This is a genomic window from Nonomuraea sp. NPDC049152, assembly GCF_040648355.1.
In the GTDB taxonomy this organism is placed as follows: Bacteria; Actinomycetota; Actinomycetes; order Streptosporangiales; family Streptosporangiaceae; genus Nonomuraea.
Genome location: NZ_JBEZDO010000015.1, coordinates 1 through 223,257 on the forward strand (window position 1 = coordinate 1; position 223,257 = coordinate 223,257).

Genomic DNA, 223,257 nt, shown 5'->3' on the forward strand with positions numbered 1-223,257 from the left:
TCCCAGCACACCCGGACCCGCCTATTGGCGGTAACGCTACAAATCCCCTCGATCACACTGCGGCATCACGGGCAGAGGCTCGCGTAACGCACTCTCAGATCGGCGTCCGGCACCGGGGCGGCCCCTTTGACCCGGCGGCGGGCGCGGCTCGCGAGCTGCCTGGCCGCGGTAGGGGACCGCTCGATCATCGGAGCGATCTCCTCGAACGGCACGGAGAACATGTCGTGCAGCACGAACGCGAGCCGCTCGGCCGGCGACAGCGTCTCGAGCACCACCAGCAGCGCCAAACCGACCGAGTCGGCCAGCAACGCTTCGTGCTCGGGATCGACCCCGTCCTCGAAGGTGATGATCGGGTCCGGCATATGGACGTCGAGGGGGTCCTCCCGCCGCTTCTCGCGTGAGCGCAGCATGTTCAGGCACACGCGCGCCACTACCGTGGTCAGCCACCAATCGAGGTTCTCCACGCTGCTGATGTCGGCGCGGCCCACGCGCAGCCACGCCTCCTGCACCGCGTCATCGGCCTCGTTCACCGAGCCGAGCATCCGATAGGCCACTGCCCGCAGACGTGTCCGATGCTCCTCGAAACGCACTGCCAGCCATTCGCGCTCATCCACCGTGTCACATTCCTTCCTCGCGGTGTGTCTTTTAGATAGACCCCCCAAACGCAGTCGATGTGACCGGGAGACCGACTCCTCGACCGAACTTGTCTGGAGAAACCATGACGTCATCCATCCTGCTCACCGGTGGCACGGGCACGCTCGGGCGTCTCGTCACGCCGCTCCTGCTGGATGCCGGTTGCACAGTGCGGCTGCTCAGCCGGCGCGTCCGCGAGCCCGTGGATGGCATCGAGTACGTGAGCGGTGACCTGATCAAGGGTGAGGGAATCGAGCCAGCGGTGGACGGGGCCGAGATCGTCGTGAACCTGGCGGGCGGGCCCAAGGGCGATGACGAGGCGGCCCGGAACCTGGTGCGGGCTGCGTCACGAGTCGGTGTGCGGCATCTGGTGCACATCTCCGTCATCGGGGCGGACCGGGTCCCGCTGGGCTACCTCCGGGCCCAACTGGGCGCGGAGCAGGCCGTGGCCGACTCCGGCCTGCCGTGGACGACGTTGCGTGCCGCCCAGTTCCATGACTCTGTCCTGAAGATGGTGCAGGCGATGGCGAAGCTGCCGGTGATGCCTGTCCCGGGCGGACTCCGCTTCCAGCCGGTCGACGCACGCGATGTGGCGGCCCGGATGGTGGAGCTGACCCTCGGCGAGCCGGCCGGCCTGGTGCCCGACCTGGCTGGGCCGAAGGTGTACGGGATGGAGGAGCTGGCCCGCGGATACCTGCGGGCGCTAGGCAAACGCCGGTTGATGATGACGGTACGGATGCCGGGGAAGGCCGGCCGCTCCTACCGGGCCGGCGAGAACCTCACGGTCAAGGGGGCCACGGTGGGCAAGCGGACCTGGGAGGACTTCCTGTCCGAGCGGCTGCACCAGCGCACCGATCCCGTCGCGGCCGGCGACCAGCGCCCGAACCGGTCCGCCACCAAGCGCTGATCGCCCCCCCTCACACCTCATCCACGCGCCGGGGAGGCGCCCGAATCCACGCACTGTCCGATTTGACCGAGTTTTTGGAGGACACCTCGATGAGCAAGCCTGAGTTCGTCTACACGACCTATATCCACACCACCCCGGAGCGCGTCTGGCAGGGGCTGACCGACCCGGCCTTCACCCAGCGCTGCTGGAACGGGCTGGTCTTCGAGTCGGACTGGAAGCCCGGCTCGACCGTGACCGTGCGCTACCCCGAGCACGACGTGACGATCGCCGACGCGGCCCAGGTCGTGCTCGAATCCGATCCCTGCAAGCGGCTCTCCTACACCTGGCACACCTTCACGCCGGAGTGGGCGACGGTCAGCGGGTTCAGCGACGAACTCCTGGCCAGGTTCTCCGCCGAGCGCCGCTCCAAGGTGACCTTCGACATCGAGGACCTCGGGGAGACGGTCAAGCTGACCGTGGTCCACGACGACTTCGAGCCCGGCAGCGCCGTACTGGAGGCCGTCACCAACGGCTGGCCGCGCTTCCTGGCCGAGCTCAAGACGCTCCTCGAAACGAACCTCCCCGAGTCAGACGCTCACCAGGCTGCGTGAGATCGAGCATCCCGTGATCCACACGACGTGTCCCGCTCCCCACTCCTGGACTGACACCCCATGTCGCCGCCACGTGTCCTGATCGTCGGAGCCGGCCTCGCCGGATACCGCGCCGCTTCCGCGCTGTCTCGCCGCCTGCGGGACAGGGCCGAGGTGGTGCTGGTGAACCCGACCGACTTCACGCTCCATCTGCCCCTGCTGCTCGACGTGGCCGCCGGGAACCTCGATCAGAGCCGGGTCACGGTACCGCTCACCAGCACGCTGCCTGACGTCCGAGTCGTCCTCGGCACCGTCGACCGGATCGACACCGGCTCCCGGCGCGTCCACTACATCGACGCCGACCAATCCGCGGGCCGGCTCGCCTACGACCGGCTCATCGTCACCGTCGGCAGCGTCAGCAAAGTCCGCCCGGTCTCTGGCGTCTCGCCGCACAGCTTCGGCTTCCACGACCTCGCCGAGGCCCTCCACCTGCGCGACCATATCCGGCGTCAGCTCTACCTGGCCGCCACCAGCGACAACGCCACCGAACGCGCCGCCCGCTGCACGTTCGTCGTGGCCGGCGCGGGACACACCGGCACTGAGGTGGCCGCGGCCGGGCAGCTCATCTCCACAGCGATCGCCCGCCGCTACCCCCGGCTGCGAGAACAGCCGATCCGCTGGATCCTGGCCGAGCCCGCCGAGCAGCTGCTGCCCGACATGCGGCCCCGCCTGTCCAGAACCGCGACGCGAGTGCTGCGGCGACGCGGTGTGGACGTGCGGACGCAGACCTCGGTCGGACAGGTCACCACCGGTGGGCTACGGCTGACCGACGGCGAGTTCGTCCCCACCCGGACGATCGTCTGGAGCTTCGGGGTTCGCCCCGATCCGCTGATCAACGGGCTCGGGCCGACGGTCGAGCAGGGCCGGATCAGGGTCGATGAGTACCTCGCCGTGCCCGGCCACCCCGAGATCTACGTCTGCGGGGACGCCGCAGCCGTCCCCGACCTCACCAGACCCGGCAAGATCACCCCGATGAGCGGCCGGCACGCCGTACGGCAGGGCAGGCTGGCCGCCCGCAACGTCGCCGCATCACTCGGCTACGGCAGGCGCAAGCCTTACCGGCACCACAACCGCGGCGTCACCGTGGATTTGGGCGGCTGGCAGGCGGCGGCCGACCCACTGGGTATCCCGCTTTCCGGCATCGCGGCCAAAGCGGCGACCCGCGCCTACCGCCTGTTCACCATCCCGGCCAATCGCAGGGCAATCGTCCACGACTGGCTGGTCGGCGCGCTGCTGCCGCGCCGGCGCGCCCCGCGCTACCTGGCTCCCGTGTCGATGCGGCCACTGAATCTCACCCAGGAGAAACGATGAAGGCAAGTGGGCTGGCCAGGGCGCTGGACGAGCGGGTCGGCGGCGGGGGCTGGCTGAACAAGGCGATGCGGAAGGTCTTCCCCGACCACTGGACCTTCCTGCTCGGCGAGATCGCCCTGTACGCCTTCCTCATCGTCTTGCTGACCGGCCTCTTCCTCACCTTCTTCTTCAAGCCGAGCATGACCGAGGTGATCTACGACGGCTCCTACGTGCCGCTGCGCGGGGTCGTGATGAGCGAGGCCTACGCCTCCAGCCTGGAGATCAGCTTCGACGTGCGCGCCGGGCTGCTGATGCGCCAACTGCACCACTGGTCCACGCTGGTCTTCCTGGCCGCGATCTGCATCCACATGCTGCGCAACTTCTTCACCGGCGCCTTCCGCAAACCCCGCGACCTGAACTGGCTGATCGGCGTCGTGCTGTTCACGCTGGTGCTGCTCAACGGGCTGTTCGGCTACTCGCTGCCCGACGACGCGCTGTCGGGCGCCGGACTGCGCATCCTGCACGCCGTCATCCTGTCGATCCCGCTGGTGGGCACCCACATCGCGATGTTCCTGTTCGGCGGCGAGTATCCGAGCGATGACATCATTTCGCGCCTGTTCAGCATCCACACGCTGCTGATCCCGGGCCTGCTGCTGGCGCTCATCCCGCTGCACGCGGTGGTGCTGACCTGGCGGCAGACGCACACCCAGTTCAGGGCCAAGGGCCTGTCCAACCGGGTGGTCAGGGGGGCGCCGTTCTTCCCGGCCTTCCTGGCGAAGACGACGGCGTTCTTCCTGTTCACGTTCGCGGTCGTCGCCCTGCTGGCCACGCTGTTCCAGATCAACCCGATCTGGTTGTACGGCCCCGCGCGCCCCAGCGTGGTCAGTTCAGGCTCGCAGCCCGACTGGTACATGGGCTTCCTGGAGGGCGCGCTGCGCATCATGCCCGGCTGGGAGATCACCGTCTTCGACCACACCCTGTCGCTTAGTCTGATCATCCCCGCACTGATCGCTCCCGGCCTGCTGTTCACCGGCCTGGCCGTCTACCCGATGCTGGAGCGTCGCTTCACCAGGGACAACCGCGCACACAACCTGCTCGACCGGCCACGTGACGTACCGTGGCGCACCGGACTCGGCGTCGCCGGCATCGTCTATTACGGCATCCTCTGGGCGGCCGGCGGCAACGACGTCCTGGCCTCCGCCTTCGGCGTCTCGCTGTACGCCACCACGTGGTTCTTCCGCGTCGCGATCTTCGCGGGTCCGGTGCTGGGCTACCTGATCGCCTACCGCATCTGCCTGGGCCTCCAGGAGCGCGACCGGCACGCCGTCACGCACGGGGTGGAGACCGGTGTCATCGTCCGCAGCGCGGACGGCAGCTATTCCGAGATCGAACGGCCCGTCACCGAAGAGGAAGCCGCATTACTGCTCGCCCCTGGCGCCGTGAAACGCCGTGAACCGGATGTGGACTCGCTGAACAGCGGGTGAAGCGGTGCGACGGCTCAATCGACGTTGACCAGGCAGGGGTCACGACACCTGGCCGACGCCCGAATCTCTAGGAGTGCGCACGACATGGTCCGCTTCTTCGCCCTGGTCTTCGCGCTCGCCGTGCCGTTCTGGGTGGCGGGAGCGTTCATGGGCGATCTTCCAGGGGCCCCGATGAACCTGCCGGTGGGCGCGCTGATGTTCCCGTGCCCGCTGGTCGCGGCCGCGATCCTGCTGCGGCGGCGCGAGGGGCCGGGCGCGACGCGGCGGCTGCTGAGCAGGACGTTCGCCGTCATGGGCATGCGGCGGACGCCCTGGCTGGCCGCCGCTTTCGTGCTGGTGCCCGCCGTCGACCTGTCGGCCTACGGGCTGGCCCTGCTGGGCGGCCCGCTCGAAGGCGAGCACGCGTCGCCGCTGGCCGCCCCGCTGCTGTTCGCGGTGTTCTTCCTGGCCGCTGCAAGTGAGGAGGCGGGCTGGATGGGCTACGCTGCCGACCCCCTGCGGAAACGGTGGGGCCCGCTTGGCGCGGGTCTCATCCTCGGCGTGGTGTGGGGCGCCTGGCACGTGGTGCCGCTGTTCCAGGCTGGCCGCTCCCTCGCCTGGATCGCCTGGTGGTTTCTCGGCGCGGTGGCGGCGCGGGTCATCATCGTCTGGCTCTACACCAGAACCGGCGCGAGCGTGCTGTCGGCGATCGTCTTCCACGCCATGCTGAACGTGGTGCCGTCGCTGCTTCCCGGCTACGCCGCGGGCGAGGTCCTCATCGCCTGCTCCGCGCTGGTCACCACGCTCGTCGCTGCGGCTGTGATGCTGAGCGGCGCGCTCTCGCCCGTCGGCGAGTCGCGCCGATCCACCGAAGGCGGCGAGGACACCCAGTCGGGTGGCCATAACCGGTGGCTATAGGCGGCCCTGGGAGTCCAGCCGTCCGGTGTGGCTTCAGTTCGATTTGGGCGTGCCTGCCCGCCGTCTGGCCTCGACCCCATTCCCCTTGCATACGGTCACAGGAGGCACAGTTGATCGATATTGGTGTCGACGCCCACAAGCGCGCTCACATCCTGATCGCCGTCGATGAGGTCGGCCGCAAGCCGGGCGAACGCACCGTCCGGGCGGCCGGTCAGCGCCGCGCGGGTTGCGAGCGCTTCCCGCCCGAACATCACAACCGCATCCGCCGCTCCAACTCCATCGAGCGCACCTTCGGCGAGACCCGCCGCCGCGTCAAGGTCATCGGTCGCTTTCACGGTGAGTCCTCCCGCGTCTATCTGGTCTGGGCCGTCCTGGACCGGGCCGCCCGCGGCTGGCGCGGCTTCACCATGACCAGCACGGTCCTGCGCACGCTGCAGGCCCTACGCCGCGCCCTGCTCCACCAGTCCCACGACCCGGTCCTGGCATCCACCGCCAAGGCCGCCTGAGATCAACCCGCGGCATGCCTACCTCGTTGAGCTATTACTCCGCTCCGAGGACACGACCGCGTCCGCTCGTTTGGAGGCGGCACCATCACGCGAAATCGGATCCATGGGCACTTGGGGGTACAGGTCACCAAGGACGCGGTTGTGCGGGCGAAGCGCCCAGGAAGCGAGGGTGCAGAAGGTAAAGAGCGACGTATAGGCGACGTGGTACCACTCGGAGCCGGATACCAGGTGGGAAATGACCGCGCCGGAGAAGTTGAAGAACGCGCCCGCGTAGGCCCATTCCTTGAGCCGGCCGAATCCCCGCGAGAGTATCGCTGCAGGGGACAACACCTTCCAGAAACCGATGATGAACAGGAAGTACCCGGGGTAGCCCAGGGCCACCATGCCGCCGACGGTTTCTGGACGATGAATCAAGTCGGCCACGCCACCAGCTAGCAACGCTCCCGTGAAGCTCAGCGTGGTCGCCCAGTAGGCGATCGTCGTGACCCTGTTCCTCGGCGGCGCGCCCGGCATCAAGCGGGCGAACGTCGGGGAATAGGGTGTGGGATTACGGCGGGCGGCCGGTCGCAGCGCCCAGGAGAGCATCGTGATGGCGGCGAAGCCGAGCGGCCCGATGCCCATGCCGATGTTGCCGACGAAGAAGTGGGATACGGCGGCAGTCGTGTAGACGAATATCGCGCCCGCGTAGACCCATTCCTTAAGCCGGGGAACGCGCGGGACGACCAACACCACCGCGCCCGGTATCTTCCACAGGCCCAGGACGACGGCGACATACCACGGGTAGCCCAGTTGCTGTTCCAAGACGTCGCGAACGTAGTCGATTCGCAGGACGTCCCACACGCCACCGACCGCCGACTCTACGGCGATGATCAAGGTGGTGATCCAATAGATGATGGTACGAACGCGTGGGTTGATGACGGAGCCGAAGACTTCAGTCATGGGCGGGTGTCTCCTGATCAGTCTGACTGAATGAGGCGATGAGATGAGAGCTGCTGAGCGGCCTGGTCGCTGCAGGACGGCGTGCCGGGCAGCTCACGCGCGTTGGGACCCGCACCGGGTGGCATCTGCCGCGGCCGGCTCCCGAGAGCGCAGGAGATCTCGCCAATCAGCCGGCCAGTTCAGCAGGGCGAAGATCACCATGATCACCAGGTTGATGGGGGCCGCGACGCGCTCGTACAGTTCGCTGCCGGCAATGATGTGCGTGGTGGTCGCACTGGTGAGGAGAAGTATCAGGGCGGCGGCGCCGAGGAACTTGAATCGCTTGCGGGGAAGGACCAGCAACACTGCGCAGACACCCTCAATGGCGCCGACAACGAACCGGAACCAGGACGGGTAGCCCCACTCGACGAACTTCACCGAGTACGGCGGGCCGAAGAAGGTGGGGCCGGGCCAGAACTTGGTGGCGAAGCCCACGATGAACGTGAAGGCCACGAACCAGTAGAAGGCGGTGAGCAGCCGTCGTGGCCACACACGAGTGGACATGATCGTTTTCCTCCAATGGAGTCTTCCGGGGACGGATCGGCGGGGACGCGTGCAGCGGGCGCGTCCTGCGCCGCTCGGCCCGGGCATCCGCCCGGCCAGGGGCACGGCCACGGCTGCCTCCGTCATGCCACTCGGCATGACGGAGGTGGCTCGCGTTCTTCAGGCCGGCTGGATGAGGCCGACGACGTTGCCGTCCGGATCCGTCACCGAAGCGATCAACTTGCCCTTGCCGACGTCCTTGACCTCCTGCAACGCGTGGGCACCTGCGTCGAGGAGCCCCTGCACGGCGGCCTTGATGTCATCGACGTGCCAGTAGGCGACAGGCGCGGTCATCCCCTTCTTGTGGCCCTGGGGGTCCAGGCCGAGGTCTTGGCCTTCGACGGAGAAACCGACGTAATACGGCTCGTCCATGTAGGGCTGCACGCCCAGCAGCGCGCTATATATGGCCTTGGCTTTGGCCAGGTCCTTGACCGGATAGATGATCGTTTTGACGCCGTTGGTCATGACGTACTTCTCCTGTTGCTGTCACATCAGCGCTCTTGCGTTGGTCATAGATATGACACGCGGCGATGAAGGAATGTGACCGATGACTGAGTCCGAGTTTTTGGCCGGCCGATTCGAGGAGCACCGTGGTCACCTGCAGGCGGTGGCCTACCAGTTACTCGGCTCGGTGAGTGAGGCAGACGACGCCGTCCAGGAAACCTGGCTGAGACTGAACCGCTCCTACACCAGTGAAGTGGAGAACCTGGGCGGGTGGCTGACCACTATTGTCGCCCGCGTATCGCTGAACATGCTGCGCTCACGCAACACCCTCCGCGAAGACCCACTGGAAAGGGCGGTCGCGAATCCGGCAGGCAGCGAAGAAGGAAGCGACCCCGAGCAGGAAGCGCTCCTGTCCCACTCGATCGGGCTGGCGATGCGGGTGGTGCTGGACACGCTGGCTCCCGCCGAGCGGCTGGCATTCGTGCTGCACGACGTCTTCGCCGTACCGTTCGAAGAGATTGCCCCTATCGTGGACCGCTCCCCGGCCGCGACCAGGAAGCTCTCCAGTAGAGCCCGCCGCCGGGTCCAAGGAGCGGCCCCACGGTGTGACATCGACCTGCCTCGTCAGCGGGAGATCGTGGGCGCCTTCCTCGCAGCTTCACGGGGCGGCGACTTCGACGCGTTGCTCGCGTTGCTCGACCCGGACGTCGTGCTCCGCGCCGATCGCACAGCCGTACTCGTGGGCGCATCCGGGCTGGTCCACGGCGCCTCGGCGGTAGCCGAGACTTTCTCCGGCCGCGCCCGCATCGCGCGACTTGCGCTGATCGACGGAGTTGCTGGAGCCATATGGGCAGCGGGCGGCCGGCCACGCGTGGTGTTCGGTTTTACGATCTCTGGTGGGAGGATCACGGAAATCGACCTGATTGCAGACTCTGAGCGCCTCCACGAACTCCACCTGGTGATCATTGAAGACTGACGAACAACGGTGCGGCTGCCCGACTGGCGGGCGGTGGTCGTTCGGCGCAACGCCCGGCTGGCCATCATGCGCGCTGAGCGGATCTGGGCGCGCACTGCCTTCAAGCGCAGCCGACGGCCTGGTGCCACCGGCGCCCGCGTCCACGGCCCGCAAGACACCATTCTGGGCCTCACTGCTCCGCCACGCGTACCAGGCGGCATCGTCACGGAGCCATACCAGCCGCGCGGCCTCGGCCAGCAGACTCCAGAACTCGGGCGCCTGCGGGCGAGCATCGCTGAGCTCTTCGAGAAGGATGAAGGCCGTCTCCCAGTCGTCGTCCTCCACGCACTCCATGACCTGAGCAGCGCTGACGGCGTCCTCCTCCAGTTCGGGTGCCTTCCAAATAGAGTCGGGCAGCCTTGTGAAGCGGGGAGTCCTGGGAAGCCACGGCATCAGCCTAGGAGATTGCATCGCTCGGTTCATAGATCATTCCGGATGTCGACCGCATGGTTTCGGCGTTGGAAGCTGAGGCCGCGGCGCCCCATATAGCCCGCCAAGGGTACCTTCGAACGTCTACCTAAGTGACGTGCCTAAAACCGAGAGAACTGCCAGACGTGGGGAGCCCCCTTCAGCTTTGTGCATTCCGCCAATGGGTCCACTTGATCGAAGTGGTTACATTGTGGCCCCTACAAAATTCAGCACAGCCACAGTCCTAATGCGGGATGACGTGAGGTGGTTCCGCTGCATGGAAGCTCTATGTAGAGTACGAGAAGCGGAGATCACAAACAAAGGAGGATCAGTTCGTCATGGTGGGGGAGGCCTTAGCGGCGTTAGCTGGCATGGCAGGGACTGCATTGGTGTCGGCTATGACCACCGATGCATGGGAGGAAGTCAAAGCCAAATTTGCCAAGCTTCTCGGGCGAGGAGACGTCCAGCAGGTGGAGCGTTACGAAGAGCGACTGGAGCGGAGCCGGGCAGAACTTACGGCTGCAGCCAGTGACTCAGCGCATCATATTCGGGCCCGCAACACGGCTGCGTGGCGGACGCGTCTGGTGGACCTCCTGGAGGACGATCCTCATCGGGAGGCGGAACTGCGGGAGTTGGTGATCTTTATCGACGAGCATGCTTCGGCAACAGCGCCAAGGGTGGGACAGGTTAACGCCCAAGCGTTCGACCGCGCCCAGCAGGCTAATCTTGGCCAGGGCGTGATGGATGTATCCTTTGGTCCATCAGATGAGCAGTGACTCAACTGGTGAGGTAAAGGCTCAGGCGTTCGACGAGGCCCGACAATACAACATTGGTCGCGGTGTTATGCACATCCATGAGGCGGCCCAGCGACCTAAGACCGCGCTGTTTACGTTGACTCCGCCGCTAGAGATAATCGGACGCCAGAAGGAAAGAACCGAGCTAGCCTCTGCGGTGGGAGCAGCATTCCGGCGCGGTGTTTCACTGGTGGTCTTGGCGGTGCACGGAATGGCTGGGGCTGGAAAGACGGCACTGGCGCGTGCACTGGCCATACAGTTGAGTTCACAGTTTCCCCACGCTCGGCTAGAAATCGATCTGCACGGGTTTACCCCTGGCGCCATGCCACGTGATCCAGGGGAGGTGCTAGCGACGTGGCTTGGGTTGGCCGGATTCAGAGCTTCTGATATCCCGCTGAATTTGGAGGATAAGACGCAAATATGGCGGGCGTGGCTGGCTGAGCGGCAAGTACTGCTCCTGTTGGACAACGCTCACACTGTCGAGCAGGTCCTACCTCTACTACCGGGTGAGGCGCCACGCTGTCTTACTTTGATCACCAGTCGGGATAGCTTGGACGAATTAGAGGCCGTTGTGCGATTGGAGCTCGAGCGCCTGCCGTCAGCCGATGCGGTGGCTCTGCTAGCCAGTCGCAGCGGGAGGCATTTCGCCGCAGATGATGGTCTCTTGTTTGCGCTAGCGGAACGATGTGGCTTCCTGCCGTTGGCACTACGCCCACTTGGAGCGCTCCTGGCTCGCCGGGATGCAGCTGATCTGTTGGAGGCGATGGACGCGGGACAGCACCGCTTCCAGCATCTTGTGGGTGCCGAAAATTCATCCGCGCAAGTCAGAGCGCTGGCTGATGATCACGTACCTCGAGTCTTGGGGTCGTGAGGTCTATACCGTCGCAGCATGATGATCTGTCGTGCTGCTACGTCTGGTCTACCTCACCGCGACGACCGTCTTCGCGTTCCTACGGCTGCTGTCGGGAAGCGATCGTGACAAGGAGATCGAGATCCTGGTGCTGCGGCATCAGCTGACGATCCTGCAGCGCCAGGTGGCCAAGCCCGTCTTCACTTCCGGCGACCGCTTCGTGCTCGCCGGGCTGCTTGGCCGCCTGCCGGGAGACAGGCTCCGGCACTTCGCACTGCTGGTGCGCCCGGATACGATCCTGCGCTGGCACCGCGACCTGCTGCGGCGCCGCCACGCCGCAGCCTGTATGCCCCGGCGTCGAGGGCGCCCGCGCACCATCTCCTCCGTTCGCCTGCTGGTGTTGCGCCTGGCTCGGGAGAATCCCTCCTGGGGGTACCGGCGTATCCACGGCGAGCTGGTCGCGCTCGGCGTCACGGTCGCCGCCTCCACCGTGTGGGAAATCCTCAAAGGTCACGGCATCGACCCGTCGCCCGAGCGACAGCACACCGCCTGGGCCGATTTCCTGCGCAGCCAGGCGGAGGCCCTGCTGGCGTGCGACTTCTTCGAAGTCCATACCCTGACCGGGGCACGGCTGTACGTCTTCGCCGTCATCGAGCACGCCACGCGGCGTATACGGATCCTTGGTGTCACCGCTCACCCCACGGGGCAGTGGGTTGTCCAGCTCGGCCGGAACCTCGTCATGGACCTGCAGGAAGCGGGCAGCACCGCCAGATTCCTCATCCGCGACCGCGACGCGAAGTTCACCGCGGCCTTCGATGAAGTGCTGGCCGATGCCGGGATTCGGGTCGTCACGACCGGTATCCGGATCCCGCAGATGAACGCGATCATGGAGCGGTGGATCCTGACCTGTCGGCGTGAACTGCTGGACCGCACCCTGATCTGGAACCGGCGCCACCTTCTGCATGCCCTGCGTGAGTTCGAGACGTTCTACAACGAACACCGGCCACACCGGACTCTCCGCCAGGCTGCTCCGCTCCCCGGCCCGGGCGCCGACCGAGCCCAGGTCGCTCGGCTTGATGTCCGCCGACATGATCGTCTGGGTGGTGTCCTCAGGGAGTACCGGCATGCTGCTTGACCTGGGCGGATGAATTTTCGGCACACACAGAGTTCCGCATCGAGAAGGAGTGCCGCTCCCGGTCAACCTCCGGGCCGATCTGGACACGCATAAACCCGGCCACGCTTGATGACCTGGCTGTTCGCCTCCCGGGGTCGCTCACTCCGGGAGGCGTCTGTTTTGCGGAGAACAATGCGCGTATGTCACTCTTCTCCTCCGAATGACGAGATTCGAGGGGAGGAAACGTGGAGCTGCGCGATATAGAGATCTTTTTGACGTTGGCCGGAGAGCTGCATTTCGGCCGTACCGCCGAGCGGCTCCATGTATCGGCCGCCCGTGTCAGTCAGGCGATCAAGAAACAGGAACGCCTCATCGGCGCTGAACTCTTCTACCGCGACAGCCGCAACGTCCGGCTCACGCCCGCCGGCGTACGGCTGCGCGACGACCTCGCCCCCGTCTACCGGGACCTGAAGGCCAGCATGGAGCGGGCCAGGCTGACCGTCCGCGGCAAGACCGACGTGCTGCGCATCGGCCTGCTGAGCAGCAACGCCCAGGATCTGCGCCCGATCACGGAGGCGTTCACCGCCCGCCATCCCGGCTACGAGCCCCAGTTCCGGACGATCGGCTTCGGCGACCCCTTCGGGCCCCTGCGCGACGGCAGGCTCCACGTGGCGATCCTCTGGCTCCCGGTCCTGGAGCCTGACCTCACCGTCGGCCCCCTCGTCTACACCGACTCCGCGGTGCTCGCCATGTCGGCCAATCACCGCCTGGCCGACCGCGAATCGATCTCGCTGGAAGACCTCGGCGACGAGGTCGTCATGGGCGGCGCCAAGCCCGACTACTGGCGTGAGGCGCTGGTGCCGCTGCGGACTCCCAGAGGGCGGCCGATCCCGATCGGGCCGATCGTGACCAACACCGAGGAGATGCTCCCCATCCTGTCCACCGGCGAGGCGGTCACCCCCGGACACCTGCGCGCCACCCGCTACTACACGCGGCCGGACATCGCCTACGTGCCCATCCACGACGCGCCTCCACTCCAGATGACACTCATCTGGCGCACCAGCGCCGAAAACGACGTCATCCGCGCCTTCGCCGAGGTCGTGCGCGACCTGGGCCCCCTGCCCCTGTGAACCGGTGACGTCGTGGAACTGCGCGATATCGAAATCTTCCTGACCCTGGCCGAGCTGCTGCATTTCGGCCGGACCGCTGAGCGGTTGCATGTGTCGGCGGCGCGGGTGAGTCAGGCGATCAAGAAGCAGGAGCGCGCCATCGGCGCCGAACTGTTCCACCGCGACAGCCGTAACGTCCGGCTCACGCCCGCCGGTGAACAGCTGCGGCAGGACCTGGCGCCGATCTATCAGGGACTCAAGGACAGCATGGAGCGGGCCAGGCTGGCCGCCCAGGGCAAGACCGGCGTGCTGCGCATCGGCACGATCTCCGTCAACAACTATGAACTGCGCCGCTACTGGGAGACCTTCCGTAGCCGGCATCCGCAGTGGGGCCTTCACCTGGGGATCGCCCCCTGGGTCGACCCCTTCCTCGGACTGCGCCGCGGCGAGATGGACATGTTGCTCACGTGGCTGCCCGTGCTGGAGCCCGACCTCATCATGGGGCCGAAGATGTTCACCGACCGGCGGGTGCTGACGCTTACGGTCGACCACGAGCTGGCCAGCCGTACCAGGGCCACGTTCGAGATGCTCGGCGACTTCCCGCTCCCGCTCGCCAAACCGGCCCCTGACTACTGGCTCGAGGCATACACGCCGCGGCAGACCCCCGAGGGCAACCGCATCGAGCCAGGGTCGGTGGTCACCAACAACGACGAGCTCTATTCCCTCCTCGGCATGGGTGAGATCATCAATGCGTCTCCCGCGCACGTGGCTCGGTACTTCGCCCGCCCGGACCTCGTCCACGTGCCCATGCCCGACATGCCCGCGCTGGACTACGGCCTGGTCTGGCGCGGCGAGGCGGAGAACGACATGATCCGCGCGTTCGCCCAGGTCGTACGGGACCTGGCGCCGCTGCAGTTGTGAGCCGGTGACGTCGTGGAACTGCGTGATATCGAGATCTTCTTGACCCTGGCCGACCTGCTGCACTTCGGCCGCACCGCCGAGCGCCTGTTCGTCTCGGTGGCGAGAGTGAGCCAGGCGATCAAAAGCAGGAACGCGGCATCGGCGCCGAGCTCTTCTACCGAGACAGCCGCAACGTCCGGCTGACACCCGCCGGAGAGCAGCTCCGGCGGGATCTGGCCCCGATCTACCGGGGACTGAAGGAAAGCATGGAGCGGGCCAGGCTGGCCGCCCAGGGCAAGACGGGTGAGCTGCGCATCGGCATGATCCCGGCCAACGCCCACGACCTGCGCCGCTACTGGGAGACCTTCCGCACCCGGCACCCGCAGCGGGGGCTGCGCCTGCGGCACGCCCCGTTCGTCGAACCTTTCGCCGGGCTGCGCCGCGGCGAGGTCGACATGCTGCTCACCTGGCTGCCCGCGCTGGAGCCTGACCTGATCGTGGGGCCGAAGATGTTCGCCGAGCGGCGGGTGCTGGCCGTCTCCGTCGATCATGAGCTGGCCGGCCGTTCCTCGGCCTCCGTGGAGATGCTGGGCGACTTCCAGGTGGCACGCGGCAAGCACATCCCCGATTACTGGGCCGAGAGCTACACACCGTGGCACACACCCAGGGGCAACATCATCGAGCGCAGCGCGGTGATCGAGAACGTCGACGACATCTTCACCCTGATCAGCGCCGGTGAGATCGCCAACGTCTTCCCCGTGCATGTGAGCCGCTACTGGAATCGGCCGGACATGGACTGGCGGCCCATCCCCGACATGGCCGCGCTGGACTACGGCCTGGCCTGGCGCGGTGAGGCGGAGAACGGCATGATCCGCGCGTTCGCCGAGATCGTCCGCGACCTCGGCCCCCTCTGACACACGAAAGCGGCCGGGCTCCCGTCGGAGCCCGGCCGCCGTTTTATGCGTTGACGGTGGCGCGCACTCTGGCTGACGCCACGGCCAGCCAGATGAGCCCCAGCCCCGCTCCGGCGGTGAACGCCATCACGGTGGCCGAAGACCCGGCGAACCCGGCCAGCACGCCGACCGGCACGAGTCGGGAGGCGATCACCCACCCGCGCTCACCCCGGGCGGCGAAGTGCCGGCCCATCACCACGAACGCCGCACACAGCGACAGGAAACCCACCATGGCGCCCGCCATGTGGATGGCGCCGGTGGTGCTGAGCACGGCCGCCTGATGGCCGGCGTCGGGGAACCCCGCTCCCGGATCGGCGCTGAACGCCGCGTTGGCCAGGAACGACGCCCCGAACACGGCCACCAGCCGGGGAGCCCAGGTGCCGCCGGGGCCGCCGTTCAGTGCCCGGCGCAGCCCGATGGAGGCGGCGAGGGCCAGGCAGGCGGTAATGACGAAGCTGGTCACCTGGATCCAGCCCAGGTCACCGAGGCTGAGCTGGCTGATGGCGTTGCGGGTGAAGTCGAAGGGTTCACGGGTGAGCCCCTGGACCAGCGCGACGCCCAGGAACCACGGACCCGCGACGATGCCGCAGGCCAGGAGCGTTCTCGTCATCGCCGGTCAGGCCGGCTGGTAGGTCAGGTCGAGCACGCCGGTGCCGAAGGTGACCGATCGGGTGAGCTTGAGCGGCACCTGGCCGGTGCCCTCCGGGAAGAGGCGGCGCCCGGTGCCCACGACGATCGGGTGCACCAGCAGCCGCAGCTCGTCGATGAGCCCGGCCCGCAACAGCGTGTGGGTCAGCGTGATGCTGCCGGTGACGTTGATGTTCTTACCAGGCTGCTCCTTGAGCTCCTTGAGGGCGGCGATGACGTCGCCTTCGATCACGGTCGAGTTCTGCCAGCCGGCCTCGGTGAGGGTGGTGGAGGCGACCAGCTTGCGGATGCCGTTGAGCTGGTCGGCCAGCTCACCGCTCTGGTGCGGCCAGACGGAGGCGAACTCCTCGTAGGTCGTGCGGCCCATCAGCAGGGTGTCGGCCTCGGCCGAGATCTCGCCGAGGGCGGCGCCCATCTCGTCGCTGAGGTAGGGGAAGTGCCACTCGGTGGGCGCCTCCACAACGCCGTCGAGCGAGATGTACTGCCCGGCCACAATCTTGCGGCTCATAAGTATCTCCTTGATGGATCTTCTTCTGGCGACGCCGCGCGGGCTCAGAGTCCGCGCAGCGTCCTGGTGTCCCCGAAGGCCGCCTCGCGCGCGGCGACTTCGGTGGTTGCGCCCCTGCGGCAGGAGGTGCTCGGCACGCTCCAAGCGCAGGGCGGTCTGGGTGTGCGAAGGGCCGGAGCTATCGGAGTGTGTGAGCGTCGGCCCAGGTCGCGATCGCATCGGCGATCAGTTGGGGGTGGTCTTCGGGGGTGTGGTGTCCCGCGATCAGCTCGTACTGCCGGATTTCGAGGCTCGCCATATTGGCGGCGCACCAGTCGATCATGTCCTGGTGCATCATCGTGCCCGGGCCTGGGGCGAAGGCGAGGAGCAGCTTGGGGACCTCCACACTGGTGGCCAGCCACTTGTCGTTGCTCGGGTCCATCGGCAGGTCGCGCCGGTTCCGGTGCGCAGCCCGACCGCGCTGAGGTGCGGCGGGCCGCCGACCGGCCAGCGAAGGCAGGAGCATCACGTGTGTGAAGTACGCCGCCGCCATCTGGCCGGTTTAGTGGGGCCAGACCTCGGCGCGGGACTCGTCGGTGACCCGGTCCAGCAGGAGCGCGTGCGCCTCGGCCTGGATCGCCATGACCGCTGCGCTCACCTCCTCGTTCAGGGCGGGGAAGTGCCGCGTCTCGGGCGACTCCGCGACGCCGTCCGGCGAGACGAGCGGCTCGGCAACGATCTTCCTCATGGTTTCTCCCTGGGGGTGACATGGTGTGCGGTTCAGGCGGACATGCGGAGGTGGGCGGCGACCAGGGAGATCCAGCCCATCGCGATCATGACTCCGGTGGCGAGCGTCACCGAGCCCGCGGGCCCGCCGGTGATCGCCCAGCCGTCACCCACGATCACGGCCACACCGGCCAGGCGGGAGATGACGGCCATGCCGCGGGCGCCGGTGCGGGCGAAGTAGCGGCCGAGGACGAAGCAGGCCGCGGCGAACGCGATGAATGTCACCGACCCGGCCACCATGTGCATGACGCTGTGCCAGCTCATCGCCGCCGGCGGACCGGCCGGCGTGCCCACCGGGAAGCCGTCACCGGGATCCATCACAAAGACACCCGCGCCGATCATTCCGATACCGGCGACCCGGGTCAGGCGCGGCACCCAGGTGCCGCCCGGCTTGTCGTACAAGGCCGTGCGGAAGCCGAAGGAACCGGCGATGAGCAACGAGCCGACGATCAGGAAGTTGGTGATCTGGATCCAGCCGAGCGAGCCGGTGGCGAGCTGGCTGAACGGGTGGCGGACCAGGTCGAAGCCCTCGCGGGTGAACGCCTGCGCCAGGGCGACCACGCTCCAGACGGGCATGGCGGCCGCCGCGGCGGTGAGGAGCGTGCGGGTGGAGGTGTTGCCGCGGGTGATGGTGGTGGTCACGTTTCCGGTTTCCTTTCGTGGTTTTGTCTACGCGTCGTCCACGCGATGTGACAGGGAACGCGACCCGGCAGGCGCGTGCTGCCGGTGGGACGAAGTTCGGAGGCCGCGTACGCAAGCGGGCCACGCCGAGCTCAACGAGCTCGGTGTGGCCCGGTTCGCGCCCTGCCTCATGCACGGGCCATGAGGCGACCACCCATACGGCGTACGGCTCGGCCTAGTCGGCCTGGTCGTCGCAGAACACCTGTTTGACGAGCTTGTTCAACGGCTCCGCGAACTTTCCCGACAGGGATCTTGCCGCGTCGTCGACGTAGTTCAGCGAGGCGCCGCTCGCCGCAAAACCTTGGTGTTCTTCATCGCTTCGCCTTCTTTCGTGTCGTGCTACTTGCCGCTGACCAGGGGCAGTGAGATCGAGGTGCCGGCCAGATCGACGGTGACCTTGGTCCCGGTGCCGGGTTCGGCGCTGCCGAGGTCGGCGTTGGTTCCGGTCAGCACCAGGCCCAGCCGGTGCCCGGCCTTGAACTCATAGTCCTGCGGCAGCATGTCCCAGGTGATCTGGTACGGCCTGCCCGGCCGCAGCGGCGTCTGGCGGCTCAGCGACGTGTGGTTCTGCGCGTCCATGATTCCGCGGGTGACCACGTGGAAGCCGGATGTCACGGTGTTGTCGACGGCCCTGCGGTAGCAGCCGTCGTCCTCGGCCGTTCCCTGGCCGACGCAGTCCTTGCTGTCGAGGAACTTGAAGCCGTACGCGCGATTCGGATTCTCGCCGATTTCGCTGTGGTTGATGCGGGTGTCGGTGCCGTAGTCGACGAGCATGACGCCCAGGTTGGCGGTGGGCTTGTCCAGCTTGAGGCGCAGGCTCACCGACGGTGTGCCCGACAGGCGTGTCGCGCTCTTCAGCGGCGGGGTCAGGAAGGCCAGCCGGTCGGGGTTGACGGTGGCCGGGTCGGTGGCCGTCGCGGTCTCGCTCTGGCGGGTGTCGATGTAGCCGCCGGTTCCGGTCGATGGCTTGCGGCCCAGGGAGCCGTCCTGCTGCGGCCGCAGGGTCGTCGGCCGCGCCGCGGGTGCGGGCCAGTCGGCCTGGGTGATCCACCGGTCCGGGCCGAGCTGCACGTCGGCGCGGGGCTGGCGCATAATGTCGTTGGGCACGCCCATCAGTTCGTGGTCGAACCACTGGTGCAGGGTGTTGACCCACACCTCGCGGCGGGCCCAGAACGGGTCCAGGTGCCCGTACTGGGTCACCCACGCCTTGCGCTGCACCGTGCGGGGCAGCTTGGCCCACCACTGGGAGAACTGGCTGCCCATCACGTTGGGGTCCTGCATCCCCACCACCGAGAAGACACTGGCGCGGACGTTGCGCGCCTTGGAGATCGGCCCGTTGCGGTAGTCGAGTTCGCGCCAGTAGGCGTTGTAGTTGCCGGTGGCGTCGTCTGAGCCCTCGGTCATGCGCCGGTGCGCCGCCGCGCATGTGGCGTCCGGATCCTCATCGATCCACTTGGCCATGTATTCCTGGCCGCCCTTGAAGTCAGTCAAGGTGCCGTTGGCGCGCCACATGTCATACCAGCTGCTGGGTCCCGCCAGCGGCACGATCGTCTCCAGCCCCCGCACCCCGGTACCGGCCACGCCGATGGCGAGCCCTCCCTCATACGAATGGCCGATCATCCCGGTACGGCCGGTGCTCCAGGAGGCCTTGACCGGAGCGCCGTTGTCGTCGTAGGCGTTCGCCCGGCCGTTGAGCCAGTCGATGACCGCCTTACCGCCCAGCACGTCGGAGGGGCCGCCGGTGGTCGGGCAGCCCTCCGACAGCTTGGTGCCGATCACGTCGACGGACACGAACGCATACCCACGCGGCACGAAGTAGTTGTCGTAGAACAGCGGGAACTTCGTCAGGTTCCCGTTGGCGTCGTACTTCTTGTGATCCAGCTCGAAGCCGGCGCCGGGCTGGTCGAAGTACGGGCTCTGGTGCATGATCACCGGGACCTTGAGCCCGGAATCGCTTTCTTTCGGCCGGATAATGTCCACCCGGACCAGGTCCTTCTTGCCGTCGCCGTCGCTGTCGACCGGCGACTGCACCCGGACGTGCTCGCGGATGGCGTCTTGGTAGGAGAAGACGGGCTGTGTGACCCCGCCGGAGACATCAATCTTCGGCTCCGCCGTCGCGGACACGGCGGACGCGCCGGCGAGTGTGAACGGGATCGCGACTGCGGCCGCGAGCGCGACTGCGGAGAGGAAGCCTCGCCGCTGTGAGTTAGACATGGGTATCCCTTGTAGATGGTGAAGTCATCGAGGTTGCATCCGCCCGGCACAGCGGAGCGGGTTGGGTCACAGCACAGGCCGCCGTGTCAGGAGGGTCCGGAGAGAACCTCATGACACGGCGTGGCCAGGCAGGTCAGGCGGCGTCGAGGGCTGCGGTGATCTTGCGGGCCATCGCGGCCAGGGCAGGGCTGGGCTCGCCCTTGTGGATCTGGGCGCCCGTTTCGATGGCGACGATGACAGTGGCGCGGAAGTTGTCGGCCTCGGCCGGATCCTGCTTGAGCAGGCCCACGGCCGCCGTCAGCAGCGGCAGCACGGTGTCGGCCAGATCGGCGACGGACTTACCGTCCAGGGCGATGTCCCTGCTCTTCTCCGCGAGCACACGTCCGACCAGGCCGGTGGCGGAGTTCAGCGCTATGCTGCCGTCGGTGGCGATCCGGTGGGCCCCGGGCTTGCCCACGGCGCCGGCGGCGGCCATCAGCGAGACGGCGCCGTAGGCGGCGGTGCGCAGGGTGGCCTTGTCCTGGTCGGTCAGGGAGATGGACATGATGGCTCCTTGGGGTCTGGTTCAGGAAAATGTCGAGGGAAGAGGGGCGCGGGTGTCAGTTGTCGATGGCCTGGTAGAGGGTGGTCCAGAAGTCGTGGATCAGCCGCGCCGGGGCCGGGACGGAGAGCCCGACCTGGGTGAGCAGGACGCCGGTGAGCTGGTTGGCCGGGTCGGCGTAGACGGTGGTTCCGGTTCCGCCGTCCCAGCCGAACTGGCCGAGCGGGGCGTAGTCGCCGCGGTAGGTGCGCACCGCCATCCCGAAGCCCCAGCCGCCCTGCTGGCCCTGGCCGAAGGACACCTGGACGCTGTTCCTGGCCAGGTCGTTGCGGGCGGCTGCCTGCTCGGGCGTGAGGCAGTCGGTCGTCATCAACTCCACCGCGGCCCGCGACAGGATCCGCTGGCTGCCGTGCGTCCCGCCGTTGAGCAGCATCTGGAAGTAGGCGTGGTAGTCATCGACGGTGGAGACCAGCCCACCGCCGCCGGAGGCGAAGACCTGAGGCTGGCTGACCCTTCCACCGACCGCCTCGTCCCACACTAGGAACTCGCCGCTCTGCGGGTCGGGGGCGTAGCTGGGCGGCAACCGGTCGATCTGGTCGGCCGGCACGTGGAAGGCGGTGTCCTTCATCCCCAGCGGATCCAAGACCCGCTCGCGCAGGAACGTCTCAAACGACTGACCGGCCACCCTGGCCACCAGCACACCGAGCACGTCGTGGCTGATGTGGTACTGCCACTGCGCCCCGGGCTGGTGCATCAGCGGCAGCTCACCCAGGCGGCGCATCCACTCATCCGCCTCCGGCGTCTGCCCATGACCGGTGAGCTCCCGCTCGAAAACCGCGTTCATGATCGGCGTTCCCAGCGCCGTCAGATCCATGCCGAGCCCGAAGGTGGAGGTCAGCAGGTCCCGCACAGTGATCGGCCGCCGCGCCGGCACCGTGTCCTCCAGCGGGCCGCCCACCTGCCGCAGCACCTGCCGGTCGGCAAGCTCCGGCAGCCACTCCTGGACCAGGTCATCCAGGCGTACCCGGCACTCATCCAGCAACACCATCGCCGCCGCCATCGCCACCGGCTTGGAGGTGGAGGCCATCCGGAAGAGCGTGTCGCGGCGCATCGGTGCCCCGCCCTCAGCGCGCATCGTCCCCAGCGCCTCGACGTGCGTCTGCCCGCCCCTGCTGACCAGGGCGACCAGGCCGGGAATCTTCCCCGACTCGACATACCCCGTCAGCACCCCGCGCAGCCTGCGCAGCCCCGCCTCGGACAACCCGCTGTTGTTGTTTCCCATCATGAATCTCCTTGCCTCAGTGTTCGATCTTGCGGAACCCGTCCCGGCGTGGTGCTCAGGGGTTCGGCGGGACGGGTCTGGTGGGCCGGTTGCGCTCATGCTCCGGCTCGACTTCCCGCCCTATCTCCGGCTGCCGACAGGGTCGCCGACCGACAGGGGCGGGAGTCGGTGTGGAATGCCTGGCCGGTACGGGCTCGTCAGCCCGTGGCCTGCCCGTCGCAGAACACCTGCTTGACGAGCGCGTCCGTCAGCTTCTGGAAGTCCTTCGCCGGGCCCCTGGTGACCTCGTCCACCCAGGTCACCGAGGCGGTCAGGGTCTTCTTGCCGTCCGGTGAGCTGTACATCAGCGCGCCGTAGCCGTGCGGGGGGCTGCCGTTGTGCTGGTAGACGGTGCCGCAGTTCGGCCCCAGGTCCTGCACGAACAGGCCGAAGCCGTAGTTGTACTTGCCGTACGGCTTGCGCATCTCGGCCAGCAGCTCGGCCGGCAGGAGCTTGCCGCCCATCAGCGCGGAGATGAACATCTGGAGATCCTCGGTGGTCGAGATCAGGTCACCGGCGCCGGCCAGCAGGGACAGGTTCTGGCGGGAGATGTCGACCACCTTGTCCCGGCCGTCTTCCTGGTAGCGGTAGTAGCCGTGGGCGTGCGGCCCTGGGATGGTCGTCCGGTTGCCCGGCACCAGGGTGCCCCGCAGCCCGAGCGGCCGCAGGATCCGCCGCTGCAGCTCCTGGGCGTAGGAGTGGCCGCTGACCTTCTCGATCAGTAGCAGGGCCAGCGTGTAGTTGGTGTTGGCGTACTCCTGGGCGGTTCCCGGCTCGAACTTCGCCGGCTTGGACAGCGCCAGCCGGACCAGTTCCTCCGGCTGGTAGCTCTTGAACCGGTTGGCCAGCCATGCGTCACCCTGGGAGGGGATACCCGGCACGTACTTGCCGTCGATGGTGTCGCCGGTGTAGTTGAACAACCCGCTGGTGTGCTGCAGCAACATGCGCACGGTGATCCGCTTGTCCACGCCGAGCTTGGGCAGGTAGTCGGCGACCGGGCTGTCCAGTTCGATTTTGCCCTCGGCCACCAGTTGCAGCACCAGGGTCGCGGTGACGGTCTTGATGACGCTGCCGGACGGGAACCGCCCGTTGGTCGGCGGCTTGGCGCTCTGGCCGATTTTGCGCACTCCGGCGCTGCCGACCCACTCGCCCTGCCGATCGTTGACCCGCAGCTGCATCCCGGTAAACCCGGCGTCGACGAACGCCTGCATGGCCTTCTGCAGCTCCGGGCGATCCTGCCCGGCGGCGGCCTTCGGCACGGCTCCGCTGTCCGCGCTGGCGGTCCCAGTCGTGGCCGCGCCGGCCAGCAACGCGGCGGCAAGCGCCGTGGCCGCCGCGCGCCGGAAGACCTTGGTCGCCGTGAGTGGGGGTTGGGTATTCATGGTTCCTTCTCTCTTGCGTTTCGGGGTCGATGGGGAGTCGCGGCCGGCGGGCAGCCGCGACTGTGAGAGATGCTCGGGCGAATCACCTGCCGGTGGTCACCGGTAGTGCGATCGAGGTGCCGGCCTGGTCGACGGTGGCCTTGGCTCCGGTGCCGGGTTTCTGCGCCGCTGGCTGGTCGACGTCTCGTCAGGCGGCGTCGAGGGCGGCGGTGATCTTGCGGGTCATCTCGGCCGCAGTGGGGCTGGGCTCGCCCTTGTGAGCCCGGGCTGCAGCTTCGACGGCGACCAGGACGGCGTTGCGGAAGTTGCCAGCCTCCGCCGGGTCCTGCTGCTTGAGCAGGCCCATGGAGGAAGTCAGGGTCGGCAACACGTGGTCGGCGATCCCGGCCACCGACTTGCCATCCAGGCCAACGCCCGACTTCTTCTCAGCCAGTACGTGCCCGACCGGGCCAGTCGCGGAGTACAAGGCGAGCGAGCCCGCGGTGGCGGCCTTGTGGGGCGAACCGGTGACATCAGCAGCGGCCAGCAGCGTGACGGCGCCGTAGGCGGCGGTGCGGAGGGTGGCCTTGTCCTGGTCGGTGAGGGTGAGAGACATGATGATGAGCTCCAAGGGATCAGTCACGAGGTGCGATGTGTCTACGATCGCGGGCCGTTCTGACGGGAGGCCGTCGCCATCCTGACGTGGCCGCTGACACGGTGCCCGCGTCCGTACTAGCGGGCGGCGCCCACCGGAATCGGCTGCTCAGCCGGGGATGCGGCGTGCGCCCCGGGCTTGCGTCCGCGTAGCAGGAACAGAGCCACTACGGCGGCGGCGAGTACCCCGGCGGCGGCGCCCAGGAAGGCCGATGACATGGCCGCGTCATAGGCCTGGCGGGCGACCGCGACCAGGGACGGGTCGGCCACGGCGGCGGCCACCGAGCGGCGGGCTTCCTCCGAGGCGGTGGCCGGCATGGCCGAGGCGTAACTGCTGGTGGCCAGGCTGCCCAGAATCGCCACCCCGAGCGCGGCACCGGCCTGCTGGATGGTGTCGTTCAACGCCGAACCAACACCGGCCTGCTCGGTGGGGATGGCGCTCATCAGCGCGGCGATCGCCGAGGGTCCGGCCAGGCCGCTGCCGGCGCCCAGCACGACCTGCGCGATGGCCAGCATCAGGAAGCTGTCGGAGGAGGAGAAGCTGAGCAGGGCGAAACCGGCGGCCATCACAGCCATGCCGGCGACCGCGGTGGTGCGGTTGCCGAGCTTGCCGCCCAGACCCACGCCGATGCCGTTGAAGACGATCGAGGCGATGAACATCGGGATGAAGGCCAGGCCGGCCTGGGTGGGGGTGTAGCCCAGGACGAACTGCATGTACTGAGTCAGCACCAGCAGCAGGCCGCCGTTGCCGACCTGGACCAGAGTCAGCGACAGGCTGCCGCCGGCGAAGTCGCGGTCGCGGAAGAGCTGGAGCGGCACCATCGGGTGCTCGGTGCGCAGCTCCCAGACGATGAAGGCGCCCAGGGCCAGGACGGCGACGATCAGCGGGATCCAGGCGATGCCGTGGGCGAGCTCGTTGATCGTCCACACCAGGGCGGACATGCCGACCATGGACAAAATGGCGCCCAGAGGGTCGGGCTTGGTCGCGGGACCCTTGGATTCGGGCATCAGGGTCAGGGCGGCCACGATGGCCACGGCGGCGATCGGGACGTTGATCCAGAAGACCGCTTCCCAGCCGAGGGAGGAGATCAAGGCGCCGCCGGCGACGGGTCCGCCGATCAGGCCGAGGACGGCGAAGGCGGCCCCGGCGGCCATGGCCTTGCGCCGTTCGGCCTCGTCGGGGAAGACGATCATCAGGATCGACAGGGTGTTGGGCATGATCAGCGAGCCGCCGACGCCCATCGCCACGCGGGCGGCGATCAGCTGGCCGGGGTCGGTGGCGAGGGTGGCCACCGCGGAGGCGGCGCCGAACAGCACCAGGCCGATGACCATGATCTTCCGCCTGCCGTACCGGTCGGACAGGGAGCCGGCGGTGAGCAGCAGGCCGGCGAAGACCAGCATGTAGGACTCCAGGATCCACTGGATGTCCTGGGAGGTGGCGCCCAGATCGGCGGCCAGGGCGGGCACGGCGACCGTGAGTGCCATGTTGTCGATGACCAGCACCAACGTGCTCAGGCAGAGCACGACCAGGATCAGCCAACGACGTGGATGGGGGGTCATCAAAACTCCTGCGAATAGTGTTCTCAGATGCGAACGATGTACGCACATGGGTGCGGGGTACGTGAATCTCGGCGTGATTCGCTGGTCAGTCCCTGAAGGGCGGGATCCACTCCACGAGCTGGACCACGACGCCGTTGGGGTCAGTGAGTCGCAGCACCCACTCGCCCCACGGCTCGTGGCGCAGCGGGACGGTGATGTTCGCGCCCTCCCCGCGCAGCCGCTCATGTTCGGCGGCGATGTCGGTGACCGCGAACGACACGATCACATCCGCGAACCCGACGCTGGGTGGTTCCTCGGGCGAGCGCTGCTGCAACAAGATGTCGGCTGCCCCGTCGTCGCGGCTCAGCGCCACGAACTCCTCCTGGCTGAGCACTTCGCGAAAGCCCAGGTGGGAGGTGAAGAACCGGCTGGAGGCGGCCACGTCGCCCACCCGCAGTGCCACCGTCGAGGCGACGATGTTCATAGCGTTATCCCTTCCTTCGGCGACAGGCACAAGCATTCAGCCTCACCACGGAGGGAACAACGGGAGATCACGCAACGGATCATTAACCCAGCGGTTTACGGATCTCCAGACGGAAACGCACGCTGAACCGGCGGCGCCTGACGGACTGATGGCGCATCGGAGATCGGCAGCGGTCACCCACTGCCTTCAACGGCAGCTGCCCGGCAACGGCGCCCAAAAATCTGACCTGCAGGCCGTCGGTGACCCCGCGCCCCGAGTCCGGCCTCGACGGCCCGGTGCGCCACAGCCTCCACGCCGGTGACCAGCGGGCTCCGCCGTACGCCCGAAGTGAAGCTGCTGCGCGAGCGCCAGCACACGAGACCTCATGCAGCCTCCCCTTCATTGAACGCAACTAAACGATCGTGGCGAGATCGTGCGTTGATGCATCCCGCCCCGGAGCACGATCGTAGAGACATCTCCCCGATGACCAGCCAGAACCTGGGACGGGGATCCCGATAAGGAGTGTTCGCATGACCGTTACCCGCAAGATCGTGACTGGCCTGTTCATGTCACTGGATGGGGTTGTGGAGGCGCCTGAGACATGGCACTTCCCGTACCTGAACGAGGAGCTGACCGCGGCGATCGCAGACGTCCATGCCGAGGCGGACACCCTGCTGATGGGGCGGGCGACATATGAGTCCTTCGCCGCGGTCTGGCCACACCAGAGCGGCGAACTGGCCGACCAGCTCAACAACATGAGCAAGCTGGTCGTGTCCACCACCCTGGACAAGGCCGACTGGCACAACTCAACCGTCATCGACGGTGACATCACCGCCACGCTCACGCAGCTCAAGCAGCGACCGGGCGGAAACATCGTCCTCTCCGGCAGCATCAGCCTGATGCGCGGCCTGCTGGAAGCCGGGCTCATCGACGAACTACGGCTGCTGGTGCACCCGATCGTGCTGGGCGCCGGGATGCGGCTCTTCACCGAAGACACCGGCCAGGTGCCCCTCAAACTCACCCGATCCGTCACCTTCACCACCGGCGTGCTGGACCTGACCTACCAGCCCGCCTGACCCACGAGCATCCTGACGGTTTCATGCCATGAGTAAGAAAGGTACCGCTGCATGACCCACACGATCACCAGCACTCGCCGTCCCCCACCGACGCGTCCAACCGCTCGGCTCCTGCTGGCGGGCGGTATCGCGGCAGGGCCGCTGTTTCTCGGCGCGGGACTGATCCAAGGGCTCACCCGCGACGGCTTCGACTTCACCCGCAATGCCATCAGCCAACTCAGCCTCGGCGACCTGGGCTGGATCCAGATGACCAGCTTTCTGCTCACCGGGGCGCTGGCCATCGCGGGCGCCATCGGCATCCGGCGCACCCTGTCCGGCCGGCCCGGCGGCACCTGGGCCCCGCGTCTGGTCGCCGTGTTCGGCATCGCGTTCCTGGCCAACGCGATGTTCACCGCCGACCCCGGCGCGGGATTCCCCGTCGGCGCCCCTGCGGGCCCAGCCACCGCACTCAGTACGACCGGAGCCCTCCACCTGCTCAGCGCCGCGATCGGCTTCCTGGCCCTGTGCGCCGCCTTCGTCGTCCTAGCCCGCCACTTCGCCGTCCAGGGGCAACGCGGCTGGGCCGTCCTCTCCTGCGTCGTGGCGGTAGGCGTCCTGGCCGGATTCGCCGGCTCCTCCGTCTCCGTCATGGCCTTCACCGCAGGCGCCGCCCTGGGCCTGGTGTGGCTCAGCGTGACGACCATCCAGCTGATCACTGAACCACCAGCGGGACAGTAGCTGCGACCTGGTGTTTGGCTGGCTGGTGTTGCTGGGACGTGGACAGGCGTCCAAGGACGTCGAGATCATGGTGCTCCGCCATGAGGTGGCCGTATTGAAGCGCCAGGTCGCCCGGCCGAAGCCGGACTGGGCCGATCGGGCGCTCTTGGCGGCCTTGGCCCGCTTCTTGCCGACGGTGTTGCGAGCTCATCGGCTGGTCACCTCGCGCACCTTGTTGGCCTGGCATCGTCGTTTGATCAAACGCTCATGGACCTACCCGCATCGCGCCGGCCGTCCTGCGATGAGCAAGGAGATCCAGGATCTGGTCCTCCGCCTGGCCCGCGAGAACCCCCGGTGGGGGTACCGGCGGGTACATGGCGAACTGGTTCGCCTCGGCGTGCCGGTTAGCGAAGCGACCGTGCGACGGATCCTGCGTTTGCGCGCTGGCACCGGCCGGCACCACGCAACCTCGACACCTGGGCGTTCCACCCGAGGACTGGACACCTGAGACCCTGGACCTTGCTGGTTCGGGGAGATCGGGAGAGTGTCCCGTTTGGGATGAAGAACTATCCACCGGAGTTCAAGAGGGACGCGGTGGCGTTGTACGGGTCCAGGCCGGGCGCGACGATCGCGGGGATCGCCGCTGACCTGGGGATCAGTTCCGAGACGTTGCGGAACTGGATCCGGGCGGCACGCGTCGAGCGGGGTGAGCCAGGGCGGTCGGGCCGCAGGCCGAGAGCTGGTGACAGCGGCGGCGAGGCGTCGCTGGAGACGGTGGAGGCCGAAAACGCCGCGTTGCGACGCCGGGTGCGTGAGCTGGAGGAAGAGCGGTGAGCTTCCTCCCGCACTCCGGACACTTGACCTGAGGTCATCCCCGATCGAGTGCGAGCCCTAGCTGGCGCGTCTGTCGTCGCACACCGTGAGGGGTGGAGGTGGGATCGATGACAAAGACACGTGTGCAGGTCAGCAGGAGATGCGGCTGCGTGGATGCGGCGACGGGACGTCAGCGGGGCGTGACGTGTCCGCGTCTGCCGGTGGATGACGATCACGGCAGCTGGTATTTCGCGGTGCAGGTACGCGGCCTGGACGGGCAGCGGCAGCGCGTCCGCCGGGGCGGTTACGCCGATTCCGAGGAAGCGCAAGCGGCAGGCCGCGCCCTGGCCGCTGCCGACCGCGACGGTGCGAGGGCCGGATGCACGCTCGGGCAGTGGTTGGCACGCTGGCTGGCCACCAAGGACGCCCTGCGTCCGTCGACCCGGCAGGGCTACGCCACGCACATCCGCCTCTACCTCGTTACACAGCTGGGACGGATCCTGCTCCACCAGCTCACTTCCCGGGACGTCAACGGGATGCTCGCGACGCTCGCGTCCTGTCCCTCACCGACCGGCCGCCGGCTGTCGCCCGCTACCGTGGTGCGGATCCACGCCACCTTGCGGACCGCGCTGAACGCGGCGGTCCGCGCCCGGCTGATTCCGGTCAACCCGGCCAACGGAGCCGAACTGCCTCACCCGCGGCGACCGCATCCGGTTGTCTGGACCGCCGGGCGGACGGCCCGCTGGCAGCAAACGGGAGAGCGTCCGGCAGTGGCGGTGTGGACCGAACAACAGCTCGCGGCCTTCCTGGTCGGCGTCGCGCAGGACCGCCTGTACGCCGCCTGGTGGCTGGCCGCGCTGCGCGGCCTGCGCCGCGGTGAGCTGGCCGGGCTGCGCTGGACGGACGTCGACCTGCACGCCGCGGAGCTGACGGTGACGCAGCAGCGTGTGCACGCCGATGGTCACGTCGTGGTCGGGCCGCCGAAGAGCGCCGCCAGCTGCCGGGTGGTAGCCCTGGACGCGGAGACCGTACGGGTGCTGACCCGGCACCGCGAGCGCCAAGAGAAGCTGAGCGCGACGGTGGGAACCCACTGGCAGGACTCGGGATATGTGTCACCACCGCGGACGGCGAGCCGCTACGGCCGGACTACCTCACCGGCCGGTTCCGCCGGCTGGTGGCCGCCTCCGGGCAACCGCCGATCCGGCTGCACGACCTACGACATGGCGCCGCCACGCTGGCGCTGGCCGCGCGCACCGATCTGAAGGTGGTGCAGGCGATGCTGGGGCATGCAAGCATCGTGCTGACCGCCGACACCTACGTCTCGGTGCTGCCGGAGGTGGCCCACCGAGCCGCCATGGAAACGGCCTGGCTGGTGCTGAGCGCCGCGTCCGCGCTGGGGCGGCCGCTCGGCGGCTGACTCAGCTTTGCCTCATATTTGCCCCATGCCGTCCCAGCGCCCGGGCGCGGCTGGAGTTTCCGCTGGTGGAGAAGCGCGCCCTGCAGGATTCGAACCTGCGACCGTCGGATTAGAATCTTGCTGTACCCGTCCCGTCTCCACCAGCACCGCATCCACCAGCTCGAACGGCACAACCTGGGTGAGCTCTCCCAGGTGGCCTGGTGCGCGAACACCCCTGCGGCCACACGCACCACCCGGGAAATGACAAACTGATCCCGCAACGGGACTCCACTCTTCAGATGATCTTCGCCGACATCTGATCTCCAGGAGTCCCGTTGCACGTCTCAGCCGATTGACAAGAACCGAATTCCCTTAACTGCCTGGCCTTGGGTGAACCCCCGAGTTGTTTCCCGCCTACCGCTACTACCCGATCTTCACCGACAGCCTGTGTGCCCTGCTCCAGATCGAGGAACAGCGTCACCGGCCTGCCAGTTCGCCGACCGGGCGTTAGACGTCACCGAACATTCGCTGCTTGTCGCTCTCCGGAGCATTGAGGACGCGCAGCGCACGTTTCAGCGACCCCTCCTCGAATCCGAAGTGTGCTTTCATCGCACCCTTGATCTCGCCTATTTGCCGGAAGAGCTCCTGCGGCGACGACTCGGAGGAGTCCAGGGCCCGCTGGAAATCGGCCAGGAGCTGCGAGAGGACCTCGTGCTCGCGGGTGAGCTGGGTGATGATGGGCTCCAGCTCAGGCATCTGCTCGAGCAGGACAGGGAAGAACGCGGCGTCCTCGCTGCGATGATGGCTGCCCATCGCGGAGCAGAACGTGTAGCAGAACTCACGCAGTTCAGGCTTGAGCGCGGAGGCGCGGTTACCCTCGCGGATGGCCTTCTGGGCCTCCTCCAGCGCCTTCTCCAGACGGTGGTGCACGTTCTTCAGCTCCAGATGCCAGGCGAAGATACGGTTACGCAGCATGGAGGGGGTCCTTTCCCTTGACGGAGTCCGGCGCGTCGTCGCTGTGCTTGGGCAGGGCGAAGACGAGTGCCATGGCGACGAGCGCGAATATGACACTGGCGCCCATGGCGTACGTGGCGCTCCGGGTGAAGACCACGTCGGGGGAACCGCCGGTGGTGAAGTCCAGGGTGTCGAACAGGACCCGCCCGGTCACGGCGATGCCGATGGCGCTGCCGACCCGCTGCATGGTCCCGATGACCCCGCTGGCGGCGCCGGCGTCGCGCCGTGAGACGGTCGCGACGATGAAGTCCATGTTGGGCGGGATGAACAGCCCGCTGCCGATGCCGCCGACGACCAGCGGCGCGACGAGCGTCCAGCCCCGCAGGCTGCCGGGCGAGGCCACAGCCAGGATGATTAGGATGGCGGTCATGCTCACTGTCACGAGGGCGAGGCCGATAATGAGCACGGTACGGCCGAAGCGAGCGGCGAGTTGATCACTTTGTGCGGCCCCGATGATGGTGCCGATCGCGAAGGTCATCAGCAGCAGGCCCGACTCCAGGGCGGACGCGTCCAGCCCCGCCTGCCACAGCAGCGAGATGGTGAAGAAGATGCTGGTGAACGCGGCGAAATAGACCAGGGCCAGCACGACGCCGCCGGTGAAGGCGGGGCTGGTGAATAGGTGCGGCGGGACCAGGGGGTTGCCGCCGTGCCTGGCCACCCGGCGCTCCCAGAGGGCGAACACGCCGAGCATCGGCACGCTGAGCAGCGAGACGAGGTAGGACCACAGCGGCCAGCCCTGGCTGTGGCCCTCGACGAGCGGGACGAGTAGGACGACCAGCGCGACGGTGAGGATGACGAGGCCGGCCCAGTCGGCCCGGTCGTCCTCCTCGGTCCTGCCGGTGGAGGGGAGCAGCCAGAATGCGGCGAGGACGGCGATGACGCCGATCGGGAGGTTGACGCCGAAGATGTAGCGCCAGCCGTTCTCCGCGCCGAAGGCCTCGATGATCAGGCCTCCCGCGAGCGGGCCCATGGCGCTGGAGACGCCGATGACCGCTCCCATGATCGCCAGGGCCTTGCCGCGGAGGCTGCCGGGGAACATCAGGTGGATGAAGGCGGTGATGGAGGTGTAGAACATGCCGGCCGAGAGTCCCTGGGCGGCGCGCGCGAGGTTGAGCTGCAGGTCGTTCTGGGCGAGCGCGCAGGCCACGCTGGTGAGCGTGAACAGGACCAGCCCGGCGATGAAGACCGGCTTGTGGCCGTACCGGTCGCCGAGGCGGCCCGCGGGAATCAGCGCCAGGCCGTACGCGAGCATGTAGCCGGACAGTACCCAGGACAGCGTGGCCTCCGACGCGTTGAGGCTGGTGTAGATCGTCGGAATGGCGACGTTGACGATGGTGCTGTCCAATAACGCCATGAAGGCGCCCGCCAGTAGGACGGCCAGCGCCAGCCAGGCGGAGCGGGTGGTCACCGGGGTTTCATGTTGCTGGGTCATGCGAGTTCCTCCGGGCTTTCTCGTCGAGGATCAGCTGGGGCAGCTGCGCCACGAGCTCCTGGTGCCAGGCGATCTCGGCCTGCAGCCGCACGACGTGGTGCCGCATGGCGAGGGACTCCGCCATGGACAGGTAGCGGGCGACTGTACGCATGTGCGCCTCGTAGTCGGTGAGCATCGCCTCCAGCGAGGTGAGGCGGGCCGCGATGATGGACTCCAGGTCATTGAGCCGGTCCGGGTCGAGCCGGGTGAGGGCGAGGTCGAACGGGTCGGGCCGGAGAACGATTTCACGCAGGCCGTTGATCTTGAGCGACGACAGGGCCTGGGTGCCGGCCTCAGTGATTCGCCAGACTTTGCGCGTCGGGTAGGAGCCCACTGTTTCCGTGCGCATCTCCTCGATCAGTCCTTCGGCGGCGAGGCGCTTGATCGCACCGTAGAGCCCGCCGGTGGTGATGTCGGTCCACAGGTCGAGGTGCTCCTCCTCGGACAGGAGGCGTATGTGGTGCCCGTGCATGGGGCCGCGTTCCGACAACGCGCTGAGGATGAAGATGCGTATTGACGACACGCGAGTAGTCTCGCGAGAGTAGTCGTAGGAAGCAAGAGCCTGAGGTCCACAACATCGCGCGGCCGGGAAGCCGGCGCCGGATGGAGGGAATCGGCGAGGCATGCGTATCTGGAACGCCCCGGACACGTCTGATACGTATCTCTTCGATCGCCGTCGCGATGCGATCAGCGCCGGCGGCGACTGTAGTCCCTTGGACCTGTGCGACCGAATGACCACTCCACGATCCCTCACCAGAGGAGACGGATCATGAAGACTGTCGCAGTTATCGGAGCAGGCGTGGCGGGCCCGACCGTGGCGATGGCCCTGCAGTTGGCGGGGTTCGAGCCGGTCGTCTACGAGTCGCATCCCAGCGGCTCGGAAGGGGTGGGCGCGTTTGTGATCCTGCACGTCAACGGCATTGACGCTTTACGCGCGATTGACGCGGACAAGTGCCTTGACGGGCTGGGATTCGACACCCCGCAGATGCGTTTCCGCAGCGGGACCGGGGGTTCCCTGGGCGTGGCGGGCACCGGCCTCCCGCTGGCCGACGGGACGGTCGGGCGCACGATCCGGCGAGCCGACCTGTGCGGGGCGCTGAGGGGCGAGGCGTTGCGGCGCGGGATCGGTTTTGAGTACGGCCGGCGGCTGGTCGGTATGAGTGGCGGGGACGGCGGCATCACGGCTGTCTTCGAGGACGGCGCCAGGCGTGAGGCCGATCTGCTCGTCGGAGCGGACGGCATCAAGTCCAGGGTGCGCGCGCTGATCGATCCCGCCGCGCCGCCGGCCAGGTACATCCCCAACCTCTACATCAGCGGTTATGCCAGGGCCGGGGTGGTCGACGTGCCGCCTGGGGAGTATCAGATGGTCTTCGGCCGGCGTTGTTTCTTCGGTTACACCGTAGCCCCGCGCGGTGAGGTGTGGTGGTTCGCCAACCCGCCGTACCCGAACGAGCCCAGCCAGAACGAGCTGCGGGAGCTTGGTGACGCCCATTGGCGGGCGGTGCTCGCCGACCTGCTCGGCGTGGATCCCGGACCGGCCCGGAAGATCGTCGAGGCCACCGATCACGAGCTTGTGGCGTGGCCGTTCCACGACATCCCCACGGTGTCGCGCTGGCACCGCGACCGCATGATCATCGTCGGCGACGCGGCGCACGCGACGTCGCCAGCGGCCGGTCAGGGGGCGTCGATGGCCATCGAGGACTCGGTCGAGCTCGGCCGCTGCCTGCGTGACCTGCCCGATGTCCGCCAGGCGTTCCGCGCCTACGAGGGGCTTCGCCGCGAGCGGGTGGAGCGGGTGGTCGCCACGGGCGCCAAATGGTCAACCTTCAAATCGGTGGGGCCAGTCACGCGAATGATCCGCGACATGATCATGCCGATGATGCTCAAATATTACGCCGGCGACGGCGGAGCCTCCCTTGGCTGGATGCACCATCACCACATCGAATGGAATGAACGGGTCCCGGCCTGATTTCGCAGAATTCCGCGAACACGTGTGAATTTCTATATGACCCGCCGAATCTGCTAATTCGCAGATCGGACGGGTTGTTGCGCTGCCCAGCTTTATCCTTTCATTGCAGAGTATTCACAGGTGAGAGCGTGTATCGCTGAGCGGGGCGCTCAGCTGAATTCATCCAGGCAATGATTGACATTTCGCACTTTCTCGTATGAGACTGGTAGGCGAGTGGCAGATTTCACAACAGGCGACACATGGGGACTTAGCCGATCGGTGAGGCTAGGTGTCGTCACGGGGAGACCAAGGGGTTGCTTTGAATCGCAGAAAACGGATTTCGGCGGCTGCGCCATGTTCCTTACCGGGAAAGGCGCAGTACTCCGGTGAAGGCAAGGGGGATTTCCGCAACGACCGCCGTCTGGAAGAGTTGGTCAAGCTGGCCAGGGACGGCAACCAGTGGGCGTGGAAAAGCCTTCTGTGCCGTTTCCTCCCGCTAGTCCAGCTGATATCGCGCAGACACGGGCTCCAGAGACAGGACGTCGAGGATGTGAACCAGGTCGTCTGGCTGAAGCTCGTCCAGCACATCCAGAAAATCCGCGACACTCGGTCGCTGGCCGGCTGGATCGCCACCACGTCGAGGAACGAGTGCGTGAACGTCATCCGGCGGTCGCGGCCCCTGGTGCTGTTCGACGACTGGCCCAGTTTCTTCGACGCGGCACACACGGTCAGCTACGACTGGATCGAAGAGGCCGCCGCCCACGAACGCAAGCGTGCGCTGGCCCGCGCGCTCAAGGGCCTGAGCCGCCAGCACCGCGAGTTGCTGAACCTGCTCGCTGCGGATCCGCCCCTGTCCTACGTGGAGATCGGGAAGCGGATGGGAATGCCCGTGGGCAGCATCGGCCCCACCCGGCTGCGCGTCATCGCCCGGTTGCGGGAGTCGATGGGCATGGCCGGGGATTCGCCGGAGCGGCGGAGAAAATCGGCTTGAGAGGGTGATGGGGCGGCCGCGACCGCCCCATCACCCGCTTTTGCGGGAGGACGTCACGCCAGGCCGAGCAGGAAGGCGCGGACCTCCTCCGCCACCGCCTCCGGGCGTTCCATGTACATGAAGTGCGCGGTCTCCGGGATCACGCGCAGCCGTGCGTCGCGGTGGTGCCGCTGGATCCACTGGGCCTGCTCGACGGTGGTGCATCTGTCGTGCTCGCCGGCGACGACCAGGGCCGGGACGGTGAGCCCGCGGATCGTCTCCTCCAGATCCGGATGGCGCATCCTGACCAGGTTCTGGTGCACCTCGAAGGTGATAGCGGACCAGGCGGCGCTGACCCGCCTGGCGACGTTCGGATGCTTGTCGTGGAAGAAGAAGGGAACGGCGCGGGTGTTGGCCTCGCGCACGTACTCGGCCCAGGTCTCCTTGGTCGGCAGCTGCTCCGGCCGGCGGAAGGGCAGGCTGAAGGAAGCCGCCGACCCCATGAGGACGAGCCCGCCCACCAGGTCGGGCCGCCGGCCGGCCAGGGTGATGGCCACCGCCGAGCCGAGCGAGTGCCCGGCCAGGACCACCTTCTCCCAGCCGTAGTGCAGGATCAACTGCTCGATGTCGTCGGCGAACAGCGTCGCGCTCAGCGGGACGTCCAGCGTCGAGGACAGGCCGTGGCCGCGGAAGTCCACGGCGATGGTGTGATGGTCCGGGCTGAGCAGCTCCTGCAGGCCGGCGTAGTGCGAGTGGTTGTCGCGGTTGCCGTGCAGCATGATCACGGGCGGCCGCGCCGCCGTACGCGGACCGGCATGGCGGCAGAACAGCTGCACACCGTCGCGCACGTTGACGTAGTCGGCCAGGGTGCCTTCTTGGTCGAGCATGGTGACTGACTCCTCGCGCCGGTTCACTGGTCGATCAATGCGACGGGCCGCGCCCAGCCGGCGCCGGCGCCCTGGACCCGGACCGGGGCGCAGAACACCGTGAAGCCCGTGGGCCCGGGGAGCCGGGCCAGGCCGGCCATGCGTTCGATCTGCAGATACTCGCGCTCGCGCCCGAACATGTGGCAGGGCCACAGGTGCCGGGAGTCGCCCGTCTTCACGAACTGCTCGATCATGTGAGCGGTCGGCAGGTCGAAACCGGCGGTGTCGACCCCGATCAGCTTCACGCCGTGGTCGACGATGACCTCGATCGCCTCGGGGGACATCGCCGGGTGCGCGGAGTAGTACTCGGGGTCCGGCCAGCGCTCGCTCCAGCCCGTCTCGATGAGGGCCACGTCGAGCGGCCTGAGCCGGTGGCCGATTCGGTCCAGCTCACGCCTGACGTCGTCGGCGGTGATGACCTCGAGTGCCCGCTTGTCGCGGAACGACAGCCGCACCCCAGGGCCGCAGCACCACTCGAGCGGCACCTCCTCGATCGTCTTGGCCGGCCGACCCGCCGACGACGGCCCGTAGTGATATGGAGCGTCCACGTGGGTGCCGCCGTGCACGCTGAGGGTGACGATCTCGTTGCTCATGAACACGCCGTCGGGAAAGTGCTCCCTTTTCAGCAAAGGCACGGGAAAAATTCCCTCGCGTTCGGCGATCTGCTGGATCAGCGATTTCGCGGCATTGCCCAGCCGTTCCGGCCCGCTGTCGTGAGTCCACCGGTCGATATCCCGGACACCCGGGTCGTCCGGGTGCTGGGCAATGGTCATGCTCAGGTCGATCAGGCGCATGGGATCAGCCTCGCGGGGAGGGAACTCGCAGCGAATAGAACCGCATCTCGCTGGGTCGGAGGAAGAACGGCCGCATTTCCGCCGTCATGCTGTCGTGGGCGGGCGACTCCAGCCACGCAGTGAATTGCTCGCGCTTTTCCCATTCGCTGATCAGGACATAGGATCCGGCCGTGTCTTCCAGGCGGAGGAGCTCGTCCCTGATGTGCCCCGGCATGGTGGCGACGCGTTCTCTGACTTTGCTGAACGCAGCCTCGAATTCGCGCTCCCGCTCCGCGTCCACGGTCGAGAAGAGTATCATGCGAACGGTCATCCGGCATTCCTCCTTAGACAGTGACCGAGAACAGCGCGACGCTGCCACGGGTGTGTAGCGTGACGTTGGTGAACCGCTTTGCCAGCGCGTTTTCGAGATCCTCCAGGGAGTCCTGCTCGTTGGCGAAGATGCCCATTTTGTTCATGTAGCCCAACTGCGAGCGCGACAGCCTGGTCTGGGGCACGCCGAGGCTGAGAATGGTCGAGCCGAACAGCCTGCCGCCCGGCCTGAGCAGCGGTGCGAGCTGGTCGAAGACCTGCGCCTTGTCCTGGATGTTGCCCGGCAGGCAGTGCAGGACATGGACGAGGGCGACAGAGTCGAACTGCCCTTTCCGCAGCGCGAGGGGTTTCAGCAGGTCGGCCCGGATGCATTGCGGCTGGTGCCGGGCGATTCGCTCGGCGGCGCGGCGGAGAACGTCGGAATTTACGTCCAGCAGGGCGATTCTCGGCTCCGTGGTCGGGAACCTGCATTTGTTGAGGTACCACCCCGTCCCGGGGCCGACGTCGAGATGGTCGCTCGACACGTTCCCGCGATAAAGCGCGAGCAGGGCCTTGCTGGGACAGCGCCAGGTGAACCTGTTCTGGAAACGGATGACGAGCGCGTCGTAGACGTATTTCAGAAAGAACGGAGTGTAGGCGGCCTGGCCCGCGTATGCCGGGTCGTCGGGCTCCAGGCGCCGCTCAGGCTCATAGCCGTTGTTGCTGACGCTCGGCGTGTAAGGCATGCCCTACAGACGGCGCAGCCCCGCCGTAGATACCGAATATTTTCCTGTATCAGGCGATGACCGCCCGCGTCTGAATGGCATACACGTTCTCCACCAGCCCCTCCGTCCCAGGGAGAATCATGCCTTCTGACGAGTCGACCCTCGATCATCGCATTCAGGGCAGCTTGGTCAGGCCCGGTGATCCGCACTATGACGAATACCGCAAGGTGTTCAACGGCATGATCGACAGCCGGCCCGATCTGATCATCCGCTGCGCTTCATCCGCCGACGTGGCCGAGGGAATCGCCCACGCCAGGCGGCAGGGCCTGCCGCTGTCTGTGCGGGCCGGGGGTCACGGTGTGACGGGCGACGCCGTCCTCGACGGTTCGGTCTGCCTCGACCTGCGGCCCATGAACTCCGTCACCATCGATCCCGACCATCGGCGCGCCTGGGTCGGGGGCGGCGCGAACTGGGGTGAGTTCGACGCTGCCGCGCAGAAGTACGGACTGGCCGTCACCGGCGGCCGGGTCCGCGGCACGGGAGTGGCCGGGCTGACCCTCGGCAGCGGGAGCGGCTGGCTGGAGCGCAAGCTCGGCCTCAGCTGCGACTCCCTCGCTTCCGTGGAGATCGTCACCGCCGACGGCAAGGTGCTCAGAGCCTCGGAGACGGAGAACCAGGAGCTGTTCTGGGGCGTGCGCGGCGGCGGCGGCAACTTCGGCGTGGTCACCGAGTTCGAGTTCCAGCTGCACCCGGTCGGACCGCAGGTTCTCGGCGGGCTCGTCATGTATCCGCCGTTCCAGATCGCCGAACTCATCCGGCATTTCCGCGACTTCATGGCGACGGCGCCGGACGAGGTCGGCGCGGGGCTCGCCTTCATCTGCGCGCCGGACGAGCCGTTCGTCCCCGAGTTCGCGCGCGGCAAGCCCGTCGTGGGCGCGGTCCTGTCCTACTTCGGCCCCATCGAGGAGGGCGAGGAGGTGCTCAGGCCGCTGCGCGAGTTCGGCCCGCCCGTGCGTGACATGGTTGCGCCCATCGCCTACACCGACCTGCAGGGGCTGCTGGAGCCCGGCACCCACGACGGCATGCAGAACTACTGGAAGGCCGAGTTCCTCGCCGAACTGCCCGATGAGGCGATCGACCACATCGTGCGCTTCACGCAGAGCGTGCCCTCCCGCTTCACGCAGACGATCCTCATGCCGCTGGGCGGCGCGCTGGCCCGCGTCGACAACGACGCCATGGCCTTCGGCCAGCGCAACGCGCCCTTCAACATCCACATCCTGTCCATGTGGGAGGACCCGGCCGACTCCGAGCGGCAGATCTCCTGGACCCGCGAGTTCCACCGGGCGATCCAGCCGCACAGCACCGGCGGCGCCTACCTCAACTTCATCGGCAAGGAGGGCGGGGACCGGATCAAGGCCGCTTTCGGGCTAGAGAAGTACGAGCGGCTGGTCGAGCTCAAGCGGCGCTACGACCCGGCCAACGTCTTCGCCGGAAACCAGAACATCCCACCGCGGGCTGAGACGGTCGAGGAGGAGCCCGAGGAGGCGGAGCAGCAGGGGCACTTCGCCCCGCTCGCCGTACTCGAGCTCCTGAACGGGATGTGGATCGCCCGCGCCCTGCAGGTCGCGGCACAGCTGCGGATCGCCGAGCAGCTCGGTGACGGGCCTCGCACGCTCGCTGAGCTCGCCGCCGATTGCGGCTGCGACCCCGCGGCGCTGGGCCGGCTGATCTCGGCGCTCAGCACGGTCGGCTTCTTCGCCCGCACCAGCGAGGACAAGATCCAGCAGACACCGCTGTCGGCCGTGCTGGCCGACGGCCACCCGCACTCCGTCGGAGCCGTCGCCCGCCTGTTCGGCTCGAACTGGCAGTGGCAGGCGTGGTCGCAGCTCGAATACTCGGTACGGCACGGCAAGCCGGCTCTCGACCAGGTAGTCGGCACGAGCCTGCTGGCCTTCCTCGACACCATGTCGCCCGAGGACGGAGTCCTCTTCGACCAGGCGATGACCGGTCTGTCCCGCTTCCTCAATCGGACGATCCTGAACGCGTACGACTTCTCCGACGCCGGCCGGATCGCCGACGTCAGCGGAGGCCATGGCACCCTGCTGATCGACATCCTTGCCGGCGACCCGTCGCTGACCGGGGTCCTGCTCGACCGGCCCGCAGTCACCGCCAAGGTCCGCGGGAAGGCGTGGGAGGCAGGGCTCGGCGACCGGCTGGACGTGGTGGCCTGCGACTACCTCGAGTCGCTGCCGGAGCAGGCCGACACCATCGTGCTCAACCGGGTGCTGCACGACTGGGACGACGACTCGGCCGCCAGGATCCTCCGGGCCTGCCGCGCCGCCCTGCGCCCCGGGGGCCGGATCGTCGTGGTCGAGCAGCTCATGACGGGCGACAAGCGCGCGGCCTTCCTGGACTTGCAGATGCTGGTGCTGCGCGGCGGCCGCGAACGCGCCAAAGCGGAGATGGCCGAACTGTTCGAGCGCTCCGGCCTCCGCCTGGCGGAGACGATCAACACCACCTCTCCCATGTGCCTGCTCATCGGCCACCCCCTCGATCACTGAACGGGGCCTGAGACATGACAACCACCACGAAGGTCATCAACGCCGCGGACGTCACGCCCAACCGCCACCGCGGAGGCGAGATCCGGGTGACGCTGAGCCAGAAGACCTGCGGCGCCACGTCGGGGTTCGGCGGCTCCGTGCTGCTGCAGCCCGGGGAATACGTGAGCGAGCACTATCACCCGTACTCGGAGGAGTTCATCCACGTCATCCGGGGCGAGCTCGAGCTGAAGGTGGAGGGCGAGCCGATCGCCCTCGGCCCGGACGACTCGTTCCTGGTGCCCATCGGGCAACCCCACCGCCTGGCCAACGTGGGCGACTCGACGGCGCACGTCGTGTTCCACCTCTCGCCGCTGGCGCCGCGACCCGACCTCGGCCACGTCGACACGGAACCCCTTCCGTCAGCAGGAGAGCCGTGATGAGACGTGCCGTCATCACCGGGATGGGGGTTCTCGCCCCCGGTGGCGTCGGGCGGGACGCGTTCTGGAAGCTGCTGGCCGGCGGCCAAAGCGCGACGCGGACTCTGACCATGTCCGACCCCGCTCCGTTCCGGTCGCAGCTCGCCGCCGAGGTCGACTTCGACCCGCGCGCGGCGGGCCTGACCGAGCGTGAGACGCGCCGTATGGACCGCGCCGCCCAGTTCGCCGTCGTGTGCACGCGGGAGGCGCTCACCGACAGTGGTCTGGACCTGTCCGGCGTGGACCCGGCCCGCGTCGGGGTCAGCCTTGGCAGCGCGGTCGGCTGCACGATCTCCCTGGAGGAGGAGTACAGGGTCCTGTCCGACGAGGGCCGCCAGTGGCTCGTCGACCACACCTACGGCGTCCCGCACCTGTACGGGTACATGGTCCCCAGCACGCTGGCCACCGAGGTGGCCTGGCAGGCGGGCGCCGAAGGGCCGGTCCAGCTCGTCTCCACAGGCTGCACGTCCGGCCTGGACGCCGTCGGCATGGGTGCCCGGCTGATCGAGGAGAACTCGGCCGACGTCGTCATCGCCGGCGCGACCGACGCGCCCCTGTCACCCATCACCTACGCGTGCTTCGACGCGATCAAGGCGACCTCAGCCAACAACGACGACCCCGAGCACGCCTCGCGCCCATTCGACGCCCGGCGCGACGGCATCGTCCTCGGCGAGGGCGCCGCGATCCTGGTGCTTGAGGAGGAGAGCAGGGCGCGGGCGCGCGGCGCCCGGATCCAGGCGGAGCTGGTCGGGTACGGCCAGCGCAACAACGCCTTCCACATGACCGGCCTGCGCCCAGACGGCCGGGAGATGGCCGAGGCGATCCGCGTCGCCCTGCGCGAAGCCCGGCTCGACCCAACCGCCGTGGACTACATCAACGCCCATGGGTCGGGCACCAAGCAGAACGACCGGCACGAGACCGCGGCCTTCAAGGACAGCCTCGGCGACCACGCCCGCCGAGTGCCGATCAGCTCGATCAAGTCGATGATCGGCCACTCCCTGGGGGCGATCGGCTCGATCGAGCTGGCGGCCTGCGTACTCGCCCTGGAACACCAGGTGGTGCCACCCACGGCCAATCTGCACGTGCCCGACCCGGAATGCGACCTGGACTATGTCCCGCTGGTCGCCCGCGATCACCGCATGAACGTGATCCTCAACGTGGGTAGCGGGTTCGGCGGATTCCAGACCGCCGTCCTGCTGGCCGCACCTGGAACGGCCCGCCCATGAGCACGCTCGCGATCACCGGCATGGCCGTCGTCGCGCCGACCGGCCAGAGCCTGGACCAGCACTGGTCGTCGGTCCTCACGGGCCGCAGCGGGATCCGTCCCATCAGCCGCTTCGATCCGGCCTCCTACCCCGTCCGCGTCGCCGGTCAGGTGGAGGACTACGTGGCGAGGGGCACCATGCCCTCCCGGTTCGTGAGGGAGACCGACCGCTTCACCCAGATGGGGCTGAGCGCGGCCCAGGCCGCGCTCCAGGACGCCGCGCTCGACCCGGCCGAGCTCCCCGAGTACGCGGTGGCCGTGGTCACGGCGAGCTCGTCGGGCGGCACGGAGTTCGGCCAGAAGGAGATGGAGCGGCTCTACCAGCACGGCCCCTCGTGGGTCAGCCCCTACCAGTCCATCGCCTGGTTCTACGCGGCGACCTCCGGGCAGATCTCGATCCGCCACGGCACCAAGGGGCCGGCCGGGGTGCTCTGCGCCGAGCAGGCAGGCGGCCTGGACGCCGTCGCGCTCGCGCGGCGCCTGGTCAGAGACGAGGTGAAGGCCGCCATCGTCGGCGGCACCGACGCCTCCCTGTGCCCTTACGGGCTGACGGCCCAGCTCACCTCGGGCCGCCTGTCCACTGTGAACGAACCGGAGCATGCCTACCGCCCGTTCGACGCCTCCGCGGCCGGCTACGTGCCAGGAGAGGGCGGCGCCATGCTGATCGTGGAGCCCGCTGCCGAAGCCAGGCGGCGGGGGGCGCGGATCCACGGCACCGTGCTCGGTCACGCCGCGGGCTTCGACCCGGCGCCGTGGACCGGCCGCCCGTCGGCGCTGCGGCGGACCATGGAGCGGGCGCTCGACGACGCCGGGATCGGGCCGCGAGATGTGGACGTCGTGTTCGCGGACGGGATGGCCGTCCCCGCGGACGACGCCGACGAGGCCAGGGCCATCGGCGAGGTGTTCGGCGGCGGCGGAGTCCCGGTGACCGTCCCGAAGGCGCTCACCGGACGGCTCCACGCCGGGGGCGGCGGGCTCGACCTGGTCACGGCCGTGCTCGCCATACGCCACGGCTGCGTGCCCCACACGGCGGCGACCACCACGGTTCCCGATTCCTACGATCTCGACCTCGTGCTGAACGAGCCGCGCCCGCGCGCGGTCAGGCACGCGGTGGTCCTGGCCCGCGGGCACGGCGGCTTCGTCTCGGCCGTCGTGCTCGGCGCATGACCCTTCACCGATTCGACGAGGAGAGAGCGACATCATGTCAGAGCCCGTAACCGGCGTCTTCACCCTCGAAGACCTGCGGTCGATGTTGCGCGTCGACGACGCCGACGAACTGACCGAGAGCAACGCCGATGAGGAGTTCGAGTCCCTCGGCTACGACTCGCTTGCCAAGTACGAGCTGGTCTCCCAGCTGGTGCGCCAGCACGGCATCCGGATCTCGGACAAGACGATGGAGCACCTGCGCACGCCGCGGCAGGCCGTCGACTACGTCAACGCCCTCATGGCCACCTCCCCCGACAACGCAGTGAGGTCCTGAAATGTCAGCACACACCGACAATGCCATCACGATCGCCGCCCCCATGGACCTCGTGTGGGACATGACCAACGACATCGAGTCGTGGCCGAAGCTGTTCAGCGAGTACAGCGCGGCGGAGATCCTGCACCGAACCGACACCACCGTGCGGTTCCGGCTCTCCATGCACCCCGACGAGAACGGGGTCGTGTGGAGCTGGGTGTCGGACCGGACCGCCGACCCCGAAACCAGGACCGTGCGCTCGCAGCGGGTCGAGCTCGGGCCGTTCAAGTACATGTTCCTGTTCTGGGAGTACCTGCAGACCGACGAGGGAGTCCTGCTGCGCTGGGTGCAGGACTTCGAGCTGAGGCCGGAGATGCAGGTAGACGACGCGGGCATGGCCGACCGGGTCAACGCCAACTCAGCCGTGCAGCTGAAGCTGATCAAGGAAGCCATCGAAGCGGAGGCGCGCGGCTGAGCGCGCCCCGACGCTCCTGACCGACCTCGAGGAGTCTTGCTCATGGCCATAGCGAAGGATGCCGGTGACTGGGAGCTGTGCCAGGAATGCGCCGCGCTCGTCTACCGGCCGCGGCTGCTGCGATCGCGCCGCGTCTGCCCCGAGTGCGGGCACCACCAGCGGCTCGCCGCCGGGGAACGGATCGACACCATCGCCGACCCCGGCTCCTTCACCCCCGCGCCGCAGGTCAGCGGTGGCGACCCGCTGGGCTTCGCGGACTCGCGGCCCTACCCCGAGCGGCTCGCCGAGGCGCGCAGCCGTACCGGACTGCAGGACGCCATCCTGTACGGCGGAGCCACCATCGGCGGCCGGCGGGTCGTGGTGGCGGCGATGGACTTCGCCTTCTTGGGCGGCAGCATGGGCTCGGCCATCGGCGAGACGGTCACCCGCGCCTGCGAGATGGCGCTGCGCGAGCGGGTCCCGCTGATCCTGGCCACCACCTCCGGCGGGGCCCGCATGCAGGAGGGCGCGGTCTCCCTCATGCAGATGGCCAAGACTGCCCAGGCCATGCGCGCGCTGCGTGAGGCCGGTCTGCTCAGCGTCTGCGTGCTCACCGATCCCACCTTCGGCGGGGTCACCGCCTCCTTCGCGACCCTCGGCGACGTCCTGGTGGCCGAACGCGGGGCACGCATCGGCTTCGCCGGGCCCCGCGTAATCGCCGCCGCCACTGGGGAGGAGCTGCCGCCGGGCTTCCAGACGGCCGAGTACCTCAAGAGCCGCGGCCTGCTCGACCGGGTCGAGGCGAGGGACGGCCTGCGCCCGCTGCTGGCCAGGCTGCTGGGGGTGACCTCGGCCCGGGATGCGGGCCAGGTCACCGCGTGGGAGCGGCCACTGGAAGAACTGCAGGAGGTGCCGGGGGGACCGCAGGAGGCGCCGACGCCGTACGAGACGCTGCGCCTGGTCCGCGACACCCGCCGCCCCACCGCCCTGGACTACATCTGGCAGATCTGCACGGACTTCGTCGAACTCCACGGCGACCGGCTGGAGGGCGACGACCCGGCCATCGTCGGCGGCCCAGCGCTCCTCGACGGCCGCTCCGTCATGATCATCGCGCACCAGAAAGGGCACAGCACCGACGAGCTGGTCGCCAGGAACTTCGGGCTGGCCCATCCGAAGGGCTACCGCAAGGCGCTGCGACTGATGCGGCTGGCGGGCAGGCTCGGCCTGCCGGTGGTCACGCTCGTGGACACGCAGGGCGCGGCTCCCGGGATCCGCGCCGAGGACCGCGGGCAGTCCTGGGCGATCGCGGAGTGCCTGGCCGGCATGTCGGAACTGCCGGTGCCGGTGGTCTCGGTCCTGATCAGCGAGGGTGGCAGCGGAGGAGCGCTGGCGCTGGCGGTGGCCAACCAGGTGCTCATGCTCCGGCACGCGGTCTACTCGGTGATCAGCCCGGAGAGCTGCTCCACCATCCTGTTCGGCGACCCGTCCCACGGCCCGCGTATGGCCGAGGCGCTCCGGATCACCGCACCGGACCTGCTCCGCCTAGGCATCGTCGACAGCATCGTGCCCGAGCCGCCCGGCGGTGCCCAGACCGCCCCGGCCGCCGCGGCCGAACACCTCAAGGCCGGTATACGGCGAGCCCTGCGCGAGCTCGCCGGGCTGAGCGGCGACGAGCTTCGCAAACATCGCTACGAACGCTTCCGGGTGCTGGGGATGATCGCCGATGACTGAGCATACCGACGAGCGGCACACGGTCCTCCGCCTGCTGCGCGAAGAAGCCGGCAACATCGTCAAGACCGTGCCGGGTCCGCTGGCCAGCCTCTCGCTGCGGGTGGGCGAGTGGGCGCTGGACATCTCGTGGGCGCACGGGACCGCACCCGCTGCCCCGCTGCCGCCGGTGATGGCGACGGAGGAGGAAACGGAAGCGGACGATACCGGTCTGCACGAGATCACCGCCCCGCTGGTCGGCACCTTCTACGTGGCGCCGGAGCCGGGCGCCCCGCCGTACATCCAGGTCGGGGAGCACGTGCGGGCGGGACAGACCGTCGGCATCGTCGAGGCGATGAAGCTGATGAATCCGGTCAAGAGCGACCTGGCGGGCGAGGTGGTCGAGGTCGTGACCGGCGACGCGACGCCCGTGGAGTATGGCCAGGCGCTGGTGCGGATCAGGGCGGAGGAGCCGTGAGCTTCAGCAAGATCCTCATCGCCAACCGGGGTGAGATCGCCCTCCGCATCGCACGGACCTGCCGCGAGCTGGGCATCGAGACGGTCGCCGTCTATTCGACGGCCGACCGCGACGCCCGCTTCGTGGCCTACGCCGACGAGGCGGTGCATATCGGGCCCGCCCCGGCCAAGCGCAGCTACCGCTACCCGCCCGCGATCATCGAGGCCGCCCTGCGCGCCGGCGCCGAAGCCATCCACCCGGGCTACGGGTTCCTCTCGGAGGACGCGGACTTCGCGCGGATCTGCACCGACCACGGGCTCGTCTTCATCGGGCCCAGCCCGGAGGTGATGGAGTGCGTGGGCGACAAGGCACGGGTCCGCGCCCTGCTCGCCGCGGCCGGGCTGCCGATCCTGCCGGGCAGCGACGGTCCCGTGGCGACGCCGGCCGAGGCCGAGGAGGTGGCCGAGCGGATCGGCTACCCCGTCATCGTCAAGGCCGCCGCCGGTGGTGGCGGCCGTGGCATCGAGCCCGCAGGCGATCGCGCCGAGCTGCGCGAGGTCTACCGGCGCACGACCGCCCTGGCCCGCCAGGTTTTCGGCAACGGCGAGGTCTACCTGGAACGCCTGGTCCAGGCCCCGCGCCACGTCGAGGTCCAGTTCCTGGCTGACACGCACGGCACCGTTCTGCACCTGGGCGACCGCGACTGCTCGCTGCAGCGCCGCAACCAGAAGCTGGTGGAGGAGGCGCCCTCACCACTCCTGCCGGACCGGGTTCGCGAGCGGCTCGGCGAGTACGCCGTGGTCGGGGCGCGCCGTGTCGGCTACACCGGGGCGGGGACCATGGAATTCCTGCTCGACGCCGCGGGCGAGATCACCTTCATGGAGATCAACGCGCGCATCCAGGTGGAGCACCCGGTCACCGAACTGCTGACCGGCGTCGACCTGGTGCGGGAGCAGATCCGCGTCGCGGCCGGTGAACCCCTGGGCATCACCCAGGACCAGGTCGCGCTGACCGGCACCGCCATCGAGTGCCGGGTCAACGCCGAGGACCCATCGGCGGGCTTCCGCCCCACGCCCGGCCGCCTGACCTCGTACCACCCACCGGGCGGTCCGGGGGTGCGGGTCGACTCCGGGTTCGGCCAGGGCGACGTGATCCCGCCGGACTACGACTCGCTGCTGGCCAAGGTGATCGTGTGGGCGCCGACGCGCGAGCAGGCGATCGTCCGTGCCGACCGGGCGCTGGCCGAGTTCGCCGTCGAGGGGCCCGGCGTGGCCACGACGATCCCGTTGCTGCGGCGGCTGCTGGCCCAGCCGGATTTCGTGGCGGCCAGGCACTCCACTGCCTTCGTCGACGCGTTAACAAACGAATTCAACCCTATGGAGAAAACCAGTGAACGTCCTGCAGACCATTAAGGGAATTCTCGTCTCCGAGCTTCTCGTCGACATCCCGGCGGAGCGGATGCAGCCCGATGACAGCCTGCGCGATGTCTACGGCCTCGACTCGCTCGGCTACGTCGAGCTGCGGGTCTGCATTGAGCAGACCTTCGGGATCACCATCGACGATGACGATTTCTCCCCCGAGCACTTCGCCACGCTCGGCGGGATCCAGGCGCTGGTGGAGCATCTCCAAAAAGACGAGGAAATGGTCAGCTGACCTTCCGTGGAGAAAGAAAGGATCGCCCCCATGCAACTCCAGACGGCGTCACCGCAGGCGGATCAGTCCTCGGCCGACCGTACGCTCGGCTTCACCGACATGAAGAAGTGGCTGCGCCACCGTCACCCGATGATCTACATCGACCGGGTCACCGACCATGAGCCCGGGGTGTTCCTCAGGAGCCTGCTGTCCGTCTCCGGCAACCTCGACGCGATCGCGGGACACTTCCCCGAGCGTGCGATCTACCCCGGCAGTCATCTCATGCAGGCTTTCGCCCAGTCGGGCATCATCCTCTACCTGCTGAGCACCAGGCCGCTGGCCGAGGATGAGCTTACCCTCATCGGCTCTGTCACCGCCCGCTTCACCAAGCCGGTCGTCCCCGGCGACCAGGTCGTCTTCGATGTCCGGGCTGATCGGCTGCGTGGCGACACGTTCTTCTTCTCGTGTCGCGCGTCCGTCGGCAGCGCGACGGTCGCCGCCTTCAAGGGGATGCTCACCCGGACAACGGTCGCCGCGATGGGCCGGCAGTTGTGGTGAACGCGCCCGTGGTCGTCGTCACCGGGATGGCGTGGACCACGCCGCTCGGGGACGGGCTCGACGAGGTGTGGCGCCAGCTGTGTGCGGGCGCCACCGGCGTCGTCCCGGTCAGCTCGCCGCACCGGCTCCGCACGTCGCTTGCCGGGGAGGTGCCGTTCCCGCCGTATGTGTCCTTGGCTCCGGAAGAACGGCAGATCGCCCTTGCTGTCCGCACGCTGGCCGAGGCCTTCGCTGAGGCTGGAGTCGCGGTGGACGATCCCTCGGTGACGCTTGTGCTCGGCACCAGTTTCGGAGGGCAGCTCGACGCGGAGGACGAGCCCGAACGGCACTGGACCCAGGAGGTCGCGCGCCGGCTCGGGCATCCGGGTACCCCGCTGTGTGTGACGACTGCCTGCTCTGCGGGAGCGGACAGCCTGCTCGTCTCGGAGGCGCTGCTCCGAAGTGGCCGGGCCGGGATCTGCGTGGCGGGTGGAGCCGACGTGCTGAGCGAGGTCAAGCGCCTGGGGCATTCGGCGCTCGGCACGATGAGCCGGACCGGGCTGCGTGCCTTCGACGCCGGTCATGACGGGATGGTGCTCGGTGAAGGTGCAGGGTTCCTGGTCCTGGAGCTGGAGGAGACGGCTCGAGCCCGGGGCGCTCGCATCCTCGCCCGCCTGGACGGCGTGGGCTCCGCCAACGACGCCACCGGCCTGACCGCTCCCGATCCTACCGGTGACAGCGTGGTCGCCGCGGTGCGCAGATGCCCGGGCGGCACCGGAGACGTCGCCGTGGTGTGCGCCCACGGGACGGGCACCCCTGTCAACGACGAGGTGGAGGCGACCAGCCTGCACGAGCTCTTCGCCGGATCCGAGAGCGATCCGGTCGTCTTCGGCACGAAGGGCGCCCTGGGCCACAGCCTGGGCGCCACCGGCGCGATCGAGGCGATCGCCACCATCCTGGCGCTGCGGCACCGGGCGACGCCGCCGCTCGCGGGGCTGGACTCGCCGATGCCCGGCTTCACGCTGCGGCTGGCGGACGGCACGGCGCAGGAGTTGCACGGCGGGGCGGGGCTCAGTCTGACGCTGGGGTTCGGCGGGTTCAACACCTGTGTGCGGTTCTCGCACGGGGAGGGCACGGCGGGAACGGAGAGCAGGCCCGAAGAGCGGAGGGCCGTAGAAGAGATCACCTGGCCTGGTCCTCCGGCCGTCGCCGGTCATGGTGCAGTCACAGTCGAGGATCCCACCACCCGCTCTACCAACCGCCCTTCCCTCTACGCCGACCCGGTGGCCTGGCTGGCCGCCGCAGCGGTCGATGCCGCCCTGGGCGAGAGCGGCTGCGGGGAGGACGTGCTCGCCGCCCGGAACGACGTGGCGGTGATCGTGCTCACCGGCACCCACCCCCTGCCGACCTCCAGGGCGCTCGCAGCTCAGGCGACCACCCGCGGCCAGGTCTCGCCACTGCGCTTCGCCGGCGCCAACCCGGGCATCCTGGCCGGGCTCACCTGCATCCAATGGGGGCTGCGCGGACCGTCGCTGGTCCTCGCGGCGGCCGACGACGGCACCGTCGACACAGCTCTGACGGTCGCGGAGTCGTGGCTCAGCTCCGGCCAAGCCCGCTACGTGATCGCGGTGCGACACCAGGCGCACCCTGAGGGACACACCGCCCGGTGCGCCGTGCTGCAGGCCGCCACGGAGCCGGGCACCAATCCCCGCGCCCTCCTGACCGCCCCGATCGCCTCTCTCCCCACGACGGCATGAAGGGAATGTCTCTGATGTCCACCACAGACCACGGACCGCCGCTGGGCGCGAGACCGGTCGCCGACTTCCTGGCCAGGTCGGCCGACCTGGCCGCCCGGACATCCCCGGAAGGGATCGACGGCACCCTGGACGACCTCGCGAAGCTCGGCCTCGAACCCGGTGACGCGGTCATCATCGCGCTGTCCAACTCCATGCGGACGGTGCGCACGTATCTGGCCGCCCTGCTGCTCGGCTTCGTCCCGATCGCCATCGCCCCCAGGACTCCGCCTGCCCGGACAAGACGGCTCGCGGCCACGCTGGGAGCGCGGGCCCTGCTGGCCGCCAGACCGGATCCGGAGAGGTACGGCGCAGCCGCCAGCCATGCCGTCGGCAAGGTTGAGGCGGTGCTGCTCGACGGCGACACACCGGTCGCCCAGGGCGGGCGAGCGCGACCCGAGGCCGGCACCGCCCCGCCGTACCGCGCCGGACAGGTGCTCATGTCCACCTCCGGCACCTCCGGAGCCTTCAGCGCCTGCCTGCACCGCGTCGACGCCCTGTTGCGCAACGCCCGCCGCCACGCCGCGGCGGTCGGCATGACAGCCGACGACACCGTGCTGGTCAACCTGCCGCTGTACTACTCGTACGCGATGGTCGCCCAGGTGCTGGCCGCCTATGTCACAGGCGCTCGGATCGTCGTCACCGGCCCGCCCTTCACCCCGGCCGGCTACGAATCGGCCATCGCGGCCCACGGCGTGACCCACTCCTCCATCACCCCGGAACTCGCCCGCAGACTCCTGTCCCACGGTACCCTGCCGTCACCGGGTCCCCGGGTCATGACCATCGGCGGGGACCAGATCCACCCGGCCCAGGTAGCCCGGCTGCTGGCGGCCAGGCCAGACGGCGAGCTGTACCTCACCTACGGCCTCACCGAGGCGGGCCCGCGCGTCCTGACCCTCGCCGCCCACGCCGAACCGGCCCACCGGCACGCCTCCGTCGGCCTGCCCCTGCCGGGGGTACGGACGTCCCTACGCCCGGAGACCGGCGAACTCCTGGTGGAGTCCGACACCGCGCTGGAGAGGAAGATCGGTGGCTCGGCGGCCGCGCGCACCCTGATCGCCCCCGGCCGGATCGCCACCGGCGACGTCTTCACCATCGACGAGGACGGCTACCACTACTTCTGCGGCCGGCTGTCGGACTTCGCGATCATCCGCGGTGAGAAGGTCTCGCTCAGCGGCCTGCGGCAGACGGTCAACGCCATCGCCGGAGTCGTGCGCTGCGTACCGCGGCTGGCCGAAGGCGCGGGCGGCGAGAGCGCCCTCGACCTGGAGATCACGGTCGCCGACACACGACCGGACACGGAAGCGAGGCTCCGGTCGGAACTCAACTCCCTGCTCCTGCCCGCCGAACGCCCTCGAGCCATCCAGATCGCCACCGCCAACCCTGAGGACTTCCACAAATGACACTGCTCTTCTGCGTGCCCTACGCCGGCGGCTCAGCCCGGGTCTACCGCGGCTGGCAGGAGTGGTTCGCCAACGATGCCGAGGTCGTCCCGCTGGAGCTCGCAGGCCGCGGCACCCGCTCCGCTGAGCCGGTCGCGCCTTCGGTGCGCGCGGCCGCCATGGATCTCGCTCGCCGCGTGCCGGAGAGAGCGGCGGGCCGGCCGTACATCCTGTTCGGGCACAGCATGGGCAGCCTCATCGCCTACGAAATGGCCGCGATCATTGAGGATTCGGCGAGCGACGGGCCGTGCCTGGTGGTCGTCTCCGGGCGCAACCCGCCGCAGACGAGGGCGAACTGGGGGATGACGCTTTGGAGCTGACCGACCTGGAGCTGTTCGAGGCGCTCCAGGCCGTGGGTGGCGTGCCGGCCGGGCTCAGCCCGTCGATCGCTGTCACGCTCTTCGTGCCGCTGATCCGTGCCGACCTGCGCAACACCGTCTCCTACGACTCTGGCTCACCACCGCGCCGGATCTCCGCTCCGTTGCTGGTGGCCCAGGGACGGGAGGACCCGCTCGTAGGGCCGGACGCGGGTGCGGGCTGGGCGCACTGCACGCAGCGGGAGTGCACGGTCGTCCGCCACGACGGGCATCACTTCTCGATCTTCGAACGCGTTGGGCAGCTCGCCGAAACGCTGAGGCCGTTCCTGGCGCGGGGGCGGGGGTACCCTAGCGGGTGGAGTTCACCACCAAACCGCGCCAAGTGATAGTCGGACCTGTTCCATACCGCGACCTCGCCGATCGGCCGACTCGTTCCGAGGTCGACCTGCCACCAGGGCTGGGGCTCAAGGCCGGTGTGCGTGACCGAGCCGGCGGCGAGGTCACCGCTGATGTTCCCGTCCACGGCGCGTGCGGCGATCGGGTTGATGGGGTGCGCGTAGGTGCTGGACTGGGTCGCGCTCTTCCCGACGGCCAGGTTCGCGGACACGATCCGGTAGCTCGCGCCCGCCTCGGTGAGGAACGTGACGGTACCGTCAGCCTCACGCGAGTGGTCGACCGCGTTGCCGTCGGCGCCGGTCACCCGGACATCGCCGGGGAAGCTCAGCCGTGCGGGACCGCCCCTGTCGGAGGCGAGGCGGATCTCGGTCAGGGCGCCCTGCTGCCAGGTCGCGCCGACCGTGAACGCGCCCCGGGCGCGCAGCCCGTCGAACGAGCCCTGTTCCGACCACGCGCCGGGAAGGGCGGGCAGCACGTCGATCACGCCGGTGTGGCTCTGCAGGAGCATCTCCGCGACTGCGGCCGTGGAGCCGAGGTTGGCGTCGATCTGGAACGTGCCGGAGGGGAAGACCTTGTCCCACAGGTTGGGCATGGTGTTCTGCAGCAACTGGGTGCGGTACTGGGCGAACGCCTGGTTGCCGTCGCGCAGCCGGGCCCAGAACGCCGCTTTCCAGGCGTTGGCCCAGCCCGTCGCCTCCCCATTGCCACGAGCGATCAGACTGGTCCGCGCGGCCTGGACCAGAGCCGGATCGCCGCCGATCTGCCGTCCCGGGTAGAACGCGAACAGATGTGAGACGTGCCGGTGGGTGTCCGTAGGACTGTCCAGGTCCTGCTTCCACTCCTGGAGCTGCCCGAACCGGCCGACGCGCAGCCCCGGGTCGAGTTTGGCCAGTGCCGCGGCCACCTCGGGCTCGTCGGTCCCCAGCACCTTGGCGGCCTCCAGGACATTGGTGAACAGGTCCCAGACAATCTGCTGGGACATCGCGGCGCCCGCGGTGAACGGCCCGTGCTCGGGGGAGTAGCTCGGGGAGGCGACGAGCTTGCCGTCGGCGTCCTGGACCAGGTAGTCGAGCCAGAACTGCGCGGTCTCCTTGAGTAGGGGATAGTGCGCCTGCCGACAATTGCGTCCGCCCAGCTCACGGCCATGTGCGCCCTGCTTGGCGTGCGCGAGCTCCGGCCCTCAGCAGAGGGAGACGCATGCGGAATGATGATCGACCGTGCTCCTTCGCCTGGCCTATCTCGCCGTCACGAACGCCTTTGCCGCGCTGCGGTTGCTGCCGATGGGCGATCGGGACAAGGACGTCGAGATACTTGCCCTGCGCCATCAGATCACCGTGCTTGAACGGCAACTCGGTGCTGATGCCAGGGTGAGGTTCGCGCTCGAGGATCGGGCTTTCCTGGCCGCGCTGCTGACATCGCTGCCGCGTGAGGTCCTGCGCCGGGTACGGCTGCTCGTCCGGCCGGATACCGTCTTGCGCTGGCACCGCGATCTGATGAAACGGCGTCACGCCCGTAGCTGCCGGTCGAACGGGCGAGGTCGCCCGCCCACGGTCCGTTCCATCCGCGTCCTCATCCTGCGACTGGTTCGAGAGAACCCGGCGTGGGGATATCGGCGGGTACATGGTGAGCTCACCACGCTCGGCATCAAGATCGCACCGTCCACGGTCTGGGAGATCCTCAAGCAGGAAGGGCTTGATCCGGCTCCTGCGCGGGCGTTCATCACGTGGGCCGACTTTCTGCGCTCGCAAGCCGAGGCTCTTCTGGCCTGCGACTTCATCGAGACTATTACTTTGAACGGCCAGCGTCAGTACATCCTGGCGGTCATCGAGCACACGAGCAGGCGCGTGCGCGTGCTGGGTACCACCGCGCATCCGAACGCGAGCTGGGTCATCCAGGCGGTCAAGAATCTGGTGATGGATCTGGAGGATGCGGGCTGCCGGGCGCGCTACCTGATCCGTGACCGGGATGCCAAGTTCCCGGCCCTCGTGGACGAGATCCTGTCCGAGGCCGGCGTCCAGGCCGTGCTCACTGGTATCCGGATGCCGCGCATGAACGCGGTCATGGAGCGGTGGGTGCAGTCGTGCCGCCGCGAGCTCCTGGACCGCTGCCTGATCTGGAACGAACGTCACCTGCGGCACGCCCTGTCCGAGTACGAGCGGTTCTATAACGAGCACCGAGCCCACCAGGCCCGGGCTCAAGCGGCACCACTGCGTACCGTCCCGGATCCGATCTTCGATCCGAAGCGAATCGATGACCTGAACATACATCGGCGAGATCGGCTCGGCGGGGTTCTCCACGAGTACTCACATGCCGCTTGACCTGCGTGGACGGAGTTTTCGGCAGGCGCAATGTGTCCGACCAGTTTCTGTGGCTGGCCTATCTGGCGGGGTTGCCGCCGGTCCGGCTGCATGATCTCCGGCATGGGGCGGCGTCGTTGATGCTGGCCGCGGGTGTGGAGATCAAGGTGGTGCAGGAGACGCTGGGACACACCTCGAGCGCTTTCACCGCAGACACCTACACCTCGGTCTTCCCGCAGGTGGCGATGGCGGCGGCGGAGAAGACCGCGGCGCTGTTGCTCGGTGACAACGAAGGCCAAGGCGTTCTGCGGCAGCTTCGCGTGTAATCAGAGGGAGAGGCTTGGCCGGGGAGAGGACGGCTTCGTTCCGCTGGGATCGCGGCGGAACGGAGCCGTTCGTCATGTGACGCAAGCGACGAGCGCGGCGATCGACAGCATGATGATCATGGTGTGTACAGGGTTGGTACGGGCGAGCACGGTAGGAGCACGGATGGGCCAGAACTATGTTCCGGCCAGGTGTGCAAATGCATGTTTCCGCAGGTCAGCGCCATGATCAAAGCGCGCCCTGCAGGATTCGAACCTGCGACCGTCGGATTAGAAGTCCGGTGCTCTATCCAGCTGAGCTAAGGGCGCTCCCGCATAATTGTGCATGATCCTGGGAGTGCGTACGTACTCGATTCTCGTGTCACGCACACTCTTCCCCGCGGAGCGCCCGCTACAGGCAGTTCCGGTAGTCGGTCCTGCTGTTGTTGTACGAGCAGGAGTCGATCAGCCGGCCGGTCGGGTTGCGGAGGTAGGCGATGTCCTTGTCGTTGTTCCAGACGTAGGCGCCACGCCCCCAGTGGGACGTGGACGGGTGTCGCTGCCCTGGCCGGTGCGGAGGGTGAGTTTCTTGCCCGGGCCCAGCACGGCGTCCGGCCCGAAGGTGTACGTGTAGCCGGTCTTGTCCTTGATGGTCCAGTGTTCCAGGTCGATCGGCTTGCGGGTGGTGTTGAGGATCGTGACGTACTCGCCGTTCAGGGACGCGTTGCTGCGGCGGTCGACGCCGGGGGAGTCGTAGTAGACCTTGGCGATCTGTACGGCGGGGGCGGTGGACGAGGGGGCGAACGCGGTGGCGGTTAAGGCGGCGACCAGGGCCAGGGGGATGGGCATGGGTGATTCTTCTGCGATATGGGATGGGGGCGGGATCGGTGGGATGGGCGGGGCGGCGGGTGTCTGCAGAGTGAGACGACTGGCTCCGCACGAGGGTTCACGCGGCGTGGTCGTTGACTCACGTTGTGAACATCATCTGACAGGGTGATTGTCCGAAAACCCCAGGCGAGGGGCGTGCGAATACGGCTAAGGTGTCGTGGCATGGTCGCGACGGTCCTGCACGAGATTCCGCTGCAGGGCGGGGACGTGACGGACGGGGTGGTGCGAATCGGCGACACGGTGCGCAGGCCCACCTGTCGGTCCAGCCCCGCCGTGCATGCTCTGCTCCGCCATCTGGAGGCGGTGGGGTTCGAGGGCGCACCGCGTCTGGTGGGCGTGGACGCCGCCGGTCGCGAGATCATCACCTTCGTTCCCGGTACGGCGGGACTGACCGTCGACACCGTCACCGACCAGGCGCTGGAGCGGCTGGCGCGGTTGCTGCGCGGCTTCCATGACGCGACGGTGGGGTTCCCGCTGGCCGGGCATCGCTGGGAGGGCGGGTCGAACGACGACGCGGTTCCCGAGGTGATCGGGCACTGCGATCTGACCCCGGACAACGCGATCTTCAGGGACGGCAGGCCCGTCGCGCTCATCGACTTCGATCTCGCGCGGCCGACGACGAGGCTGTTCGACGTGGTCACGACGTTGCGGCACTGGGCACCGATCGCCGACCCTGTCGACAGGCATCCGTTGCTGCGCCACGCCGATGTGGGCGCGCGGGTGCGGCTGTTCTGTGACGCGTACGGCCTGCCGTCCCGCGAACGCCGCCGCCTGATCCCGCTGGCGAGGCTGCGGTTCGGGCGGTCGTACGAGGTGATGAGGGCTCGCGCGGCCGAGGGCGGCGGCTGGGCGAGGATGTGGGCGGACGGCGCGGGCGAGCGCATCCGGCGGGCCGCGGCATGGCTCGACACCCACGAAGATGAGGTTCATGCACATCTCGTCTAGGTCCGCGGGGATCGCGCTGGGGGTTCTCGTGGACGCCGCCGTGGGGGATCCGCGGCGTGGTCATCCTGTCGCGCTGTTCGGGCGGGCCGCCGCGGCGCTGGAGAAGCGGCTGTACGGCGATGCCAGGCCCAACGGGGTGGCGCATGTCGCGATCTGCGTGGGCGCTTCGGCGGGACTCGGGCTCATCGCGCGATGGGCGGGTGTCACGGTCTCCCGAACCGCGAATGCCGGTGTGGTCCCGAGGAACGCGGTCTCTTGGAGCGAACTCGTAGTTGCCGGTGTCGTCGCGAGGAGCGTGGACGCTGGAGTCTTCCGCCGGAACGCGCAGGGCTACCGGGCGGCTCTGGGGTGGGCTCTGGAGACCGGGTTGACGGCGGCGGCGACCTGGGCCGTGCTGGGTGGCACCACGCTCGCCCGCGAAGGCGTCCACATGGCCGAGGCCCTGGAGGCCGACGACCTCGCGGCGGCCAGGGACCGCCTCCCGCACCTGTGCGGCAGGGATCCCAGCGCGCTGGAAGCCCCCGAGCTGGCCAGGGCCACGGTCGAGTCCCTGGCCGAGAACACCTCGGACGCCGTCGTCGCCCCCCTCTTCTGGGGCGCCGTCGCGGGCGTTCCCGGTCTGCTCGCCTACCGCGCCGTCAACACCCTCGACGCCATGGTCGGCCATCGCTCCCCGAGGTACGAGAACTTCGGCTGGGCCTCCGCCAGGCTCGACGACGTGGCCAACTACGTGCCCGCCAGGATCACCGGGCTGCTCGCCGTACTCGCCGCTCCTGACAGGCGGCGCGCCCTGCGGGTGCTGCGCAGGGACGGTCACCGGCATCCCAGCCCCAACGCGGGCAGGTGCGAGGCCGCGTTCGCCGGCGCGCTGGACGTGACGCTGGGCGGCACCAACGTGTACGGCTCCCGCGTCGAGCACCGCCCCGAGATGGGGGAGGGCCCCAAGCCGGAGGTTCGCGACATCCGCCGCGCGGTCAGGCTCACCAGGATCGTGAGCCTGACCGCCGCCGCTATCGCCGTGCTTGTTCCAGCACTCTGGCCGCGTCGCGCTCGAAGAAGCCACGCGCCAGGAGCGTGATCACGCCGCCGATGACCATGGGCGGGATGAGCGCGTACATGCCGGCGGTCAGCGAGCCGCTGCTGTCGGAGACGCGGCCGACGATCAGCGAGCCGAACGCGCCGCCGAACGTCGTCAGCAGCTGCAGGACGGCGAAGCCGAGCCCCCGGGCGTGGGCGCCGACGACGTCGGCCAGGGAGGCCGTCATGTTCGGGATCGCGATCGACATGAGCGTGCTGGCCAGCAGCGTCAGCACGCTCAGCCACAGCAGGGAGTCCATGGCCAGCGCGCCGGCCAGGACCACCGAGCCGGCGGTGATGCCGCCGCCACCTGCCAGCAGGCGGCCGCCCTTGATCGTGCCGTGCCACGTCGAGCCCAGCCGCGAGCCGATCAGCGTGCCGAGCACGGGTCCGGTGACCGTGATGAGGCCGCTGATCGAGCCGGCGACGCCGGTGCCCACGCCGAAGCCGCGGACCATGAGCGTCGGCATCCAGTAGAAGATGCCCGCCAGGCCGAGCGTGAGCAGCGCGAGTCCGACGCAGACGATCACCAGGGTGGGGATGCGCAGCACCTCGGCGAACCGCCCCGCCCGCCTGTCGGCGACCAGGCCTGAGCCGCCCGAGGCGACCACGTCGGGACTGCCCGCGGCGACCGTGACTGAGCTGCCCGTGACGACCGCGTCGGAGCTGTCCGCGACCGTGCCGGAGCCGCCCGCGACGACTTGGTCCAGGTGTCCGCGGGCCGGTTCGCGCAGCCGCCGGCACAGGTAGGCGGTGATCAGCCCCGGGACGACCATGACGAGGAACGCGGTCCGCCAGCCGTACGCCTGGGCGAGCACGCCGCCGATCAGCGTGCCGATGCCGCCGAGGTAGGTGGTGACCCTGGTCAGGCCGTACGCCTTGGCCCTGGTGACGGGCGGGTAGTAGTCGGCGGTCAGGGATCCGGCGGCGGGGTTGTCGATGTTCTCGGCGGCGGCGAGGAAGACGCGCATCGCGTAGAACATGGCGAAGCCCGCCGCCAGACCCGAGCCGAGCGTGGCCACCGCCCAGAGCGTCACGACGACCGCCAGGATCCTCGTCCTGTTCACGCGGTCGGCGAGGTAGCCGGCGGGGATGGCGACGATGGCGGCGGCCAGCGCCGACGCGGTCGGGATCGAGCCCGCCGCGGTGTCGCTGAAGCCCCACTCGGCCTGCACATGGGGGAGCACGCCTGACAGGAGGTTGTTCTCGACGCGGTCGACCAGGCCGACGACGAACAGGACGACCAAGGGGGTCCAGCCGTACGGCGCGCGGGTTTGCGCGGTGGTCCCTGTGGGAGGAAGCGTGCCGACCATGCTCACGCCCTTTCCAGAATTCAATTCTAGGAGTTTGTTCTAGACAGAGTGGCAGAAGTCACACCATGTGCCAAGAGCGCGGCCCGCTACGGTTGCCGGGTGAAGGGTGCGTTGCTGGTCGCGGGGACCACGTCGGATGCGGGCAAGAGCGTGGTGACGGCGGGCATCTGCCGCTGGCTGGCCAGGCAGGGGGTGCGCGTCGCGCCGTACAAGGCGCAGAACATGTCGCTCAACTCCTTCGTCACCGCCGACGGCGCGGAGATCGGCCGGGCGCAGGCCATGCAGGCGCAGGCCGCGGGCCTGGAGCCGGTCGCGGACATGAACCCGATCCTGCTCAAGCCGGGCAGCGACCGCCGCAGCCAGGTCGTGCTCATGGGCAGGCCGCTGACCGACGTCGACGCGATGGAGTACGGCGCACTCAAGGACTTCCTGAGGGAACGAGCGCTGGAGTCGTTCGAGCGACTGCGCGAGGCCTACGACGTGGTGATCTGCGAGGGCGCGGGCAGCCCCGCCGAGATCAACCTCAGGCGCGGCGACATCGCCAACATGGGCCTGGCCAGGGCGGCGAACCTGCCGGTCGTCGTGGTGGGCGACATCGACAGGGGCGGCGTGTTCGCCGCCTTCTACGGCACCGTGGCGCTGCTGTCGCCCGAGGACCAGGCCCTCATCTCGGGGTTCGTGGTCAACAAGTTCAGGGGCGCGGTCGAGCTGCTCCAGCCGGGGCTCGACACGCTGCGCGCACTCACGGGCCGCGAGGTGTACGGCGTGCTGCCGTGGCTCGACGGGCTGTGGCTCGACGTCGAGGACTCCCTCGCGCTCGACAGCCGTCCGACGGTCACCGGGCTGCCCCACGGCAGGCAGACGCTCCGCGTGGCCGTGGTGAAGCTGCCGCGGGTCTCGAACTTCACCGACCTCGACGCGCTGGCGAGCGAGCCGGGGGTGCTGGTCAGGTTCGTCACCACCCCCGCCGAGCTCGACGACGCCGACCTCGTCGTCCTGCCCGGCTCGAAGGCGACCGTCTCCGACCTGGCGTGGCTGCGCTCGACCGGGCTGGCCGACGCGCTGACGGCCAGACGGCTGCCGATCCTGGGCATCTGCGGCGGCTACCAGATGCTCGCCCGCGAGATCGTGGACGAGGTGGAGTCGAAGGCGGGGCGGGTGGAAGGGCTCGGGCTGCTGCCGGTGCGAGTGCGGTTCGCCGAGGAGAAGCGGCTGGCCAGGCCCACGGGACACGCGTACGGCCATGCGGTGTCGGCCTACGAGATCCACCACGGCGTCGCCACGGTCGAGGGCGGCGAGCGGTTCCTCGACGGCTGCACGGCGGGGGCGGTGTGGGGGACGACCTGGCACGGCGCGCTGGAGAACGACGACTTCAGGCGGGCGTTCCTGGCGGAGGTGGCGGCGCGGGCGGGCCGCGACTTCGTGCCCGCGCCAGGCGTGTCGTTCGCGCGGCTGAGGGAGGAGCGGCTCGACGCGCTGGGGGACCTGGTCGAGCGGAACCTCGACACGGACGCGCTGCTCAGGCTGATCGAGAAGGGCGCCCCCTCGGTGCCGTTCCTCCCGCCGGGCGCGTGACGCCCCGCGGGACGGGTTGACGGTCCGGGGGACGGGTTGACGGTCCGCGAGACGGGGTGCAGATCCGGGAGACGGGTGATGACCCGCGAGACGGGGTGGCGAAACCGTGGGTGGCGAGCGGCGCGGGATGCGGCGAGCCGCAGGAAGGCTCAGTGGGCGGAGATCACGGTCTTGAGCGCGACGAGGGCCAGGCCGAGGACGAGGTTGGCGATCCCGGAGACGACGACCACCCGCGTGGAGGCGTGGATCCTGACCGCTGCCGCGACGGCCCAGACGACCTGGCCGGCCACCGCCACGCACAACGCCGCCCAGGCCGCGACCGTGTTGGACAGGCCCAGCCCGGCGGCGAGGGCGGCGGCTATGGCCGGAGGGAACGACGCCTGCGCCAGCGGCCACTCGTGCCTGGCGACCCCCCGCAGGTTCGCCCAGGTCAGGGGCTTGACGGGGTATCCGCGGCTCACGATCTGGGCGTAGACGTGGGTGATCCAGAACACCACGCCCGTGCAGATCAGGAGCACCATGAGCTCTCCGGCGACGGGCGGCCCGCCCTCCGCGGTGGAGCCGACGACGACGGAGGCCGCCAGCAGCGAGCCGTACACGGCGCCCGCGAATTCCACCTGCTCAGGGGCCGCACCCGTTTCACGTGCGTTCATGACAGCAGTGTCCTTCACACCCGCCCGGTTGATCCGTCTGGCTTGCCGTCAAGGCGAGGGCTGGGCGGAAAGGCCCGCGTGGTCGGGGACGACGCGGGAGAGTCCCCGCAGCCAGGCCTCGACGTCCTGCGGCCACCACCGCCCCGCCGCCAGCCGGCCGAGCAGCTCGGCGACCGCGCCCGCGGACGGCGGCGCGGGCACCACCCGCACCGGCGCGGCGCCCGCCAGCACCCCCAGCCACCAGTGCCGGACGGTGGCGGGCAGCTCGCCGGGCTCCAGCACGACGTAGTAGTCGGGCAGCACCAGCCGCTCGGTCCGCAGCGCCGCCAGCGTCTCCTCCACCGCGACCTCGAGCCCGCCGACGGGTTCGGTGCCGTCGAAGAAGCCCGCCCACGTGCGCCCCACCTCGGCGAGCGGGTCGGCGTCGTGGACCACGTAGGTGGCCCTTGCCCTGGTCACCGCCTCGGTCACCTGTTCGGGGGTGCGGTCGCCCGCCGTGAGGGCCCGCACGTTGTGCAGGCCGTCCAGTCCCGCGACCACCTCGGCCGCGTGTTCGCCCGCCACCACGATCACCGTGCTGCTCACCCGCCGCATCCCTGGAGTCTACGGAAGCGGTGTGCTTCAATCGCGTGACGGGTACGTGGGGCGCCCCTGACCACCGTTGTCGAGGACCATGGCAGGCCTCCATGAACGACATCGACCCCATCGCCCAGCTCGCCAGGCGCGCGGCCAGGGCGAGCAAGCGCATCGAGTGGCACAACATGCTCGTCCGCGACCTGGAGCTCACCAGGCAGCGGCTGCGGCGCGCCACGCGCCTCATCGAGTACCTGTCGGAGGCGGAGCCGCCGCCTCTGGAGTACGTGACCGCCGTCCGCTCGCCGAGGCGGGGCCGGTTCCAGCAGGTGACGGTGGCGATCGACGGCTGCCGCTGCGTCATCGGGCTGCGCGGGGCGCGTTCGTGGCGGGGCCGCGAGGCCGACGACTGGCGCAGGACGGTCGACGTCGTCAGGCGCGTGCGCAAGGGCGAGCTGCAGTGATCGCCCGCACCGTCTACCAGATGCTGCCGCGCGACCAGGCCTGGTTGCTCACCTGGGTCGACGGCGAGCCCATCGTCGTGATCAACTCCACGCTCGACGAGGGCGAGCAGCGGGCCGCGCGCCTGGACGCCCAGCGCGCGGCCCGCGCCACCCGCCCGCCCGGCTGAGGTCAGGCGCCCTGCAGCTGGAGCATGCTCGGGGTGTCGGCGAAGAACCGGACGCTGGTGACCGTCTCGCGGCGGCCCAGCGGGCGCGTCACGGTGATCGGCTCGGCCAGCTCGACGACGACGTTGGTCTGGGAGCCGACGGCGACGCTGAGCCGCCCGTCGGCGACCTGGATCATGCCGGTCTCGTTGTAGTTGCGCGACACCCGCACCGAGGAGATCAGCTCGCGCGGGATGCGCAGGTCGAAGTAGGCGCCGAAGCGGACGCGCAGCTCGTCGCCTGTCACGACGTGCGGCCTGGTGACGCAGGCCGCGCCGAAGGCCAGCGCGAACACGATGCCGTAGAGGTCGAGCACCAGCACAACGACGCGCACGGGGGAGGGTACGTCCAGAGCCACCAGCAACAGATCGATGCCGACCGTCTCCACGACCATCACGAACAGCATGATCAGCAGGATCGTCGACTGCTCCTTCGAGTACGGCACGGCCGTCGCCCCCCGCGGCACGCCGTGGCGCCGCCTGGCGACCCACAGGCCCAGGCTCGCCATGCCCTTCAGCTCGAACTCCATCACCTTGCGCACGAGCACGGGCACCAGCAGGTCGACGGTCGCCAGCAGCGCCGCCCGCCGCTCCGCCCCCTCGCCGCGCGCCGTCCGGTAGAGCCGGAAGGCGGTCGCCGCCTCCAGCGTGAGCACGCCCAGCACGACCGCCTCGGCCAGGAGCAGCACCGGCGTCGGCAGCGAGACGCCGGAGACGAGCAGGACCGCGAGCAGCAGCTCGGCGGGGATGACCGTGTACAGCGCGGCGCGGGCCAGTCGGAGCATCACATCCGTCCCTTCAACGTGACCATGAGGAGCCTGAACACCTCGGCCTGCGCCGGCGTCATCTCGGCGCTCAGCGCGTCCAGCCAGTCGGCGCCCTGGGCGCCGGACTTCTCGATCATGGGCAGGACCAGCTCGTCGGGCAGGTGGGCGGCCAGGTCGCCGGCCAGCTCGGCGAGCCTCTCGTCGTCGAGGCTCGCGTCGGCCAACTCGTCCAGCCGCAGGTAGAGCTCGTGCCCTCTGGCCAGCGCGGCGGGCTTGGTGAGGGGCCGCATCAGGTCGAGGACGTGGGCCTGGTCGGCGGGGTCGGCCAGGTTGCTCATCAGCGTGAGCATCTCGCGGTCGAGCTTGGCGAACGGCGATTCCGCCGCCTTCCCCGCCGACAGGTCGCGCAGGACCGCCGCCATCTCGGGCGGCACGAGGGAGTCGGGGTGCAGATCCGCCTCGGCGAGCAGGACGGCCAGCCTGGCGCGCCTGACCGCGATCGCCTCCTGCTGCCTGGCGAGGTCGGCGTCCAGCTCCTGGAGCACCTCGCGCAGGTCCTTGCCCTGGTCCTCGGCCAGCACGTCGCGCAGTTCGTCGAGCGACATGCCGAGTCCGGCCAGCTGCCTGACGCGGGACAGCAGGACGGCGTCCCTCAGCCGGTACTCCCTGTAGCCGTTGGCGAGCCGTTCGGGCTCGGGCAGCAGCCCCAGGTGGTGGTAGTGGCGTACGGTCCTGGTCGACACTCCGACCAGGGAGGCGAGCTCTCCGATCCGCATGCGGTCATTACACACGTTGACGTTACGTGAAGGTCAAACTTGGGCCTTGCCGGTGGTCGGGAGCAGGCTTACGATCCGGCTAACTCTTAGGAAACTTTCTTAATAGAAAGATCCGTCGCATGCGCAAATCTTCTGTTGTGCTGCTCGTCGTACTCGTCGCCGTCGCCCTGAGCGCCGTTCCCGCCAGCGCCGCGGCGCGCCTGACCGCCACCTTCGGCCGGTCGGGAACCACCGGTACGTTCATCGTCGCCAACCCCGGTACCACGGCCGTCACCGGCTGGTCGATCGTCTTCGAGTTGCCGCCGGGCGTCACCGCGAGCAATCCGCGGAACGCCACGATCACCCAGAACGGCCCCAAGGTGACACTGACCCCCGCCTTCTACATCAAGACCATCCAGGCGGGCAGGAACACCGAGCCCTACAGCCCCTCCTTCACGCTGAGCTCCGCCGTACAGCCGACCTCGTGCAAGATCAACGGCGCGAACTGCGACGGCAGCGGCCCCGAGCCGCCCGCCCCTCCGCCCGTGGGGGCGACCTACACGGTGAGCGGCACCTCGGCCACGTTCGTGGTGGCCAACAACTCGACCACCGCGCTGAACGGCTGGACGATCGTGTTCGACCTGCCCTCCGGGGTGACCGCGAGCAACGCCCAGCACGCCGCGCTCGCCCAGAACGGGCGCACGGTCACGCTGACCCCCGCCCACTACAACACGACCGTGGCCCCGGGCGCGACGACCGACCCATACAGCCCGACCTTCACGGTCAGTACGGCAGGCGCCGAGCCCACCTCCTGCCGCGTCAACGACGTGAACTGCGACGGCACGCCCGACGCGCCGCCGGGAGCTCCGGGCAACCCGCGCGTGACGGTCAAGACCACCAGGACGGTCTCGCTCGCATGGGACGCCGCCCAGCAGGGCAGCCTGCCCATCGTCGGCTACGTGCTCTCCAACGGCAGCGAGGTCTCCGGCACCACGGCCACCGTGACGGGCCTGACGCCCAACACCTCCTACACCTTCACCGTGAAGGCCAAGGACCGTAAGGGCACGCTGTCGGCCGCCAGCGCTCCCGTGACGGTGACGACGAACAACCCGTCCGACGACACGCAGCCGCCGACCGCCCCCGGCGACCCGCGCAGCACCGGCAAGACCTCCTCCAGCGTCACCCTCGCCTGGACCGCGTCCACCGACAACAAGGGCGTGGCCGGCTATGAGGTCTACACCGGCGCCACTCTCGCGATGACCGTCACGGGCACGGCGGCGACCGTCGGCGGCCTGTCGCCGTCGACCGAGTACACCTTCACCGTCAAGGCCCGCGACCTGTACGACAACCTGTCGCCGGCCAGTGCCCCTGTCACCGTGACCACCTCGGACATCGTGGAGAACGGCTACGCGAGGGTCGGCTACTTCGTCCAGTGGGGCATCTACGGCAGGCAGTACTTCGTCCGCAACCTCGACACCAGCGGGGCGGCGGCGAAGCTGACCCACATCAACTACGCCTTCGGCAACATCGACCCCGTCAACCTGACCTGCCTGCAGGGGGTCACGAAGGGGACCACGCAGAACCCGCAGGACCCGAACCAGGGCGACGGAGCGGGGGACGCCGACGCCGACTACGGCAGGCCGTTCAGCGCGGCGCAGTCGGTCGACGGCGTGGCCGACACCGGGTGGGAGAAGCTGCGCGGCAACTTCAACCAGCTCAAGAAGCTCAAGGCCAGGCACCCGCACCTCAAGGTGCTGATCTCGCTCGGCGGCTGGACCTACTCCAAGTACTTCTCCGACGTCGCCGCCACCGACGCCGCGCGCAAGAAGTTCGTCGGCTCGTGCATCGACATCTATCTCAAGGGCAACCTGCCGGTCGCCGGCGGCGCGGGCGGCCCCGGGACCGCGGCGGGCGTCTTCGACGGCATCGACCTGGACTGGGAGTGGCCGGGCGCCGAGGGGCACGCGGGCAACCACGTGAGCCCGAGCGACAAGGCCAACAACACGCTGCTGATCGCCGAGTTCCGCCGCCAGCTCGACGAGCTGACGAAGCAGACGGGCCGCCGCTACCAGCTCACCGCCTTCACGCCGGCCGACCCCGCCAAGATCGCTGCGGGCTGGGACCTTCCGCAGATCGCCAAGAACCTGGACATCTTCAATGTGCAGGGCTACGACTTCCACGGCGCGGGCAGCGACAACTCGTGGGAGCCGAACCGCACGGGCCACCAGGGCAACCTCCACCTCGACACCGACAGCCCCTACAACCCCGACTTCAGCGTCGAGAAGGCGATCGACGTCTACCTCCGGGCGGGCGTGCACCCGCGCAAGCTCACCATCGGCCTGGCCTACTACGGGCGCGGCTGGCAGGGCGTCGCCGACGGCGGCAAGGCGGGCGAGTGGCAGTCGGCCACGGGCGCCGCGCCTGGACAGTTCGCCGAGGAGGCGGGCACCCGCGGTTACGGCAACCTGGTCGCGGGCGTGCCGAACTGCACGGTACGGCACGACGAGCAGGCCGTGGCCACCTCCTGCTTCACCGGCAACGGCGGCCAGTGGTGGTCCTTCGACGACACGTGGTCGATCGGCAAGAAGAGCGCGTGGCTCAGGAGCAAGAACCTGCTCGGCGCGATGATCTGGGAGATGTCGGGTGACACGGGCGTTCTCACCGACGCGCTCGACGCGGGACTGAGATAACGGCCCCGCGATACGGCTTGCGCCCAACCAGGGCGCAAGCCGTATCAGCATGCGGACATGGTTCTTACCTACAATTTCGGTAGGTTATGGTGGTTTTCACCCGAACCCCGCATTTGAAGGGCGATCTCCCCATGGCTACACGCGTCACAGCGGCAGTGCTCCTCGCCGTCACGGGACTTCTCGCAGGCTGTGGCGGAACCACCGAGCCGACCGCGAAGGTCGCCGCGGCGGGCGAGCCGGTCGTCGGCGGCACGCTGACCTACCTCGAGCACCAGCCGCCGACCTGCCTCTACCTGCCCGCGGCCGGGTTCTATCCCAACGGCGGACTGCTCAACCAGCTCACCGACAAGCTGACCTGGCAGAACCCGAAGACGCTCGAGATCGAGCCGTGGATCGCCACCAAGTGGGAGATCAACAAGGACGCGACCGAGTACACCTTCCACCTGCGCGACGGCGTGACGTTCAGCGACGGCAGCCCGCTCGACGCGAGCGCCGTCGCCGCCAACTTCGACGTGTACGGCAAGGGCAGCACCGAGCTCAAGCTGCCGCCCGCCGAGTTCGTCAACAACTACGAGAGCAGCGAGGTCGTCGATCCCAAGACGGTCACGTTCCACTTCGACAAGCCCTCGCCCGGCTTCCTGCAGGGCACCTCGGTGATCGGCGCGGGACTGGTGTCGAAGAAGACGATCGGCCTGCCGTACGAGCAGCAGTGCCAGCTGAAGAACGTCATCGGCTCGGGACCGTTCACGGTCGCCGACCAGATCGTGGACAAGGAGATCGACCTCAAGGCCCGCAAGGACTACAACTGGGCGCCCCCGTCGTCCAAGCATCAGGGCCGCGCCTACCTCGACGAGATCAAGATCATCGTCACGCCCGAGGACAACGTCCGCGTGGGCGCGCTCACCAGCGGGCAGGCCGACTTCGTCCGCTACGTGCAGGCCTATGACGAGCAGACGGTCAAGGGCGCGGGCTTCACGCTCTACGCCGAGCCGACCAGGGGCGTCAACAACGGCCTCTACCTGCGGCCCTCCAACAGCATCCTGAGCGACATCAAGGTCCGCAGGGCGCTGCAGAAGGGCACCGACGTCAAGGAGGTCGTGGACACGCTGTTCACGCCGAGCTACCCCGCGGCGACCTCGGTGCTCAGCCACCTCGCCCAGGGCTACGTGGACCTGTCGAAGGAGCTGGTCTTCGACCCCGAGGGCGCCGGCGCGCTGCTCGACGAGGCCGGATGGAAGCGCGGCGCCGACGGGATCCGCGAGAAGGACGGCGCCAAGCTCCAGCTCGGCGTCTTCGTCTCGCTGCCGCAGCCGCTGTCGAAGCAGACCCTCGAACTCGTCGCCCAGCAGTGGGCCAAGCTCGGCGTGAAGCTGGAGGTTCGCCCCGGCGACGCGGGCACGCTCGCGGTCGACATCAAGAACGCGGAGAAGACCGCCGTCAGCCACAGCATGGTCGGCCGCGCCGACCAGGACGTCATCAAGAGCCAGTTCCACAGCAAGAACCGCGACGTCATCCTCTCCAAGGACGGCAAGCTCGATCAGCTGCTGGAGGAGGAGTCCGCGCTGGCCGTTCCCGCCGAGCGCAACGCGAAGGTCGCCGAGATCCAGCGCTACCTCGTCAAGCAGGGCTACGCGATCCCGCTGTTCGAGGAGCCCCAGGTGTACGGCGGCGCGCCCAACGTCCACGGCGTCGCCTTCGAGGCGGTGGGCAGGCCGAGCTTCTACTCGGTGTGGAAGTCATGAGGAAGGCGGGGCAGTCGGCCCTCGTCCTGTGGGCCGCCTTCACGGCCGCCTACGTGCTGCTGCAGCTCCTGCCGGGCGACGCGATCCTGATCAAGTTCCAGAACCCCGAGCTGGGCCTGTCTCCCGAGCAGATCGCCCAGATCAGGGAGTACTACGGCACCGAAGGACCGGCCGCCTACCTGCACACGCTGCTCGGCTTCCTGCGCGGCGACTTCGGCTACTCGATCGACACGGGTACGCCCGTCGTCGAACGGCTGGCCGAGGCGCTGCCGGAGACCGCCAAGCTGGCCGGGCTCGGGTTCGCGCTCGCCGTCGTGCTGGCCGTGGCGATCGCGTTCGCCTCAGGCCACCGCCTGCTGGCCTGGCTCAGGGAGGTGCCCTCGCTGTTCGTCGCCGTCCCGGTGTTCTGGGTGGGCATCCTGCTGATCCAGCTGTTCTCCTTCAGGCTGAAGCTGGTGCCGGTCATCGGCGGCACCGAGGCGCAGCAGCTCATCCTTCCCGTGCTCACGCTGGCCGTACCGATCTGCGCGCCGATCGCCCAGGTGCTGGCGCGCGGCATCGACCAGGTGTCCACGCAGCCGTTCGTGCAGGTGGTGGCGGCCAAGGGCGCCTCACGCCGGTGGATCCTGTGGCGGCACGTGGCACGCAACGCGATGCTGCCGACCCTGACGATGGCGGGGCTGACGTTCGGCGAGCTGATCGCCGGCTCGGTCATCACCGAGACCGTGTTCGGCAGGAACGGCGTCGGCAGGCTCACCGAGCAGGCCGTCAGCGCGCAGGACACCCCCGTGCTGCTCGCCGTCGTGGTGCTGGCCGCGACCGTGTTCGTGCTGGTCAACCTGATCGTCGACCTGCTCTTCCCGATCCTTGATCCGAGGCTCAGATGATCAAATGGCTGGTTGTCGCCCTCGTCCTGCTCTGGGCGGTGGTGCCGGGACTGTTCACCGGCTACGACCCGATCGCAGGAGTGCCCGCGGACAAGCTCCTGGCCCCGAGCGCGGAGCACTGGTTCGGCACGGACGCCGTCGGACGGGACCTGTTCGCCCGCGTCGTCCACGGCGCGGTGCACTCGCTGTCGGGCGCGTTCGTCGCCGTCGCGGTCGGACTCGTGCTCGGCACGCTGCTCGGCCTGCTGGCCGGCTCGGTCGGCGGCTTCGCCGACACGGTCGTCATGCGCGTCGTCGACGTGCTGCTGTCGGTGCCTGGCCTGCTGCTCGCGCTGACCGTGATCATCCTGCTGGGCCCGGGCACGGTGAACGTCGCCCTCGCCGTCGGCATCGGCTCGGTCGCGACCTTCGCCCGCCTGGCCCGCTCCGAGGTCGTCAAGACCAGAAGGGCAGACTACGTGGAGGCCGCCTTCGGCAGCGGAGGACGCTTCGTGCCGGTCCTGTGGCGGCACGTGTTGCCCAACTCGCTCGGCCCCGTCATCGCGCTGGCGGCCCTGCAGTTCGGCGTGGCCATCCTGGCCATCTCCACGCTCGGCTTCCTCGGGTACGGCGCCGAGCCGCCCACGCCCGAGTGGGGCCTGCTCATCTCCGAGGGGCGCAACTACCTGGCGACTGCCTGGTGGCTGACCACGCTGCCCGGAGCCGTCGTCGTGGCCGTGGTGCTCGCCGCCGGCCGTATCAGCAGGAGGATCGATGAGCTTGCTCGACGTGCGTGACCTGGTCGTCTCCTATGGCAAGCGCCGTACGGTCCACGGCGTCTCCTTCACCGTCGAGCCCGGCGAGGTCGTCGCGGTGGTCGGCGACTCCGGCTCGGGCAAGACGACCACCGCGCACGCCATCCTCGGCCTGCACCCGGCCGACAGCGGGCAGATCCTGCTGAACGGCACCGACATCGCACCATGGTCGTCCAGGCGCATGGAGTCGGTGCGCGGCGCGCAGATCGGCCTGGTGCCGCAGGATCCCGGCAACTCGCTCAACCCGGTCAAGACCGTCGGCGCGCAGATCGGCGAGACGCTGCGCATCCACCGGCGCGGCGACCGCAGGATGATCAGGGACCGCGTCGCCGAGCTCCTGGTCAGAGTCGGCCTCACCGAGGCGCACGCCTCGCGCTACCCGCACGAGCTGTCGGGGGGCATGCGCCAGCGCGTCCTCATCGCCGCCGCGATCGCGCTGCGCCCACAGCTCGTCATCGCCGACGAGCCGACCAGCGCCCTCGACGTCACCGTGCAGCGACGCATCCTCGACCTCATCGACGACCTGCGCGCGGAGTTCGGCACGGCGGTGCTGCTCGTCACCCACGACCTCGCCGTGGCCGCCGGCCGTTCGGACAAGGTCGTGGTGCTGCGGGAGGGCCGCGTCGAGGAGCAGGGTCCCGCCTCGACGCTCGCCTACACCCAGCGAGTGCTCACGGCGGAGGAGAGGCCGTTCAAGGCGGCCGATCCGGCGGCGCCCGTGGCCGTCGAGGCCAGGGACCTGGTGAAGGAGTACGGCGGCTTCCGAGCTGTCGACGGCGTCTCCTTCGACGTACGGCGGGGCACCACCCACGCGCTGGTGGGGGAGTCGGGTTCGGGCAAGACCACCACCGCCCGCATGATCGCCAGGTTCGTCACGCCCACCTCGGGCGAAGCCACGGTCATCGGGGCGCCCCCGCAGGGCCGCGACTTCCGCAGGCACGTCCAGCTCGTCTACCAGAACCCCTACGCCTCACTCGACCCCCGCCAGACCGTCCAGCGCATCATCGAGGAGCCGCTGCGCAACTTCGCGCTCGACGGTTCGGCCGCCGACCTGCTCGACCGCGTGGGCCTGCCCGCCGACCTGCTGAACCGCAGGCCGCGCGAGCTGTCGGGCGGCCAGCGGCAGCGGGTGGCGATCGCCAGGGCGCTGGCCGTCTCACCCCGGCTGCTCGTCCTCGACGAGGCCGTCTCCGCGCTAGACGTCAGCGCGCAGGGACAGATCCTCGACCTGCTGGAGAGCCTGCAGCGCGACCTGGGCATCACCTATCTGTTCATCTCCCACGACCTGAAGGTCGTGCGGCAGATCTCGCACACCGTTTCCGTCATGAACAAGGGAAAGATCGTGGAATCCGGAACGACAGAGGAGGTCTTCACCGGACCTCTGCACGACTACACCCGCGAGTTGCTCGCGGCGATCCCGGAGCCGGTCCGATGAGCCGCAGGCGGCTGGGCTTCTTCACCCGCCTGCTCGACCAGGCCACCGCCGCCGAGAGGTACGAGCTGGCCGCCGAGCAGATCGCCCACGCGGAGGCGCACGGGTTCGACTCGGGATGGGTGGCCCAGCACCACTTCAGCGAGAGCGAGGGCGGACTGCCCGCGCCCCTGGTCTTCCTGGCCGGTGTCGCCGCCAGGACCAGCCGCATCAGGCTCGGCACCGGCATCATCACGCTGCCGCTCGAGCACCCGGTGCGGGTCGCCGAGGACACCGCCGTCCTCGACCTGCTGTCCGGCGGCCGCCTCGAGGTCGGCGTCGGCAGCGGAGGCACCGCCTCGTCCTTCGCCGCCTTCGGCCACGACAGCGCCGCCCGCTCGGCGATCTACGCCGAGCACCTCGCGGTCCTGGTGAACGCCTGGTCGGGCGGCGACCTGGGCGGCGGCAACCACCTCTACCCGGCCGCACCCCGGTTGCTCGGCGCGATCTGGGAGGCGACGTTCTCGGTCGGCGGCGGCGCGCGGGCGGGGCGCGCGGGCAACGGCCTGATGCTGTCGCGCACGCAGCCGCGCGCCGAGGGCGTCACGCTGGCCGAGGTGCAGCAGCCGATCGTGGACGCCTACTACGAGAACCTGCCCTCCGGTACGGCACCGCGCATCGCCGCCTCCCGCACCGCCTTCGTCGCCGACTCCAGGCAGGAGGCGCTGCGATACGCGCAGGAGGGGATCGCACGCGCCTCCCGCCAGTCGCCCGAGCTGGCGGCGTTCCTGTGGGCCGACACGCACGTGGGCACGCCCGACGAGGTGATCGCGAGCCTGCGGGCCGATCGGACCCTCGACAGGGTGACCGACCTGGTCTTCCAGGTGCACTCGGCGGATCCGCCGCACCCGCTCATCCTCCGCTCGATCGAGCTGCTGGCCACCAAGGTCGCGCCCGCGCTCGGCTGGACCGCTTCGGAGCAGGCATGACCGACATCATCGACCAGCTGGTGGGCATAGCTCCAGGATCGCGGCTCGACGTGCTGCGCCGCCGGCGTCCGGACGCCCGGGAGCACGCGCAGCGCACCCACGAGGCGCTGTTCGTCCCGTCCTTCGAGCTCCCCGCCGGACGGGGGGTGAGCGACATCGGGCTGGAGGAGGTGACACAGGCCGAACGGCACGCGGTCGCCGCCTTCGTCGCGGGCCTGCACCGGCAGGAGGCCGTCACCGCGCTCCACGCCGCCGCGCTCGACCCCGACCTCGCCAAGCGGATCGCCGTCCAGGCCGAGGAGGCGCGAACGACGGGCCCCTACGGGCGCTACCGCGAGCCCGAGCTGGCCGGCGAAAGCGTCGAAGGGCCCCGCTACCGGGCCGAGGGGATCGACGGGAGGCTGGCCGCCGCGCTGGAGCACGCCCACCTGCTGGTGTTCCGTCCGCGAGAGGCGAGCCCCGAGGCGCTGGCCGAGCTGCGCGAGGCGGGCTGGTCCTTCACGGGGATCGTCACGCTCTCGCAGCTGGTCGCCTTCCTCACCTTCCAGATCCGTGTCGCCACCGCGTTGGGAGCGCTCGCGTGAAGTTCACCCAGGACCAGCTCGGCTGGAAGCCGTGGATCGAGCCACTGGCCGAGGACGAGCTGACGGAGGAGCACAGGGAGGCGCTGGTCGACAGGGCGCGGGCCGCCTCGCCGTACTTCAGGCTGCTCGCCCGCGACCCGCGCGTCCTGCACGCGCGCACCAAGACCGACAACGACATCTTCCACAACGCCGACGGCGGCCTGCCCCGCGCCGAGCGGGAGCTGGCGGCCACGGCGACCTCCCGCAGCAACGGGTGCGTCTTCTGCGCCTCCGTCCACGCCCGCTTCGCCTCCCACTACTCCAAGCGCGAGCACGACGTGCGGAGGCTGCTGGACGAGGGTGTGGAGGCTGAGCAGGATGCTCGATGGCGGGCGATCGTCGACGCCTCCGTCGCGCTCACCGAAACCCCTCCGAGGGCAGACGTCGCGGCCCTGCGCGAACAGGGACTCGACGACCTGGCCATCAGCGACGCGCTGCACGCGGCCGCCTTCTTCAACTGGGCCAACCGGCTCATGCTTTCCCTGGGAGAACCCGATGAGTCTTGATCACTTGGTGTACGCCGTTCCCGACCTGCTGAAGGGGGTGGCCGACTTCGCCGAGCGGACGGGGGTCGCCCCGGTGAAGGGCGGCTCGCATCCCGGCGGCACCGCCAACTATCTGGTCGGCTTCGGCCCGACGTCCTATCTGGAGATCATCGGCCCTGATCCGGAGGTCGAGGGAGCGAGGCCGAGGGCGTTCGGGCTGGAGGAGTTGACCGAGGCGCGGCTGGCCGGGTGGGCGATCCATCCCGACGACATCGACACGACGGTGAGGCTGGCGCGCGAGCGGGGCTACGACCCCGGCGGGGTGCAGCCGCTGTCGCGCCGCAAGCCCGACGGGACGTTGCTGGAGTGGCGGCTGACCCGATTCGAGAACCCGGCGGACGTCAGGCCCGTGCCGTTCCTCATCGACTGGGGGAGCACGCAGCACCCCGCCGCCTCGGGGTTGCCGCAGGTGGCGTTGGCCTCGTTCACGGCCGTCACGCCCGACGTCGAGGGACTGCGGGCCGACCTCGACGCCGTCGGCGCCACCATCGACGTGGAGGAGGGCCCGGAGGTGGGGCTGCGGGCCGTACTGGACACCCCGAAGGGTAAGGTGACGCTGGCATGAGCGGCCTGCGCGAGTATCTTTCCCAGAAGCGGGCCGCGCTGCTGGCCAGGCGCGAGGCTCCGGCGAGCGGCCCGGTGCCGCTGCGGGCGAGCGTCACGGCCGAGGGCCGCAGCGGGGTGCGCAGGATCAGGATCAGGGACTTCCAGATCCTCAGCGACAGCGGCCCCGACTTCGCGGGCTACGACCTCGGGCCCGGCTCGCCCGAGCTGCAGGCGGGCGTGCTCGGCAGCTGCGTCACTCACATCTTCCTGATCAAGGCGGCCGAGCTGGAGGTGCCGCTCGACTCGCTGTCCGTGGACGTGGAGGCCGAGTACGACCCGCGCGCCCAGGCCCCTGGCAACACCGACGTTCCCGTCCATCCGCAGAACTTCAGGTACGAGGTGCTGATCGACTCGCCCGCCTCGGACGAGGACCTCGCGCGGCTGCACGCCGAGGTGGAGCGGGTGTGCCCCATCCTCAACCTGATCCGGCACCCGCAGGAGATCAAGGGTCAGGTGGTGCGGGCGGGCTGACCCTGCCGGAGGGACGGTTCTCGGTGATCCACTCGTCGATGGCCTCCCACTGGTCGTAGAGCCACCTGATGCGGTCCTGGCGTGAGGCGGGGATCTCGGCGGCGGGCACGCGCCACCAGTGCGCCCTGATGCGGGCGCTCACCGGCAGCCGCCGCCACACGTCGCCGATCGTGACGAGGTCGTCCAGCCCGGTGTGCGCGACGAACACCACGTCGGCCTCCGGGCACGCCTCGATCGCGGCGATCGCGCCGCCCGGCCGGGGCGGCAGCAGGTGGTCCAGGGCGCTGGCCCGTTTGGCCTCCTCCTCCAGCCCCTTCTCCTCCAGCCGCCTGATCGCCATGCGGCGGCGGCGCGGGGTGAAGTTGCCGCCCTCGGGGAAGATCACCAGGGCGTCGTCGGCGTCCATGGTGGCCGACAGGCGCCTGATCTCCTCGATGACCCCGCTCTGGGCCGCCCTGCGGGGGACGAAGGCGTTGGGCAGGCGGTTGATGACCACGTCCAGAGACGGGTCGAGCTGCAGGGCCGCCTTCATGACGATCCTGGGCTGCCGCCCGTAGAGGTGGAGCAGGTGGTGGACCAGCAGGAAGGAGTCGCCTGGGCCCGCGTGCCGCGACAGCACGATCACGGGACGGGCTCGCCGTACGTCGCCCGGCGGTTCGTCGATCTCCACGCTCAGCCGGAAGACGCGCACCGCCACGCCGTACACCTGGGAGAGGAACCAGCGGATCAGCTGGTAGTGGCGCTCCTGGTGGCGGTCACGATGCAGCCGGCCGCCGAAGCCGCTGGCCACCCACAGCCCCAGGCACGCCACCAGCACCCCGCACTCCAGCACCAGCCACGTCACGCCGAACCAGAGGAAGCGGACCCCGCGCCGCTGCGGCGGCGGCAGCCGCATCGAGGCGGCGGTGACGACGACCAGCCACACGGGCAGCGTGACGACGGCCGCCACGGCCAGCACGATCACCAAGGGGACGAGCACGAGCCTGCGGACGATGCGAGGGGGCACACCTCATCGGATCACGCCCGCGAGGTAGCGGGAAGAGGCCGCGTAGGCCCGGTCGATGGAGCCGGAGATCTGCGACAGATCGCGGTAGCGCAGCGGAGAGATGGGCGCGTCGAGCCCCGTGGGCAGGACGTGCACCTCCACCGAGCCGGGCAGCGAGGCCATCTCCTCGGCGAAGCGGTGCCTGCGCGCGATCTCGAAGGCGACCGTCCCCACTTCCCACGGCCGTCTGGGCGCCGACAGCGGCTGCTCGATCCTGCCCACCTGCAGGACGAACACTCTGCGCGCCCCCAGCTGCACGGCCCTGCCGACGGGGATGCTGTGCACGAGACCGCCGTCGAAGAAGTGCTCGTCGCCGATCCGCACCGGCGGCAGCAGCCCCGGTACGGCACAGCTGGCCAGCACAGCCTCGACCAGCGGCCCCTCGGTGAACCAGCGGGCGCTGGCCCGCTCGATCGAGGCCGCCACGCACTGGAAGCGCACCGGCAGCTCCTCGATGAGCTCCACGCCGACCAGCTCGGTCAGCAGCTGCCTGAGCGGCCCGATCGGGTGCAGATGCGTGCCGGTCCTGGCCAGCGTGGACAGCCGCTGCACCCACGACCCGGCGAACGCGGTACGCGCCACGTCCGAGCGCCACAGCGTGGTCAGCCGCTCCACCGCGCCGGACGGCGAGGCGGACAGGAGCACGCCGTTGAGCGCGCCCACCGACGTGCCGACCACCAGGTCGGGTGTGATCCCCGCCTCGTCGAGGGCTCGCAGCATGCCCACCTCATGCGCGCCGAGCACGCCTCCGCCGCCGAGCACGAACGCTGTCTCCACAACTCCGTATCATCGCCCAACGCGGTACCGTCTGGCCCCAGGTGGGCTGTTGTCCGTAGAGTTCTCGGGAGGAGGGTGGCGTCCGCGATGATAAAGCTGTTCGTCGTACTGCTGGTGATCATCCTGGTGGTGCTCGTGCTCATGATGATCAGAAGACGTCCCTCGCCTCCCGCGCAGCCGCAGCGGGAGAGCCCGCGCGAGATCCTCAAGCGCCGCTACGCGGCGGGCGAGATCGACGAGGACGAGTATCTGCGCCGCATGTCGGGCCTCAATCAGGACTGGTGAGCGCCGTCGGACGTCAGCGGTACCTGATGACCTGGAAGAGGCGGAGCCCGATGCCGACCGCGGCCCCGACGCAGCACGTCCACAGCGGGCCCGCGTAGTCGAACGCGCCCTCGGCGGGGCGGACGCCGACCCGGTGGTCCGGGTCGTAGGCCACCATGATCCGCTCGCCGACCTTGCCCGCCGCCGCGCCGGTGGTCATCGCGCCGATATCCCGCACGACGCAGTTGAGCCTGTGGTCGTAGAGGGTGCGGGTGTGCCAGGTGGTGTTGCCGTTGGCGTCCGTGGTGGTGTACTGCTCCACGCGCGAGTCGATGTCGACGATCGCGCACGGCGTCGTTCTGCCGCGCTGGTCGAGCACCCAAGCGTCGGCCACCTCGCCCGCGGCGAACAGGGCGATGCCGAGCGCGAGGAACGACCCCAGGAAGACGACGACGCCCTCGAAGTAGAGGCTGGTGAAGACGATGAGCCCCATGGCGACGAGGGTCATGGCCAGCCGCAGCAGTCCTCCCGCCCAGTTGTCGAGCCACGGCGGGCCGTAGGCGTTCAGCATGCCCGCCCCGAAGTAGAGCCCGATCGCCCCGAGGGGGGCGACCACCGCCATCAGCATCCCCCGCCCGAAGCCGAGCCGTCCCCTGGCCCACCGTCGCGGCCGCATGAAGTCTCCTTCCCGCCGTCCCCGGTCTCGACCATGATCGCCGAACCGGCCGCGCGGGACCACCCGATCGAGGAAGACGGCGGCGGGCCCGCCCCGCGAGACGGGCCCGCGCCTGCGGTCATGGGATCAGCAGCAGCTTGCCCGTCGTACGGCGGGCCTGCAGGTCCTCGTGCGCCCGAGCCGCCTCGGCCAGCGGGTAGCGCTCGGAGATGTTGATCGTCAGTTCGCCCGCCGCGAGCCAGCCGCACACGTCGGCCGCCCGCCACAGCAGCTCGTCGCGCTCGGCGATGAAGTGGACGAGAGACGGCCTGGTCAGGTAGAGCGAGCCACTCCTGTTGAGCACCTGCGGGTCCAGCGGCGGCACGGGGCCGCTGGCCGCGCCGTACAGGACCATCAGGCCGCGCTTGCGCAGCGAGGCCAGGCCGCCGTCGAAGGTGGTGGCGCCCACCCCGTCGTAGACGACGTCCACGCCCGCGGGGACGACCTGGCGGACCGCGTCGGCGAAGCCGTCGTAGCGGAACACCTCGTCCGCGCCCGCCTCGCGGGCCAGCTTCTCCTTGGCGTCGGAGGAGACGGTGGCGAGCACCGTGGCGCCCTTGAGCTTGCCGAGCTGGGTGAGCAACTGGCCCATGCCGCCGGCCGCGGCGTGCACGAGCATCACGTCGCCCTGCTTCACCTCGTACACGGAATGCGTCAGGAAGTGCGCGGTCATGCCCTGCAGCAACGAGGCGGCGGCCAACTCGGCCGACACCCCCGCGGGGACCGGCACCACCCTGGAGGCGGGCACCACGGCCTTCTCGGCGTAACTGCCGAGCACGTTCACCCACGCGACGGTGTCGCCGACCGCCAGGTCCTCCACACCCTCGCCCACGGCGGCGACCGTGCCCGCGCCCTCGGAGCCGATCGGGGACGGCAGGTCGAGGGGATAGGTGCCGGTGCGGTGGTAGACGTCGATGAAGTTGACGCCGCTCGCGGCGACGTCGATCAGCACCTCGCCAGGGCCGGGTACCGGGTCGGGGTGTTCTGCGTACTCGAGGACCTCGGGACCGCCCTGGGCATTGATCACAATGGCATGCATTTCTCCAGTCTCCACCTGGCGCCCCTGAAGCGTTCATGCAGGGTCCTGTCGTGCGAGACCACCACCAGGGCGCCCCGACAGGCGTCCAGCGCGCGCTCTAGGGCTGCTGCTTGATGCCGCGCATCTCGAAGTCGTCGTAGACCACCTTGAGCGGGTTGGGGCTGCCCTTCGGCACGCGGGCGAAGAGCCCGATGTTGCCGCTCGGCAGGCCGGTGGGGTCGTCCACCTGGTGGACCCGCTTGCCGTTGACCCACATGGACAGCCGCGTGGCGCCGTCGCCCTGCTCGCAGGAGACCTGGATGTGGTTGCTCTCCTTGGCGTTGAACCCGTCGATCTTGACGGGTGCGGCCATGTTGCCGCCCGCCTTGTTGGCGATGCGGCGGATCCGGGTGGTGCCCGAGGTGTCGAGGGTGAACTCGTAGTAGGTGCCGTCGCCGTCGCCCCTGCACCACAGGCCGAACTCGCCGCTGCCCGATTTGACCTTGGCGGCGACCCCGACGAGCAGGGACGAGGGCATCAGCGGCGTGGGCGTGGCCGAGGGCTCGGGCGTGGCGGGCTTCTCGGTGACGAACGGGACGGGCGCCGTCGCAATCCGCTCCTCGTTGTACTCGCCCGCGTCGAGGCCGTAGGTGAAGTCGGAGGTGATGTAGCCGTAGCTGTCGTCGGCCTCGGCGTCGTAGGTGCCGCCCCAGCCGCTCGAGGTCGAGGTGAAGTCGTCGGAGAAGAGCGTGGGCATGTCGGGAGGCCCGCTGGGCAGCAGCGACCAAACCCCCAGCCCGCCGGCGACCGCCAGCGCCGCCGCCACGGCGATCCCCGCGACGAGCCTGCCCCTCTTCTTCGCCTGTGGAGCGGCGTAGGGGGTCGTGCCGCCCTCCTGCCAGGCCACCTGCACCGTGTGCACGGCCTGCTCGGGGGCGGCCTGGCGGCCGATCAGGTGGTCGAGGATCTGCTGCGCCGTCGGGCGTCGCGCCGGATCCTTCGCCAGCGCGGCCACCACCAGCTCCCGCAGGCCAGGCTCGAGCCCGTCGAGCGAGGGCTCGGTGTTGAGCACCTGGTAGATGATCGCGGGCAGCGTCTCGCCGGGGAAGGGCGCCCGTCCCGAGGCCGCGAACGCCATCAGGCAGCCCCACGAGAACACGTCGCACGCCGGCGAGACGGCCTCGCCGCGCAGCACCTCCGGCGCCATGTACCGGGGCGTGCCGACCAGCTCGCCGGTGCCGGTCACGCCGCCGATCTCGTCGAGCGCCCTGGCGATGCCGAAGTCGATCACCCGAGGGCCGATGGGGGACAGCAGCACGTTGGACGGCTTGAGATCCCTGTGCACCACGCCCGCGGCGTGAATCGCGGTGAGGGCCGTCGCCACGCTCACGGCCAGCGCGTCGAGGCTCGACCCCTTCAGCGGCCCCGACTGCCCGACCGCCTCCTCCAGGTTCGGCCCCGGCACGTACTCGGTCACCACGTAGAGCTGGTCGCCGTCGAGCGCCGCCTCCAGCACCGCGGCCGTGCAGAACCTGCGCACCCTGAGCGCCGCGTCGGCCTCTCTCCTGAAGCGCATCCTGAACTGCTCGTGCTGGCTGAGCTCCGGATTGATCACCTTGATCGCGACGCGCTGACCCGTGGGGTCCTCGGCCAGATGGACCGTGCCCATGCCGCCCCTGCCGAGCATGTTCAACAGCCTGTAGCGTCCGATCTGGTTCACGACGGGTCAGCTTAGCGACATCGAGTGCAGACCGGGCAGTCCCGCTGAGGGTGAAACGACCAGCACCTTGCACCCCGCGGCGGTGGCGGCGGCGATGCCCGTGGGGCTGTCCTCGACGGCGACGCAGCGGCGCGGGTCGGCCTCCAGCAGCCGGGCCGCCTCCAGGTACGGGTCGGGGTGCGGCTTGCCGCGCGGGGTGTCCTCGGCGGCCAGGACGACGGCGAAACTGTGGTCGAGCGAGGGCAACACCAGCTCCACGATCGACCGGGGGGAGGCGCTGACCAGGGCGGTGGGGATGGCCTCCGTGGCGAGCGCCCGCAGCAGCTCCGCGGCGCCCGCGATGACGCGCACACCCTGCCTGATGCGGTCGGCGAACGACTCGGTGAGCCGCTCGGCGACCGCCTCGACCGCGTCAGGGGCAGGGGGCGAGAGCAGGTGGGCGGCCGTGTCCTCGACCGTTCTGCCGAGGACGTACGGCACGTCGTCGGGGCCGAGGGTGCGCCCGAGCGAGGCCGCCACGTCGGCCGTGGCCTCCCACCACAGGCCCTCGGTGTCCACGAGCGTGCCGTCCATGTCGAACAGCACGGCGTCGGGTACGACGGGGTCGACAGGGGCGGCGTCGGGCGGGGCGGTGTCAGGCGGCACCGGCGGCGTCCTTCGCGGAAGTGGGCGCGGGCGTGGTGGTGCTGCGCGGCGAAACGAGGACGGGCCGTTCGACCAGGCGGACGGATACGCGCGTGCCCGGCGCCAGCCGTACCGCCTCGTGTCCGGGGACGTCGGCGAGGACCTCGCCGCCTTCCATGGACAGCCGCAGCCTGACCGAGGCGCCGCGGAACGAGGCGGTGATCACCTCGGCCCGCCCCTCGCCCGAGGGGGCGACGAGCACGGCCTCAGGCCTGATGAGGACGTCGACGTCCGTGCCGTCCGCCTTGCCGTCGATCGGCAGGAGCTGGCCGAGCACCGTCACCTGGTCGCCGGAGACCCGTCCCGGCAGGTGGTTCATGGTGCCGACGAACTCGGCCACGAACGGCGTGGCGGGCCGGTCGTAGACCTCGGCCGGCGTGCCGCACTGCTCCAGGCGCCCGCTCTTCAGGACGGCGACGCGGTCGGCGACCGACAGCGCCTCCTCCTGGTCGTGCGTCACGAAGATCGTGGTGATGCCCAGGTCGAGCTGCAGGCGGCGGATCTCCTCCCGGAGGGCGACGCGGACCTTGGCGTCCAGCGCGGACAGCGGCTCGTCCAGCAGCAGCACGCGCGGCGACAGCGCCAGCGCGCGAGCCAGGGCGACACGCTGCTGCTGGCCGCCCGACAGCTGGTGCGGGTAGCGGTCGGCGTGCGAGGGCAGGCCGACCAGCTCCAGGAGCTCCAGCGCCCGCTCCCTGCGAGCGGCCAGCGGGGTCTTGCGGACCCGCAGGCCGAAGGCGACGTTCTCGGCCGCGTTGAGGTTGGGGAACAGCGAGTAGGACTGGAACACCATGCCCGCGTCACGCTTGTTGGCGGGCACGCCCGTGATGTCCTTGCCGTCCATCAGCACGGCGCCCTCGTCGGGACGCTCGAACCCCGCCACGCAGCGCAGCGCGGTCGTCTTGCCGCAGCCCGAGGGGCCGAGCAGGGCGACCAGTTCGCCCGGCTCGATCGTGAGGTCGAATCCGTCGAGCGCGACCGTCTTGCCGAACACGCGGCGCAGGCCCTTGAACTCCAACCGGGCGGTCATTGGCCCTTCTTTCGTGAAACACCGGACACGGTGAGCAGCAGCAGCCAGGTCAGCAGGAGGCTGAGCACGGAGACGGCGACGGACAGCTGTCCCTTGGACCCCGAGATCGTGACGATCCAGACGGCGAACGGCTGGTACCCGAGGATGCTGGCCACCGTGTACTCGCCCAGCACCAGGGCCAGGGTCAGGAAGGCGGCGCTGGCCAGCGCGGAGCGCAGGTTGGGGACGATCACCCCGAGCATCACGTGCGGCCACGAGGCGCCCAGGTTGCGGGCTGCCTCGACCAGCGTCCGCACGTCCATCGTGCGCAGCCCGGCGTCCAGCGAACGGTAGACGAAGGGCAGCACGAGCATGACGTAGACGAACACGAGCACGAGCGGGAAGTCCTGGTTCTGTACCGCGTTCAGCGTGGCCCAGAACGGCGTCGGCGCGAGCACCTCGCCGCCCACCTGGAGCGACCTGCTCACCCCCGCCACGAACGTGATCGGCGGCACCACCAGCGGCAGCGTGCAGATCACCTCCATGACGGGACGCAGCCGCGGTACGGCCAGCCGTACCGCGATCATGGCGGGCAGCGTGAGCAGCAGCACCAGCACGATCGTGGCCGCGGCCAGCCCGAGGGACAGCAGCAGGCTGGGCAGGAAGCCCTCGGCCGTCCACAGCTCCACGTAGGGAGCGAACGAGACGCCCGTGGTCTCGTTGTGGATCGTGAACCAGAAGGACGCGGCGAGCGGGACGAGGAAGTACAGGGCCGCCAGCGCGAAGACGAACCCGCGCCAGAGGCGGGGCCTGCCCTGGCGGGACCGCGCGGCTGGGGCGGTCTCGGGGACCGGTGCGACGGGCGCGAGCGTGGTCATGCCGTCCACCTCACTGCAGCCATCGGGTGCTCCTTCTCTGCAGCGGCAGGTAGACCGCCATGACCAGCGCGGCGACCAGGACCATGTCCAGGCTGAGCGCCAGGCCGATGTTCTCGAAGCCGGTCTGCACGTCGCCGGAGAGGGCGGCGGCGATCTTCAGGGTGACCAGCGGCAGCACGGTGCCCGCGCCCATCGCCGAGGCGGTGGCGTACGCGGCGAACGCCGAGCCGAACAGCAGCACCACGCCGCCGAGCAGCCCAGGGGTCAGCACCGGCAGGGCCACGTACCGCCAGTACTGCCAGGTCGTGGCGCCGTTGTTGGCGGCCGCCTCACGCCACTGCGGGCGCAGGCCGTCCAGAGCCGGCGCGATGACCAGCACCATGAGCGGCACGGAGAAGTACAGGTAGACCAAGGCCAGGCCCCAGAAGGTGAACAGCGAGCCCGAGGGCAGGTCCAGCAGCCCGCTTACCACGCCCGAGTTGCCGAGCGTGGCCACCCAGAAGAAGGCCAGCGGCACGCCGCCGAAGTTGGCCAGCACGCCCGAAGCGGTCAGCACGGCCTCGCGCAGCACGGTGGAGCGGGAGGTGACCACGGCCTGGGCGAGGAAGGTGCCCAGCACCGCGCCCAGCAGCGCCACCACGGCCGACAGCTTCACGCTGTTGCCGAGCGCGAGCAGGTAGCCGCCCTGCAGGGTGAGCGCCAGGTTGCCGAGCCCCGGCGAGCCCTCCACGGTGAAGGCCCCCGCCACCATGGCGATGGCGGGGATCCCGAAGGCCAGCGCGACGAAGAGGAGCAGCGGCAGCGCGCCGAGGATGCGCCTCATCAGCCCGCGACAGCCGCGTCCCAGGTCTTGGCCAGGTCTTCCTTGGCCTTGGTGACCTGCTCCTCGGTCGGGAACTTGGGCTCACCCTCGACCGGCGGCAGCTTGTCGGCCAGCGCCTTGTCGATGGTGCCGTCAGCCGTCATCGCGGGCATCAGCACCGGGCGGGCGCCGCCCTTGAGCCACAGGTTCTGACCCTCGACGCTGTAGAGGAACTCCATCCACAGCCGCGCGGCGGCAGGGTGCGGGGCGTCCTTGTTGACGGCCTGCACGTAGTACTGGGCGTAGATGCCGTCGGACGGCACCGCCACCTGGAAGTCGAGGCCCTTGGGCAGGAACTGCTCGCGGTATCCGGCGTTGAGGTAGTCCCAGTCGATGCTGATGGGCGTCTCGCCCTTCTCGACCGTGGCGGGCGTGGACTCGACCGGGTTGTAGTTGCCGACGTCCTTCAGCTTCTTGAAGAACTGCACGCCGGGGCCGATGTCGTCGAGCGAGCCGCTCTGGGACAGCGAGGCCGCCCACACGCCGGCGAAGGCCGAGCCCGACTTGTTCGGGTTGCCGTTCAACGCGACCTTGCCCTTGTACTCGGGCTTGAGCAGGTCGGCGAAGGTCTTGGGGCAGGTGCCGATCTTCTTGGCGTCGCAGCCGATGGAGACGTAGCCGCCGTAGTCGTTGACCCACAGGCCGTTCGGGTCCTTCTGGCCATCGGGGATCTTGTCCCAGCTCTGCACCTTGTAGGCCGCGTACAGGCCCTCCTTGGCGCCGCTGAAGCCGAAGGCCTGACCGACGTCCAGCACGTCGGGCGCGCGGTCCTGCCCCTTGCGGGTCTTCACCGCGTTGATCTCGTCGGCGCTGGAGGCGTCCGGGTTCTCACTCTCGACCTTGATGCCGTACTTTTCTTCGAACTTTTTGATGATCTCGCCGTAATTCGCCCAGTCGGGCGGAAGGGCGATGACATGCAGGTCGCCCTCCTTCTTGGCCGCCTCGACGAGCTTGTCGAGACCGCCGAGCTGGGCGGCGGAGGTCGCCGTCGCGGCGCTCACCCCGCCCGCCGTCGTCGGCGCCTGGGCGGTCGGTGCGGCGCCGCACGCCGCGGTCACTACCGTTAGAGCTGCGATCAAGCCTGCGATGCGAGGTGTGGACACGTCGCCTCCACTCTCTGGGGTGTGGCTAAAACTTAGGGGAACTTGTACAAACAAGGCCAGACCTAGTAAGTCGCATAAACGTTGCTTTTTCATGAACGGGAGGGGTCGTGAATGGCCGCGCGCTATGAACACATCGCCGCTGAGCTGCGTGACGAGATTCTCGCAGGTGTTCACCCTGTAGGTGCCCAGTTGCCTTCGGAGGCGGAGCTCGCTGCGCGCTATTCGGCGGCCAGGGGCACCGTACGGCAGGCCGTGGCCGTACTGGCCGCGGAGGGCCTGGTGGGCTCGCGCCAGGGCGCGCGGCGCATCGTGCTGGGCGGCGAGCGCAGCCAGAGCTTCGCCGAGCTGCACAGTTTCGCCCAGTGGGCCAAGTCCAAGGGGCACACGGTGGGCGGCGAGGTGCTCGGCCAGCGCCGCCGCAGGGCGGGTCCCGCGGAGGCGGTCAGGCTCAGCACCACCGAGGTGCTCGAGGTGCTCAGGCTGCGCACACTGGAGGGCGAGCCCGTGCTGCTGGAGCGGACCGTCTACGCCTCGTGGATCGCCCCCGCCGTCGAGGCGCTGCCCTCCGACTGCGAGTCGGTCACTCAGGCGCTCTACGACCGGGTCGGCCTGGTCTTCGCCTACGGCGAGCACCTCATCGACGCGGTCGCGGCGGGCACCGAGGACGCCCGCCTGCTCGGGGTCAGGCGCGGCAGCCCGCTCCTGCGCCAGCGCAGGATCACCACCACCCAGGAGGGCCGCCCCGTCGAGTGGTCGGACGACCGCTACAGGGCCGGCAGCGTCGCCTTCAGCATCCGCAACTCGATCGGCGCCAACCCGCTCACTCGGCTTGCGCTCCCATGACTTCGAACATATGCTCGAAGTAGCGCCCGACTTCCCCCGGGTGGCTCAGCAAGTGACCCAGAGCCACGGGGAGAAGAAGCGTCTTGAGCAGACTCTACGGCGATCCGATAGAGGTGTGGACCAGGGAGGGCCAGCCGACCCAGTTCGTCTGGCGTGATCGGCTCTACCTCGTTCGTCGCGTCCTCGACCAGTGGGTGGTGGCCCGTGAATGGTGGAAGACCAGCGAAGGCGACCCGGGCGAACGCCGGTTCTGGCGCGTCGAGGCCAGTCCGGGGCGTGAGCGCGGCTCCTACGAGCTGCGCTTCGACACCGCCGGCGGGGGCTGGCTGCTGCTGAGGGCGTGGGACTGATGCTCTCCTTCCCGCACCTGCACGTGAGCTCCGCCTACTCGATGCGGTACGGCACCGCCTTCCCCCAAGCCCTGGTACGGCGGGCGGCCGAGCACGGGATGGACATCCTCGCGCTGACCGACCGCGACGGGCTCTACGGGGCGCTCAAGCACGCCCAGGCCTGCATGGACGCGAGGATCTCGCCGGTGTTCGGCGTCGACTTCGCGCTCGACGCGGCCGCCGCCTTCGACCCCGTTCCGCCGGGCGACCCTGCCGCCTACGGGCCACTGTCCGGCTCGCACAGGTCCGCCGCTCCCGGTGGAGCCTCCGGCGGTCGCGGGCCAGGTGGCCGAGTGCCCGCTTCCGGTCCGCGGGAGGCGCGCCCGCGGACCGGGCCCGACGCCGAGGACAGGGTCACCGTGCTGGCCCGCTCCGGCGGGTGGTCCAGGCTGTGCCGCCTGGTCACCGCCGCCCACTACGCCGGCGCCCGCGGCGAGCCGCAGGTGACCCGCGACCTGGTCGCCGAATGGGCCGCGGGCTCCGGCAGCCCCGCCCAGGACCCGGCGAGGCCCCAGGGCGCCGGCCTCACCACCCCCGCCGCGAACCAGGCGAGGCCCAGGACCGCGCCGACGGGCCGTCCGGGCGGAAGGGAGAGGGGCGGGGCGTTCGGCGCGGACGACGGGCTGGTCGTGCTGCTCGGGCCGAGGTCCGACGTGGGCCGCGCGGTGGCCGCCAGGCGCGACGAGCAGGCCAGGGCGCTGCTGAACCTCTGGCGTTCCCAGGTGCGCGGCGTGGTGATCGAGCTGGTCGACCAGTACGGCTACCGCGACGCCACCACCGCCGTCCGCATGCTCTCCCTCGCCGAGGAGTTCGGCGTGCCCGCCGTACTCACGAACGCGGTCAGGTACCTCGACCCCGCCGACCACCAGGTGGGCGACGTGCTCGACGCGGCGCGCCAGCTCGTCCCCCTGCACCCCCGCCACCTGGACAGGAGCACCTCCCACGCCTACCTCAAGGGCGGCGACGAGATGCGCAGGGTCGCCCACAAGATCTGCGGCGGCGACCAGTCGCGCGCCAACAGGCTCCTGTACACCACGCGCGCCCTCGCCGAGGCGTGCGTGATCGACCCGAGGCGGCTGCTCGCCCTGAGCAGCGACCCGCCCGACCTGCACCTGCCCGAGATCGGCAGGGACCCGGTCCCGCTGCTGCGCCACCGCTGCGAGGACGGGCTCGCCGACCGGGGCCTGCGCGGGTCGGGGGAGGCCCGCGACCGCCTCGAAGCCGAGCTGGCCATCATCGAGAAGAAACGGCTGTCCGGATACTTCATGGCCGTCGTCGGCATCACCGACCAGATCCGGCACATGGGCATCCGCTGCGCCATCCGCGGCTCGGGCGCGGGCAGCCTGGTCAACTACCTCATCGGCATCGGCGAGGTGAACCCGCTCCACCACGGCCTGCTCATGGAGCGCTTCCTGTCCGAGGGTCGCATCGGCCTGCCCGACATCGACATCGACGTGGAGTCCGCGCGCCGCCTCGACTGCTACAAGGCGATCTACGACATGTACGGCGAGTCGCGCGTGGCCTGCGTGTCCATGATGGAGACCTACCGGGCCCGCAGCGCCCTGCGCGACGTGGGCGGCGCGATGGGCCTGCCGCCGCACGAGATCGACGCCATCGCCAAGGCGTTCCCGCACATCCGCGCCCGCCAGATCACCGCCTCGCTGAAGGACCTGCCCGAGCTGCGCGAGAGCAGGCTCGACGAGTCCGGGCTCGGCAGGGTGTTCGAGCTGGCGGAGAAGCTCGACGGGCTGCCCAGGCACATCGCGCTGCACCCGTGCGGGGTGCTGGTCGGCAACGCGGGCCTGCGCGACCGCACCCCCGTCGAGCGCAGCGCGCTCGACTTCCCCATGTCGCAGTTCGACAAGGACGACGTGGAGGAGGCGGGGCTGCTCAAGCTCGACGTGCTCGGCGTGCGGATGCAGTCGGCGATGGCCTACACGCTGACCGAGATCAAGCGGGTCGACGACGTGGACGTCGAGCTCGACGCCGTCCCGCAGGACGACGAGCGGACCTACGACATGATCTGCGCCAGCCGTACGCTCGGCTGCTTCCAGATCGAGTCGCCAGGGCAGCGCGAGCTGGTCGCCAAGCTGGAGCCCCGCACGATGGACGACCTGATCGTCGACATCTCGCTGTTCAGGCCGGGGCCCGTCAACTCCGACATGGTCACGCCCTATCTGGAGTCGCGGCACGGCTGGCGGGCCGCCTCCTACCCGCACCCCCGCCTGCGCGCGGCCCTCGCCGAGACCAACGGGGTCGTCGTCTTCCACGAACAGGTCCTGAAGGTCATCGACGCCATGACCGGCGCAGGGCTGTCCGAGGCGGAGAAGATACGGCGCAGCCTCGGCGACCCCGTCCGGCGCGAGGCGTCGCGGCGGTGGTTCCTCGCCAACGTGCTGCCCGAGTACGACCAGGCGACGGTGGAACGGGCATGGCAGGTGCTGGACGCCTTCGGCGCCTTCGGGTTCTGCAAGGCCCACGCGGCGGCCTTCGCACTGCCGACCTACCAGTCGGCCTGGCTCAAGCGGCACCACGCGGCCGCCTTCTTCGCCGGGGTGCTCACCCACGAGCCCGGCATGTACCCGCAGCGGGTGATCATCGACGAGGCCAGGCAGTGCGGGGTGATGATCCTTCCCCTGGACGTCAACAAGTCGGCCAAGCACTGGACCGTCGAACGCGTCGGCCCGCCGCCGCTGCGCGTCAGCGTCCAGCCCTCCTCCCTGGATGGCGCCGACTACCGGCGGCGGGTGCGCGACTTCAAGGCCGAGGAGCTCGGCCGAGGGTACGGCTTGCGCGTGCCGTTCTCCGCGGTCAAGGGAGTGAGCGAGGCGGAGGTCGACAGGATGGTGGCGGGCCGGCCCTACACCTCGCTCGCCGACTTCTGGGACAGGGCCAGGCCCTCGCGTCCGGTCATCGAACGGCTGGTCCAGGTGGGCGGGTTCGACGCGCTCCACTCGCTGCGGCCAGGCGGCCCGCGCTGGCGGCCGGGGGAGCTGACGAGGCGCGACCTGATCGCCCAGGTGGGGGTGCTGGAGCGGGCCTCCGCCTCGGGCGTCAAGACCGGTCCTCCGCCCCGCAAGGGCTACACGCCACCCGCGGGCGGCGTTTCTCCCGGGACTGCGCGCTCACGGGACGGCTTCGCCGGCTCCTCGGGCAGGACGGGATCCGGGGACTCCTCGGGCAGAGCGGGTTCCGACTTCTCGGGCAGGGCGGGGTCCGACGGGAGCCGCGCGTCGGCGGCGCGGCAGGGGAGGTCGTCGCGCCATCAGGGGAAGGCGCAGGCGAGAGGCGAAACGGCGACGACCGCCGTGGCCGAGGAGCCGCGGATGGACGAGCCGCTCGCCGTACAGCTGCCCCTGGGGTTCGCCGAGCGCATCGAGCCCGGCGAGCTCCCTGAGATGACGGAGACCGAGATGGTCGAGGCGGAGCTGGAGATCCTCGGCATCGACATCAGCCGCCACGTGATGAGCTTCCACGACGCGCTGCTCGACGCCATCGGGGTGGTGCGTTCCAAGGATCTGCTCGCCCAGCGCAACGGCGCGGAGGTCCTGGTGGCGGGGGTCAAGGTCGCCACCCAGACTCCTGCGGTGCGGTCGGGCCGGCGGGTCATCTTCACCACCCTCGACGACTCCACCGGGCCCGTCGACCTGACCTTCTTCGAGTCGGTGCAGGGCAGGTGCGCCTCGACGGTGTTCGGGTCGTGGCTGATGGTCGCCAGGGGAGTGATCCGCCGCACGGGCACCCGAGCGATCTCCATGCGGGCCGTCGACTGCTGGAACCTCGTGGACCTCGACGCCGCGTGGCGCGCGAACGGCCTGGAGGCGGTCCTCGCGCTGCTCGACAGGCGAGGGGCCCACACGGAGGGCGTCGGCGGGCGCACCATCGAGTACGCGAACGGCTACCGCATCTCGCCCTACTCCGACATCGGCCCCACGCCCGGCGTCGTCACCCCGCCCCGCCGGCTCTGGCACGCCAGCCAGGGCAGCTCCGGCCCAACCCAAGCCGCCTGACCCCGCCCGGCAGGCGCCTACTCGAAGACCTCGTCCGCCGAACTGGCCACGGCGGCGCGCCGCGTCCACACGTCGAACTGCACAGGATCGGAGCAGGAGGTGATCCGCGCGCGGATCTCGTCGGAGACGGCGATGCCGCGCGCATCGAGCAACGTCAGCAGCAACGTGGCCTCGCCCAGCCAGGCCGAGGTGGACATCAACGCCTCCAGCACACGTCGCGCCGGGGCCGAAGCCATTATCGTCATCGAGGTCGTTGAGCCCCTTCAGGCAGGTCTCGCCGACCTCTTTCCACTCGCCATGAGCCATGACGGACAGCGCCGCGAGCGCGGGATCGGCGACCACCTGATGGGGATCAGTGAGCGTTACCTTGTGGCTGCACGCGATGGCATACGGAGGCAGCGCATCCCCGCATCCGAAAGGTCAGGAGATCATCGGGGCCGGGGTGAGGTGGTGAAGGCGGGAGGGGGCGGTCTGGACGCGGGTGACCTCGCGGACCGTGCACGCGCACAGCAGCGCCGCCACCGCCGTCACGCCGAGCTCCAGCCCGCTCAGCCCGGTCAGTTCACCCGACGACCCGCGCAGCGGCAGCCGTACCATCACCAGCGCCAGCGCCGTCAGCCAGCTCGCCCACCAGGTGGCCACCAGCGCGAGCCAGCGCCCTCTCCGGTCGTACGGCGGGCGGGCGCCCTTCCACACCTGGTCGACCAGCATGACGGGCGCGATCAGGTTGACGCCGGGCAGCAGCCACGCCGCCATCACGGGCCCCGAAGGGCTGGCGCCCTTGTTGGCGCGGCGGGCCCTGACCAGCCAGGTCAGGTAGGCGGACGCCGACGCGGCCAGGGTGCCGACCGCCAGCATCATCAGCACCGCGAACAGCGTGACGGCCCCGACCACGGCCTCGGCCCCCGGCGCCCGCGCGTCACCACCGAGCGTGACGATCTCGGCGGCGAGCCGCCTGCCGCGCACCTGGTCGAAGATCACTAGAGCGGTCATGGCGGCGAGCTGGGCGGCAAGGGTCACATAGACCGCCGAAGCCGATCGCTTCGCCGCGGAAGGAGCATGGCGCACGAATCTCTCCCCCCGTGGCACACATTGAGGTTCTGATTCACATGTATCCAGCCAGACCCCTCGCTAATCAGCTGACCACGCCTGACTCCCATGCCCACGCCGCGATCTCCACCCGGTTCCTGGCCCCGAGTTTGACCTGGATGCTGCCGAGGTGGGTCTTGACCGTGGACAGCGACACGAACAGCTCCGCGGCCACCTCCTGGTTGGTCCTGCCCCTGGCGACCAGCCGTACGACATCGAGCTCACGCTCGGTCAGCGGATCGTTGAGCGACCTGACCGCGCCCACGGCCGGCTGGGCGAGGTGTTGGAGCAGCCGTACGGTCACCGACGGTGACACCAGCGCGTCGCCGGCGGCCGCGGCCCTGACGGCCTCGATGAGCAGGGTGGGGCCGCTGTCCTTGAGCAGGAAGCCGGTCGCGCCCGAGCGGAGCGCCCCGTAGACGTACTCGTCGAGGTCGAAGGTGGTGACGATGACCACCCGCATGGGGTTCTCGACGCCCGGGCCCGCCAGGATCCTGGTCACCTCGATGCCGTCGAGCTTGGGCATCCTGATGTCGAGCAGGCACACGTCGGGGCGCAGCCGCCTGGCCGCCTCGACCGCGTCGGCTCCGTTGGCCACGGTGCCGACGACGTCGATGTCCTGCTGGGCGTCGAGGATCATCTGGAAGCCGGTGCGGACAAGTTCCTGGTCGTCGGCGATGAGCACGCGAATCGTCACACGGGAAAGCCTAACTTTCCGATCATCGTGGGATGAGCCGCCCTTCGAGGGGGCGGGGTTGCGAGAGATCGGCCGATCGGCTGATGGCGATCGGACGCACGGCCGATCCGCCGGCCGGGGTCCGCGCGGCAAGGTCGTCTGCATGAACGACGTACTTGCAGGCCGCGCGCTCGCCAAGCGCTTCGGCCAGACGGTGGCGCTGAACGGCGTGGACATCACCATCCAGGCGGGCGAAGCCGTGGCGATCATGGGCCCGAGCGGTTCGGGCAAGTCCACTCTGCTCCACTGCCTGGCCGGGATCATGAAGCCGGACGCGGGTGAGGTGCACCTGCTCGGCCAGCGCATCGACACGATGAAGGAGCGCGACCGCAGCGCCCTGCGCAGGACCAGGTTCGGGTTCGTGTTCCAGTTCGGCCAGCTCCTGCCCGAGCTGCCCGCCGAGGAGAACGTGGCGCTGCCTCTCATGCTCGGCAACGTGTCGAGGTCCGACGCGGTACGGCAGGCGAGGCAGTGGTTCGGCCCGCTCGGCCTCGGCGGCATGGAGGGGCGCAGGCCGGGCGAGCTGTCCGGTGGTCAGGCGCAGCGGGTGGCGATCGCCAGGGCGCTGGTGACCAAGCCCGCCGTGGTGTTCGCCGACGAGCCCACGGGCGCGCTCGACCAGAACACCGGCCACGACACGATGCGCCTGCTGGTGGAGGCCACCAAGCACAACGGCGCCTCGCTCATCGTGGTCACCCACGACCCGGGCGTGGCCGGCTGGTGCGGCCGTACGGTCGAGGTCCGCGACGGCAACCTGCTGCACAGCGCGGTGAGCCAGTGAGCAATCTCATGAGCCTCACCTGGCGCCTGCTCAGGGGCGGAGGGCGCAGGGGCATGCTGGGCACCTGGCTGACGCTGGGCGCGGTCGTCATCTCCACGGGTCTGCTGCTGTTCGCCGTCTCGGCCAACTTCGCCTTCCAGGGACGCGCCGAAAGGGGCGCGTGGCGCAACCCGGTCCAGACGACGGGCAAGGCGACGGCTGTCGAGGCGACGAGGGACGACTACGTCCAGGACAAGAAGATCACCGTCGTGGACCTGGCCGCGCTGGACCCGAAGGCCGACGTGCCGCCTGGGCTGCCGCGTTTCCCCGCTCCCGGCGAGACATGGTTGTCGCCCGCGCTGGCGGAGCTGGCCAGGCGGCTGCCCGCCGACCAGCTTGCCGACCGCTACGAGGACGTCAAGGGCGTGCTGGGCGACTCCGCCCTCGTCCATCCGGGGGAACTGGTCGCGGTGGTCGGCCACCGGGCCGACGACCCCGCCATGACCGGCACGCGCGGCGAGCCGGGGCGGGGCGGGGTGCCGCCGACCAAGGTCGAGACGCTCGCCGGCACGCCGACGGAGGACGCGCAGGCCTACCGCGTCCTCGCGCTCATCGCCAGCGTGCTCATGGTGGTGCCGCTGCTGGTGTTCGGCGGCGCCGCGGCGCGGCTGACCGTGGCCCGCCGTGACCAGCGCCTGGCCGCGCTCAGGCTGGTGGGCGCCTCTCCTGGCCAGGTGGTCGCGATGACCGTGGCCGAGGCCGTGATCGTCGCGTTCGCGGGGGCCGTGCTCGGCACCGTCCTGTACGGCGCGGCGGTCCCGCTGCTCACCGCCATCAGGATCGGCGGGGGGCCGTGGTTCGCGGGCGACCTGCTGCCGAACCCGCTCCTGGCGGCCGGCGTGCTGCTGGCCGTACCTCTGCTGGTGGGAGTGTCGGCGATCGTCGGCCTGCGCAGGGTCGTGGTCAGCCCGCTCGGCGTGGCCAAGCGGGAGACGCCGCCTGCCATGCGGTTCGTCAGGGTGCTGGCCCTGCTCGCGGTGCTGGCCGTGGTGCCCATGCTCAGCACGAGCGCCAGCGTGGGCGTGGTCGCGGTGGTGCTCGGCCTGGCGTTCCTGTGCATCAACCTGGTCGGCCCGTGGGTCGTCGGCCTCATCGGCAGGGTCACCGCGAAGCGCGCCAGGCGGCCCGCGAAGCTGCTGGCGGGCCGCAGGCTCGTGGACGACCCTCGCTCGGCGTGGCGGACGGTCAGCGGTGTGGCGCTGACCGGCTTCGTGGCGGGCTTCCTCGGGCTGCTCAGTCCCGGAGACGCGCTCGCGGGGCACGTCGCCGACGGCCGGCTCATGCTCGCCGTGCCCCAGGCCAAGGTGGCCGTGGTCGCGGACCAGGCGCGGGAGCGGCTGGAGAAGGCGGGCGTGAAGGCCACGGTGAAGAAGGAGAAGGGGCTCGTCATCGCCTCCGTCGGCGAGGCCGACGTGGACAAGGCGCGCACGGCGCTGGACGGGGTCGTTCCGGGGCATTCGGCCACCAGCGAGGCCGACGAGCAGCGCTTCACCAGCCAGCTCCTCGACGACATCGCCACGGGCACCGTGGTCGTGCTGTCGGTGTCCTTCCTCGTCGCGATCGCCAGCTCGGGAATCACCTCCGCCTCCTCGGTGCTGGACCGCCGCCAGACGTACGCGCTGCTACGACTGGCGGGCACTCCGCTGGAGGTGCTGGACAAGGCGCGCAGGTCGGAGACGCTGATCCCGCTCACGGTGATGGGCGGCGGCGCGATCGCGGTCGGCGTCTTCTGCGCCTCGCCGTTCATGCTGGCCTCGCCGAACGTCTCGGGCGCGATCACGCTGGCGGTCTGCGTCACCGCCGGGTTCGCGGGCGTGATCGGCGCGGGCGCGCTGAGCAGGCCGCTGCTGCGCTCGGTGACCGACGACCCCGCCCCGCGTCCCGACTAGCCGAGGACCAGGTCGCGGATGATCGTCAGGGATCGTTCGTCGCGCGGGCCCATCACCAGCAGGTTCGTCACCGGTGAGGCCCGCCACAGCTCCAGCCGTTCCCTGATCCTGCCGGGCGGGCCGACGAGCGAGATGCCGTCGGCCAGCTCGTCGGGAATGGCGTCGAAGGCCTCCTGCCTGCGTCCTTCCAGGTAGAGGGCCTGGATGCGCTCGGCGGCCTCCGCGTAGCCCATCCTGCCGATGATGTCGGCGTGGAAGTTGCGGGCCTTGGCGCCCATGCCGCCGATGTAGAGGGTGAGCATCATCTTCACCCCGTCGAGCGCGGCCCTGACGTCGTCGGTGACCATGACCATGACCATCGCCGCGACCTCGAAGCCCGTGGGGAACTTCCCGTAGAGCTCGGAGATCTTCGAGGGGAAGGTGAACAGCGGCAGCCAGCCCTCGGCGATCTCGGTGGCCAGCGCGACGTTCTTGGGGCCCTCCGCGCCGATGTAGACGGGGATGTCCTGGCGCAGCGGATGCGTGATGAGCTTCAGCGGCTTGCCCAGGCCGCCTGGTAGCGGGAGCGGGTAGTGCGGGCCCTCGTTCGCGACCGGCTCCTCGCGCCGCCAGACCTTGCGCATGATCTCGACGTACTCGCGGGTCCTGGCCAGGGGGCGCGGGAACGGCTGGCCGTACCAGCCCTCCACCACCTGCGGCCCCGAAGCGCCGATGCCGAGCAGCAGCCGCCCGCCGGTGAGGTGGTCGAGCGTCATCGCGGTCATCGCGGTGGCGACGGGCGTGCGGGCCGACAGCTGTACGACCGAGGTGCCGAGCTTGATCCTTCTGGTGCGCGCGCCGTACCAGGCGAGCGGGGTGAAGGCGTCGCTGCCGTAGGCCTCCGCGGTCCACACCGAGTCGTATCCGAGGCGCTCGGCCGCCTGTACGAGCTCGGTCGCGTCGTCGGCCTGACGCTGCCAGTAGCCCAGGTTCAGGCCTAACTTCATGCGATACCTCCCTAAATGAGAACAGGTTCTAATATTGTCCCGACAGGTGTCAATGAAATGAGTTCAGGGGAAGTTCAGCCTGTGCTGATGAAGCAGTTGCGTCGTCTGGCCGTGCTCCTGCTGTTGCTCCCGCTCGTAGCGGTACCGGCGGGCGCGGCGAGCGAAGCGCGGCCCAACATCGTGCTGATCCTGGCCGACGACCTCGAGTACGGCGTGCTGGAGCACTTCCCCACCATCACCAGCCAGCTGGTACGGCAGGGCGCCTCCTTCGACCACGCCTTCGTCACCAACTCCTGGTGCTGCCCTTCGAGGGCGTCGATCCTGCGCTCGCAGTACGTGCACAGCCACACCGTCTGGACCAACACCGCGCCGGAAGGCGGATTCGACCGCTTCTATACCGCAGGTCTGGACCGTTCCACTATCGGCACCTGGCTGCGAGGGGCGGGCTACCGGACCGGGCTGATGGGCAAGTACCTCAACCACTATCCGGGAGACAGCGCGCCCGCGACGTACGTCCCCCCGGGCTGGGACCAGTGGGCCGTGCCGGTCAAGCGGCTCTACGAGGAGTACGACTACACGCTCAACGAGAACGGGGAACTCGTCGACTACGCGTGGGGCGAGGAGGACTACCTCGAGGACGTGCTCGCCCGCAAGGCGAAGGACTTCGTCAGCGCGCCGGGCCCCCAGCCGTTCTTCCTCTACCTGGCGCCCGTCGCCCCGCACAATCCGGCCAACCCCGCCCGCCGCCACGCGGACGCCTTCCCCGAAGCGAAGGCGCCGCGCCCTCCGTCCTTCGACCAGCCCGACGTCTCGAAGGAACCGATGTGGATGCGCGAGCTGCCCAGGATCGGCCCGTCAGGCGCGGAGCACATCGACGAGCGCTACAGGTCGAGGCTGAGGGCCATGCTCGGTGTCGACGACATGGTCAACACCGTCGTCGGCGCCCTCCAGGCGGCGGGCAAACTCGACAACACCTACATCTTCCTGGCCTCCGACAACGGCTTCCACCTCGGGACGCACCGCCTGCGCCAGGGCAAGACCACGCCGTTCGAGGAGGCCATCAAGGTGCCGCTGGTGGTGCGCGGTCCAGGCATCGCGCCCGGCTCCACGATCGGCGCCATGGTCCAGACCGTCGACTACGCCCCCACCTTCGCCGAACTCGCCGGAGTGGCGCCGCCGGCCTTCTGTGAAGGGCGCTCGCTCGTCCCCCTGCTGCGCGGCGCCAGCCCGCCGGAGTGGCGGCGCAACGCGCTGATCGAGTTCGCCAGGCCGACCAACGCCAGCCTGGCCGAGCAGACGCGCGTGCCCGCCTACACGGCGCTGCGCACCGCCACGCACACCTATGTGAGGTACGTGACGGGGGAGACGCAGCTCTACGACCTGACCACCGACCCCCACGAGCTGAACAACCTGGCCGCGACCGCCGATCCAGCGCTGCTGCGCGATCTCCAGGCGCGCCTGGACCTGATGCGGACGTGCTCGGGCCCGACCTGCCGTACGGCCGACGTGTGGGGAGGTTAGGCCGAGCAGGTGATGGCGGCGGGCAGCTCGCCCGCGACGAAGGCGGCGGGGGAGACGCCCATCACCGAGCGGAACTCGGCCGTCAGGTGGGACTGGTCGTAGTAGCCCGCGTCGGCGGCGAGCGCGGCCCAGCCGCCCGTCGTGGCGCGGGCCAGCACGCCGCGCACCCTGTCGAGGCGGGCGAACCGCTTGGGCGGCACCCCGACCCCGCTCGTGAACAGCGTCCGCAGGTGGCGCTCGCTGATGCCGAGGTCCCTGGCCACGTCCGGGACCCTGGAGAACGGCAGGCGGTCGGCGGCCGCGTGCAGGAGCGCGGCCTGGGAGAGGTCGGAGGGCGCGGCGGCGGCGAGCCGGTCGAGCAGGGCCGTCTCGATCAGGTCCGCCTCGCCGCCGGGAGCGGCCGCCGCTTCCTCGGCCAGCCGATCGGCCGCGGGCCCCCACAGCTCGCGCAGCGGCACGATCCTGTCCACCAGTTCGGTGACCGGCACCCCGAGCGCCGCACGCGCCCTGCCTGGACGCAGCCGCACGGTGACGCAGCGGGACAGTTCCTTCGGGGCGAGATAGGTGGCCCGGGTGCGCGGGCCGAGCACCATGAGGTCGCTGCGCCCTTCGAGGGTGGTGCGGAAGGCCAGCATGGTGGCGGGATCCGGCTCGCGCACGTGCACCCCGCCCTCGCCGTCGGCCGCCGTCTCGCTGTTCTCCTCGACCCAGACGCTCATGGCCCCAGCCTAGGTGCCGATTTTTCCTATCAGCGCGCGGCCTCCGGGCGGCAGCGTAGGGGGCATGATCCTGGTCACCGGTGCCACGGGCACCATCGGAAGTGAAGTCGTCAGACTGTTGACCGAGAGGGGCGAGCCGACGCGCGCGATGACCCGCGACCCCTCCAAACTGAGCACGTACGGCGTGGCGGGCGACTTCGCCGACCCCGCGTCGCTGGACAGGGCGCTGGACGGCGCCGACACCGTGCTGGCGCTGACGGCGTTCGGCCGGTCGCTGGCCGACCACGACCTCGCCCTGGTCGAGGCGGCCAAGCGGGCGGGCGTGAAGAAGATCGTGAAGATCTCGGCGTTCGGCACGGGCGAGACGACCGACGAGAAGGACGTGCGCTCCTGGCATCACCACGGAGAGCGGGCCATCAGGGAGAGCGGGATGGCGTGGACGATCCTGCGCCCCGCCGGGTTCGCCTCCAACGCGTTGATGTGGGCGCAGTCGGTCAGGGCGGGCGAGCCTATCCCCAACATGACGGGGCAGGGCGGGCAGGGCATCGTCGACCCGCGCGACGTGGCGCAGGTGGCGGTCGAGGCGCTGACGGGAAGCGCGCATGAAGGAAGGACCTATGAGCTCACGGGGCCCGAGGTGATCAGCGTGCCGGAGCAGGCCGACCAGATCGGGCAGGCGCTCGGCAGGCGGGTGGAGACGGTCGCGGTGCCGCTGGAGGCGGCGAAGGAGGGAATGCTGGCCTCGGGGGCCGACCCGTTCTTCGTGGAGGTCGCGATGACGGGGTTCGCTTTCCTCGCGGCGGGGAATGCCGCCCGGCTCAGCGGGGACGTGGCGGCCGTGCTCGGGCGGGCCCCGCTGAGCTTCGCCGACTGGGTCCGCGACCACCGCGCCGCCTTCGAGTGATCTCCAGGCCGCGGGTCCTGAGCGCGGCCCGCGGGCTCAAGGGGCGGGGGGAACGGAGAGGGACGGGTAGGCGTGGCCCAGGTGGTCGGCGACCGCCTGGGCGGCGCCGTGCCCGTCGCGGGCCGCGACCAGCTCGTAGATGCGCCAGTGGTCGGCCATGAGCACGTCGGTCCGCCCCGCGGCCTCCACCGCCGCGACCGAGTAGGCGTGGATGGTCTGCCGCAGCGCCCGCATGGTCGCCGACAGCAGCCTGTTGCCCGACAGCAGCGCCACGCCCAGGTGGAAGGTCACGTCGTGGTCGACGAAGGAGCGGGCGTCGCCCGCCCGCTCCATCTCCTCCAGCGCGGCCCGCATGATCTCCAGGCCCTCGGGCGCGTCGACGTGCTGCACCGCCCACTGCTCGATCATCAGACGGGTGGCGATCACCTCGCCGAGCGACAGCGAAGCCGTACCGAGGTGGAGCCGCAGCAGGTCGGCCAGCGCGCTCTCGGGCCTGGAGGTGAGCACGGCGCCCGCGTCCGGCCCCCTGCCCGCCTGCGAGGAGACCACCCCGAGCGTCTCCAGCACGCGCAGCGCCTCGCGCACCGACGAGCGGCCGACCTGGAGCTCCTCCGCCAGCTGCCGCTCGCCGGGCAGGCGGTCGCCCACGGTGAGCCCGTCGTCGGCGATACGCCGCTCGATCTTGGCGATGACGTCCTCGAAGGTCCGGGGCTTCCTCATATGGTCAGACCATACTATGGTCAGACCATACTTTGAAGGGAGTGCCGTGCGAGTCGCCCTGTTCATCACGTGTGTCAACGACACGCTCTTTCCCGGCACGGGTAAGGCGGTGGTGTCCCTGCTGCGCCGCCTCGGGTGTGACGTCGACTTCCCGCAGGCGCAGACCTGCTGCGGCCAGATGCACATCAACACCGGCTACCGGCCCGAGGGCGTACGGCTGGCCAGACACTTCGCCGAGGTGTTCGACGGCTACGACGCGGTGGTCGCGCCCTCGGGATCGTGCGCGGCGATGGTGCGCGAGCAGTATCCGAGGCTCGGCGTCGAGCCGCCGCCCGTCCACGACCTGTCGGAGTTCCTGATCGACGTGCTGGAGGTGGAGGACGTCGGTGCCGCCTTCCCGCACCGGGTCACCTACCATCCGACCTGCCACTCCCTCAGGGGGCTGCGCCTCGGGGACAAGCCGACGCGGCTGCTCCGGCGGGTGCGAGGGCTCGAACTGGTGCCCCTCCAAGGAGCCGAGGAGTGCTGCGGCTTCGGCGGCACGTTCGCGGTGAAGAACCCGGCGATCTCCGCGGCGATGTGCGCCGACAAGGTGCGCAACGTGATGGACACCGGCGCCGAGGTGCTCTGCGCGGCCGACAACTCCTGCCTCATGCACATCGGCGGCACCATGCGCCGGCAGCGGACGGGCGTGCGCATCATGCACCTGGCCGAGATCCTGGACGCCAGATGAGCGTCTTCATCGGCATGCCCGGAGACTTCCCGACGAACGCCGCGCAGGCCGTACAGAACTCGCAGCTGCGCTACAACCTCCGCAAGGCCACCCACACGATCCGCGGCAAGCGGGCAGGCGTCGTCGGCGAGCTGCCCGACTGGCACGAGCTCCGCGAGGCGGGCAAGGCGATCAAGGACCACACGCTGCGCCACCTCGACCGCTACCTCGTCCAGCTGGAGGAGGCGGTCGAGAAGGCGGGCGGGCACGTCCACTGGGCGCGCGACGCGGCCGAGGCCAACAGGATCGTCACCGAGCTGGTCAAGCGGACGGGCGAGACCGAGGTCGTCAAGGTCAAGTCGATGGTCACCCAGGAGATCGGCCTCAACGAGCACCTGGCGGGCGAAGGCATCGCCGCGTTCGAGACCGACCTGGCCGAGCTGATCGTCCAGCTCGGCGACGACTCTCCCAGCCACATCCTGGTGCCCGCCATCCACCGCAACCGTGCGGAGATCCGCGAGATCTTCCTGCGCGAGATGGGCGACGCGCCGCAGGACCTCACCGACGAGCCCGCCGCCCTGGCCGAGGCCGCCCGGCTCCACCTGCGCGAACGCTTCCTGCGCAGCAAGGTCGCCATCTCCGGCGCCAACTTCATGATCGCCGAGACCGGCACCTGCGTGATCCTGGAGTCCGAGGGCAACGGCAGGATGTGCCTGACCCTGCCCGAGACGCTGATCAGCGTGGTCGGCATCGAGAAGGTGCTGCCCACCTGGCGCGACCTGGAGGTCTTCCTCCAGCTGCTGCCGCGCAGCTCCACCGGCGAGCGCATGAACCCCTACACCTCCACGTGGACGGGTTCCACCGAGGGCCAGAGCTTCCACCTGGTGCTGCTCGACAACGGCCGGACCAACGTCCTGGCCGACGAGGTGGGCCGCCAGGCGCTGCGCTGCATCCGCTGCTCGGCCTGCCTCAACGTCTGCCCCGTCTACGAGCGCGCGGGCGGCCACGCCTACGGCTCGGTCTATCCGGGGCCGATCGGCGCGATCCTCACCCCGCAGCTGCGCGGGCTCGGCTCCGCCCTCGACGCCTCCCTGCCCTACGCCTCGTCGCTGTGCGGCGCGTGCCTGGACGTCTGCCCCGTCGCGATCGACATCCCCGAGGTGCTGGTCGACCTGCGGGCCAAGGTGGCCCACCCCCGCGCCGAGCGCATGGGCATGCGGGTCGCCGGGTGGATCCTGGCCAAGGAGGTACGGCTTGCCAGGGCGCAACGCCTGATGACACGCTTCCGCAAGCTGGCGCCCCGACGGCTGCCGGGGCCGCTGTCGGCGTGGACCGACACCAGGGACCTGCCGGAGATCCCCGAGGAGTCCTTCAGGGACTGGTGGGCGCGCACCGAGCGGCCCGGCGAAGGGAAGGCGACCTCATGAGCGCCCGCAAGGAGATCCTCGACAGGGTGCGACGAGCCGTCGAGGGAGCCCCCGAGGTGGAGATCCCCCGTGACTACCGCACCTCGATCCCCGTCGACGATCTCGTCGCCCGTTTCGCCGAACGCGTCGACGACTACCGGGCGATCGTGCACGTCGTCCCCGCCGTCGAGGTGCCCGCGCTGGTCGCCGCGCTGACGGCGGGCAAACGCATGATCGTCCCGCGGGCCGTACGAGGAGAGGGGCCGTTGACCGTCGCGACGGCCGTGGAGGAGGACGAGCTGCTGACGGCCGACGGCGTCGCCACCGGCTGCGCGGTCGCCATCGCCGAGACCGGCACCATCGTGCTCGACGCCGGGCCCGACCAGGGCCGAAGGGCGCTGACGCTGGTGCCCGACTACCACCTGTGCGTGGTCAGGGCCGACCAGATCGTCTCCGGCGTCCCCGAGGCGGTCGCCAGGCTCGACCCCGCCAGGCCGCTGACCTGGATCAGCGGGCCGTCCGCGACCAGCGACATCGAGCTCAACAGGGTGGAGGGCGTCCACGGCCCCCGTACCCTCGAGGTGATCATCAGTACCTGATCACAGCCGAGACCTGCTTCACCTCCGGCGAGAACCACAGCTCGGCGTCCGTCATCGCGGCCGCTCTCGCGATGGCCGAGTCCGCGCGCTCACGCACCGGCGACTCCACCCCCCACCGGCGCAGCTCGTCGGCGTCGGTCGACAGCTGGGTGCCGCCCGCCCCGATCCACACCAGGTCGGCCAGCTCGCCGGGGGAGAGCACGGCGAGCACCCTGCCCTCGCGCAGCAGCCGCGCCACGCGATCGAAGCCCACGGGCCCCTGGTGCTCGCGATGCCGGTCGAGCAGCTCGGACTTGCGGCGCTCCAGCCACGTGTCCAGAGCGCGTTCCACGTCGTATTCGTATTCATCGTGATCGGCGCGGCTGCCCTGCTCGGCCATCATCACCCGGTCGGCCGCCTTCGTGCCCAGGTGGTCGCACAGCAGCGAGCGCGACTTCGGCTCGCCCGCCACCACGATCAGTTCGGCGCCGATCCTGCGCACCTGCTCGTCCACCTCGTGCGCCACCGTCTCGGCGTCGTGCTCCCATGACTCGTCCGCCGCGCCTTCGTAGCTCTTGCGCGACCAGCCGCCCTGCGCCGTCTTCTGCAGCGGCCACTTCTGCGCCGTCCCGATCGCCGCCCGCGGCGAGCCGCCGCCGAACACCGTCAGCTCGGCGCCCTCGCGATCGAGCACCACCCGCAGATGCGGCACGTTCTCGCCCCGGGCCATCAGCAACGGCGTCACGTGCGGCAGCGGCGACCAGCGCGCCTGCTCCAGGCGCGGCGGGTCGGCCAGCGTCTCGGCCATCACCAGCTCGCCGCCCGCGGCGAACAGCGCCCGTCCCGGAGCGGGAACCGCCACGGCCGTCTCCAACGCGTCGAGGGTGTCCTGATCCGCCTGCTCCATACTGTCCCTGAACGCGCGCCACCGCCGCCGCTCGTCCTCGGCGCTCAACCCCGCGAGGTAGACCGAGGCGTAGGGACCGTGCCGCTCGTACAGCGGACGGATGAAGTCGAGCCTCACCTCACCACCTCTTTCGCTCGATGCCGAGCCCGAGGGCCTCGGCCACCTCCGCGATGTCGGTGAATGTGCCGCCGCGCGGGAGCCTGCTCACGGCCTCCACCACGAAGTCGTCCAGCCTCGGCCCGTGCTTGCCGCTTTCGCGTTGCATGATCTGCCTCACCCCTTTCGAACTGCCCGAATACTCGCCCTACCCGCGCGAACCTCACCAAACATCCCCCTGACTCGGCTTCCTGACAGGGGTCCTGCGGCTCTCGGGAGCGCTGGAGTCCCGGGGCTTGTAGGGTTTCGGAACCGCTTTGAGCTCTTAGGGGAACAGTGAGCGTTTTCAACCCTCAACTTCGCATCACCACCGACCGCCTGACCCTCCGCCCGTTCCAGCCGGACGACGCCGACAGGATCAGGGCCATCGTCGAAGCCGGCCACCGATTCCTCCCCCCGGGCGCCCCTGGCCACGTCGCCGCCATCGCCCACTGGCTCGCCACGGGCGTCCACGAGCTCCAGCGGTCGGGCCAGGGCGTTCACCTCGCCATGGCGGACGGCGAGGGCCGCGTCGTCGGCGCCATCAGCCTGTTCAAAACCCACTGGGGCGCCGGCATCACCGAGGTCGGCTACGGCGTGCACCCCCTCTACAGGGGAAGGGGGTTCGCCACCGAAGCCGTCCGCGGCCTGTCCGCGCGGGTGTTCGACGCGACCGACCTGCGCAGGATCGAACTGCGGGCCAACCTCGACAACACCGCCTCCCTCCGCGTCGCGGAGAAGGCCGGCTACGCCTACGAGGGCGTGCTGCGCGCCGCCGAACCGGAGGACGACGGCGCCCACGACCTGGTGGTGTTCGGGCTGCTGCGCGGCTCCACCGGCGCGCCGAACATCTTCCCCCAGGAGGAGCTGGTCACCCCGCGCCTGCTGCTGCGCAAGTTCGTCGCCGCCGACGTGCCCGACCTGACCGCCACCGCCGCCGACGAGCTCACCCAGCGCCGAACCAGCGTCCCCCGCGGCTACACCGAGGAGCACGGCAGGGTCTATGCGCTCATGATGACCGAGCAGCACCGCATCAGCGGCGGCGGGATCGCGTGGGCGGCGGTCGAGAGGGACAGCGGCAGGTTCGTGGCCAGCCTCGACCTGAAGGGCACCGAGTGGGGCCACCGTTCGACCGAGGTCGGCTACATGACGGCCCCCTGGGCCAGGGGGAACGGCTACGCGGGCGAGGCGGTGCTGGCGATCGCCAGGTGGCTGTTCGACAAGCAGGGATTCCGGCGGCTCCAGCTGCGGGCGGCCGTCTCCAATCTCGCCTCCCAGCGGGTGGCGGAGAAGGCGGGCTTCACGCGGGAGGGCGTGGCGCGCAACGGGGGAGGAGACGAGGACCTCGTAGTGTTCGGGCTGATCCCTGGGGACCTTCCGTGACCTGCCTCGGCCACGTGCGCTCGGTGAGCGTGTCCCTGGACTGACGCCCGCCCCGCGCGAAGGATGGCGCGTGACCCGGCTTGCCGTACACACTGGGTCGAGAGGACGGTGAGTCGGATGATCACGGTTATCGGCTGGGACGGATCGCCGCTGTCGGCCAGGGCGACCGACTGTCTCCAACAGGCCGCGCTGGTCACCGGTCCCGAGCGGATCCTCAGGCGGTTCCAGCTCCCCGTCACCGCCGGCGAGCTGCTGGCCACCCTCGACGAGCACCTCGAACAGGGCGAGGGGCCCGCCGTCGTCCTCGCCGAGGGCGACCCCGGCTTCTTCGGCGTCGTGCGCGCGCTGCGCGGCCACGGGCTGAAGCCCGCCGTGATCCCCGCCAGCTCGCTCGTCACCCGCGCCTTCGCCCGAGCGGGCATGAGCTGGGAGGACGCGCTGATCGTCGCCCCCGAAGGCCCGGAGCAGCTCAACAGAGTCGTCAACGCCTGCCGCGCCCACCACAAGGTCGGCGTCATCGTCACCCCCGGCGTCGGCCCCGCCGAGGTCGCCAGGGAGCTCGCCCCCACCACCCCGCGCGCACTGATCGTCTGCGAGGACCTCGGCGGGCCCGACGAGCGCGTCACTCACAGTCGCATGGGCGAGGCCACGACCAGGCCGTGGAAGGACCCCGACGTCGTCCTCGTCGTCGACCCGCTCTACCGCGCCGAGCACCGCGCGTGGGTGGCGGGAGCCAGACCCGGCCCCGACGAGTGGGCCGTCGGGGGCGACCTGCCGCCCGAGGTGAGCGCGTACGTGCTGGCCAAGCTCGGCCCACGCCTCGGCGATCTCGTCTGGGACGTCGGTGCTGGCTCGGGCGGCATCGCCGTCGAGTGCGCCAGGCTCGGCGCCGCCGTCATGGCCGTCGAACGAGACGAGCAGGCCTGCGCCAGGCTGCGCGCCAACGTCATCGGCCACGGCGTCAAGGTCGCGCTGACCCGCGGCCAGGCCCCTCCCGCGCTCGAACCCCTCCCCGACCCCGACGCGGTGTTCGTCGGCGGCGGCGGTGCCGACGTGATCGTCGCCTGCGCCGACCGTGCCCCCGCCAGGCTCGTCTGCACGCTCAAGACGGTCGAACAGGTGCCCGCCGTACTGCAAAGACTGAAAGAACACGGATACCGTGCCGAAGGCACCCAAATCCAGGCATCACGGCTGGTCATGCAGCCTGACGGCTCCCACTCGCTGACCGCCGAGGATCCCGTATTCGTCGTGCATGCACGTAGAGTGATCTGTGCATGACCTGCACGCATCGGATATCCTCGCGTGTCTTGTCTAAATACCCCCAGGTCACAGGCGTGGAGATCCCCTTCATGAAGCCGCCGCTGCTGCTCATCGGGCAGGGCTCGCACGACGACACAGGTGCCGCCGAGTTCGGAAGGTTCGTCCACAGGCTGCGTTGCCGCCTTGAGGAGAGCTCCGCCGAAGTCTCAGGGGGCTACCTCGTCAAGGCCAAACCCAGGCTGAGCGAATCCGTCGCCTCTCTCGTGTCCAGAGGTCACCATCGCCTCGTGGCGCTGCCGCTCAGTCTCAGCCGCATGGAGGAATTCCCCGCCGCCATGGCGCTGGAGCAGGAGCGCCACCCCACGCTGATGTACGACTACGGGCGCCCCCTTGGGCCCGACCCCCGCGTGCTGTCGCTGCTGGCCGAACGCCTGACCGAGGCCGCCGCCGAGATGCCCAGGCTGCGCCCCCTCGACGACGTCAAGCCGCGTCTGCGCGTGGTCCCCTCGATCCCCGTCGAGGAGCCGGGCGAGCACATCGACCCGGCCGAGACCGCCGTCGTGCTGGTCGGCGAGGGCTCGACCGACCCCGCGGCCAACGCGGAGGTCCACCGGGTGTCGCGGCTGTTCTGGGAGACCCACGCCTACGACTTCATGACGGTGGAGACCGCCTTCGTCTCGGTCACCCCGCCCGGCGTGCCCGGAGGCCTCGAACGCTGCCGCCGTCTGGGCGCGCGCCGCGTCATCGTCGTGCCGTACCTGCTGTTCGCCGGCGGCATGCTGGAGCGCGTCTGGGCGCAGGCCCTCGCCTACGGAGCAGGGCACCCCGACCTCGACATCCGCTGCGCCGAGGTGATCGGCGACTGCGAGGTGCTGGCCGACGTGGTCATCGACCGCTACGAGGAAGCGCTTCAGCTGGCCGAAGGGGTCTCCGCATGACGGTGCAGGACGTGCTCGCCCGGATCACGCCCGCTTCCGCCGCCGCGATGGCCGACGCCCGCGCCCACCAGAGCCGCCTCACCAAGCCGCCGGGCTCGCTCGGCGCCCTGGAGGAGGTGGCGGTACGGCTGGCGGGCGCGGCCTCCACCTGCCCGCCGCCCATGCCCGAGCCCGCCGCGCTGGCCATCTTCGCCGCCGACCACGGCGTCCACGCCCAAGGTGTCTCCCCGTGGCCGCAGGAGGTGACGCTCCAGATGGTCGCCAACTTCCTGGCCGGCGGCGCGGTCGCCAACGCCTTCGCCGCCCAGGTGGGCGCCTCGGTCACGGTCGTCGACGTGGGTGTCGCCGCGGACCTGCCCGCCGCCGACGGGCTGCTCTCCCGCAAGGTGGCGCACGGCACGGCGGACCTGTCCCTCGGCCCCGCCATGACCGTCTCCCAGGCCGTCGAAGCCGTCGAGGTCGGGATCTCGGTGGCCGAGTCGCTGGTGGCCGACGGCGCCCGCTGCCTGATCACCGGGGACATGGGCATCGCGAACACCACGGCTTCCGCGGCACTGATCTGCGCCTTCACCGGAAGGGACGCGGCCGAGGTCACCGGCCGCGGCACCGGCATCGACGACGCCACCCACGCCCACAAGGTGGCCGTCGTCCGCCAGGCTCTCCACGTCAACGGCATCCCCGAAAGCCCTCTCGAGGTCCTCGCGGCCCTCGGCGGCTTCGAGCACGCCGCCATCGCGGGCTTCATCCTCGGCGGCGCCGCGGCAAGGGTCCCCGTCATCCTCGACGGCGTCATCGCCGGATCCGCCGCTCTGGCCGCCGCGGCCCTGGCGCCCGCCGCCGTCGACCACTGCGTCGCAGGTCACCGCTCCGCCGAGCCCGGCCACACCGCCGCCCTCGACCATCTCGGCCTGCGCCCCCTCGTCGACCTCGAACTCAGGCTCGGCGAAGGCACCGGAGGCCTGCTCGCCCACCCCCTGGTATGCGCGGCCGTACGGGTGATGCACGAGGTGGCGACGTTCGACTCCGCAGGTGTCACGGAGAAGCAGCCCTAGTAACCAGGACCCGGTAGGTTTGCCTCCTGACACACCAATCCTCGCGAACGGGAGATCCGCCGACATGAGCCCCTACCTCCTCGGCCTGCGCCTCTCGGGCCGCCGGGTGCTCGTCGTGGGCGGCGGACGGGTCGCTCAGCGACGCGTTCCAGCCCTGCTCGAAGCCGGTGCCGAGATCACCATCGTGTCGACGAGCGTCACTCCGGCCCTCGACGACCTCATCGCCGCGGGACGCGTCACCTGGGAGGCCAGGCCGTACCAGGTGGGCGACTGCGACGGCGCCTGGCTCGTGCAGGCCTGCACCAGCGACAGGTCGGTCAACACGGCCATCGCCGCCGAAGCCGAGGCCAAACGCATCTGGTGCGTGCGCGCCGACGACAAGGACGCCTCGGCCGCGTGGACGCCCGCCAGCGGCAAGGTCGACGAGATCGGCATCGCGGTCACGGCGGGCGGCGACCCCCGAAGGGCGGCGGGCATCAGGGACGCCGTGGTCAGCGCCCTGCGCGACGGCACCGTCGACGCGCGCCGCAACCGCACCAAACCGGTCGGCGTCGCCCTGGTGGGCGGCGGCCCTGGCGACCCGGGCCTGATCACCGTTCGCGGACGGCAGCTGCTCGCCCAGGCCGACGTGGTGGTGGCCGACCGGCTCGCGCCGCGCGCCCTGCTGGACGAGCTCGCCCCCGACGTCGAGCTGGTCGACGCGGCCAAGGTGCCGTACGGCAGGTCGCTCTCCCAGGAGAAGATCAACGAGCTGCTGATCTCGCACGCGCGCGAGGGGAAGTTCGTGGTGAGGCTCAAGGGCGGCGACCCCTACGTCTTCGGCAGGGGTGGCGAGGAGATGCTCGCCTGCGCCCGCGCGGGCATCCCCGTGATCGTGGTCCCCGGCATCACCAGCGCCGTCGCGGTGCCCGCCTCGGCCGGGGTTCCCGTCACGCATCGCGGGGTGAGCCAGGAGTTCCACGTGATCTCCGTGCACGTCGCGCCGGACAACCCACAGTCCACCGTCGACTGGCCAGGATTGGCCCGGTCAAAGGGGACATTGGTGCTCATGATGGCCGTCGAACGTATCGCTTCGATTGCGGAAACACTCATCCGCGACGGACGTTCGCCGGAAACTCCCGTAATGGTGGTACAGGACGGTACTCTTCCGACCCAGCGGGCCGTCACGGCCACGCTCTCCACCGTGGCCGACCGGGTGGCAGCGGCCGGAATCCGGCCACCGGCGATCGTCATCGTGGGCGACGTCGTGCGGGTCGGCCAGGAGGTCGAGATGGTTCGAGCGGAGCGCGTGCCGTGAGATCGGCTGGTGACGCCCCCGAGTCGCTGGGGGAACAGACCCTCAGCTTCCGCGCGATCAGGGACGACGACGGTCCCGAACGCGCCGCCGAGGATCAGGAGCGGGTACGGCAGGCGAACGGCGCCGCGCCGCCGCCCCCCGACGCCCACACGGCCTCGATGGCCGACGACCAGGAGGACGGCGCGGAGGACACCTTCTTCGCCTTCGCCCGTCCCGCCGCACACGACCTGCCTCGGCCGGACGACTACTCCACCCTGGACCCCGAGCCGGCCTTCGACACGCTCACGCCCGCGTCCGACGACTTCGACGCCTTCGCTCCCGCGGCACCCACGGCACCCACGACATTCGACGCCTTCCGCGCCGCCACGCCCGCCCGCCAGACGCCTCCGGCCGCTCACCCCGACCCACTCCCCACGAACCCCCGCACCGAGCGCCACGCCGAGGCAGCCGCCTCAGCCGACGGGCCCGAGTTCACCGACGTCTCACCGGAGGAGCCCGCCCCCGCCACGGCGGAGGACTTGGCGCAGACCGGCGTACCCGACGCCGACGGTTCTGGTGGCGACGACGCGTCCTCGCCCGCGACCGAGGCGCCCGAGGACGAGCTTCCCGCCGCCCCGCAGACCGGCATCTTCGAAGGCGACGTCCCGGAAACCGGCGACGCCGAGGCCAACGAAGACCAGATCGCCGACGTCCAGACCGTTGACGACCAGCGCAGCATCGTCCGGAGCAGCGAAGTCCAGACCGGCGACGTTCAGGCCGCCGACGTCCAGACCGCTGACGTCCAGACCGGCCACGGCCAGATCGACGGCGCTGAGAACGAGGCCGCCGGCTCTGAGGCCGACGAGGACCCGGTCGCTGGTTCGGAGGTCGACGAGGCGGCCGAAGGCGGGACCACCGAACCGCACGTCGAGGCCGACTCCGCTGGAGTCATAGCTGACCGGCAGGGTGACGCCGAGGTCGCGGCGGTCGAGATCGAGGCCGCCGTAACGGAGGCTGCCGAGGCCGCCGAAGATGAGATCCGCGAACCGCGGGACGAGACCGACCCCGCTGAGATCACCGCCGACCCGCAGGACGACGCCGCGATAGAGGCCGTCTCCACCGTCGACGCCGAGCCTGACGACGAGGCCGCTCCCATCGAAGCCGCTCCTGTCGACCTCACCGGATCCGACCTCACCGGATCCGAGCGTGCCGAGTCCGATAGCACCGGGACGGGCGACACCGGGCCGGGCGACGCCGGGCCGAGCGACACCACGACGTGGGACACCGGGACCTGGGACACCGGGCCCGGCGACGACCTCGTCTCCGCCGAAGAGGCCGGGGCGGCTCACGACGACGACGCCATCGGCCCCGCCGGTTCGGGGGACGAAGCCGCCGACGCGCGCTCCGCCGTACAGGACCAAGCCGGCAGGGTCCTCGAAGAGGATCTGCCGGACGCCGCCGCGCAGGCGCTCACCGCAGCCCTGGACGCGCTCAAGGAGGCCGTCGCCGACCTGCGGTTCGGGCTCGAACTGCCCGGCGCGGAGGAGGCACGCGAGGCGCAGGCCGAGATCCTCACCCAGCTGCAGGACTACGTGCTGCCGAGGGTGCGGATGAGCGCCGCCCCCGCCCTCATCGTCGTCGCCGGCTCCACCGGCGCGGGCAAGTCCACGCTGGTCAACACCCTCGCCGAGAAGAACGTCAGCCGCACCGGCGTGCGCCGTCCCACCACGGGCATCCCTGTGCTCGCCTGCCACCCCGACGACGAGGCCTGGTTCGCCGGCGGCGAGCTGCTCGCGGGCCTGGAGCGGATCGACAGACAGAGCAGGGAGGCCGCCCCCGACAGCCTCGTGCTCGTCACCACCGAGCGCCTTCCACAGGGCGTCGCGCTGCTCGACACCCCCGACATCGACTCGGTCGTCGAGGAGCACCACGAGATCGCGCGGCGCATGCTGGACGCCGCCGACCTGTGGGTGTTCGTGACCACCGCCGCCCGCTACGCCGACGCCCCGGCATGGAACCTGCTCCGCCTGGCCAAGGAGCGTGCGGCCAGGATCGCGATCGTGCTCTCCCGCGTGCAGCCCAAGACCAAGGACGTGGTGCTCAAGCACTTCGTTCGGATGCTCACCGAGTACGGCCTGGGCGACGTCGAGCGGTTCGTCATCGACGAGTCGGCCGTCGCCGACGGCAAGCTGCCCCACGGCGACATGACCGAGCTGCGGATGTGGCTGGCCGAGCTGTCGGTGGACGAGGAACGGCGGGCGCAGGCCGTACAGGACACGCTGAACGGCGTGCTCAACAGCTTCCGCACCCGCGTTCCCGCGCTCGCCAGACACCTGGAGGGGCAGGTGGCCTTCCGCGCCGAGCTGCGCACCGACGTCGATGTGGCCTACTCGGGCGCGCTCGCGCACATCGAGACCGCCATCCGCGAGGGAAACCTGCTGCGCGGCGAGGTCCGCGCCAGGTGGCAGGACTTCGCCGGCTCCGGCGACCTGACCCGCAGCTTCCGCAAGAAGGGCAAGCCGGTGCCGCCCGAGCGGATCACCGCCTTCAGGGCGGCGCTCAGGACCGCGCTCGAATCGCTGATCACCTCCGCCGCGCACCACGCGTCCGACGAGGTGGGCGCGCGGTGGCGGCGGCGTTCGGAGCTGGGCGCCGGCCTCGATCGTCCTTCCGACGATCTGGTCCGTCGTACCGGAAGGGCGGTCGCCGCCTGGCAGGAGCACGTCACCGAACTGCTGCGCACCGACGGGGTGACCAAGCGGTCGGCCAAGGTCGTCTCGCTCGACGCCGAGTCGCTCTCGCTGATCTTCATGGTGGGGCTGTTCAGCGCCGACGCGCTGCCGCAGAAGCTGCTCAAGAGCCTGCTGGGCGCCGAGGCGCTGCGCAGCATCAGCGCGAAGGCGCTCAGCGACCTGCGCGCCAGGATCGTCATGCTGTTCGACGAGGAGGCCATGCGGTACGTGCGGGCACTCGACGCCGCCGGGATCCCGGACGAGGCCGCCGCGACCCGCCTCTACCAGGCCACGTACAACCTCGAGGTCGCACGATGAGCATCTACTCCGTCACCAAGCCCGGGCTGGGCGCGAGGCTCGCCGCGCTGTCCAAGGTCGCGGAGCTCGGCCAGGGGCGGCTGGACCCCAAGCTGCTGGCCGACGCCTCCCAGCTGCTCACCAGGGCGGGCGAACGGCTCAAGCTGTCGCCCGACCACACCGTCGTCGCGCTGGCGGGCGGCACGGGCAGCGGCAAGTCCTCGCTGTTCAACGCCATCTCGGGGCTCGAACTGTCGCCCACGGGCGTGCGCCGTCCCACCACCGCCCGCACGCACGCCTGTGTCTGGGGCATCGAAGGCGCGGCGCCGCTGCTCGACTGGCTGCAGATCCAGTGGCGCCACCGCTTCGCCAGGGCCAGCGCGCTGGACAAGGGCGAGAGCCAGCTCCACGGCCTGGTCCTGCTCGACCTGCCCGACCACGACTCCATCAGGGCGCTGACCGACCCCGAGGCCGACCGGCTCATCGGCCTGGCCGACATGGTGGTCTGGGTGCTCGACCCGCAGAAGTACGCCGACGCCTCCACACACCGCCGCTACGTCACGGAGCTGGCCGGGGACGACGCGGTCACGGTGTTCGCGCTCAACCAGTCGGACAGGCTGTCGACCGAGGAGGTCGCCGAGCTTGTCATCGACCTGAACGACCTGCTGCGCCGCGAAGGCGTCACCCAGCCGTCCGTGGTGCCCACCTCGGCCGTGACGGGGCGCGGCATCGACAGCCTCAAGGGCGTCATCGCCGACGCCGTCTCCAAGCGCAGGGCCGCCATCCAGCGCATCGACGCGGACGTCGACCGCATCGAACGCCGCCTCGTCCAGGCCATGCCGGTCGGCGCGGCACTGTCGGCCCCCTCCTCCGTGGACGCGGCCCGCAGGGTCGGGCTGACCGACGCGCTGTGCGACGCGGTCGGCGTTCCCGCGGTCGGCGAGGCCATGGAAGGCGTCTACGCCACCCGCTCGGGCTCCTGGATCTCGTGGCCGTTCGCCAGGCTCGGCTCGGTCCTGGGCGGTGACCCGCTCAAGAGCCTCAAGCTCGGCGACCTGCGCGAGGAGATCCGTTCGCTGGCCGGAGGGTCGGTCACCGCGCAGTCCTCCGAGGTCGACAACGCCGTCCAGGCGCTGAGCGACGGCCTCACGGTCGGGATGAACGAGGTGTGGCGCTCGGCCGTACACCATGCGGCGGGATCTCGGGCGGCGCAGCTGCCCGAGGCGCTGTCGGACGAGCTGTCCGAGGTGGCGCCGCAGCTGGACAAGGTGCCGGTGTGGTGGCGGCTGCTGAAGTTCTGGCAGTACCTGCTGGTTCTGGCCTTCGTCGCGGGTCTCGCGTGGGTCGGGGTGGCGCTGGCGTTCGGCGTGTTCGCCGCCGGACGGTTGCCCGAGTCGCTCGCGCTGTTCGGGGACGCGGCGACGCTGCCGTGGGTGGGGTTGATGACGGCTTCGGTGCTGGGGCTCGGGGCGCTGTCGGCGATGGCGTCCAAGAACTTCGTGGCGCTCGGGGCGGCGAACGAGAGAGACCGGCTCGAGCGCGAGATGCGCAAGCGGGTGGGCGCCATCGTGGAGAGCATGGTGGTGGAGCCGGTGGAGCGCGAGCTGACCCGCCATCACGAGTTCTACACGGCTATGAAAGCCCTGTCGGGCTGACTTTCCTCTGTACGGCGGGCATTGTCCACAACCCCGGCCCACGCTGAACTCCTCCCTCCACAGAACCACGTTCGGCCAGCCTTCCACCCACCCTTGCACGACACCGTTTCCTCATGCAGCGGGCAACCGGCCCGCCACATGGGAGGCACGATGAACGACATCTACATCACGCTCACCGGCAACGTCGCAGCCCCACCCCGCCAGCACGCCTTCGCCGACGGGTCGCGGGTGACCTCGCTCAGGGTGGCGACCAGGCATCGCTTCTTCGACAGGAAGACCCAGGAGTGGTCCGACGGCGACACCGTGTTCTTCGCGGTCCGCTGCTGGCGCACCCTCGGCGACAACGTGGCCCAGTCCTTCCAGGTCGGACATCCGGTCGTCGTGTGCGGCAAGCTGCGGATCAGGGAGTTCGGGCCCGACGGCGACCGCAGGTTCATGCCCGAGATCGAGGCCAGTTCGATCGGCCACGACCTGCGGTGGGGCGTCGGCGCCTTCTCCAAGCCCGAGCGCTCGGGCGGCATCGGCACGCTGAGCAGGGAGACCAGGGAGAGCCTCGACGAGTCCACGCAGGACTGGGCCATGTCAGGCTCGGCGAACGTCCACCCCCTCCACGGACGACCTTCATCCGCGTCGCTGCCCCTCGCCGAGGAGACGGAGACGGAGACGGCACAGGACGACACGGCAGGCTGGCCCTTCCCCCTCGCTCCTGCCGACACCCCCGCCGAGCCCGCGTCGGAAGCACCACTGGTGGCCGCACCCGAGTCCGCACCCGAGCTGGCGGCCGCTCCGGTGGCAGCTCCGGCGGCGGCTGCTTCGGCTGTTGATTCGGACAACGGCGGCACGATCACACTCGTGCCGACCGAGGGCGAGGACAACGCGCCCGCGGAGGAGCCGGACGCGGGTCCCGGCGCCGGGCATCCGGGCGGCGCGGGCAAGGTCCGCATCCTGAACACCGAGGACGCCGCCCACGCCACCACGCCCCGCTCCCGCCGAGCCAAGGCCGCCTGACCGACACCCGCACCCGCCAGACCCGCGCCACCCAGGCGCGGCGTCTGGCGGCGTCGCGCGTCGGGTCCGCGCTGCTTTGGGTGTGGTGTCTGGCCGGGTCGCGTGTCGGGCGTGCGCCGCTTGGGTGTGGTGTCTGGCCGGGTACCTGCTCCACCTGGGTGTGGTGTCTGGCCCGGTCGCGTGTCAGACCCCCGCGACCCGGGCTCGGCCACTGGCCACCTCGCGTGTAACCCTGGCGTGGGCGGGATCACGCGCCACGCCTGCGGGTCGGACAGCGCCGTTTCTGGACTGATAGGTGCAAAACCTGGGCAGCCGCATGCCAAGCCGTACGCAGGGAGGAAATGGGGGGAGGCGGAGGGGGCATCGGCCGCGCATGGTGGCGCCGCGAGTGAGAACTCGAACTTGCCGGGAGGGGTCGGCCGATGGCGTTCCGTGTCAGATGGCTAGAGCATCTGTCAGATCCAAGTGACGCCCCGCACCATGGGGTGCTCCTTTCCAGCACGGCCCGCTCGCGGAGTGAGCGGTTCCATTCGCAGGCCACCAGACGCAGATGGCCATGGAGCCCAAGGTAGCGGTTCCCGTCGCGCAAAGCACACTCCGCAACTATTGTGTTACACATCGTTAGTCAGGGAGGAGGCGAGATGGCGGCGACCAGCCATACCTCGATCAAGCCTCGTAACAGTGTGTCCACACTCGCGGGCCGGTGGCCGTTGCTGGCGCAACGTCGGTCCCTCGTCGCCTACCTCGGCGGCATCGTGACGCTGGATCTCGTGGCGATCGCGTTCTTCGCGGCATCTGGCCCCTATCGCTGGCCGGACGTCCTGATGTTCGCGGCGCTGATGGGATGCGGCGCGGTGTGCATCGAAGCGACGCGGCGGCTCGGCATGCCCGCCGGTGTTTCCCGTGACCTGCTGTCAGCGTGGTGGCTGCCCGTCGCGTTGCTGCTTCCACCGGTCTACGCGCTGCTCGCGCCGATCCTGCTGCAGATGCTGATGCAGATGCGGGTCAGGGCGACGGTGCTCTACCGGCGGGTGTTCAGCTCCGCGGCCATCGGTCTCGCCGGTGGTGCGGCTTCGGTGGTGTTCCATGCCGTGGTGCCCGACGTTTCGGCGCTGTCCAAGGGCGCGGGTGCGCCGATCATGCTGGCAGTGGGGTGCGCGGCGCTGTTCGCCGTGCTCAACACCGCGCTGATCGTGATCGCCGCCCACACCGCCGACCCCGACACCCGCTGGCGCGACGTGCTGTGGGACAAGGAGAGCGCGATCCTCGACATCGTCGAGCTGTGCCTCGGCGTGATCGTGGCGATCGCGTGCGGGCTCAACCTTGCGCTGCTGGCGCTCGCGCTCCCGCCCGTCGTGCTGCTGCAACGCAGTCTGCTGCACGCCCAGCTCCAGGCCGCGGCGCGCACCGACCCCAAGACGGGCCTGCTCAACGCCGCCGCGTGGCAGCGCGAGGCCGACACCGAGATCGTCAGGGCCCGCCGTACGGGAGAGACGCTGGCCCTGCTCATCATCGACATCGACCACTTCAAACGGGTCAACGACAAGCACGGCCACCTGGTCGGCGACCAGGTTCTGGTCGGCGTGGCGGCGACGCTGCGCAGCCAGCTGCGTGACTACGACGTAGTGGGCAGGTTCGGCGGCGAGGAGTTCGTGGTCCTGCTGCCGCGCGCCGACATCACCGAGGCCCGCAGGGTGGCCGAACGCCTGCGCAGCAGGATCGGCCGCATGGCCGTCCCCGCCGACGACACCTTGATCACGGTGACGATCTCGGCTGGCGTGGCCATCATGAGCGTCCACGGCGACGACTTGATCGAGCTGCTCGCCGCGGCCGACCTGGCGCTCTACCGGGCCAAGGAACTGGGCCGCGACCGCATCTGCATCCCCGCCGTCCAGTCCGCGCCGCCGCCGACATCGATGGACCCACCGCCCGCTGCCTAACCCGCCACCCACGCTCGGAAGCCCATCGCCCATCGTGGGGGCCGCCGTTTCGCATCCGAGCTCGTCTCCGGTCGTGGGGCTGTGCTCGGGTCCGCGTCCGGTCCCTGTGGTGGGGAGCCGCGGCGCGTGCGCGCATTCGTCTCCGGCGCGTGGCCCCACCCGGTCGTGCGTCCCGACAGATTTCGTCTGGCCAGTTCTGGTTGTGGATCCGATGTCCGGTCGGTGTCGCTCGACGGGTGTGCTTACCGCCGTCGAAACCGGGCTGCGGCGTGCCGTACCCCGTTGTCCCCTTGGTCAATGTCTGCCCCGCCGTACGCACAAAGCGGCGGGGTCCGGAGATCACCCCATCCAGTACGGCGGAAGCCGGTTCGCGCACGCCCTAAGCTAGATGGCATGCCGGAGTACATCTACACGATGCAGCGCGTGCGCAAGGCGCACGGCGACAAGGTTGTCCTCGACGACGTCACCCTGTCGTTCCTGCCCGGAGCAAAGATCGGCGTCCTGGGCCCGAACGGCACCGGTAAGTCGACGCTGCTCCGGATGATGGCCGGCCTGGAGCAGCCGTCCAACGGCGACGCGAAGCTCATGCCGGGCTTCACCGTCGGCATGCTTCAGCAGGAGCCGCCGCTCAACGAGTCCAAGACCGTTCTCGGCAACGTGCAGGAGGGTGTCGCCGAGACGATGGCGATGCTCCACCGCTACAACGAGATCGCCGAGCAGATGGCCACCGACTACAGCGACGAGCTGCTGGAGGAGATGGGCAAGCTCCAGGACCAGCTTGAGCACCGCAACGCGTGGGACCTCGACTCCCAGCTCGAGCAGGCCATGGACGCCCTGCGCTGCCCGCCGCCCGACGCCGACGTCACCATGCTGTCCGGTGGTGAGCGCCGCCGCGTCGCGCTGTGCAAGCTGCTGCTCGAAGCCCCCGACCTGCTGCTGCTCGACGAGCCCACCAACCACCTCGACGCCGAGAGCGTGCAGTGGCTGGAGCAGCACCTGGAGAAGTACGCGGGCACCGTGCTCGCCGTCACCCACGACCGCTACTTCCTCGACAACGTCGCCACCTGGATCCTCGAGCTCGACCGTGGCCGCACCTACCCCTACGAGGGCAACTACTCCACCTACCTCGAGGCCAAGGCCCAGCGCCTGAAGGTCGAGGGGCAGAAGGACGCCAAGCGCAAGAAGCGCCTGGAGGACGAGCTGGAGTGGGTCCGGTCCAACCCCAAGGCCCGCCAGACCAAGAGCAAGGCTCGTCTGCAGCGCTACGAGGAGATGGCCGCCGAGGCGGACAAGTACCGCAAGCTCGACTTCGAGGAGATCCAGATCCCGCCGGGCCCGCGCCTGGGCACCACGGTGATCAAGGCGGACGACCTCACCAAGGGCTTCGTCGACCGCCTGCTGATGGAGGACCTCACCTTCGACCTGCCGCGTAACGGCATCGTCGGCGTCATCGGCCCCAACGGCGTCGGCAAGACGACGCTGTTCCGCATGATCACGGGCAGCGAGACGCCCGACACCGGCGCGATCGTCATCGGTGACACGGTCAAGATCTCCTACGCCGACCAGAGCCGTGGCGGCATCGAGCCGAACAAGAACGTGTGGGAGGTCGTCTCCGACGGTCTCGACCACATCAAGGTCGGCAACGTCGAGATGCCGTCGCGCGCCTACATCGCCGCGTTCGGCTTCAAGGGCCCCGACCAGCAGAAGAAGGCCGGCGTCCTGTCGGGCGGCGAGCGCAACAGGCTCAACCTGGCGCTCACCCTCAAGCAGGGCGGCAATGTCCTCCTGCTCGACGAGCCGACCAACGATCTCGACACCGAGACCCTGTCCAGCCTGGAGAACGCGCTGCTCGACTTCCCGGGCTGCGCGGTGATCACCTCGCACGACCGGTGGTTCCTCGACCGCATCGCCACGCACATCCTGGCGTGGGAAGAGGGCTCGAGCTGGTTCTGGTTCGAGGGCAACTTCGCCGACTACGAGAAGAACAAGATCGAGCGACTGGGCGCCGACGCGGCCCGCCCGCACCGCGTCACCTACCGTCAGCTCCGCCGCGACTAACCCTGCGGCCAGACCTCAGCCCCCTCCAGGACACGTCTTCGTCCCGGAGGGGGCTTTGTTCTGCCTCTCACGGGTTTCCGTCTGGGACGCCCGCCCCGCCGCCGGGCGCTCGCAGGCTGGGCGCATGGCCGGCCGACCGCAGGGGGCGGTGGTGGGCGCCGTTCATCCCGTACGGCAAGCCACCCCAAGCCCACCCACCACCGCCAGCTGAGGTCTGTCCAGGGAGACGGTCATCGGGCGCGCGGGCCGGCCGCCGTTACGCGGCCACGTGAACACGCCCTTCCCACGACGGGACGGCCAGCACGAGCACGGCGGGAAGCGCCGCGATGAGCGCCATCGCGACAGCCGCCATGCCAAGCCGTCCCGAGCCCAGGAGCGGCGTCACCAGTGCGGCACCGATCGGTGGTGTGGCCTGCATGAGCGTTCGCAGGATGGAGAAGCCCCTGCCGCGTAGTGGGGCGGGGATGCGCGCCATCCGCAGGGACTGCGCCCAGACGGTCATGGGCGCGCTGAACAGGCCGATCACCAGGAAACCCGCGGCCACGCCGATCGTGTGCGGGGAGGCGAGCACGAAGAGGAAGCCCGTGGCGGCGACGAGTTGAACCATGGCGATGGCCCTGACCGGGCGGGACCTCGGGGTCCACGCTCCTGCGGCCGCGGCCCCTGCCAACTCACCCGCGGACAGGGCGGCCAGCAGGACGCCCAGGGTCTGAGCGCCGCCGGTGAGCTGGGTCTTGGCCAGCCAGGGGCCGACGACGAGCAGCATCCCGGCGGCGATGTTGAAGGCCATGAACGCCAGCGTGGTCGTGACCAGGGCGCGATCCCGCAACAGCACCGCGACCCGATGCCGAGCGTCGCGGTCCTTCGCGGATGTGGATGGGGATGGGGTTGTGGCGGCGACGGGGGTACGAGTGGCGATTCTCTTGAGTGGGCGGACTGGGGTGGGGGAGAGGGGGCGGCGGACTGCGAGGGCGGTGATGGCGAACACCGCGTAGGACAGCGCGTCGAAGGCGAGCACCGCCTCGCTGCCCAGGCCCGCGATCAGCAGGCCGCCCACCGCGGGCCCGGCCATCCCCGCCAGGCTGAACGCCAGCGACTCCATGGCGTTGGCCGCGTCCAGGTCCTCGGGCTCGACGAGGTCGGGAATCGCTGAGGGGAATCCGGCGAGCGGGACCATCTTGAACAGCCCGTAGACGCCCGCGACGACGAAGGGCAGCACGGTGGGCACCTCTCCGACGGCCGAGACGATCGGGATCGACGCCATCGCCGCACCACGCACCACGCTGTCGACCGCGAGGACATACCGCTTGTCGAACCTGTCGAGGACGGGACCGGCGATGAGGCCGCCGACGAAGACGGGCAGCGTGTAGCAGATGGCCAGTAGGCCGAGCTGTGCGGTACCGCCTGGCTTGGACAGCACCAGCCAGGTGAGGGCGACGAAGGTCATCCCGTCGCCGACCAGCGAGAGCGACGAGCCAAGCCACAGGAGGCGGAAGTCGCGGCTGGACAGGGCGCGGCGGTAGGCGCCCAGTCGGCTCTGGGCGGGGTGGTTGACAGGCATGCGGACCAGCGTGGCCGGACGAGGTCGTCGAACGCTGGCGGTCGTCGGTCGGCGTCGTTGGCTCTTCCAGCTCCACGCGATCGGGTGCTGCGTGGATGGACTGCGAGACGTGAGGCTCAGGAGGACGTCTGCCTGGCGAACCAGGCGGGCACCGTGATGGCCTGTCGTCGACGGTGCCGTTGTGGAGCCGGTGATGAAGGCCGCGTCGGGCGGCGCGCCAGGCCGGCTGAGGTCCCGGCGGCGATCAGGTCTGATGCGGTGTCGTGTCAGCGGCCGTGTCAGCACGGCGACGGTCCGGTATCAGAGCGGTCGGCGATCGTGAATGTCATGAACGGTTCAGCGATTGCGGCCTCAAGGCCGGGTGAGCTCCCCTCGGGCGACCCGGCCTGAGCAATCCAGACCCCCGAGCATCAACAGGGCCGCACTCCACCAGCCGTCCGATCACTTGACTTTCGTAACAGATCTGAAGGAGCACACCACCATGTCCATCACCCTCACCGACCAGGACAAGCTCACCCTGCGGACCGCCGCCTGGGGCGCCGTCTCACTGATGTCCGCCGCTGGTGCCGCCGGCTCGGCCCACAAGGTCGCCACCCACGGCTCCATCGCCCTGACCTCCGCGACCGGCCTGGTCGGGCACGTGCTCGCCAAGGCGCCCAAGGGCGTGAAGTACGGCAAGACCGTGGCCGAACTCGCCGACCAGGTGCTGCCGGCCCTGACGGCGGCCGTGAGCCTGCTGAAGAAGCAGGCCCCGGCAGAGGCCGACAACTTCCGCAGCACTGTCATCGTCGCCATCGAAGCAGGCGCTCGGACCCACCAGGGTGAGCCCAGCCCCACCATGGCGGAGATGGCCCGCAAGCTCACCGAGGCCCTCGACGCCGCTTGATGGATGTCGACCTGCGCAGCTACAGCTCGTCACGAGGTCCTCTCCGGGCCCCGGCTCATCACCGCTGACAAGGATGTCGAGCTGCTCATCGTGCCCGGGCCGAGCACCACTGCATCGACAGTCATTGCAACGCAACATTGCATTGGCGCGCAGCGTCATTGCCTCAATCTAGCCCAGATAATCTGCTGAATGCACTTCCTGGCGCTGACAGAGAGTCTGAATGCAACGTAGCTTTCGAACTACGAAAAACACGTACTATCGTGAGTAGAATCTAGGCCGATGAGAGGAATGACCATGGAACACATCGTCACCACGCTGCCGACCACGCGTCAGCCCGGCTGCCCCTTCGACCCGCCCAAGGAGCTGATCCAGGCGCGCGAGCACGGCCCGATCAGCCGATACCCCTTCCCCGACGGACACCAGGGCTGGCTGATCACCGGATACGACCTGGTCCGGTCGGTCCTGGCCGACTCGCGGTTCAGCTCACGCAAGGAGCTCATGCGCCACCACCCGCTGGTCGACTTCGGCGAGATCGAGGTCCCCCCGGCGCCGCCCGGTGAGTTCCTGCTGATGGACGAGCCGCAGCACAGCCGCTATCGGAAACCGCTGGTGGGCAAGTTCACCGTCCGGCGGATGCGACTGCTCACCGAGCGCGTCGAGCAGATCACCGCCGACCACCTGGACGCGATGGAGAAGGCCGGGCCGTCGGTGGACCTGGTGACCGCGTTCGCCAAGCCCATCCCCTCCATCATCATCTGTGAGCTGCTGGGAGTGCCGTACGAGGACCGGGGCTCCTTCCAGGAGCACATCGACAAGTTCCTCGGCGGGGAGGTCAGCGACGAGGAACTGATCGCGGCCTACACCGCGACTCAGCAGTACCTCGCGGAGCTGGTGGCAGCCAAGCGCGCCAACCCCACCGACGACGTGCTCAGCGACCTGCTCGACAGCGATCTGACTGATGAGGAGCTGCGGGGTGTCGCCCTGATCCTGCTGGCGGCCGGGTTCGACACCACCGCGAACATGCTGGCGCTGGGCACCTTCGCGCTGCTGCAGAACCCGGCGCAGCTGGCGGCGCTGCGCGCCGAGCCCGCGCTCACCGACGGGGCCGTGGAGGAGTTGCTGCGGTATCTGAGCGTCGCCAAGACGTTCATGCGGACGGCGCTGGAGGACGTCGAGCTGGGCGGCCAGACCATCAAGGCCGGTACGACGGTCATCCTGTCCTACAACACCGCCAACCGCGACCCCGAGCGCTTCGCCGATCCCCACGTGCTCGACCTGCGCAGACAGGAGGGTGGGCACCTGGCCTTCGGCCACGGCATCCACCAGTGCCTGGGCCAGCAGCTGGCCCGCGTCGAGATGCGCGTCGCGCTCCCCGCTCTGATCAACCGCTTCCCCACGCTACGCCTGGCCGTACCGGCAGAAGAGGTCGACCTGCGCCCGGAGACCGCGGACATCTACGGGATCAAGAGCCTCCCGGTCACCTGGGACGTGTGACCGCGAGCCAGTGACGGATGAGGTCGCGTACGGCCGCCCGCCACCGCCATGGTGTCTCCCGCCGCAGGCTCCGGCAGAGGCCGACAACTTCCGCAGCACCGTCATCGTCGCCATCGAAGCAGCCGCCCGGACCCACCAGGGCGAGCCCAGCCCCACCATGGCCGAGATGGCTCGCAAGATCACCGGGGCCCTCGACGCCGCTTGATGGGATGTCGGCCTGCGCAGCGCCGCCGTGTCACGGGGTCCTTTCCGGACCCGTGAGGCGGCGGCGTGGCTGGGGGTGTCTCAGTCGCCGGCAAACGTGGAGGGGGAGGGCCGAGTCTGTCAGGGGTGGGCGGGTGAGAGGGCCTGGCGGGTGTGGTCCATGGCGTGCGTCGCGAAGGTGGCGCGATCCACGCCCGGCACGCCGATGACGATCTGGGTGCTGAACCCGTCGAGCATCGCGCGGAGCCGTACCGAGAAGGCGTCCGCGTCGACCCTGGCGAACTCGCCGGACCGCATGCCGTCGTCCACCAGTCGTACCAAATCCTCGTGCCAGTATCCGTCCAGCTCGGCCTGCGTTTCGCGCAGCGCGGGCACGGCGAGGGTGCGGCTCCACACGTCGACCCAGAGGATCCAGCGCGGGTCGGCGGCGCCGGTCGGCAGGTAGAGATCGATGTACTCGGCCACGCGGTCGGCCGCCGGGCTGCTCCGCGTGACGAGCTCCGTCCGCCTGGGTGTCAGGCGTTCCTCGCTCCAGCGCAGCGTTTCCACGAGGACCTGATCCTTGCTGCCGAAGTAGTACAGGATGTGGCCGCCGCTGGTGCCGAGCCGCCTGGCCAGTCCGGCCATCGTGAGGTCGGCGAGTCCGTGCTCGGCGATGGCGGCCATCGCCGCCTCCAGCACCTGTTCCCGTGGACGATCCAGCCGGCGATGCTCCCGCGCCATTGCTCACCTTGCGATAACGGTCGTTGACGAGTCCTTGACGGACCACTGTACGGCAGTGCATTTTGAATGCCATTCAATCACTTTGAACGCCATTCAAAGCTCGGCTCGAGGAGCCTCCATGATCCAGCCGCACGTGGCACCCACGGCCGCTCCAGCCCCGCCTTCCCTGGCCCGGACGCTCGGCCTGTTCGGCGCCGTCCTGCTCACTCTGTCGTGCATCACGCCCGCTTCCTCGCTGTTCATCATCGTTCCCGAGGTTCTCGCGGGGCAGGGCAGCGGCGCGGTCCTCACGCTGCTCGCGGGGGTGGTCGTCTCGGTCGCCGTCGGCTGTTGCTACGCCGAGCTGGGCACGCTCAAGCCGAGCTCCGGCGGTGAGTACGCCATGGTGACGGCGATGCTCGGCCGGTTGAGCGGTTGGCTCACCTTCGGCCTGTCCATCTCCCTGCTGATCGTGATCCCGCCGATCATCGCGCTGGGCACGGCGGACTACCTGAGCGATCTGTTCCCGGTGGACCGGGCGAGCGCCGGAGCCGTCGTGATGCTCGCCGCCGCGGCCTTCGCGGTGCTCGACATCAGATCGAACGCCCTGATCACCGGCATCTTCCTGGCCATCGAGGTGGTCGCCGCCTGTGTGGTCGCCGTGCTCGGCCTCGCCCACACCAACCGCGGCGTGGACGTCCTCGTGTCGCCGGTCGTGCCCGACGGGCAGGGCGGCGCCTCGCCGTTGGGGGTGGCCGCCCTGATGGCCGGACTCACCGTGGCCATGTTCGTCGTCAACGGCTTCGGCACGGCGACCTACCTGGCCGAGGAGATCAAGGACCCGCGACGCAACATCGCCCGCACGGTGTTCTGGTCGCTCGGCCTGGCCGCCTTCGTCATCATCGTGCCGGTGACCGCCACGGTGCTGGGCGTCGGCTCCCTCGACGACCTGGTCAACGGGTCCTTCTCCGACTACGTGCGGGCCTGGGGCGGCGACGGTGTGGCCACCGCCGTCGACCTGGGCATCGCCATCGCGATCTTCAACGCCGTCCTGGTGATGGTGCTCCAGAACGGCAGGGTCGTGTTCGCGTCCGCCCGCGACCGCGCGTGGCCCACGCCGGTCGGCGCGCTGCTCACCCGCATCCACCCGCGCTGGGGTTCCCCTTACATCGCGACGCTCGTCATCGCCCTGCCCGGAGTCGTTATGGCCGCGCTGCTCGACATCGAGCAGTTGCTCGGCCTCACCTCGGTGATCGTGACGGTCGTCTCGCTGCTGCTCGCCGCGGCCGCACTGCGCGCCCGTACGGCGAGGCACCGGCTGGAGCGCGCGTGGCGGATGCCGTTGTGGCCGGTCCCGCCGCTGGTCGTGATCGGGGCCCTGGGTTACGCCCTGTTCGAGCAGAACGTGCGTGACCTGCTCGTCGCGGGCGGCATCGTCGTGCTGTTCGCCGCCTACTACGTCCTCTACCTCCGGCCACGCCGGGCGACCCACTGGCTCGTCACCGTCCCGGAGGAGTGACCGATCATGACGACCCGTCCAGGACCACTGTCCAGGAGGACTGGCCGATCACGACGACCCGTCGACGACCGCTGTTCCTGAGGACCGACCCATCATGATGACCCGTCAAGGAGGACGGATGGCGAAGATCGCCGACCTGACCGTGCGGAACGCCCGGATCCACACCGTCGACGACGCCTTTCCCGAAGCGGAGGCGCTGGCCGTACGGGATGGCAGGATCGTGTGGCTCGGCGCCGACGCCGACGCGCCCGCGGCTGCGGACACGATCGACGTGGGGGGCCGTCTCGTGCTGCCCGGCTTCGTGGACGCGCACAACCACGTCCGGCTCGGTTCCGACGCCGCCTGCGTGCAGCTCGCGGGCGCCGCCGACCTGACCGAGATCGGCCGCAGGATCAGCGCCTGGCGTGCCGCGCACCCGGAGGCGGCCTGGGTCGAGTGCGAGGGTTTCGACTACTCCGCGCTCCCCGGCATGCCCGTGGCCGCGGACCTGGACGCGCTCACCGGTGACCTTCCCGCGATCGTGTTCAGCTACGACGTGCACACGCTTTGGGCCAACACCGCGGCACTGCGCCGTCTCGGCATCGACCGCGACCACACCGAGCTGCCGTTCGGTGTGGCCCAGGTGGACGGGTCGGGGACGCCCACGGGCTTCGTCACCGAGTTCGCCGTCCGGGGGCTCTCCCGTGACGGCAACCGGGCGCTTGCCGCGCTCGGGGTGCCGTGGGCCGGCCCCGACCGGCAGTACCCCCGGCTGCTCGACAGCCTCGACATGGCCACCGGGTACGGCATCACGACGATCGTCGAGCCGCAGAACTCGCTGGACGACCTGGAGCTGTTCGAGCGGGCCCGTGCCGAGGGCCGGCTGCGTTCCCGTCTGATCGCGGCGCTGTTCCACCCGCGGGGGACGGGCGCCGCCGAGCTGGCCGCGTTCGCGCGGGCCGCCGCGCGCTACGACGACGAGTGGCTGAGGGTGGGCCCGCTCAAGCTCTACATCGACGACGTGGTGGAGCCGCGCACCGCCGCGCTGCTGGAGCCGTACTGCGGGCACGGCGACCACAGGGGCGACACCTTCTACGCTCCCGAGGAGTTCGCGGACCTGCTGGCCTCGCTGGACGCGGCCGGTTTCCAGGCCTTCGTCCACGCGACAGGGGACCGGGGCATCCGCACGGTCCTGGACGCCGTCGAGCACGCCAGGCGGGTCAACGGCCCGCGTGACGCCCGCCATCAGGTGGTTCACGTCGAATGCCTCGACCCTGCCGACGTGCCGCGCTTCGCCAGTCTCGGCGTCGTCGCCTGCATGCAGCCGCGGCACTGCTCGCCCGACATCGCGGGTCCTGGACGCGACTGGGCGGAGGCGGTGGGGCGGGCCAGGTGGCCGAAGGCCTGGCCGATGCGCTCGCTGCACGAGGCGGGGGCCGTCCTGGCCTTCTCAAGCGACTGGAACGTGGCGGAGATGGATCCCATGGTCGGCATCTACACGGCCGTCACCCGGCGGGGACTGGCAGGCGGTCCCGCGTGGATGCCGGAGGAGAGGCTGAGCCTCGCGACCGTCATTCGGGGCTACACGATGGGGTCGGCCTTTGCCAACTTCTGCGACCACGACCGCGGCTCGCTCACGCCCGGCAAGCTGGCCGACTTCACGATCCTCTCGGACGACCTGTTCACGGTCCCCGTGGAGGCCATCCCTCACGTCCGCGCCGACCTCGTCGCCGTGGGCGGGCGCATCGTCCACCAGGCGGGCTGACCATGGCCAGTCCGATTTCAGGTGCGTCCAACACGGGCGGATCGTCCGTCAGGCGGACTGACCAGGTGAGGTCCGATCCCAGGTGCCGCCCGGAGTGAGAGGTCGGCGTCCGATGGGCGCCGGTGCCGGAAGGCGGCGTGTGGCAGGCTCGGAGGCGTGATCAGCGACGAGGTCGCCTTCGCGGCCATGGAGAGCCGGGACCCGAGGTTCGACGGGTGGTTCTTCGTCGCCGTCACCACCACCGGCGTCTACTGCCGTCCGAGCTGCCCCGCCGTCATGCCGAAGCCCGAGAACGTCCGTCTCTTCCCCTCGGCCGCCGCCGCCAAGGTGAACGGCTTCCGGGCCTGCAAGAGGTGCCGTCCTGACGCCGCCCCCGGCTCGCCCGAGTGGAACGTCCGCACCGATCTGGCCGCCCGCGCCATGCGGTTGATCGCCGATGGTGTCGTCGACAGGGAGGGGGTGGCGGGGCTGGCGGTCCGGCTGGGGTACAGCGAGCGGCAGGTGCATCGCCAGCTGGTGGCGGAGGTGGGCGCTGGGCCGCAGGCGCTGGCCATGGCGCAGCGGGCGCAGACGGCCAGGATGCTGCTGGAGTCGAGCACGCTGCCGATCAGCGATGTGGCGTTCGCGGCGGGGTTCGCCAGCATCAGGCAGTTCAACGACAGCTTCAGGCAGGCCTACGCCACCACCCCGAGCAGGTTGCGGGAGAGCGCGGCGCCGATGGCGGGAGGGACGGTGCTGCGGCTCGCCTTCCGCCCGCCCATGGACGTGCCCGCGATGCTGCGCTTCCTGGGGGAGCGGGCCGTGCGGGGGATCGAGGAGTACAGGGAGGGGGCGTACAGCAGGTCACTGGCGCTGCCGCGGGGCGCGGGGGTCGTGACGGTGCGGCACGTTCCCGGCGCGGATCACGTGGTCTGCGAGCTGAGGCTGGACGACCTCCGGGATCTCGCGGCGGCCGTGCAGCGGTGCAGGCGGCTGCTGGACCTCGACGCCGACCAGCAGGCGATCGACGCCTTTCTCGGCGCCGACCCTGAGCTGGAGCCGTTGGTGGCGGCCCGCCCTGGACTGCGGGTGCCGGGGTGCGTGGACCCGGCCGAGCTGGCGGTGCGCGCAGTCGTGGGCGGCAGGGAGGCGGCACGGCTCGTCCAGCGGTACGGCAGGCCGCTGGCGACGCCGTACGGGACGATCACGCACACCTTCCCCGACATGGTGACACTGGCCGGGCGGAAAGCCGGGAGCGCTCCGGCCGAGCTGGTGCGGGCGCTCGCGGACGGGACGGTCACCATGGACGTGGGCGCCGATCCCCGGGAGGTGCGCAAGCGCCTGCTCGACCTCCCCGGCATCGGCGAGGGAACGGTCGCCTCCCTCATGATGCGTGCGCTGCGCGACCCCGACGTCCTGCTGCCACACCTGGAAGGCCGCGTGCGCGACACCTGGCGCCCCTGGCGTTCCTACGCTACCCAACACCTCTGGACCGATCCTCTCTAGCATGGTGGACATGGCACGCAAGTCCTCCAGCGCGTGGGAGTGGAGCCGCACCGCGCAGACGCGCAAGGTCATGCTGCAGGCGGCCAGAGAGGTGTTCGGCGAGCACGGTTTCGCCGAGGCGAACGTGGCCGACGTGGTCACCAGGGCGGGTTCGAGCGTGGGCAGCCTCTACCACCACTTCGGCGGGAAGGCGGAGCTGTTCATGGCGCTGTGGGAGGACCACCAGGTCACCCAGGAGCAGGCGTCGGCCTCCAGCGTCGCCAAGGCCAAGCAGGAGGGCATGAACGACCCCGTCGAGCTGCTCATCACCGGTTCGCGCGCCTATCTGGCGGGGGCGTGGGACCGGCGGGACCTGGTCAGGCTGTTCATGGACGGCGACGGGCCTCCGGGGTTCGAGCTGCTGCGCCGTACCAGAGGGAGGCAGTGGCTCCGGCAGAACGCGGTGCTGCTCGGCGCGGGCGCCGAGCCGATCGACAGGCTCACGGTCGCGGTGCTGACCTCGGTGATCGGGGAGGCGGCCAGAGAGGTGGCCACCTGCGACACCGAGGAGGAGGCGCGGCGGGTGATCGAGGCGGCGGTGGTGCTGATCAGGCGGCTCGACCCGGTCGCCGGGGTGCGGCCGCCCGATGTCGGGCCGTGAGCGGTGGCCGGATACGGTGTGGGCGTGGTTGAACGATCCCTCGCACAGGCCAGCAAGCACGTCTACCCGCGCACGGTCCGCTTCGCGGACATCGACTCGCAGGGGCACGTGAACAACGTCCGCTTCCTCGACTATCTGGAGGACGCGCGGTTCGGGATGCTGCACATCGACCTCCACAAGGAGGGCGAGGAGACGTTCAAGGGCCTGGTGGTGGCCAGGCACGAGATCGACTACCTGCGTCCGCTGTCGTTCCGCGCCGACCCGGTGCTGGTGGAGACGTGGGTGACGGAGATCAGGCCGGTACGGTTCACGCTCGACTACGAGATCCGCGACGAGGACGAGGTGTTCGTCCGGGCCCGTTCGGTGATCGTCGCCTACGACGTGGAGAAGGCGGCGCCGCGCAGGCTGCGCCAGGACGAGCTGGCCTACCTGAAGCGCTTCGCCTGAGAGCGGGGTCCGGCCAGCCCGGAAGGGCTGACCGAACGTCCTGGACTCACTCGGTGTACAGCCACGCCGCGGTGTCGGGCGGCAGGACGTCGCCGGTGAGCGCCGCGCTGGACAGCAGCACGCGACCGTGCGGCGGCAGCCGTACCGGGTCGGTTCCGTAGTTGATCACGCAGGTCAGCGGGCCGCGGGCGAAGAACAGCGCGCCCTCGGGCGACTCCAGCCACGAGAGCTCGTAGGGAACCGAGCGCACCAGGTCACGGCGGCGGGCCAGGGCCCTGCGGTAGAACTCCAGCGTCGAGTCGCTGTCACCGGCCTGCGCCGCGACGCTCAGCTCCTTGAACGCCGGCGGCTGCGGCAGCCAGGGGGCCACCCCGTCGGGCGAGAAGCCGTACGGCGCGGCGTCACCCGACCAGGGGATCGGCACGCGGCAACCGTCGCGCCCCGGAAGCTTTCCCTCCGACTGGAAGAAGATCGGATCCTGGCGCGCCTCGGGTGGAATTTCTTTCACCTCGGGGAGGCCAAGTTCCTCCCCCTGGTAGAGATATGCAGACCCGGGCAGCGCGAGCATGACGAGCAATGCGGCTTTTGCCCTGGCGAGTCCAGTTCCTGGGTCGGCGGTGTCGTAGCGGGTGCGGTGCCGTACGACATCGTGGTTGGACAGCACCCAGGTCGCGAACGGGACGGTCCCCAGCGTGTCGTCGATGACCTTCCTGAACGCCGTCGGCGACCACGGCGCCTGTAGCCACGCGAAGTTGAAGCTCTGGTGCAGTTCGTCGGGCCGGACGTAGAGGGCGAGGTCGGCGGCGCTGTCGGTCCACACCTCGCCGACGGCCATCCGCTCGCCTGGGAAGGAGTCCAGCAGCTTGCGCCACTCGCGGTAGACGTCGTGCACCTCGGGCCTGCCCCAGACGGGCGAGACCGACATGAACGACTGGTCGCCGACGTCGGGCAGGCCGTCGGCCTTGTACAGGCCCATCGCCACGTCGATGCGGAACCCGTCGACGCCCCGCTCCAGCCAGAACCGCAGCACGTCGAGGAACTCCTCGTGCACCTCGCGGTTGCGCCAGTTGAAGTCGGGCTGCTCGGGGGCGAACAGGTGCAGGTACCACTGGCCGTCCTCCACCTGCGTCCACGCGGGACCGCCGAAGGTGGACTGCCAGTTGTTGGGCCGGTCGCGGAAGACGTAGCGGTCGCGGCCCTCGCCCGCCAGCGCCGCCTGGAACCACGGGTGCAGGGAGGAGCTGTGGTTGGGGACGATGTCGACCAGGACCCTGATGCCCTGCGCGTGCGCGTCGGCCACCAGGGCCTCGAAGTCGGCCAGCGTGCCGAACAGCGGGTCGACGTCGCGATAGTCCGCCACGTCGTAGCCGCCGTCGGCCATCGGCGAGGGATAGAACGGGGTCAGCCAGATCGCGTCCACACCCAGCCGCGAGAGGTACGGCAGGCGTTCCCTGACCCCGGCCAGATCGCCGACGCCGTCTCCCGAGGCGTCGGCGAAGCTGCGTACGTAGATCTCGTAGACGACGGCGTCACGCCACCAGGGGATATCCATGTGGCGTGTATTGCCCACTTATGCGGGGGAGTTCACCAGGCTTTGGGCGGCCATCACGAGATAGTCCCAGAGCCGGTTCTCCAACTCCTCGGGCAGTGACAGGTCCTGCACGGCGTCGTGCATGTGCTTGAGCCACGCGTCGCGCTCGGCCTCGCCGATGACGAACGGCACGTGGCGCATGCGCAGCCGCGGGTGGCCGCGCTGCTCGCTGTAGGTCCTGGGCCCGCCCCAGTACTGGATGAGGAAGCCGCGCAGCCGGTCCTCGGCCGCGGCGAGGTCTTCCTCGGGATAGAGCGGGCGCAGCAGCGGGTCCTCGGCGACACCCTCGTAGAAGCGGTGGACGAGCCGGCGGAAGGTCTCCTCGCCGCCCACGGCCTCATAAAAAGAACCCTCGGTCACGATCTCAGGCTATCCATTCTTTACGGCAAGCAGGGCCACGGCCACCGCGGTCACCGCTGACCGCCTGTCCTCCCACGCCGCTCCGGCGGGACTTCGCGTCCCGCCGTCACGTCAGGGTCGTTGACCGCTCCCTCGGATAAGCGCTCAGGCGGCCAGCGCGATTCCCGCTCCGTCGAGCGCGGCCTTGACGCGCATCCTGAGCTCGCGCGCCACGTCGGCCTGCCTGGAGGGCAGCGTCTTGGCCGAGACGCGGAAGATGACCGAGGTGCCGGAGATCTGCTCGATGCCGAACACGGCCGGCTCCTCCACGATCACGCTCTCCCGGTACTCGGGGTCGTTCCACAGCTCCTCGGCCACCCGCCCGAGCAGGTCGCGGACGGCGGGGACGTCGGCGTCGTAGGCGACGGGAACGTCGATGTAGGCGCGCGACCAGCCCTGCGACTCGTTGCCGACGCGGGTGATGGTGCCGTTGCGGATGTACCAGACGCGGCCGTCGGCGTCGCGCAGCCTGGTGACGCGCAGGGTGACGGCCTCGACCGTGCCGATGGCCGAGCCCGAGTCGATGACGTCGCCGACGCCGTACTGGTCCTCCATGAGCATGAACATGCCGGCGATGAAGTCCTTGACGAGCTCCTGGGCGCCGAAGCCGATCGCGACGCCCAGGATGCCGACGCTGGTCAGCAGGGGCGCGATGGGGATCGTCAGCCGGTCGAGGACGGTCAGGACGGCGGTGCCCATGATGACGATCGAGGCGACGTGGCGCAGGACCGAGCCCATGGTCTCGGCGCGCTGCTTGCGGCGCTCGTGGAGCAGGACGTCGAGGCCGTCGGTCGCGCGGCCCTTGCGCAGCCGGCCGGTGATCGAGGAGCTGGCGGCGGCCCTGTTGACGACGCGGGTGATCAGCCGGTGCGAGAGATTCCTCACGACGACCGCGATCAGGAGGATGAGGATGATCGTGATGATGCTCGCCACGAGCGGCGCCCATGCCGCGTTCTGGAAGTACCCCGCGAGAGTAGAGCACACCGGGTCGTCGCCACATACCTCAGCCATCGCGGACGCTACATTCTCGATTTCAGTGAGGCCTGGCGACGTGGTGGACGTGGCAAGCAGGAACACGAGGTGGATCCCTCTCCGGAAGCGGCTCGATCGGCACAATCATGGGAGTGTTACGCCCCAAAAGATACTGCCGACCGAACCGGACGCCGTCACATCACGCCGGGGAAGACGGGTCCGTCAGTTCCCGGGGCCGCGGGGGGCGGGATCTGACGAACCGGTGACGGCCGACTCGGACGAGACACACACCCGGAAGCATGTCCCGACCGTTTCCGGGAGGGATCCCCCGACCGTCCTCCGGTGGACCCGGAGGACGCTTCTACGCGTACGGCGCGCGGCCGCTGGCCGGCCGTGCCGTACGAGACCGTGGTCGAACAGGCAGGCGCCTGTGCGCAGCAGGTGATGCACGGGGACCGACGGGGTGCCCAGGGACCTCCTGATCGGGAGACCCTCCGCACCGGACACCCCGCCGGCCCCGTGGGGCCGCGGTCGGGGCGGTGAGCCGCGGTGGCTGCGCTCCACCGGGGTCACCGCCATGGTCACTCCCCTACCGCGGCGAGCACGCGCGCGATTTTGGTCGCCGCGCCTGCGGGATCGTCGGCTTTGTGCATGGGCTCACCCCAGGACCAGCAGTAGTCCCAGTCGCGGACCTCCTCGGAGGGCCGGCAAGTGACGTTCTCGGCCAAGCTGGTCGCGTTGGGGTTGATCACCCTCACGAACAGGCGTCCGGAGTGTGTCCGAACCACCCTCGCGAGCATTCCGCGAGCGTCTAGCTCGGATACCAAACGCTCCAGGTGCCCGAAGTCATCGCCCACCCTCTCAGCCTCCCTCTAGCCGAATCTTTGCTGGTGAGAGAAAGATGACTCATGACCATGGCAGGGGTCAACGCACCCGAGACCCCCTCCGGGAGTGCCCCTGACCCTCGTGGGTTGTAAGAAACAGTCCTCTGGAGGACGATCCTTATCCGTAAGCTTCAAGGGACCATTTTCTTCCTGTCACTAATGGTTCATAGTTTTCTTGAGGCAGAGTGCATCCCTCCCGCTACTCTGCGTCAGTAGGTGCCTTGCGGCTCAGAGAGAGGGGCCGGGATGTCCGGCAGGCAGCACAGGGAAACGGAGATCGCCAGGCGGATCCGGGCCAAGGGTCTGGCCAGTGGCCGCTCGTGTGCTCAGATCGCCGAAGAGATCCACGAGACATGCAGCCCCCAGTTCGGCACGACGAAGATCAAGGGACACCGCCTGGCCCACGGCATCGCGCTGGCCGACGTCATCGAGCAGGTGCGGGCGCTGTTCGAGCGCGACCAGAAGCCGGCCCCCGGCATCGGTGAGACGCTGCTGTCGGCCTACGAGAGCGGCCTGAAGCGCCCGGGGCCCGAATACCTCCACTACCTGTGCACCGTCTACCGCGTCGAGCCGATCTCCCTGGGCTACGACGGCCCCTGCATCTGCGGTCACGGCCATCGAACCCCGGGCCTGCGTTCGGGCAGCGCCGACGAGGACAGGGCCGACCTGCCCTCACGGCCGCGCGACATCTGGCTCAACCCCTCCAGCATCGACCCGCCGCGGCCCGAAGGGCCCGACGAGGAAGACGAGAACGTCCTGCGCAGGACGTTGTTAAAGCTTCTGGACACGGCGAGCACCGGACCCATCGGCGAGCTGCCCCCCGAGATACTGGGCGCCGTCGAAGGCATCAGGCGGCGCATGGACGAGACGCTCGTCATGGCCACGGTCTCGCCCGCGATGCTCGACCAGTGGGAGGAGGCCACGCTCAGCTTCGGCCGCCAGTACACCAGCACGCCGCCACTGCGCCTGCTGTGCGACGTGCTGCTCGAACTGAGCGCCGTCCGCGCCGCCATGTCCCGCCGCCAGCCGACCGACCTGGCCGAACGGCTGTGCAGGATGGCCGCCCAGCTCTCGGGGCTGAGCGGCATGATCATGATCAACATAGGCGACCACAGGCTCGCCCGAGCCTTCTTCCGCACCGGGCGCACCGCCGCCGACGAGACGGGCGACCGCGCGCTGCGCGCGTGGATCACCGCCCGCGAGTCGCTCGTGCCGCTCTACTACGGCGACGCGCGCGAGGCGCTCAACCTCGCCAAGAAGAGCCGCGACCTGGCGGGGGCCACCCCCTGCGTCGCGCAGGCCATGGCTCCGGTCGTCGAGGCCCGCGCGCTCGCGCTGCTGGCCGGCAGCAGCGGCAAGAGGGAAGTGGTCGACCAGGCCAAGCGCGCCCTCGCCAAGGCCCGCTCGGCCTTCTCCCACATGAAGGCCCACGAGCAGGACGACATCGCCTTCGGCTACACCGAACGGCAGCTCTACTTCTACCAGGGGGACGTGCTCACCAAGCTGGGGGAGACGATCGAGGCCGACGTGGTGCTTGAGCAGGCGCTGGAGAAATACTCCGACCACATCTTCGACCAGACGCTGATCAGGCTCGACATGGCGCAGTGCCGGCTGATCGAGGGAGACATCGACGAGGCGCTGGAGGTCGCCATCGACGCGGCGCGCCTGCTCAAGCCCGAGTACCGCACCGACTTCATCCTCCGGCCCGCCGTCGAGTTCGGCAGGTGCGTGGAGGCGAGCGGGGGCAAGGACTACCCCGCCCTCCAGGAGTTCTACGAGCTCATGGGAATCGGGGGCACGAGGGCATGACTCTGGTCATCCGGCGATACCGCTGGTCCGACCTCGACGCGATCTACTCCCTGCACCAGGTGTGCCTTGCGCAGGTGGGCATCGTGCCGGGCGACGGGGTCTACTACGACGACGACTTCCCCCGCATCCACCAGGTCTACCTGGGGTGCGGAGGGGAGTTCCTCGTCGGGGAGGCCGACGGGCGCCTGGTCTCGATGGGCGGGTTGCGCCCGATCGGCGAGCACACCGTGGAGGTGTGCAGGCTGCGGGTGCATCCCGACTACCAGCGGCGCGGGTTCGGGGCGATGATGCTGGAGGCGCTGGAGGAGCGGGCGGTGATGCTCGGCTTCTCCAGGCTGAGGGGCGACACCACCATGAGCCAGGGCGCGGCGCTGGCCCTGTACGAACGGCAGGGCTGGACGGAGCTGTCCAGGCAGCAGGTGGGCGACCACATCGTGATCTACGGCGAGAAGAGCCTCGCGTCGGTCATGGCTCCGTGAAACCCGGTGTTCAGCCCCTCGCATAACGTCATGGGCCAGGCGCGAAGACGCCGATAGCGTCGTCGGGTGTGCTGATCCGACTGCTGAAGGCGCACCTGCTCCCGCATCGTCGCGCGCTCGCCGCCCTGGCCGTCCTCCAGACCGCCCAGACCGTCGCCCTGCTCTACCTGCCCGCGCTCAACGCGGCCCTCATCGACGACGGGGTGTTCAAGGGCGATCTCGACCGCGTCTTCCGCCTCGGCGGCGTCATGCTCGCGGTCACGCTGGCCCAGGCGGCGGGCGCCGCGGTCGCGATCCGGCTGGCCACCCGTACGGCGACGGCCGTCGGCAGGGACGTCAGGGCCGAGGTGTTCGCCAAGGTGCAGGGCCTGTCCGGCGGGCAGCTGGCCAGGTTCGGGACCGCCTCGCTGATCACCCGCACGGTCCACGACGTCCAGCAGGTGCAGCAGTTCACGCTGTCGGCCTGCGTCGTGCTGGTCCCCGTGCCGATCATGTGCGTGGGCGCGGTCGCGCTGGCGCTCGGCCATGACGCGCCGCTCTCCGCGACGCTGTTGGTCATGACGCCGCTGCTGGGCGGCGCGCTGGCACTGGTCGTGCGCGGGCTGCGGCCGCTGTCGGTGGCCACGCAGCTGCGCGTGGACCACGCGAACAGGATCCTGCGCGAGCAGATCACCGGCATCCGCGTCATCAGGGCCTTCGTCAGGGAGGAGCACGAGCGGCGGCGCTTCGAGACGGCCAACCACGGTCTGGCGGATCTCGCGGTCAGGACGGGCCGGCTGCAGACCCTGCTGCTGCCGCTGTCGACGACCGTGGTGAACGTCTTCAGCGTCGCGGTCGTCTGGTTCGGCGCGACCAGGGTCGGCGCGGGCGAGCTGATCGCCTTCCTCGCCTACCTAACCCAGATCGTCACCGCCGTCACCTCCGGCACGGTCGTCCTGATGACCATGCCGCGTGCCGAGGTGTGCGCGGGGCGGATCAGGGAGGTGCTCGACACCGAGGAGGGGTTCGCGCCGCCTGCCGTACCCGTGCGGACGATGCCCGCGAGGGGGCGCGTGGAGGTGCGCGCGGCGAGCTTCACCCACCCCGGCTCGCTGACGCCCGCGCTGCGCGGGGTGGACCTGGTGGCTCTTCCCGGTGAGACCACCGCCGTGATCGGCCCCACGGGCAGCGGCAAGTCCACGCTCCTCGCCCTGGTGCCCAGGTTGCTGGACGCCACCGGCGGCCAGGTGCTGGTGGGGGGCGTGGACGTGCGCGAGCTCGACCCGGCGCTGCTGTCGGCGACCGTGGCGCTCGTCCCGCAGCGGCCGTTCCTCTTCTCCGGCACCGTCGCCTCCACCCTCAGGTACGGCACGCCGCAGGCCGCGGATGCCGAGCTGTGGCACGCGCTGGAGGTGGCACAGGCCCGCGACTTCGTCAGGAGCCTGGACCACCCGGTCACCCAGGGCGGCGCCAACCTGTCGGGAGGGCAGCGCCAGCGGCTGACGATCGCCGGAGCGGTGCTGCGCCGTCCCGAGATCTACCTGTTCGACGACTGCTTCTCCGCGCTCGACCGCGCCACGGAGGCGGCGCTGCTCGCGGCGCTCGCCGAGGAGACGCGCGGGGCGACCGTGGTGGTCGTCGCCCAGCGGGTCAGCGCGGTCATGGCGGCCGACCACGTGGTCGTCATGGACGCGGGGCGGGTGGCGGGCGCGGGCACGCACGACGAGCTGCTGCGAGACGGCGGTGTCTACAGGGAGATCGCGCTCTCCCAGGAGCCGGCGTGACCCGGCTGGTGCTGCGGCACCGGGCGCTGCTGGCGGGCACGTCCTGCTGCGGCCTGGTGAGCGTCGTGCTGGTCGTCGCCGGCCCGCTGCTGCTCGGCAGGGCCACCGACCTGGTCGTGGCGGGCGACCTCGACGAGCTGGCCCCCGCGCTCGGCGTGACGCTGGCCGTCTACGTCGTGTCGGGGGCGTTCTGGGCGGCCCAGGGGCGGCTCACGACCAGGCTCGTGCAGCGGACGGCGTTCACGCTGCGTGCCGACGTCGAGGCCAAGCTGGCGCGGCTCCCGCTGTCGTACGTCGAGGCGCGCGGGCGCGGCGAGCTGCTCAGCAGGGCGACCGGCGACGTGGAGGCGATCACGCTGGCCCTGCAGCAATCGGTCAGCCAGGTCGTCAACTCCACGCTCATCGTGGTCGGGACGCTGGCGATGATGGTGCGGATCTCGCCGCTGCTCGCGCTCGTCGCGGTGGTCACCGTACCGGTCTCGGCGGCGATCACCACGGCGGTCGGCAGGCGCGCGCGGCCCTTCTTCGACAGGCAGGGGCAGGCGATGGGCGAGCTGACCGCCCACGTGGAGGAGGCGTACACGGGCCACGACCTCGTGCGGCAGTTCGGCCGCGGCGCCGAGTCCTCGGCGGCCTTCCGCGAGCGCAACCAGGCACTGTTCGAGGCGGGCTCGCGGGCGCAGTTCGTCAGCGGCCTGATCCAGCCGTCGCTCGCGTTCGTCGCCAACCTCGGTTACGTCGTCGTCGCGGTGTTCGGCGGGCTGCAGGTGGCCTCCGGCGCGCTGACGATCGGCGAGGTGCAGGCGTTCGTGCAGTACGCCCGCTATTTCGCGGGCCCGCTGTCCAACCTCGCGAACCTGTCGGCGCTCGTGCAGGCGGGCATCGCCTCGGCCGAGCGCGTCTCCGAGCTGCTGGCCGCCGAGGAGGAGCCGCCCGAGCCCGCGCGCGGCACCCGTGACGCGCCGCGCGGCCACGTCGCCTTCCACCGGGTCGGCTTCCGGTACGTCCACGACACGCCGCTGCTGGAGGAGGTGTCCCTGGAGGTGGCGCCGGGGCAGACGGCCGCCATCGTCGGGCCGACGGGCGCGGGCAAGACCACGCTGGTCAACCTGCTGATGCGCTTCCACGAGGTCACCGAGGGCCGCATCACCGTCGACGGCGTCGACCTCGCCGACATTCCCCGCGCCGAGCTGCGCGCGAACATCGGCATGGTGTTGCAGGACACCTGGCTGTTCGGCGGCACCGTCGAGGAGAACATCGCCTATGGCGCGCCGCACGCGGACAGGGAGCAGGTCGAGCGGGCTGCCCGTCTGGCCTGCGTGGAGCGGTCGCTCGACACCGTGATCGACGAGGAGGGCGGAGGGCTCAGCGCGGGGGAGCGGCAGCTCATCGCGATCGCCAGGGCGTTCGTCGCCGACCCCGCCATCCTCGTGCTCGACGAGGCGACCAGCTCGCTCGACACCAGGACCGAGGCGCTGGTGCTCAGGGCGATGCGGCAGCTCAGGCGAGGCCGTACCTGCTTCGTGATCGCCCATCGCCTCTCGACGATCAGGGACGCCGACCTGACCGTCGTCATGGAGGCCGGACGGATCGTGGAGCGACGCCCGCGCGGCCCCATGCCCGACGACCGCCGCCGGCCATCGAAACGAGGTGGGTGATGCGTATGGGTCTGAGGTGAATGCGAAATTTGGCGTATTCGCTCGGAGGGGTATTGCGGAGCCCGCGAGGTATGCTCTTCCGCCTGCGTGTAAGTGCAGCCCCTCCGGCTTCTCGCCGTGAGCCGGCGCACGCGAACCGTAGTGAGATGCTGCGATGCATGGCAGTGGTGCCCGCTCCCCGACCCCTCCTGGGAGCCGTGCTTCTGTTGTTCGTCAGCGCCGCTTGGGGGTCGGCCTTTCCGCTGATGAAGAGTCTCATCGACGAGCCGTTGCACATGTCGGTGACAGACCTTCTCGCCGAGCGCTACACGATCGCGGCCATCGTGCTGTTCCTCATCAGGCCCACGTGCCTGCGTGGTCTGGCGAAGGGCACCTGGTCGCGGGGCGTCGTGCTGGGGATCATGTTCGGGGTCGGCCAGACCATGCAGGCCTTCGCGCTCGGCGACCTCTCGTCGGCGGTGTCGGGGTTCGCCGTCGGCTGCAACGTCGTGATGACGCCGGTGCTGGCGCTCGTTCTCTTTCGCGTCAAGGTGCCGAGGCGCATCTGGTACGGGGTGGCGCTCGCGCTCGTCGGGGTGACGATCTTCGCGCTGATGAAGGGCGACGGGGTCAAGTTCGCCCCGGTGGCGCTCGGCCTCACGCTGTGCGCGGCGGCGCTGTACGCGTGCCACACGCTGGTGCTCGCCAACTTCTCCAGGTCCAACTACAACGCCTACGCCATCACGGTCATCCAGCTGCTCACGATCGGGTTGCTCACCGGGGTGGTGGCGGTGCCGGACGGGCTCGACGCGCCGCCGGGGCCGTACGGCTGGCTCAAGCTCGGCCACCTGGCGATCGTCTCGTGCGCGCTCGGCTTCCTGGCCCGCTCTTTCGGCCAGCGCCACCTGCACGCGGTTCCCAGCGCGGTCCTGCTGGCGTCGCAACCGCTGTGGGTGGCCGTCATCGCGATGCTGTGGAACGAGCCGGTCGGGATGAGCGTGCTGGTGGGCGGGCCCTTCATGGCGGCGGCGATGCTGCTGGCCGTACCGTCGAAGGGCGAGCCCGTCGTGGTCGGCGATCCGCCCGCGCGCGTGCGGCAGGCGCCGGAGGCGGACGCGGGGCTGCTCAGGGCGGCCAAACAGGCGGCGGCGGCGCTCGCGTCGCTGCGCGCGCCCGAAAGCGTGTCCCCGCCCCGGCCTGTCACGGTCAATCTCGAACAGGTCAGGGACTGCTGGATCAGGGCGGCGGCGCGCGATCCCGACGCCGAGCCCCTGTGCTCGCTGGCGCGTCAGGGCGGTGGCCCCGGTATCGATCGGCTGATCGAGCACGCGACGGAGATTGTCAGAGCCAGGCAGGAGATGCCCGCCCTGGAGGGGTGCCTGACCTTCCCGCTCAGCGGACGCTGTTTGTGCGCATTGCGGCCCGCCCCTGTCTTGGAAGCTGAGTCCCAGGAGGCGCCAGATATTGGTGTTGTGCGGTGATCCAGACTGCTTCCGTATAGGTATTGAAGTTTGTCGACATCTCAACTACATGTGTCTTTACCGAGCAGGGGAGGACGCATGAAGAGGATCGTCGTACGGAAGCCGGGCACCGCCCGGTTGACCGGCACCGCCTCCGTCATCCACAAGGGGTGACCTGACGCGATGCGCCTCCCGTCCGGCACGGGGTCGACGCTGCTGATGCCGCCGATCGACGCGCACCGGCGACCCCACGGCCCCTACACCGTGGCTGCGGCGTTGCTGACCCGGCTGGTGCCTGGCGCATTGGAACGTTCCCCTGATCTCGTGTCGGCGCACGACATCGAGATCAGGGCAGCGGCCCCGGCGCTGCGCCCGCTGGTGCCCGCCAGGAGGGTCACGATCGACGCGGACCTGCCCGATGAGGAGCGCATCCTCGTGCCCGCGCCACGCCGTACGTTACGGCTGGCCAACGGGCTGTCCGAATTCGTCGCAGGGGCGGTGCCGCGGGGGAGCGCGCTGGTCGTCCACAACGCGGCGCAGGCCGACCCGACCGACGTCGAGTTGCTGGCGGTGATGGCGCGCCGGATCCCCTCCGCGCACCTGCGCATCGAGGTCCATGACGAAGGTCCTACCCCCGCCGACGACCGCAGGAGCACCGCCGAGCTGTGGGAGCTGGTCGACCACTGCGTCCGCGAGGGCTTTCTGCACGCGGTGGCCGAGCTCGGACAGCGTGGGATGGCCATGACGGAGCCGGGGGGCGGGGTCTGGTGGCGCTTCGCCCAGCGCTCGGCGACCGCCCTCGGCGGCCTCGGCCGTCACGAGGAGGCCAGGGAGATCTGGGAGAGGGTGCGCAGGAGCAGCCAGGATCCCGCCATGCACGCCGCCGCCGCTTACGGCACCGCGATGCTCGACGCCCGCCACCCCGACCCCGTGCGACGCGACCTCGGCAGGGCAAGGGGCTGGATCAACCAGGCCATCGCCATCTCCACCCTGGTTCCCGACCGCGCCTTCAAACTGGGCTTCGACCGCAACGGGCTGGCCCTGATCGAGCTGCGCGAAGGGCGGCTCGAGACCGCGCTGGAGCTGGTGGAGTCCGCGATCGAGCTGGCGGCGCGCGAGCTGCGGGACCGCCACCCCGTCCACCGGATGGTGCTGCTGTCCAACAGGGCGCAGCTCATGGCCGCGCTCGGCCACGTCAAGGAGGCGCTGGAGGACTACGCGGCGGCGATCGCGATCGACCCCGCCTTCCCCGACTACTACCTCGACCGCGGCAACCTGTGGTTCTCGCTCGGCCGCCACGCGGAGGCGCTGGCCGACTACGAGAGCGCGATCGCACTGAGCCCGCCGCTGCCCGAGGCGTACTACAACAGGGCGGAGTTGCGGGTCTCGCTCGCTGAGGACGAGGCGGCGCTGGCCGATTTCGGGTACGTCATGGAGCTGGATCCCGGCTGTCTCGACGCCTACATCAATCGCGCAGGGCTGCTGGCGGGGCTGGAGAGGGACGCGGAGGCGATGGCCGACGTTCGGGCGGGGCTCGCCATCGCGCCGGGCAACCCCCACCTGCTGACCGTGCTCGGCCAGCTCGAGACGGCGGGGGGACGGTACGAGGAGGCGGCACGGGCGCTCGACGCCGCCTTGGCCGCCGCGCCGGGGCTGGCGGCGGCGTGGGCGGGCAGGGGCGCGCTGCGTTACGAGCGCGGCGATCTGGAGGGCGCGGTCACCGACCTGACCAGGGCGATCGAGCTCGAACCCCACCCCGATCTATACGCGAACAGGGCTATTGCCCTGCGCGCGATGGGTATGGAGTGATCACGCGCTTGGCGGCGCGATCGCACACAATGGGGGCATGGTGCGGCTCTTGGGGCGGGTAGCGGCGATTTACGGGAGCCTGGGCGCGTTGTGGTGGGTGGCCATGCGCGCCACCAGGAGGGCCACGCACTGCAGCGACTGGCCGTGCCTCTACCCCACACTCAGCGCCTACCTGGTGGTGACGATCGTGGTGCTGGCGGCGGCGGTGCCGCTGCTGGCCCTCGTGGCCGTGACACCGGCCCGCCGCGTGGCCGTGACGGCGGCGGCGGTGCTGCTGGCGATCAGGTGCTTCGGCGAGGCCGTGCCGTCCTCGCGGTTCCAGGTGGTGGAGGTGCTGCGCGCGGGCCTGGCCTTCACGGCCGCGGGCGCGGTGGCCGCCTTCCTGTCGACGCCGGGCCTGGCCAGGCGATGGCGGGTGCTGGGCTGGCTCGCCGTCGTGGCGCTGCCCGTCACCGCTCTCACGCTGGTGTGGACGCGTTACGGGTTCTGAGGGAAGACCTGCACGTGGTCGGGGTCGACCCGGAAGAACACCTCCGCTCCGGGCGAGATCGAGGCGGCCGCGCGCGAGGGCAGGTCGGCGAAGACCGTCACCGGCCGACCGTGGACCTCGGCCCGCAGGTAGAGCCGCGTGGTGGCGCCGAGGAAGACGCTCACGTCGACGGTCGCCCTCGTGCCCTCGGCCGACAGCGACACGTCCTCGGGACGGAACATGCACAGCACCCGCGACGAAGGCGCGGGGACGTCGAACACCTTGCCGTTGACCGCGTCCAGCTCCAGCGCGTTCCTGTTGCCGACGAAGCCCGCGGCGAACCTGGTGGACGGGGCGCTGTAGATCTCGGCGGGCGGCGCGCACTGCTCGATCTCGCCGCGGTTCATCACCGCCACCCTGTCGGAGATGGCCAGCGCCTCGGCCTGGTCGTGGGTGACGAAGATCGTGGTGATCCCCACCTGGTGCTGGATGCGCCGCACCTCGTCGCGCAGCCGGTGCCGCACCTGCGCGTCCAGCGCCGAGAGCGGCTCGTCGAGCAGCAGCACCTCGGGGCGCGGCGAGAGCGCGCGGGCCAGCGCGACGCGCTGCTGCTGCCCTCCCGACAACTGGTTCGGCAGCCGTTCGTCCTGCTCGGTGAGACCGACCAGCTCCAGCATCTCCTCCACCCGCTCCTGGACGTGCTTCTCCTTCCGCACGGTCAGCGGGAAGGCGATGTTGCCGCGCACGGTGAGGTTGGGAAACAGGGCGTAGGACTGGAAGACCATGCCGATGGGGCGCTTGCGGGCGGGCACGCCCGTCATGTCCGTGCCGCCGATGCGCAACCGGCCGCCGTCGAACGTCGTCAGCCCCGCCACGCACCGCAGCAGCGTCGTCTTGCCACAGCCGGAGGGGCCGAGCAGGGCGAGCAACTCGCCCTGCTCGACGCTGACGTTCACCCCGTTCAGCGCGTTGTGTCCCGCATAGCGCTTGGTGATGCCTTCGAGGACGACGTGACTCAACGAAGGGTCCTTCCGATGGTGGTGACGCGGCCCCTGCCCAGCCGTACGACCAGGGCCGACAGGGCGAACAGGAAGCCGAAGGTGAAGACGGTGACGACCGCGAGGGCGTTGGGGTCGCTGAGCGTGCGCGAGACGAACTGGCGTGCCGACCACAGCGGCAGCGTCTCGAAGCTCACCCCGACCAGGATCTTGGCCAGCGCGAACTCGTTCATCGCGGTGGCCACGACCAGCAGCGAACCCGAGACCACCCCGCCCCTGATGGCGGGCATGATGACTCTGGCGAGCGTCTGCGCGGGGCTCGCGCCGCAGGTGGCCGCGGCCTCGCTCAGCCGTACGGCGCCGGCCGCCAGCAGCGCGCTCTCCACCGCCCAGTACATGAACGGGAAGGAGATCGCCGCCGTCGCGGCCGCCAGCAGCCAGAAGGTGTGGAACAGCTGCGGCGCGACGGATGCGGTGACGAGCTGGATGCCCGCGCCGAGCACCACCCACGGGATCGCGAACGGGATCACCGCGATCGTCTGGATGAGCGAGCCGATGCGCGGGTTGTGCACCACCGACCAGTACGCCGCGGGCACCACCAGCAGGATGTCGATGGCCACGACGACCGCCGCCAGCAGCAACGACCTGCCGAGCGCCCCCGCCACCTCAGGCTTGGTGAAGAGCTTGGCCCAGTGGCCGAGCGTGTAGCCGTCGGGCAGCGGGGTGTCGGTCCACCTGGTGGCCAGCGAGTAGAGCAGCGCGGCCAGCAGCGGGAGCGCGAAATAGGCGCCGAGCAGCGTCAGGAAGATCCTGCGGTTCACAGCCACCTCGCAGCGCGTCGCAGCGACAGCCGGTACAGGGCGGTGGCGCCGATGGCCAGCAGCATGAGCAGCACCGACAGCACGGCGGCCCGCTCGAAACCGAACACCGACGACTCCAGCGTGGTGCCGATCTGCAGCGTGATCAGCTTCTGCGAGCCAGGGGAGGAGGCCAGCGCGTAGGCGACGGCGTAGACGCCGATCGTCCACGTGAAGATCAGCAGCCAGCCCGCGATGACGAACGGCGCGAGCACGGGGATGCCGACGTAGCGCCAGAACTGCCACCTGGTGGCGCGGCAGACCTCGGCCGCCTCCTGCCAGTCGTCCTTGAGCACGCTCAGCGCGGGCAGGGTGAGCAGCACGAACATCGGGATGTTGAAGTACAGGTAGACCACGTTCATCCCGCTGAAGGAGCCCACGGAGGGGAAGGAGATCCCCAGGAGCAGCGTGAGCATCCCGGTCGCGCCGATCAGCGCCACGAAGCCGAACGCCAGCCCGATCCCGGCGAAGTTCGAGGCCACGTTCATGAGCGAGAGCCAGAACGCCCTGCCGCCCAGCCGCATCCTGGTGATCAGCCACGCGGCCGGCGCGCCGAGCGCGGTGGCCAGCGTCGCCTGGACCAGGCCGAGTGCCAGCGAGCCGCCGATGGCCTGAAGGTCCAGCGGGCTCTCGATGACCTTGACGATGTTGTCGAGGCCGTAGCCGCCACCGCGCAGCGCGAAGGTGTCGTGCACCAGGCGCAGCGCGGGCAGGACCAGCATCGCGAACGTGAACACCAGCAGCGGCAGCGCGGGGGCCCATCGCGGGAGAAAACTTCGGGTGGAGAACCTTCCCCCGACCCGAGCGGGGGAGGATTCCTCACCCGAGGGGGGCAAAGTTGCGACGGGGGCGGACGTTTCTTCTCCCACGATCACGCGAGAACCTTCGACTCCCAGTCGGCGACGATGCTTTCGGGATTCACCTTGGTGATCTCGATCTCCTTGACGGACGCGTAGGCGGACTCGGGCAGCCAGTTGGCCTTGGCGTCGGAGGGCAGTCGCAGGTCGCCGTTGAGCGCGCGGATCGGCCTCGCGCCGAACCTGGCGAACAGGGTCTGCGCCTCGTCGGAGAGCACGTAGTCGAGGAAGGCCTTGAGGAAGTCGCCCTTGCCGGCGTTGTACTTGTTGATCATGAGCCCGGAGGGCGACCAGACCGAGCCGTCGCTGGGGATGATGACCTCGACGTCGACGTTCTTCTCCTTCAGTGCCGCCTTCTGGGCCAGGCCGTTGAAGTCGTAGTTGATCTGGATCGGGGCCTCGCCCTTCTCCAGCGTCTCCTCGCTCATCTTGACCGCGCTGATGTTGCCGGCGTCGGTGAGCTTCTTGAAGTAGTCGTAGGCGGGGGCCAGGTCGTCCACCGAGCCACCGTTGGCGACGGCGGCGGCCACGACCATCGCCTGTCCTGTGCCCGACGAGGTCGGGTTCTTGATGGCGATCTGGCCCTTGTACTCGGGCTTGAGCAGGTCGGCCCAGCTCTTGGGCGGGTTGATCACCTTGTCGGTGTTGACGACGAAGGCGGGCGCGCCGACGAACGTCGCCACCCAGCCGCCCTTGCCCTTCTGCCAGTCCTTGAGCTTGCTCGCCGAGGGCGGCAGGTACGCGGGCACGACGCCCTTGGCCTCGGCGATCGGGCCCCACATCAGGCCGATGTCGCTGGCCGTGCCGACCGGGTTGTCCTTCTCCGCGTCGAACTTGACGATCTCCTCGGAGGAGGACATGTCGGTGTCCTTGTGCGCGCAGGTGCCGTTGTGCTTGGCGCAGAAGGACTTGACCACCTCGCCGTAGTTGGCCCAGTCGGGGGCCAGGCCGTAGGTGGGCAACTCCTTGCCCTGCTCGGCGATCTTGCCGGTGTCCGGTGCGGACTTCCAGTCGTAGTCGCCCGAGCCGGACCCGCACGCGGTCAGCGCCAGCACGGACGCCACCGCCACCACTCCTGGACGGAGATTAGTCATAGTTTTACCCTTCTCAGCCGTTTTCGCACCGAATGATGGCCTTTGTCGGGTATCTCGGCGACGGCCCCCGGGTGAATTCGGGGTGAACTCCTACAAGGCCGGGCTTTTCTCGAATGTCTAGTGCAGTGGTTCGGGAAGGCCAATGCGCATTTGTCTATCGGCGCTATAGGGGGAGTCGTATAACGCCAGCCTATGAGGAGCATCGGTCTTATCCCACTTGTCCGAATCGTGGTGGGACGTGAGGCTTTGCCGTACGAGAAGCAGACTGGAAAGGAACCCGATGGGGAGTCGATACCTGCTCAACCACATCGGAGGCGAATGGCGTGCCCCCGAGAGCGGGCAGACCCGGCCGAACCTCAACCCCGGCGACCTCTCCGACCACCTCGGGGACTTCGCCGAGTCAGGCGGGGCGGACGTCGAGCTGGCGGTCGAGGCCGCCACCGCGGCGATGCCCGCGTGGAAGGCGCTCGGCCCGATCAAGCGCGCCGAGTACCTGCGCGCCACCGAACGCCTCCTGGAGGACAGGGCAGAGGACTTCGCCCAGGCGATCACCCGCGAGCAGGGCAAGCTGCTGAAGGAGGCGCGCGGCGAGGTCAGGCGCGCCCTGGCCATCCTCGACTTCACCGCGGGGGAGGGCCGCAGGCTCAAGGGCGAGACGCTGCCCGCGGAGGAGCCGCGCACGTTCTCCTACACCTTCCGCGCTCCGATCGGCGTGGTCGGGCTGATCACGCCGTGGAACTTCCCGCTGGCCATCCCGATGTGGAAGGTCGCGCCCGCGCTGCTCGCGGGGTGCGCGGCGGTTTTCAAACCGTCGCCGCTCACGCCGCTGACGGCCGCCCTGCTCACCGAGGTCTTCGCCGACGCGGGCGTGCCGGCGGGCGTGCTGAACCTCGTCCAGGGCGACATCGCGGCCGGCGAGGCGCTCGTCGCGCACGAGGGCGTGGCCGGCATCAGCTTCACCGGCTCGCTGCCCGTGGGCCTGGCCATCCACCAGGCAGGCGCGCCACGCCTGCTGCGCACCCAGCTGGAGCTCGGCGGCAAGAACGCGGTGCTCGTGCTGAAGGACGCCGACCTGGACAAGGCGGTCAAGGCCACGGTCTTCGGCGCGTTCGGCCAGTCGGGGCAGCGCTGCAGCGCCACCTCCAGGGTCGTCGTGGACGTCGCGGTGAAGGAGGAGTTCCTCGAGCGGCTCGTCGAGCAGGTCGGCGCGCTGCGCGTCGGCTCCGGCGCCGACGATGAGGCCTCCATCGGCCCCGTCGTCAACGAGGCCCGTATGCGGGCCTGCCTGGAGGCGATCAAGACCGCCCAGGAGTCGGGCGCCAAGGTGGCCATCGGCGGCGGACACGCTCCGGGCAACGGCTGGTTCGTCCAGCCGACCGTGCTGCGCGACGTGCCGTGGAACAGCGAGATCGCCCAGGAGGAGATCTTCGGCCCGGTGCTCTCGGTGATCGACTGCGACGGCTTCGACGACGCGATGCGCATCTCCAACTCGGTCAGGTACGGCATGAGCGGCACGATCTTCACCCAGGATCCCGCCACCATCTTCGAGGCGCTCGAGCGCTTCGAGGCGGGCATGCTGCACGTGAACAGGCCTGGCGTGGGCGCCTACGCGCACCTGCCGCACATGGGCGCCAAACTGTCGCAGTTCGGGCCGCCCGAGTGCTCGCCGCAGGTCTGGGACTTCTACACCGAGTGGCGGTCGGCGTGCATAAGCTACTGACCGCCTCCGAGGCGGTCGGGCGGCTCGTCGCCCACGGCTCCGTCGTCGGCATGGGCGGGCAGAACATCAACCGCTGCCCGATGGCCCTGGTCCACGAGGTCATCAGGCAGGGCGTCGGCGGCCTGACCGTCGTCGGCTGCAACCTGTCGCTCCCGCTGGACATGCTGGTCGCCGCGGGGCTCGTGGTGCGGACCGAGCAGGGCACCGGCAACCTGGAGCGGTACGGCACGCTGTTCGCCTGGCGGCGGGCGGTCGAACGCGGCCAGGTGACGGTGGGCGACCACTCGCACCTGGCCATGGCCAGCAGGTTCGCCGCGGCGGCGCTCGGCCTGCCGTACCTGCCGACCAGGAGCCTGCTCGGCACCGACCTGCTGGCCGACATGGTCGCCTCGGGGGTCGCCGTCGAGTCGGTGGACCCGTTCGGCGGCCGGCCACTGGTGCTGGTCAGGGCGATGGCGCCGGATGTGGCGCTCATCCACGCCAACAGGGCCGACACCCTGGGAAACACCGTGATCGAGGGCGTGACCTCGCACGAGGTGGACATGGTGCGCGCCGCCAAGGTGACGATCGTCTCCGCCGAGGAGGTGCTGCCCGCCGGAGCCTTCGCCGACCGCCCCGAGCAGGTGACGATCCCCGAGGCGTACGTCACCGCGGTCGTCGAGCAGCCCTTCGGGGCCTTCCCCACCTCGGTCTACCGCGCCTACGACTTCGCCGAGTCGGAGATCAAGGAGTACCAGGCGGTCGGCCGCACGGGCGACGAGGAACTGCGCGCGTGGATCTCGGACAACCTCGGCGCGTCCTTCGAGGACTACCTCGCCACCAGAGACGCAGGCGGAACCCTCCGCGGGGCGCTCTCCGACCGGATGAGGAGCCTCGTGTGACCGCGCTGCCCAGAGAACTGCTCGTCGTCGAGGGCGCGCGGCAGATCCGCGACGGCGACCTCGTGATCGTCGGCACGGGACTGCCGCTGCTGGCCGCCACGCTCGCGCAGAAGACCCACGCCCCCGGAGCCAAGCTGGTGATCGAGTCGGGCGTGATGTTCCCCAAGGTCGTGCCCACCCCCGTCTCGGTCGTCGACCCCAGGCTCATGCACGGGGCCTCACGCCACGGCTCGCTGTTCGAGGCGCTCGGCGGGCTCGTGCAGCGGGGGCTCGTGCGCACCGGCTTCCTCGGCGGCGCCGAGGTCGACCAGTACGCCAACATCAACTCCACCACCGTCGCCGGCAAGCGCCTGCCGGGCAGCGGCGGCGCGAACGACATCGCCAGCCACTGCTCGCAGGTCGTCATCCTCACCGACCACGAGCGGCGGCGCTTTCCCGCCCGCTGCGGCTACGTCACCAGTCCCGGCTTCCTCGGCGGGCCCGGCGAGCGGGCCAAGGCCGGGCTCGGGCCGCTGCGCGTGAAGGTCGTCACCGACCTGTGCGTCATGGAGGCCGAGGACTCCGCTCTCACCGTCACCGCGCTCATGCCGGGCGCCACGGCGGGAGCCGTACTGGAGAACACGGGTTTCACGCCCGCGTTCGCCGACTCGCTGGACACCGTCCTGCCGCCGGACCCCGAGGAGCTTCGCCTGCTGCGCGAGGAGATCGACCCGGCGTGCGTGTACTTTCCCGAAAGGATCGCCCGATGAAGCAGCCGTTCGCATGGGAGACGGCCATTGCGTGGAAGAACAAGGACCGCATCGTCATCCGCGGCTACGACGTCAACGAGCTGACGGGGAACATCTCCTTCGGCGAGCACTTCCACCTGGTGCTCAGGGGCGAGCTGCCCACGCCAGAGGTGGGCAGGATGACCGAGGCGATCATGGTGAACATGGCCGAGCACGCCATGTCGCCCTCCTCCGCCACGGTCAGGTTCGCGACGTCGGGCGGCGCCGAGCTCAACGCGGCCGTCGCCGCGGGTGTCGCCGGCATCGGCCGCCTGCACGGCACCGCCGACCGTCCGGCCGAGATGTTCCTCGGCGTGGCGGCGAGGGCGGAGCAGGACGGGCTGAGCGACCAGGAGGCCGCCGCCAAGATCGTGGCCGAGATGCGCGAGCGGCGCGAGCGGATGCCCGGCTTCCACCACGCCCAGCACATCCGCGACCCGCGCACCGTGAGGCTCATGGAGCTGTCGGACTCCCTGGGCGTCACCGGCAGGTACGTCGGGATCGCCCGCGCGATGGAGGACGCCACCGAGGACGTCTTCGGCCGGCGCGTCTGGATCAACGGCCCTGGCGCGATGGGGTGCATCGGCCTCGACATGGGCTACGAGCCGCTCCAGCTCAAGGCGCTGTTCATCGTGTGCAGGTCGCTGTCGCTCTGCGCGCACTCCATCGAGGAGGTGACCCGCGAGAAGGGCTGGCGCGCCTCGTCCAACTCGCCGATGGTCCAGCCGCTCGACCTGTCGATGCAGGGCCCCGACCACTACGACGGGCCCGCGGACCGGACCCTCTCCCGCTGACGTGTGGCGCCCGCGACGAGCGGGCGCCGCCCACGCGTCACCGGCCGTTGTAGCATCGGCCGATGAGCACGAGCTTCGCCGCGGCCCTCCGCGACCTGCGCCCAGGCGCCAGCGCACAGGCCGCCGCGATCACCAGGGGAGTGAGCGGGCCCGCCGCGACAGTGCCGTCGCGCACCATCACGCTCACCCACGGTCTCGAAAGGCTCCGCTGCGCCTCACTGCTCAAGCCCCTGTACTGCTGGGCCGCCGCCGCGCACGTCACCGACCAGGGCTTCTGGCGCGACCACGCCGAGCCCGCCGTCGTCACCTCCTCCAACAGCGACACGAGGGCGCTGTGGCTGGCCGTCGGCCCCGCGGTGATCCTCGCGGAGATCCAGCGGCGCACGGGCGCGGCCTGGAGCCAGGGCAACGGCGACCCTTCCCGCTTCGGCTCGGTCGAGGTCGCCGCGGTCGAGGTCGCCACCGCCTACACCGCCCTCGCGCAGGCCGCCCTCGCCGGCGACCCCGTGGCCTCCGACGTGCTGTCCTGGATGCGCGAGGTGCCGGAGGAGCAGGCGTTCGGCGTGCGCGAGGCGCTGGCCGTACCCGACGCCGCCGTCAAGTGCGGCTGGTACGGCGGAGCCGACGAGAGCTGGCTGCGCACCCACGCCGTCGCCGTCATCCCGCGCGGCGGCACCGGCGTGACGGTGGTCGTCGGGCTGACCGCGCAGCTCTACACCCACGAGCTCGAACGCGAGATCTACCACGCCCGGGTGGCCGAAGGGCTGCCGGTGGAGGCGGAGCACGAGCGCGCCTGCGGGCCGCTGCTCCGCGGCCTGATGTCAACCGCACACAACGAGGTGATCGCTTGACTTCCACACACGGCTCCGAGCGGCGCGACCTGCCGCTGCGACCGCTTCCCGCCCGATCCCTGCCCGCTCGTACCCTGCCCGCCCGCGCCCTGCCGCCCCGCGACAGCCCGCTGCCCGTCACGGCTGCCCGTGCGCTGCCCGTGCGCTCCCTGCCGCTGAGGGACCTCACGCGATGAGGCTGACCGTGCTCGGCGGGTGCGGCGCGTGGCCCGCCGCGGGCGCGGCGTGCAGCGGCTACCTCGTCGAGCACGACGGTTTCAGGGTGCTCATCGACCCCGGCTACGCCACGCTGCCCCTGCTGCTCGCGACGGCCAGGGCCGAGGAGATCGACGCGGTGCTCGTCAGCCACGGGCATCCCGACCACTGCGCCGACCTGAACCCGCTGCTGCGGGCGCGCTCGCTCGGCGGCCATTCACCACCGCCGCTGCCCGTGCACGCGCCGCCCGGGGCGCTCGACGCCGTCCTGGCCCTCGACCGGCGGGGCATGCTGGAGTACGTCACGCACGAGCTGACGCCGCGCGTGCCGTACGAGCTGGGGCCGTTCACCGTCGAGGCCTGGTCGCTGCCGCACCACGTGCCGAACGCGGGGCTGCGACTCGAAGCGGGAGACAAGGTGCTCGCCTACACAGGCGACACCGGACCCACCCCCGACCTGGTCGAGCTGGCCAGGGACGCCGACATCCTCCTCGCCGAGGCCACCTATCCCGAGGTGGTGCCCGAGGAGGACGCGCCCTACCTGTCGACGGCCGAGCAGGCGGGGGCGAACGCCGCCAAGGCGGGCGTCGGCCACCTGGTACTCACGCACCTGTGGCCCGGCACGCCCGCCGAGCCCGCGCTCGAGGCGGCGAGCAGGGGGTTCACGGGGCAGATCACCGTGGCGGTGCCAGGAGTGATCTGAGCCGGGCGCGCGGCACGCCTCCACGGGCCCGGCTGTGCGGTTTGCGGTTCTCGTGCGGTTGCGACCTGGCGCTGGATCAGGCCAGATCGTCGAATTCGCCGTCCTTCATGCCGAGTCTGAATGCTTCCCACTCAGTCTCGGTGAAGAACAGCCGGGGTCCATCGGGGTCCTTGGAGTCGCGCAGGACGAAGAGCCTGTCCTGCTCCGGCTTGTGCGCGACGGCGTCCCCGGGCGTGTCGAGGACGGCTACTTCGACGCAATCCCCGCCATTGCCACCGCTACGACGGGCCTTGCGCCATGTGAGGTCGTTCATATGCTCTCCTCCACTTTCGACAGCAAATTTAGACTTGCGTGAACCGGTAAGGCGAGTGACCTGATCACGTCATATCTGCGGGCGATGGACTCGACATCGGCAGGACGATCCGTGACGTACCCCTCTCCCGCGGATTCGAGGTAGACCAGATCGGGCTCTCCGGAAACCTTCGCGATGACGAAAGCGCCGGTCAGCCCCGGCACCGCCTGGGCGTCCACCGGGACGACCTGCACGGTGACGTTCGGCAGCTCGGCGGACTCCAGCAGCGCGCGCACCTGCCCGCGCATCGTCGCCGCCGAACCGACGGTCCTGCGGACCACCCACTCGTCCAGCACCACCCAGTACATCGGCGGATCGCGCCGGCGCAGGACGGCCTGCCTGGTCATGCGCGCCGACACCGCCTCCTCCGCCTGCTCCGCCGTCGCGGCGGGCTCCCTGCGGAAGACCTCCCGCGCGTAGTCCTCGGTCTGCAGCAGCCCGGGGATCAGCAGCGGCTGCCACGTCTGCAGCGTGCGCGCCGTCTGCTCGATCTCCAGCCACGGGCGGAACCAGGCGGGGTAGGCCGCCTGCCGTACCAGGGGCCACAGCCTCAGCAGCGACCCGCCGGTGTCGAGCACCAGGTCGGCCCGCTCGGCGAAGTCACGGGACGGCGTTCGCCTGGCCAGCTCGATCGCGCAGACCAGGGACAGCGAATAGCTCAACCGCTCGGCCAGCTGCTCCTGAGAAAGGCCCGCGCGGGTGCGGAACTCCCTCAGCTCCGAGCCGAAGAACGCCAGCGGGCTGGAGCTCGGGTCGAGCTCGCGTGCAGCAGGCATCGGGGGCTCCGGTTCTACAGAGGTTCTACAAAAGCGGTCGGGGTTCGCACACTCCAGGTGTGCGACCCGAATCCATACCTAGAGTAGTCACTTGAATGCACGCTGGGGTCACGACAGGGGAATCTCACCGATCTAGGGACGTGTGGTACTTATGGGTGCCGTTTACACCCAACGGGTGGAAGAAGAACAGATCCAGCAGCTGGGATGGGTACAGGACCGGCTCGCCGAGTCGGGCAGACGCGCCCTCCTGGTCAGACATCTGAGACTGACGCTACTCCAGAACCGGTACGACCCGCCCGAACACGGCGGCCCCATCCTCATCGCAGGATCGATGAAGATCAGCGTGGACGGCGGCTTCCACGTCGAACACGACGACGGGCGCACGGCGGACTTCCTCGGCGCCGACGAGGTGGCCGCGTACGTCGCTAGCTCAGTCTCCTGATCACCTCGGGCAACTCCGGCGGGTCGAGACGGCCCGGCAGCGAGCCCAGCTCCTCGGCGCCGAACCAGCCATAGCCGAGAAGCGCCTCGCTCTCCTCCTCCGTGAGCTCGCCCGGCTTCACCCCGGGGCACGCCTCGTCGAAGCGGGCAACGAAGAACGGCTCGACCTTCACATAGCGAACACCCAGCCACGTGAAGTCGCGATCCACCGCGACCCACCTGTCCTGAACGGCCTCACCCGGCAGGCCCGTCTCCTCGGTCAGCTCACGCCTGGCCGCTTCGAGCGGCCTCTCGCCAGGATCGAGCCCGCCTCCAGGAGGCTCCCAGATGGCCTCGTCGCTGACCTTGTCGAACCAGTTCATCAGCAGGACCCTGCCGTCGCGATCGAGGCACACCACTCTCGCCGCCGGCCGATCACTGCTCACAGCATTCCCTCCCTGTCCACACCCATGCGGTAGGCGCCCATCGGCTTCTCCTGTGGTGAGCTGGCTTCTCGTTACGGCAGGCACCCGATAGGCCACCGCGGTCACCGGTGACCACCCGTCGATCACGCTACTCCAGCAGGACTTCGCACCCCTCCCCGACGTGCTCCCTGCTCCAGGGCCAAGCTCGCGGGTCGTCGTCTGTCGTGCCGGTCGTCCGCATGCCGGACCCGATCAGGCTCGGTCGCGGATCGTCGCCTGTCGAGCGGTTCGCCTGCGTGCCGTACCCGATCAAGGGGTCAGGGCTCCGACAGCACCAGGGCGAGCAGGCCGGGAAAGCGGGCGTCGAATTCCTCGCGCCGCAGCCTGTTGAACCGCCTGGCGCCCTCGTCGCGCTGCTCCAGCAGGCCGACGTTGCGCAGCACCGTGAAGTGGTGGCTCAGCGTCGACTTGGCGACCGGCAGCTCCTTGAACGTGCCGCACGGCAGCGCCCAGTCGGGCGCCCCAGCCAACTCGCGCACGATGCACCGCCTGATCGGGTCGGACAGCGCGTCGAGCGCCGCCTGAAGGGACGCTTCCATGGGGGAGCCGTGGGTCAACCCGCGCGCCCTGTTCGACGTCTGTCGAACACTCGTGTAATGTTCCATCTCGATCGAACAGCCTACCCGAGAGGCCACGACAGTGATGGACAACGGTCGGATCGGCGTGTGGTATCCCCTGTTCGGCAGGGCTCCGGCAGGCGTCGTTCGCCAGGCGGCCGCCGAGCTCGAGGAGCTCGGCTACTCCACGCTCTGGATCAATGAGGGCTCCAACAGCAGAGAGCCGTTCGCGGGTGCCGCCCTCTTGCTCGCCGCCACCAGACAGATCGCGGTCGGCACCGGCGTCGCCAACATCTGGGCCCGTGACGCCACCGCGATGGCAGCGGGGCGGGCGACGCTCGGCGAGGCCTACCCAGGCAGGTTCCTGCTGGGCATCGGCGTCAGCCACGGCGGTCTGGTCACGGGACGAGGTCATGACTACGGCAAGCCGCTCACGGCGATGCGCGCCTACCTCGACGGCATGGACGAGGCGGCCACGGCCATGGTCGAAGGCGGCGACGCCCCCAGGCTGCTGGCGGCGCTCCGGCCCAGGATGCTCGAGCTGGCACGCGACAGGGCCGAAGGCGCGCACACCTACTTCGTCCCTCCCGAGCACACCGCGCGCGCCCGCGAGATCCTCGGCAGGGACCGACTGCTGGTGCCTGAGCTCGCCGTCGTTCTGCAACCAGACCCAGCGAAGGCTCGCCAGGTGGCACGCGAGCACATGGCGTACTACCTGACCCTGCCCAACTACGTGAACAACCTGCGCGACCTCGGCTACACCGACTCCGACTTCGCCGACGGCGGCAGCGACCGGCTGGCGGACGCGATCGTGGCATGGGGCGACGAGCAGGCCGTTGCCAAACGCGTCCGAGCCCACCTCGACGCCGGGGCGGACCATGTCGCCCTGCAACCTCTGACGGCGGGCGGCTACGACATGGCGGACGGGATGACGCAGCTCGCCCGCCTCTCGGACACTTTGGACCTCTGACCCGCCTCCCCGCCCGCCCTCCCCCATGCCCATCGGGCTCTTGCCGGATGAGATGGCGACCACCGACCATGGCGTCGCGGGTGTCGCGGGTGTCGGGCAGGGGCTTCAGCGTTTCATGGCGCCGTCGGCTATGGTGTCGGCCGCGTGGCCGATGGCCATGCCGACGATCTCCAGCCGCCGGACCAGTTCGCGCTCTTTCATCGCCTCAGCCGTCAACTCACCCGAGAAGATCCGGGCGATCTCATACTGGTACATACGCCGGATGGCTCCCCCCGCCTTCTTCGCCTCCAGCGCGTCCTGGACCACCGCCGAGGGCCGGGACGCGAGGTCGCACACCGCGCGCTCCAACGCCTCGATACCGACGATCACCTGGTCCAGCAGTGGAGCGAACCTGATCTGATCCGGCACCCTGTACAGATGCGACTCCCGCACGAAGTCGCGCAACGAGTCGAGCACGTCGTCGATCGAGCGGGACAGGCGGAACAGGTCCTCCCTGTCGATGGGAGTGACCAGCGCGTTCCTCAGCTCCTCGACGAGGCGGGCGCGTTCGGTGTCGCCGAGGTGCTCGATGGAGCGCATCTGCTCGTGCGCGCCGGTTCTGCCCACCTCGCCGCCGATCATCGCCATGGCCAGCCAGGCGCCTTGCTTGGTCGCCTCCAGCTGTCCGACGAGCGCCTCGGTCAGCGCGCCGTCCATCCTGCCCGCCAGCAGGTCGCGAATCCGACTCAACCGCTTCATGCCACCTCCGCCCCCTTCCACCACATTCTCACCAGCGCTTCCCGGCCCCTGGGCCTGCTGCGCTCGCACCGGCGCTTCAGGACCACGTCCGTGCTGCGAACCTTCCGAGTCGCGCGCCTTCCGAGTCGCGAACCTTCTGTGCTCGCCAACGTGGTGCCCGGCTGCTCCTGCGCTCGTGTGTCGGGCGTCTTGGTCATGGGTCTGCTTCTCGCCGCTGCGTGCTTCAGCGTCGCACTCTGCCTTCGGCGGGCTTCTGATCTCTCGTACGCTCCATCTAGTGCTTCGGCGCATTGGGTGCTCAGGCGGCGGGAATCGCCTCCTCCTCATCCGATCGCCCGTACGGCGAAGGCGGTAAATCCGGCCAGGAGTCCGGCGACCGGCAGGGTGAGGACCCAGGCCAAGACGATCTTGACGGCCGCGTACCACCGCACTCTGCCGCTGCCCTGTGCGACTCCGGCTCCGATGAGTCCTCCGGCGATCGACTGGGTCATGCTCACCGGCATCCCCGCCGCCGCGCACGCGATCACCGTGACCCCTGATCCGAGCTCCGCAGCCACCCCGTGCAGGGGGCGGGAGACGATGATCTCGCGGCTGAGGGTACGGCCCGCCCTGGGCATGCCGTACACGGTGCCGAGGCCGAACAGCAGTGCGGCCCCGAACGTGACGGACGGCCCCGACGTGCCCAAGGCGATCAGGAAAACGCCCAGCATCTTCTGCCCGTCGTTGGCCGCATAGGCGATGCACTGGAGGAGGAAGCCTACCCAGTGCCAGGTCCGTAGCCCCTTGCTGGTGGTCACGGCGACGAGCAGGCGGATGGCGGCCCAGGCGGCGAGCGCTCCGGCGAACGGGGCGATCAGCCCGACAGCGAGTACCAGCACCACCGAACTCGCCGACACGTGGAGTCCGGCGCCGAGGCCGGCGCCGGTCAGGCCGCCGACGGTGGCGAGGGTCAGGCTCGTGGGACGACCGTAGTAGCTGAGGACCATGACGATCGCGATCGCGGACAGCACGGCGATGATCATGGCGTGGGTGGCGTCCGGGCCTTGGAAGGTGGCGAGGCGGGTGACGAACGTCAGCGCGACCTGTTGCGAAACCAGTGGCACCAGGCCGGTCAGCAGGACCAGGGTGAGGACGCCGACGATGGGTCTGACTGTGGGGAGTTTGAGGCCTGTGGCCAGCAGGGCGCCGCCATCGTTCATTCCCGACACGATGGCGAACAGGCAGGCGACCAACACCTCCACAGGCATGCGCTCCACCCAATCCGACCTGCTAGGGGGGCACAAGCCTGTAATCCGTGATGCCGGATATAGCCGGGGTAATGGTCTCGGTCTCGACACCTCTTGGTTGATAGCTTCCCGTTTTCCGGCGGGCCCGTTCGGTGAAGGGGCCATGTCCGGGGTGGCGGGGCGGCGGAGGTGGACGCTGGAGTGGCGGCGGTGTCTTGCGGTTTGGGGGGCGAGACGGCGGTGAGGTCGGGCGAAGGAGATGCCGCAGTTCCTCCTGCGGTGGCGGGTGAGGTGTCGGGCGCGGGCCGGGGTGGTCGTTGGAGTGGCGCTGGGATGTTGGGCGGAGGGGTGTCCAGAATCGTCCCCCTATGGGCCCCATAGTGAAATCCGGCCTGGTCGGGCTGTGGGGGCCGCGACTAGCGTCCATAACGCCCGATATCTCCAGAAGATCGAGTGGATGATGGACGAAGAGCTCATTCTGCTGAATCCCGGACCAGCCTGTACCTCCCAGCGGGTCAAGGACGCCCTGCTGCGCGGAGACCTGTGCCACCGCGAGCCGGAGTTCACGGATCTGCTGTTCAGGATCCGCGAGGCGCTGCCCCGCTGCCTGAACCTCGGCGGCACCCACGAGGCCATCCTGGTGACGGGTTCGGGAACCGCCGCGATGGAGATGGCGGTGATCAGCTCCGTCCGCGAAGGCCGCGGCGTGCTGGTCGTGAACAACGGCGTGTACGGCGACCGCATGATCAAGATCGCTCGGGCGCACGGCATCGCCGTCCATGAGGTCAGGAGCGACTGGACCGTGCCCGCCGACCCCGAGGCGGTGCGAGACGCCCTCGCCGAGCACGACGACATCGACGCGGTCATCTGCGTTCACCACGAGACCACGACGGGCCTGATCAACCCGATCAAGGAGATCGGCGAGATCGTCGCCGGTTCCGGCGCGCTGTTCGTGATCGACGCGATCTCCGGCACCGCGATCGAGGATCAGGATCTCGCGGAGGTGCGGGTCGACGTGGTCTGCGGGACCGCGAACAAGGGTCTGCACGGCCTGCCGGGCATGGCCTTCATCCTGTGCAGCCCGGCGTCGATCGCTCGCGTCCAGGAGGTTCCCGAGCGCAGCCTCTACCTCAACGCGGCCGCCTATCTGAAGAGCGACGTGCCGTTCACGCCTGCCGTCCAGGTCTGTTACGCCCTGGACGAGGCGATCGAGGAGTACGAGGCGCAGGGCGGGTTCGCGGCGCGGACGAAGCTGTACCGGGAGCGGGCGGCGCTGGTGCGCGGGCAGTTCGAGCGGCTGGGCCTGAGGGTTCTCGTTGATGAACGTTTCAGGTCCAATACCGTGACGATGCTTCATCTGCCGGACGGCGTGACGTACCAGTCGCTTCACGATGAGCTCAAGAAGCGTGGCTACGTTATCTACGCCGGTCAGGGCCGACTGTCGAACGACTTCTTCCGTATCTGCACGATGGGGGAGATCCCCTGGGACCGGCTTGAGCAGCTCGAAGGGACGCTCGGCGCGGCGATCGAGGCAGCAAGGGGTTAACGGGCATGCAGCTCAACCTGCACCGACTGTGGATCTTCATGACGGTGGTGGAGTGCGGTGGCTTCTCGGCCGCGGCGCAGAAGCTCTACCTCAGCCAGCCGTCGGTGTCGCACCAGGTCAGGCAGCTGGAGCAGGCCTTGCGTGCCACGCTGATCGACCGCAGCGGCGCGCGGATCAGGCTCACCCCCGAGGGTGAGGTCATGCTGGAGTACGCCAAGCGCGTGTTCCTGCTGGCCGACGAGGCCGTGGCCGCCATCAGGCAGGTCTCGGGCCTGCAGACGGGCAAGCTGGTCGCGGGCGGCACCACCACGGTCGGCACCTACCTGCTGCCGCCGCTGCTGGCCGCCTTCCGCGACCGCCATCCCGGCATCGAGATCGGCATCCAGGTCGGCAACGGCCAGCAGGTCGAGCGCGGACTCGTGGACGGCGAGATAGGCGTCGCCGTACTCGCGGGGCAGCCGTCGGCCCCGCAGCTGGTCAGCGAGCCGATCCTGGAGGACAGGCTCGTCGTGATCACCGAGCCGGGCCATGTCCTGTCCCGCAGCGGTACGGCGGAGCCCGCGGCGCTGGCGGAGGAGCTCTTCCTCATCCGCGAGCCCGGCTCCTCCACCCGTGAGCTGCAGGAACAGGCGATGGAGACGTGGGGCCTCGACAAGAGGACCGAGATCTGGGGCCCCGAGACGATCAAGCAGGCGGTCGCCGCGGGGCTCGGCGTCTCGCTGGTGTCGGAACACTGCGTGGAGCAGGAGCTCGCCGACGGGCGACTGGCGGCGGTGGAGGTCACTCCCGCGCCCAGGCCCCGCCCGATCGTGCTGGCCCACCGCCGCGACCGGCTGCTGGGCCCCGCCGAACAGGCTTTCATCACCATGCTGCGCACGGTGCGCACATGGCCCAGGTTGAGGAGCGTTTCTTGAGGAGCCGGGCGCAGGTCGTCGTCATCGGCGGTGGCATCGTCGGCTGCAGCGTGGCCTACCACCTGGCCGAACTGGGCTGGAGTGACGTCGTCGTCCTGGAGCAGGGCCAGCTGTCGTGCGGTACCACCTGGCACGCGGCGGGCCTGGTCGGGCAGCTGCGCAGCACCGAGAGCATGACCAGGCTGATCCAGTACAGCACCGACCTGTACGCCCGGCTGGAGAAGGAGACGGGCTTCGGGACCGGCTGGAAGCAGTGCGGAAGCGTCAGCGTCGCCCGCACTCCCGAGCGGATGACCCAGCTCAGGAGGACGGCCGCGCAGGCCCGCGCCTACGGGATCACCGCCGAGGTCATCACCGCGGCGGAGGCGGGCGAGCTGTGGCCGGTCATGCGCACCGACGACCTGGTCGGCGGCGTGTGGCTGCCAGGGGACGGCAAGGCGAACCCCTCCGACCTCACCCAGGCCCTCGCCCGCGGCGCGCAGCGTCGCGGCGTGGAGGTCGTCGAGCGCGTCAGGGTCACCGGCACCGTCGTCAAGGACGGGCGGGTGCGCGGCGTGGAGACCTCCGAGGGCTTCATCGAGTGCGAGGTCCTGGTCAACTGCGCGGGACAGTGGGCCAAGGAACTGGGCCGTCAGGCGGGCGTGACCGTGCCGCTGCACTCGGCCGAGCACTTCTACGTGGTCACCGAGCAGATCGCGGGCGTGCGGCCGGACCTTCCCGTGATGCGGGACCCCGACGGCTACGCCTACTTCAAGGAGGAGGTGGGCGGTCTCGTCGTCGGCGGGTTCGAGCCGGACGCCAAGCCGTGGGGCATGGACGGCATCCCGCGTCCCTTCGAGTTCCAGCTCCTGGACGAGGACTGGGACCAGTTCTCGATCATCATGGAGAACGCGATCCGGCGGGTGCCCGCCCTGGAGAGCACCGGCATCCGCATGTTCTACAACGGCCCCGAGAGCTTCACCCCCGACAACATGTTCCTGCTCGGCGAGGCGCCCGAGGTGCGCGGCTACTTCGTCGCCGCCGGGTTCAACTCGGCGGGCATCGCGTCGGCGGGCGGCGCGGGACTGGCGCTGGCCGAGTGGATCGTGAACGGCCAGCCGACCGCCGACCTGTGGCCCGCCGACCTGCGCAGGTTCGCGCCTTGGGCGGGCAACGACACGTGGCTGCGCGACAGGGTCACCGAGACGCTCGGACTGCACTACGCCATGGCGTGGCCCAACCGCGAGCCGCAGACCGCCCGCCCGCTGCGCCGCTCGCCCGTCCATCACCTGCTGGCCGCGTCGGGCGCCTGCTTCGGGTCCAAGATGGGCTGGGAGCGGGTCAACTACTTCGGCCCTGCCGCGCCGTACACCTTCGAGCGGCCGGGGTGGCAGGAGACGGTCGACGCGGAGATCGACGCCTGCAGGAGCGGAGCGGCGCTGTTCGACCAGACCTCGTTCTCCAAGTTCACGCTGAAGGGGCCGGAGGCGTGCGCGGCGCTGCAGTGGCTGTGCACGGCGGACGTCGACGTGGAGGTCGGGCGGGTCGTCTACACGGGCATGCTCAACGACAGGGGCGGATACGAGAGCGACCTGACGGTGACCAGGGTGGCGCGGGACGAATACCTCATCGTCACCGGCTCGGCACAGACCACGCGCGACTTCGACCACCTCTCCAAGGGGATAGGCGAGCACAGGGCGGTCCTCGTGGACGTCACCAGCGCTTACGCCGTCTTCGGCCTCATGGGCCCCGAATCCCGAAATATCCTGCAAAAGGTGTCGAAGGCGGTGCTCGGGGAGTTCGGCACCTCGCAGCTCATCGACCTCGGCCACGCCACGGTCAGGGCCAGCCGCGTCACCTACGTCGGCGAGCTGGGCTGGGAGCTCTACGTCTCCACCGAGTTCGCGGTCACCGTCTACGAGACGCTGCTGGCCACGGGGGTCACCCAGGCCGGCTACTACGCCATCGAGGCCATGCGGCTGGAGAAGGGCTACAGGGCGTGGGGCCGCGAGCTCGGCCCCGAGATCACGCCCGCCGCGGCCGGACTGCTGTTCACCTGCAAGAAGACCGCGCCCTTCCGCGGCATGGACCGGATCCACGACTCCCGCGGGACGATCGTGTCGATCACCACCGACGCCCACCTGTGGGGAGGTGAATCCCTGCTCGCGGACGGCGAGCCCGTCGGCCACGTCACCTCCGCCGCCCACAGCCCCACGATCGGCAAGACCGTGGCGCTCGGCTTCGTGAAGGACGGCACGCTGTCGATGGCCGAGGTGGACTGCGCGGGAGAGAGGTACTCTGCCCAGATCAGCCGCAAGGCGCCCTACGATCCCACCTCCGCGAGAGTCAGAATATGAACGCCGAGTACGTCCTGACGTTGTCCTGCCCCGACCGCCCCGGCGTGGTCGCCGCCGTCTCCGGCCTGCTCGCGCGCAGCGGCTGCAACATCACCGAGAGCCAGCAGTTCGGCGACCAGAACGCCGAACGGTTCTTCATGCGGGTGCAGTTCAGGGCACCCCTGCCGCACGACGAGCTCGCCGCCGCCTTCGCCACGCTGGCCCCTGAGTTCGGCATGGAGTTCAAGCTGCGCGACCTGTCGGTCAAGCCGCGGGTGCTCATCATGGTCAGCAGGTTCGGCCACTGCCTCAACGACCTGCTCTATCGCGTCCGCTCGGGGCTGCTCGACATCGAGATCGTCGCCGTCGCCTCCAACCACCCCGACCTTCGGCCGCTCACGCAGTCGTACGGGATCGACTACCACCACCTGCCCGTCACCCCAGGCGCCAAGCCCAGGCAGGAGGCGGAGATCCTCGCGCTGATCGAGCACTACCAGGTGGAGCTGGTGGTGCTGGCCCGCTACATGCAGGTCCTGTCGAGCGAGCTGTGCGAGAAGCTGGCGGGCAGGGCGATCAACATCCACCACTCGTTCCTGCCGTCGTTCAAGGGCGCCAAGCCGTACCACCAGGCCCATGACCGCGGGGTGAAGCTGATCGGCGCGACCGCGCACTACGTCACCTCCGACCTGGACGAGGGGCCGATCATCGAGCAGGAGGTGGCGCGCGTCAACCACAGCCACTCGCCTGAGGACCTGGTGGCCATCGGCCGCGACGTGGAGTGCGTCGCGCTGGCGCGCGCCGTCAAGTGGCACGCCGAGCAGCGGGTGCTGCTCGACGGCCACAAGACCATCGTCTTCCCCCGCTGATCTCCGTTCCGTACGGCAAGGCGCCCCAAGGCCACCGTCCCTCACCGGTGGCCGCCCGTCCTCCACGCGTACTCCAGCAGGACTCCGGCCGGCCGTGCGGACGTGACAAGGATCAGGGGCGATACGTGCCGAAGAACCAGAGATTGCCCTCAGGGTCCTTGCACGCGTACTCCCTCGACCCGTAGGGCTGGTCCACCAGCTCCATGGTGACGACGGCCCCCGCGGCCACCGCCTTGTCGTGGTGCGCGTCGGGGTCGTCCACGGCGACGTAGATGCCGGGCCCGCCCGCCTTGCCTTCGCCGAGCATGATCATGTCGTCGCCCACGAGTATCTCGGCGTGGTTCTTGGCCACCTCGTGCGGGACGAACCCGAAGGCGGAGCTCAGGAACTCGGCCGCGGCGAGGACATCCTGGTAGCGGGCCAGCGCGAAAACGGTTCGTTTCATGAGTCCGAGTCTGCGCCCGCGACCGCCTGCCGTCTTGGACGAATCTGACCCGGTGTGGCGCCCGCCATCGCCCGGAACTCGCGGTTCATGTGCGGCTGGTCGTAGAAGCCGCACGCCGTCGCCACCTCCGCCAGGTCCGCGCCCGAGCGGAGCAGGCCCATCGCCCGGTCGAAGCGGAGCACCCTGGCCGACGCCTTCGGGGTCAGGCCCACGTGGTCGTGGAAGCGGGAGACGAGGTGGCGGTGGCTCCAGCCGAGCGAACCAGCCAGCCACGCCACGCTGACCGACCCCGACGACTCGACCAGCCGGTCCCAGGCCCACACCACGCGTGGGTCCGACGGGGGAGCGGGCATGATGCGGGCGGCGAGCAGCGACTCCGCGGCCGCCAGTCGGTCGTGCCACGAGGTGAGCTCGCCGAGCCTGGCGACCGTCGCGGGACCCCAGCCGGGCAGCAGGTCGTCGACAGGGACCACCAGGTTCGCCAGCTCGCTCATCGGGACGCCGAACAGGCGGCGCGCGCCGAACGGGGTGAGTATGACCTCCACGCCCTCGGTCGGCGCGGCCATCCTGGTCACCGTGTAGCGGTCGCCGAGGCCGCCGGTGAACGAGGTGAGCCGCGCGCCGCCGACCTCCATGGGCGCGCCGAACGCGAGGATGAGCACCACGCCCGGCATGGCCACCTCGGTGCGGGTCATGGGGTGGTCGTAGTGCTCCCTGTAGGCGCACAGCCTGGTCACGTAGGGGCGCAGGGCGGGGGAGGGCGTGCGCTCGGTCATGGTGAGGCCCTGCGCGTGCTGGCCGGCCGTCGTCGCGCCCATGACCTCGACGATACCGCCGCGGCTCCGGACGGCGACTCGGGAGGCGGCCCGGCGGTCGGCGGGAGGGACCGCGGCGGAGCGTGAACGGCGCTCCGCCGCGGGTCGCCCGGTCAGAGGCCGGTGTGCTTGGCCAGGAAGGTGAGCTGGTCGGCGGCCAGGTCGACCGTGCGGCTCACCGAGCGCGCCCCGTGTCCCACCTCGGTCTCGTTGCGCAGCACGATCGGCGCGTCGCCCGCCTGCGCCTGCTGCAGCGCCGCGCACATCTTCCACGCGTGCAGCGGGTGCACCCTCGTGTCGGACTGGAAGACCGTGAACAGCGTCGCCGGATACGACTCGCCCTCACGCACGTGATGGTACGGCGAGTACGCCCACAGCCAGGGGAACTGCGTGGGATCCTCCGCCGAGCCGTACTCCACGTTCCACGTCGCGCCGAGCCCGAACAGTTCGTAGCGGATCATGTCGAGCAGCGGCGCCGAGCAGGCGACGGCCGCGTAGAGGTCGGGCCGCTGGGTGAGGGCGGCGCCGACCAGCAGGCCGCCGTTGGAGCCGCCCGAGATGGCCAGCCGCGAGGAGGTGGTGACGCCGGTGTCGATCAGGTGCTCGGCGGCGGCGTGGAAGTCGTCGAAGACGTTCTGCTTGTTGGCGAGCATTCCCGCGCGGTGCCAGTCCTCGCCCTCCTCGCCGCCGCCGCGCAGGCCCGCGATCGCGTAGACGCCGCCCGCCTCGACCCAGGCCAGGACGGAGGCGGAGTAGCCGGGCGTCATGGAGATGCCGAAGCCGCCGTAGCCGTTCAGGATCGTCGGGCGCGGACCCTCGCGGTCGACGGGCTCGATCACCAGCATGTGGACGTCGGTGCCGTCCTTGGACTGGTAGACCACCTGTGAGGTCTTGACGGGAGGCACCTCGACCGCGCCGGGGGAGGCGGCCCACAGCGTGGTCTCTCCCGTGACGGCGTCGTAGCGCTGGATGGTCGGCGGCGTGGTGTTGTCGGTGTAGCCGAACCACGCCTCGTGGCCGCCCTCGGGCCGCTCGGAGATCCCGCCGATCGTGCCGAGGCCGGGCGTGGGCACCTCGCCGATCTTCTCGCCGGTCTCCAGGGAGTGGAGGCTGATCTCGCTGAGCGCGTGGCGGGTCCAGCCGACCAGCATGACCGGGCGCTCCAGGTCATCGAGGACGGCGAAGTCGGTCAGCACCGCCTCGGGGTCCTCGGGGATGAGGTCGGTCCAGACGGACGGGTCGGCGGGGTCGGCGACGCAGACCCTCGCGCGTGGCGCGTCGCGGTCGGTGTGGACGTAGACGCGCCCGTCACGCCCGAAGACCAGCCCGGTCTGCGCGTCGACGCCCTCCTGGACCACGGTCAGCTCGGGCCGCTCGGCGGGGGAGGAGGACAGGTCGGCGACCCACAGATCGTTGCGCGGCGCGGTGCCCTCGGAGGCGGAGATCTGCAGCCAGCGGCCGTCGCGGGAGACCGACACCCCGTAGTAGTTGGTCATCTTCATGCCGTCGCCGAAGATCATCACGTCGTCCTCCGTGGAGGCGCCGACGCGGTGCAGGTAGACGCGGCGGTGGAACTGCGACTCGCCCTCGGGCACCTCGGTGCTCGGCAGGCGGCGCACGTAGTAGAAGGCCTCGCCGCCCGGCAGCCACGCGATGGGCGAGTAGCGGCACCTGTCGATCGGGCCCTCGATCCTGGCCCCGGTCGTCACGTCGATGATGTAGAGCGAGGACTCCTCGTCGCCGCCGACCGAGATCTGGTACGCCAGCAGGCGCCCCTCCTTGTCGGGCTGCACGGCGTCGAGCGTGGTCAGCCCCGAGGGGTCGATGGCCATCGGGTCGATGAGCGCGCGCTCGGTGCCGTCGGCGTCCACGACGTAGTAGACGGCGTGCTCCTGGTCGGGGGTGCGGCGGGAGAAGAAATGACGCTCGCCTCGCCAGGCGGGAACACCCACCGAGCCGGACCGCAACAGCTCGGCGATCCGCTCCTTGAACCTTCGCGGCTCCACCTGGGCCCTGAAGAGCTCCTCCTGCGCCAGCAGCCAGCCCTTCACCTCCGGATCGTCCGGGTCCTCGAGCCATCGGTAGGGATCGGGCACGGGCGTGCCGTGCAGGTTCTCGACGATCTCGTCTCGGCGAGCGGCTGGGTACATGCCTGAACCCTACCGGGGACGCGTAAAGCCGAGGTCGAACGGGCATAAATGACATCGCGTGTCCCTATGGTCATCAGTAATGGGTGGCGGGGACATGCCGTAAACGCCAGACTTGGTGAAGGACGGTGCCGTGGTGACCATCCGTTGGACCGTCCGGCGGAGGTCCACGTGACGGAAGCGACCGGGTCCCAGGAGGGACCGCCAACAGGGGCCATGGCCCCTCTGATACCCGTGCGTCGGGGGGTGGCCCCCTGATGCGCCAAGTACTCCTGCTCAACGCCACCTACGAGCCACTGACCACGCTTTCACTGCACCGAGCCGTCGTGCTGGTGCTCAGGGAGAAGGCCGACGTCGTCCACCGTGACGGCAGGGGAGCGGTCCTGCGCTCCGCGACCTGCACGGTCGACGTCCCGTCGGTGATCAGGCTCCGCAGATATGTCCGCATCCCATACCGGTCCCGCATCCCCCTGACGCGTGCGGCGCTCATGCGTCGCGACGACTTCCGCTGCGCCTACTGCGGCCAGCGGGCCGAGACCATCGATCATGTCATCCCCCGCTCGCGGGGCGGCACGCACACGTGGGAGAACTGCGTCGCCTCCTGCATGCCGTGCAACCACAGGAAGGCTGACAAGTACCTGGAGGAACTGGGGTGGACCCTGCGCGTCGCCCCGGCGGTGCCACGGGGCGCCCATTGGCGGCTCATCGGCGCTCAACTCGTCGGCGACCCGCAGTGGGCGCCCTACCTGTCGGAGACGGCGGCCTAGCCCGCCGTTCTAACGTCGTGTGGCCTGCTCGGCGAGGGAGTTGATCCCGTAGAGCAGGCCACCGGCGAGGTCGCCGGCGCTGAAGGTGGTGGCCATCGACATCGCGGTCAGCCTGCATGCCCCGTCGGACAGCCGCCGCCTGGCGTTCTCGCCCGTGACGATCTCCAGCGCCCGGCCCGCCGCGTCGACGAAGATGAGCACCGCGTCGGGAGACTCCGCGCCCATGGCGGCGTGCAGCCGTTCGGCGAAGTGGCGCCTCCCGCCCACCGGAGTGCCGAGGAAGGTGCCGAAGCGCAGCCCGCTGCGCCGTTCGGCGGACTCGAGCGCCGTGCGGACGTCGTCGGCCTGGGCCGCGGTGAGAGCGCGCATGGCCTTCACCACCCCGCCGAGGCGCCGCCGAGCCGGCCGCCCGGCTCGGACTTCTCCGCCGCGCCCACCCAGTCGACCTCGGGCGCGGGCGCCCACGGCGCCCTGCGATCGGTCAGCACCAGCTCCGAGGTGCTGACCCCGTGCTCGCTGTGCTGGGGACCGCCCAGCCAGACGACGTCAGGGACGTCGTCCCTCACCGTCGCCTTGGCGGGCAGCAGGACCACCAGACTGATGAGGAGAAACAGCCCGAGCGAGGTTCCGATGAGGAAGCCGAGGATCTCCAGCGCGCCGTCCACACCATGACCGTAAACCCGCGGGGACGCCCCGGCCAGACCCCTCACCACACGGGCGGTCTCCGATCGCCCCAGAATCCGCCCCTAGCCGCCTCGACCTGCGCCGACAGCGAGATCAGCGTCCCCTCGCCGCCCACCCGCCCGGCCAGCATGACGCCGATCGGCAGGCCGTCGGCGTTCCAGTGCAGCGGAAGGTTGACGGCGGGCTGGCCGCTCACGTTGTAGATCGGCGGGAAGGGCGCGAAGCGCTTCATCCGCTCGAAGGTCTCCTCCGGGTCGCCTGCCTCCTCGAACCAGCCGACGGGGACGGGCGGCCGCGTGACCGTGGGCGTGAGCACCGCGTCGTAGGGGTCGGTCGCCATCAGCGCCATGCGCGTGGCCAACTGCAGCGACGACTGCGCCTGCAGGAACGTCGGAGCCGGTACGGCGAAGCCGCGCTCGCGCAGCCACGCCGTCAGCGGGCGCAGCAGGTCCTGCCGGTCGAGCGCGACGGGATGCATGCACGCGAAGGAGAACCACATCAGGACGAACTGCGGCACCAGGTCGGGACCGAACGGCGAGGCGATGTCGACGACCTCGTGCCCGAGCGCCTCCAGCGTCTTGCTCGCCTCCTCGTAGGCGGCGAGCACGTCGGCGTGAACCTCCGCGCCCTCCACGACGGGGGTGGCGTAGCGGGCGATCCGCAGGCGGCCCGGCTCCCGCGCCGCGCACTCGAGGAACGTCCCCTCGTGCGGAGGGGCGAGGTAGAGGTCGCCCGGGGTGTTGTGCGCCATCACGTCCAGCAGCGCCGCGGCGTCGGCGACGGTCCTGGCGATCGGCCCGTTGGTGGACAGCCCGGCCAGATCGGGGATGATCGGGGCGAAGCTGATGCGGCCCCTGGTCGGCTTGATGCCGAACAGCCCGCAGACCGAGGACGGGATCCTGATCGAGCCCGCGCCGTCGCTGCCCTGCGCCGCGGGCGCCAGCCCCGCGGCCACGGCCGCCGCCGCGCCCCCGCTCGACCCGCCCGCCGAGCGCGAGAGGTCCCACGGTGTACGGCTCGGCGGAGACACGGACGTCTCGGTGTAGCACGGCAGGCCGAACTCGGGCGTCGCGGTCTTGCCCAGCATGACGGTGCCGGCCTCACGCAGCCGCTCCACAACTGTGTCGTCGACGGGAGAGACGAAGTCGTCGTAGGTCGCCGAGCCGAACCTGATCGGCACATCCTTCACCAGGTTGAGATCCTTGATCGGGATGGGCACGCCGTACAGGGGGCCGTGGGGGTCGGTGAGTTCGCGCGCCTGCGCGAGCGCGCGTTCGCCCGTCACGGTGACGTAGGCGCCGACCTGCGGGTCGATCCGCTCGATGCGGTCGAGGTAGTGCTCGGTGATCTCAACTGGTGAGATTTCCCGGCGTCTGACGGCTTCCGCCTGCTCGAGAGCGGTGAGATCATGTATGTGCGCCACGAATCGCAGAGTAGGCAGAGTTGTCTAGAGAAGAAAAGATGTAGATACCCCGAATTGGGGCCCCAAACGCGGTGACGTGGGCCATAAAACTATGGACGCGCCAACAGTAGGCACCGGCGAGGGGCTCGGCTACCGTTTGTAGCGTGGACTCCGCTAAGCAGCGAGAAGACGGTAACACTACGTCACCGATCTGGGTGAGTGACAGGCCTGCCGAGGAAGAGGGCACCGCCGCCAAGCACTCCGCGCCCACGTCAACGTACGCGCCCGTCGAACGCGCTTCACTGCTCAGCCTGCTCCAACAGCCCAGGTACAGGCACCTGCGCACGCGCTTCCTGATCGCCGTCGCCGTCGGTGTCGTGGTGGGCTTCCTCGTCTCCGACGTGCGCGTGGGGATGAGCGCGGCCGTCCTCGCCGCGATCGCCGACACGATCTACCGCGCCAAGTCGCACTCGACGGTTCCCGCCTGGCGGCGTTCGTCGGTCGCCGAGCGGAAGACCGAGGCGCAGCTGAAGCGGTTGGAGCGCAGCGGCTACCGCACGCTCCACGCCAGGGCGATCCCGGGCAGTGAGGCGCAGATCGACCACCTGGTCATCGGCCCCACGGGCGTCTACGCGGTCGACTCCGAGAAATGGGACAAACGCCTGCCGGTGCGCGTGCAGATGGGCAAGAAGCTCTTCCACGGCCCCTTCGACATGAAACCGCGCCTCACCGAGGCCAAGTGGGAGGCGACGCAGGCCAGCGAGCTGATCAGCAAGGCCTACGGCCGCGAGGTCACCGTCGTGGCGTCGCTGGCGATCTACGGCCCGCCGGTCCCCTGGAAGATCATGACGATCCGCGACGTGGACGTCTACGAGGGCGGCAGGGCGCGCAAGTGGATCACCAAACGGGAGCGCGCGCTCACCGACGCCGAGATCGAGCGGCTGTACGAGATCGCCGCCCAGGTGCTTCCACCCCGCTACGGCGAGGCGTAACGGCACCACCGTCCCCAGTTCACTGAAGCCGCCGCACCCGGGTGCGGCGGCTTCCGCGTGCGCGGGCGCTGCCGTCCGGCTCGTGGACACGTTGTCTCAGCCACCGAGCGAGGGTCGTACCATGTGAAGACTCGCTAGTGATGGGAGATGCGCACATGCCCGCCCTCAGGTCTCGTACGGTCACGCACGGCAGGAACATGGTCGGCGCCCGGGCCCTGCTCCGGGCGACGGGCGTAGCCGGTGGCGACTTCGGCAAACCCATCATCGCGGTGGCCAACAGCTTCACCCAGTTCGTGCCGGGGCACGTGCACCTGCGCGAGGTCGGCGACCTGGTCGCCGGCGCGATCAGGGAGGCGGGGGCGATCCCGCGTGAGTTCAACACGATCGCCGTCGACGACGGCATCGCGATGGGCCACGGCGGCATGCTCTACTCCCTGCCCAGCCGCGAGCTGATCGCCGACGCGGTGGAGTACATGGTGAACGCGCACTGCGCCGACGCCCTGATCTGCATCTCCAACTGCGACAAGATCACCCCTGGCATGCTGCTGGCCGCCTTCAGGCTGAACATCCCGACGATCTTCGTCTCGGGTGGGCCGATGGAGGCGGGCAAGACGCCGGGGCGCAAACTCGACCTGGTCGACCCGATGATCGCCGCGGCCGATGACTCCGTCTCCGACGAAGAGCTCCTGGAGATGGAGGAGAACGCCTGCCCGACCTGCGGTTCGTGCTCGGGCATGTTCACCGCCAACTCCATGAACTGCCTGGCCGAGGCCATCGGGCTGGCGCTTCCCGGCAACGGCACGATCCTGGCCACGCACAAGGCGCGCAAGAAGCTGTTCGAGGACGCGGGCCGCCGCGTGGTCGACGTCACCAAGCGCTACTACGAGGACGACGACGAGTCGGTGCTGCCGCGCTCGATCGCCACCAAGGACTCCTTCGAGAACGCGATGGCGCTCGACGTGGCGATGGGCGGCTCGACCAACACGATCCTGCACATCCTGGCCGCCGCCCGGGAGGCGGAGGTCGACTTCGGGCTCAAGGAGATCAACGAGATCTCGCTGCGGGTACCGTGCCTGTGCAAGGTCGCGCCGGCCACGAACAAGTACCACATCGAGGACGTCCACCGCGCCGGCGGCATCCCCGGCATCCTGGGCCAGCTCGACAGGGCCGGCCTGCTCCACCGCGACGTGCACACCGTCAACGGCGGCACGCTCGGCGAGGTCATCGCCGCGTGGGACCCCGCCTCGGAGAGCGTGCTGCCCGAGGCCGTGGAGCTGTGGCACGCCGCGCCCGGCAACGTCCGCACGGTCAAGCCGTACTCGCAGGGCAACCGCTGGGACGACCTCGACCTCGACCGGGCCGAGGGCTGCATCCGCGACAGGGAGCACGCCTACAGCAAGGACGGCGGCCTGGCCATCCTCTACGGCAACATCTCGCGCGACGGCGCGGTGGTGAAGACCGCGGGCGTCGACGAGTCGATCTGGAAGTTCACCGGGCCCGCCGTGGTGTTCGAGTCGCAGGAGGATGCCGTCGAAGGCATCCTCGGCGGCAGGGTCAAGGAGGGCGACGTGGTCGTCATCCGCTACGAGGGCCCGAAGGGCGGCCCCGGCATGCAGGAGATGCTCTACCCGACCTCCTTCCTCAAGGGCAAGGGGCTCGGCAAGGCCTGCGCGTTGGTCACCGACGGGCGCTTCTCCGGCGGCACCTCGGGCCTGTCGATCGGCCACGCCTCGCCCGAGGCGGCCGAGGGCGGCACGATCGCGCTGGTCGAGGACGGCGACCTCATCGAGATCGACATCCCGAACCGGGTGCTGGAGCTGCGGGTGCCGGAGGCCGAGCTGGCTGAGCGGCGCGAGCGCCTCCTGGCCGACCTGGGCGGCTACCGGCCGCGCGAGCGCCAGCGGCCGGTGAGCGTGGCGCTGCAGGCCTACGCGGCGATGACGACCTCCGCCTCCACGGGCGCCTCGCGGGACCTGTCCCAGCTGTCCCGCTGATTCTGTTCCCGTACGGCCCGCGCCCCGCCGGGCGCGGGTCAGACGGTGACGAGGTCGCGGCTCGACCGCCTGGTCAGGCCGAGCGAGGCCAGCGCGAGCGCGGCCAGCGTGACCATGCCTACCGCCATCGCCACCGCGTCGCGGTCGCCGCCCAGTCCCACCAGGGGCGCCACGACGGCCGCCAGCGCGTGCTGCAGCGTGCCGAGCACGGCGGAGGCGGCGCCCGCCGCGTACGGCACGCGTCCGATGGCCAGCGCCGTCGCGTTGGCGAACACCAGCCCGAGGCTTGCCGAGAAGCCGGCGACCGTGACCAGCGCCACGGCAGGCGTCAGCCCGCCGGCGACCGTGACCACGGCCTGCGCGGCCGTCGTGACCAGCAGCCCGGCCAGGCCCGTCGCCAGCAGTTTCGCCGCGCTCACGCGGGCCGCCGGCGCGGCGTTCGCCGACGAGCCCAGGGTGACGATCACCGCGCCCCCACCGAAGACCAGCGACGCCTCGCCGACGCTCAGGCCCAGCACGTTCTGCAGCACGAACTGCGAGGCGGAGATGTAGCAGAACAGCGCGCCGAAGGCGAAGGTGAAGGTGAAGGCCAGCGTGTAGCCGAGGAAGCCCCTGTCGGCCAGCATCCGCCGCGCCGCCCGTAGCGTCCCTGCCACGCCTCCCGGCTGCCTGCGCGCCTTGGGCAGGCTCTCGGGTACGGCGAGCAGTACCCCGAGGAACGACACGGCGGTCAGGACGGTCAGCACGACGTACACGCCGCGCCAGCCGTACAGCTCGCTGATCAGGGCTCCGGCGGGGGAGCGACGATGGGGCCGATGCCGGTGAGCGCCATGAGGATGCCGAACAGCCTGGCCGCCGCCGCGCCGCTGACCAGGTCGGAGACGACGGCGCGGCTGATGACGACCCCCGCCGCGACATAGAGGAATGGCCGACGACCTCCTCGCCCAGGCGCGAACGTCAGCGCCACTGTGCGCTCGCTCGTGGGGCGCGACCTGGTCAGGCGCGAACCCGACCCCGCCGACCGCAGGTCCGTACGGCTGACGCCGACCGTCCACGCGCTGCACGGCATGGCGCTCATCGAGGAGGCGTGGGCCGAGATCTTCGCCGTCGCCCTGGCCGATCTCAGCCCCGCGCAGCGCGAGTCGTTCAGGGCGGCGATACCCGCGATGGGTGCGCTCGCCGAGGCGCTGAAATCGCGCCGATAGGCGCACACTCTTTCGAGAATTGTCGGTGCCGCGCCGTACTCTATGGGTATGACGACAGTCGTGAAGTCCCCCACGCGACCACTGACGTCCGCCGAGATCGCCGCCCTCGCCCTCTCCCTGGCGCACCTGGGAGCGGGCCCGCAGGCCGTCACCGCGCGCCGCGGCCTGCGCCACGCGTTCGAGCACCTGGAGCTCGACGACGACGTCATCGCCACCACTCTGGCGACGCTCACCGATCCGCTGCCCGTCGAGGTGGCCTCCAGGGCCAGGGTGATCGCCGAGGCGATCACCAGCAGGCTCGTGATCCGCATCCACTACCGAGACGCGGGGGGCAACGTCACGATCCGCGACGTCGACCCCGTGACCTGCCTGGTCCACCGCGAGTTCTGGTACCTGGTCGGCGTGTGCAGGATGCGCCGCGCGATCAGGGCGTTCAGGTTCGACCGCGTCATCGCGGTGGAGCCGACGCTGACTCCCGCTCGGCCCCACCTGGCCGATCGGTTCCTGCCGTTCCAGCGGAGGAAGGCCGCCTGATCCCGTAGGTGGCGTCCGTAGGATCGCCGTGATCACCGACTGCCCGATGTAGTCGGACGCGGCGATCCTGCCGGCCGGGCCGAATCGCCGCCCGCGCTCAGCACGGTCAGGATGCCGAACAGGCCGAACATGACCACGCCGACGATTGGCGCCGCACGGACGGCGCGGCGCCCGACACCTCAGGCGCAATACTGATGGATGCTTGACCTTCGATGGCCTTCATGCTTACCGGACGGCTGGCAGGCTCCGCTGCATGCGTCTTCGGGGGATCTCGCTCGTCGTGATACTGGCGATCGTCACAGGCGGCTGCGCGCACGCGGACGCCTCACTATCAGCGCCTGGACACCGGGTGGCGGCGCCTGAGCCCGTCGCCGCGGAAGGCGACCCGTCCGCGGACCTCGGCGGAGCCGCTCCCTCCACCGGCCTGCCCGCGGAGGTACGGCGGCGGCTGGACCGCGCGCTCGCCGCCTACCTCGACAGCCGTCCAGGGCGGTTCGCGGTGGCCGTCCACGACAGGACCACGAACGTCCGCTACGCCTTCCGCCAGAACGACCCGTTCATGCTGGCCAGCGTGGCGAAGGTGGACATCCTGTTCGCTCTGCTGCTGCAGGCCGAGCGCGAGGCGCGGGAGCTGACGGTGGAGGAGCGGCAGCACGCCGCCCTGATGATCAGGAACAGTGACAACACCAGCGCCCAGCACCTGTTCACCGCCATCGGCGGGCCGCAGGGGCTGAGCAAGGCCCTGCGGCGGCACGGCGTCACCCACACCGTGCCGGGCTACAGCTGGGGCGCGACCCTCAGCAGGCCGTCCGACCAGGTGGACGTGCTCGAGCGCCTGATCGACCCAGGCGGCCCGCTCACGGCCCGCCACCAGCGTTACGCGCTGGGGCTGCTGTCGTCGGTCGCCCCCGAGCAGGCGTGGGGCGTCAGCGCGGCGGCCCGTCACGGCCAGGTGGCGCTGAAGAACGGCTGGCTGCCCGTCCAGGCGCACAACGGTCTGTGGACCATCAACAGCGTCGGACGGCTCGCGCTGCCGGGCCACGAGCTCTTCCTCGCGGTGCTGTCCGAGCGCAACCCCGACATGGGGGCGGGCATCGAGACGGTCGAGCGGGTGGCCAGGCTGGCCGTCCGCGCGTTCACCGGCATCGAGCCGCCGCAGCAGGCGCGAGCCCTCTCCTCGGAACCTGCCTCCGCGGGCTAGGAGCAGCGCCCCGCAGCGGCGGTCACGAGCAGCAGCCGCCGCCGCAGCAGCCACCGCCACCGCCGCCCGAGGGCGCGGAGGCGTTGCCAGTCATGGCGACCGTGGACAGCAGCTTCACCGTGTCGGTGTGGCCCTCGGGGCAGGCCGCAGGGTCGCCGGAGGCCGACATCGGACGGGTCAGCTCGAAGGTGGAACCGCAGGCGCGGCACCGGAAGTCGTAACGCGGCATGGCACCTAGGGTACGGGTTCGAGCACGACGCGGGCATAGTCGGACACCGGCTCGTAGCCGATGCTCTGGTAGACGGCGTTGCTCGTGGGATTGTTCAGGTCGGTGAACAGCACCGCCATCGTGCAACGCTCCGTGAGCGCGACCTGGCTGGCGTAGGCGGTGACGGCAGCGCCGTACCCGCGGCGGCGGCTCGACGGCGGCGTGTACACGGGCCCGATCCTGCACATCCCCGCCGCCTCGGGTGAGATGCCCGCGAGCGAGACGGGCGCGTCCCCGTCCGCCCAGAGCATGATGTCGCCATGCGCGATGCGGCGCCGGACCACCTCGGCCAGGTCTCCGCCGGCGCTCTGGCTCACCTCGGCCGCGAAGGCGTCGAACCAGTTCATCACCAGCGGGAAGTCGCCCATGTCCGCACACCTGCCCTTGCCCGGCACGTCGGGCACGTCGAGGGCGCCGAGCCGGTAGAGGCGCTCGGGCCTGCGGCGTGCGGGGGTCGCGCCCGACGCGGCGACGAAGGCGTCGACCACGTCGACGGGCCCCGAGATCTCGGGTGTCTCGACGCCACGCACGCGCAACTCCTCGACCAGCGGCGGCACCGCGGCGAGCGGCATGCGGGCCAGGTAGAAGGGCCGGGGAGGGGTGCGGAAGACCGCGCCCTTGACCTCGCCGTCCTCGCTCCACCAGCCGAAGGAGGAGCCGTCGCCCGGCATGCCCGCGCGCAGCCCGGCCAGGACGGTGAGCGGCACGGTGTTGGCCGCTGGATCCGTTTCCAGGAAAGCCTCGGCGTGCTCGGCGAACTCCATGACATCAGGGGAGAAGGTCCACACGATCATGAATCATGCCAGATCGCCCTGCGCGACGAGCAGGTTCGCGACGTGGGCGCTGACATCACGCAGTAGCGTGGCGGGCTCCAGGTGCGTCCCCGCCACGGCGGAGACGAGCGTGGGCAGGCCGGGGATCGGGAAGCCGTCGTCGACCAGCGCCTTGGCGCCCACCTCGTTCTTGTCCAGCGCCAGCCTGCTGCGCTCCCACGCGTCGAGCACCTCTTCGGGAGAGGGAACGCCGAAGCCGTGGCCGACGGGGGCGGCGTGGCGCAGCCGTACCAGCGGGGTCTCCGCGAACGCCAGCGCGGTGCGGGCCCGCACGTGCAGGTCCTCGCGCGCCTCCGGATCGATCCAGTCCATCGCCGTGCACGGGTTGCGGCAGGTGGCCACGCACACGGCCAGCGCGCCCGCGACCTGGCTGTGCTGCCTGTCGAAGTAGGCGCGCCAGCCCTCGGGCGGCTCGCTCGCCACCCGCAGCGTGCGGTTGGTCGCCGACTGCTCCGACTTGGTGTGGTCGCACTCCCTGTCGCCGATCACGCCGAACCTGCTGCCCGGCGCGCTCAGCCCCTCCGGCCAGCGCGCGGGATCGCCCGCGTGACCCAGGTGCGGCTCGAACGCCAGCAGCGGCAGGTATTCGCTGGCGATGTGCACGGCGGCGATCATCGGGCTCAGCTCGCGCCGGAACCACCTGATCGCGATGACCTCCAGCAGCAGGCGGTAGGCGGGCCGCAGCGACTCCAGCGCGCCCCTCGGCTGCTCGCGCGGCGTCTGCGGCATGTGGCAGTCACGGGCCCTGCGCCGTAGATCGCTCGGTACGGCGGGCGCACCCACCGCGAAGTCCTCGGCGTCCAGCGAGAGCAACCGCTGGCCGAACTCGCAGACCTCGGCGATCTCCTCGGTCGGGGCCAGCGCGCCGAGATCGGCGAACGCGTATCGGTTGGCCAGCGCGACGAGCAGATCACGAGTCGTTTCCACGTGATCACTCTCTCATGTGTGTCCGATTCGTTCGTGGGAGGGCCCTGGGGCCCACGGCACCCACACAACACCAACCCCCCACCGGCCCCCACACCCACCCCCTCGAAAACCGTCAGCCTTCGGGTGCGCACCCGTGAATGGGTGGGGCCGTTCGAGATCGTGACGGCTAGGGGCAGGGGGCCTTGATGCATTGGACGTCGCCGCCAGGGCCCGTCTGCGGGTCGGGGGTGGGCGGGTCGACGGTCGGCTCGGTGGTCGGCTCCTGCTGCCCCGGCGGCGTCGTCGGCTCCTGGGAAGGCTGCGAGGTCGGCTCATGCGTCGGCTCATGGGTCGGCTCGGCAGGCGGCGTGACAGGGACGGTCGGCCTGGACGTGATCGGCGGGACGGTGGCCACCTGGTCGGGGCTGGCCATGGGCCTGGCCTTGCCGCCGACCGCAGGGGTGCGTCCCTGTTCCTGCTTGACCGGCACCCGCGCCTGGACCGTGTGTCCCCCTACCGGCAGCGGCACGGGCAGCTCCTGCTGGACGCCGCCGACCGGCGCGGGCTCCTGGAACCACGTCCAGCCGACGGCAGCGAGCGTCGCCACGAGGGCGGCCATGGTGGCGCCCGCCATCACCAGCGCCCGCCTGCGACCGCGGCGCGGCCTGTCGGCGGGCATCGTCACGGGCCCGGCGATCGGCTCCACGCCAGGCTCGCCCGCCTGCGGTCCGGCGCTGTCGGCAGAGGGGCCGAGCCGCTCGACGCCGGTCTCGCCGCCCGTCACAGGGCTGAGGTCGTCCATGGGGTGGGCGGCGGCGTGCCTGGCGGCCGCCGCCATGTCGGCCGCCGAGGCCCACCGCATGGCGGGATCCTTCTCCAGCGCCCAGGTCACCAGGGACCGCGGCCCCGCGGGAACGTCGTCGGGCAGCGGCGGCACGGCGGCCCTGAGGTGCTTGAAGATGATCTGGACGGGCGTCTCCCCGTCGAAGGGCAGCTCGCCGGTCAGGCACTGGTAGGCGACCACCCCGAGCGCGTAGACGTCGACGGCTGGCGTGATGTCGCCCCCCGAGGCCTGCTCGGGCGCGCAGTAGCCCGCCGAGCACAGGACGGTGCCCGTCACGGTCAGCTGGCCGCCCGACGCCGAGTGGGCGATGCCGAAGTCGGTGAGGGTGACGCTGCCGTCGGCCTTGATCATGAGGTTGGCCGGCTTGACGTCGCGGTGCACGATGCCGCGCTCGTGGGCGGCGGCCAGCGCGTCGGCCACCTCGGCGACCAGGCGCATCGTCTCCTCGGCCGTGAGCGCGGAACGGCGCAGCAGCCGGTCGAGCGACTCCCCGTCGACGAACTCCATCACCAGGAAGCTCACCCTGCGCCCGTCGCCGAGCTCGCAGGCGCCGCAGTCGTAGACGTCGACGATGCCGGGGTGGGTGAGCGTGGCCATCGCCCTGGCCTCGTTCTGGAAGCGCTGGGCGAAGCGCGGGTCCTCCATGAGCGCGGGGAGCAGGACCTTCACCGCGACCGTACGGCCGAGCACCGCGTCGTCGGCACGCCAGACCTCGCCCATGCCGCCACCACCCAGCCTGGAGGTGAGACGGTAGCGATCGTTGAGCGTGGTCCCCGAGTCGAGCACTCGTCGAGGCTAACACCGCAGGTCCCGCGCCATCGGGGAAACGGAAGAGGGGGCATGGGACCGGGTGGACGGTACCCGGGGAGGGTTCCCCATATACCCCACCGAACCCCCACGGAGTGGGCGGCACTCGCTCCGGTCACATGCGTGCCACCCGGCGATCGGCGTCCGACGGAGGCGCTCGAAAGGGCCAGGGCGGCGGCGGAGGAGGGGACGGGCGTCCCCCCAGGAGGGGACGCCCGTCGGGGAGAGGCGGGGGTCAGAAGGAGCCGGTGGTGGTGCCGCCGGTGCCCGACCCGGGTGTGGTGAACGTGCTGTTCGCGCCCGGTTGCCACGCGTCCGCGGTGTCGGGGAAGTCGGCCTCCTTTCGTTTGACGCACTTCCACTCGACCGCCGTGTTCGGCGGCAGCCGGCTGATCGTCCCCGTCCACGTCGGGTACGCCGTCGGCGACAGCTTCACCGCACTGGCCACCGACCAGCCGCCGAGCTGCGGCACGCTCCCCACGGCGTACACCGACTGGCCGGCGGTGGTCGTGCCGTTCGCGCACGAGAAGGTGACGGACACCGGCGCCTGCCCGAGCGTGAACGCGAACGTCTTCGCCGTGGTCACGCCCAGCGAGGCCGACTTGGCCACGATCAGGTTGCCGCCCGCGTTGTACCAGCCGCTGGCGGCGGCGTCGAAGGCCGCCTTGTCGGCGTGCTGGGTGAGCGCCGTCCCGTTGAGCGTCACCGCCGACGCCTGCGTGTCCGCGACGAGCTCCACGACGTTCGCGCGGCCGGCGGGCGCGCCGGTGTAGGTGCCGCTGGAGGCGGCGACGGTGACCGTGGCCGTCGATCCGCTGAGCTGCTGGCTGAGCAGGGTCGTCCGGACGGCCCCGCCCTGATATCCGGTGGAAGCCCCGTCGTCCTCGTAAAGGGTGAAACTGGAGGAGGCGGAGGCCGCGTACACCCGGGCGACCAGCTCGTTCCTCGTCGTGGAGTCGGTCCGCTTGCCCAGCACGTTCATGGTCTTGTCGTCCACGAACATCTTGGGAATGATCGCCCCCGCGCGGGCGAAGGCCGGCAGCCTGAACGAGCCGTTCACCCACAGCGGCCGGTCGTTGAACCACTGCCCGGTGCTCGTCAGCTTCTCGTTGGTCGCGTAGTCGTACCAGGTGCCCGAGGGCAGGTACATGTTGCGCCTGCGCTCGTTCGCCGCCGCGACCACGCCCACCAGCAGGTCCTTGCCGATGAGCTTCTCGTGTCCCATCTCGCGGACGTTCGGGTCGTTCTGGTGGTAGTAGGCCGGCGGCGGCACCACCGGCTCGCCGAACCTGTGGGCCCGGTGCGCCAGCGAGTAGTAGTACGGCGTCAGCTCGTACCGCTGCCGCAGGTTGGCCAGGTTGCTCGCGGTGTCGCCGATCTTGTCGGGGGAGGTCTGCGCGCAGTTGCACAGGTTCTCCGTGTGCGGCCTGATCGGCACCTCGAACCAGGCGCCGTTGGCGAACCACTGCGTGTAGAGCTCGTTCAGGTCGGAGTTGAGCATCTCCCTCCTGAATCCGCCGATGTCGGAGCCGAAGTAGTCGATCCCGGACATCGACATGTGCATCTGGACGTTCTGCTGCTGGGCCAGCGCCGTCAGCTTGGAGCCGATGTCGGCCGACCACATCGCCACGCCGTACCGCTGCATGCCGCCCGCACCCGAGCGGGCCAGCATGAACGGCCGCTTGGTGCCGGAGGCGTAGCCGCGGGCGATGCTCTCGGCCCATTTGAGGTTGTAGACGTTGTGGTGGTCGGCGTGGGCGTGCTTGCCCGGCAGCACGCCCGAGGTCCAGTCGGCGGCGTCGTACATCTCCGGTTCGCCCAGGTCGAGCCAGTGGCCCATGACGCCCTGGTCGGCCAGCGGCCGGCGCTTGGTGGCGTGCCAGTAGTCGCCGGCGGCGTCCTGCGTCCAGTCGATCATGCCGCCGCGGCCCCACCAGTCGTTGGTGGTCAGGTAGACGGGTGCGCACGAGGAGCATCCCGCCCTGTTGAGGTAGCCGCGGGAGGCCATGTCCGCGTGCTCCGGCCGGTTCTTGCCGATGTAGGACTCCTCGATCGTCATCAGCCCCACACCCTCGTTCGAGGCCAGGGAGGCGATGGTCGCCGAGGGGTTGGGGAAGGCCGTGGTGTCCCACGACAGCGAGCCCATCCGGGTGTTGTCCGAGCCGGCCGTCACCCCGCCGAACCACGGCAGGTCCAGCACGAACCCGTCGACGGGGAACTTGGCCGTGCGCAGGCCCGACAGCCGGTTGTCGATCTCCGCCCAGTTGTCGTAGCCGAACTCCGAGACCCACATCCCGAACGCCTTCTTCGGCGGCACGGGCGGCCTTCCGGTCAGCTCCATGTAGTCCTTACGCAGGTCGGGCAGGTCGGGCCCGGTCACCGTGTACCAGCGGACCTGGTCGCCCCACGTGTCGACGGTCCACGGGTCGCCGGTGAGGTTCCACTCCTGCTTGTAGACCTGGTCGAGGAAGAGGCCGTAGTTGAGGTTGGCCGCGCCGACCGCGAACAGCACGGGGATCTGGGCGTTGCCGACGGGCCCGTTGTCGGTGTCGTAGGCCATGGCGTTGCCGTACTGGCCGCCCGGGGTACGGCTGCGCCCCACCCAGTCGCCGTCGGCGCTGCCGCCCATGAAGAACTGCTCGCCGAGGCCGTAGGCGTTCTGGATCGAACCCTTGGTGATCGTCAGGCCCTTCCACGCCTGCGAGAGGTTGCGCGGGCACGCCTCGTACAGCAGCCGCGTGGGGTCGGACACCTTGACGCACAGCGTGCCCGCCGTCACCTCGACCTTCATCGAGGCGGTGGTCAGCGTGTTGCCCGTCTGGTTGAAGCTGGTCGGGCCCGTGTAGTCCTTCTTGGCGACCTGGGGCGTGGTGAACAGCGCCGCCCCCGTGCCCGGGGCGGTGCCGTCGGCCAGCTCGAAGTGGACCAGGTCGTCGTCGAGGAGCTCCACGACGAGGTAGGCCGACCCGCTCGTGAACTGCACCCGCTGCACGGCCGCCTGCGCGGGCAGCGCGACCAGCAGAGGGAGGAGCAGCGCGGCCAGCATCACCAGTGTCCGTCTCATGGCCGCGCCACCACCAGGTTGTCGAGGTTGACCCCGCCACCGGCGTACGAGATCTTGATGGATCGCGCGCCCGCGGCCAGTGACGCGGTGAGCGTCGCCGTTCCCCACGTGTCCCAGTTGGAGGTCGACGGGAGCGAGAGCGTGCCCGCGGAGACGCCGTCGACGGTGACCGTCACCGACGCGGCCGTGGCCGCGCCGTTGGCGTAGCGGAGCTTGAGCTGGTGGCTGCCCGCCGCGTCCGCCTTCACCTGGAAGGTGACCGCGTCGCCCGAGGCCGAGAACTGGTCGACGAACCCTGTGCCGGTGTAGCCGGGGTGGTCGGTGTTGGTGGAGGTGCCGGTGCCCGAGGCGAACTCCGCCTCGTAGCCCGCCTTGTCGACGCCGTTCAGCGTCACGGTCCTGTTGGCGGCGGCGCCGGCCAGCTTCACGTGGGTGAGCTGCTGCGCCGGGTCCCACCACCAGCCCTCGGCCGCCGACTTCAGGTCGGCGAGCGTGGCCCGCGCCGTCGCGCCGGTGACGGAGGTGGGCTTGGTGGAGGCCACCTGCAGCGTCGACGTCGTGGTCAGCGCCGGTACGGTCACCGCCACCTGGTGCGCGCCCCAGTTCTCCGCCGAGCCGACGGTACGGGTGGCGCCCGCCGAGTCCTCGAAGTAGGCGTAGGAGGTGTTGCCCGCCGGATAGATCCGGAAGACGAGGTTGGTGTAGGCGGTGACGCTGTTGCCGATCTCGCCGCCGAGCTGGTAGTCGGCGTTGAGGTTGAGCGGGATGATCGCGCCGGGCTTGGCGTAGACGGGGATCGTGTCCCATCCCGCGTTGTAGGTCTTCGTGCCAGGCCCTGTGAACCTGCCGCCGTTCCACAGGTCGTACCACTCGCCCGCGGGCAGATAGACGTTCTTGGCGGTCGCGCCCTGCGTGGTGATCGGCGCCACCAGCAGCTGCGAGCCGAACAGGTACTGCTGGTCGAGCGGCGCCGCCGTCGCGTCACCGGGGAAGGTGAAGCTCATCGACCTCATAATCGGCACGCCCGTCGACGAGCTCTCCTTCGCCTCGGTGTAGAGGTAGGGGATCAGGTTCATCCGGACGTCGGCGAACTTCCTGAACGCCGGTACCACCGAGGCGTCGCCGGTGCGCGCCTGCACGTTCCATGGCGTGCGCGCCTCGGAGGCGGACGGGTTGGACTTCTCCGAGTGGTACTGCATGATCGGCGAGAACGTGGCCTGCGCCGCCGAGCGCAGGTACAGCTCGGCGCTGGGGAAGTCACCGGTGAAGCCCGCCAGGTCCCACGCCGTGTACGGCACGCCCGACCGGCCCGCCGACAGCTGCGCCCGCACGGCCTCCTGGAAGGCGGAGAAACTGGAGTTCTGGTCGCCCGCCCAGAAGATCGAACTCGTCTGCGCGCCCGACGTCCCCGCTCTGCTGAAGATCGTGTTCTGCGCGTTCTTGCCCTTGACGTAGGTGTTGTAGGCCTTGGTGTAGCTGTTGGGGTAGGCGTTGTGCATCTCGTCGCCCTTGCGGCCGTCGGCGAACTTCACGCCCCTGCCGAAGATCGCCTCGCTGCCGTCGGTCTTGAAGCCGTCGATGCCGACCTCGTCCATGAGGTAGTCGCGCTTGCTCATCCACCAGTTCGTGGCCGCCGCGCTGGTGAAGTCGGGGACCATGCTGTCGCCGAACCACTGGCCCGTCGGGATCCGGTAGGGGCCGTTGGTGGGGTTCTTCACGACGTAGCCCTGGGCCTCGGCGTACGCCTTGTCGTTGAGGTGCTGCTGAGGGGCGCTCGGCGGATTGGAGTCGAAGTTCTCCTTCAGCACCGGGATCTGCCAGAGGATCATCTTGATCCCCTTGCTGTGCGCGTCGGTGACCATCGCCTTCGGGTTCTGCCACGCCGTGCCGGCGGGGAAGGTCAGGTTCGAGTACGCCAGCTTGCCGCTGCCGGGAGTGGGCGTATAGGTCGCGCCGTGCCAGACGTAGAAGGTCGCCTCGTCGCTCCACTGCTCCAGCACCATCGCCGTGTGCGGGATCTTGTGCGTGGTCGCGTTGGCCAGCTCGGCGGCGACCTCCGCCTGGGTGTTCCACTCGTTGGCCGACATCCACACGCCGAAGGCCCACTTCGGCGGCAGCTGGGGGCGTCCCGTGACGGCGGTGTAGTCGTCGACGATCTTCGCGGGGGTCCCGGCGAAGAAGTGGTAGTCGAGCGTGGTGTTGAGCGCGCCTCCGGTGTCCACGGCGAAGCCCGCCCTGTCGCCGGGGGTGAGGAGGGCGTAGCGGGTGCTGGGCAGGTAGATGCCGTAACCGGCCGAGTTGGTGAAGAACGGGACCGACAGGTAGGTGCGGCGCGTCGCGCCCTGGTCCCTGTACTGGTTGTAGACGTAGTTGTGCACGCTGGTGCCGCGCTGGTCGAGCCGGTCGTAGCGCTCGCCGTACCCCTCGAACCGCTCGCCCGCGGGCGACAGGTAGTTGTCCTCGATCTTGGTGACGGTGGTGGCGCCGTCGCTGGCCCAGCGGATGTTGTTCGAGCTGTCCTGCCTGGTGATCAGCGTGGTGCCATCGCCCTTGTAGATCGACAGCCGGTACGGGGACTTCTGGATCTTCAGCACGAGCGAGCTCGTGGAGATCGTCAGTGTGCTCGCCGAGTCCGACACGGTGTAGCCGGACACGCCCGAGATGGTGAGGCCCGCGCCCGTGGGGGCCACCTGGGTCCTGAAGCGGTCGAGCGCGGGGAAGGCGAAGCGGATCTTCGGCGTGAACGACCCCGCGCTGTCACCGGTCGTGACATCTACTGACGTGCCGTTGTTCGTGAAGCCCGTCACGTTCGTCACCGTGCTCCAGGAGGTGACCGTGAACGTGAACGGGCCCGTGCTCTTCTGCCCGCCCCCGTTCACGTCCGCGTTGACGGTGTAGGTGATCTGGTCGCCCCTGGCGAAGGGGCCCAGGTTGATCTTCCAGTAGCTGTTGTTGCCGTTGTTGTGGTCCCAGGCCGCGCCGACGGGCGTCTGGTTCGCCCCGTTCTTCGTCCAGGTGACCCAGACGGTCTGACCCGGCTCGATCGGCCAGGTGGTGGCGTTGATCTGGACGCTCTCCCCCGCCATGGGGTCGCGGGGGGAGCGTTCGGTCGGCTCGGCCGAATACAGGTCGTCGATGCCGGTCGGTTGGTGGTGGACGCCGTCCAGCGCGTAGGCGGGAGCGGCGACGAGGGAGGCCAGCAGGACGGTCACCACGACGATGACGCCCGATCGTAACCAGGCCATGGGAGCTCCTCTCAGGATGAGAAGACGGGAGAGAGGTCGGGCCAGCGCTCTGCCGTGCAGAGCACCGGCGGCCGGTCGAGGGGAGCGGGCAGCGTGACCGTCCGCCCGCCGTCGAGAGCCAGGCCCGTCCAGACGTCGACCCACTCGCCCGCGGGCAGGTAGGCCTCCACCTTGTCGGCGCCCGGGTCGGTGACGGGGACGACCAGCAGGGCGTCGCCGAGCTTGTACTGCAACGGGTGGCGCCAGATGTCCTGGTCGTCGGGGTGGTCGAAGAACAGGCCGCGCATCAGCGGCGCGCCGCCCGCGATGGTCTTGCGCGCCTCGTCGGCCAGGTAGCCCACCAGCCGCTCCCGCAGGTGCGCGAACCGCCTGAACACCGGCACGACCTGGGGGTCGCCCGTCTGCTCTGCGATGTTCCACGGCGTCCTGTCCCGCAGCGGCCTGCGGTGGTGGTTGAACTCCGAGTGGTACTGCATGATCGGCATGAACGCCGACGTCCCCGCGGCGCGCAGGTAGAGCTCCGCGCTCGGCAGGTCGCCAGAGAACCCGGCGAGGTCCCAGCCCCAGTAGACGATCCCGCAGGCCGAGGCGGTGATCCCGGCCCTGATCGAGGAGCGGAACGCCTCCCACGTGGAGTCCTCGTCACCCGCCCAGAACGCGCCGTGCGGCTGCGAGCCCGCGAAACCGGCCCTGCTGAACGTGACGGGCGCCTTGCCCGCCCGCGCGAGCAGGTCGCCGAAGGCGCGCGCGTAGTGCACGGGGAACAGGCCGTTGCCCTCGTCGCCCCTGCGCCCGTCGGCGTAGCGCAGGTCGTGCCCCCACGCGTGCTCGCCGCCGTCGGTCTTGAACCCGTCGATCCCGACCTCCTCGACGAGGTAGCGGCGCTTGGCCGTCCACCAGTCGCGCACCTCCTGCGAGCTCAGGTCCGGCATCAGCGCCAGCGGGAACCACCAGCCCCTGTTCCTGTACGGCCGGCCGTCGGCCTCCCTGACGCACCTGTCGAGGATCTGCCTGGCGTCCACGGCCGCCTGGTGCCTGGGATGGGGGCGCATCTTCTGCAGCGGGATCTGCCACAGCAGCACCTTGATGTCGCGCTCGTGCAGCTCGTCCACCATGCCCTTGGGGTCGGCCCAGGGACCGTCGGCGGGGAAGCGGTAGTCGGCGAGCGTGTGCGGCTCCTCCGAAGGCTCGTACTGCGCGCCCCTGAACGCGGTGAACGTCGTCTCGTCGCTCCACGCCTCGATGACCAGCGCGCCGACGGGGATGTCGCTGTCGCGGTGCCTGTCCATCTCGGCCATGACGCGGTCCTGCGTGTTCCACTCGTTGCCGCTGGCCCACAGCCTGAACACCCAGTCGGGCAGCTCGGTCGGCCTGCCCACCGTGCCGAGGAAGGCGTCGAGCACCTCGGCGGGCGAGCCCTCGTGAATCCTCAGCGTCAGGTCGTCGCCGTCGGCCTCGACGACGATGCTCTCGCCGATCTCGTACCAGGTCCTGCGGGAGGTGTCGAGGTGCAGGCCCCAGCTGCGCGAGCCGTTGACGACCAGCGCGAACGGCATCGGCAGGTAGGTGCGCCCGTGCGCGCCCTGCGACTTGTACTGCTCGAACACCACCGCGTCGAGCTTCCTGCCGCGCTGGTCGACGGCGTCGAAGCGCTCGCCGAAGCCGACGACGTGCGCGCCGGGCTCCAGGGCCAGCTCGAAGCGGCCCCGCCGTACCCCTTCGCCGTCGGCCAGCCACCGGACGCTGCCGGGCACCACCCTGTCAGCGCCCTCGACGGCGAGCCTGCCTCCGCTGTCGCCCCACTCGGCGGCCGTCACCTCGAACCACTTGGTGGTGCGGCCCGCCGCCCTGAACCGGTAGGCGTAGCGGTGCCCCGCCTGGAGCGGAGGCGTCACAGCCGACCACGAGCCCGAGGCGGCCCTGGCCGCCTTCGCCTGCGCGGCGGCCAGATGCCCGCCGTCGACCGCCGCGGACTCCTCCTCGCTCACGGGACGGCTGAGCGGCAGCTCCACCGCCGGGCCGCCGTCGACGACCCACTCGCACACCACCGACGTGACGTCGGCCGAGGCCCGCACCCGCAACTCGACGCTCTCGCCCGCCATCGGCAGGGCGGGCACCCGCTGGTCCTCGGACTCGGCGTAGGGGTGGCCCGAGCCGTACGGCCTGTGCCTGATCACGCGCCCTCCTTCGCCGGACGCGTGATCAGGCGAGCCGACGTGCCGACGGGTCGATCGCCTGCCCCGACCTCCAGCAGGTCGGCGAGCATCAGGTACATCCCGTGCGACCACAGCAGCGGGCTCGCCACCGAGCCCCACCGGGCCAGCCACTCGTCGAACCTGCCGGGCGCGAGCAGCACGTCCGACACCTGCTCGGGCAGCTCACCCGAGTCGGTGGCCTGCGCGCCCATCCAGTCGAGGTGGCGCAGCGCCTCCTCGCGCCGGCCCGCCGCCGCGTGGTTGAGCCCGAGCAGGCCCGCCAGCAGCACCCAGCGGCCGCCGCCGTAGAAGGTGTCGGCCAGGTAGCGGTACACCCCGCCCTCGTGGGCGAGCTGCCTCTCCACCTCCGCCACCGTCGCCACAGAGACGGGGTGGTCCACCGGGTAGAGCTCGAACGGGTACACGCACGCCAGCAGGCTCGCGTCCACCGCGTCGCTGCCCAGCCACTTGCGCAGGTGCCCGCCCTCCGCGATCCCCTCGGCCGCGACCAGCGCCGCGATGCCCTCGACCGCCTCGGCCGCCGCCCTCTCCTCCTGCTCGTCGAGGAACCCGGTGCCGATCGCGGCTCTCAGGCCGGCGTGGATCGCGCCCAGCGTCGATACGTGCCGCTGGTCGACGTGCTCCTCCCACCAGTCGTAGCAGGGCTGGTCCCAGAACCACGACAGGTACCTAGCCGCGACCCTGACCGCCGTGCGCGCGCCCTTCACCTCGGCGCCGTGCCGTCCGGTGTGCTCGGCCAGCGCCCACAGCCACGTGCCGTAACCGTCGAGCTGGTGGTCCCACCACTCGTCGGTCCCCTCGCCGCCCTCCAGCGTGAACCTGGTGGGCAGCATCTCGGCGGGGGAGACGCTCTCGCCGTTCGCGGCCCGCTCGACCAGCGAGTCCACCCGCGCCCGCCGGGCGCCGACGACGCCGGCGCACCACTCGTGGAAGGCGGTCACCCCTTCGACCACCCCCGAGCGGCTCATGCCCTCGGCGATGAACGCGCCGTCGCGCAGCCACGCGTAGCCGCGATAGGCGGAGAAGGTGGGACACGCGGGATAGGCCCCCGAGGGCGACTGATGCGTGCTGATCACATCGACACTGCGCGACACGAGCTGCGCCCGCGCCAGGTCGCTTCCTACGATCACTGGATCAGTTCTCCTGGTGAGTGAATGTGCAAGGGCTCTCGGACAAGGTCAGCCGAGGAGTTCGTCCACCTTGGCGGCGGCCGACTTGAGCGCCTCCTCGACGGAGACCCGGCCCGCCGCCGCGTTCGACAGCTCCTGGGTCACCGCGTCCTGCATCTCCTGCTGCCTCTTGATCACCGGCGGCAGCGCGATCGACGTCAGCGAGTCGAACACCGCCTGGCGGTTGGCGGGCTTGGGGTCCTTGAGGTAGCCGGCGAGCACCCCCTGGTCAGAGACCGGCGGCAGCTCCCACGACGACTCGATCCGCGTGGAGGCCGCCACGCCGGAGGAGCTGAGGAACCTGGCCCACGCGTAGGCCTCCTTCCCGTGCTTGGTCGTCGCGGAGGCGGCGACCGAGTTGTGGAAGACCGCGCTGGCCTTGGCCGCGTCACCGGGCTCGACGACGACGTCCCACTCGAACGGCACGTCCTTCAGCCCCGCGAACTGCCAGATGCCGTTGTGCCACATCGCGAGCTTGCCCGACTTGAAGAGGTTGGTGTCGTAGTCGGCGGTGCCGCCGATCTCCGCCTCCGTGGGCATCGTCTTGCCCACCTTGGACACCAGCCACGTGGCCGCCTTGACGCCCTGCGGGCTGTTGAAGGCCGCCTTCTTGCCGTCGGCCGACAGGAACTCGCCGCCTGCCTGCTTGAGCGTCTTGTAGAACTCGAAGAACTGCACCGGCTGGAAGTCGCCGAACACGCCCGCCTTCTTGTCGGTCAGCTTCTCGGCCGCCGCCTGCTCCTCCGCCCACGTCCACGAGGCGGTCGGCGCGTCCACGCCCGCCTTCTCGAACAGGTCCTTGTTGTAGAAGAGCACGACGGTGGAGAAGGAGGCCGGCAGCGCGAACTGCTTGCCCTCGTGTTTGAAGGCCTCCAGCGACTCCTGCGCGTACCCGGTGGGCGCGGCGTCCCCTGAGGCCGCGCCCAGGTCGAGCAGGGAGCCCGCGCCGGCGTAGGTGACGAAGTTCTCGTAGTTGAGCTCGAAGGTGTCGGGCGCGGTGCCGCCCGCGATGCTCGTCTGCAGCTTGGTGAAGTACTGGTCGTACGGCGCGGTCTCCACGACCACGTCCACCTTCGGGTTCTCCTTCTCGAAGGCGGCGACGATCTTGTCGAGGTCCTTCACATGGTCGGGCGCAGCGGAGAAGGTGAAGTACCGCACTGTCACCTTGCCGCCCTCACCGGCGGCGGAGGTATCCCTGGTGGCCGAGCCCTGCGAGCACGCGGTGGCGAGGACCGCGGTGGCCAGCGCGGCGAAGGCGAGCCTTGTCCTGGTCATAGGGGGTGATCCTTTACTTGAGCCCTGATTGGGCGACGGAGGCGATGACGTGCTTCTGGGCGAAGAGATAGAGGATGAGGATCGGCACGACGCTGACCACGGACCCGGCCATGACGACGTTCCACTCGGTGGTGAAGCGGCCGTGCAGTTCGGCCAGGCCGAGGGGGAGCGTCATGAACTCGGGCGACTTGATGATCACCAGCGGCCACAGGTAGCTGTTCCAGCTGGCCATGAATCCGAAGATGGCGAAGGTCGCCAGCGCGGGTCTGATCAGCGGCACCACAATGAGCGCAAAAATCCGGAAATGTCCGGCGCCGTCCAGCACCGCCGCCTCGTCGAACTCCTTCGGCACCTGGGCGATCGCCTGCCGCAGCAGGAACACGCCGAACGCCGAGGCGATGGTCGGGGCGAGGACCGCGAAGTAGGTGTCGATGAGGTTGAAGGTCCGCATCTCGATGAACAGCGGCACGATCAGCACCTGCAGCGGCACCATCAGCGTCGCCAGGTAGACGGCGAACAGCGCGCCCCTGCCGGGGAAGGGCAGCCGGGCGAAGGCGTAGGCGGCCATCGCGCTGGTGACCAGCTGCAGGATGGTGGAGGCCGCCCCGATCCACGCGCTGTTGAGCAGGATCCGCCAGAACGGCGTGACCTCGAGCAGCTTGCCGTACGCGCCCAGGTTGGCCCCGGCGGGGGTGAAGTCGGGTGGGGTGGCCAGCACGCTCCCGCCGGGCGTGATCGAGGTGATCACCGCCCACGCGAACGGGAACAGCATCACCAGCGCGCCCGCGACGACCAGCGCGTACTTCAGGGCCTTACCCATAGTTCACCCACCGGCGCTGCACACGGACCTGGATCAGCGTCACCAGCAGGACGACGGCGAACAGCAGCCACGACAGCGCCGAGGCCGCGCCCGCCCTGCCGTACTGGAAGGTGAGCCGGTAGACCTGCTCGACCACGACCTCGGTCGCCCCGCCGGGGCCGCCCGCCGTCATGACGTGCACCTGGTCGAAGACCTGGAAGCCGTTGATCAGCGAGATGACGACCACGAAGAACGTCGAGGGCGACAGCAGCGGCAGCGTGATGCGCCGGAAGCGCTGCCAGGCCGACGCGCCGTCGACCCGTGCCGCCTCGTGGTACTCGTTGGGGATCGCCTGCAGTCCCGCCAGCAGGATGATCATGACGAAGCCGAGGTCCTTCCACGCCGAGGCGAGGATGATCGACGGCATCGCCCAGGTCGGGTCCGTCCACCAGCCGGGCCCCTGGACGCCGAGCAGGCCGAGCGCCCAGTTCACGATGCCGCTGGCCGGGTTGAGCAGCCACTTCCACATCAGCGCGACGACGACCCAGCTGGTGATGACCGGCAGGAAGTAGATGGCGCGGAACAGGTTGCGCCCGCCCATCGCCCTGTTGAGCAGCATCGCCAGGCCCAGCCCTCCCGCGTAGACGAGCGGCAGGTATCCGGCGATGAAGTAGAGCGTGTGCAGGAAGGCGGACCGTGTCTTCGGGTCGGCGAGGACCTCGCCGTAGTTGTCGAGGCCCACCCAGCGCATCGGCTCGATCAGGTTCCACTCGTGCAGGCTCACCCACAGCGATCCGGCCATCGGGACCAGCGTGAACAGCACGAGCGGGACGAGGCTCGGCAGCAGGAAGACCGCGACGGTGCCCGCGTAGCGCAGCCTCCTGCGCGGCGGTCCCGCCCGGTGGGCCGCCGCGCGGGTCCGCGGAGGGGCGGCGGTGAGCGTCATGGGGTCGCTCCGATCAGCCTGGCGCGCACGAGCCTTCCCTGCTCACCCGCGGCGCCCGCCGCGTCGAACGGCGTGGCCAGCACCAGCGCGGCGGCGCCTTGGGCCCAGCTCGTCTCGTCCCAGCTCTCCACCTCGATCGCGATGTCGCGCCGCCCCGGCATGAGCTGGGCGCGGACCGCCCTGTCGAAGCCCACCTGCCAGTACGGCCAGTGCGCGACGCCCTCGCCGAGTATGACCACGACCTCGGGGTCGACCACGTTGATCAGCCCGGCGGTGGACCTGCCGAGGATCCTGCCCGCCTGGTCGAAGACGTCCTGGGCGGCTCTGTCGCCGGCCGCCGCGGCCCTGCCCAGCTCGTCGACCGCGTCCCGCGCGCCCGGGTCGCCCAGCGCCGCGTGGCCCTCGAGCAGGCCCTTCTCCCTCGCGGCCGTCACCAGTCCGGCCGAGCCGACGAACGCCTCCAGGCAGCCCGCCGTGCCGCAGCCGCAGACCGGGCCCGAGGGGTCGACGGGCACGTGGCCGAACTCGCCCGCGCCTCCCCTCGCGCCCCGGTAGACGCGCCCGTCCGTCACGATGGCGGCGCCGACGCCCCGCCCGATCGTCAGGACGAGGAAGTCGCGGTGCGTGCGGCCCCTGCCGTACAGGCGCTCGGCGGCGGCCAGGGCGTTGACGTCGTTCTCGACCAGTACGGGAAGGCTGAGGCGGCGGCGCAGCCGCTCGCCGACGGGCATCGCCTGCCAGCCAAGCGTCGGCGCGTTGACCGTGCCCACGGCCTGGTCGTCGACGCTGCCGGGGACGCCGACGCCGACGCCCAGCAGCGCCGGAGCCTGCTCGATCCGCGCCAGCGTGGCCTCGACGGTGCTCGCGAGGTCGTCGAGCGCGTGCGGCCCCGACGGGTCGAAGAGGTGCTCCCACGAGCCGAGCACCACGCCGTCGAGCCGGACGTCGACGATCACCAGGTGGTCTGCCGTCACCTTGACGCCGAGCGCCCGCCCCGCGGTGCCCACGAGACCGAGCCGCTGCGCGGGACGGCCGCCGCGCGATGGCTTGAGGTCGAGCTCCTCCAGCATGCCGTGACCCATGAGCTCGCGCGTGAGCTGGGTGACGGACGCGGGGCTGAGGTCGAGCTCCCGGGCGATTTCGGTACGGCTGAGCGGACCGACCGTGCCGAGGAGGGCGAGGATCGCCGTCCTCGTCAGGTCGCCGCGATCACTGCCTGCCATACAGGGACCGGACTTTCTTTGGAAATAAAGTTAGTGGTGAAAATATGAGTCCGGACGTGTCCCCCTGTCAAGAGTTCGAAACCGTGATGAAACACAACGGGCGCCCCTCGGCAGAGGGGCGCCCGTCAGATCAGCCGTGCGTCAGGAGGCGTCCTTCGCGCGGGCACGCAGCGCGCGGCTCACGCCGTCGGCGCCCTCCATGATCATCCTGCGCAGCGCCTGGGGAGCGCCGGAGGAGGCCAGGTAGTCCTGCGCCGCCTGGACCGTCTCCTCGTCGATCAGCAGTGAGGGGAAGCAGCCGACCGCGAAGCTCTGCGCCATGTCGAACGTCCACTCCTCGTAGATCCGCCCGACCTCGGAGAAGTACTTCTCCTTGTACGGCACGAGCAGGTCCACGTGGTGCGGGTCCTGGAACCCGGTGATCGTCGTCCTGAAGATCGCGTTGGCCAGCTTGCCGCCGGTGATCGCCGCCCACGCCTCGGCCTTGGCCTCGGCGGTCGGGATGGCGGCCCTGCACAGGGCGGCCGAGCGCTCGCCCGAGGCGGTGGGGTCGCGCTTCAGCTCCGCCTCGATGTCGGCCGCGCCGAGCACGCCCCCGGAGACCAGCGCGTGCGTCAGCGTCCACCGGAGGTCGGCGTCGACGGCGAGGCCCTCGGGCACCGAGGTGCCGTCGAGGATGCCCTTGACGAAGGCCAGGTCCTCGGCCGAGGTGGCCACCGCGCACAAGGCGTTGACGTAGGCGAGCTGGTGGTCGGAGCCCGCCTCTGCGGTGCCGATCCACGACTTCAGCGCGGCGGCGAGCTGGGCCAGGCCCTCGGCCTGCCAGGCCGGGTCCGCGTACTGCTGGACGGCCTGGCGGGCCTGGCGCAGCACGGTCTGCACGACAGTGATGTCCTTGACCGTCGCGATGCCGGAGATGACCAGCTTGACGTAGTCGCGGGTGGCCATCTCGGCGTCGCGGGTCATGTCCCACGCCGCCGACCAGCACAGGGCGCGCGGCAGCGACTCGGTGAACTGCGAGATGCCGCCGCCGACCAGCGTGGCCAGGGAGCGCTCGTCGAGCCGGACCTTGGCGTAGGTCAGGTCGTCGTCGTTGACCAGCACGAGGTCGGGCTGAGTCTCGCCGAGCAGCTCGGCGACGGCCGTACGCGCGCCGACCACGTCGAGCTCGACCCGCCTGGTCCTGGTCAGCGCGCCGTCGACCAGGGAGTACAGGCCGATCGCGACGCGGTGGGAGCGCAGCGTCGGGTACTCGGCCGGGGCCTCCTGCACCACCTCGAAGCGGGTGAAGCGGCCCTCGGCGTCCACGTCGAACGAAGGACGCAGCGTGTTGACCCACGAGGTCTCCAGCCACTCCTTCGACCACGACGACAGGTCACGGCCGCTGGTCCGCTCCAGAGCGCCGAGCAGGTCCTTCAGCTCGGTGTTGCCCCACGCGTGCTCGTTGAAGTAGTCGCGCACGCCGGCGAGGAAGTTGTCGAGGCCGACGTAGGCCACCAGCTGCTTGAGCACCGAGGCGCCCTTGGCGTAGGTGATGCCGTCGAAGTTGACCTCGACCGCCTGCATGTCGGGGATGTCGGCGGCGATCGGGTGGGTGGAGGGGAGCTGGTCCTGGCGGTAGGCCCACGCCTTCTCCACGTTCGCGAACGTGGTCCACGCGCCCTTGCCCCACCGGGTGGCCTCGGCCTGGCACAGCACGGAGGCGTAGGTGGCGAAGGACTCGTTCAGCCACAGGTCGTCCCACCAGCGCATGGTGACCAGGTCGCCGAACCACATGTGCGCCATCTCGTGCAGGATCGTCTCGGCGCGGCGCTCGATGACGGCGTCGGTGACGCGGGAGCGGAAGACGTAGTCCTCGAGGAAGGTGACGCAGCCCGCGTTCTCCATCGCGCCCGCGTTGAACTCGGGGACGAACAGCTGGTCGTACTTACCGAACGGGTAGCGGACGCCGAAGACCTCGTGGAAGAAGTCGAAGCCCTGGCGGGTGATCTCGAAGATGTTGTCGGCGTCGAGGTGCTCGGCCAGCGAGGCGCGGCAGTAGATGCCCAGCGGGATGCCGTCGTGCTCGGAGGTCACCTTGTGGTAGCCGCCGGCCACCAGCGCGGTGATGTACGTGGAGATGGGCGGGGTCACCGCGAAGTGGTGCCGCCTGGCCGCCTGGGTGGTGCCGTGACGGCCCGCGTGCTCCTCGAGCTCCTCGACGGAGTCGGCCGCGCCGTTGGAGACGACCTCCCAGTCGGCGGGGGCGATCGCGGTCAGCTCGAAGGTCGCCTTCAGGTCGGGCTGGTCGAAACAGGCGTACATGCGGTGCGCGTCGGCCGTCTCGAACTGCGTGTGCAGGTAGACCTTCTGGTCGACGGGGTCGACGAACCTGTGCAGGCCCTCGCCCGTGCGCATGAAGACGCAGTCGGCGTCGATGGTCAACTCGTTGTCGGCGGCCAGGCCGGGCAGCGGGAAGCGGCCCTTGTCCTCGTCGTAGCCGGCGACGTCGAGTGCGACCCCGTTGAGCTCCACCGAACGAACGTGCGCGCCGTGCAGGTCGATGAACGTCGTCGCGCCGGGTTCCGCGGCGGAGAAGCGAACGGTCGTGACGCTCTCGAACCGCTCCTCACCCTCCGTCAGGTCGAGCTTGACGTCGTACGACTCGACCTTCAACAGCCGGGCCCGCTCGCGAGCTTCGTCACGGGTCAGGTTGCCTGCCAAGATCCGCTCCTCTTCACCACATCTTTGGGGTTTTGTCTGAATCCTGCCATGCCAGGAATAGTCCTGACTCTCACTCAGGTTATGGCCGACGGCAAGGTCACCACGAATGAGGGAACCCCCAACATGTCTGAACGAACCCCCGTAGACCTCTGGTTCGACCCGTTCTGCCCCTTCGCCTGGATCACTTCCCGCTGGCTGGTGGAAGTCGAGAAGGTACGCGAGATCGAGCCCCGGTGGCACATCATGAGCCTGAACGTCCTCAACGAGGACAAGGACATCTCCGCCGAGTACCGCGAGATGATCGCCGCGGCGATCGGCCCCGTCCGCGTCGTGGCCGCCGCTGCCGAGAAGTACGGCGAGCACGTGGTCGGCCCCCTCTACACCGAGCTCGGCACGCGCTTCCACAATGAGGGCAGGCCCAAGGAGGGCCCCACGATCAGGGACACGCTCGCCGACGCCCTGGAGGCCGCGGGGCTCGACAGGGAGGTGGCCGACGCGATGGACTCCGCCGACTACGACGAGGCCATCAGGGAGTCGCATTTCCGCGGCATGGACCTCGTGGGCCAGGAGGTCGGCACCCCCGTCATCCAGGTCGAGGGCGTCGCCTTCTTCGGGCCCGTCCTGACGAGGATCCCGCGAGGCGAGGACGCGGGCAGGCTCTGGGACGGCGTGCGCACCGTCGCGAGCTTCGAGGACTTCTTCGAGCTCAAGCGGACCCGCACCCGGCGCCCCGTCTTCGACTAGGCCGAGATTTCTGACATGTCCCCCTAACGTGGGCGGCTCACCGTACCCTCTGGGAGTCAAGGTTCTCGCTTTGTGACCTTCGGCACGCGAGGATGGGGGACATGCGTCATCTCTACATCAACGGGGCCTGGACGGCCTCGGTCTCGGGAGAAGGAATCGATGTCGTCAATCCGGCCACCGAGGAGACGATCGACACCGTTCCCGCAGGCGCACCCGATGACGCTGAGGCGGCGGTCATGTTCGCCCGCGCCGCCTTCCCCGCGTGGGCGGCGACCGCGCCCGCCGAGCGGGGCAAGCTGCTGGCGGCCGCGGCCGACCTGCTGAAGGAGCGCGCGGAGAGCGTCGCAAGGACGATCTCCATCGACATGGGCGCGCCTTACGGCTTCGCGCTGAAGGTGCAGACGCTCATGCCCGCCGGCGTGCTGGCCTCCTACGCGCAACTGGCCGAGAGCCACCCGCGCGAGAGCAGGGTCGGCAACTCGCTCGTGGTGAAGGAGCCCGTGGGCGTCGTCGCCGCGATCACGCCGTGGAACTACCCGCTCCACCAGATCGTCTGCAAGGTCGCGCCGGCGCTGGCGGCGGGGTGCACGGTCGTGCTCAAGCCCAGCGAGGTGGCGCCGCTGGCCGCCTACGCGCTGGCCGAGATCTTCCACGAGGTCGGCCTGCCCCGCGGCGTGTTCAACCTGGTCAGCGGCAGGGGTCCGGTCGTCGGCGAGGCGCTGGCCGCCCACCCCGAGGTCGACATGATCTCTTTCACCGGCTCCACCGGAGCGGGCCGCCGGGTGGCCGTGCTGGCGGCCGAGGGCGTCAAGCGGGTGGCGCTGGAGCTCGGCGGCAAGTCGGCCAACCTGATCCTGCCCGACGCCGACCTGCCCGTCGCGGTCAAGGCGGGCGTCGCCAACGCCTTCGTCAACGCGGGACAGACGTGCTCGGCGTGGTCGCGCATGATCGTCCACCGCGACCAGTACGACCAGGCGGTGAGACTGGCCGTCGAGGCCGCCCGCAAGTACCTCGTCGGCGACCCCTTCGACGAGGCCACCAGGATCGGTCCGCTGGTCTCGGCCGCGCAGCGCGACCGCGTGGTCCGCTACATCAACACGGGCCAGGAGGAGGGCGCGCGGCTCATCATCGGCGGCACCGAGCGTCCCCTGGACCGCGGCTACTACGTCGAGCCGACCATCTTCGCCGGTGTGGAACCGGGGATGGCGATCGAGCAGGAGGAGATCTTCGGTCCCGTTCTGTCGATCATCCCCTACACCAGCGAGGAGCAGGCCGTGCAGATCGCCGACGGCACCCGGTACGGCCTTTCGGGCGCCGTGTGGGCGGGCACGCAGGAGCGAGCGCTCGCGGTGGCCAGGCGGCTGCGCACGGGCCAGGTCTCGGTCAACGGCGGCCAGTTCAACCCGTACGCGCCCTTCGGCGGCTACAAGCAATCGGGCATCGGCAGAGAGCTGGGCGAGCACGGCCTCGAGGAGTACTTCGAGATCAAGTCGCTCCAGCTCTGAGTCTCTCGGCGTCAGACGATCAGGTCGCCCGTCGCCCCAGCGGTCAGTGCGTGCGCTGGAGGATCTTGCGGGCCTCGCTCTTCGGCAGCCTGTCGACGTAGAGCGTGCCTTCCAGGTGGTCGTTCTCGTGCTGGAAGCAGCGCGCCAGCAGCCCGCGAGCCCTGAGCTTCACCTTCCGCCCGAGCCTGTCCAGGCCCTCGATGCTGACGCCCGCCGCCCTGGGCGTCGCCGCGTAGAGCGGCTTGCCGGTGTCGCGCCCGGGGACCGACAGGCATCCCTCCTCGTCGAGCACCTCCTCGGCGTCGTCGATCGTCAGCGTGGGATTGATCAGGTGCCCCTTGCGCCCGCTGCAGTCATAGACGAACAACCTGCGCGACACGCCGATCTGCGGCCCGGCCAGGCCCACGCCGTCGGCCGCGTACATCGCCTCGAACATCTCGTCGACGAGCTTCCTCAGCTCCTTGTCGAAGTCGACGACAGGCTCGGCCGGGGTGCGCAGGACGGGATCGCCGATGTACCGGATCTCACGCATGGGCGCTGTACTCCTGTAAGGACTGGGATAGGCAAGAGCCTCTTACTCTAGCGTGGGACCGACGTGGATCGCGCCCCGCGAACCTGCGAAACTGGTCCCGTGCGTGTCTACATCGGTGCCGACCATGCCGGCTATGAGCTGAAGAACCATCTGGTGACCTGGTTGAAGGACCAGGGGCACGAGGTGACCGACTGCGGTCCTTTCGTCTATGACGCCGAGGACGACTACCCCGCGTTCGTGCTGCGCGCGGCCGAGGGCGTCGCGGGCGACCCGGCCAGCCTCGGCATCGTGATCGGCGGCTCGGGCAACGGCGAGCAGATCGCGGCCAACAAGGTGCGCGGCATCCGCGCCGCCCTGGCGTGGAGCGAGGAGACGGCCCGGCTCGCCCGCGAGCACAACAACGCCAACGTCATCAGCCTCGGCGCGCGCATGCACTCCGAGGAGGAGGCGACCGGGTTCGTCGAGGTCTTCCTCGTCACGCCGTTCTCCGGCGGCGAGCGCCACAGCCGCCGCATCGCCCAGCTGGCCTCCTACGAGACCATCGGCCAGCTGCCGCCGCTGCCGTAGCCGCGGGACGCGAGCCCGCCGTGAGCTACGGCTTGCGGCGGGCTTCGCGCCGTGGTGCCTCGTCGCGCAACGGCCGCCGGTCGGCGGCGTCCTGCTGCTCCTGCGAGGGCCTGGAGACATCCCTCGCCCGCATCGCGGTGATCGCCGTGATCTGCAAACTCTGCAGCGCCATACCTGTGACTGTAGCCCGCCCCCGCCGTGGGCGGCGGCGCCAGGCCCCGATCAGAAGACGAATCCCGCCCACGGGGCAGGAGACCACGACATGGCCGTGGCGAGGGAACGGACCGCGCCCGCCGAGTGCTCGGTCAGCAGGCCCGCCGCCTGCTGGGCCGCGAGCGAGCCCGCCCCCAGGTAGGCCCCGCCGAGCGCGGACACCGGCAACGAGACGTCAGGGGCCTCGTCGGTGGGCTTGCAGGAGGCCGAGCCCGTGTCCGCCGTCAGCCGCCAGCGGCCCGCGTTCCACGGGCACACGTCGTCGGCCACCTCGATCACCACGTCCACGGGCGCGGAGTAGGCGCGGGAGATCAGCGCGGCGTCCACGGAGACCAGCCTGACCCACAGCTCGTCGCCCCAGCGCGAGTTCAGCTGGCGGACGTCGGCCAGCAACTGGGTGATCGGGTCGTCGACCGGGATGTCGGCCGTGACCTTGGTGACCAGGTCGCGGTCGAGCACCGCGCGCCACAGCAGCGCGTGCGCCGCGGGGTCGATGGCGTACAGCTCGCGCAGCTGGAGCTCGCCGTCGGGCCCGCCGTTCTCGCCCCACGTCGCCTTGACGCGGAACAGCGCGTAGCCGCGCGCCCCCGAGGAGTCCTCGACGAGGAAGCCGCGAAGGCTGCCCGCGCCCTGCTGGTCGAACTCCTCGTCGGCCAGGCTCATGTTCCAGAAGTGTTCGTTGCGGGTGTACCGGCCGGGACGCTCGGCCATGACCGAGGCGAACAGCTCCTCCAGGGTGGACCTGACCTCGGCGGGCTTGACGACGCGGACCCTGAGCGAGGGGTCGGAGGGAGCGGCGGCGGTGAAGGCCGAACGGTGCGTGGGGATGCGGACCGCCAGGTTGTCGGCCGCTCTGCCGTAGCCGAACCGGCCGTAGATGATCGCCTCGGAGGCGTAGAGCGCGGCCACGGCCTCGCCCCGCTCACGGATGTCGGTGAGCTGGCGGCGCATGATCTGCGAGAGGATGCCGCGGCGGCGATGAGAGGGAAGCACACTGACCGCGGTCACCCCCGCCACGGGCAGCGTGCCGCCCGGTACGGCCATCGAGAAGCTGTGGATGCCGGTGACGCCGGCGATGAGGTCGCCGTCGAAGGCGGCCAGGGTCCGGTCGAACTCGGTGTTCGCCTTCCAGCGTTCGGACTGGGTCGGATGCGGCGTCCAGTTGAATGCCTCGGCGAGCACGCCGCTGAACTGGGGCCACTCCTCATCCGAGATGGGGCGGATCGGATAGGTCATCCGTCCACGGTAGGAGCGGGCAAAGCCGGACGGCCACCCAATATCCGTGCCTAATGATCAAGGCCTTGGTCAAGTGGGCTGCCCAAACCCGGGAGAGACCGATACAGTCAGGCGCATCATGAACTCACGTCCGGTGCCGCAGATCCCGCCTCGGCTGCGTGCGGTGCTGGTCAAAGTCCCTGGTCTGGTGCCCGCGGTCAGGTTCCTCAGGAGAGGGCCGCTGGCCCGCGACCGCAATCTGCTGATCACTTTGTCGGTGCTGACCCTGGTGGTCGGCGGGCTCGCCGCCCGCGTCTCCACCGAGTGGTTCTCGCCCTCCCTGTTCATCCTCATCACCCTGGTGGGCGGGCTGCAGTTGCGGCTGCGCAGCCTGGCGGTCCTGCTGGTCTCCGTCCTGGCCTCGCTCGCCTACATTGGAGCGGTCCTGGGGGTCAACACGATCGGTCTCGGGCTCATGGTGACGATCGGCTTCACCACGGTGCTGGCCGTGCTCATGGCGCGCACCAGGGGCAAGCTGGGCGTGCAGGGGCTGCGCGGCGACGCCATGCTGCTGGAGCTGCGCGACAGGCTCAAGAGCCAGAGCGAACTGCCCTCGCTGCCCAAGGACTGGGGCGCCAAGGTGGTGCTCAAACAGGCGGGCGGCTCCTCCTTCGGCGGCGACTTCCTGGTGTCCATGCGCGACGGCGACAACGTGGAGATCGCGCTGGTCGACGTGTCGGGCAAGGGCGTCGACGCCGGCACCAGAGCGCTGCTGCTGTCGGGCACGTTCGGCGGGCTGCTCGGCTCCGTCGACGACTTCCTGCCCGCCTGCAACGGCTACCTGCACCGCCAGCGCGGCGACGAGGGCTTCGTCACCGCCGTCCACCTGCGTCTCGACCTGGCCACCGGCGAGTACACGATCACCTCGGCCGGGCATCCGCCGGTGGTCAAGCTCGACTCGGGCACGGGCAACTGGGAGATCGCCTCGGCCAAGGGCGTGGTCCTCGGCGTGGTGCCCGACCTGCACTGCGAGCCCGACAGCGGGGTGCTGCGCAAAGGCGACGCGCTCCTGCTCTACACCGATGGCCTCATCGAACAGCCGGGCCGCGACATCGACGCGGGCCTCGACAGGCTGCTGGGCGAGGCCGAGCGGCTGCTGCCCTCCGGGTTCCGCGACGGCGCGAGGGCGCTGGTCAACTCGATGGCGTCGGGACACAACGACGACTGCGCTCTCGTCCTCATCTGGCGCCCATGACGAATCACACGATCAGATCGTGAGCTGAGTCACTGTCTGCCGGTGGAGCCCGCTTGAGATTCTCAAGGCGTGGACAACCGGTATGAGCTCTACTGCCTTGTCGATCCCCTGTTCTACGACTCACCGGTGATCGACGGCGCGCCCGAGTTCGTCCATGCGATCAGGCACGCTCCCGGCGGATGGACGCGCACCGTGCAGGCCGACACGGTGGCGATGCGGCCCGTCGAGGCGGGGCTGCCCGAGCAGGGGTGGAAGGTCTGCGTCTCGGCCTGTCTCCGCGACGCGGGGGCGATCATGGACGAGGTGTGGGAGCACTGCGTCGCGCGGGGCGTCGCGTTCACGTTCCTGCGCGGCAAGCACCTGCTCCACCAGTCGGAAGGAGCGGCCGCCGGCGTCCTGGCCACGCTCTACCCGGCCGACGAGGCCCAGCTCGGGCGGGTGCTCATCGAGCTCAGCCATCCGCTGCGCGGCCGGCGCAGCCCGTCGGTCCCCGGCGCCCTGCGCGTCGGTGAGAGCCCGCTCCACGTCCGCTACGGCGCCTTCGCCGAGCGCCACAGGGTCGCCTCCGACGGCAGTCTCGAACCGGCCGTCGCCGACCCCGAGGGCAGGCTGCTGCCCGACCCGTTCGGTCCCGAGTTCACCGTTCCGACGTGGGTACGGCTGGCCGCCTTCCTGGAGCCACACCTCGCGGCCATGCGGGCGCACACCATGGACGGCCTGCCGTACGCGATCGAGGAGACCTTGCACCAGTCCGCCGGCGGCGGCGTCCACCTCGCCCGCGACAGGCGCACCGGCGCGCGGGTGGTGCTCAAGGAGGCCAGGGCGCACGTGGCGCTCGACCGCACGGGCGCCGACGCGGTGGCGCGGCTCAACAGGGAGCACGAGGCGCTGACCTGCCTGGCGGGCCTGAAGTCGGTGCCGGCGATCCTGGGCGGGTTCGGCGTGGGCGACCGCCGCTACCTGGTCATGGAGCACGTCCCCGGCACCCCGCTCGACCGGCTCACGGGTGAGAAGCGCGACGCCGCCGACCACACCGCGTGGGCCCTCGACCTGTGCGCCAAGGTCGAGGCGGCGATCACCGCCATCCACGCGCGCGACATGGTCTTCGGCGACCTGCACCCGGGCAACGTCATCGTCAGGCCCGACGGCGGCGTCACGCTCGTCGACTACGAGATGTGCGTCCCCATCGAGGAGGCAGGCCGCCGCCACGGCGGGACCGCCCCCGACGGCCTGAGGGGCGCCGACATCGACCGTCACGCGCTGGCCCGCCTGCGCCTGGCGGTGTTCCTGCCGGTGACCGAGCCGCTGCTGATCGACAGGTACAAGGCGGCCGAGCTCGCCGACGCCATCCGCGACACCTACCCCGTCCCCGACGCCTTCCTCGACGAGGCCGTGCAGACGATCACCGGGGTACGGCGGGCCAAGCGCGTCCCCGGCGCCCACATCCCCGCCTGGTACTCGGTCACCCTGCCCGACCCCGAGCGCTGGGAGCGCCTTCGCAGGTCGATGACGATGGCGATCCTCTCCTCGGCCACCCCCGAGCGCGAGGACAGGCTCTTTCCCGGCGACATCGCGCAGTTCACCACCGGAGGGCTGAACCTGGCCCACGGAGCGGCGGGCGTCCTGCTGGCCCTGCGGGCCACGGGCTCGAACTGGCTACCCGACCACGAGCGCTGGCTGGCCGAGCGGGCGCTGCGCCCGCGCGAGGGCAGCAGGCTCGGGTTCTACGACGGCCTGCACGGCATCGCCCACGCGCTGGCCCTGCTCGGCAAGCGTGAGGAGGCGCTCGAACTGGTGCGGATCGCCTCCGCGGGGCGGTGGGACTCGCTCGGTCCCGACCTCTACGGCGGGCTGTCGGGCATCGGGCTCAACCTCGCGCACCTGGCCGACGTCACCGGCGAGTCGCATCTGCTCCCGGCGGCGTTCGACGTGGCCGATCTGGTGGCCAGGCGGCTGGGCGAGGCAGGCAGCGCGCCCGCGCCCTCCGGCGGCCTGCTGCGCGGGCTCGCAGGCCCGGCCCTGCTCTTCCTCCGCCTGCACGAGCGCACCGGCGAGAGCAGGCTCCTCGACCTGGCCGAGCACGCGCTGCGCCGCGCCGCCCACGACGCCGTGCTCGCGGGCCCCGGCCTCGACAGGGGGAGCGCAGGCCTGGCGTGGGTGCTGGGGGAGTACCTGCGCCACCGCCACGACGACGACTTCCTGCTCACGTACAAGACCCTCGACGAGGCCGTGCGCGCGCCGTCCTTCCTGTATCCCGGCCTGTTCTCCGGCAGGGCGGGTGTCCTGGCCTACCTGGCCAGGCGCGGGGGCGACGACCCCGGCATCGAGGAGCAGCTGAGGGCGCTGGGCTGGCACGCCCTGCGCCACCAGGCCCACCTCGCCTTTCCCGGCGAACGGCTGCTGCGCCTGTCCATGGACCTGGCCACCGGCACCGCGGGCGTGCTCCTCGCCGTCGCCGCCGTGCTGCACGAGGAGCCGGTCTCGCTTCCCTTCCTGCACGCGCCGCGCGCGGGGAAGGACACCGGAGACGGCTGAGCGCCCCCAGAGCCCCGAGTCCCGGTAGGAGCGGCGCGGTTCCACCGGGACTCGGCCACCACCTGTGCCGGAAGCCGCTACAGCCAGCCGGAGTCGCTGGCGATGCGGACCGCGTCGAGCCTGTTGCGGGCTCCGGTCTTGCACATGATGCGCGACAGGTGATTGCGGACCGTGCCGACCGAGAGGAACAGCTCGTCGGCGATCTCCGTGGAGCGGGCTCCGCCCGCCGCCACCCTCAGCACGTCGCGCTCGCGCGGGGTCAGCGGGTTGGCGACCGACTCCAGCGCCGCGACGGCAAGCTCCGAGTCGACGGCCCTGCGCCCCTCGCTGATCGCTCGCAGGCCCTCGGCCAGCGCCTCGGGCGCCACGTCGAGGCTCATGAAGCCCAGCGCGTGGGCCTCGAAGGCCCGCCGTACCTGACCGGGGTTGGGCTGGGCGGAGAGGATCAGCACCCTGCAGCCCGGAGCGTGCTCGCGCAGCAGCGCGGCGGCGGTCAGGCCGTCGAGGTCGGGCAGGCCGAGGTCGACGACGGCGGCGTGGGGGTCGTGCTCCAGAGCCGCGGGGACGATCCCCGCGCCGCTGCCGACCTCGGCGACCACCTCGAGATCGGCCTCCGCGTCGAGCGAGGCGACCAGGCCCCTCCGCACCAGCGGGAGGTGCTCGGCTACCAGGATCCGAAGCAACACATCTCCTAGAGTGATCGGACGGATGCGCAGTGTCAACGCAGTCTCCAGATTCCGCAAAGGGCGCGCAAGCCGTTCAGCATTGGATTGTTCGACTAGTCTGGGCGTGTCGGACCTTCTCCTCAGCCATGGAGCGCGCGTAGATGATCTGGCTCTACATCGCGGGGATCGTCATCTTCGTGCTCGGGCTGATGGCCTCCATCGCCCTCCACGAGATCGGTCACCTCGTTCCCGCCAAGCTGTTCGGCGTCAAGGTGACGCAGTACATGGTGGGCTTCGGCGGCACCATGTGGTCGAGGCGGAAGGGCGAGACGGAGTACGGGATGAAGTGGATCCCGTTCGGCGGCTACATCCGGATGATCGGCATGCTGCCGCCCCGCCCCGGCGACGACCCGACCAAGCTGCGAAGGGCCTCGACCGGACCGTTTCAGGGTCTGATCGACACCGCGAGGGACGTCGCGCAGGAGGAGGTCGGCCCCGGCGACGAGGACCGCGTCTTCTACCGCAAGAAGTGGTGGCAGAAGGTCATCATCATGTTCGGCGGCCCGCTGATGAACTTCGTGCTGGCCTTCGTGCTGTTCACGATCCTGCTCGTCGGCATCGGCCTACCCGGCCTGTCGCCCGTGGTCTCGCCCGACACCAACGCCTGCGTCATCCCCCACGGCCAGACCCGCACGGTCTGCGCGGCAGGCGACCAGCCGACGCCCGCCGCCAAGGCGGGCATGAAGGCGGGCGACAGGATCGTCGCCTTCAACGGCGTCAAGGTCGCCGACTGGGAAGAGGCGACCCAGAAGATCAGGAAGAACGGCCCTGGCCCCGTCACGGTCGGCATCGTCCGCGACGGCAGGCCCATGACGCTCAACGTCACGCTCATCAGCAGGGAAGCCGTCGACGACCCCACCGCCAAGACCAAGGGCGAGGGTTTCCTCGGCGTCCAGGCCACCAGGATCTACGAGCAGCAGAGCTTCGGCACCGTGATCGGCTACATGGCCACGCTGACGGGCCACGTGGCCGAGTCGCTGGTCAACCTGCCGCAGCGGATGGTCGGCGTGTGGAACGCCGCCTTCTCCGGCGAGGAGCGCGACCCCAACGGGCCCATCGGCGTCGTCGGGGCGGGGCGCATCGGCGGCGAGATCGCCGCCTCCGGCCTGCCGGTCAAGGACAAGCTCTTCGAGCTGGTCAACCTGCTGGCCGGGTTCAACCTGGCGATCGGCATGTTCAACCTGATCCCGCTGCTGCCGCTCGACGGCGGCCACATCGCCGGCGGTCTGTGGGAGGGGCTCAAGCGCGCCTACGCCCGCGTCCTGCGGCGGCCCGAGCCCGGCTACGTCGACATCGCGAAGGTGCTACCGCTGACATACGCGCTCGCCATGGTGATGATCGTGATGGCGGGCCTGCTCGTCTATGCCGACCTGGTCAACCCGATCAAGCTGTCCGGCTGAGGTCACTCGCCCGTCACGCCGTCGATCCGCTCACGCAGCAGGTCGGCGTGGCCGTTGTGGCGGGCGTACTCCTCGATCATGTGCACCATGATCCAGCGCAGGGACACCTCGTGGCCGTGGCGCAGCGTCTTGCCGATCGTGTCGAGGGGGAGGCCGGCCGACACCTTCCTGGCGTAGGCGATCTCGCCGCGCCAGGCCGCGAACGCCTGCTCGCCCGTCATCGTGGCGATGTCGTCGAAGGCGTCGTCGGGCTGGTCGGGCGTCGAGTGGAGGCGGGGGACGTCCTCGCCCATGAGGTGCCTGCGGAACCAGCCGCGCTCCACGTCGGCCATGTGGCGTACCAGGCCGAGCAGCGACAGCGTGGACGGGGCCGCCGACCGTTCGCGCAACTGGTCGTCGGTCAGGCCCTCGCACTTGATCGCGAGCGTCTCGCGGTGCCAGTCGAGCCAGGCGTCGAGCATGTCCCGCTCGTCTGCTACGAACGGGGTATTGATGCGGGTTTCTGTCATAACGAGTGATTATGGACCCGCTGGAGGAGTGACGCCGACCGTTCCCCGCATGCCGAAGCGCGACCTGATGCCCCCTGGAGTCCACCACCGCGCCGCCTCGTGCCAGCCCGGCACGCGGTAGGTGGGATGGATGATCAGCGTCCCGTCGTCGCGGTTCTGGATCTGCGGGCCGTTGAAGCAGGGGTGCACGCCGTAGAACACCAGCGCGCCGCCGGGGCGCAGGACGCGGTCAGCCGTCCAGCAGCACGGGGAGGCCGGCCAGCCGCCACGACATGGGCAGGAGCTGCCGTTCCAGCTTCTCCGGAGCCACCGCCAGGCGCAGTCGAGGGAAGCGCGACAGCAGCCCGCTGAAGGCCACCTCGCCCTCCTGGCGGGCCAGCGCCGCCCCCAGGCAGTAGTGCAGGCCGTGTCCGAAGCCCACGTGGACCTCGCGCCTGCTGTCGGGCTCGCGGGCGATGTCGAGCCGGTCGGGGTCGCCGAACCTGCGCGGGTCGAAGTTCGCGCTCACGATCACCGCCATCACGGGCTCGCCCTGCTTGACCACCGTGCCGCCGAGCTGGACGTCCTCGGCCGCGTAGCGCAGGCGCGTGCCGTGGACGGGGCCGCACCAGCGCATGAGCTCGTGGACGGCGCGCGGCATCAGCGAGGGCTCGGCGCGGAGCCTGGCGAGCTGGTCGGGATGGGTGAGCAGGGCCGCGGTCCCGTTCCCGATCAGATGGGCGGTGGTCTCGTGGCCCGCGAGGACGAGCGTGAGCACCATGGTGACCAGTTCGGTGTCGGTGAAGCGGTCGCCGTCCTCGTCGTGGGCTCTGATCAGCCCGGTGAGCAGGTCGTCGGCGGGCTCGGCGCGGCGGCGGGGGATGAGGTCGCGGATGTGGTCGACGATGCCGATGAGCGGCTCGACCAGGGCGCCAGGCTCCATGGTGGTCATGCGGGCGCCCCACGCCCGCCACTGCGCCCGGTCGGCCTCGGGGATGCCGACGAGCTCACAGATGACGGTGATGGGGAGCGGGTAGGCGTACTCCTCGACGAGGTCGACGACGCGGTCGGTCGGCAGCGCGTCGAGGAGGGCGGCGCTGATCTCCTCCACCCGCGGCCGCAGCTCCATGACGCGCCTGGCGGTGAAGGCGCGCGAGACCAGCCTGCGCAGCCTGAGGTGGTCCTCGCCGTCGAGGTCGAGGATGCCGCGGGTGAGGTAGACGGCGTACTCGGGCGGGACGCCCCTCGCCTGGGTGAGCTTCTCCCGCAGGTTGGAGACGTCGGCGCCCGGCACGTTGCCGGGGTCGTTGACGAAGCGGTGGTCGCTCAGCACGGTCTTCACGTCGTCGTACCGGGTGACCAGCCAGATCGGGGTGTCCTGCCCGGGGAAGGAGGCGTGGAGGACGGGCGCCTCCTCCCTGAGCTCGGCGAAGCCGCTGAAGGGGTCGGTCAGCAGGCCGGGATCCATCAGGTTGACGGTCTTCATGAGCGCCTCTCGTGACCGGAAGGAGGAATCTGGTCATCGAGTCAAACGTACGCCCGCCGCCGACCCCCTGCAAGGATCAGTTCATCGAGATGTGCACGTGGTCGTAGTGGTTGGCGGTGACGCTGCCGCGGTCGGACATGGCACGCCAGCCGCTGCCACTGTTGATCCGCTGCCGCCAGATCACGTACTTGATGCCCAGGCGGCTCTGGTTCTTCAGCGCCCACGCGGCGACCTGGTCGCCGAGCGCCCTGTTGACGGCCGTCGGTGTGGCGCCGCCCGAGCTCATCATGAAGTCGCAGGCGCGACCGAGCGGATGCTCTCCGCTGCCGCCCGACCGGTAGCAGCCCACCTCGAACGGCAGCGCGAACGTCTTCTTGATCGTGTCGCGCATGAGCGTGGTCCGCGGCGTGATGTTCTCCGAGCCCGTGGGCAGCTCGGGCGCCCAGCTGCCGTCGCTCTTGCGCCCCGGACCTGTCGGCACGAGCTTCTGGAGCTTCTTCTCGATGTCCTTGATCATGCCCTCGGCCTCCTTCCGGTCGTCGGCGACCTGGTCGGTCTCCGTCTTGATCCGGTCGGCGAGCGCGAGCGCGTCGGCGGCGGCCTGCTTCTTGGTGTCGCGGGCCGCGGCGACGCTCTTGACCACGGCGTCCTGCTCGGCGCTCATCTGCTCGAGCAGTGCGGAGGTGGTGAGGTCGGGGGTGTAGAGCAGCGTCGGCAGGTCGGGGGTGCCGGCCTGGTAACGCATCTCAGTGATCTTGGAGGCTTCGGTCTCTGCCCTGGTCAGGGTCTGCTCGGCCGTCGCCAGCCGCTCCTTCGCCTTCTCGGCGGCCTTCCGCGCCTCGGCCAGCGACACGCGCTTGGCGTTGTAGCTCTCGATGAGCTTGTCGACCTTGGAGTTGAGCTGCTTCAGCTCGGCCCGCAACGCGGGTTCGGACGGCTTGGAGGCAGCCGAGGCCGCGGTCGCCGAACCGGTTACGAGGGACAACGCGGCAAGAAAGCCGCATGCGAAACGAGACGTGGGGGACGCCACGAACGATCCTCTCCGTCTGCCGACCGGGTTAGCTGACGGGTTCGGGCGGGAGATGCGGCCCTACCACTCGCGTGGATACACCCCAGGTTCTTGGTGGGTCCCCGGTTCCCGGGCAACGCGCCCGGGATTAGGCATGTAACGGCTGTGAAAGCCGGTGAAAGGGGATATTAGTAGTAAATGTCCGGTAATGCGAGTTCAAGCGGACATCAATTAGTGATCTACCTGTGATCGAAGTAGTCTCGCGGCCTCCTCGGGCAGCACGTCGTTGACGAACGCGCCCATCGCCGACTCCGAGCCCGCGAGGTACTTGAGCTTCTCCGGGGCCCGGCGGATGCTGAACAGCTCCAGGTGAAGATACGCCAGGTCACGGCCCTGCCGTACGGGAGCCTGGTGCCACGCGGCGACGTACGGCATGACCACGCCGAACAGCCCGTCGAGCGCCCGCAGCACGCGGGTGTAGACGGGGCCGAAGGCGGCGCGCTCCTCCTGGGTGAGCGCGGCCAGATCGGGCACCTGGCGGTGCGGGTAGAGGTGGACCTCGAACGGGTAGCGGGCGGCGGCGGGCACGAACGCGGTCCACAGCTCGTTGCCGGCGACCACGCGCTCGCCGGCGCGCTCCGCGGCCAGCACGTCGGCGAAGAGGTTCGGCCGACGGGCCGCGGCCGCCAGGTGCTGGCGGGTGCGCGGGGTCACGTAGGGGTAGGCGTAGATCTGGCCGTGCGGGTGGGCCAGGGTGATGCCGATCTCCGCGCCCCTGTTCTCGAAGCAGAACACCTGCTCCACGCCGGGGATGGCCGACAGCTCGGCGGTGCGGTCGGCCCAGGCCTCCATGACCAGCTCCACCTGGTCGTCAGGGAGCGCGGAGAAGGACGAGTCGTGGTCGGAGGTGAAGCAGACCACCTCGCAGCGCCCCACGCCGGGACGCACCTCGCTCAGGCCGCCGGGGTCGGTGTAGGAACCCAGATGGGTGGAGAAGCTCGGGAACCTGTTCTCGAAGACGACCACGTCGTACTCCGAAGCGGGGATCTCGGTCGGCATGCCGGGCTTCGACGGGCACAGCGGGCACTCGCTGGCCGGAGGCAGGAAGGTACGGGTCTGCCGGTGGCCCGCCATCGCCACCCACTCCTCGGTGAGCGGGTCGTAGCGCAACTCGGAGGCGACGGGCCTGGGCGGCAGTTCGCGCTCGTCGATCGCGCTCCTGTCGGCGTCGTCGCGCCGATCGAAGTAGATCAGCTCTCGGCCGTCGGCCATGTGCGCGATGGTGCGCTTCACTTCGTGTCCTCCGCGATGATCAGTTCTCCCGCCCGCTCGGCCAGCTCCGCGCGAGCCTCCTCCGGCAGGTTCGCGTCGCTGATGACGACGTCGGCCTCCGACAGCTCCGCGATCGTGCTGATGCCGACCGTGCCCCACTTGGTGTGGTCGGCGGGGACCACCAGCCGGTGCGCGGAGGCGACCAGTTCCCTGTCGGTCTCCGACTCCAGCAGGTTCGGCGTGGTGAACCCCGCTCGCGTGCTCATGCCGTGCACGCCCAGGAAGAGCGTGTCGACGTGCAGCCGTCTGATGGCCGCGACGGCGACGGGCCCGACGAGGGCGTCGGAGGGCGTGCGGACGCCGCCGGTCAGCACGACCGTGCGGTCGGCGCGCGGGCTGCGGTGGAAGACGTCGGCGACGGGGACGGAGTTGGTGATGACGGTCAGGTCCGGCACGTCGACCAGGTGGTGGGCCAGCGTCCACGTGGTCGTGCCCGCCGACAGCGCGACGGCGGTGCCGGGGTGGACAAGCGTGGCGGCCCTGCGGGCGATCGCGTCCTTCTCCGGCTGCTGACGCATCGACTTGGCGGCGAAACCCGGCTCCTCGGTCGAGCCGGGACCGTTGATGGTGGCGCCGCCATGGACCTTCTCCAGCAGGCCTCGCTCGGCGAGCGCCTCCAGGTCCCTGCGTATGGTCATGTCGGAGACGCCGAGCTCGCGCACGAGGTCGGCCACCCGGACTCCGCCGCTGCGGCGGACGCGCTCCAGGATCGCCTGTTGCCGCTGTGGTGCGAGCACGTGCCCTCCTTCCAACAGATTCCACCAAATTATGACACATCTATGTTGAAACATGGGGAGTGGAATCTGGGAAAGCCCTTGTCGCGGCAGACGCGTTCGCGAGAGGTTGGGATCATCACATGAGGAGGTAAGCCATGGCCAAGCGCGCACGTAAGACCAAGGCCCGCAAGAAGAAGGCGGCCAACCACGGCAAGCGTCCCAACGCTCGCTGAGGTAGGACATCGGGTACTGCCCGTACCCGATGTTCATCCCTCCGCCAGGCCCGCGAAAGACCCAAGACACGAAATCTCGTGACAGCGTGGCCTCATGCGCCCGCGCGCATCCCGCGCCACCTCCGCCCCCGGCGCGGTGACCTGCTTCCACCTGCGGCGGTCGCCATAGTGTGACGCATGATGTCGCGTGGACTGCGGATCCTCATCGGCCTCGCCGCCGCGGTGATCGTCCTTGCGGGGCTCAGGAGCGCCAGCGCGATCGCGGGCCCGGCATTCCTCGCCCTCACCCTGACGATCGCGGTCAGCCCGCTGCGGGCGTGGCTGAAGCGGCGCGGCGCGCCCGCGTGGGTGCTGATGACCGTGCCGCTGCTGGTCGTGCTGCTGGTGCTGCTGGCGTTCGTGGCCTCACTGGCCGTCTCGGTCGCGCAGCTGGCGAGCCTGCTGCCGACCTACACCGAGGAGTACAACGCCATGGCCTCGGGGGTCACGCGGTGGCTCGGCACCCTCGGGATCACCGCCGACCAGATGACCGCGGCGGTCAAGGCGCTGGACCCCAGCAAGCTCGTGCCGCTCGTGCAGGGCTTCCTGTCCAGCCTGCTCGGCGTCGTCTCGGCCTTCGTGCTGATCCTCCTGCTGGTGTACGGCATGAGCCTCGACGCGGGGCCGACGCAGGCGGCCATCCGCGCGCTGGAAGGCACCAGGCCCGACCTGGTGCGCGCGCTGACCCACTTCACCAGGAGCACCTGTCGCTACCTCGTGGTCTCCAGCGTCTTCGGCCTCATCGTGGCCGTGTTCGACGCCGGGGCGCTGTGGCTGCTCGGCGTGCCGTTGCCGCTGCTGTGGGGACTGCTGGCGTTCATCACCAACTACATCCCCAACATCGGCTTCATCCTCGGGCTGGTGCCGCCCGCGCTGCTGGCCCTGCTGGACTCGGGCTGGGTCACCATGGTCTGGGTGATCGTCGTCTACAGCGTGCTGAACTTCGTCATCCAGTCGGTGATCCAGCCGAAGTACGCGGGGGAGTCGGCAGGCCTGTCGACCACCATCACGATGCTGTCGCTGCTGGTGTGGTCGGTCGCGCTCGGCGCGCTCGGCGCCATCCTGGCCGTGCCGCTGTCCGCGCTGGCCAGGGCCCTGCTCGTCGACGCGGACCCTGGCACCCGATGGGCGATCCCGCTGGTCAGCGGAGCAGCCCGGGAAGAGCGGCCGACACGGCCCGGTGGAAGGTCGGGTAAGCGTAGATCATCTGGCTGAGCCGTTCGACCGGGATCCTCGCGTGGACGGCCAGCGTCAGCATGGAGAGCACCTCGCCGCCGCACGGACCCGCGCTCGTCGCGCCGACCAGGACCCCGTCGGCGGCGACCAGCTTGACGAACCCCTCCGCCCGCGCGATCCAGCCGCGCGTCGAGGCCGCCAGGTCGGTGAAGGACACCCTGACGTCGAGTCCCCGCTCCCTGGCCTGCGCCTCGGTCAGCCCGACGGCGCCCACCTCGGGATCGGTGAACGTCACCCTCGGCACCGCGTGGTGCTCCGCCTCGTGCACGGGCTCGCCGAGGATCTGCCTGACGACGATGTCGGCGTGGTAGATCGACATGTGCGTGAACGCGCCCTCGCCGACCACGTCGCCCAGCGCCCACACCCCTTCGGCGGCGCGCATCCGGTCGTCGACCGGGATCGCCCTCGCGCTCTCGTCCAGCCCTATCGCGCCGACGCCCAGCGCCGCGAGGTCGACCCTGCGGCCTGTGGACACCAGCAGCTTCTCCGCCGTGACCCCCGCCAGCGTGAAGCGACCGTCCTCGTAGGTCACCTCGTCGACCTTCACCCCCGTGCGCACCCCGATGCCCTCGTCGGTGAACACCTTCTCCACCAGCGCGCTCGCCTCGGGCTCCTCCATGAACAGCAGCCTGCCGGCCATCTCCAGCACCGTCACCTCGGCCCCGAACCGGGAGAACACCTGCGCCAGCTCGGCGCCGATGGCGCCGCCGCCGAGCACGACGAGCGAGTCAGGGACGCTCTCCGTCTCCATCGCCTCGTGATTGGTCCAGTACGGCGTGCCGTCCAGACCCTTGACCGGCGGTACGGCGGGCCGCGACCCCGTGGCGATCACGATGCCCCGTCCCGCCCTGATGACCTGCTCGCCCACGGTGACCTCGTTCGGTCCCGTGACGCGCCCGTGCCCCCTGACCAGGAGGCCGCCCTTGGCCGTGAACCGGTCGGCGGCGACCTTGTCGTTCCAGTCGTCTGTCGCCTCCTCGCGGATCCTGCGCGCCACGGGGGCCCAGTCGGGAGCCAGGCCTCCCCCCGCCACCTCGTTGGCCGCGGTGACCATCATCTTGGAGGGGATGCAGCCCCAGTAGGGGCACTCGCCACCGACCAGGTTCGCCTCGACCCCCGCGACCTTCAGCCCCGCCTCGGCCAACCGCCCCGCCGCGTCCTCGCCGCCGGGACCCATGCCCAGCACGATCACATCGACATCCATCAATCCACGCTAGCCCGTCCCCGGAACCCGCCCAAGGGCCACCACGCCCCGCGAGCCGTCCGGCTCCGGCCCCCGGAAAGAGGTCGTGGACGTCCAGAGAGAGGGAAGAACCCCGGCCCGCACTCGGGCGTCAGCCCTCCGCGGACCCGAGGGACAGCGCGTCCATCAGGCGCTCGAGCTGCCCCGCGTAGAACGACGCGAACTCGGCCGACCCCGGATCCATCCCGCACACGGCCCGCACCACCTGCGGAAACGCCACCCCCGCCGCCGCCATCGCGAACAGCGCCACCATCATCGCCGCAGGGTCCACCCCTGCGGGCGACTCCCCCCGCGCCTGCCGCTCCCGCAACGCCTCCACGTTCCTGCGCATCCCCTCGGCGAACTCGGGCGAAGGAGCCCCGTCCGCCAGCCCCTCCCACACCAGCAGCTTCCCGAACGAGCGATGCTCCGAGTTCGCCTTGACGTACCCGGCGACCAACTGCCCCAATGACGCAGACTCCTCGGCGAACCCGCCCTCCGCCTGCTCCCACTGGCTGGTCAGCTCCCTGTACAGCCCCTCCTTGCCGCCGAAGTAGTACGAGATCAGCTGCTTGTTCACCCCTGCCCGGTCCGCGATCGCGCTCACCCTGGCCCCCGCGAAGCCCTTGGCCGCGAACTCCTCCACGGCGGCTTCGACGATCCGCTGCTTGGTCCGCTCGGCGTCGCGCTGCTTCTCCTCGGGCTCTCTCCGCATGCGCCCAAACTATCATCCATCCGGATGGTTGACACAATTACCCAGTTGGTTGATAGTCGGAGGCATGACGAACATCGCGGTGATCGGCGGCGGGATCGGCGGCCTGTGCCTGGCCCAGGGGCTGCACAAGGCAGGCCACGACGTGACGGTCTACGAACGCGACCGCACCCCGACCGACCGTCTCCAGGGCTACCGCGTCCACATCGACCCCAACGGCGCGCGAGCGCTCCACGACTGCCTGCCCCCGCACCTGTGGCGCACCTTCCTCGACACCACGGGCCACGGCGGCCAGGACTTCGGCTTCCTCACCGAGCAGCTCAGGCCGCTGCTCCTGATCGAGACCCCCAAGGCGGCCGACCCAGCCGACGACCACCACTCGGTCAGCAGGATCACGCTGAGGAAGATCCTGCTGACGGGACTCGACGACGTGGTCCGCTTCGGCGCGACCTTCGAGCGCTACGAGCGCACCCCGCACGGCACCGAGCTGTTCTTCGAGGACGGCACCAGCGCCACAGCCGACCTCGTGGTCGCCGCCGACGGCGGGAACTCACGCGTCAGGCAGCAGTACCTCCCGCACGCCCGGCGCGTCGAGACCGGCATCACCACGGTCGCGGGCAAGTTCCCGCTCACCGAACGGACCAGAAGGCTCATCGACAGGAGGCTGACAGACGGTCCCAACAACGTCCTGCCCCCCAGGGGCATGGGCCTGTTCGTCGCCCCGCACGACCTCGGCGACACCGGCGAGACGACCGAGCTCATGGACGACACCAGCAGCTACATCCTGTGGGCCTTCGGCGCGAGCAGGCGGCGCTTCCCCGCCGACGTGGCCGGCCAGACGGGCGAGCAGCTCAGGCGGACCGTCGCAGGGTTGATCCACGGCTGGCACCCCGACCTCAGGAAACTGGTCGAGCTGTCCCACCCCGACACGGTGTCACTGCTGCCCATCCGCACCTCGATCCCCATCGAGCCCTGGCAGCCGACGACCATCACCCTGCTCGGCGACGCCATCCACAGCATGACGCCGATGCGCGGCATCGGCGCCAACGTCGCCCTGCGCGACGCCCGCCTCCTGTGCCGGGCGCTGACCGGCGGCAGACCGCCGGTCGAGGCCATCGCCGACTACGAGACCCGGATGCGCGAGTACGGCTTCGCCGCCGTCCGCGACTCCCTCAGGGCCGCCGAGCAGTTCGTCGGCGAGAGCGCGCCCGCCAGGCTCGGCTTCAAGGCCTTCCTCCGTACGGCCCAGCGCTTCCCCTCGCTCAAGCGGAAGGCCTTCGGATGACGTCACGACAGGCGGGCTGCCGCAGCGGCAGGTCCGTGGCCGCTCACCCCCGCCGACCTCCGGATCAGCCCTTGAGATTCCGGTCGAGGAAGTCCAGTTGGAGCAGCAGGAGGTTCTCGGCGACCGTCTCCTGCGGCGTCATGTGCGACACCCCCGACAGCGGCAGCACCGTGTGCGGGCGGCCCGCTTCCAGCAGGGCGCCGGACAGGCGGAGCGTGTGCGCGGCGAACACGTTGTCGTCTGCGAGGCCGTGGACGAGCAGCAGCGGCCTGCTCAGCTTGGGCGCGTCCGCGATGAGCGAGCTGCGGTCGTAGGCGGCGGGGTCCTGGTCGAGGTAGCGCTCCTGCCAGTGGGTGTCGTACAGGCGGGCGTCCGTGACGGGCGCGCCCGCGACCGCGGCGTGGAAGACCTCGGGGTGGCGAAGGACGGCGGCGGCCGCCAGGTAGCCACCGTAGGACCAGCCCCTGATGCCTACCCTGCCCAGGTCGAGGTCGGGGTGGGCCGCGGCGGCCGCGCGCAGCGCCTCGATCTGGTCCTCCAGCGCGTGGCTGAGCTTGTCGCCCTTGATCGTCCGCTCCCATGCGGGTCCTCTGCCGGGGGTTCCCCTTCCGTCGGTCACCAGGACGGCGTAGCCCTGGTCGGCGAACCACTGGGAGACCAGGTGGTCGTCCAGGACGGCGGTCGCGCGGCTGCCGTGCGGCCCGCCGTACGGATCGAGGAGGACGGGCAGCCGCGCGGACCCCTCGACGTGGCCCGTCGGGAACAGCAGCGCCGAACGCAGCTCGCGCTCGCCCAGGCGCAGCAGCGTGACCCGTGGGCGCAGCGCGGGGGTGGCGGCCTTGGAGGCGATCTCGTGCGCTCCGGCGCGTACGCGCACGCCGTGGCGGTCGAGCGTGCGGGAGACGACGACGGTCGTGCCGCCCGCGCGCACGCCCGTGTGGACGCCTGCCTCGGTGGTCACCCTGGTCAGGGTGCCGTCGTAGGTGTACAGGTGGCGCTCGGTCGGCTCCTCCGTCGCCTGGAAGAGCATGGTGTCGCCGTCCACGCTCAGCACCCGGACGACCTGCAGCCCCTCGGGGGTGACCGGCGCGTCGCCGACGACCAGGTGTCGCGTGTCGCCGACGTCGGCGGTGCGGACGAGCGCGCCGCTCGCCGTACGGGCGGGCACCCCGGCCACGAGCTCCACCCACGCCGCGTCGTTGTCCTCGTGCAGCGTCGTGGTCTCGCCCGTCGGGGCGACCGACAGGATCCTGGTCGTGCGCTGGTCGCGGCTCTGCACCTGCACCAGCAGGTCGTGGGCGGTCCACGCGACGCGGGCGACGTACTCGAAGGCGGCGCGGTCCCACCGCACCTCGGTCCGCTCGCCGTCCATGGTGACCAGCCAGAGCGAGACGTCCGCGTTCGGCGTGCAGGCCCTGGGATAGGCCATGACCCTCGGCGGGCTCGCCGGGTTGGCGGGGTCGGCGACGTGCCAGCGCTCGACGGGCGCGTTGTCGACCCGCGCGGCCAGCAGCACGGTGCCGTCCGGCGACCACCAGTGGCCCCGGTGGCGGTCCATCGACTCGGCGGCGACGTGCTCGGGCAGGCCCCAGGTCACCTCGGGCCCGTCGGGGTCGACGGACAGGCCGCCCACCACCCGCAGCGCGCCGTCGGCGACGTAGGCGACCCTCGCGCCCGTCGGGTCGAGCCTCGGGTCCGAGCCCTCGCACCCGAGGTCCTTCACCGCCCCGCTGTCCAGCTCCACCAGGAACAGGCGGCCGTTGAGCGCGTAGACCGCCTTGGTGACGTCGGCGTCGGTGGCGTAGCCGGTGAGGCCGTGCGAGTACTCGCGGGTGCGCTCCCTGTGGGCGCGCTCCGCCTCCGAGAGCTCGGCTTGCCGTCCGTCGCCGGGGTCGACGACCAGGCGCTCCTCGCCGGAGGCCACATCGAGTGTCCACAGGCGGTTGACCTGGTCCTCGGCCCCGAGCGAGCGCAGGAAGACGACTCGCCGCCCATCGGGGGAGACGGTGAAGTCACGGGGCGTCCCGAGGCGGAATCTGGCGGTTCTGGCGTGCTGGCGGGGAAAGGTCATGATCCTGAGTATGGCCCTACTCATGCGATCACCATGGCCCCGGAGCACCTTGGGCGCATGAACCCCATCGCGCGCATCGTGGACGACCTGGACCAACTCGCGGCCAGGGCGGAACGCCTCGTGGCCAAGGGACAGGTGCCGGTCTCGGCCATCGAGAGGCTCGTCGGGGAGGGGGTCGCCAGGGGCGCGCCGCTGTACGAGCGCATCATCGGGGCGGCGACCGGCTTCCAGCCCGCCGCTTTCCTCGCCAGGGGAGCGAGGGCCGTCACCTCCGTGGCGCGGATCTCCGTCTGCACACCCGGAAGGGAGCTGCCGCGCGGTACGGGGTTCATGGTCTCGCCCAGGCTGCTGCTCACCAACAACCACGTGCTGCCCACTCCGTCCGCGGCGCTCGGCGTGGCCGTCGAGTTCGGCGTCGAGTCAGGGATCGACGACCAGCCCCAGGCGCCGACCAGGTTCAGGCTCGACCCCGATGGCTGCTTCCTCACCGACGAGCGCCTCGACTACACGCTCGTCCTGGTGAGAGCCGCGACCGACGGCAGGGAGGCGGGCGCGCTGTTCGGCTGGAACCCCCTCATCGCCCAGCAGGGCAAGATCGTCGCAGGCGAGCCCGTGAACGTGGCCGGACATCCGCTCGGCAGGCCGAAGGAGATCTCCACCAGGCGCAACGAGCTCATGGAGCAGACCGAGCAGCACCTGCTCTACACCACCGACACCGAGCCGCCGAGCTCGGGCTCGCCGGTGTTCAACGACCAGTGGGAGCTCGTCGCGCTGCACCAGATGGCGGTCGACGGCCCGCCGGACCAGAACCGGGTGTCGAACAAGGGCGTGCGCGTCAGCGTCGTTCTGGCCCATCTGGCGGGGCGCGAGGTCGCCGCCGAGGTGCGGGCCCTGCTCGCCGAGATGGGGCCCGCGGCGGGGCTGGGGTCGCCCGCCGTACCCGCCGAGCGGCCGCCCTCCGGCCCCGCCTCCGGTCTCGCGGCGCGCCCCACCGCCTTCGGCGGCGGCAGGCACCTGCTGTTCCTGCACGGCAGGGCCCAGGAACGCCTCGACCCCACCGCGATGCGCAGGCGGTGGGCGGCAGGGCTGAACAAGGGCCTCACGCTCGCCGACCTGCCCACCATCGACCCGGGCGACGCGTGGCTGCCCTACTACGCTGACCGGCTCGCCGAGCCCGCCACCGAGGCGCCCACCTCGCCGACCGCGCGGCTGCTGTACGAGCAGCTCGTCGGCGAGGCGGCCATGATGGCGGGGATGCCGTCGGACTCGCGGCGCGAAGGCCTGCTCACCGGCCTGCACGGCGCGCTGTCCTGGCTCGCCTCCGCCACCAACCTCGACAAGCCGCTCATTTCCAGCGTCTTCCGCGACATCGCCACCTACCTCGACGATCACGCGGTACGGCGGAGCGTCCTCGACGCCGTCCTGGGCGCGGTGCCGCGCTCGGGCCCGCTGGTGATCGTGGCGCACAGCCTCGGCAGCGTCGTGGCGATGGACCTCATGGCCTCGCTGCCTCCAGGGGTGGAAGTGCCGCTGCTGGTGACCGCGGGCAGCCCGCTCGGCCTCGACTCCGTGCACCGCAACCTGCTCTCGGGCGGCCCGTCGCGGCCGCCCAGGGTCGGCGCGTGGCTCAACGTCTGGTGCCCGTCCGACCCCGTGTGCATCGGCTGCCCGCTGGACGACGACTGGAAGGGCCAGGTGGATGAGCGCGCGGTGGAGAACCCGCTGCAGCGCGCCCACGACGTGGAGGAATACCTCTCTCACCCGGCCGTCGCGCGCGCCGTCTCCGCGGCCTTGGCATGATGTTCGCCCGGAATGCCCGCACAACGGACGGACAGGGGCGCGATGCTCAAGCCAGGAGATCCGGTACGGCTCGGGCCGTACAGGCTGCTCGACCGGCTGGGCGAGGGCGGCCAGGGCGCGGTCTACCTCGCGGAGGGCGCGGACGGCGGACGCGTCGCGGTCAAGCTGCTGCACGCGCGCCACGCCGACGGCCCCGACGTGCGCGCCCGCTTCCTGCGCGAGATCGAGCTGGCCAGGCAGGTCGCGGAGTTCTGCACCGCACGGGTCCTCGACGCGGGCGAGAGCGACGGCGCGCTGTACGTGGTGAGCGAGTACATCGACGGCGTCTCCCTGCAGAAGAGCGTCGAGAGGGAGGGCCCGCGCGCGGGCGCGGCCCTGCACAGGATCGCCGTCGGCACGGCCACCGCGCTGGCCGCCATCCACCAGGCGGGCATCGTCCACCGCGACTTCAAACCGGCCAACGTGCTGCTCGGACCCGACGGGCCGAGGGTCATCGACTTCGGCATCTCGCGGGCGCTCGACACCATGGCCACCACGACCAGCGGCGTCGTCGGCACGCCCACCTACATGTCGCCCGAGCAGATCGGCGGGCAGCGGGTGGGCGCCGCCTCGGACGTCTTCAGCTGGGCGGCCACCATGGTGTTCGCCGCCACGGGACGGCCCGCCTTCGGCCACGACAGCATCCCCGCCGTGCTGCACCGCATCCTGTCGGCCGAGCCCGACCTGTCGGCCATCCCGGACGGTCTGCGCCAGCTCCTCGCCCACTGCCTGGCCAAGGAGCCCTCGGCGCGCCCCTCGGCCTCCCAGGCGATGCTCGCCCTCATCGCCCACCGCTCCGCCCCCGCCGCGCCCTCCTGGGCCGCTGCGCCCGTCGCGCCCGCGCCCGCGCCCGCGCACCCTTCGCGCCGGACCGGCCCGCCCGGCCAGGGGCTCGAAACGGTCCCGAGCAAGACCAGGAGGAAGGTCGCGTACGGCATGGCCGCCGTCGCCTGCGCGGCCGCCGTGACGGGAGCAGCGATCGCGGTGCCCTCATGGCTGAGCGCCGGCCCGCCGAGCCCCACCGTCAGCCCGGTGCCCGCGACCACCCCGGTGCCCACGACCACCCCGGTGTCCGCCACCAGCCCGGCGAACACGCCTGCACCCACCGCGACCCCCTCGCCTCCGGCGTTCTCCGGTGACGCGGTCGGCAAGGCACTCGGCACGCTGCGCGGACACACCGACGACGTCGAGACGGTCGCCACGACCTCCGTGGGCGGCAGGCGGATCGCGGTCTCCGGCTCCCGCGACCGCACGGTCCGCCTGTGGGACCTGGCCACCCGCAAACCCCTGGCCACGCTCACCGGCCACACCAACTGGGTGCGCAAGGTCGCCGTCACGGACCTGGACGGCGACAAGATCGCGGTCTCCGCCGGCGACGACGGCACCATCAGGGTCTGGGACCTGGCACGGCGCAAGCCGCTCGGCCGGCCCATCGACCAGGACGAGCCGGTGTTCTCCCTGGCCGTGGCGCAGCGCGAGGGGCGTCCCGTGGCCATCACCGGGGGACGCGCCGGCGACGTGCGCGTGTGGGACCTGACCACCCGCAAGGAGATCGGCCGGAGGAGAGAAGGCCACTCGGGCGCGGTCTTCTCCGTCGCCGCCGCCGGCGCGGAGTTCTTCACCGCGGGCGCCGACGGCGAGGTGAAGCGGTGGAGCCTCGACGGCGGCGAAGGCGAGAGCGTCACGACCCACACGGGGCAGGCCTCCGTCGTCGAGACCGCCCGCCTCGACGGCGGGAACGTCGTGCTGTCCGGCGGCGGCGACCAGGAGGTGTGGGTGGACGAGCCGACGGGCGGCGAGCGGCGCCTGCCGTACCTGGGGCACTCGGGGTGGGTCTACTCGATCGCCGTGGCCGAGGTGGCGGGCAGGACGCTGGTGGTCTCGGGCGGCAACGACGGCACCGCCAGGGTGCACGACCTGGCCACGGGCAAGGACGTGGGCAAGCCCTTCAAGGACCACGACCACAACGTGTTCGGCCTGGCGACCACCGTGCTCGGCGGCAGAACGGTCGTCGTGAGCGCGGGAGGCGACAACACGCTGCGGGTGTGGCGGCTCACGTGAGCAGCGCGGGATGGCGCGGATCGTCGGCCTTGACCACCACGTCGGCCGACCGCGCGGGCGCCACCTCGCGCTCGTAGCGCTCGTAGGCGGGCAGCCGCCAGCCGTGCGCGGGGTCGCCGCGCCGTACGAGGGCCGTCTTCGACAGCCACAGGTGGACGGTCAGCTCGGC

216 protein-coding genes, 1 tRNA gene, 1 pseudogene and 1 riboswitch (1 of these 219 only partly in view) are annotated in these 223,257 nt (G+C 70.1%); of the genes and pseudogenes, 118 read left to right on the top strand and 100 right to left on the bottom strand.

The annotated features are described in order from the left end of the window. Positions 1-104: 104 nt before the first annotated feature. A pseudogene (locus AB0B45_RS25865) lies at positions 105-614 on the bottom strand (sigma-70 family RNA polymerase sigma factor); the annotation flags it as partial. Between the two features lie 104 nt (positions 615-718). Between AB0B45_RS25865 and AB0B45_RS25870 the strand changes: the two are divergent. The 6 genes from AB0B45_RS25870 (at position 719) to AB0B45_RS25895 (ending at position 6,346) form a co-directional block, all read left to right on the top strand. Further along, positions 719-1,540, top strand: coding sequence for an NAD(P)H-binding protein (locus AB0B45_RS25870; protein ID WP_358135141.1), 822 nt, complete (start codon positions 719-721; stop codon positions 1,538-1,540). 89 nt (positions 1,541-1,629) lie between these two features. Continuing rightward, positions 1,630-2,130 (top strand): SRPBCC family protein, encoded by a 501-nt coding sequence (locus AB0B45_RS25875; protein ID WP_358135144.1) that lies wholly within the window; start codon positions 1,630-1,632, stop codon positions 2,128-2,130. Positions 2,131-2,190: 60 nt separating this feature from the next. Continuing rightward, positions 2,191-3,480: an FAD-dependent oxidoreductase gene (locus tag AB0B45_RS25880; RefSeq protein WP_358135147.1), complete on the top strand. Its 1,290-nt coding sequence runs from the start codon at positions 2,191-2,193 to the stop codon at positions 3,478-3,480. Next, positions 3,477-4,943 (top strand): cytochrome b N-terminal domain-containing protein, encoded by a 1,467-nt coding sequence (locus tag AB0B45_RS25885; RefSeq protein ID WP_358135150.1) that lies wholly within the window; start codon positions 3,477-3,479, stop codon positions 4,941-4,943. The genes AB0B45_RS25880 and AB0B45_RS25885 overlap by 4 nt, the downstream gene beginning before the upstream one ends. 84 nt (positions 4,944-5,027) lie before the next feature. After that, on the top strand, positions 5,028-5,840 hold the full coding sequence (locus tag AB0B45_RS25890) for a type II CAAX endopeptidase family protein (RefSeq protein WP_358135152.1): 813 nt from the start codon (positions 5,028-5,030) through the stop codon (positions 5,838-5,840). A 110-nt stretch (positions 5,841-5,950) separates the two neighbouring features. Next, a complete protein-coding gene (locus tag AB0B45_RS25895) occupies positions 5,951-6,346 on the top strand; it encodes a transposase (RefSeq protein ID WP_358135155.1) in 396 nt (131 codons plus the stop codon). A gap of 18 nt (positions 6,347-6,364) precedes the next feature. On the opposite strand, the gene AB0B45_RS25900 is transcribed toward AB0B45_RS25895, so the two are convergent. The 3 genes from AB0B45_RS25900 to AB0B45_RS25910 all read right to left on the bottom strand — a co-directional run bounded on the left by AB0B45_RS25900 (position 6,365) and on the right by AB0B45_RS25910 (position 8,332). Next, positions 6,365-7,285, bottom strand: coding sequence for a DoxX family protein (locus tag AB0B45_RS25900; RefSeq protein WP_358135158.1), 921 nt, complete (start codon positions 7,283-7,285; stop codon positions 6,365-6,367). Positions 7,286-7,378: 93 nt separating this feature from the next. After that, positions 7,379-7,828 (bottom strand): DoxX family protein, encoded by a 450-nt coding sequence (locus AB0B45_RS25905; RefSeq protein WP_358135161.1) that lies wholly within the window; start codon positions 7,826-7,828, stop codon positions 7,379-7,381. A 159-nt stretch (positions 7,829-7,987) separates the two neighbouring features. Then, positions 7,988-8,332 (bottom strand): VOC family protein, encoded by a 345-nt coding sequence (locus AB0B45_RS25910; RefSeq protein WP_358135163.1) that lies wholly within the window; start codon positions 8,330-8,332, stop codon positions 7,988-7,990. Positions 8,333-8,414: 82 nt separating this feature from the next. Here AB0B45_RS25910 and AB0B45_RS25915 point away from each other — a divergent pair, with 82 nt between their 5' ends. The 7 genes from AB0B45_RS25915 to AB0B45_RS25945 all read left to right on the top strand — a co-directional run bounded on the left by AB0B45_RS25915 (position 8,415) and on the right by AB0B45_RS25945 (position 15,415). Next, complete coding sequence (locus AB0B45_RS25915) at positions 8,415-9,287, top strand: sigma-70 family RNA polymerase sigma factor (protein WP_358135166.1); 873 nt, start codon at positions 8,415-8,417, stop codon at positions 9,285-9,287. An 845-nt stretch (positions 9,288-10,132) separates the two neighbouring features. Then, positions 10,133-10,510 carry a hypothetical protein gene (locus AB0B45_RS25920; RefSeq protein ID WP_358135169.1) on the top strand — a complete coding sequence of 126 codons (378 nt, stop codon included), beginning with the start codon at positions 10,133-10,135 and terminating at the stop codon, positions 10,508-10,510. A 920-nt stretch (positions 10,511-11,430) separates the two neighbouring features. Further along, entirely contained in the window at positions 11,431-12,513 is a 1,083-nt protein-coding gene (locus AB0B45_RS25925; RefSeq protein WP_358135172.1) for an integrase core domain-containing protein, read from the top strand. A 224-nt stretch (positions 12,514-12,737) separates the two neighbouring features. Further along, positions 12,738-13,622: a LysR family transcriptional regulator gene (locus tag AB0B45_RS25930; RefSeq protein WP_358135175.1), complete on the top strand. Its 885-nt coding sequence runs from the start codon at positions 12,738-12,740 to the stop codon at positions 13,620-13,622. A 12-nt stretch (positions 13,623-13,634) separates the two neighbouring features. Next, a complete protein-coding gene (locus AB0B45_RS25935) occupies positions 13,635-14,522 on the top strand; it encodes a LysR family transcriptional regulator (protein ID WP_358135178.1) in 888 nt (295 codons plus the stop codon). 12 nt (positions 14,523-14,534) lie between these two features. Beyond that, positions 14,535-14,705, top strand: a complete 171-nt coding sequence (locus tag AB0B45_RS25940) for a LysR family transcriptional regulator (RefSeq protein ID WP_358135181.1) — start codon at positions 14,535-14,537, stop codon at positions 14,703-14,705. Positions 14,706-14,767: 62 nt separating this feature from the next. Next, complete coding sequence (locus AB0B45_RS25945) at positions 14,768-15,415, top strand: substrate-binding domain-containing protein (protein WP_358135184.1); 648 nt, start codon at positions 14,768-14,770, stop codon at positions 15,413-15,415. A gap of 43 nt (positions 15,416-15,458) precedes the next feature. Here the strand turns inward: AB0B45_RS25945 and AB0B45_RS25950 are convergent, their stop codons facing one another. The 12 genes from AB0B45_RS25950 to AB0B45_RS26005 form a co-directional block, all read right to left on the bottom strand. Beyond that, positions 15,459-16,064, bottom strand: coding sequence for a DUF998 domain-containing protein (locus AB0B45_RS25950; protein WP_358135187.1), 606 nt, complete (start codon positions 16,062-16,064; stop codon positions 15,459-15,461). Between the two features lie 6 nt (positions 16,065-16,070). Next, on the bottom strand, positions 16,071-16,610 hold the full coding sequence (locus tag AB0B45_RS25955) for a dihydrofolate reductase family protein (protein WP_358135190.1): 540 nt from the start codon (positions 16,608-16,610) through the stop codon (positions 16,071-16,073). Positions 16,611-16,788: 178 nt separating this feature from the next. Beyond that, the gene (locus tag AB0B45_RS25960; RefSeq protein ID WP_358135193.1) at positions 16,789-17,142 is read right to left on the bottom strand and encodes a hypothetical protein; all 354 of its coding nucleotides are present in this window, start codon (positions 17,140-17,142) and stop codon (positions 16,789-16,791) included. A 9-nt stretch (positions 17,143-17,151) separates the two neighbouring features. Then, positions 17,152-17,337, bottom strand: a complete 186-nt coding sequence (locus AB0B45_RS25965; RefSeq protein ID WP_358135196.1) for a hypothetical protein — start codon at positions 17,335-17,337, stop codon at positions 17,152-17,154. Positions 17,338-17,369: 32 nt separating this feature from the next. Further along, the gene (locus tag AB0B45_RS25970; RefSeq protein ID WP_358135199.1) at positions 17,370-18,017 is read right to left on the bottom strand and encodes a DUF998 domain-containing protein; all 648 of its coding nucleotides are present in this window, start codon (positions 18,015-18,017) and stop codon (positions 17,370-17,372) included. A 378-nt stretch (positions 18,018-18,395) separates the two neighbouring features. Next, positions 18,396-20,270, bottom strand: coding sequence for a CocE/NonD family hydrolase (locus tag AB0B45_RS25975; RefSeq protein ID WP_358135201.1), 1,875 nt, complete (start codon positions 20,268-20,270; stop codon positions 18,396-18,398). A gap of 133 nt (positions 20,271-20,403) precedes the next feature. Beyond that, the gene (locus tag AB0B45_RS25980; protein ID WP_358135204.1) at positions 20,404-20,814 is read right to left on the bottom strand and encodes a hypothetical protein; all 411 of its coding nucleotides are present in this window, start codon (positions 20,812-20,814) and stop codon (positions 20,404-20,406) included. A gap of 55 nt (positions 20,815-20,869) precedes the next feature. Then, entirely contained in the window at positions 20,870-22,096 is a 1,227-nt protein-coding gene (locus AB0B45_RS25985) for a serine hydrolase domain-containing protein (RefSeq protein ID WP_358135206.1), read from the bottom strand. A 194-nt stretch (positions 22,097-22,290) separates the two neighbouring features. After that, on the bottom strand, positions 22,291-23,514 hold the full coding sequence (locus AB0B45_RS25990) for a serine hydrolase domain-containing protein (protein WP_358135209.1): 1,224 nt from the start codon (positions 23,512-23,514) through the stop codon (positions 22,291-22,293). 187 nt (positions 23,515-23,701) lie between these two features. Further along, positions 23,702-24,124, bottom strand: a complete 423-nt coding sequence (locus tag AB0B45_RS25995; RefSeq protein WP_358135212.1) for a hypothetical protein — start codon at positions 24,122-24,124, stop codon at positions 23,702-23,704. 101 nt (positions 24,125-24,225) lie between these two features. Next, complete coding sequence (locus tag AB0B45_RS26000) at positions 24,226-25,707, bottom strand: MFS transporter (RefSeq protein WP_358135214.1); 1,482 nt, start codon at positions 25,705-25,707, stop codon at positions 24,226-24,228. 85 nt (positions 25,708-25,792) lie between these two features. After that, positions 25,793-26,170, bottom strand: coding sequence for a VOC family protein (locus AB0B45_RS26005; protein WP_358135217.1), 378 nt, complete (start codon positions 26,168-26,170; stop codon positions 25,793-25,795). A gap of 509 nt (positions 26,171-26,679) precedes the next feature. Between AB0B45_RS26005 and AB0B45_RS26010 the strand changes: the two genes are divergently transcribed. The 6 genes from AB0B45_RS26010 to AB0B45_RS26035 all read left to right on the top strand — a co-directional run bounded on the left by AB0B45_RS26010 (position 26,680) and on the right by AB0B45_RS26035 (position 30,151). Further along, the gene (locus AB0B45_RS26010) at positions 26,680-27,225 is read left to right on the top strand and encodes a dihydrofolate reductase family protein (protein ID WP_358135219.1); all 546 of its coding nucleotides are present in this window, start codon (positions 26,680-26,682) and stop codon (positions 27,223-27,225) included. A gap of 51 nt (positions 27,226-27,276) precedes the next feature. Then, on the top strand, positions 27,277-27,942 hold the full coding sequence (locus tag AB0B45_RS26015) for a DUF998 domain-containing protein (protein ID WP_358135221.1): 666 nt from the start codon (positions 27,277-27,279) through the stop codon (positions 27,940-27,942). Between the two features lie 10 nt (positions 27,943-27,952). Next, entirely contained in the window at positions 27,953-28,429 is a 477-nt protein-coding gene (locus AB0B45_RS26020; protein WP_358135223.1) for a helix-turn-helix domain-containing protein, read from the top strand. Positions 28,430-28,479: 50 nt separating this feature from the next. After that, complete coding sequence (locus AB0B45_RS26025; protein WP_358135226.1) at positions 28,480-28,755, top strand: transposase; 276 nt, start codon at positions 28,480-28,482, stop codon at positions 28,753-28,755. A 200-nt stretch (positions 28,756-28,955) separates the two neighbouring features. Then, on the top strand, positions 28,956-29,996 hold the full coding sequence (locus AB0B45_RS26030; protein ID WP_358135228.1) for a site-specific integrase: 1,041 nt from the start codon (positions 28,956-28,958) through the stop codon (positions 29,994-29,996). After that, a complete protein-coding gene (locus tag AB0B45_RS26035) occupies positions 29,909-30,151 on the top strand; it encodes a tyrosine-type recombinase/integrase (RefSeq protein ID WP_358135231.1) in 243 nt (80 codons plus the stop codon). Before AB0B45_RS26030 ends, AB0B45_RS26035 begins: the two co-directional genes overlap by 88 nt. 486 nt (positions 30,152-30,637) lie before the next feature. Here the strand turns inward: AB0B45_RS26035 and AB0B45_RS26040 are convergent, their stop codons facing one another. From AB0B45_RS26040 to AB0B45_RS26050, 3 genes are read right to left on the bottom strand one after another with little or no spacing between them, the layout of a single operon-like run. Then, positions 30,638-31,105, bottom strand: coding sequence for a hemerythrin domain-containing protein (locus AB0B45_RS26040; protein ID WP_358135234.1), 468 nt, complete (start codon positions 31,103-31,105; stop codon positions 30,638-30,640). Beyond that, entirely contained in the window at positions 31,095-32,576 is a 1,482-nt protein-coding gene (locus AB0B45_RS26045; protein WP_358135237.1) for an MFS transporter, read from the bottom strand. The genes AB0B45_RS26040 and AB0B45_RS26045 overlap by 11 nt, the downstream gene beginning before the upstream one ends. Further along, entirely contained in the window at positions 32,560-33,138 is a 579-nt protein-coding gene (locus AB0B45_RS26050) for a PadR family transcriptional regulator (protein WP_358135240.1), read from the bottom strand. Before AB0B45_RS26050 ends, AB0B45_RS26045 begins: the two co-directional genes overlap by 17 nt. Positions 33,139-33,384: 246 nt before the next feature. Between AB0B45_RS26050 and AB0B45_RS26055 the strand changes: the two genes are divergently transcribed. Both AB0B45_RS26055 and AB0B45_RS26060 read left to right on the top strand, forming a co-directional pair. After that, complete coding sequence (locus AB0B45_RS26055; protein WP_358135243.1) at positions 33,385-34,584, top strand: NAD(P)/FAD-dependent oxidoreductase; 1,200 nt, start codon at positions 33,385-33,387, stop codon at positions 34,582-34,584. A 298-nt stretch (positions 34,585-34,882) separates the two neighbouring features. Next, a complete protein-coding gene (locus AB0B45_RS26060) occupies positions 34,883-35,554 on the top strand; it encodes a sigma-70 family RNA polymerase sigma factor (protein ID WP_358135246.1) in 672 nt (223 codons plus the stop codon). A 53-nt stretch (positions 35,555-35,607) separates the two neighbouring features. Here AB0B45_RS26060 and AB0B45_RS26065 read toward each other — a convergent pair whose 3' ends face one another. The 4 genes from AB0B45_RS26065 to AB0B45_RS26080 are packed head-to-tail and all read right to left on the bottom strand — an operon-like array spanning position 35,608 to position 38,287. Further along, positions 35,608-36,420 (bottom strand): alpha/beta hydrolase, encoded by an 813-nt coding sequence (locus AB0B45_RS26065; protein WP_358135249.1) that lies wholly within the window; start codon positions 36,418-36,420, stop codon positions 35,608-35,610. A gap of 23 nt (positions 36,421-36,443) precedes the next feature. Then, the gene (locus tag AB0B45_RS26070; protein ID WP_358135251.1) at positions 36,444-37,253 is read right to left on the bottom strand and encodes a cyclase family protein; all 810 of its coding nucleotides are present in this window, start codon (positions 37,251-37,253) and stop codon (positions 36,444-36,446) included. 4 nt (positions 37,254-37,257) lie between these two features. Then, positions 37,258-37,563, bottom strand: a complete 306-nt coding sequence (locus AB0B45_RS26075) for an antibiotic biosynthesis monooxygenase family protein (protein ID WP_358135253.1) — start codon at positions 37,561-37,563, stop codon at positions 37,258-37,260. A 13-nt stretch (positions 37,564-37,576) separates the two neighbouring features. Continuing rightward, entirely contained in the window at positions 37,577-38,287 is a 711-nt protein-coding gene (locus AB0B45_RS26080) for a class I SAM-dependent methyltransferase (RefSeq protein WP_358135255.1), read from the bottom strand. A 119-nt stretch (positions 38,288-38,406) separates the two neighbouring features. Between AB0B45_RS26080 and AB0B45_RS26085 the strand changes: the two genes are divergently transcribed. From AB0B45_RS26085 to AB0B45_RS26155, 15 genes are read left to right on the top strand one after another with little or no spacing between them, the layout of a single operon-like run. Beyond that, a complete protein-coding gene (locus AB0B45_RS26085; protein WP_358135257.1) occupies positions 38,407-40,827 on the top strand; it encodes a methyltransferase in 2,421 nt (806 codons plus the stop codon). A 14-nt stretch (positions 40,828-40,841) separates the two neighbouring features. Further along, positions 40,842-41,243 carry a cupin domain-containing protein gene (locus AB0B45_RS26090; RefSeq protein WP_358135260.1) on the top strand — a complete coding sequence of 134 codons (402 nt, stop codon included), beginning with the start codon at positions 40,842-40,844 and terminating at the stop codon, positions 41,241-41,243. Beyond that, positions 41,240-42,508 carry a beta-ketoacyl-[acyl-carrier-protein] synthase family protein gene (locus AB0B45_RS26095; RefSeq protein ID WP_358135263.1) on the top strand — a complete coding sequence of 423 codons (1,269 nt, stop codon included), beginning with the start codon at positions 41,240-41,242 and terminating at the stop codon, positions 42,506-42,508. Before AB0B45_RS26090 ends, AB0B45_RS26095 begins: the two co-directional genes overlap by 4 nt. Then, the gene (locus tag AB0B45_RS26100; RefSeq protein WP_358135265.1) at positions 42,505-43,713 is read left to right on the top strand and encodes a ketosynthase chain-length factor; all 1,209 of its coding nucleotides are present in this window, start codon (positions 42,505-42,507) and stop codon (positions 43,711-43,713) included. The genes AB0B45_RS26095 and AB0B45_RS26100 overlap by 4 nt, the downstream gene beginning before the upstream one ends. 34 nt (positions 43,714-43,747) lie before the next feature. Next, complete coding sequence (locus tag AB0B45_RS26105; protein WP_358135268.1) at positions 43,748-44,026, top strand: acyl carrier protein; 279 nt, start codon at positions 43,748-43,750, stop codon at positions 44,024-44,026. 1 nt (position 44,027) lies between these two features. Next, positions 44,028-44,480, top strand: a complete 453-nt coding sequence (locus tag AB0B45_RS26110; protein WP_358135270.1) for an SRPBCC family protein — start codon at positions 44,028-44,030, stop codon at positions 44,478-44,480. Between the two features lie 42 nt (positions 44,481-44,522). After that, positions 44,523-46,190, top strand: a complete 1,668-nt coding sequence (locus AB0B45_RS26115) for an acetyl-CoA carboxylase carboxyltransferase subunit alpha (RefSeq protein WP_358135273.1) — start codon at positions 44,523-44,525, stop codon at positions 46,188-46,190. Beyond that, the gene (locus AB0B45_RS26120) at positions 46,183-46,644 is read left to right on the top strand and encodes a biotin/lipoyl-containing protein (RefSeq protein ID WP_358135276.1); all 462 of its coding nucleotides are present in this window, start codon (positions 46,183-46,185) and stop codon (positions 46,642-46,644) included. Before AB0B45_RS26115 ends, AB0B45_RS26120 begins: the two co-directional genes overlap by 8 nt. Then, positions 46,641-48,035, top strand: coding sequence for an acetyl-CoA carboxylase biotin carboxylase subunit (locus tag AB0B45_RS26125; RefSeq protein ID WP_358135279.1), 1,395 nt, complete (start codon positions 46,641-46,643; stop codon positions 48,033-48,035). The genes AB0B45_RS26120 and AB0B45_RS26125 overlap by 4 nt, the downstream gene beginning before the upstream one ends. Continuing rightward, positions 48,013-48,276 (top strand): acyl carrier protein, encoded by a 264-nt coding sequence (locus AB0B45_RS26130; RefSeq protein WP_358135282.1) that lies wholly within the window; start codon positions 48,013-48,015, stop codon positions 48,274-48,276. The genes AB0B45_RS26125 and AB0B45_RS26130 overlap by 23 nt, the downstream gene beginning before the upstream one ends. 30 nt (positions 48,277-48,306) lie before the next feature. Next, entirely contained in the window at positions 48,307-48,813 is a 507-nt protein-coding gene (locus AB0B45_RS26135; protein WP_358135285.1) for a hypothetical protein, read from the top strand. Then, positions 48,810-50,549: a beta-ketoacyl-[acyl-carrier-protein] synthase family protein gene (locus AB0B45_RS26140; RefSeq protein ID WP_358135288.1), complete on the top strand. Its 1,740-nt coding sequence runs from the start codon at positions 48,810-48,812 to the stop codon at positions 50,547-50,549. Before AB0B45_RS26135 ends, AB0B45_RS26140 begins: the two co-directional genes overlap by 4 nt. A gap of 14 nt (positions 50,550-50,563) precedes the next feature. Continuing rightward, complete coding sequence (locus tag AB0B45_RS26145; protein ID WP_358135290.1) at positions 50,564-51,988, top strand: class I adenylate-forming enzyme family protein; 1,425 nt, start codon at positions 50,564-50,566, stop codon at positions 51,986-51,988. Beyond that, the gene (locus AB0B45_RS26150; RefSeq protein ID WP_358135293.1) at positions 51,985-52,347 is read left to right on the top strand and encodes an alpha/beta fold hydrolase; all 363 of its coding nucleotides are present in this window, start codon (positions 51,985-51,987) and stop codon (positions 52,345-52,347) included. The genes AB0B45_RS26145 and AB0B45_RS26150 overlap by 4 nt, the downstream gene beginning before the upstream one ends. A 41-nt stretch (positions 52,348-52,388) precedes the next feature. Beyond that, entirely contained in the window at positions 52,389-52,730 is a 342-nt protein-coding gene (locus AB0B45_RS26155) for a thioesterase domain-containing protein (protein WP_358135739.1), read from the top strand. Here AB0B45_RS26155 and AB0B45_RS26160 read toward each other — a convergent pair. After that, a complete protein-coding gene (locus AB0B45_RS26160) occupies positions 52,616-53,722 on the bottom strand; it encodes a glycoside hydrolase family 95-like protein (RefSeq protein ID WP_358135296.1) in 1,107 nt (368 codons plus the stop codon). The genes AB0B45_RS26155 and AB0B45_RS26160 overlap by 115 nt on opposite strands. Before the next feature lie 235 nt (positions 53,723-53,957). Here AB0B45_RS26160 and AB0B45_RS26165 point away from each other — a divergent pair, with 235 nt between their 5' ends. After that, entirely contained in the window at positions 53,958-55,058 is a 1,101-nt protein-coding gene (locus AB0B45_RS26165; protein ID WP_358135299.1) for an integrase core domain-containing protein, read from the top strand. Positions 55,059-55,090: 32 nt separating this feature from the next. Further along, entirely contained in the window at positions 55,091-55,363 is a 273-nt protein-coding gene (locus AB0B45_RS26170) for a tyrosine-type recombinase/integrase (protein WP_358135302.1), read from the top strand. A 232-nt stretch (positions 55,364-55,595) separates the two neighbouring features. Here AB0B45_RS26170 and AB0B45_RS26175 read toward each other — a convergent pair. Further along, positions 55,596-55,669: transfer RNA gene (locus AB0B45_RS26175), tRNA-Arg, on the bottom strand. A gap of 135 nt (positions 55,670-55,804) precedes the next feature. Then, positions 55,805-56,188 (bottom strand): lamin tail domain-containing protein, encoded by a 384-nt coding sequence (locus AB0B45_RS26180; RefSeq protein ID WP_358135305.1) that lies wholly within the window; start codon positions 56,186-56,188, stop codon positions 55,805-55,807. Positions 56,189-56,389: 201 nt separating this feature from the next. Between AB0B45_RS26180 and AB0B45_RS26185 the strand changes: the two genes are divergently transcribed. Both AB0B45_RS26185 and AB0B45_RS26190 read left to right on the top strand, forming a co-directional pair. Next, positions 56,390-57,172 (top strand): phosphotransferase, encoded by a 783-nt coding sequence (locus AB0B45_RS26185; protein WP_358135308.1) that lies wholly within the window; start codon positions 56,390-56,392, stop codon positions 57,170-57,172. Continuing rightward, a complete protein-coding gene (locus tag AB0B45_RS26190; protein ID WP_358135311.1) occupies positions 57,156-58,250 on the top strand; it encodes a cobalamin biosynthesis protein in 1,095 nt (364 codons plus the stop codon). Before AB0B45_RS26185 ends, AB0B45_RS26190 begins: the two co-directional genes overlap by 17 nt. Here AB0B45_RS26190 and AB0B45_RS26195 read toward each other — a convergent pair. Further along, a complete protein-coding gene (locus AB0B45_RS26195; RefSeq protein WP_358135313.1) occupies positions 58,183-59,586 on the bottom strand; it encodes an MFS transporter in 1,404 nt (467 codons plus the stop codon). The genes AB0B45_RS26190 and AB0B45_RS26195 overlap by 68 nt on opposite strands. A gap of 75 nt (positions 59,587-59,661) precedes the next feature. Between AB0B45_RS26195 and AB0B45_RS26200 the strand changes: the two genes are divergently transcribed. Continuing rightward, complete coding sequence (locus tag AB0B45_RS26200; protein ID WP_358135316.1) at positions 59,662-61,137, top strand: cobyric acid synthase; 1,476 nt, start codon at positions 59,662-59,664, stop codon at positions 61,135-61,137. A 149-nt stretch (positions 61,138-61,286) separates the two neighbouring features. Here the strand turns inward: AB0B45_RS26200 and AB0B45_RS26205 are convergent, their stop codons facing one another. Both AB0B45_RS26205 and AB0B45_RS26210 read right to left on the bottom strand, forming a co-directional pair. Beyond that, positions 61,287-61,790, bottom strand: coding sequence for a hypothetical protein (locus AB0B45_RS26205; RefSeq protein ID WP_358135318.1), 504 nt, complete (start codon positions 61,788-61,790; stop codon positions 61,287-61,289). Positions 61,791-61,838: 48 nt separating this feature from the next. Continuing rightward, positions 61,839-62,384: a hypothetical protein gene (locus AB0B45_RS26210; protein ID WP_358135320.1), complete on the bottom strand. Its 546-nt coding sequence runs from the start codon at positions 62,382-62,384 to the stop codon at positions 61,839-61,841. A 92-nt stretch (positions 62,385-62,476) separates the two neighbouring features. On the opposite strand from AB0B45_RS26210, the gene AB0B45_RS26215 reads away from it, so the two are divergent. Together AB0B45_RS26215 and AB0B45_RS26220 are read left to right on the top strand one after the other, a co-directional pair. Further along, the gene (locus tag AB0B45_RS26215) at positions 62,477-62,827 is read left to right on the top strand and encodes a hypothetical protein (RefSeq protein WP_358135322.1); all 351 of its coding nucleotides are present in this window, start codon (positions 62,477-62,479) and stop codon (positions 62,825-62,827) included. Then, positions 62,824-62,994 (top strand): hypothetical protein, encoded by a 171-nt coding sequence (locus AB0B45_RS26220; RefSeq protein ID WP_358135324.1) that lies wholly within the window; start codon positions 62,824-62,826, stop codon positions 62,992-62,994. The genes AB0B45_RS26215 and AB0B45_RS26220 overlap by 4 nt, the downstream gene beginning before the upstream one ends. Before the next feature lie 2 nt (positions 62,995-62,996). Here AB0B45_RS26220 and AB0B45_RS26225 read toward each other — a convergent pair whose 3' ends face one another. Beyond that, positions 62,997-63,815, bottom strand: a complete 819-nt coding sequence (locus tag AB0B45_RS26225) for a hypothetical protein (protein ID WP_358135326.1) — start codon at positions 63,813-63,815, stop codon at positions 62,997-62,999. Further along, the gene (locus tag AB0B45_RS26230; RefSeq protein WP_358135328.1) at positions 63,815-64,573 is read right to left on the bottom strand and encodes a MerR family transcriptional regulator; all 759 of its coding nucleotides are present in this window, start codon (positions 64,571-64,573) and stop codon (positions 63,815-63,817) included. The genes AB0B45_RS26225 and AB0B45_RS26230 overlap by 1 nt, the downstream gene beginning before the upstream one ends. A gap of 119 nt (positions 64,574-64,692) precedes the next feature. Here AB0B45_RS26230 and AB0B45_RS26235 point away from each other — a divergent pair, with 119 nt between their 5' ends. The 10 genes from AB0B45_RS26235 (at position 64,693) to AB0B45_RS26280 (ending at position 75,310) form a co-directional block, all read left to right on the top strand. Then, positions 64,693-67,242 carry a glycosyl hydrolase family 18 protein gene (locus AB0B45_RS26235; protein WP_358135330.1) on the top strand — a complete coding sequence of 850 codons (2,550 nt, stop codon included), beginning with the start codon at positions 64,693-64,695 and terminating at the stop codon, positions 67,240-67,242. A gap of 131 nt (positions 67,243-67,373) precedes the next feature. After that, complete coding sequence (locus AB0B45_RS26240) at positions 67,374-68,984, top strand: TIGR04028 family ABC transporter substrate-binding protein (RefSeq protein WP_358135332.1); 1,611 nt, start codon at positions 67,374-67,376, stop codon at positions 68,982-68,984. Continuing rightward, complete coding sequence (locus tag AB0B45_RS26245) at positions 68,981-69,871, top strand: ABC transporter permease (RefSeq protein ID WP_358135742.1); 891 nt, start codon at positions 68,981-68,983, stop codon at positions 69,869-69,871. Before AB0B45_RS26240 ends, AB0B45_RS26245 begins: the two co-directional genes overlap by 4 nt. Next, complete coding sequence (locus AB0B45_RS26250; protein WP_358135334.1) at positions 69,868-70,647, top strand: ABC transporter permease; 780 nt, start codon at positions 69,868-69,870, stop codon at positions 70,645-70,647. The genes AB0B45_RS26245 and AB0B45_RS26250 overlap by 4 nt, the downstream gene beginning before the upstream one ends. After that, on the top strand, positions 70,625-72,100 hold the full coding sequence (locus AB0B45_RS26255; RefSeq protein ID WP_358135338.1) for an ABC transporter ATP-binding protein: 1,476 nt from the start codon (positions 70,625-70,627) through the stop codon (positions 72,098-72,100). The genes AB0B45_RS26250 and AB0B45_RS26255 overlap by 23 nt, the downstream gene beginning before the upstream one ends. After that, positions 72,097-73,065 carry a putative FMN-dependent luciferase-like monooxygenase gene (locus tag AB0B45_RS26260; protein WP_358135341.1) on the top strand — a complete coding sequence of 323 codons (969 nt, stop codon included), beginning with the start codon at positions 72,097-72,099 and terminating at the stop codon, positions 73,063-73,065. Before AB0B45_RS26255 ends, AB0B45_RS26260 begins: the two co-directional genes overlap by 4 nt. Continuing rightward, positions 73,062-73,649 (top strand): CMD domain protein, encoded by a 588-nt coding sequence (locus tag AB0B45_RS26265; RefSeq protein ID WP_358135344.1) that lies wholly within the window; start codon positions 73,062-73,064, stop codon positions 73,647-73,649. Before AB0B45_RS26260 ends, AB0B45_RS26265 begins: the two co-directional genes overlap by 4 nt. Next, positions 73,646-74,194, top strand: a complete 549-nt coding sequence (locus AB0B45_RS26270; protein WP_358135347.1) for an alkylhydroperoxidase domain protein — start codon at positions 73,646-73,648, stop codon at positions 74,192-74,194. The genes AB0B45_RS26265 and AB0B45_RS26270 overlap by 4 nt, the downstream gene beginning before the upstream one ends. Beyond that, on the top strand, positions 74,184-74,798 hold the full coding sequence (locus tag AB0B45_RS26275) for a VOC family protein (protein WP_358135350.1): 615 nt from the start codon (positions 74,184-74,186) through the stop codon (positions 74,796-74,798). The genes AB0B45_RS26270 and AB0B45_RS26275 overlap by 11 nt, the downstream gene beginning before the upstream one ends. After that, entirely contained in the window at positions 74,795-75,310 is a 516-nt protein-coding gene (locus AB0B45_RS26280) for an OsmC family protein (RefSeq protein WP_358135352.1), read from the top strand. The genes AB0B45_RS26275 and AB0B45_RS26280 overlap by 4 nt, the downstream gene beginning before the upstream one ends. Here AB0B45_RS26280 and AB0B45_RS26285 read toward each other — a convergent pair. Together AB0B45_RS26285 and AB0B45_RS26290 are read right to left on the bottom strand one after the other, a co-directional pair. Continuing rightward, entirely contained in the window at positions 75,282-76,316 is a 1,035-nt protein-coding gene (locus tag AB0B45_RS26285) for a 1-acyl-sn-glycerol-3-phosphate acyltransferase (protein ID WP_358135355.1), read from the bottom strand. The two genes, AB0B45_RS26280 and AB0B45_RS26285, sit on opposite strands and share 29 nt — an antisense overlap. A gap of 3 nt (positions 76,317-76,319) precedes the next feature. Next, positions 76,320-77,132: a patatin-like phospholipase family protein gene (locus AB0B45_RS26290; RefSeq protein WP_358135358.1), complete on the bottom strand. Its 813-nt coding sequence runs from the start codon at positions 77,130-77,132 to the stop codon at positions 76,320-76,322. Between the two features lie 87 nt (positions 77,133-77,219). On the opposite strand from AB0B45_RS26290, the gene AB0B45_RS26295 reads away from it, so the two are divergent. After that, positions 77,220-77,417: an SHOCT domain-containing protein gene (locus AB0B45_RS26295; RefSeq protein ID WP_358135361.1), complete on the top strand. Its 198-nt coding sequence runs from the start codon at positions 77,220-77,222 to the stop codon at positions 77,415-77,417. A 13-nt stretch (positions 77,418-77,430) separates the two neighbouring features. Here AB0B45_RS26295 and AB0B45_RS26300 read toward each other — a convergent pair whose 3' ends face one another. From AB0B45_RS26300 to AB0B45_RS26335, 8 genes are all read right to left on the bottom strand, one after another. Then, complete coding sequence (locus AB0B45_RS26300; RefSeq protein ID WP_358135364.1) at positions 77,431-78,072, bottom strand: hypothetical protein; 642 nt, start codon at positions 78,070-78,072, stop codon at positions 77,431-77,433. Between the two features lie 118 nt (positions 78,073-78,190). Continuing rightward, on the bottom strand, positions 78,191-79,150 hold the full coding sequence (locus AB0B45_RS26305; RefSeq protein ID WP_358135367.1) for a quinone oxidoreductase: 960 nt from the start codon (positions 79,148-79,150) through the stop codon (positions 78,191-78,193). 97 nt (positions 79,151-79,247) lie between these two features. Next, positions 79,248-80,849, bottom strand: coding sequence for a serine/threonine-protein kinase (locus tag AB0B45_RS26310; RefSeq protein WP_358135370.1), 1,602 nt, complete (start codon positions 80,847-80,849; stop codon positions 79,248-79,250). A 6-nt stretch (positions 80,850-80,855) separates the two neighbouring features. Further along, positions 80,856-81,494, bottom strand: coding sequence for an HAD family phosphatase (locus tag AB0B45_RS26315; RefSeq protein ID WP_358135372.1), 639 nt, complete (start codon positions 81,492-81,494; stop codon positions 80,856-80,858). Beyond that, the gene (locus AB0B45_RS26320) at positions 81,484-82,563 is read right to left on the bottom strand and encodes an ABC transporter ATP-binding protein (RefSeq protein WP_358135375.1); all 1,080 of its coding nucleotides are present in this window, start codon (positions 82,561-82,563) and stop codon (positions 81,484-81,486) included. Before AB0B45_RS26320 ends, AB0B45_RS26315 begins: the two co-directional genes overlap by 11 nt. Further along, complete coding sequence (locus AB0B45_RS26325; protein ID WP_358135378.1) at positions 82,560-83,420, bottom strand: ABC transporter permease subunit; 861 nt, start codon at positions 83,418-83,420, stop codon at positions 82,560-82,562. The genes AB0B45_RS26320 and AB0B45_RS26325 overlap by 4 nt, the downstream gene beginning before the upstream one ends. A gap of 10 nt (positions 83,421-83,430) precedes the next feature. After that, positions 83,431-84,243, bottom strand: coding sequence for an ABC transporter permease subunit (locus AB0B45_RS26330; RefSeq protein ID WP_358135380.1), 813 nt, complete (start codon positions 84,241-84,243; stop codon positions 83,431-83,433). Beyond that, positions 84,243-85,361, bottom strand: a complete 1,119-nt coding sequence (locus AB0B45_RS26335; RefSeq protein WP_358135383.1) for an extracellular solute-binding protein — start codon at positions 85,359-85,361, stop codon at positions 84,243-84,245. The genes AB0B45_RS26330 and AB0B45_RS26335 overlap by 1 nt, the downstream gene beginning before the upstream one ends. A 135-nt stretch (positions 85,362-85,496) precedes the next feature. On the opposite strand from AB0B45_RS26335, the gene AB0B45_RS26340 reads away from it, so the two are divergent. From AB0B45_RS26340 to dnaE, 3 genes are all read left to right on the top strand, one after another. Beyond that, a complete protein-coding gene (locus tag AB0B45_RS26340) occupies positions 85,497-86,228 on the top strand; it encodes a GntR family transcriptional regulator (protein ID WP_358135386.1) in 732 nt (243 codons plus the stop codon). An 83-nt stretch (positions 86,229-86,311) separates the two neighbouring features. Then, positions 86,312-86,578: a DUF6504 family protein gene (locus AB0B45_RS26345; protein WP_358135388.1), complete on the top strand. Its 267-nt coding sequence runs from the start codon at positions 86,312-86,314 to the stop codon at positions 86,576-86,578. Further along, on the top strand, positions 86,578-90,627 hold the full coding sequence (gene dnaE, locus AB0B45_RS26350) for a DNA polymerase III subunit alpha (RefSeq protein WP_358135744.1): 4,050 nt from the start codon (positions 86,578-86,580) through the stop codon (positions 90,625-90,627). The genes AB0B45_RS26345 and dnaE overlap by 1 nt, the downstream gene beginning before the upstream one ends. A gap of 17 nt (positions 90,628-90,644) precedes the next feature. On the opposite strand, the gene AB0B45_RS26355 is transcribed toward dnaE, so the two are convergent. The 3 genes from AB0B45_RS26355 to AB0B45_RS26365 form a co-directional block, all read right to left on the bottom strand. Continuing rightward, positions 90,645-90,863 (bottom strand): hypothetical protein, encoded by a 219-nt coding sequence (locus AB0B45_RS26355; protein WP_358135391.1) that lies wholly within the window; start codon positions 90,861-90,863, stop codon positions 90,645-90,647. Positions 90,864-91,047: 184 nt separating this feature from the next. After that, positions 91,048-91,695, bottom strand: coding sequence for a DUF4328 domain-containing protein (locus AB0B45_RS26360; RefSeq protein WP_358135394.1), 648 nt, complete (start codon positions 91,693-91,695; stop codon positions 91,048-91,050). A gap of 67 nt (positions 91,696-91,762) precedes the next feature. Then, entirely contained in the window at positions 91,763-92,413 is a 651-nt protein-coding gene (locus AB0B45_RS26365; RefSeq protein WP_358135397.1) for a response regulator transcription factor, read from the bottom strand. A gap of 142 nt (positions 92,414-92,555) precedes the next feature. Between AB0B45_RS26365 and AB0B45_RS26370 the strand changes: the two genes are divergently transcribed. Next, positions 92,556-93,233, top strand: coding sequence for an ABC transporter ATP-binding protein (locus tag AB0B45_RS26370; protein WP_358135400.1), 678 nt, complete (start codon positions 92,556-92,558; stop codon positions 93,231-93,233). Positions 93,234-93,241: 8 nt separating this feature from the next. Next, a complete protein-coding gene (locus tag AB0B45_RS26375; protein WP_358135403.1) occupies positions 93,242-95,161 on the top strand; it encodes an ABC transporter permease in 1,920 nt (639 codons plus the stop codon). On the opposite strand, the gene AB0B45_RS26380 is transcribed toward AB0B45_RS26375, so the two are convergent. Further along, positions 95,158-96,147, bottom strand: coding sequence for an LLM class F420-dependent oxidoreductase (locus AB0B45_RS26380; protein WP_358135406.1), 990 nt, complete (start codon positions 96,145-96,147; stop codon positions 95,158-95,160). The two genes, AB0B45_RS26375 and AB0B45_RS26380, sit on opposite strands and share 4 nt — an antisense overlap. 87 nt (positions 96,148-96,234) lie before the next feature. Here AB0B45_RS26380 and AB0B45_RS26385 point away from each other — a divergent pair, with 87 nt between their 5' ends. After that, positions 96,235-97,668 (top strand): sulfatase, encoded by a 1,434-nt coding sequence (locus tag AB0B45_RS26385; RefSeq protein WP_358135409.1) that lies wholly within the window; start codon positions 96,235-96,237, stop codon positions 97,666-97,668. On the opposite strand, the gene AB0B45_RS26390 is transcribed toward AB0B45_RS26385, so the two are convergent. After that, entirely contained in the window at positions 97,665-98,387 is a 723-nt protein-coding gene (locus AB0B45_RS26390; RefSeq protein WP_358135412.1) for a helix-turn-helix domain-containing protein, read from the bottom strand. The genes AB0B45_RS26385 and AB0B45_RS26390 overlap by 4 nt on opposite strands. A gap of 64 nt (positions 98,388-98,451) precedes the next feature. On the opposite strand from AB0B45_RS26390, the gene AB0B45_RS26395 reads away from it, so the two are divergent. Then, positions 98,452-99,291, top strand: a complete 840-nt coding sequence (locus tag AB0B45_RS26395) for an SDR family oxidoreductase (RefSeq protein ID WP_358135415.1) — start codon at positions 98,452-98,454, stop codon at positions 99,289-99,291. A 36-nt stretch (positions 99,292-99,327) separates the two neighbouring features. Here the strand turns inward: AB0B45_RS26395 and AB0B45_RS26400 are convergent, their stop codons facing one another. Next, positions 99,328-100,011: an FCD domain-containing protein gene (locus AB0B45_RS26400; protein WP_358135418.1), complete on the bottom strand. Its 684-nt coding sequence runs from the start codon at positions 100,009-100,011 to the stop codon at positions 99,328-99,330. A gap of 46 nt (positions 100,012-100,057) precedes the next feature. Here AB0B45_RS26400 and AB0B45_RS26405 point away from each other — a divergent pair, with 46 nt between their 5' ends. The 3 genes from AB0B45_RS26405 to AB0B45_RS26415 are packed head-to-tail and all read left to right on the top strand — an operon-like array spanning position 100,058 to position 102,728. After that, positions 100,058-100,744, top strand: coding sequence for a (Fe-S)-binding protein (locus AB0B45_RS26405; RefSeq protein WP_358135420.1), 687 nt, complete (start codon positions 100,058-100,060; stop codon positions 100,742-100,744). Further along, positions 100,741-102,150, top strand: coding sequence for a lactate utilization protein B (locus tag AB0B45_RS26410; RefSeq protein WP_358135423.1), 1,410 nt, complete (start codon positions 100,741-100,743; stop codon positions 102,148-102,150). Before AB0B45_RS26405 ends, AB0B45_RS26410 begins: the two co-directional genes overlap by 4 nt. Further along, positions 102,147-102,728, top strand: a complete 582-nt coding sequence (locus AB0B45_RS26415; protein WP_358135426.1) for an LUD domain-containing protein — start codon at positions 102,147-102,149, stop codon at positions 102,726-102,728. Before AB0B45_RS26410 ends, AB0B45_RS26415 begins: the two co-directional genes overlap by 4 nt. Here AB0B45_RS26415 and AB0B45_RS26420 read toward each other — a convergent pair. Further along, positions 102,718-103,731, bottom strand: a complete 1,014-nt coding sequence (locus AB0B45_RS26420) for a Vms1/Ankzf1 family peptidyl-tRNA hydrolase (RefSeq protein WP_358135429.1) — start codon at positions 103,729-103,731, stop codon at positions 102,718-102,720. The genes AB0B45_RS26415 and AB0B45_RS26420 overlap by 11 nt on opposite strands. Position 103,732: 1 nt before the next feature. After that, positions 103,733-103,879 carry a hypothetical protein gene (locus AB0B45_RS26425; RefSeq protein WP_358135432.1) on the bottom strand — a complete coding sequence of 49 codons (147 nt, stop codon included), beginning with the start codon at positions 103,877-103,879 and terminating at the stop codon, positions 103,733-103,735. A 167-nt stretch (positions 103,880-104,046) separates the two neighbouring features. On the opposite strand from AB0B45_RS26425, the gene AB0B45_RS26430 reads away from it, so the two are divergent. From AB0B45_RS26430 to ettA, 10 genes are all read left to right on the top strand, one after another. Beyond that, a complete protein-coding gene (locus tag AB0B45_RS26430) occupies positions 104,047-105,132 on the top strand; it encodes a GNAT family N-acetyltransferase (protein ID WP_358135435.1) in 1,086 nt (361 codons plus the stop codon). 117 nt (positions 105,133-105,249) lie between these two features. Next, positions 105,250-106,410 carry a precorrin-6y C5,15-methyltransferase (decarboxylating) subunit CbiE gene (cbiE, locus tag AB0B45_RS26435; protein WP_358135437.1) on the top strand — a complete coding sequence of 387 codons (1,161 nt, stop codon included), beginning with the start codon at positions 105,250-105,252 and terminating at the stop codon, positions 106,408-106,410. Positions 106,411-106,439: 29 nt separating this feature from the next. After that, complete coding sequence (locus tag AB0B45_RS26440; protein WP_358135440.1) at positions 106,440-107,330, top strand: sirohydrochlorin chelatase; 891 nt, start codon at positions 106,440-106,442, stop codon at positions 107,328-107,330. Then, positions 107,327-108,382 carry a nicotinate-nucleotide--dimethylbenzimidazole phosphoribosyltransferase gene (gene cobT, locus AB0B45_RS26445; protein WP_358135443.1) on the top strand — a complete coding sequence of 352 codons (1,056 nt, stop codon included), beginning with the start codon at positions 107,327-107,329 and terminating at the stop codon, positions 108,380-108,382. The genes AB0B45_RS26440 and cobT overlap by 4 nt, the downstream gene beginning before the upstream one ends. Positions 108,383-108,446: 64 nt before the next feature. After that, a complete protein-coding gene (gene cobA, locus AB0B45_RS26450) occupies positions 108,447-109,679 on the top strand; it encodes a uroporphyrinogen-III C-methyltransferase (protein WP_358135445.1) in 1,233 nt (410 codons plus the stop codon). After that, entirely contained in the window at positions 109,676-112,708 is a 3,033-nt protein-coding gene (locus AB0B45_RS26455) for a dynamin family protein (RefSeq protein ID WP_358135448.1), read from the top strand. The genes cobA and AB0B45_RS26455 overlap by 4 nt, the downstream gene beginning before the upstream one ends. Further along, positions 112,705-114,342: an ABC transporter gene (locus AB0B45_RS26460; RefSeq protein WP_358135450.1), complete on the top strand. Its 1,638-nt coding sequence runs from the start codon at positions 112,705-112,707 to the stop codon at positions 114,340-114,342. The genes AB0B45_RS26455 and AB0B45_RS26460 overlap by 4 nt, the downstream gene beginning before the upstream one ends. Before the next feature lie 150 nt (positions 114,343-114,492). Next, positions 114,493-115,350 carry a single-stranded DNA-binding protein gene (locus AB0B45_RS26465; protein ID WP_358135452.1) on the top strand — a complete coding sequence of 286 codons (858 nt, stop codon included), beginning with the start codon at positions 114,493-114,495 and terminating at the stop codon, positions 115,348-115,350. 641 nt (positions 115,351-115,991) lie between these two features. Next, complete coding sequence (locus AB0B45_RS26470; protein ID WP_358135455.1) at positions 115,992-117,290, top strand: GGDEF domain-containing protein; 1,299 nt, start codon at positions 115,992-115,994, stop codon at positions 117,288-117,290. A 393-nt stretch (positions 117,291-117,683) separates the two neighbouring features. Then, positions 117,684-119,348, top strand: coding sequence for an energy-dependent translational throttle protein EttA (gene ettA / locus AB0B45_RS26475; protein ID WP_358135458.1), 1,665 nt, complete (start codon positions 117,684-117,686; stop codon positions 119,346-119,348). 256 nt (positions 119,349-119,604) lie between these two features. Here ettA and AB0B45_RS26480 read toward each other — a convergent pair whose 3' ends face one another. Next, a complete protein-coding gene (locus AB0B45_RS26480; RefSeq protein WP_358135461.1) occupies positions 119,605-120,909 on the bottom strand; it encodes an MFS transporter in 1,305 nt (434 codons plus the stop codon). Between the two features lie 481 nt (positions 120,910-121,390). Here AB0B45_RS26480 and AB0B45_RS26485 point away from each other — a divergent pair, with 481 nt between their 5' ends. The 3 genes from AB0B45_RS26485 to AB0B45_RS26495 all read left to right on the top strand — a co-directional run bounded on the left by AB0B45_RS26485 (position 121,391) and on the right by AB0B45_RS26495 (position 123,494). After that, complete coding sequence (locus AB0B45_RS26485) at positions 121,391-121,795, top strand: hypothetical protein (protein WP_358135463.1); 405 nt, start codon at positions 121,391-121,393, stop codon at positions 121,793-121,795. A gap of 288 nt (positions 121,796-122,083) precedes the next feature. Beyond that, entirely contained in the window at positions 122,084-123,289 is a 1,206-nt protein-coding gene (locus AB0B45_RS26490) for a cytochrome P450 (RefSeq protein WP_358135747.1), read from the top strand. Positions 123,290-123,299: 10 nt separating this feature from the next. Then, entirely contained in the window at positions 123,300-123,494 is a 195-nt protein-coding gene (locus AB0B45_RS26495) for a hypothetical protein (protein ID WP_358135466.1), read from the top strand. Between the two features lie 119 nt (positions 123,495-123,613). Here AB0B45_RS26495 and AB0B45_RS26500 read toward each other — a convergent pair whose 3' ends face one another. Next, the gene (locus AB0B45_RS26500; protein ID WP_358135468.1) at positions 123,614-124,216 is read right to left on the bottom strand and encodes a TetR/AcrR family transcriptional regulator; all 603 of its coding nucleotides are present in this window, start codon (positions 124,214-124,216) and stop codon (positions 123,614-123,616) included. 118 nt (positions 124,217-124,334) lie between these two features. Here AB0B45_RS26500 and AB0B45_RS26505 point away from each other — a divergent pair, with 118 nt between their 5' ends. The 5 genes from AB0B45_RS26505 to AB0B45_RS26525 all read left to right on the top strand — a co-directional run bounded on the left by AB0B45_RS26505 (position 124,335) and on the right by AB0B45_RS26525 (position 130,030). Further along, the gene (locus AB0B45_RS26505; protein WP_358135471.1) at positions 124,335-125,714 is read left to right on the top strand and encodes an APC family permease; all 1,380 of its coding nucleotides are present in this window, start codon (positions 124,335-124,337) and stop codon (positions 125,712-125,714) included. 118 nt (positions 125,715-125,832) lie between these two features. Beyond that, complete coding sequence (locus AB0B45_RS26510) at positions 125,833-127,458, top strand: amidohydrolase (RefSeq protein ID WP_358135473.1); 1,626 nt, start codon at positions 125,833-125,835, stop codon at positions 127,456-127,458. Between the two features lie 156 nt (positions 127,459-127,614). Continuing rightward, the gene (locus tag AB0B45_RS26515) at positions 127,615-128,943 is read left to right on the top strand and encodes an AlkA N-terminal domain-containing protein (protein WP_358135476.1); all 1,329 of its coding nucleotides are present in this window, start codon (positions 127,615-127,617) and stop codon (positions 128,941-128,943) included. 10 nt (positions 128,944-128,953) lie between these two features. Then, positions 128,954-129,583 carry a TetR/AcrR family transcriptional regulator gene (locus AB0B45_RS26520; RefSeq protein ID WP_358135478.1) on the top strand — a complete coding sequence of 210 codons (630 nt, stop codon included), beginning with the start codon at positions 128,954-128,956 and terminating at the stop codon, positions 129,581-129,583. A 24-nt stretch (positions 129,584-129,607) separates the two neighbouring features. Further along, on the top strand, positions 129,608-130,030 hold the full coding sequence (locus AB0B45_RS26525; protein WP_358135481.1) for a thioesterase family protein: 423 nt from the start codon (positions 129,608-129,610) through the stop codon (positions 130,028-130,030). 46 nt (positions 130,031-130,076) lie between these two features. Here the strand turns inward: AB0B45_RS26525 and AB0B45_RS26530 are convergent, their stop codons facing one another. The 4 genes from AB0B45_RS26530 to AB0B45_RS26545 form a co-directional block, all read right to left on the bottom strand. Continuing rightward, positions 130,077-131,582, bottom strand: coding sequence for an alpha-amylase family glycosyl hydrolase (locus tag AB0B45_RS26530; RefSeq protein WP_358135484.1), 1,506 nt, complete (start codon positions 131,580-131,582; stop codon positions 130,077-130,079). 18 nt (positions 131,583-131,600) lie between these two features. Continuing rightward, positions 131,601-131,984, bottom strand: a complete 384-nt coding sequence (locus AB0B45_RS26535) for a globin (RefSeq protein WP_358135750.1) — start codon at positions 131,982-131,984, stop codon at positions 131,601-131,603. 141 nt (positions 131,985-132,125) lie between these two features. Next, positions 132,126-133,031: a mechanosensitive ion channel family protein gene (locus AB0B45_RS26540; protein WP_358135487.1), complete on the bottom strand. Its 906-nt coding sequence runs from the start codon at positions 133,029-133,031 to the stop codon at positions 132,126-132,128. Between the two features lie 542 nt (positions 133,032-133,573). Continuing rightward, entirely contained in the window at positions 133,574-133,780 is a 207-nt protein-coding gene (locus AB0B45_RS26545) for a hypothetical protein (RefSeq protein ID WP_358135490.1), read from the bottom strand. 342 nt (positions 133,781-134,122) lie between these two features. Between AB0B45_RS26545 and AB0B45_RS26550 the strand changes: the two genes are divergently transcribed. The 7 genes from AB0B45_RS26550 (at position 134,123) to AB0B45_RS26580 (ending at position 143,323) form a co-directional block, all read left to right on the top strand. After that, complete coding sequence (locus AB0B45_RS26550) at positions 134,123-135,685, top strand: XRE family transcriptional regulator (RefSeq protein ID WP_358135492.1); 1,563 nt, start codon at positions 134,123-134,125, stop codon at positions 135,683-135,685. After that, the gene (locus AB0B45_RS26555) at positions 135,682-136,164 is read left to right on the top strand and encodes a GNAT family N-acetyltransferase (RefSeq protein ID WP_358135495.1); all 483 of its coding nucleotides are present in this window, start codon (positions 135,682-135,684) and stop codon (positions 136,162-136,164) included. The genes AB0B45_RS26550 and AB0B45_RS26555 overlap by 4 nt, the downstream gene beginning before the upstream one ends. A 68-nt stretch (positions 136,165-136,232) precedes the next feature. Beyond that, complete coding sequence (locus AB0B45_RS26560) at positions 136,233-137,927, top strand: ABC transporter ATP-binding protein (RefSeq protein ID WP_358135498.1); 1,695 nt, start codon at positions 136,233-136,235, stop codon at positions 137,925-137,927. Continuing rightward, complete coding sequence (locus tag AB0B45_RS26565) at positions 137,924-139,585, top strand: ABC transporter ATP-binding protein (protein WP_358135500.1); 1,662 nt, start codon at positions 137,924-137,926, stop codon at positions 139,583-139,585. Before AB0B45_RS26560 ends, AB0B45_RS26565 begins: the two co-directional genes overlap by 4 nt. A 158-nt stretch (positions 139,586-139,743) precedes the next feature. Further along, positions 139,744-141,045 carry a DMT family transporter gene (locus AB0B45_RS26570; protein ID WP_358135502.1) on the top strand — a complete coding sequence of 434 codons (1,302 nt, stop codon included), beginning with the start codon at positions 139,744-139,746 and terminating at the stop codon, positions 141,043-141,045. Positions 141,046-141,207: 162 nt separating this feature from the next. Next, entirely contained in the window at positions 141,208-142,833 is a 1,626-nt protein-coding gene (locus AB0B45_RS26575; RefSeq protein WP_358135504.1) for a tetratricopeptide repeat protein, read from the top strand. Between the two features lie 37 nt (positions 142,834-142,870). Next, positions 142,871-143,323, top strand: a complete 453-nt coding sequence (locus AB0B45_RS26580) for a hypothetical protein (protein WP_358135507.1) — start codon at positions 142,871-142,873, stop codon at positions 143,321-143,323. Here the strand turns inward: AB0B45_RS26580 and AB0B45_RS26585 are convergent. Genes AB0B45_RS26585 through AB0B45_RS26600 form a run of 4 tightly spaced genes read right to left on the bottom strand, consistent with a single transcriptional unit; the run spans position 143,311 to position 147,108 of the window. Beyond that, complete coding sequence (locus tag AB0B45_RS26585; protein WP_358135509.1) at positions 143,311-144,321, bottom strand: ABC transporter ATP-binding protein; 1,011 nt, start codon at positions 144,319-144,321, stop codon at positions 143,311-143,313. The two genes, AB0B45_RS26580 and AB0B45_RS26585, sit on opposite strands and share 13 nt — an antisense overlap. Next, entirely contained in the window at positions 144,318-145,121 is an 804-nt protein-coding gene (locus tag AB0B45_RS26590) for an ABC transporter permease subunit (RefSeq protein WP_358135511.1), read from the bottom strand. Before AB0B45_RS26590 ends, AB0B45_RS26585 begins: the two co-directional genes overlap by 4 nt. Beyond that, positions 145,118-146,032 carry an ABC transporter permease subunit gene (locus AB0B45_RS26595; protein ID WP_358135514.1) on the bottom strand — a complete coding sequence of 305 codons (915 nt, stop codon included), beginning with the start codon at positions 146,030-146,032 and terminating at the stop codon, positions 145,118-145,120. The genes AB0B45_RS26590 and AB0B45_RS26595 overlap by 4 nt, the downstream gene beginning before the upstream one ends. After that, positions 146,029-147,108 carry an extracellular solute-binding protein gene (locus AB0B45_RS26600; RefSeq protein WP_358135517.1) on the bottom strand — a complete coding sequence of 360 codons (1,080 nt, stop codon included), beginning with the start codon at positions 147,106-147,108 and terminating at the stop codon, positions 146,029-146,031. Before AB0B45_RS26600 ends, AB0B45_RS26595 begins: the two co-directional genes overlap by 4 nt. 280 nt (positions 147,109-147,388) lie before the next feature. Here AB0B45_RS26600 and AB0B45_RS26605 point away from each other — a divergent pair, with 280 nt between their 5' ends. From AB0B45_RS26605 to AB0B45_RS26635, 7 genes are all read left to right on the top strand, one after another. Further along, on the top strand, positions 147,389-148,828 hold the full coding sequence (locus AB0B45_RS26605; RefSeq protein ID WP_358135519.1) for an aldehyde dehydrogenase family protein: 1,440 nt from the start codon (positions 147,389-147,391) through the stop codon (positions 148,826-148,828). Continuing rightward, a complete protein-coding gene (locus AB0B45_RS26610) occupies positions 148,813-149,709 on the top strand; it encodes a CoA-transferase (protein WP_358135522.1) in 897 nt (298 codons plus the stop codon). Before AB0B45_RS26605 ends, AB0B45_RS26610 begins: the two co-directional genes overlap by 16 nt. Continuing rightward, positions 149,706-150,458 carry a CoA-transferase gene (locus AB0B45_RS26615; RefSeq protein ID WP_358135525.1) on the top strand — a complete coding sequence of 251 codons (753 nt, stop codon included), beginning with the start codon at positions 149,706-149,708 and terminating at the stop codon, positions 150,456-150,458. The genes AB0B45_RS26610 and AB0B45_RS26615 overlap by 4 nt, the downstream gene beginning before the upstream one ends. Beyond that, entirely contained in the window at positions 150,455-151,270 is an 816-nt protein-coding gene (locus tag AB0B45_RS26620; protein WP_358135528.1) for a citrate/2-methylcitrate synthase, read from the top strand. The genes AB0B45_RS26615 and AB0B45_RS26620 overlap by 4 nt, the downstream gene beginning before the upstream one ends. A 62-nt stretch (positions 151,271-151,332) precedes the next feature. After that, positions 151,333-152,121, top strand: a complete 789-nt coding sequence (locus tag AB0B45_RS26625; protein WP_358135531.1) for a hypothetical protein — start codon at positions 151,333-151,335, stop codon at positions 152,119-152,121. Next, positions 152,118-152,297: a hypothetical protein gene (locus AB0B45_RS26630; RefSeq protein WP_358135534.1), complete on the top strand. Its 180-nt coding sequence runs from the start codon at positions 152,118-152,120 to the stop codon at positions 152,295-152,297. The genes AB0B45_RS26625 and AB0B45_RS26630 overlap by 4 nt, the downstream gene beginning before the upstream one ends. Beyond that, on the top strand, positions 152,294-153,019 hold the full coding sequence (locus AB0B45_RS26635) for an MBL fold metallo-hydrolase (protein WP_358135537.1): 726 nt from the start codon (positions 152,294-152,296) through the stop codon (positions 153,017-153,019). The genes AB0B45_RS26630 and AB0B45_RS26635 overlap by 4 nt, the downstream gene beginning before the upstream one ends. 76 nt (positions 153,020-153,095) lie before the next feature. Here AB0B45_RS26635 and AB0B45_RS26640 read toward each other — a convergent pair whose 3' ends face one another. After that, positions 153,096-153,332, bottom strand: a complete 237-nt coding sequence (locus tag AB0B45_RS26640; protein ID WP_358135540.1) for a DUF397 domain-containing protein — start codon at positions 153,330-153,332, stop codon at positions 153,096-153,098. Further along, positions 153,329-154,147: a helix-turn-helix transcriptional regulator gene (locus tag AB0B45_RS26645; RefSeq protein ID WP_358135543.1), complete on the bottom strand. Its 819-nt coding sequence runs from the start codon at positions 154,145-154,147 to the stop codon at positions 153,329-153,331. The genes AB0B45_RS26640 and AB0B45_RS26645 overlap by 4 nt, the downstream gene beginning before the upstream one ends. A gap of 175 nt (positions 154,148-154,322) precedes the next feature. Here AB0B45_RS26645 and AB0B45_RS26650 point away from each other — a divergent pair, with 175 nt between their 5' ends. Beyond that, positions 154,323-154,589: a hypothetical protein gene (locus AB0B45_RS26650; RefSeq protein ID WP_358135544.1), complete on the top strand. Its 267-nt coding sequence runs from the start codon at positions 154,323-154,325 to the stop codon at positions 154,587-154,589. Here AB0B45_RS26650 and AB0B45_RS26655 read toward each other — a convergent pair. Both AB0B45_RS26655 and AB0B45_RS26660 read right to left on the bottom strand, forming a co-directional pair. Next, on the bottom strand, positions 154,573-155,013 hold the full coding sequence (locus AB0B45_RS26655; RefSeq protein WP_358135545.1) for an NUDIX domain-containing protein: 441 nt from the start codon (positions 155,011-155,013) through the stop codon (positions 154,573-154,575). The two genes, AB0B45_RS26650 and AB0B45_RS26655, sit on opposite strands and share 17 nt — an antisense overlap. Before the next feature lie 296 nt (positions 155,014-155,309). Next, positions 155,310-155,591 carry a helix-turn-helix domain-containing protein gene (locus tag AB0B45_RS26660; RefSeq protein ID WP_358135548.1) on the bottom strand — a complete coding sequence of 94 codons (282 nt, stop codon included), beginning with the start codon at positions 155,589-155,591 and terminating at the stop codon, positions 155,310-155,312. 103 nt (positions 155,592-155,694) lie between these two features. On the opposite strand from AB0B45_RS26660, the gene AB0B45_RS26665 reads away from it, so the two are divergent. Beyond that, on the top strand, positions 155,695-156,579 hold the full coding sequence (locus tag AB0B45_RS26665; RefSeq protein ID WP_358135550.1) for an LLM class F420-dependent oxidoreductase: 885 nt from the start codon (positions 155,695-155,697) through the stop codon (positions 156,577-156,579). Positions 156,580-156,684: 105 nt separating this feature from the next. On the opposite strand, the gene AB0B45_RS26670 is transcribed toward AB0B45_RS26665, so the two are convergent. Both AB0B45_RS26670 and AB0B45_RS26675 read right to left on the bottom strand, forming a co-directional pair. Then, positions 156,685-157,317, bottom strand: coding sequence for a DUF47 family protein (locus tag AB0B45_RS26670; protein WP_358135553.1), 633 nt, complete (start codon positions 157,315-157,317; stop codon positions 156,685-156,687). Positions 157,318-157,640: 323 nt separating this feature from the next. Next, positions 157,641-158,564 carry an inorganic phosphate transporter gene (locus AB0B45_RS26675; RefSeq protein ID WP_358135556.1) on the bottom strand — a complete coding sequence of 308 codons (924 nt, stop codon included), beginning with the start codon at positions 158,562-158,564 and terminating at the stop codon, positions 157,641-157,643. A 238-nt stretch (positions 158,565-158,802) separates the two neighbouring features. On the opposite strand from AB0B45_RS26675, the gene AB0B45_RS26680 reads away from it, so the two are divergent. The 4 genes from AB0B45_RS26680 to purU are packed head-to-tail and all read left to right on the top strand — an operon-like array spanning position 158,803 to position 164,184. Further along, positions 158,803-160,089 (top strand): alanine--glyoxylate aminotransferase family protein, encoded by a 1,287-nt coding sequence (locus AB0B45_RS26680; RefSeq protein WP_358135558.1) that lies wholly within the window; start codon positions 158,803-158,805, stop codon positions 160,087-160,089. A 5-nt stretch (positions 160,090-160,094) separates the two neighbouring features. Then, positions 160,095-161,003, top strand: coding sequence for a LysR family transcriptional regulator (locus AB0B45_RS26685; protein ID WP_358135560.1), 909 nt, complete (start codon positions 160,095-160,097; stop codon positions 161,001-161,003). Further along, entirely contained in the window at positions 161,000-163,339 is a 2,340-nt protein-coding gene (locus AB0B45_RS26690; protein WP_358135563.1) for an FAD-dependent oxidoreductase, read from the top strand. Before AB0B45_RS26685 ends, AB0B45_RS26690 begins: the two co-directional genes overlap by 4 nt. Beyond that, positions 163,336-164,184 (top strand): formyltetrahydrofolate deformylase, encoded by an 849-nt coding sequence (gene purU / locus AB0B45_RS26695; protein ID WP_358135566.1) that lies wholly within the window; start codon positions 163,336-163,338, stop codon positions 164,182-164,184. The genes AB0B45_RS26690 and purU overlap by 4 nt, the downstream gene beginning before the upstream one ends. Positions 164,185-164,296: 112 nt before the next feature. Here purU and AB0B45_RS26700 read toward each other — a convergent pair whose 3' ends face one another. From AB0B45_RS26700 to AB0B45_RS26710, 3 genes are all read right to left on the bottom strand, one after another. Beyond that, entirely contained in the window at positions 164,297-164,629 is a 333-nt protein-coding gene (locus tag AB0B45_RS26700; protein ID WP_358135568.1) for a VOC family protein, read from the bottom strand. After that, the gene (locus AB0B45_RS26705; RefSeq protein ID WP_358135571.1) at positions 164,626-165,447 is read right to left on the bottom strand and encodes an AraC family transcriptional regulator; all 822 of its coding nucleotides are present in this window, start codon (positions 165,445-165,447) and stop codon (positions 164,626-164,628) included. The genes AB0B45_RS26700 and AB0B45_RS26705 overlap by 4 nt, the downstream gene beginning before the upstream one ends. 110 nt (positions 165,448-165,557) lie before the next feature. Next, positions 165,558-167,594, bottom strand: a complete 2,037-nt coding sequence (locus AB0B45_RS26710) for a prolyl oligopeptidase family serine peptidase (RefSeq protein WP_358135574.1) — start codon at positions 167,592-167,594, stop codon at positions 165,558-165,560. A gap of 254 nt (positions 167,595-167,848) precedes the next feature. On the opposite strand from AB0B45_RS26710, the gene AB0B45_RS26715 reads away from it, so the two are divergent. Then, positions 167,849-168,358, top strand: coding sequence for an HNH endonuclease (locus AB0B45_RS26715; RefSeq protein WP_358135577.1), 510 nt, complete (start codon positions 167,849-167,851; stop codon positions 168,356-168,358). Positions 168,359-168,367: 9 nt separating this feature from the next. On the opposite strand, the gene AB0B45_RS26720 is transcribed toward AB0B45_RS26715, so the two are convergent. The 3 genes from AB0B45_RS26720 to AB0B45_RS26730 are packed head-to-tail and all read right to left on the bottom strand — an operon-like array spanning position 168,368 to position 170,465. After that, entirely contained in the window at positions 168,368-168,727 is a 360-nt protein-coding gene (locus AB0B45_RS26720) for a DUF5130 family protein (RefSeq protein ID WP_358135580.1), read from the bottom strand. Positions 168,728-168,732: 5 nt separating this feature from the next. Then, entirely contained in the window at positions 168,733-169,023 is a 291-nt protein-coding gene (locus tag AB0B45_RS26725) for a hypothetical protein (RefSeq protein WP_358135583.1), read from the bottom strand. Between the two features lie 41 nt (positions 169,024-169,064). Further along, positions 169,065-170,465, bottom strand: a complete 1,401-nt coding sequence (locus AB0B45_RS26730) for an amidase (protein ID WP_358135585.1) — start codon at positions 170,463-170,465, stop codon at positions 169,065-169,067. A 194-nt stretch (positions 170,466-170,659) separates the two neighbouring features. Between AB0B45_RS26730 and AB0B45_RS26735 the strand changes: the two genes are divergently transcribed. Together AB0B45_RS26735 and ilvD are read left to right on the top strand one after the other, a co-directional pair. After that, a complete protein-coding gene (locus tag AB0B45_RS26735) occupies positions 170,660-171,436 on the top strand; it encodes a nuclease-related domain-containing protein (RefSeq protein ID WP_358135588.1) in 777 nt (258 codons plus the stop codon). A 155-nt stretch (positions 171,437-171,591) separates the two neighbouring features. Next, complete coding sequence (gene ilvD / locus AB0B45_RS26740) at positions 171,592-173,430, top strand: dihydroxy-acid dehydratase (protein ID WP_358135591.1); 1,839 nt, start codon at positions 171,592-171,594, stop codon at positions 173,428-173,430. 38 nt (positions 173,431-173,468) lie between these two features. Here the strand turns inward: ilvD and AB0B45_RS26745 are convergent, their stop codons facing one another. Both AB0B45_RS26745 and AB0B45_RS26750 read right to left on the bottom strand, forming a co-directional pair. Beyond that, positions 173,469-174,185, bottom strand: coding sequence for a hypothetical protein (locus tag AB0B45_RS26745; RefSeq protein ID WP_358135593.1), 717 nt, complete (start codon positions 174,183-174,185; stop codon positions 173,469-173,471). Positions 174,186-174,211: 26 nt separating this feature from the next. Next, positions 174,212-174,397, bottom strand: coding sequence for a hypothetical protein (locus AB0B45_RS26750; RefSeq protein WP_358135595.1), 186 nt, complete (start codon positions 174,395-174,397; stop codon positions 174,212-174,214). Between the two features lies 1 nt (position 174,398). On the opposite strand from AB0B45_RS26750, the gene AB0B45_RS26755 reads away from it, so the two are divergent. From AB0B45_RS26755 to AB0B45_RS26765, 3 genes are all read left to right on the top strand, one after another. Continuing rightward, a complete protein-coding gene (locus tag AB0B45_RS26755) occupies positions 174,399-174,635 on the top strand; it encodes a hypothetical protein (protein ID WP_358135597.1) in 237 nt (78 codons plus the stop codon). Positions 174,636-174,683: 48 nt separating this feature from the next. Continuing rightward, positions 174,684-175,169 carry a WYL domain-containing protein gene (locus AB0B45_RS26760; RefSeq protein WP_358135599.1) on the top strand — a complete coding sequence of 162 codons (486 nt, stop codon included), beginning with the start codon at positions 174,684-174,686 and terminating at the stop codon, positions 175,167-175,169. Between the two features lie 253 nt (positions 175,170-175,422). After that, positions 175,423-176,370 carry a serine hydrolase gene (locus AB0B45_RS26765; protein ID WP_358135602.1) on the top strand — a complete coding sequence of 316 codons (948 nt, stop codon included), beginning with the start codon at positions 175,423-175,425 and terminating at the stop codon, positions 176,368-176,370. Between the two features lie 22 nt (positions 176,371-176,392). Here the strand turns inward: AB0B45_RS26765 and AB0B45_RS26770 are convergent, their stop codons facing one another. The 13 genes from AB0B45_RS26770 to pepN all read right to left on the bottom strand — a co-directional run bounded on the left by AB0B45_RS26770 (position 176,393) and on the right by pepN (position 196,668). After that, positions 176,393-176,599, bottom strand: a complete 207-nt coding sequence (locus tag AB0B45_RS26770; protein WP_358135605.1) for a zinc ribbon domain-containing protein — start codon at positions 176,597-176,599, stop codon at positions 176,393-176,395. 5 nt (positions 176,600-176,604) lie between these two features. Beyond that, a complete protein-coding gene (locus tag AB0B45_RS26775) occupies positions 176,605-177,432 on the bottom strand; it encodes a GNAT family N-acetyltransferase (RefSeq protein WP_358135607.1) in 828 nt (275 codons plus the stop codon). 3 nt (positions 177,433-177,435) lie between these two features. Further along, positions 177,436-178,398, bottom strand: a complete 963-nt coding sequence (locus tag AB0B45_RS26780) for a hypothetical protein (protein WP_358135610.1) — start codon at positions 178,396-178,398, stop codon at positions 177,436-177,438. A gap of 166 nt (positions 178,399-178,564) precedes the next feature. Then, positions 178,565-180,007, bottom strand: a complete 1,443-nt coding sequence (locus tag AB0B45_RS26785; protein WP_358135613.1) for a protein kinase — start codon at positions 180,005-180,007, stop codon at positions 178,565-178,567. A gap of 256 nt (positions 180,008-180,263) precedes the next feature. Then, a complete protein-coding gene (locus tag AB0B45_RS26790; RefSeq protein WP_358135615.1) occupies positions 180,264-183,092 on the bottom strand; it encodes a TIM-barrel domain-containing protein in 2,829 nt (942 codons plus the stop codon). Further along, positions 183,089-186,337 carry a TIM-barrel domain-containing protein gene (locus tag AB0B45_RS26795; protein ID WP_358135618.1) on the bottom strand — a complete coding sequence of 1,083 codons (3,249 nt, stop codon included), beginning with the start codon at positions 186,335-186,337 and terminating at the stop codon, positions 183,089-183,091. The genes AB0B45_RS26790 and AB0B45_RS26795 overlap by 4 nt, the downstream gene beginning before the upstream one ends. An 11-nt stretch (positions 186,338-186,348) precedes the next feature. Beyond that, positions 186,349-188,514, bottom strand: a complete 2,166-nt coding sequence (locus AB0B45_RS26800; protein ID WP_358135621.1) for a TIM-barrel domain-containing protein — start codon at positions 188,512-188,514, stop codon at positions 186,349-186,351. Next, the gene (locus AB0B45_RS26805) at positions 188,511-189,683 is read right to left on the bottom strand and encodes a glycoside hydrolase family 15 protein (RefSeq protein ID WP_358135624.1); all 1,173 of its coding nucleotides are present in this window, start codon (positions 189,681-189,683) and stop codon (positions 188,511-188,513) included. Before AB0B45_RS26805 ends, AB0B45_RS26800 begins: the two co-directional genes overlap by 4 nt. 48 nt (positions 189,684-189,731) lie before the next feature. Further along, positions 189,732-190,997 (bottom strand): sugar ABC transporter substrate-binding protein, encoded by a 1,266-nt coding sequence (locus AB0B45_RS26810; RefSeq protein WP_358135627.1) that lies wholly within the window; start codon positions 190,995-190,997, stop codon positions 189,732-189,734. 13 nt (positions 190,998-191,010) lie between these two features. Beyond that, positions 191,011-191,817: a carbohydrate ABC transporter permease gene (locus AB0B45_RS26815; RefSeq protein ID WP_358135630.1), complete on the bottom strand. Its 807-nt coding sequence runs from the start codon at positions 191,815-191,817 to the stop codon at positions 191,011-191,013. After that, positions 191,810-192,742, bottom strand: coding sequence for a sugar ABC transporter permease (locus AB0B45_RS26820; protein ID WP_358135632.1), 933 nt, complete (start codon positions 192,740-192,742; stop codon positions 191,810-191,812). The genes AB0B45_RS26815 and AB0B45_RS26820 overlap by 8 nt, the downstream gene beginning before the upstream one ends. Continuing rightward, on the bottom strand, positions 192,739-193,965 hold the full coding sequence (locus tag AB0B45_RS26825) for an ROK family transcriptional regulator (protein ID WP_358135635.1): 1,227 nt from the start codon (positions 193,963-193,965) through the stop codon (positions 192,739-192,741). Before AB0B45_RS26825 ends, AB0B45_RS26820 begins: the two co-directional genes overlap by 4 nt. Before the next feature lie 141 nt (positions 193,966-194,106). Then, a complete protein-coding gene (pepN, locus tag AB0B45_RS26830) occupies positions 194,107-196,668 on the bottom strand; it encodes an aminopeptidase N (RefSeq protein ID WP_358135637.1) in 2,562 nt (853 codons plus the stop codon). Between the two features lie 123 nt (positions 196,669-196,791). Between pepN and AB0B45_RS26835 the strand changes: the two genes are divergently transcribed. Continuing rightward, on the top strand, positions 196,792-197,412 hold the full coding sequence (locus AB0B45_RS26835) for a DsbA family protein (RefSeq protein WP_358135640.1): 621 nt from the start codon (positions 196,792-196,794) through the stop codon (positions 197,410-197,412). Between the two features lie 101 nt (positions 197,413-197,513). Next, positions 197,514-198,917, top strand: coding sequence for an aldehyde dehydrogenase family protein (locus AB0B45_RS26840; protein WP_358135643.1), 1,404 nt, complete (start codon positions 197,514-197,516; stop codon positions 198,915-198,917). A gap of 43 nt (positions 198,918-198,960) precedes the next feature. Here AB0B45_RS26840 and def read toward each other — a convergent pair whose 3' ends face one another. Further along, the gene (gene def, locus AB0B45_RS26845) at positions 198,961-199,449 is read right to left on the bottom strand and encodes a peptide deformylase (protein WP_358135646.1); all 489 of its coding nucleotides are present in this window, start codon (positions 199,447-199,449) and stop codon (positions 198,961-198,963) included. 99 nt (positions 199,450-199,548) lie between these two features. Here def and AB0B45_RS26850 point away from each other — a divergent pair, with 99 nt between their 5' ends. Beyond that, on the top strand, positions 199,549-200,016 hold the full coding sequence (locus AB0B45_RS26850; RefSeq protein WP_358135649.1) for a ribose-5-phosphate isomerase: 468 nt from the start codon (positions 199,549-199,551) through the stop codon (positions 200,014-200,016). A gap of 25 nt (positions 200,017-200,041) precedes the next feature. Here AB0B45_RS26850 and AB0B45_RS26855 read toward each other — a convergent pair whose 3' ends face one another. Continuing rightward, positions 200,042-200,188 carry a hypothetical protein gene (locus AB0B45_RS26855; RefSeq protein WP_358135652.1) on the bottom strand — a complete coding sequence of 49 codons (147 nt, stop codon included), beginning with the start codon at positions 200,186-200,188 and terminating at the stop codon, positions 200,042-200,044. Between the two features lie 50 nt (positions 200,189-200,238). Then, a complete protein-coding gene (locus AB0B45_RS26860) occupies positions 200,239-201,465 on the bottom strand; it encodes a GNAT family N-acetyltransferase (protein ID WP_358135657.1) in 1,227 nt (408 codons plus the stop codon). A gap of 118 nt (positions 201,466-201,583) precedes the next feature. On the opposite strand from AB0B45_RS26860, the gene AB0B45_RS26865 reads away from it, so the two are divergent. After that, positions 201,584-202,699, top strand: a complete 1,116-nt coding sequence (locus AB0B45_RS26865) for a PP2C family protein-serine/threonine phosphatase (protein WP_358135660.1) — start codon at positions 201,584-201,586, stop codon at positions 202,697-202,699. A gap of 69 nt (positions 202,700-202,768) precedes the next feature. Further along, positions 202,769-205,234, top strand: coding sequence for a class III lanthionine synthetase LanKC (gene lanKC, locus AB0B45_RS26870; protein ID WP_358135663.1), 2,466 nt, complete (start codon positions 202,769-202,771; stop codon positions 205,232-205,234). Positions 205,235-205,311: 77 nt separating this feature from the next. Here lanKC and AB0B45_RS26875 read toward each other — a convergent pair whose 3' ends face one another. Then, a complete protein-coding gene (locus AB0B45_RS26875; protein WP_358135665.1) occupies positions 205,312-205,920 on the bottom strand; it encodes a response regulator transcription factor in 609 nt (202 codons plus the stop codon). A 140-nt stretch (positions 205,921-206,060) separates the two neighbouring features. On the opposite strand from AB0B45_RS26875, the gene AB0B45_RS26880 reads away from it, so the two are divergent. Further along, positions 206,061-207,359 carry a M50 family metallopeptidase gene (locus AB0B45_RS26880; protein WP_358135667.1) on the top strand — a complete coding sequence of 433 codons (1,299 nt, stop codon included), beginning with the start codon at positions 206,061-206,063 and terminating at the stop codon, positions 207,357-207,359. 2 nt (positions 207,360-207,361) lie between these two features. On the opposite strand, the gene AB0B45_RS26885 is transcribed toward AB0B45_RS26880, so the two are convergent. From AB0B45_RS26885 to AB0B45_RS26910, 6 genes are all read right to left on the bottom strand, one after another. Further along, positions 207,362-207,868, bottom strand: a complete 507-nt coding sequence (locus tag AB0B45_RS26885; protein ID WP_358135669.1) for a DinB family protein — start codon at positions 207,866-207,868, stop codon at positions 207,362-207,364. Between the two features lie 9 nt (positions 207,869-207,877). Continuing rightward, entirely contained in the window at positions 207,878-208,069 is a 192-nt protein-coding gene (locus AB0B45_RS26890; protein WP_358135672.1) for a hypothetical protein, read from the bottom strand. 28 nt (positions 208,070-208,097) lie between these two features. Then, on the bottom strand, positions 208,098-209,333 hold the full coding sequence (locus tag AB0B45_RS26895; protein ID WP_358135674.1) for a cytochrome P450: 1,236 nt from the start codon (positions 209,331-209,333) through the stop codon (positions 208,098-208,100). Between the two features lie 76 nt (positions 209,334-209,409). After that, the gene (locus AB0B45_RS26900; protein WP_358135677.1) at positions 209,410-210,318 is read right to left on the bottom strand and encodes a hypothetical protein; all 909 of its coding nucleotides are present in this window, start codon (positions 210,316-210,318) and stop codon (positions 209,410-209,412) included. Positions 210,319-210,366: 48 nt separating this feature from the next. Next, positions 210,367-210,507, bottom strand: a riboswitch (cyclic di-AMP (ydaO/yuaA leader). A gap of 66 nt (positions 210,508-210,573) precedes the next feature. Continuing rightward, positions 210,574-211,635 (bottom strand): galactose-1-phosphate uridylyltransferase, encoded by a 1,062-nt coding sequence (gene galT / locus AB0B45_RS26905; protein ID WP_358135680.1) that lies wholly within the window; start codon positions 211,633-211,635, stop codon positions 210,574-210,576. Then, entirely contained in the window at positions 211,632-212,411 is a 780-nt protein-coding gene (locus AB0B45_RS26910; protein ID WP_358135682.1) for a DeoR/GlpR family DNA-binding transcription regulator, read from the bottom strand. Before AB0B45_RS26910 ends, galT begins: the two co-directional genes overlap by 4 nt. 389 nt (positions 212,412-212,800) lie before the next feature. Here AB0B45_RS26910 and AB0B45_RS26915 point away from each other — a divergent pair, with 389 nt between their 5' ends. Next, complete coding sequence (locus tag AB0B45_RS26915) at positions 212,801-213,877, top strand: AI-2E family transporter (RefSeq protein WP_358135685.1); 1,077 nt, start codon at positions 212,801-212,803, stop codon at positions 213,875-213,877. On the opposite strand, the gene AB0B45_RS26920 is transcribed toward AB0B45_RS26915, so the two are convergent. Both AB0B45_RS26920 and AB0B45_RS26925 read right to left on the bottom strand, forming a co-directional pair. Beyond that, positions 213,804-215,102 (bottom strand): NAD(P)/FAD-dependent oxidoreductase, encoded by a 1,299-nt coding sequence (locus tag AB0B45_RS26920; RefSeq protein ID WP_358135687.1) that lies wholly within the window; start codon positions 215,100-215,102, stop codon positions 213,804-213,806. The genes AB0B45_RS26915 and AB0B45_RS26920 overlap by 74 nt on opposite strands. A gap of 130 nt (positions 215,103-215,232) precedes the next feature. Next, positions 215,233-215,835, bottom strand: a complete 603-nt coding sequence (locus AB0B45_RS26925) for a TetR family transcriptional regulator (RefSeq protein WP_358135689.1) — start codon at positions 215,833-215,835, stop codon at positions 215,233-215,235. 64 nt (positions 215,836-215,899) lie between these two features. On the opposite strand from AB0B45_RS26925, the gene AB0B45_RS26930 reads away from it, so the two are divergent. Next, complete coding sequence (locus AB0B45_RS26930; protein WP_358135692.1) at positions 215,900-217,117, top strand: NAD(P)/FAD-dependent oxidoreductase; 1,218 nt, start codon at positions 215,900-215,902, stop codon at positions 217,115-217,117. Positions 217,118-217,181: 64 nt separating this feature from the next. Here the strand turns inward: AB0B45_RS26930 and AB0B45_RS26935 are convergent, their stop codons facing one another. After that, positions 217,182-219,188 (bottom strand): prolyl oligopeptidase family serine peptidase, encoded by a 2,007-nt coding sequence (locus AB0B45_RS26935; RefSeq protein ID WP_358135695.1) that lies wholly within the window; start codon positions 219,186-219,188, stop codon positions 217,182-217,184. A 57-nt stretch (positions 219,189-219,245) separates the two neighbouring features. Between AB0B45_RS26935 and AB0B45_RS26940 the strand changes: the two genes are divergently transcribed. After that, positions 219,246-220,988, top strand: coding sequence for a serine protease (locus tag AB0B45_RS26940; protein WP_358135697.1), 1,743 nt, complete (start codon positions 219,246-219,248; stop codon positions 220,986-220,988). Between the two features lie 12 nt (positions 220,989-221,000). Then, a complete protein-coding gene (locus AB0B45_RS26945; protein ID WP_358135700.1) occupies positions 221,001-223,088 on the top strand; it encodes a serine/threonine-protein kinase in 2,088 nt (695 codons plus the stop codon). Here AB0B45_RS26945 and AB0B45_RS26950 read toward each other — a convergent pair. After that, positions 223,081-223,257, bottom strand: partial view of a uridine kinase gene (locus AB0B45_RS26950; RefSeq protein ID WP_358135703.1) — the final stretch only. The gene runs 441 nt beyond the window's last position; the window shows 177 of its 618 coding nt (coding positions 442-618); its start codon lies off the right edge, out of view; the stop codon is at positions 223,081-223,083. The two genes, AB0B45_RS26945 and AB0B45_RS26950, sit on opposite strands and share 8 nt — an antisense overlap.

Excerpts from the sequence above, each read along its gene's own strand:
- AB0B45_RS26120 (WP_358135276.1), top strand. The coding sequence starts at position 46,183 with ATGACTGAGCATACCGACGAGCGGCACACGGTCCTCCGCCTGCTGCGC.
- AB0B45_RS26465 (WP_358135452.1), top strand. The coding sequence starts at position 114,493 with ATGAACGACATCTACATCACGCTCACCGGCAACGTCGCAGCCCCACCC.
- AB0B45_RS26600 (WP_358135517.1), bottom strand. The coding sequence starts at position 147,108 with ATGACTAATCTCCGTCCAGGAGTGGTGGCGGTGGCGTCCGTGCTGGCG.
- AB0B45_RS26330 (WP_358135380.1), bottom strand. The coding sequence starts at position 84,243 with ATGAGGCGCATCCTCGGCGCGCTGCCGCTGCTCCTCTTCGTCGCGCTG.
- AB0B45_RS25900 (WP_358135158.1), bottom strand. The coding sequence starts at position 7,285 with ATGACTGAAGTCTTCGGCTCCGTCATCAACCCACGCGTTCGTACCATC.
- AB0B45_RS26765 (WP_358135602.1), top strand. The coding sequence starts at position 175,423 with ATGCGTCTTCGGGGGATCTCGCTCGTCGTGATACTGGCGATCGTCACA.
- AB0B45_RS26040 (WP_358135234.1), bottom strand. The coding sequence starts at position 31,105 with ATGCTGCGTAACCGTATCTTCGCCTGGCATCTGGAGCTGAAGAACGTG.
- AB0B45_RS26415 (WP_358135426.1), top strand. The coding sequence starts at position 102,147 with ATGAGCGCCCGCAAGGAGATCCTCGACAGGGTGCGACGAGCCGTCGAG.
- AB0B45_RS26300 (WP_358135364.1), bottom strand. The coding sequence starts at position 78,072 with ATGCGGCCGCGACGGTGGGCCAGGGGACGGCTCGGCTTCGGGCGGGGG.
- AB0B45_RS26185 (WP_358135308.1), top strand. The coding sequence starts at position 56,390 with ATGGTCGCGACGGTCCTGCACGAGATTCCGCTGCAGGGCGGGGACGTG.
- AB0B45_RS26190 (WP_358135311.1), top strand. The coding sequence starts at position 57,156 with ATGCACATCTCGTCTAGGTCCGCGGGGATCGCGCTGGGGGTTCTCGTG.
- AB0B45_RS26370 (WP_358135400.1), top strand. The coding sequence starts at position 92,556 with ATGAACGACGTACTTGCAGGCCGCGCGCTCGCCAAGCGCTTCGGCCAG.
- AB0B45_RS26145 (WP_358135290.1), top strand. The coding sequence starts at position 50,564 with ATGTCCACCACAGACCACGGACCGCCGCTGGGCGCGAGACCGGTCGCC.
- AB0B45_RS25910 (WP_358135163.1), bottom strand. The coding sequence starts at position 8,332 with ATGACCAACGGCGTCAAAACGATCATCTATCCGGTCAAGGACCTGGCC.
- AB0B45_RS26820 (WP_358135632.1), bottom strand. The coding sequence starts at position 192,742 with ATGACGCTCACCGCCGCCCCTCCGCGGACCCGCGCGGCGGCCCACCGG.
- AB0B45_RS26320 (WP_358135375.1), bottom strand. The coding sequence starts at position 82,563 with ATGACCGCCCGGTTGGAGTTCAAGGGCCTGCGCCGCGTGTTCGGCAAG.
- AB0B45_RS26395 (WP_358135415.1), top strand. The coding sequence starts at position 98,452 with ATGATCCTGGTCACCGGTGCCACGGGCACCATCGGAAGTGAAGTCGTC.
- AB0B45_RS26865 (WP_358135660.1), top strand. The coding sequence starts at position 201,584 with ATGAACTCACGTCCGGTGCCGCAGATCCCGCCTCGGCTGCGTGCGGTG.
- AB0B45_RS25980 (WP_358135204.1), bottom strand. The coding sequence starts at position 20,814 with ATGTCCATCTCCCTGACCGACCAGGACAAGGCCACCCTGCGCACCGCC.
- ilvD (WP_358135591.1), top strand. The coding sequence starts at position 171,592 with ATGCCCGCCCTCAGGTCTCGTACGGTCACGCACGGCAGGAACATGGTC.
- AB0B45_RS26110 (WP_358135270.1), top strand. The coding sequence starts at position 44,028 with ATGTCAGCACACACCGACAATGCCATCACGATCGCCGCCCCCATGGAC.
- AB0B45_RS26840 (WP_358135643.1), top strand. The coding sequence starts at position 197,514 with ATGCGTCATCTCTACATCAACGGGGCCTGGACGGCCTCGGTCTCGGGA.
- AB0B45_RS26100 (WP_358135265.1), top strand. The coding sequence starts at position 42,505 with ATGAGCACGCTCGCGATCACCGGCATGGCCGTCGTCGCGCCGACCGGC.
- AB0B45_RS26700 (WP_358135568.1), bottom strand. The coding sequence starts at position 164,629 with ATGAAACGAACCGTTTTCGCGCTGGCCCGCTACCAGGATGTCCTCGCC.
- AB0B45_RS26925 (WP_358135689.1), bottom strand. The coding sequence starts at position 215,835 with ATGCGGAGAGAGCCCGAGGAGAAGCAGCGCGACGCCGAGCGGACCAAG.
- AB0B45_RS26485 (WP_358135463.1), top strand. The coding sequence starts at position 121,391 with ATGTCCATCACCCTCACCGACCAGGACAAGCTCACCCTGCGGACCGCC.
- AB0B45_RS26710 (WP_358135574.1), bottom strand. The coding sequence starts at position 167,594 with ATGTACCCAGCCGCTCGCCGAGACGAGATCGTCGAGAACCTGCACGGC.
- dnaE (WP_358135744.1), top strand. The coding sequence starts at position 86,578 with ATGCTCTCCTTCCCGCACCTGCACGTGAGCTCCGCCTACTCGATGCGG.
- AB0B45_RS25990 (WP_358135209.1), bottom strand. The coding sequence starts at position 23,514 with ATGAATACCCAACCCCCACTCACGGCGACCAAGGTCTTCCGGCGCGCG.
- AB0B45_RS25960 (WP_358135193.1), bottom strand. The coding sequence starts at position 17,142 with ATGGCGGCGGCGTACTTCACACACGTGATGCTCCTGCCTTCGCTGGCC.
- AB0B45_RS26620 (WP_358135528.1), top strand. The coding sequence starts at position 150,455 with ATGAAGCAGCCGTTCGCATGGGAGACGGCCATTGCGTGGAAGAACAAG.
- AB0B45_RS26085 (WP_358135257.1), top strand. The coding sequence starts at position 38,407 with ATGCCTTCTGACGAGTCGACCCTCGATCATCGCATTCAGGGCAGCTTG.
- AB0B45_RS26090 (WP_358135260.1), top strand. The coding sequence starts at position 40,842 with ATGACAACCACCACGAAGGTCATCAACGCCGCGGACGTCACGCCCAAC.
- cobA (WP_358135445.1), top strand. The coding sequence starts at position 108,447 with ATGAGCCCCTACCTCCTCGGCCTGCGCCTCTCGGGCCGCCGGGTGCTC.
- AB0B45_RS26025 (WP_358135226.1), top strand. The coding sequence starts at position 28,480 with ATGAAGAACTATCCACCGGAGTTCAAGAGGGACGCGGTGGCGTTGTAC.
- AB0B45_RS26570 (WP_358135502.1), top strand. The coding sequence starts at position 139,744 with ATGGCAGTGGTGCCCGCTCCCCGACCCCTCCTGGGAGCCGTGCTTCTG.
- AB0B45_RS26660 (WP_358135548.1), bottom strand. The coding sequence starts at position 155,591 with ATGGAAGCGTCCCTTCAGGCGGCGCTCGACGCGCTGTCCGACCCGATC.
- AB0B45_RS26295 (WP_358135361.1), top strand. The coding sequence starts at position 77,220 with ATGATAAAGCTGTTCGTCGTACTGCTGGTGATCATCCTGGTGGTGCTC.
- AB0B45_RS26275 (WP_358135350.1), top strand. The coding sequence starts at position 74,184 with ATGAGTCTTGATCACTTGGTGTACGCCGTTCCCGACCTGCTGAAGGGG.
- AB0B45_RS26390 (WP_358135412.1), bottom strand. The coding sequence starts at position 98,387 with ATGAGCGTCTGGGTCGAGGAGAACAGCGAGACGGCGGCCGACGGCGAG.
- AB0B45_RS26255 (WP_358135338.1), top strand. The coding sequence starts at position 70,625 with ATGAGCTTGCTCGACGTGCGTGACCTGGTCGTCTCCTATGGCAAGCGC.
- AB0B45_RS26250 (WP_358135334.1), top strand. The coding sequence starts at position 69,868 with ATGATCAAATGGCTGGTTGTCGCCCTCGTCCTGCTCTGGGCGGTGGTG.
- AB0B45_RS26260 (WP_358135341.1), top strand. The coding sequence starts at position 72,097 with ATGAGCCGCAGGCGGCTGGGCTTCTTCACCCGCCTGCTCGACCAGGCC.
- AB0B45_RS25905 (WP_358135161.1), bottom strand. The coding sequence starts at position 7,828 with ATGTCCACTCGTGTGTGGCCACGACGGCTGCTCACCGCCTTCTACTGG.
- AB0B45_RS25880 (WP_358135147.1), top strand. The coding sequence starts at position 2,191 with ATGTCGCCGCCACGTGTCCTGATCGTCGGAGCCGGCCTCGCCGGATAC.
- AB0B45_RS25890 (WP_358135152.1), top strand. The coding sequence starts at position 5,028 with ATGGTCCGCTTCTTCGCCCTGGTCTTCGCGCTCGCCGTGCCGTTCTGG.
- AB0B45_RS26680 (WP_358135558.1), top strand. The coding sequence starts at position 158,803 with ATGCCGCAGTTCCTCCTGCGGTGGCGGGTGAGGTGTCGGGCGCGGGCC.
- AB0B45_RS26500 (WP_358135468.1), bottom strand. The coding sequence starts at position 124,216 with ATGGCGCGGGAGCATCGCCGGCTGGATCGTCCACGGGAACAGGTGCTG.
- AB0B45_RS26510 (WP_358135473.1), top strand. The coding sequence starts at position 125,833 with ATGGCGAAGATCGCCGACCTGACCGTGCGGAACGCCCGGATCCACACC.
- AB0B45_RS26240 (WP_358135332.1), top strand. The coding sequence starts at position 67,374 with ATGGCTACACGCGTCACAGCGGCAGTGCTCCTCGCCGTCACGGGACTT.
- AB0B45_RS26225 (WP_358135326.1), bottom strand. The coding sequence starts at position 63,815 with ATGCTCCGACTGGCCCGCGCCGCGCTGTACACGGTCATCCCCGCCGAG.
- AB0B45_RS26555 (WP_358135495.1), top strand. The coding sequence starts at position 135,682 with ATGACTCTGGTCATCCGGCGATACCGCTGGTCCGACCTCGACGCGATC.
- AB0B45_RS26775 (WP_358135607.1), bottom strand. The coding sequence starts at position 177,432 with ATGATCGTGTGGACCTTCTCCCCTGATGTCATGGAGTTCGCCGAGCAC.
- AB0B45_RS25870 (WP_358135141.1), top strand. The coding sequence starts at position 719 with ATGACGTCATCCATCCTGCTCACCGGTGGCACGGGCACGCTCGGGCGT.
- AB0B45_RS25975 (WP_358135201.1), bottom strand. The coding sequence starts at position 20,270 with ATGTCTAACTCACAGCGGCGAGGCTTCCTCTCCGCAGTCGCGCTCGCG.
- AB0B45_RS25875 (WP_358135144.1), top strand. The coding sequence starts at position 1,630 with ATGAGCAAGCCTGAGTTCGTCTACACGACCTATATCCACACCACCCCG.
- AB0B45_RS26550 (WP_358135492.1), top strand. The coding sequence starts at position 134,123 with ATGTCCGGCAGGCAGCACAGGGAAACGGAGATCGCCAGGCGGATCCGG.
- AB0B45_RS26715 (WP_358135577.1), top strand. The coding sequence starts at position 167,849 with ATGCGCCAAGTACTCCTGCTCAACGCCACCTACGAGCCACTGACCACG.
- AB0B45_RS26605 (WP_358135519.1), top strand. The coding sequence starts at position 147,389 with ATGGGGAGTCGATACCTGCTCAACCACATCGGAGGCGAATGGCGTGCC.
- AB0B45_RS26160 (WP_358135296.1), bottom strand. The coding sequence starts at position 53,722 with ATGTCCCAGCAGATTGTCTGGGACCTGTTCACCAATGTCCTGGAGGCC.
- AB0B45_RS26400 (WP_358135418.1), bottom strand. The coding sequence starts at position 100,011 with ATGAGGAAGCCCCGGACCTTCGAGGACGTCATCGCCAAGATCGAGCGG.
- AB0B45_RS26230 (WP_358135328.1), bottom strand. The coding sequence starts at position 64,573 with ATGCGGATCGGAGAGCTCGCCTCCCTGGTCGGAGTGTCGACCAGGACC.
- AB0B45_RS26790 (WP_358135615.1), bottom strand. The coding sequence starts at position 183,092 with ATGAGACGGACACTGGTGATGCTGGCCGCGCTGCTCCTCCCTCTGCTG.
- AB0B45_RS26325 (WP_358135378.1), bottom strand. The coding sequence starts at position 83,420 with ATGACCACGCTCGCGCCCGTCGCACCGGTCCCCGAGACCGCCCCAGCC.
- AB0B45_RS26055 (WP_358135243.1), top strand. The coding sequence starts at position 33,385 with ATGAAGACTGTCGCAGTTATCGGAGCAGGCGTGGCGGGCCCGACCGTG.
- AB0B45_RS26940 (WP_358135697.1), top strand. The coding sequence starts at position 219,246 with ATGAACCCCATCGCGCGCATCGTGGACGACCTGGACCAACTCGCGGCC.
- AB0B45_RS26235 (WP_358135330.1), top strand. The coding sequence starts at position 64,693 with ATGCGCAAATCTTCTGTTGTGCTGCTCGTCGTACTCGTCGCCGTCGCC.
- AB0B45_RS26935 (WP_358135695.1), bottom strand. The coding sequence starts at position 219,188 with ATGACCTTTCCCCGCCAGCACGCCAGAACCGCCAGATTCCGCCTCGGG.
- AB0B45_RS26540 (WP_358135487.1), bottom strand. The coding sequence starts at position 133,031 with ATGGCTGAGGTATGTGGCGACGACCCGGTGTGCTCTACTCTCGCGGGG.
- AB0B45_RS25885 (WP_358135150.1), top strand. The coding sequence starts at position 3,477 with ATGAAGGCAAGTGGGCTGGCCAGGGCGCTGGACGAGCGGGTCGGCGGC.
- AB0B45_RS26835 (WP_358135640.1), top strand. The coding sequence starts at position 196,792 with ATGTCTGAACGAACCCCCGTAGACCTCTGGTTCGACCCGTTCTGCCCC.
- AB0B45_RS26005 (WP_358135217.1), bottom strand. The coding sequence starts at position 26,170 with ATGAACATCGTCGCCTCGACGGTGGCACTGCGGGTGGGCGACGTGGCC.
- AB0B45_RS25915 (WP_358135166.1), top strand. The coding sequence starts at position 8,415 with ATGACTGAGTCCGAGTTTTTGGCCGGCCGATTCGAGGAGCACCGTGGT.
- AB0B45_RS26355 (WP_358135391.1), bottom strand. The coding sequence starts at position 90,863 with ATGGCTTCGGCCCCGGCGCGACGTGTGCTGGAGGCGTTGATGTCCACC.
- AB0B45_RS26665 (WP_358135550.1), top strand. The coding sequence starts at position 155,695 with ATGGACAACGGTCGGATCGGCGTGTGGTATCCCCTGTTCGGCAGGGCT.
- AB0B45_RS26815 (WP_358135630.1), bottom strand. The coding sequence starts at position 191,817 with ATGGGTAAGGCCCTGAAGTACGCGCTGGTCGTCGCGGGCGCGCTGGTG.
- AB0B45_RS26580 (WP_358135507.1), top strand. The coding sequence starts at position 142,871 with ATGGTGCGGCTCTTGGGGCGGGTAGCGGCGATTTACGGGAGCCTGGGC.
- AB0B45_RS26720 (WP_358135580.1), bottom strand. The coding sequence starts at position 168,727 with ATGCGCGCTCTCACCGCGGCCCAGGCCGACGACGTCCGCACGGCGCTC.
- AB0B45_RS26045 (WP_358135237.1), bottom strand. The coding sequence starts at position 32,576 with ATGACCCAGCAACATGAAACCCCGGTGACCACCCGCTCCGCCTGGCTG.
- AB0B45_RS25945 (WP_358135184.1), top strand. The coding sequence starts at position 14,768 with ATGGAGCGGGCCAGGCTGGCCGCCCAGGGCAAGACGGGTGAGCTGCGC.
- AB0B45_RS26460 (WP_358135450.1), top strand. The coding sequence starts at position 112,705 with ATGAGCATCTACTCCGTCACCAAGCCCGGGCTGGGCGCGAGGCTCGCC.
- AB0B45_RS26675 (WP_358135556.1), bottom strand. The coding sequence starts at position 158,564 with ATGCCTGTGGAGGTGTTGGTCGCCTGCCTGTTCGCCATCGTGTCGGGA.
- AB0B45_RS26205 (WP_358135318.1), bottom strand. The coding sequence starts at position 61,790 with ATGAACGCACGTGAAACGGGTGCGGCCCCTGAGCAGGTGGAATTCGCG.
- AB0B45_RS26425 (WP_358135432.1), bottom strand. The coding sequence starts at position 103,879 with ATGCAACGCGAAAGCGGCAAGCACGGGCCGAGGCTGGACGACTTCGTG.
- AB0B45_RS26520 (WP_358135478.1), top strand. The coding sequence starts at position 128,954 with ATGGCACGCAAGTCCTCCAGCGCGTGGGAGTGGAGCCGCACCGCGCAG.
- AB0B45_RS26880 (WP_358135667.1), top strand. The coding sequence starts at position 206,061 with ATGATCTGGCTCTACATCGCGGGGATCGTCATCTTCGTGCTCGGGCTG.
- AB0B45_RS26860 (WP_358135657.1), bottom strand. The coding sequence starts at position 201,465 with ATGACCTATCCGATCCGCCCCATCTCGGATGAGGAGTGGCCCCAGTTC.
- AB0B45_RS26825 (WP_358135635.1), bottom strand. The coding sequence starts at position 193,965 with ATGGCAGGCAGTGATCGCGGCGACCTGACGAGGACGGCGATCCTCGCC.
- AB0B45_RS25950 (WP_358135187.1), bottom strand. The coding sequence starts at position 16,064 with ATGACGAGAACGCTCCTGGCCTGCGGCATCGTCGCGGGTCCGTGGTTC.
- AB0B45_RS26505 (WP_358135471.1), top strand. The coding sequence starts at position 124,335 with ATGATCCAGCCGCACGTGGCACCCACGGCCGCTCCAGCCCCGCCTTCC.
- def (WP_358135646.1), bottom strand. The coding sequence starts at position 199,449 with ATGCGTGAGATCCGGTACATCGGCGATCCCGTCCTGCGCACCCCGGCC.
- AB0B45_RS26915 (WP_358135685.1), top strand. The coding sequence starts at position 212,801 with ATGATGTCGCGTGGACTGCGGATCCTCATCGGCCTCGCCGCCGCGGTG.
- AB0B45_RS26645 (WP_358135543.1), bottom strand. The coding sequence starts at position 154,147 with ATGCCTGCTGCACGCGAGCTCGACCCGAGCTCCAGCCCGCTGGCGTTC.
- AB0B45_RS25985 (WP_358135206.1), bottom strand. The coding sequence starts at position 22,096 with ATGATGGGAAACAACAACAGCGGGTTGTCCGAGGCGGGGCTGCGCAGG.
- AB0B45_RS26575 (WP_358135504.1), top strand. The coding sequence starts at position 141,208 with ATGCGCCTCCCGTCCGGCACGGGGTCGACGCTGCTGATGCCGCCGATC.
- AB0B45_RS26810 (WP_358135627.1), bottom strand. The coding sequence starts at position 190,997 with ATGACCAGGACAAGGCTCGCCTTCGCCGCGCTGGCCACCGCGGTCCTC.
- AB0B45_RS26490 (WP_358135747.1), top strand. The coding sequence starts at position 122,084 with ATGACCATGGAACACATCGTCACCACGCTGCCGACCACGCGTCAGCCC.
- AB0B45_RS26280 (WP_358135352.1), top strand. The coding sequence starts at position 74,795 with ATGAGCGGCCTGCGCGAGTATCTTTCCCAGAAGCGGGCCGCGCTGCTG.
- AB0B45_RS26625 (WP_358135531.1), top strand. The coding sequence starts at position 151,333 with ATGAGCACGAGCTTCGCCGCGGCCCTCCGCGACCTGCGCCCAGGCGCC.
- AB0B45_RS26760 (WP_358135599.1), top strand. The coding sequence starts at position 174,684 with ATGACGACAGTCGTGAAGTCCCCCACGCGACCACTGACGTCCGCCGAG.
- AB0B45_RS26640 (WP_358135540.1), bottom strand. The coding sequence starts at position 153,332 with ATGAACGACCTCACATGGCGCAAGGCCCGTCGTAGCGGTGGCAATGGC.
- AB0B45_RS26920 (WP_358135687.1), bottom strand. The coding sequence starts at position 215,102 with ATGGATGTCGATGTGATCGTGCTGGGCATGGGTCCCGGCGGCGAGGAC.
- AB0B45_RS26210 (WP_358135320.1), bottom strand. The coding sequence starts at position 62,384 with ATGCGGCGGGTGAGCAGCACGGTGATCGTGGTGGCGGGCGAACACGCG.
- AB0B45_RS26080 (WP_358135255.1), bottom strand. The coding sequence starts at position 38,287 with ATGCCTTACACGCCGAGCGTCAGCAACAACGGCTATGAGCCTGAGCGG.
- AB0B45_RS26410 (WP_358135423.1), top strand. The coding sequence starts at position 100,741 with ATGAGCGTCTTCATCGGCATGCCCGGAGACTTCCCGACGAACGCCGCG.
- AB0B45_RS25955 (WP_358135190.1), bottom strand. The coding sequence starts at position 16,610 with ATGAGCCGCAAGATTGTGGCCGGGCAGTACATCTCGCTCGACGGCGTT.
- AB0B45_RS26795 (WP_358135618.1), bottom strand. The coding sequence starts at position 186,337 with ATGGCCTGGTTACGATCGGGCGTCATCGTCGTGGTGACCGTCCTGCTG.
- AB0B45_RS26930 (WP_358135692.1), top strand. The coding sequence starts at position 215,900 with ATGACGAACATCGCGGTGATCGGCGGCGGGATCGGCGGCCTGTGCCTG.
- AB0B45_RS25965 (WP_358135196.1), bottom strand. The coding sequence starts at position 17,337 with ATGAGGAAGATCGTTGCCGAGCCGCTCGTCTCGCCGGACGGCGTCGCG.
- AB0B45_RS26180 (WP_358135305.1), bottom strand. The coding sequence starts at position 56,188 with ATGCCCATCCCCCTGGCCCTGGTCGCCGCCTTAACCGCCACCGCGTTC.
- AB0B45_RS26380 (WP_358135406.1), bottom strand. The coding sequence starts at position 96,147 with ATGAAGTTAGGCCTGAACCTGGGCTACTGGCAGCGTCAGGCCGACGAC.
- AB0B45_RS26470 (WP_358135455.1), top strand. The coding sequence starts at position 115,992 with ATGGCGGCGACCAGCCATACCTCGATCAAGCCTCGTAACAGTGTGTCC.
- AB0B45_RS26530 (WP_358135484.1), bottom strand. The coding sequence starts at position 131,582 with ATGGATATCCCCTGGTGGCGTGACGCCGTCGTCTACGAGATCTACGTA.
- AB0B45_RS26265 (WP_358135344.1), top strand. The coding sequence starts at position 73,062 with ATGACCGACATCATCGACCAGCTGGTGGGCATAGCTCCAGGATCGCGG.
- AB0B45_RS26245 (WP_358135742.1), top strand. The coding sequence starts at position 68,981 with ATGAGGAAGGCGGGGCAGTCGGCCCTCGTCCTGTGGGCCGCCTTCACG.
- AB0B45_RS26855 (WP_358135652.1), bottom strand. The coding sequence starts at position 200,188 with ATGGCGCTGCAGAGTTTGCAGATCACGGCGATCACCGCGATGCGGGCG.
- AB0B45_RS26010 (WP_358135219.1), top strand. The coding sequence starts at position 26,680 with ATGACCGTTACCCGCAAGATCGTGACTGGCCTGTTCATGTCACTGGAT.
- cbiE (WP_358135437.1), top strand. The coding sequence starts at position 105,250 with ATGATCACGGTTATCGGCTGGGACGGATCGCCGCTGTCGGCCAGGGCG.
- AB0B45_RS26340 (WP_358135386.1), top strand. The coding sequence starts at position 85,497 with ATGGCCGCGCGCTATGAACACATCGCCGCTGAGCTGCGTGACGAGATT.
- AB0B45_RS26385 (WP_358135409.1), top strand. The coding sequence starts at position 96,235 with ATGAAGCAGTTGCGTCGTCTGGCCGTGCTCCTGCTGTTGCTCCCGCTC.
- AB0B45_RS26305 (WP_358135367.1), bottom strand. The coding sequence starts at position 79,150 with ATGCATGCCATTGTGATCAATGCCCAGGGCGGTCCCGAGGTCCTCGAG.
- AB0B45_RS26480 (WP_358135461.1), bottom strand. The coding sequence starts at position 120,909 with ATGCCTGTCAACCACCCCGCCCAGAGCCGACTGGGCGCCTACCGCCGC.
- AB0B45_RS26635 (WP_358135537.1), top strand. The coding sequence starts at position 152,294 with ATGAGGCTGACCGTGCTCGGCGGGTGCGGCGCGTGGCCCGCCGCGGGC.
- AB0B45_RS26685 (WP_358135560.1), top strand. The coding sequence starts at position 160,095 with ATGCAGCTCAACCTGCACCGACTGTGGATCTTCATGACGGTGGTGGAG.
- AB0B45_RS26150 (WP_358135293.1), top strand. The coding sequence starts at position 51,985 with ATGACACTGCTCTTCTGCGTGCCCTACGCCGGCGGCTCAGCCCGGGTC.
- AB0B45_RS26885 (WP_358135669.1), bottom strand. The coding sequence starts at position 207,868 with ATGACAGAAACCCGCATCAATACCCCGTTCGTAGCAGACGAGCGGGAC.
- AB0B45_RS25920 (WP_358135169.1), top strand. The coding sequence starts at position 10,133 with ATGACCACCGATGCATGGGAGGAAGTCAAAGCCAAATTTGCCAAGCTT.
- AB0B45_RS26705 (WP_358135571.1), bottom strand. The coding sequence starts at position 165,447 with ATGGGCGCGACGACGGCCGGCCAGCACGCGCAGGGCCTCACCATGACC.
- ettA (WP_358135458.1), top strand. The coding sequence starts at position 117,684 with ATGCCGGAGTACATCTACACGATGCAGCGCGTGCGCAAGGCGCACGGC.
- AB0B45_RS26105 (WP_358135268.1), top strand. The coding sequence starts at position 43,748 with ATGTCAGAGCCCGTAACCGGCGTCTTCACCCTCGAAGACCTGCGGTCG.
- cobT (WP_358135443.1), top strand. The coding sequence starts at position 107,327 with ATGACGGTGCAGGACGTGCTCGCCCGGATCACGCCCGCTTCCGCCGCC.
- AB0B45_RS26070 (WP_358135251.1), bottom strand. The coding sequence starts at position 37,253 with ATGCGCCTGATCGACCTGAGCATGACCATTGCCCAGCACCCGGACGAC.
- AB0B45_RS26015 (WP_358135221.1), top strand. The coding sequence starts at position 27,277 with ATGACCCACACGATCACCAGCACTCGCCGTCCCCCACCGACGCGTCCA.
- AB0B45_RS26135 (WP_358135285.1), top strand. The coding sequence starts at position 48,307 with ATGCAACTCCAGACGGCGTCACCGCAGGCGGATCAGTCCTCGGCCGAC.
- AB0B45_RS26670 (WP_358135553.1), bottom strand. The coding sequence starts at position 157,317 with ATGAAGCGGTTGAGTCGGATTCGCGACCTGCTGGCGGGCAGGATGGAC.
- AB0B45_RS26895 (WP_358135674.1), bottom strand. The coding sequence starts at position 209,333 with ATGAAGACCGTCAACCTGATGGATCCCGGCCTGCTGACCGACCCCTTC.
- AB0B45_RS26000 (WP_358135214.1), bottom strand. The coding sequence starts at position 25,707 with ATGACCCCCCATCCACGTCGTTGGCTGATCCTGGTCGTGCTCTGCCTG.
- AB0B45_RS26215 (WP_358135322.1), top strand. The coding sequence starts at position 62,477 with ATGAACGACATCGACCCCATCGCCCAGCTCGCCAGGCGCGCGGCCAGG.
- purU (WP_358135566.1), top strand. The coding sequence starts at position 163,336 with ATGAACGCCGAGTACGTCCTGACGTTGTCCTGCCCCGACCGCCCCGGC.
- AB0B45_RS26075 (WP_358135253.1), bottom strand. The coding sequence starts at position 37,563 with ATGACCGTTCGCATGATACTCTTCTCGACCGTGGACGCGGAGCGGGAG.
- AB0B45_RS26115 (WP_358135273.1), top strand. The coding sequence starts at position 44,523 with ATGGCCATAGCGAAGGATGCCGGTGACTGGGAGCTGTGCCAGGAATGC.
- AB0B45_RS26375 (WP_358135403.1), top strand. The coding sequence starts at position 93,242 with ATGAGCCTCACCTGGCGCCTGCTCAGGGGCGGAGGGCGCAGGGGCATG.
- AB0B45_RS26945 (WP_358135700.1), top strand. The coding sequence starts at position 221,001 with ATGCCCGCACAACGGACGGACAGGGGCGCGATGCTCAAGCCAGGAGAT.
- AB0B45_RS26770 (WP_358135605.1), bottom strand. The coding sequence starts at position 176,599 with ATGCCGCGTTACGACTTCCGGTGCCGCGCCTGCGGTTCCACCTTCGAG.
- AB0B45_RS26065 (WP_358135249.1), bottom strand. The coding sequence starts at position 36,420 with ATGCTCGACCAAGAAGGCACCCTGGCCGACTACGTCAACGTGCGCGAC.